At 63.3% G+C, this 229,461-nt stretch carries 193 protein-coding genes, 4 tRNA genes, 8 pseudogenes and 1 riboswitch (2 of these 206 running past the window's edge); of the genes and pseudogenes, 86 read left to right on the top strand and 119 right to left on the bottom strand.

What is annotated here, in order from left to right:
* From NXT3_RS03350 to NXT3_RS03275, 16 genes are all read right to left on the bottom strand, one after another.
* Positions 1–475: the 5' portion of a flagellin N-terminal helical domain-containing protein gene (locus tag NXT3_RS03350; protein ID WP_037423917.1), read on the bottom strand. Its footprint begins 446 nt before the window's first position; 475 of the gene's 921 nt are visible here — the first part of the coding sequence; the start codon lies at positions 473–475; its stop codon lies beyond the left edge, outside the window.
* A 248-nt stretch (positions 476–723) separates the two neighbouring features.
* Positions 724–1,632, bottom strand: coding sequence for a flagellin N-terminal helical domain-containing protein (locus NXT3_RS03345; protein ID WP_014761109.1), 909 nt, complete (start codon positions 1,630–1,632; stop codon positions 724–726).
* Between the two features lie 283 nt (positions 1,633–1,915).
* Positions 1,916–2,653, bottom strand: coding sequence for a flagellar type III secretion system pore protein FliP (gene fliP / locus NXT3_RS03340; protein ID WP_097527274.1), 738 nt, complete (start codon positions 2,651–2,653; stop codon positions 1,916–1,918).
* A gap of 7 nt (positions 2,654–2,660) precedes the next feature.
* Positions 2,661–3,152, bottom strand: coding sequence for a flagellar basal body-associated FliL family protein (locus tag NXT3_RS03335; RefSeq protein ID WP_037423911.1), 492 nt, complete (start codon positions 3,150–3,152; stop codon positions 2,661–2,663).
* A 35-nt stretch (positions 3,153–3,187) separates the two neighbouring features.
* A complete protein-coding gene (gene flgH, locus NXT3_RS03330) occupies positions 3,188–3,898 on the bottom strand; it encodes a flagellar basal body L-ring protein FlgH (protein WP_097527275.1) in 711 nt (236 codons plus the stop codon).
* Positions 3,895–4,434, bottom strand: coding sequence for a MotE family protein (locus tag NXT3_RS03325; RefSeq protein WP_037423907.1), 540 nt, complete (start codon positions 4,432–4,434; stop codon positions 3,895–3,897). Before NXT3_RS03325 ends, flgH begins: the two co-directional genes overlap by 4 nt.
* Positions 4,431–5,546: a flagellar basal body P-ring protein FlgI gene (locus tag NXT3_RS03320; protein WP_097527276.1), complete on the bottom strand. Its 1,116-nt coding sequence runs from the start codon at positions 5,544–5,546 to the stop codon at positions 4,431–4,433. The genes NXT3_RS03325 and NXT3_RS03320 overlap by 4 nt, the downstream gene beginning before the upstream one ends.
* Positions 5,543–6,052, bottom strand: a complete 510-nt coding sequence (gene flgA / locus NXT3_RS03315) for a flagellar basal body P-ring formation chaperone FlgA (protein WP_083854238.1) — start codon at positions 6,050–6,052, stop codon at positions 5,543–5,545. The genes NXT3_RS03320 and flgA overlap by 4 nt, the downstream gene beginning before the upstream one ends.
* Positions 6,053–6,069: 17 nt before the next feature.
* Entirely contained in the window at positions 6,070–6,858 is a 789-nt protein-coding gene (gene flgG / locus NXT3_RS03310; protein ID WP_014761102.1) for a flagellar basal-body rod protein FlgG, read from the bottom strand.
* Positions 6,859–6,869: 11 nt separating this feature from the next.
* A complete protein-coding gene (locus NXT3_RS03305) occupies positions 6,870–7,205 on the bottom strand; it encodes a flagellar hook-basal body complex protein FliE (protein WP_037423901.1) in 336 nt (111 codons plus the stop codon).
* A complete protein-coding gene (gene flgC, locus NXT3_RS03300) occupies positions 7,205–7,624 on the bottom strand; it encodes a flagellar basal body rod protein FlgC (protein WP_037423898.1) in 420 nt (139 codons plus the stop codon). The genes NXT3_RS03305 and flgC overlap by 1 nt, the downstream gene beginning before the upstream one ends.
* A gap of 5 nt (positions 7,625–7,629) precedes the next feature.
* Positions 7,630–8,010 carry a flagellar basal body rod protein FlgB gene (gene flgB / locus NXT3_RS03295; protein ID WP_037378607.1) on the bottom strand — a complete coding sequence of 127 codons (381 nt, stop codon included), beginning with the start codon at positions 8,008–8,010 and terminating at the stop codon, positions 7,630–7,632.
* 181 nt (positions 8,011–8,191) lie between these two features.
* Positions 8,192–8,743 carry a flagellar protein gene (locus tag NXT3_RS03290; protein ID WP_097527277.1) on the bottom strand — a complete coding sequence of 184 codons (552 nt, stop codon included), beginning with the start codon at positions 8,741–8,743 and terminating at the stop codon, positions 8,192–8,194.
* A 2-nt stretch (positions 8,744–8,745) separates the two neighbouring features.
* Positions 8,746–10,146, bottom strand: a complete 1,401-nt coding sequence (fliI, locus tag NXT3_RS03285) for a flagellar protein export ATPase FliI (protein ID WP_097527278.1) — start codon at positions 10,144–10,146, stop codon at positions 8,746–8,748.
* 71 nt (positions 10,147–10,217) lie between these two features.
* A complete protein-coding gene (gene flgF, locus NXT3_RS03280; RefSeq protein WP_037423892.1) occupies positions 10,218–10,943 on the bottom strand; it encodes a flagellar basal-body rod protein FlgF in 726 nt (241 codons plus the stop codon).
* A gap of 1 nt (position 10,944) precedes the next feature.
* Positions 10,945–11,724, bottom strand: a complete 780-nt coding sequence (locus NXT3_RS03275) for a DUF1217 domain-containing protein (protein WP_097527297.1) — start codon at positions 11,722–11,724, stop codon at positions 10,945–10,947.
* A 182-nt stretch (positions 11,725–11,906) separates the two neighbouring features.
* On the opposite strand from NXT3_RS03275, the gene motA reads away from it, so the two are divergent.
* From motA to NXT3_RS03245, 6 genes are all read left to right on the top strand, one after another.
* Complete coding sequence (gene motA, locus NXT3_RS03270) at positions 11,907–12,785, top strand: flagellar motor stator protein MotA (protein WP_037378598.1); 879 nt, start codon at positions 11,907–11,909, stop codon at positions 12,783–12,785.
* A 5-nt stretch (positions 12,786–12,790) separates the two neighbouring features.
* Positions 12,791–13,738 (top strand): FliM/FliN family flagellar motor switch protein, encoded by a 948-nt coding sequence (locus NXT3_RS03265; RefSeq protein ID WP_097527298.1) that lies wholly within the window; start codon positions 12,791–12,793, stop codon positions 13,736–13,738.
* Between the two features lie 54 nt (positions 13,739–13,792).
* Positions 13,793–14,365, top strand: a complete 573-nt coding sequence (fliN, locus tag NXT3_RS03260; protein WP_199773320.1) for a flagellar motor switch protein FliN — start codon at positions 13,793–13,795, stop codon at positions 14,363–14,365.
* Between the two features lie 27 nt (positions 14,366–14,392).
* Positions 14,393–15,424, top strand: a complete 1,032-nt coding sequence (gene fliG, locus NXT3_RS03255) for a flagellar motor switch protein FliG (RefSeq protein ID WP_097527280.1) — start codon at positions 14,393–14,395, stop codon at positions 15,422–15,424.
* 188 nt (positions 15,425–15,612) lie between these two features.
* The gene (gene flhB, locus NXT3_RS03250; RefSeq protein WP_037423880.1) at positions 15,613–16,695 is read left to right on the top strand and encodes a flagellar biosynthesis protein FlhB; all 1,083 of its coding nucleotides are present in this window, start codon (positions 15,613–15,615) and stop codon (positions 16,693–16,695) included.
* Positions 16,692–17,138, top strand: coding sequence for a BspJ family T4SS effector nucleomodulin (locus NXT3_RS03245; RefSeq protein ID WP_037423877.1), 447 nt, complete (start codon positions 16,692–16,694; stop codon positions 17,136–17,138). The genes flhB and NXT3_RS03245 overlap by 4 nt, the downstream gene beginning before the upstream one ends.
* A 197-nt stretch (positions 17,139–17,335) precedes the next feature.
* Here NXT3_RS03245 and visR read toward each other — a convergent pair whose 3' ends face one another.
* The 20 genes from visR to NXT3_RS03145 all read right to left on the bottom strand — a co-directional run bounded on the left by visR (position 17,336) and on the right by NXT3_RS03145 (position 38,027).
* Positions 17,336–18,076 (bottom strand): transcriptional regulator VisR, encoded by a 741-nt coding sequence (visR, locus tag NXT3_RS03240; RefSeq protein ID WP_037423875.1) that lies wholly within the window; start codon positions 18,074–18,076, stop codon positions 17,336–17,338.
* Positions 18,077–18,086: 10 nt separating this feature from the next.
* A complete protein-coding gene (gene visN / locus NXT3_RS03235; RefSeq protein ID WP_423827891.1) occupies positions 18,087–18,770 on the bottom strand; it encodes a transcriptional regulator VisN in 684 nt (227 codons plus the stop codon).
* 884 nt (positions 18,771–19,654) lie between these two features.
* A complete protein-coding gene (gene fliF / locus NXT3_RS03230) occupies positions 19,655–21,334 on the bottom strand; it encodes a flagellar basal-body MS-ring/collar protein FliF (protein WP_097540062.1) in 1,680 nt (559 codons plus the stop codon).
* A 203-nt stretch (positions 21,335–21,537) separates the two neighbouring features.
* Positions 21,538–21,930: a chemotaxis protein CheT gene (cheT, locus tag NXT3_RS03225; protein ID WP_037423870.1), complete on the bottom strand. Its 393-nt coding sequence runs from the start codon at positions 21,928–21,930 to the stop codon at positions 21,538–21,540.
* 61 nt (positions 21,931–21,991) lie between these two features.
* Positions 21,992–22,546 (bottom strand): chemoreceptor glutamine deamidase CheD, encoded by a 555-nt coding sequence (cheD, locus tag NXT3_RS03220; RefSeq protein ID WP_037423868.1) that lies wholly within the window; start codon positions 22,544–22,546, stop codon positions 21,992–21,994.
* Entirely contained in the window at positions 22,543–22,932 is a 390-nt protein-coding gene (locus NXT3_RS03215) for a response regulator (protein WP_012706841.1), read from the bottom strand. Before NXT3_RS03215 ends, cheD begins: the two co-directional genes overlap by 4 nt.
* The gene (cheB, locus tag NXT3_RS03210) at positions 22,932–23,984 is read right to left on the bottom strand and encodes a protein-glutamate O-methylesterase CheB (protein ID WP_037423866.1); all 1,053 of its coding nucleotides are present in this window, start codon (positions 23,982–23,984) and stop codon (positions 22,932–22,934) included. Before cheB ends, NXT3_RS03215 begins: the two co-directional genes overlap by 1 nt.
* Complete coding sequence (locus NXT3_RS03205; RefSeq protein ID WP_097527283.1) at positions 23,981–24,889, bottom strand: protein-glutamate O-methyltransferase; 909 nt, start codon at positions 24,887–24,889, stop codon at positions 23,981–23,983. The genes cheB and NXT3_RS03205 overlap by 4 nt, the downstream gene beginning before the upstream one ends.
* Positions 24,886–25,353 carry a chemotaxis protein CheW gene (locus tag NXT3_RS03200; protein ID WP_037423861.1) on the bottom strand — a complete coding sequence of 156 codons (468 nt, stop codon included), beginning with the start codon at positions 25,351–25,353 and terminating at the stop codon, positions 24,886–24,888. Before NXT3_RS03200 ends, NXT3_RS03205 begins: the two co-directional genes overlap by 4 nt.
* 4 nt (positions 25,354–25,357) lie before the next feature.
* Complete coding sequence (locus NXT3_RS03195) at positions 25,358–27,652, bottom strand: chemotaxis protein CheA (RefSeq protein WP_104838786.1); 2,295 nt, start codon at positions 27,650–27,652, stop codon at positions 25,358–25,360.
* Between the two features lie 19 nt (positions 27,653–27,671).
* Complete coding sequence (locus tag NXT3_RS03190) at positions 27,672–28,037, bottom strand: response regulator (RefSeq protein ID WP_012706836.1); 366 nt, start codon at positions 28,035–28,037, stop codon at positions 27,672–27,674.
* 3 nt (positions 28,038–28,040) lie between these two features.
* Complete coding sequence (locus NXT3_RS03185) at positions 28,041–28,334, bottom strand: STAS domain-containing protein (RefSeq protein ID WP_037423855.1); 294 nt, start codon at positions 28,332–28,334, stop codon at positions 28,041–28,043.
* 30 nt (positions 28,335–28,364) lie between these two features.
* The gene (locus NXT3_RS03180) at positions 28,365–29,972 is read right to left on the bottom strand and encodes a globin-coupled sensor protein (RefSeq protein ID WP_097527285.1); all 1,608 of its coding nucleotides are present in this window, start codon (positions 29,970–29,972) and stop codon (positions 28,365–28,367) included.
* 650 nt (positions 29,973–30,622) lie between these two features.
* Complete coding sequence (locus tag NXT3_RS03175) at positions 30,623–32,020, bottom strand: FGGY-family carbohydrate kinase (protein ID WP_097527286.1); 1,398 nt, start codon at positions 32,018–32,020, stop codon at positions 30,623–30,625.
* A 1-nt stretch (position 32,021) separates the two neighbouring features.
* Positions 32,022–32,336: an L-rhamnose mutarotase gene (gene rhaM / locus NXT3_RS03170; protein WP_037423845.1), complete on the bottom strand. Its 315-nt coding sequence runs from the start codon at positions 32,334–32,336 to the stop codon at positions 32,022–32,024.
* A 10-nt stretch (positions 32,337–32,346) separates the two neighbouring features.
* Entirely contained in the window at positions 32,347–33,351 is a 1,005-nt protein-coding gene (locus NXT3_RS03165) for an ABC transporter permease (protein WP_037423842.1), read from the bottom strand.
* A complete protein-coding gene (locus tag NXT3_RS03160) occupies positions 33,351–34,331 on the bottom strand; it encodes an ABC transporter permease (RefSeq protein WP_097527288.1) in 981 nt (326 codons plus the stop codon). Before NXT3_RS03160 ends, NXT3_RS03165 begins: the two co-directional genes overlap by 1 nt.
* Positions 34,328–35,839, bottom strand: a complete 1,512-nt coding sequence (locus NXT3_RS03155) for a sugar ABC transporter ATP-binding protein (protein WP_104838785.1) — start codon at positions 35,837–35,839, stop codon at positions 34,328–34,330. Before NXT3_RS03155 ends, NXT3_RS03160 begins: the two co-directional genes overlap by 4 nt.
* Before the next feature lie 261 nt (positions 35,840–36,100).
* A complete protein-coding gene (gene rhaS, locus NXT3_RS03150) occupies positions 36,101–37,090 on the bottom strand; it encodes a rhamnose ABC transporter substrate-binding protein (RefSeq protein WP_037423833.1) in 990 nt (329 codons plus the stop codon).
* Positions 37,091–37,214: 124 nt separating this feature from the next.
* The gene (locus NXT3_RS03145) at positions 37,215–38,027 is read right to left on the bottom strand and encodes a DeoR/GlpR family DNA-binding transcription regulator (protein ID WP_037378547.1); all 813 of its coding nucleotides are present in this window, start codon (positions 38,025–38,027) and stop codon (positions 37,215–37,217) included.
* Positions 38,028–38,226: 199 nt separating this feature from the next.
* Between NXT3_RS03145 and NXT3_RS03140 the strand changes: the two genes are divergently transcribed.
* The 6 genes from NXT3_RS03140 to NXT3_RS03110 all read left to right on the top strand — a co-directional run bounded on the left by NXT3_RS03140 (position 38,227) and on the right by NXT3_RS03110 (position 44,424).
* Positions 38,227–40,326: a bifunctional rhamnulose-1-phosphate aldolase/short-chain dehydrogenase gene (locus NXT3_RS03140; RefSeq protein ID WP_037423827.1), complete on the top strand. Its 2,100-nt coding sequence runs from the start codon at positions 38,227–38,229 to the stop codon at positions 40,324–40,326.
* Between the two features lie 13 nt (positions 40,327–40,339).
* Positions 40,340–41,632 (top strand): L-rhamnose catabolism isomerase, encoded by a 1,293-nt coding sequence (gene rhaI, locus NXT3_RS03135; protein WP_037423824.1) that lies wholly within the window; start codon positions 40,340–40,342, stop codon positions 41,630–41,632.
* Between the two features lie 152 nt (positions 41,633–41,784).
* Positions 41,785–42,039 (top strand): GlsB/YeaQ/YmgE family stress response membrane protein, encoded by a 255-nt coding sequence (locus tag NXT3_RS03130; protein WP_037423821.1) that lies wholly within the window; start codon positions 41,785–41,787, stop codon positions 42,037–42,039.
* Positions 42,040–42,204: 165 nt separating this feature from the next.
* Positions 42,205–42,393: a hypothetical protein gene (locus NXT3_RS03125; RefSeq protein ID WP_037423818.1), complete on the top strand. Its 189-nt coding sequence runs from the start codon at positions 42,205–42,207 to the stop codon at positions 42,391–42,393.
* 79 nt (positions 42,394–42,472) lie between these two features.
* Positions 42,473–42,934, top strand: a complete 462-nt coding sequence (locus NXT3_RS03120) for a YbaK/EbsC family protein (RefSeq protein WP_037424097.1) — start codon at positions 42,473–42,475, stop codon at positions 42,932–42,934.
* A 443-nt stretch (positions 42,935–43,377) separates the two neighbouring features.
* Entirely contained in the window at positions 43,378–44,424 is a 1,047-nt protein-coding gene (locus NXT3_RS03110) for a GlxA family transcriptional regulator (RefSeq protein ID WP_037423813.1), read from the top strand.
* Positions 44,425–44,434: 10 nt separating this feature from the next.
* On the opposite strand, the gene NXT3_RS03105 is transcribed toward NXT3_RS03110, so the two are convergent.
* The 4 genes from NXT3_RS03105 to NXT3_RS03090 all read right to left on the bottom strand — a co-directional run bounded on the left by NXT3_RS03105 (position 44,435) and on the right by NXT3_RS03090 (position 56,446).
* Positions 44,435–51,511 carry a hypothetical protein gene (locus tag NXT3_RS03105; protein ID WP_097527290.1) on the bottom strand — a complete coding sequence of 2,359 codons (7,077 nt, stop codon included), beginning with the start codon at positions 51,509–51,511 and terminating at the stop codon, positions 44,435–44,437.
* Positions 51,512–51,909: 398 nt separating this feature from the next.
* Positions 51,910–53,067, bottom strand: a complete 1,158-nt coding sequence (gene glf, locus NXT3_RS03100; protein ID WP_097527291.1) for a UDP-galactopyranose mutase — start codon at positions 53,065–53,067, stop codon at positions 51,910–51,912.
* Between the two features lie 40 nt (positions 53,068–53,107).
* Complete coding sequence (locus NXT3_RS03095) at positions 53,108–54,361, bottom strand: DUF6250 domain-containing protein (RefSeq protein ID WP_104838784.1); 1,254 nt, start codon at positions 54,359–54,361, stop codon at positions 53,108–53,110.
* Positions 54,362–54,391: 30 nt separating this feature from the next.
* Positions 54,392–56,446, bottom strand: a complete 2,055-nt coding sequence (locus tag NXT3_RS03090) for an O-linked N-acetylglucosamine transferase, SPINDLY family protein (protein ID WP_097527293.1) — start codon at positions 56,444–56,446, stop codon at positions 54,392–54,394.
* A gap of 715 nt (positions 56,447–57,161) precedes the next feature.
* On the opposite strand from NXT3_RS03090, the gene NXT3_RS03085 reads away from it, so the two are divergent.
* The gene (locus NXT3_RS03085; protein WP_104838783.1) at positions 57,162–62,225 is read left to right on the top strand and encodes a beta strand repeat-containing protein; all 5,064 of its coding nucleotides are present in this window, start codon (positions 57,162–57,164) and stop codon (positions 62,223–62,225) included.
* 172 nt (positions 62,226–62,397) lie between these two features.
* On the opposite strand, the gene NXT3_RS03080 is transcribed toward NXT3_RS03085, so the two are convergent.
* On the bottom strand, positions 62,398–62,883 hold the full coding sequence (locus NXT3_RS03080; protein ID WP_097527925.1) for a BA14K family protein: 486 nt from the start codon (positions 62,881–62,883) through the stop codon (positions 62,398–62,400).
* A gap of 417 nt (positions 62,884–63,300) precedes the next feature.
* Between NXT3_RS03080 and NXT3_RS03075 the strand changes: the two genes are divergently transcribed.
* Positions 63,301–63,747 (top strand): VOC family protein, encoded by a 447-nt coding sequence (locus NXT3_RS03075; protein ID WP_037424093.1) that lies wholly within the window; start codon positions 63,301–63,303, stop codon positions 63,745–63,747.
* A gap of 347 nt (positions 63,748–64,094) precedes the next feature.
* Positions 64,095–65,318, top strand: a complete 1,224-nt coding sequence (locus NXT3_RS03070) for a bifunctional alpha/beta hydrolase/OsmC family protein (RefSeq protein WP_097527926.1) — start codon at positions 64,095–64,097, stop codon at positions 65,316–65,318.
* A 190-nt stretch (positions 65,319–65,508) separates the two neighbouring features.
* Here the strand turns inward: NXT3_RS03070 and NXT3_RS03065 are convergent, their stop codons facing one another.
* The 3 genes from NXT3_RS03065 to NXT3_RS03055 all read right to left on the bottom strand — a co-directional run bounded on the left by NXT3_RS03065 (position 65,509) and on the right by NXT3_RS03055 (position 69,280).
* Positions 65,509–66,777: a carbohydrate ABC transporter permease gene (locus NXT3_RS03065; protein ID WP_234828079.1), complete on the bottom strand. Its 1,269-nt coding sequence runs from the start codon at positions 66,775–66,777 to the stop codon at positions 65,509–65,511.
* Positions 66,778–66,905: 128 nt separating this feature from the next.
* Complete coding sequence (locus NXT3_RS03060) at positions 66,906–67,994, bottom strand: carbohydrate ABC transporter permease (protein ID WP_104838782.1); 1,089 nt, start codon at positions 67,992–67,994, stop codon at positions 66,906–66,908.
* 62 nt (positions 67,995–68,056) lie between these two features.
* Positions 68,057–69,280, bottom strand: a complete 1,224-nt coding sequence (locus tag NXT3_RS03055) for an extracellular solute-binding protein (RefSeq protein ID WP_104838781.1) — start codon at positions 69,278–69,280, stop codon at positions 68,057–68,059.
* Between the two features lie 445 nt (positions 69,281–69,725).
* On the opposite strand from NXT3_RS03055, the gene NXT3_RS03050 reads away from it, so the two are divergent.
* From NXT3_RS03050 to NXT3_RS31560, 5 genes are all read left to right on the top strand, one after another.
* Positions 69,726–70,514 (top strand): TIGR02587 family membrane protein, encoded by a 789-nt coding sequence (locus NXT3_RS03050; RefSeq protein WP_423827993.1) that lies wholly within the window; start codon positions 69,726–69,728, stop codon positions 70,512–70,514.
* A complete protein-coding gene (locus tag NXT3_RS03045; RefSeq protein WP_037423785.1) occupies positions 70,511–70,957 on the top strand; it encodes a TIGR02588 family protein in 447 nt (148 codons plus the stop codon). Before NXT3_RS03050 ends, NXT3_RS03045 begins: the two co-directional genes overlap by 4 nt.
* A gap of 227 nt (positions 70,958–71,184) precedes the next feature.
* Positions 71,185–72,978, top strand: a complete 1,794-nt coding sequence (locus NXT3_RS03040; protein ID WP_104838780.1) for a cation:proton antiporter domain-containing protein — start codon at positions 71,185–71,187, stop codon at positions 72,976–72,978.
* Positions 72,979–73,047: 69 nt separating this feature from the next.
* Positions 73,048–73,761 carry a DUF6065 family protein gene (locus NXT3_RS03035; RefSeq protein ID WP_097527930.1) on the top strand — a complete coding sequence of 238 codons (714 nt, stop codon included), beginning with the start codon at positions 73,048–73,050 and terminating at the stop codon, positions 73,759–73,761.
* Positions 73,762–73,884: 123 nt separating this feature from the next.
* Positions 73,885–74,250 carry a hypothetical protein gene (locus NXT3_RS31560; RefSeq protein ID WP_158665312.1) on the top strand — a complete coding sequence of 122 codons (366 nt, stop codon included), beginning with the start codon at positions 73,885–73,887 and terminating at the stop codon, positions 74,248–74,250.
* Between the two features lie 35 nt (positions 74,251–74,285).
* Here the strand turns inward: NXT3_RS31560 and NXT3_RS03025 are convergent, their stop codons facing one another.
* Together NXT3_RS03025 and NXT3_RS03020 are read right to left on the bottom strand one after the other, a co-directional pair.
* Positions 74,286–75,077, bottom strand: coding sequence for an anti-sigma factor family protein (locus NXT3_RS03025; protein ID WP_104838778.1), 792 nt, complete (start codon positions 75,075–75,077; stop codon positions 74,286–74,288).
* Positions 75,074–75,616, bottom strand: coding sequence for an RNA polymerase sigma factor (locus NXT3_RS03020; RefSeq protein ID WP_037424086.1), 543 nt, complete (start codon positions 75,614–75,616; stop codon positions 75,074–75,076). Before NXT3_RS03020 ends, NXT3_RS03025 begins: the two co-directional genes overlap by 4 nt.
* Positions 75,617–75,751: 135 nt before the next feature.
* Here NXT3_RS03020 and NXT3_RS03015 point away from each other — a divergent pair, with 135 nt between their 5' ends.
* A complete protein-coding gene (locus NXT3_RS03015) occupies positions 75,752–77,134 on the top strand; it encodes a S8 family serine peptidase (RefSeq protein ID WP_104838777.1) in 1,383 nt (460 codons plus the stop codon).
* 797 nt (positions 77,135–77,931) lie between these two features.
* Complete coding sequence (locus tag NXT3_RS03005; RefSeq protein WP_037378482.1) at positions 77,932–78,141, top strand: cold-shock protein; 210 nt, start codon at positions 77,932–77,934, stop codon at positions 78,139–78,141.
* A 374-nt stretch (positions 78,142–78,515) separates the two neighbouring features.
* Here NXT3_RS03005 and NXT3_RS32260 read toward each other — a convergent pair whose 3' ends face one another.
* Positions 78,516–79,283: a DUF4334 domain-containing protein gene (locus NXT3_RS32260; protein ID WP_234828078.1), complete on the bottom strand. Its 768-nt coding sequence runs from the start codon at positions 79,281–79,283 to the stop codon at positions 78,516–78,518.
* A 228-nt stretch (positions 79,284–79,511) separates the two neighbouring features.
* On the opposite strand from NXT3_RS32260, the pseudogene NXT3_RS02990 reads away from it, so the two are divergent.
* Positions 79,512–79,998: pseudogene (locus tag NXT3_RS02990) on the top strand (GNAT family N-acetyltransferase).
* 296 nt (positions 79,999–80,294) lie between these two features.
* Here NXT3_RS02990 and NXT3_RS02985 read toward each other — a convergent pair.
* Positions 80,295–80,588 (bottom strand): annotated as a pseudogene (locus NXT3_RS02985) (acetyl-CoA C-acetyltransferase); the annotation flags it as partial.
* A gap of 193 nt (positions 80,589–80,781) precedes the next feature.
* Between NXT3_RS02985 and NXT3_RS33055 the strand changes: the two are divergent.
* Both NXT3_RS33055 and NXT3_RS02975 read left to right on the top strand, forming a co-directional pair.
* Positions 80,782–80,859 (top strand): annotated as a pseudogene (locus NXT3_RS33055) (mobile mystery protein A); the annotation flags it as partial.
* A 337-nt stretch (positions 80,860–81,196) separates the two neighbouring features.
* The gene (locus tag NXT3_RS02975) at positions 81,197–82,507 is read left to right on the top strand and encodes a PQQ-dependent sugar dehydrogenase (protein ID WP_104838776.1); all 1,311 of its coding nucleotides are present in this window, start codon (positions 81,197–81,199) and stop codon (positions 82,505–82,507) included.
* Positions 82,508–82,864: 357 nt separating this feature from the next.
* On the opposite strand, the gene NXT3_RS02970 is transcribed toward NXT3_RS02975, so the two are convergent.
* The 4 genes and pseudogenes from NXT3_RS02970 to NXT3_RS02955 all read right to left on the bottom strand — a co-directional run bounded on the left by NXT3_RS02970 (position 82,865) and on the right by NXT3_RS02955 (position 91,559).
* Positions 82,865–83,692 carry a carbohydrate ABC transporter permease gene (locus tag NXT3_RS02970; protein WP_104838775.1) on the bottom strand — a complete coding sequence of 276 codons (828 nt, stop codon included), beginning with the start codon at positions 83,690–83,692 and terminating at the stop codon, positions 82,865–82,867.
* Positions 83,689–84,582: pseudogene (locus NXT3_RS02965) on the bottom strand (carbohydrate ABC transporter permease). Before NXT3_RS02965 ends, NXT3_RS02970 begins: the two are co-directional and overlap by 4 nt.
* 33 nt (positions 84,583–84,615) lie before the next feature.
* Positions 84,616–85,845 carry an ABC transporter substrate-binding protein gene (locus NXT3_RS02960; protein ID WP_097527935.1) on the bottom strand — a complete coding sequence of 410 codons (1,230 nt, stop codon included), beginning with the start codon at positions 85,843–85,845 and terminating at the stop codon, positions 84,616–84,618.
* Between the two features lie 176 nt (positions 85,846–86,021).
* The gene (locus NXT3_RS02955) at positions 86,022–91,559 is read right to left on the bottom strand and encodes a trifunctional serine/threonine-protein kinase/ATP-binding protein/sensor histidine kinase (protein ID WP_104839923.1); all 5,538 of its coding nucleotides are present in this window, start codon (positions 91,557–91,559) and stop codon (positions 86,022–86,024) included.
* 465 nt (positions 91,560–92,024) lie between these two features.
* On the opposite strand from NXT3_RS02955, the gene NXT3_RS02950 reads away from it, so the two are divergent.
* The 14 genes and pseudogenes from NXT3_RS02950 to acpP all read left to right on the top strand — a co-directional run bounded on the left by NXT3_RS02950 (position 92,025) and on the right by acpP (position 104,364).
* The gene (locus tag NXT3_RS02950) at positions 92,025–92,498 is read left to right on the top strand and encodes a hypothetical protein (protein WP_234828076.1); all 474 of its coding nucleotides are present in this window, start codon (positions 92,025–92,027) and stop codon (positions 92,496–92,498) included.
* A 145-nt stretch (positions 92,499–92,643) separates the two neighbouring features.
* A pseudogene (locus NXT3_RS02945) lies at positions 92,644–92,862 on the top strand (ATP-binding protein); the annotation flags it as partial.
* A gap of 248 nt (positions 92,863–93,110) precedes the next feature.
* Complete coding sequence (locus tag NXT3_RS02940) at positions 93,111–94,490, top strand: enoyl ACP reductase FabMG family protein (protein ID WP_104838774.1); 1,380 nt, start codon at positions 93,111–93,113, stop codon at positions 94,488–94,490.
* A gap of 382 nt (positions 94,491–94,872) precedes the next feature.
* Positions 94,873–95,076, top strand: coding sequence for a cold-shock protein (locus tag NXT3_RS02935; protein WP_037423747.1), 204 nt, complete (start codon positions 94,873–94,875; stop codon positions 95,074–95,076).
* Between the two features lie 1,081 nt (positions 95,077–96,157).
* A complete protein-coding gene (locus tag NXT3_RS02930) occupies positions 96,158–96,577 on the top strand; it encodes a ribbon-helix-helix domain-containing protein (RefSeq protein WP_104838773.1) in 420 nt (139 codons plus the stop codon).
* Between the two features lie 30 nt (positions 96,578–96,607).
* Positions 96,608–97,867: an extracellular catalytic domain type 1 short-chain-length polyhydroxyalkanoate depolymerase gene (locus NXT3_RS02925; protein ID WP_104839922.1), complete on the top strand. Its 1,260-nt coding sequence runs from the start codon at positions 96,608–96,610 to the stop codon at positions 97,865–97,867.
* Between the two features lie 329 nt (positions 97,868–98,196).
* Positions 98,197–98,511 (top strand): PepSY domain-containing protein, encoded by a 315-nt coding sequence (locus NXT3_RS02920; RefSeq protein WP_104838772.1) that lies wholly within the window; start codon positions 98,197–98,199, stop codon positions 98,509–98,511.
* A 36-nt stretch (positions 98,512–98,547) separates the two neighbouring features.
* Positions 98,548–99,153, top strand: coding sequence for a general stress protein (locus NXT3_RS02915; protein WP_104838771.1), 606 nt, complete (start codon positions 98,548–98,550; stop codon positions 99,151–99,153).
* Between the two features lie 76 nt (positions 99,154–99,229).
* Complete coding sequence (locus tag NXT3_RS02910) at positions 99,230–100,021, top strand: alpha/beta hydrolase (RefSeq protein WP_104839921.1); 792 nt, start codon at positions 99,230–99,232, stop codon at positions 100,019–100,021.
* A 203-nt stretch (positions 100,022–100,224) separates the two neighbouring features.
* Complete coding sequence (locus NXT3_RS02905) at positions 100,225–101,214, top strand: AraC family transcriptional regulator (RefSeq protein WP_037425883.1); 990 nt, start codon at positions 100,225–100,227, stop codon at positions 101,212–101,214.
* Positions 101,215–101,273: 59 nt separating this feature from the next.
* Positions 101,274–102,482, top strand: a complete 1,209-nt coding sequence (locus NXT3_RS02900) for an MFS transporter (protein ID WP_104838770.1) — start codon at positions 101,274–101,276, stop codon at positions 102,480–102,482.
* Between the two features lie 551 nt (positions 102,483–103,033).
* Positions 103,034–103,339: a hypothetical protein gene (locus tag NXT3_RS02895; RefSeq protein WP_037425886.1), complete on the top strand. Its 306-nt coding sequence runs from the start codon at positions 103,034–103,036 to the stop codon at positions 103,337–103,339.
* 460 nt (positions 103,340–103,799) lie between these two features.
* Positions 103,800–103,985, top strand: coding sequence for a hypothetical protein (locus NXT3_RS02890; RefSeq protein ID WP_037425977.1), 186 nt, complete (start codon positions 103,800–103,802; stop codon positions 103,983–103,985).
* 124 nt (positions 103,986–104,109) lie between these two features.
* Complete coding sequence (gene acpP / locus NXT3_RS02885) at positions 104,110–104,364, top strand: acyl carrier protein (protein ID WP_097525645.1); 255 nt, start codon at positions 104,110–104,112, stop codon at positions 104,362–104,364.
* A gap of 276 nt (positions 104,365–104,640) precedes the next feature.
* Here acpP and NXT3_RS02880 read toward each other — a convergent pair.
* The 3 pseudogenes from NXT3_RS02880 to NXT3_RS32250 all read right to left on the bottom strand — a co-directional run.
* Positions 104,641–104,841 (bottom strand): annotated as a pseudogene (locus NXT3_RS02880) (hypothetical protein); the annotation flags it as partial.
* Positions 104,842–104,893: 52 nt separating this feature from the next.
* Positions 104,894–105,330, bottom strand: a pseudogene (locus NXT3_RS32255) (GcrA family cell cycle regulator).
* A pseudogene (locus NXT3_RS32250) lies at positions 105,327–105,561 on the bottom strand (hypothetical protein); the annotation flags it as partial. The pseudogenes NXT3_RS32250 and NXT3_RS32255, both read right to left, overlap by 4 nt.
* Before the next feature lie 197 nt (positions 105,562–105,758).
* Between NXT3_RS32250 and NXT3_RS02865 the strand changes: the two are divergent.
* Positions 105,759–106,040, top strand: coding sequence for a hypothetical protein (locus tag NXT3_RS02865; RefSeq protein ID WP_097537812.1), 282 nt, complete (start codon positions 105,759–105,761; stop codon positions 106,038–106,040).
* A 353-nt stretch (positions 106,041–106,393) separates the two neighbouring features.
* Here NXT3_RS02865 and NXT3_RS02860 read toward each other — a convergent pair.
* From NXT3_RS02860 to NXT3_RS02815, 10 genes are all read right to left on the bottom strand, one after another.
* A tRNA-Phe gene (locus NXT3_RS02860) sits at positions 106,394–106,469 on the bottom strand.
* Positions 106,470–106,676: 207 nt separating this feature from the next.
* Positions 106,677–106,889 (bottom strand): DNA gyrase inhibitor YacG, encoded by a 213-nt coding sequence (gene yacG / locus NXT3_RS02855; RefSeq protein WP_037425901.1) that lies wholly within the window; start codon positions 106,887–106,889, stop codon positions 106,677–106,679.
* Between the two features lie 6 nt (positions 106,890–106,895).
* Complete coding sequence (locus tag NXT3_RS02850; RefSeq protein WP_104838769.1) at positions 106,896–107,516, bottom strand: Maf-like protein; 621 nt, start codon at positions 107,514–107,516, stop codon at positions 106,896–106,898.
* A gap of 41 nt (positions 107,517–107,557) precedes the next feature.
* Positions 107,558–107,776: a translation initiation factor IF-1 gene (gene infA / locus NXT3_RS02845; protein ID WP_014327290.1), complete on the bottom strand. Its 219-nt coding sequence runs from the start codon at positions 107,774–107,776 to the stop codon at positions 107,558–107,560.
* Positions 107,777–107,954: 178 nt separating this feature from the next.
* A complete protein-coding gene (locus tag NXT3_RS02840; protein ID WP_199773319.1) occupies positions 107,955–108,416 on the bottom strand; it encodes an arsenate-mycothiol transferase ArsC in 462 nt (153 codons plus the stop codon).
* A gap of 11 nt (positions 108,417–108,427) precedes the next feature.
* The gene (locus NXT3_RS02835) at positions 108,428–108,904 is read right to left on the bottom strand and encodes a UPF0262 family protein (RefSeq protein ID WP_037378456.1); all 477 of its coding nucleotides are present in this window, start codon (positions 108,902–108,904) and stop codon (positions 108,428–108,430) included.
* Positions 108,901–110,205: a histidinol dehydrogenase gene (gene hisD / locus NXT3_RS02830; protein WP_104838768.1), complete on the bottom strand. Its 1,305-nt coding sequence runs from the start codon at positions 110,203–110,205 to the stop codon at positions 108,901–108,903. The genes NXT3_RS02835 and hisD overlap by 4 nt, the downstream gene beginning before the upstream one ends.
* Before the next feature lie 32 nt (positions 110,206–110,237).
* Positions 110,238–110,678, bottom strand: coding sequence for a DUF2948 family protein (locus NXT3_RS02825; protein WP_104838767.1), 441 nt, complete (start codon positions 110,676–110,678; stop codon positions 110,238–110,240).
* A 156-nt stretch (positions 110,679–110,834) separates the two neighbouring features.
* The gene (gene murA, locus NXT3_RS02820) at positions 110,835–112,127 is read right to left on the bottom strand and encodes a UDP-N-acetylglucosamine 1-carboxyvinyltransferase (RefSeq protein ID WP_104838766.1); all 1,293 of its coding nucleotides are present in this window, start codon (positions 112,125–112,127) and stop codon (positions 110,835–110,837) included.
* A gap of 159 nt (positions 112,128–112,286) precedes the next feature.
* Complete coding sequence (locus tag NXT3_RS02815; protein ID WP_104838765.1) at positions 112,287–112,505, bottom strand: hypothetical protein; 219 nt, start codon at positions 112,503–112,505, stop codon at positions 112,287–112,289.
* A 259-nt stretch (positions 112,506–112,764) separates the two neighbouring features.
* On the opposite strand from NXT3_RS02815, the gene NXT3_RS02810 reads away from it, so the two are divergent.
* Positions 112,765–112,839, top strand: a tRNA-Thr gene (locus tag NXT3_RS02810).
* Between the two features lie 599 nt (positions 112,840–113,438).
* Complete coding sequence (locus NXT3_RS32245; RefSeq protein ID WP_050988378.1) at positions 113,439–113,645, top strand: hypothetical protein; 207 nt, start codon at positions 113,439–113,441, stop codon at positions 113,643–113,645.
* A gap of 177 nt (positions 113,646–113,822) precedes the next feature.
* On the opposite strand, the gene NXT3_RS02800 is transcribed toward NXT3_RS32245, so the two are convergent.
* On the bottom strand, positions 113,823–116,087 hold the full coding sequence (locus tag NXT3_RS02800) for a PBP1A family penicillin-binding protein (RefSeq protein ID WP_097525636.1): 2,265 nt from the start codon (positions 116,085–116,087) through the stop codon (positions 113,823–113,825).
* Between the two features lie 244 nt (positions 116,088–116,331).
* Here NXT3_RS02800 and NXT3_RS02795 point away from each other — a divergent pair, with 244 nt between their 5' ends.
* Entirely contained in the window at positions 116,332–116,478 is a 147-nt protein-coding gene (locus tag NXT3_RS02795) for a hypothetical protein (protein WP_082912172.1), read from the top strand.
* Between the two features lie 388 nt (positions 116,479–116,866).
* On the opposite strand, the gene NXT3_RS02790 is transcribed toward NXT3_RS02795, so the two are convergent.
* The 4 genes from NXT3_RS02790 to NXT3_RS02775 all read right to left on the bottom strand — a co-directional run bounded on the left by NXT3_RS02790 (position 116,867) and on the right by NXT3_RS02775 (position 120,720).
* Positions 116,867–117,079, bottom strand: coding sequence for a hypothetical protein (locus NXT3_RS02790; RefSeq protein ID WP_037378445.1), 213 nt, complete (start codon positions 117,077–117,079; stop codon positions 116,867–116,869).
* 261 nt (positions 117,080–117,340) lie between these two features.
* Positions 117,341–118,645, bottom strand: a complete 1,305-nt coding sequence (pncB, locus tag NXT3_RS02785) for a nicotinate phosphoribosyltransferase (RefSeq protein WP_104838764.1) — start codon at positions 118,643–118,645, stop codon at positions 117,341–117,343.
* Positions 118,646–118,711: 66 nt separating this feature from the next.
* Positions 118,712–119,311, bottom strand: a complete 600-nt coding sequence (gene pncA / locus NXT3_RS02780) for a bifunctional nicotinamidase/pyrazinamidase (RefSeq protein WP_097525635.1) — start codon at positions 119,309–119,311, stop codon at positions 118,712–118,714.
* A gap of 221 nt (positions 119,312–119,532) precedes the next feature.
* Entirely contained in the window at positions 119,533–120,720 is a 1,188-nt protein-coding gene (locus NXT3_RS02775; RefSeq protein ID WP_104838763.1) for a polysaccharide biosynthesis/export family protein, read from the bottom strand.
* A 404-nt stretch (positions 120,721–121,124) separates the two neighbouring features.
* On the opposite strand from NXT3_RS02775, the gene NXT3_RS02770 reads away from it, so the two are divergent.
* The 5 genes from NXT3_RS02770 (at position 121,125) to NXT3_RS02750 (ending at position 133,911) form a co-directional block, all read left to right on the top strand.
* Positions 121,125–128,624 carry a type I polyketide synthase gene (locus NXT3_RS02770; protein WP_104838762.1) on the top strand — a complete coding sequence of 2,500 codons (7,500 nt, stop codon included), beginning with the start codon at positions 121,125–121,127 and terminating at the stop codon, positions 128,622–128,624.
* Complete coding sequence (locus tag NXT3_RS02765; protein WP_097525633.1) at positions 128,621–130,036, top strand: aminotransferase class I/II-fold pyridoxal phosphate-dependent enzyme; 1,416 nt, start codon at positions 128,621–128,623, stop codon at positions 130,034–130,036. The genes NXT3_RS02770 and NXT3_RS02765 overlap by 4 nt, the downstream gene beginning before the upstream one ends.
* Positions 130,037–130,079: 43 nt before the next feature.
* Positions 130,080–130,883 (top strand): SDR family oxidoreductase, encoded by an 804-nt coding sequence (locus NXT3_RS02760; RefSeq protein WP_097525632.1) that lies wholly within the window; start codon positions 130,080–130,082, stop codon positions 130,881–130,883.
* A gap of 99 nt (positions 130,884–130,982) precedes the next feature.
* Entirely contained in the window at positions 130,983–132,578 is a 1,596-nt protein-coding gene (locus NXT3_RS02755; RefSeq protein WP_104838761.1) for an LTA synthase family protein, read from the top strand.
* Position 132,579: 1 nt separating this feature from the next.
* On the top strand, positions 132,580–133,911 hold the full coding sequence (locus tag NXT3_RS02750; RefSeq protein WP_037425946.1) for a capsule polysaccharide biogenesis protein: 1,332 nt from the start codon (positions 132,580–132,582) through the stop codon (positions 133,909–133,911).
* On the opposite strand, the gene NXT3_RS02745 is transcribed toward NXT3_RS02750, so the two are convergent.
* The 7 genes from NXT3_RS02745 to NXT3_RS02710 all read right to left on the bottom strand — a co-directional run bounded on the left by NXT3_RS02745 (position 133,881) and on the right by NXT3_RS02710 (position 142,498).
* A complete protein-coding gene (locus NXT3_RS02745) occupies positions 133,881–134,891 on the bottom strand; it encodes a KpsF/GutQ family sugar-phosphate isomerase (protein ID WP_037425947.1) in 1,011 nt (336 codons plus the stop codon). The genes NXT3_RS02750 and NXT3_RS02745 overlap by 31 nt on opposite strands.
* A gap of 268 nt (positions 134,892–135,159) precedes the next feature.
* Positions 135,160–135,366, bottom strand: coding sequence for a hypothetical protein (locus NXT3_RS02740; RefSeq protein ID WP_037425948.1), 207 nt, complete (start codon positions 135,364–135,366; stop codon positions 135,160–135,162).
* Positions 135,367–135,867: 501 nt separating this feature from the next.
* Positions 135,868–138,402 (bottom strand): protein translocase subunit SecD, encoded by a 2,535-nt coding sequence (gene secD, locus NXT3_RS02730; RefSeq protein WP_097525630.1) that lies wholly within the window; start codon positions 138,400–138,402, stop codon positions 135,868–135,870.
* 98 nt (positions 138,403–138,500) lie between these two features.
* Positions 138,501–138,908 (bottom strand): hypothetical protein, encoded by a 408-nt coding sequence (locus tag NXT3_RS02725; protein WP_097525629.1) that lies wholly within the window; start codon positions 138,906–138,908, stop codon positions 138,501–138,503.
* Between the two features lie 156 nt (positions 138,909–139,064).
* Positions 139,065–140,678, bottom strand: coding sequence for a 5-guanidino-2-oxopentanoate decarboxylase (locus NXT3_RS02720; protein WP_097525628.1), 1,614 nt, complete (start codon positions 140,676–140,678; stop codon positions 139,065–139,067).
* Complete coding sequence (locus NXT3_RS02715) at positions 140,675–141,865, bottom strand: pyridoxal phosphate-dependent aminotransferase (RefSeq protein ID WP_097525627.1); 1,191 nt, start codon at positions 141,863–141,865, stop codon at positions 140,675–140,677. Before NXT3_RS02715 ends, NXT3_RS02720 begins: the two co-directional genes overlap by 4 nt.
* A gap of 18 nt (positions 141,866–141,883) precedes the next feature.
* Complete coding sequence (locus NXT3_RS02710; RefSeq protein ID WP_104839919.1) at positions 141,884–142,498, bottom strand: TetR family transcriptional regulator C-terminal domain-containing protein; 615 nt, start codon at positions 142,496–142,498, stop codon at positions 141,884–141,886.
* Between the two features lie 266 nt (positions 142,499–142,764).
* Here NXT3_RS02710 and NXT3_RS02705 point away from each other — a divergent pair, with 266 nt between their 5' ends.
* The 8 genes from NXT3_RS02705 (at position 142,765) to NXT3_RS02670 (ending at position 150,467) form a co-directional block, all read left to right on the top strand.
* Positions 142,765–143,538: an ABC transporter ATP-binding protein gene (locus NXT3_RS02705; protein ID WP_097525676.1), complete on the top strand. Its 774-nt coding sequence runs from the start codon at positions 142,765–142,767 to the stop codon at positions 143,536–143,538.
* 36 nt (positions 143,539–143,574) lie between these two features.
* On the top strand, positions 143,575–144,357 hold the full coding sequence (locus tag NXT3_RS02700) for a transporter substrate-binding domain-containing protein (RefSeq protein ID WP_037425959.1): 783 nt from the start codon (positions 143,575–143,577) through the stop codon (positions 144,355–144,357).
* Positions 144,358–144,418: 61 nt separating this feature from the next.
* The gene (locus tag NXT3_RS02695) at positions 144,419–145,144 is read left to right on the top strand and encodes an ABC transporter permease (protein ID WP_037425961.1); all 726 of its coding nucleotides are present in this window, start codon (positions 144,419–144,421) and stop codon (positions 145,142–145,144) included.
* Positions 145,141–145,965, top strand: coding sequence for an ABC transporter permease (locus tag NXT3_RS02690; RefSeq protein ID WP_037425963.1), 825 nt, complete (start codon positions 145,141–145,143; stop codon positions 145,963–145,965). The genes NXT3_RS02695 and NXT3_RS02690 overlap by 4 nt, the downstream gene beginning before the upstream one ends.
* A 1-nt stretch (position 145,966) precedes the next feature.
* Positions 145,967–147,136: a M20 aminoacylase family protein gene (locus NXT3_RS02685; protein WP_104838760.1), complete on the top strand. Its 1,170-nt coding sequence runs from the start codon at positions 145,967–145,969 to the stop codon at positions 147,134–147,136.
* 267 nt (positions 147,137–147,403) lie between these two features.
* On the top strand, positions 147,404–148,819 hold the full coding sequence (locus NXT3_RS02680; protein WP_097525622.1) for a cytochrome ubiquinol oxidase subunit I: 1,416 nt from the start codon (positions 147,404–147,406) through the stop codon (positions 148,817–148,819).
* Entirely contained in the window at positions 148,809–149,813 is a 1,005-nt protein-coding gene (gene cydB / locus NXT3_RS02675) for a cytochrome d ubiquinol oxidase subunit II (protein ID WP_037425988.1), read from the top strand. The genes NXT3_RS02680 and cydB overlap by 11 nt, the downstream gene beginning before the upstream one ends.
* Positions 149,814–150,161: 348 nt before the next feature.
* Entirely contained in the window at positions 150,162–150,467 is a 306-nt protein-coding gene (locus tag NXT3_RS02670) for a chorismate mutase family protein (protein ID WP_097537799.1), read from the top strand.
* 12 nt (positions 150,468–150,479) lie between these two features.
* On the opposite strand, the gene galE is transcribed toward NXT3_RS02670, so the two are convergent.
* The 3 genes from galE to mscL all read right to left on the bottom strand — a co-directional run bounded on the left by galE (position 150,480) and on the right by mscL (position 153,393).
* Positions 150,480–151,514, bottom strand: coding sequence for a UDP-glucose 4-epimerase GalE (galE, locus tag NXT3_RS02665; protein ID WP_104838759.1), 1,035 nt, complete (start codon positions 151,512–151,514; stop codon positions 150,480–150,482).
* Positions 151,515–151,691: 177 nt separating this feature from the next.
* The gene (locus NXT3_RS02660; protein WP_104838758.1) at positions 151,692–152,858 is read right to left on the bottom strand and encodes a pyridoxal phosphate-dependent aminotransferase; all 1,167 of its coding nucleotides are present in this window, start codon (positions 152,856–152,858) and stop codon (positions 151,692–151,694) included.
* A gap of 106 nt (positions 152,859–152,964) precedes the next feature.
* Positions 152,965–153,393 carry a large conductance mechanosensitive channel protein MscL gene (gene mscL / locus NXT3_RS02655; protein WP_037420397.1) on the bottom strand — a complete coding sequence of 143 codons (429 nt, stop codon included), beginning with the start codon at positions 153,391–153,393 and terminating at the stop codon, positions 152,965–152,967.
* A 235-nt stretch (positions 153,394–153,628) separates the two neighbouring features.
* Between mscL and NXT3_RS02650 the strand changes: the two genes are divergently transcribed.
* Positions 153,629–157,135, top strand: a complete 3,507-nt coding sequence (locus NXT3_RS02650) for a PAS domain-containing hybrid sensor histidine kinase/response regulator (RefSeq protein ID WP_037420400.1) — start codon at positions 153,629–153,631, stop codon at positions 157,133–157,135.
* Positions 157,136–157,344: 209 nt separating this feature from the next.
* Here the strand turns inward: NXT3_RS02650 and NXT3_RS02645 are convergent, their stop codons facing one another.
* Positions 157,345–157,992 carry a response regulator transcription factor gene (locus NXT3_RS02645; RefSeq protein ID WP_097525617.1) on the bottom strand — a complete coding sequence of 216 codons (648 nt, stop codon included), beginning with the start codon at positions 157,990–157,992 and terminating at the stop codon, positions 157,345–157,347.
* Between the two features lie 77 nt (positions 157,993–158,069).
* Positions 158,070–158,501, bottom strand: a complete 432-nt coding sequence (locus NXT3_RS02640) for a hypothetical protein (RefSeq protein WP_097537795.1) — start codon at positions 158,499–158,501, stop codon at positions 158,070–158,072.
* Between the two features lie 119 nt (positions 158,502–158,620).
* On the opposite strand from NXT3_RS02640, the gene NXT3_RS02635 reads away from it, so the two are divergent.
* Together NXT3_RS02635 and NXT3_RS02630 are read left to right on the top strand one after the other, a co-directional pair.
* Complete coding sequence (locus NXT3_RS02635) at positions 158,621–158,968, top strand: DUF952 domain-containing protein (protein ID WP_037420410.1); 348 nt, start codon at positions 158,621–158,623, stop codon at positions 158,966–158,968.
* Entirely contained in the window at positions 158,965–160,053 is a 1,089-nt protein-coding gene (locus NXT3_RS02630; RefSeq protein WP_104838757.1) for a quinone-dependent dihydroorotate dehydrogenase, read from the top strand. Before NXT3_RS02635 ends, NXT3_RS02630 begins: the two co-directional genes overlap by 4 nt.
* Here the strand turns inward: NXT3_RS02630 and NXT3_RS02625 are convergent.
* From NXT3_RS02625 to NXT3_RS02615, 3 genes are read right to left on the bottom strand one after another with little or no spacing between them, the layout of a single operon-like run.
* The gene (locus tag NXT3_RS02625) at positions 160,029–161,396 is read right to left on the bottom strand and encodes an MATE family efflux transporter (RefSeq protein WP_104838756.1); all 1,368 of its coding nucleotides are present in this window, start codon (positions 161,394–161,396) and stop codon (positions 160,029–160,031) included. The genes NXT3_RS02630 and NXT3_RS02625 overlap by 25 nt on opposite strands.
* 48 nt (positions 161,397–161,444) lie before the next feature.
* Entirely contained in the window at positions 161,445–161,948 is a 504-nt protein-coding gene (locus NXT3_RS02620; protein WP_097525612.1) for a CAP domain-containing protein, read from the bottom strand.
* 2 nt (positions 161,949–161,950) lie between these two features.
* The gene (locus tag NXT3_RS02615; protein WP_097525675.1) at positions 161,951–162,217 is read right to left on the bottom strand and encodes a DUF6460 domain-containing protein; all 267 of its coding nucleotides are present in this window, start codon (positions 162,215–162,217) and stop codon (positions 161,951–161,953) included.
* 145 nt (positions 162,218–162,362) lie between these two features.
* On the opposite strand from NXT3_RS02615, the gene NXT3_RS02610 reads away from it, so the two are divergent.
* The 4 genes from NXT3_RS02610 (at position 162,363) to pdeM (ending at position 167,625) form a co-directional block, all read left to right on the top strand.
* Complete coding sequence (locus tag NXT3_RS02610; RefSeq protein WP_104838755.1) at positions 162,363–163,301, top strand: class I SAM-dependent DNA methyltransferase; 939 nt, start codon at positions 162,363–162,365, stop codon at positions 163,299–163,301.
* A 104-nt stretch (positions 163,302–163,405) separates the two neighbouring features.
* Complete coding sequence (locus tag NXT3_RS02605; protein WP_097537793.1) at positions 163,406–164,041, top strand: YitT family protein; 636 nt, start codon at positions 163,406–163,408, stop codon at positions 164,039–164,041.
* 72 nt (positions 164,042–164,113) lie between these two features.
* Positions 164,114–166,669, top strand: coding sequence for a ligase-associated DNA damage response DEXH box helicase (locus NXT3_RS02600; RefSeq protein WP_104838754.1), 2,556 nt, complete (start codon positions 164,114–164,116; stop codon positions 166,667–166,669).
* A gap of 230 nt (positions 166,670–166,899) precedes the next feature.
* Positions 166,900–167,625, top strand: a complete 726-nt coding sequence (gene pdeM, locus NXT3_RS02595; RefSeq protein ID WP_199773340.1) for a ligase-associated DNA damage response endonuclease PdeM — start codon at positions 166,900–166,902, stop codon at positions 167,623–167,625.
* Between the two features lie 62 nt (positions 167,626–167,687).
* Here pdeM and NXT3_RS02590 read toward each other — a convergent pair whose 3' ends face one another.
* The 4 genes from NXT3_RS02590 to NXT3_RS02575 form a co-directional block, all read right to left on the bottom strand.
* Complete coding sequence (locus tag NXT3_RS02590; RefSeq protein WP_037378372.1) at positions 167,688–167,924, bottom strand: Lrp/AsnC ligand binding domain-containing protein; 237 nt, start codon at positions 167,922–167,924, stop codon at positions 167,688–167,690.
* Positions 167,925–168,177: 253 nt separating this feature from the next.
* Positions 168,178–168,981: a TIGR02186 family protein gene (locus NXT3_RS02585; RefSeq protein WP_037420441.1), complete on the bottom strand. Its 804-nt coding sequence runs from the start codon at positions 168,979–168,981 to the stop codon at positions 168,178–168,180.
* On the bottom strand, positions 168,981–169,907 hold the full coding sequence (locus tag NXT3_RS02580; RefSeq protein WP_037420514.1) for a sulfite exporter TauE/SafE family protein: 927 nt from the start codon (positions 169,905–169,907) through the stop codon (positions 168,981–168,983). Before NXT3_RS02580 ends, NXT3_RS02585 begins: the two co-directional genes overlap by 1 nt.
* Before the next feature lie 384 nt (positions 169,908–170,291).
* Positions 170,292–173,966 carry a peptidoglycan-binding protein gene (locus NXT3_RS02575; RefSeq protein WP_104839918.1) on the bottom strand — a complete coding sequence of 1,225 codons (3,675 nt, stop codon included), beginning with the start codon at positions 173,964–173,966 and terminating at the stop codon, positions 170,292–170,294.
* Positions 173,967–174,385: 419 nt separating this feature from the next.
* On the opposite strand from NXT3_RS02575, the gene NXT3_RS02570 reads away from it, so the two are divergent.
* The 5 genes from NXT3_RS02570 (at position 174,386) to NXT3_RS02550 (ending at position 181,021) form a co-directional block, all read left to right on the top strand.
* Positions 174,386–176,182: an acyl-CoA dehydrogenase C-terminal domain-containing protein gene (locus NXT3_RS02570; RefSeq protein ID WP_037420445.1), complete on the top strand. Its 1,797-nt coding sequence runs from the start codon at positions 174,386–174,388 to the stop codon at positions 176,180–176,182.
* 110 nt (positions 176,183–176,292) lie between these two features.
* Positions 176,293–177,501 carry an acetyl-CoA C-acetyltransferase gene (locus NXT3_RS02565; RefSeq protein ID WP_097525608.1) on the top strand — a complete coding sequence of 403 codons (1,209 nt, stop codon included), beginning with the start codon at positions 176,293–176,295 and terminating at the stop codon, positions 177,499–177,501.
* 20 nt (positions 177,502–177,521) lie between these two features.
* A complete protein-coding gene (locus NXT3_RS02560) occupies positions 177,522–179,735 on the top strand; it encodes an FAD-dependent oxidoreductase (RefSeq protein ID WP_104838752.1) in 2,214 nt (737 codons plus the stop codon).
* Between the two features lie 161 nt (positions 179,736–179,896).
* Positions 179,897–180,193 carry a DUF6958 family protein gene (locus tag NXT3_RS02555; protein ID WP_037420456.1) on the top strand — a complete coding sequence of 99 codons (297 nt, stop codon included), beginning with the start codon at positions 179,897–179,899 and terminating at the stop codon, positions 180,191–180,193.
* 246 nt (positions 180,194–180,439) lie between these two features.
* Positions 180,440–181,021, top strand: a complete 582-nt coding sequence (locus NXT3_RS02550; RefSeq protein WP_104838751.1) for a LysE family translocator — start codon at positions 180,440–180,442, stop codon at positions 181,019–181,021.
* Positions 181,022–181,033: 12 nt separating this feature from the next.
* Here the strand turns inward: NXT3_RS02550 and NXT3_RS02545 are convergent, their stop codons facing one another.
* On the bottom strand, positions 181,034–181,507 hold the full coding sequence (locus NXT3_RS02545; protein WP_104838750.1) for an SRPBCC family protein: 474 nt from the start codon (positions 181,505–181,507) through the stop codon (positions 181,034–181,036).
* Positions 181,508–181,664: 157 nt separating this feature from the next.
* Here NXT3_RS02545 and NXT3_RS02540 point away from each other — a divergent pair, with 157 nt between their 5' ends.
* The 5 genes from NXT3_RS02540 to NXT3_RS02520 all read left to right on the top strand — a co-directional run bounded on the left by NXT3_RS02540 (position 181,665) and on the right by NXT3_RS02520 (position 185,234).
* Positions 181,665–182,183: a winged helix-turn-helix transcriptional regulator gene (locus NXT3_RS02540; RefSeq protein ID WP_037420522.1), complete on the top strand. Its 519-nt coding sequence runs from the start codon at positions 181,665–181,667 to the stop codon at positions 182,181–182,183.
* Positions 182,184–182,345: 162 nt separating this feature from the next.
* Positions 182,346–182,999, top strand: coding sequence for a S24 family peptidase (locus NXT3_RS02535; RefSeq protein WP_037420464.1), 654 nt, complete (start codon positions 182,346–182,348; stop codon positions 182,997–182,999).
* Between the two features lie 12 nt (positions 183,000–183,011).
* Positions 183,012–183,875, top strand: coding sequence for a thermonuclease family protein (locus NXT3_RS02530; protein WP_037420467.1), 864 nt, complete (start codon positions 183,012–183,014; stop codon positions 183,873–183,875).
* Complete coding sequence (locus NXT3_RS02525; protein ID WP_037420470.1) at positions 183,876–184,286, top strand: tellurite resistance TerB family protein; 411 nt, start codon at positions 183,876–183,878, stop codon at positions 184,284–184,286. It begins immediately after the preceding gene.
* Positions 184,287–184,421: 135 nt separating this feature from the next.
* On the top strand, positions 184,422–185,234 hold the full coding sequence (locus NXT3_RS02520; protein ID WP_104838749.1) for a sterol desaturase family protein: 813 nt from the start codon (positions 184,422–184,424) through the stop codon (positions 185,232–185,234).
* Positions 185,235–185,283: 49 nt separating this feature from the next.
* On the opposite strand, the gene NXT3_RS02515 is transcribed toward NXT3_RS02520, so the two are convergent.
* The 3 genes from NXT3_RS02515 to NXT3_RS02505 all read right to left on the bottom strand — a co-directional run bounded on the left by NXT3_RS02515 (position 185,284) and on the right by NXT3_RS02505 (position 187,526).
* Positions 185,284–186,135 (bottom strand): transporter substrate-binding domain-containing protein, encoded by an 852-nt coding sequence (locus NXT3_RS02515; protein WP_097525603.1) that lies wholly within the window; start codon positions 186,133–186,135, stop codon positions 185,284–185,286.
* 124 nt (positions 186,136–186,259) lie between these two features.
* A tRNA-Gly gene (locus NXT3_RS02510) sits at positions 186,260–186,334 on the bottom strand.
* A gap of 94 nt (positions 186,335–186,428) precedes the next feature.
* Positions 186,429–187,526, bottom strand: a complete 1,098-nt coding sequence (locus tag NXT3_RS02505) for a 2'-deoxycytidine 5'-triphosphate deaminase (protein WP_037420476.1) — start codon at positions 187,524–187,526, stop codon at positions 186,429–186,431.
* A 75-nt stretch (positions 187,527–187,601) separates the two neighbouring features.
* A riboswitch (SAM riboswitch) is annotated at positions 187,602–187,680 on the top strand.
* Between the two features lie 42 nt (positions 187,681–187,722).
* Here NXT3_RS02505 and NXT3_RS02500 point away from each other — a divergent pair.
* A complete protein-coding gene (locus NXT3_RS02500) occupies positions 187,723–188,907 on the top strand; it encodes an O-succinylhomoserine sulfhydrylase (RefSeq protein WP_037420479.1) in 1,185 nt (394 codons plus the stop codon).
* A gap of 51 nt (positions 188,908–188,958) precedes the next feature.
* Here NXT3_RS02500 and NXT3_RS02495 read toward each other — a convergent pair whose 3' ends face one another.
* The gene (locus NXT3_RS02495) at positions 188,959–189,573 is read right to left on the bottom strand and encodes a CDP-alcohol phosphatidyltransferase family protein (RefSeq protein ID WP_037420482.1); all 615 of its coding nucleotides are present in this window, start codon (positions 189,571–189,573) and stop codon (positions 188,959–188,961) included.
* Positions 189,574–189,684: 111 nt separating this feature from the next.
* On the opposite strand from NXT3_RS02495, the gene apaG reads away from it, so the two are divergent.
* Entirely contained in the window at positions 189,685–190,077 is a 393-nt protein-coding gene (gene apaG / locus NXT3_RS02490) for a Co2+/Mg2+ efflux facilitator ApaG/CorD (RefSeq protein ID WP_012706741.1), read from the top strand.
* Positions 190,078–190,191: 114 nt separating this feature from the next.
* Here the strand turns inward: apaG and NXT3_RS02485 are convergent, their stop codons facing one another.
* From NXT3_RS02485 to NXT3_RS02475, 3 genes are all read right to left on the bottom strand, one after another.
* Entirely contained in the window at positions 190,192–191,187 is a 996-nt protein-coding gene (locus NXT3_RS02485; protein WP_037420485.1) for an Hsp33 family molecular chaperone, read from the bottom strand.
* Positions 191,188–191,591: 404 nt separating this feature from the next.
* Positions 191,592–192,509 carry an ornithine carbamoyltransferase gene (argF, locus tag NXT3_RS02480; RefSeq protein WP_104838748.1) on the bottom strand — a complete coding sequence of 306 codons (918 nt, stop codon included), beginning with the start codon at positions 192,507–192,509 and terminating at the stop codon, positions 191,592–191,594.
* A gap of 49 nt (positions 192,510–192,558) precedes the next feature.
* Positions 192,559–193,758 carry an aspartate aminotransferase family protein gene (locus NXT3_RS02475; protein WP_104839917.1) on the bottom strand — a complete coding sequence of 400 codons (1,200 nt, stop codon included), beginning with the start codon at positions 193,756–193,758 and terminating at the stop codon, positions 192,559–192,561.
* A gap of 414 nt (positions 193,759–194,172) precedes the next feature.
* Between NXT3_RS02475 and NXT3_RS02470 the strand changes: the two genes are divergently transcribed.
* Entirely contained in the window at positions 194,173–194,691 is a 519-nt protein-coding gene (locus NXT3_RS02470) for a GcrA family cell cycle regulator (RefSeq protein WP_037378329.1), read from the top strand.
* Positions 194,692–194,774: 83 nt separating this feature from the next.
* On the opposite strand, the gene phoB is transcribed toward NXT3_RS02470, so the two are convergent.
* The 7 genes from phoB to phoR form a co-directional block, all read right to left on the bottom strand.
* Positions 194,775–195,458, bottom strand: a complete 684-nt coding sequence (gene phoB, locus NXT3_RS02465; protein ID WP_037420492.1) for a phosphate regulon transcriptional regulator PhoB — start codon at positions 195,456–195,458, stop codon at positions 194,775–194,777.
* Between the two features lie 45 nt (positions 195,459–195,503).
* Positions 195,504–196,217 (bottom strand): phosphate signaling complex protein PhoU, encoded by a 714-nt coding sequence (gene phoU, locus NXT3_RS02460; RefSeq protein WP_037420495.1) that lies wholly within the window; start codon positions 196,215–196,217, stop codon positions 195,504–195,506.
* Between the two features lie 46 nt (positions 196,218–196,263).
* Positions 196,264–197,079, bottom strand: a complete 816-nt coding sequence (pstB, locus tag NXT3_RS02455; RefSeq protein ID WP_012706734.1) for a phosphate ABC transporter ATP-binding protein PstB — start codon at positions 197,077–197,079, stop codon at positions 196,264–196,266.
* A gap of 13 nt (positions 197,080–197,092) precedes the next feature.
* On the bottom strand, positions 197,093–198,415 hold the full coding sequence (gene pstA / locus NXT3_RS02450) for a phosphate ABC transporter permease PstA (RefSeq protein WP_037420500.1): 1,323 nt from the start codon (positions 198,413–198,415) through the stop codon (positions 197,093–197,095).
* Positions 198,412–199,896: a phosphate ABC transporter permease subunit PstC gene (gene pstC, locus NXT3_RS02445; RefSeq protein WP_104838747.1), complete on the bottom strand. Its 1,485-nt coding sequence runs from the start codon at positions 199,894–199,896 to the stop codon at positions 198,412–198,414. Before pstC ends, pstA begins: the two co-directional genes overlap by 4 nt.
* 86 nt (positions 199,897–199,982) lie before the next feature.
* A complete protein-coding gene (locus NXT3_RS02440) occupies positions 199,983–201,017 on the bottom strand; it encodes a substrate-binding domain-containing protein (RefSeq protein WP_104838746.1) in 1,035 nt (344 codons plus the stop codon).
* A gap of 191 nt (positions 201,018–201,208) precedes the next feature.
* Positions 201,209–202,471, bottom strand: a complete 1,263-nt coding sequence (gene phoR, locus NXT3_RS02435; protein WP_176536474.1) for a phosphate regulon sensor histidine kinase PhoR — start codon at positions 202,469–202,471, stop codon at positions 201,209–201,211.
* Positions 202,472–202,804: 333 nt separating this feature from the next.
* Between phoR and ppk2 the strand changes: the two genes are divergently transcribed.
* A complete protein-coding gene (gene ppk2 / locus NXT3_RS02430) occupies positions 202,805–203,707 on the top strand; it encodes a polyphosphate kinase 2 (RefSeq protein ID WP_104838745.1) in 903 nt (300 codons plus the stop codon).
* Between the two features lie 18 nt (positions 203,708–203,725).
* Here the strand turns inward: ppk2 and NXT3_RS02425 are convergent, their stop codons facing one another.
* Positions 203,726–204,880, bottom strand: a complete 1,155-nt coding sequence (locus NXT3_RS02425; protein ID WP_104838744.1) for a biotin transporter BioY — start codon at positions 204,878–204,880, stop codon at positions 203,726–203,728.
* 264 nt (positions 204,881–205,144) lie between these two features.
* Between NXT3_RS02425 and NXT3_RS02420 the strand changes: the two genes are divergently transcribed.
* Positions 205,145–206,155 carry an NAD(P)H-dependent flavin oxidoreductase gene (locus tag NXT3_RS02420; protein WP_104838743.1) on the top strand — a complete coding sequence of 337 codons (1,011 nt, stop codon included), beginning with the start codon at positions 205,145–205,147 and terminating at the stop codon, positions 206,153–206,155.
* Between the two features lie 76 nt (positions 206,156–206,231).
* Positions 206,232–206,307: transfer RNA gene (locus tag NXT3_RS02415), tRNA-Thr, on the top strand.
* A gap of 49 nt (positions 206,308–206,356) precedes the next feature.
* On the opposite strand, the gene NXT3_RS02410 is transcribed toward NXT3_RS02415, so the two are convergent.
* The 5 genes from NXT3_RS02410 to NXT3_RS02390 form a co-directional block, all read right to left on the bottom strand.
* Positions 206,357–207,298 (bottom strand): phosphatidate cytidylyltransferase, encoded by a 942-nt coding sequence (locus tag NXT3_RS02410; protein ID WP_037420552.1) that lies wholly within the window; start codon positions 207,296–207,298, stop codon positions 206,357–206,359.
* Positions 207,299–207,305: 7 nt separating this feature from the next.
* On the bottom strand, positions 207,306–207,917 hold the full coding sequence (locus NXT3_RS02405) for a lysophospholipid acyltransferase family protein (RefSeq protein WP_104838742.1): 612 nt from the start codon (positions 207,915–207,917) through the stop codon (positions 207,306–207,308).
* A complete protein-coding gene (locus NXT3_RS02400) occupies positions 207,914–208,579 on the bottom strand; it encodes a CDP-alcohol phosphatidyltransferase family protein (RefSeq protein WP_104838741.1) in 666 nt (221 codons plus the stop codon). Before NXT3_RS02400 ends, NXT3_RS02405 begins: the two co-directional genes overlap by 4 nt.
* 119 nt (positions 208,580–208,698) lie before the next feature.
* Positions 208,699–211,395, bottom strand: a complete 2,697-nt coding sequence (locus NXT3_RS02395) for a DUF4118 domain-containing protein (RefSeq protein ID WP_104838740.1) — start codon at positions 211,393–211,395, stop codon at positions 208,699–208,701.
* Between the two features lie 77 nt (positions 211,396–211,472).
* Positions 211,473–212,648 (bottom strand): AI-2E family transporter, encoded by a 1,176-nt coding sequence (locus tag NXT3_RS02390; protein ID WP_095677899.1) that lies wholly within the window; start codon positions 212,646–212,648, stop codon positions 211,473–211,475.
* A 390-nt stretch (positions 212,649–213,038) separates the two neighbouring features.
* Here NXT3_RS02390 and NXT3_RS02385 point away from each other — a divergent pair, with 390 nt between their 5' ends.
* Positions 213,039–214,739 carry a long-chain fatty acid--CoA ligase gene (locus NXT3_RS02385; RefSeq protein ID WP_104838739.1) on the top strand — a complete coding sequence of 567 codons (1,701 nt, stop codon included), beginning with the start codon at positions 213,039–213,041 and terminating at the stop codon, positions 214,737–214,739.
* A 234-nt stretch (positions 214,740–214,973) separates the two neighbouring features.
* Entirely contained in the window at positions 214,974–216,599 is a 1,626-nt protein-coding gene (pgi, locus tag NXT3_RS02375; RefSeq protein WP_104838738.1) for a glucose-6-phosphate isomerase, read from the top strand.
* Between the two features lie 54 nt (positions 216,600–216,653).
* On the opposite strand, the gene NXT3_RS02370 is transcribed toward pgi, so the two are convergent.
* The 7 genes from NXT3_RS02370 to NXT3_RS02340 all read right to left on the bottom strand — a co-directional run bounded on the left by NXT3_RS02370 (position 216,654) and on the right by NXT3_RS02340 (position 223,380).
* On the bottom strand, positions 216,654–217,580 hold the full coding sequence (locus NXT3_RS02370) for a carbohydrate kinase family protein (RefSeq protein WP_104838737.1): 927 nt from the start codon (positions 217,578–217,580) through the stop codon (positions 216,654–216,656).
* A gap of 42 nt (positions 217,581–217,622) precedes the next feature.
* Complete coding sequence (locus tag NXT3_RS02365) at positions 217,623–218,321, bottom strand: orotate phosphoribosyltransferase (RefSeq protein ID WP_104838736.1); 699 nt, start codon at positions 218,319–218,321, stop codon at positions 217,623–217,625.
* A 62-nt stretch (positions 218,322–218,383) separates the two neighbouring features.
* The gene (pyrC, locus tag NXT3_RS02360) at positions 218,384–219,421 is read right to left on the bottom strand and encodes a dihydroorotase (RefSeq protein WP_104838735.1); all 1,038 of its coding nucleotides are present in this window, start codon (positions 219,419–219,421) and stop codon (positions 218,384–218,386) included.
* Between the two features lie 145 nt (positions 219,422–219,566).
* A complete protein-coding gene (locus tag NXT3_RS02355) occupies positions 219,567–220,187 on the bottom strand; it encodes a nucleoside triphosphate hydrolase (RefSeq protein WP_097525584.1) in 621 nt (206 codons plus the stop codon).
* Positions 220,184–220,966: an ATP-binding cassette domain-containing protein gene (locus tag NXT3_RS02350; protein WP_037420579.1), complete on the bottom strand. Its 783-nt coding sequence runs from the start codon at positions 220,964–220,966 to the stop codon at positions 220,184–220,186. Before NXT3_RS02350 ends, NXT3_RS02355 begins: the two co-directional genes overlap by 4 nt.
* Positions 220,966–222,051 (bottom strand): ABC transporter permease, encoded by a 1,086-nt coding sequence (locus tag NXT3_RS02345; RefSeq protein ID WP_037420580.1) that lies wholly within the window; start codon positions 222,049–222,051, stop codon positions 220,966–220,968. Before NXT3_RS02345 ends, NXT3_RS02350 begins: the two co-directional genes overlap by 1 nt.
* Positions 222,052–222,354: 303 nt before the next feature.
* Positions 222,355–223,380, bottom strand: coding sequence for a sugar ABC transporter substrate-binding protein (locus NXT3_RS02340; RefSeq protein WP_037420581.1), 1,026 nt, complete (start codon positions 223,378–223,380; stop codon positions 222,355–222,357).
* A gap of 263 nt (positions 223,381–223,643) precedes the next feature.
* On the opposite strand from NXT3_RS02340, the gene NXT3_RS02335 reads away from it, so the two are divergent.
* Both NXT3_RS02335 and NXT3_RS02330 read left to right on the top strand, forming a co-directional pair.
* Positions 223,644–224,876: an ROK family transcriptional regulator gene (locus NXT3_RS02335; RefSeq protein WP_097525583.1), complete on the top strand. Its 1,233-nt coding sequence runs from the start codon at positions 223,644–223,646 to the stop codon at positions 224,874–224,876.
* A complete protein-coding gene (locus tag NXT3_RS02330; protein ID WP_037420585.1) occupies positions 224,877–225,308 on the top strand; it encodes an RbsD/FucU family protein in 432 nt (143 codons plus the stop codon).
* Between the two features lie 63 nt (positions 225,309–225,371).
* Here the strand turns inward: NXT3_RS02330 and NXT3_RS02325 are convergent, their stop codons facing one another.
* Positions 225,372–225,809 (bottom strand): DoxX family protein, encoded by a 438-nt coding sequence (locus tag NXT3_RS02325; RefSeq protein ID WP_097525670.1) that lies wholly within the window; start codon positions 225,807–225,809, stop codon positions 225,372–225,374.
* 220 nt (positions 225,810–226,029) lie between these two features.
* Between NXT3_RS02325 and NXT3_RS02320 the strand changes: the two genes are divergently transcribed.
* Together NXT3_RS02320 and NXT3_RS02315 are read left to right on the top strand one after the other, a co-directional pair.
* Complete coding sequence (locus NXT3_RS02320; RefSeq protein ID WP_037420586.1) at positions 226,030–226,734, top strand: Crp/Fnr family transcriptional regulator; 705 nt, start codon at positions 226,030–226,032, stop codon at positions 226,732–226,734.
* A gap of 3 nt (positions 226,735–226,737) precedes the next feature.
* Positions 226,738–228,603, top strand: a complete 1,866-nt coding sequence (locus tag NXT3_RS02315) for a CHASE2 domain-containing protein (RefSeq protein ID WP_097525582.1) — start codon at positions 226,738–226,740, stop codon at positions 228,601–228,603.
* 3 nt (positions 228,604–228,606) lie between these two features.
* Here NXT3_RS02315 and NXT3_RS02310 read toward each other — a convergent pair whose 3' ends face one another.
* Complete coding sequence (locus tag NXT3_RS02310; RefSeq protein ID WP_097525581.1) at positions 228,607–229,227, bottom strand: FecR domain-containing protein; 621 nt, start codon at positions 229,225–229,227, stop codon at positions 228,607–228,609.
* Between the two features lie 179 nt (positions 229,228–229,406).
* Here NXT3_RS02310 and NXT3_RS02305 point away from each other — a divergent pair, with 179 nt between their 5' ends.
* A protein-coding gene (locus NXT3_RS02305; protein ID WP_097537773.1) for an SEL1-like repeat protein crosses the window boundary here: on the top strand, positions 229,407–229,461 show its 5' portion. The gene runs 503 nt beyond the window's last position; the window shows 55 of its 558 coding nt (coding positions 1–55); it begins with the start codon at positions 229,407–229,409; its stop codon lies off the right edge, out of view.

The following is a 229,461-nucleotide window of genomic DNA, read 5'->3' as shown; positions in this document are numbered from 1 at the left end:
TGACGGAGACGGTGCTGTCGGAGGCACGGACGAAGCCGGACACGACGGTCACAGTGTTGCCGGCGACGCCGCCGATCCAGTTCTCACCGCTGAATGAAGCGGATTCGGCGATCGACAGCAGCTGTTCCTGAAGCTGATCGATCTCTTCCTGGACCTTGGCCTTGTCGACGCCTTCTTCAGTTGCGGTCACGACCTTGGCCTTGATTTCCTTCACGACTTCGATGGCGGATTCCATACCGGCATAGGCGGTGTCGACCTTGGCGGCGCCGAGGCCGAGGGCGTCCTGGACGGCGGAGAGCGCCATGTTGTCGGAGCGCATCGTGGTCGCGATCGACCAGTAGGCAGCGTTGTCCGAAGCCTCGCCGACGCGCAGGCCGGAAGAGACGCGGCCCTGGGTCGTTTCCATGTTGTTGCCGATGCTCCGCAGCGTTTCAAGTGCGGACATGGCTGCGATGTTGGTAAGAATGCTTGTCATTTCTGAGTGCCCCTTAGTGGCTGATTAAGAAGGGACATTCCGGAGTACGCCGGCAAGCGACGGTCAGCATCATGCCTGCTAACCAATTAATTTTGTTGGTTAACCCGCCGTTTCGATGGTGCTAGGAAACAGCAAGATGGTTAAGGAATGCTGAAGTGGAATAAAAAATACGAAAAAGCCGCGACCGGCTTCGGTCGCGGCTCTTTTCCAGCGTTGCGGCACGGTCAGCCCCCGTGCCGGTTCGCCGATTAGCGGAAGAGCGACAGGATGTTCTGCGAGTCGGAGTTGGCGATCGACAGGGCCTGGATCGCAAGCTGCTGCTGCGTCTGCAGGGCCTTCAGGCGGGTCGACTCCTCGTTCATGTCGGCGTCGACAAGGCGGCCGATACCGTTTTCGATCGAGTCGCTGAGTTCGGAAACGAAGTCAGCCTGCAGATCGATGCGGGTCGACATCGAACCGAGCGAAGAGGCAGCGCTGGTCATCGCGGTGAGCGCGTCTTCGACGTCGGAGAGCGCTTCTCCGAGCGCGGTCGCGTCCATTGCAGAGATATCGAGGCCGTAGACATTGTTGCCGTTGGTGCCGTCGGTGCCGAGGATGCCGGTCGCGGTGTCGAGACCACCGGCGCCATCGTCGGCGAAGAGGAGCGTACCGTCAGCCGCATCAGTAAGGGCATAGCTGGACGTCTTGATCGAGACGGTGCCGTCCGAAGCGCGGACAAAGCCGGTGACGACGGTCTTGGTCGCTGCCTCGCCGGCAATCCAGTTTTCGCCGTTGAACGAGGCCGATTCCGCAATGCTCAGGAGCTGGTCCTGAAGCTGGTCGATTTCTTCCTGGACCTTTGCGCCGTCGACACCTTCTTCCGTTGCGGCGACGATCTTCGCCTTGATTTCCTTGACGACATCGATGGCCGCTTCCATACCGGCGTAAGCGGTATCGACCTTGGCGGCGCCCATGCCGAGCGCGTCGGTGACCGACGAAAGAGCTGCGTTGTCAGAACGCATGGTGGTCGCGATCGACCAGTAAGCGGCGTTGTCAGAAGCAGAGCCGACGCGCATGCCCGTGGAAATGCGGTTCTGCGTGTCTTCCATGCTGGAAGAAATGGAACGCAGGGTCTGGAGAGCGGCGGTTGCCGAGCTGTTGGTGAGAATGCTTGCCATAATCGTTGTCCCTTTTACGAAATACTTTTGGGGGGACATACCGGGCTGAAGAGGTTACCGGTCACGACGATCCGGCATCATGCCACTCGGTTCCGCTCAGCTCGTGAAGGACACCAAACCCGTCGTGTGAGGACGAAATTCGCAGCCATTTCTTGCCAACACCTTAATCGGCGAGGCACCCCGAAGGCGACGCTAGAACGTAGTGAATCGCGCGTGAAATCCTATACTTAACGGACTGTTGCGGGGTCCCGGAAATGTCTTAACGAGGGACGCCGAGGCGGGCTCAGGTGAAGGAGCGCACCAGGCTGCCGACGAGCAGGTTCCAGCCGTCGATCAGCACGAAGAACAGGATCTTGAAGGGCAGCGAGATCGAGGTCGGCGGCAGCATCATCATGCCCATCGCCATGGTGATGGTGGAGACGATGAGATCGATGACCAGGAAAGGCAGCATGATCAGAAAGCCGATCTCGAAGCCGCGGCGGATCTCCGAGATCATGAAGGCTGGCACGACGGCGCGCAGATCCACCTTGTCGTCGACGACGACCGTCTGGCCCTTTTCTCGGGCGATGTCGATGAAGAGCTGCAGGTCCTTGTCGCGGGTGTTGGCGAGCATGAACTCGCGGAACGGTTCCGACACCCGCGTCAGCGCCTCGGTCTCGGAGATCTCGTTCTTCAGGAGCGGATCGATGCCGTCGCGCCAGGCGCGGTCGAAGGTCGGCGCCATGACGTAGAAGGTCATGAACAGCGCCAGCGACACCATGATCATGTTCGACGGCGTGGTCGCAAGCCCCATGCCGGAGCGCAGGATCGCAAAGGCGATGACGAAGCGTGGAAAGCTCGTCACCATGATCAGGATACCCGGTGCGACCGAAAGGACGGTCAGGAGCCCGAAGGTGCGGATGATCCAGGAGGCGACCGAACCGTCGACCGGCGTGTTCAGAATATCGGCGGGAAAGCTCTGGGCCCCGGCAATTCCCGACATCGCCATCATGGCGATTATAAAGGCAGTAGTCCGGAGCATCAGCGAATCATTGGATGACGAAGGTTCGGAACATCACATTGGTTACGCGCCCGTCGGAGCGCAGGTCAACCCGTTCCCGGATGTCATCCCGGAGATATTGAAAGCCGCGCGGCCCCTGAATTTGCTGCAGCGACAGGGTCTTCAGATAGGCCGCGATGTCCTGGTGGATTTCTTCGGCGAGCGCGACGTCGGGCGCGCCCTTGAACTGCAGCGCGACCTCGATGCGGACCCAGTTTTCGGCCGGGTAGGCAAGGTTGGTGGTGATCGGCTCGAGTTGGACGATGCCGTTGGCTTCGGTGGCGATCTTCGGAAGACCCTCCTCGCCGGTGGCGTGCTCAGGCAGTTCGGCGGCAGCCTCCGGCTTCTTCGCCGGTGGCGGGGCCAGAAGGGCGCCGACGAACCAGCCGCCGCCGCCGGCAACGAGCGTCAGCACGGCGATCGCGGCAATGGTCATGACCAGCGACGGGGATTTCGGTTCTTTAGTGTCGGTTTCTTCCATCGTGCCGCTCCGTTCCGGTACTGGATGTCACCCGATCAGATCGGCGAGACGAGATCCACGACCTGTTGGCCCCATGGCGGCTGCTGCACTTCCATCAGCCGGCCGCGGCCGCCATAGGAGATGCGGGCCTCGGCAATGCGGTCATAGGAGATGATATTGTCCGCATCGACATCCCGCGGCCGGACGATGCCGGCGACGTTGAGGATGCGCAATTCGTGGTTGACGCGCACTTCCTGCGAACCGCTGATCAGCAGGTTGCCGTTTTCAAGCACCCCGGTGACCACGGCCGCGACGAGCAGCCGGAGCTTTTCGGAGCGCTCGGTCTTGCCGTCCCCTTCGGTCTTGGTGTTCGATCCGTATTTGAGATTGCCGGACCATTCGAAGTCGCTGGTCTGCGATTCGCCAGCGGCGCCGAGATTGAAGCCGCTGGAATTGGTGCGGCTGCGGTCTGTCTCGTTGTTGAAGGACGCCCTGTCGTCGATCTGGATGTCGACGGTCAAAATATCGCCGACATTGATGGCGCGGGCGTCCTTGAAGAGAGCGGCCTGCTGGTCGTTCCACAGCGAATAGCCGGCGGTCATCTGATGCGGCTGCTTCGGATAACTGGCGAGCTGCGGCGTCTGGGTGTATTGCAGGCCGCTGCCGATCGGGCTCATCGACGGCGCCTGGCCGATCTCCTTGAACGCCTGATTCTGACATCCTGCAAGGAGGCTTGCGGCCAGAAGGGCCGTCAGTTGCAGTCTCATGATGGCTCCTTCGAGGTGTTCGGGTCGCTGGCGCTGGAAATGATGTTGGTGAGCACCGCGGCCTTTTCGTCGCTCATCTCGCTGAGGATCAGCGAGGACTGGCGCGCCGGCAGCTTCATGACGATCGCAGCGGCGATCTCTGGGCGCACCATCTCGAGCTTGCCGGCGGCCGCATCGGGCTTCATCGTCTTGTAGATATCGACGAGCCCGAGTTCCGCCTGCTTCAGAAAATCGTTGCGGCGTTTCAGCCAGTCCTCGTATTCGGCCCGGCGCTTTTCCAGCGCCGCGATGCGTTCGTCGACACTCGCCTGCAAGGTTTCAAGGTCCTTGCGCTGCAGCAGATAGCGCTGGTCCCGCGCCGCGTCGGCGATATTGGTGCAGAACTGCTGGATTTCGTTCGTTGCACCGTTTTCGACCGGCGGCGCGGTGACGTCCTGTGCGAAGGCGCCCGGCATTGTCAGCATCAGCGTAGCCGCGGCCGCGGCCACGAGCGTACGGCGAGATGTGCCGAGAAGATGGGAGAGAGTTCCGGTCATTGCAGCACAAGCTCCGCCTGTAGGGCTCCCGCCGTCTTTATGCTCTGCAGGATCGCGATGATTCCGTCCGGCTTGACGCCGATGCTGTTGAGGCCCGCGACGAGCAAGCGAAGGCTCGACCCGTTGAGGATCGCGACGGTGCCGCCGTCCGCCTGCGCCTCGATCGTGGTATTCGGCTCGACCGCCGTCTCGCCGCGCGAGAAGGGCGCCGGCTGCACCACCGTCGGCGTTTCGGTCACCTGCACCGTCAGCGTGCCGTAGCTGACCGCGACTTCGTTGACGCGTACATCCTGGCCGATGACGATCGTGCCGGTCCGTTCGTTGATGACGACGCGCGCGGGCACGTCCGTTTCGACGACGAGATTCTCGATATCGGCCATCAACCGGGCGAGATCGGCCATTTTCGGCTTCTGGACGAGGACTGACTGGGAATCCATGGCTTCGGCGATGCGGCCGCCGAACTGCGCGGCGGCAAACTTGTTGATCGCCGCTGCCATGCCGACGGCGGTGGAAAAGTCCGGGTTGCGCAATTGCAGCACCAGGTTGAAGCCGTCCTTGAATTTCGACGGCAGCTCGCGCTCGATGATCGCGCCGTTCGGAACGCGGCCGGCCGTGGTCACGCCCTGCGACAGAGCGGCCGCGTCGCCCTGGGCACTGAAGCCGGTGACCACGATCGAGCCCTGGGCCACCGCATAGATCTGTCCGTCGGCGCCGGAGAGCGACGTCATGACCAGCGTGCCGCCGCGCAGCGACGTCGCGTCGCCAAGCGAACCGACGGTGACGTCGACGCGGCTGCCGGGACTAGCGAAGGGCGGCAGCGTCGCGGTAACGAGGACCGCTGCGACGTTGCGCGTCCGAGACTCGCCGCCCTGGGTCGAGATGCCGAGATTTTGCAGCATGGCGCGGATCGACTGGTCGGTGAACGGCGAGGAGCGCAGGCTGTCGCCGGATCCCTGCAGCCCGACCACCAAGCCATAACCGATCAGCTGGTTGTCCCGACCGGCCTGCAGCGAGGCCACGTCCTTGATGCGCGACGCGGCATAGGCGGGCGTCAATGTCGCCGCGAACAGCAAGGACACGGTCAGCAACCACTTACAAATGCGCACCATCATTTCGCCACCACATGGATCGTGCCGTCGGCCATCACCGTCCCGGACACGATGACACCGCTATCGATGTTGCGCGCGCGGATCAGTTCGCCGATCGCTGCGTCTTCAAGCGGCGAGCCGGCGGCGGTGATCGTCAGCCCGCCCTTGTTGAAGATCAGCCGAACCGTCGAGCCGCGCTCGACCGCGTATCGGTCGCGTAGCGCCGAGGTGAGGATCACCCGTCCCGGCAGAAGCGTGCGCTTCGTCACCTTTCCCTCGACCTCTTCAAGCGACCCGACATAGCCGTCGGTGATATCCGGATTGGTCACGTCGACCACTTCCAGCATGCTCGCCTCGATGGTTTCGCCGGGATAGATGGTCTGCTTCGGGATGACGGCGGTCGGCTGCTGTGCGGCAGCGAGCCCCGGCGACAGCAGCGCGGCGGCGATCGCCGCAGATGCGAGCGATCGCATGAAGCGCGCTTTGCGGCTCTCGACTGCTACCCTTGCGGCGGATCGGCGAAACATCATGTTTGCCCCTTTTTCCGTTACCTGAGGTTCTTGCTCACCGTGGCGGCCATTTCGTCCGCGGCCTGGATGACCTTGGAGTTCATTTCGTAGGCGCGCTGGGCCGAGATCAGGTCGGTGATTTCCTTGACCGGATCGACGTTGGACGATTCCAGATAGCCCTGCTTGACCTGCGCGAAGCCGGGATCGGCCGGCGTGCCGACGATCGGCTCGCCGGATGCCGCGGTCTGCTTGAAGAGGTTTTCGCCCTGCGGCTCCAGTCCGGCTTCGTTGACGAAATTGGCGATCGTCAGCTGGCCGATTTCCTGGGTCTCGGTCGCGTCGCCAATTCTGACGAGGACCTGGCCGGACGCGGAAACGGTGATCTCGGTCGCGTCCTGCGGCACGGTGATACCGGGAACCACCGTATAGCCGTCGATGGTGACGAGTTGGCCGGTCGCGTTGGTGTTGAAGGCGCCCGAGCGGGTATAGACCGTTTCGCCGTTGGGCGTTTCGACCTGGAACCAGCCGCGGCCGACAAGCGCAAGGTCGAGGTCGTTGCTGGTGTTGACGAGGCTGCCCTGGACATGGAGGTTGCGGACGGCGGCCGTCTGCACGCCGAGGCCGACGATCGCGCCTTCCGGCACGATTGCTTGGTTCGAGCGGTTCGGCACGCCTTGGGCGCGCTCCGTCTGGTAGAGCAGGTCCGAAAATTCCGCGCGCGCCCGCTTATAACCGGTCGTGTTGATATTGGCGATGTTGTTGGCGATGACTTCGAGATTCAGCTGCTGGGCATTCATGCCCGTGGCGGCGATGGAAAGGGCCTTCATGTCACGTTCCTTCAGATCTGCATGCGGGCGATTTCGAGATAGGCGGTGACGACCTTGTCGCGGACGGCGATGGCGGTCTGCAGCGACTGTTCCGCACTCATCACCGCATCGACGACCTCACGCGTGTTCGCCTCGCCGCGGATCGCCTGAAGCGACGCTCCTTCGGCCGATTTCATCGAGCGGATGGCATCCGTGGTCATGGTGCCGAGGACTTCGGCGAAGCTCTGCGATTGCGGGGCGGAAGCTGCGGCGCCCGGCAGGGAAAGCGCGGTCGAGCCGGTCAGGCTGGTGCCCTCGGTCTCCTTCAGGTTCGAAAACGCGCCGACGGACTGAATTGCATCGATCATTATTGCGAAGCCCTCAACAGGTCGATTGTCTGGGAGATGAGATCGCGGGACTGCTTGATGGTCTGCAGGTTGGCCTCGTAGGCGCGATTGGCTTCGCGCATGTCCGCCATCTCGATCAGGACGTTGACATTCGGCATTTTCACCATGCCCTTCTCATCGGCCGCCGGATTGCCGGGATCGAACTCGATGCTGAAATCCGAATCGTCGGTGCCGAGGCGCTGGATCTCGACGAGCGACGCGCCGCTCGCCCGGTCGACTTCCGCCGCAAAGGAAATCGTCTTGCGGCGATAGGGATCGGCGCCGGGCACGTCGCCGGTGGAGCGGGCATTGGCGATGTTTTCGGAAACGACACGCAGGCGCGTCGATTCCGCCTGCAGGCCCGAAGCCGAAACCTTGAGTGCCGAGGTCAAAGGATCCATGGATGTTACTTCCGTACGGTCATGAGCATCATCCGGTGAAAGGATTTCACCAGCCCGGAATTGAGTTCGTAGTCGCGCTTGATTTCGCCCGTTTTCATCATTTCCTGCTCGATCGCGACGGTATTGCCGGACTGCTGCACGGCGACATCGTCGATCATGCTGACCTCGGTCACCTGCGCGGCATCGGGGCTCTCGGTGAAATGGGCGCGATGGGTCGCCGCCATCTGGATGCCGGTATTCTGGAGCACGGTTTCGAAAGGCTGGACGTCCTTGGCCTGGTAATGCGGCGTATTGGCATTGGCGATGTTGCCGGCAACGACATTCTGGCGGACCGTCAACCATTGGGCCTGGCGCGACGCGAGTTCGAAAAGTTGAATCGGATCCATCGAATACTCCTCATGAGATGAGGAGGACCCTAGGCGGGTAATCTTGCGTGGGACTTGTCGGGAACCTGGGACGAGGAACCAAATGCGACGAATTCACGGCGGGGCCTTTTTGGCGGCGAAGCGCTGTCTCGCCGAATTCTGCCGTATGCGGCAGCTCCGAGCCGAGGTGCAACGCAGCGCTCTACCTCGACTCGAAGACCTCGCCCTTGGAGGTGATCATCACCCAGCGGCCGTTCCGCTCTTCGAAGGTGGCAAGCCGGCTGTTGTCCGGCAGGACCGAACCGACCCGGACGATATACATGCCGGTGGCGTCCTCGATGAGCGCTCTTCCATTGGCGACGTGCATCAGCTTGAAGCCAGACGGCTCGGGAAAGGGCTGTTCCAGGCCGGCTTCCGGCTCATGTGCGGCCGCCGCCGGTTGATGCTCCAGCCCGGGTACAGTCGCCGTCGTCAGCCGGTCGATCGCCGCGGCGGTCTCCTTGTCCATGTCGGTCATCGCCAGCGGCGAAACCGATACAACGCCGCGGCCGGGGCGCTCCGGCAGATCCCGCGTCGTTCCCTGCCAGAGCGGCGGGATCGAGAACTGATCCTGGTGCAGGAAGGCGTACCAGGGGAAGAAGGTCGCAAAGGCGGCCATGGCCAACCCGATCGCGCCGAGAACCTTGTCGGTCAACGGCATCTTGGCGTCGCGCCGGCGCTGATGGACGATTTCGTCCGCTTCGTTGTCGGTCATTGCTATCCCTTCGCCCGGATGCCTGAGGCGGGCTGGCTGCCCATGGCGGCTGCCTTCAGCGCATTGGCAAGGTCGGTGAAGGCGTCGGCGGCGGACCGCTCGCCGGGCGTCTGCTTGAGGACGTCATAGATGACGGGAACCTGTTTGATCGCCATGTCGAGGTCGGGGTCGCCGCCGGCGCGGTAGCCGCCGATCAGGCGCAGGTCGCGGGTCTCCTCGAAGCGATGAATGAGGGACTTCAGCCGCGCGACGAGCTTTTCCTGATCCGGCGTCCAGGCTTTTCTTGCCAGGCGCGAGATCGAGGCCAGCGGATCGATCGGCGGATAGCGCCCTTCCTCGGCGAGGCTGCGGTCGAGGACGATGTGACCGTCGAGAATGCCGCGGGCCGAATCGGCAACCGGATCATTGTGATTGTCGCCGTCGACCAGGATCGAGATGATCGCGGTAATCGTGCCGGCGCCTTCTGCACCGGGGCCGGCACGCTCGAGCAGGCGCGGCAATTCGGTGAAGACCGAAGCCGGATAGCCGCGGGCGATCGGCGGCTCGCCGGCGGCCGTCGCCACCTCGCGGATCGCATGCGCGAAGCGCGTCACGCTGTCGACGATCAGGAGAACGTTGTCGCCCTTGTCGCGGTAGTGCTCGGCGATCGTCACCGCCGTCAGCGGCGCCATTTTCCTCAGCATCGGGCTCTCGTCGCTGGTGGCGACGACGGCAACCGACTTGGCGAGATTGTCGCCGAGCGTATCCTCGATGAATTCGCGCACTTCACGGCCGCGTTCGCCGACCAGCGCAATCACCACCTTGTCGAAGGCGTCGGCGCGCGCCAGCATCGAAAGCAGCGTCGACTTGCCGACGCCGGAGCCGGCGAAGATGCCGAGGCGCTGGCCGAGGCAGAGCGGCGAGAAGATGTCGACGGCGCGCACACCGGTCTTGAACCCCTGTTCGACCCGCCTGCGGGTCATCGACGGCGGCGCGGTATTGGAGATCGAACGGCGAATATCGCCCTGCATCAGCGGGCCCAGACAATCGATCGGCTCGGCCAGCGCATTGATCGTACGGCCGCACCAATTGTCGGTCGGCGCGATGCGGAAAGCGCCTTTGCGGATGACGGTATCGTGGATGCCGATCGGATCGCCGGGCTCGATCGGGCAGACGACGACCCGCTCCGGTTCGACGCGCACGACTTCGCCGAGATGGGTGCCGGTCGCGCTCTTATGCGCCACGAAATCCCCGAGCCGCACATGCCGGGAAAGACCGCTGACGGTATAATGCCCCGGCGAGATCGTCTGGACATGGCCGCCGGGAGCGATCGAAAAATCGGGCTTGGCATAGCGCTCGACGAGGCCGGCAAGCGCCGCCAACGAGGTCGAAGCCGGAATGATGTCAGAGCCTTGTCTTTCCATGCAGATTCCCGTTGCGATCGGCCCGGCCCGGCTGTCTCGCCGGGAGCCGCTTCACACTTTCCTTCGTTCGCCTAGCGCTCGCCGCCCAGCGTCTTGATCGCCTCTTCAAGCGACCCTTCGCTGTCGCGCATCAGGGCCGTGACATTGTCGAAGGCGCGGGTCACCATGATGAGCTGCGTCATTTCCTGGACGGCATTGACGTTCGATTCTTCGAGGAAGCCCTGCATCACGCCGACATCGAAGCGGTCGACGACGGGCTGCGCTTGAGCGGCCGGCATCACAGCGCTGTTGTCATAGCGGACGAAGCCGCTGGAGAAATCCGCCTCGTAGAGGCCAAGCAGCGCGACCTGGGCGCCGTTCTGGTGGATAGCCCCGTCGGCACCGACGGTGATCTCGCCCGCTCCGCCGTTCAATTGGATCGGCGCACCGCCCGCATCAAGCACCGGATATCCCTTGAGGGTCACCAGTTCGCCCGTTTCCGTCAGCGTGAAGCGGCCGTCGCGGGTCAGCGCCGGGCCGCCGGGCGTGTCGATGTTGAACCAGGCGTTCCCCTTTATGGCGAAGTCGAGCGCAGAACCGGTCCGCGCCAGGGCGCCGTTGCTGGTGCTCAGATATTCCTCGCCTTCGGACACGTAGGAAACGCGGGTCGGCTTCGTATCGCCGAGCACCTGGTCGAACTTCACTTCCGTGGAACGGAAGCCGACCGTGTTGGCATTTGCGATATTGTCTGCAAGCGTGTTCAAGCGCTTCTCAAGCGCCATCTGCGATGAAAGCGCCACATAGAGGCCGGTCTGCACGTCAGTGTCCCCCGAGTTTCAGATTGTTGATGGAGAGGAGCAGGTCGGGGGAAATTCCGTAGCCGCTCGAAGAACCGAAAACCGCAAGGGGATCGTAGCCGTCGGAAGAATTGCTGATCTCCCAAAGGGCGGTGAAGCGATCGATGAAGGCCGCGAGCTTCACCGGATCCTGGAAATCCTTGAGGTCGATTGCTTCCTCATAAGCTTCTGCCTGCCGATCGACGTCGGCCGCGGCAAATTCTTCGGGAAGCTGCAGCGCCGTCCGCACCACCTTTGCCAGCGCCTCGTCGGCAATGATCTCGTAACCGCTGGTGAGCAATGGCGCCGTGCGCTCGAAATAGAGCGCCAGCCTGACACCGGTATTCTCCTCGCCGGCATTCTGCTCCAGCGTCTGGCGCGTGTATTTGTCGACGACGCCCTTCTGCGCGCGTTCGAAGGAGGTGGCCGTCTCGCTATGCCGGGCGAAATTGAGCGATTCGACCAAGGCCTTGTAGCGACTGTCCGCCAGCTTGTTGGCAAAGGCGTCCTCGCTGTCGACACCCTCCGTCAGCACCTTGCGCATGAAGGCCTTGGCGTAGGCCATGTCCTCCAGCCCGTGCGCTTTCATCGCATAGTCATAGAGCCGGCTGTCGGCAAAGAACTCGTCGAGCGTTTTGATGCTGCCGATCCTGGAAAGGTAGTATTCCGTCTCGCGGGCCACCTGCGGCTCCTCGGAGACGCGCTCCAGCGAGCTCGTAAGGTCGGCGGTTATCAGCTTGTAGCTCGTATAGGTCGTGGTCACGATCGCTCGCCTGTCCGGAATGGGGGCCCGGCGCGATGGCCCGACCTTGCCGAATCCTGCCTCTATTGGCTTGCGCGAACCTGTTCGGCGCGGCGGTCGCGAGCGGGCCTCACGGCCAGCCTCACGCAAGGAAGAAATCCTATTCCGTCGTAGGTAAATCACGATCGCGACAGGTATCGACAATGAACATCATCATCGGGCTCCTTGTGACTTTCGGCTGTATCCTCGGCGGCTACCTCGCCATGGGCGGTCACCTGGAAGTCCTCAACCAGCCTTTCGAGCTGATGATCATCGGCGGGGCCGGCATCGGCGGCTTCATCATGGCCAACTCGATGAAGGTGGTGAAGGATACCGGCAAGGCGCTCGGCGAGGCGTTCAGGCACAAGGTGCCGAAGGAGCGCCACTACCTCGACACGCTCGGCGTGCTCTACAGCCTGATGCGCGACCTGAGAACCAAGTCGCGCAACGAGATCGAGGCCCACATCGACAACCCGGAGGAATCGCCGATCTTCCAATCCGCGCCGACCGTCCTGCAGAACAAGGAGCTGACGGCGTTCATCTGCGACTATGTGCGGCTCATCATCATCGGCAATGCCCGCTCGCACGAGATCGAGGCGCTGATGGACGAGGAGATCCATACGATCACTCATGACAAGATGAAGTGCTATCACGCCTTGACGAGCATGGGCGATGCGCTGCCGGCGATCGGCATCGTCGCGGCGGTTCTCGGGGTGATCAAGGCGATGGGCGCCATAAGCGAGGCACCGGAAGTGCTGGGCGCGAAGATCGCCGCCGCACTCGTCGGAACGCTGCTCGGCGTCTTCCTCTCTTACTCGATCGTCGGTCCGCTCGTCGCCAACATCAAGGCCGTGCGCGAAAAGCAGAACCGGCTCTACGTCATCGTCAAGCAGACATTGCTTGCCTACATGAATGGCTCCGTTCCCCAGGTCGCCCTCGAATATGGCCGCAAGACGATCTCCGCCTATGAGCGACCGTCGATCGATGCGGTCGAGCAGGAGATGATGAACCCGGGCGGCGGCGGCGAAAGCAAGGCGGCTTGAACATCATGAATCCGAGCACCGCATCGAACGTCTACGCTTTCGACAAGAGACTGCTGGCGCGCATGACCGGCGCGCTCGGCGACGACAAGACCATCGGCCGCATCGCTCTCGATCTCGGCCACGTCTTCAGCGACCGGCTTCCCGATTTGCTCAAGCAGGAGACGCGACACGACATTGCCATCGGCTATGCCGGCTTCAAGATGGGGCTCAGGAACGAACTCATCGCCGAACTCGGAGAAGCGGTTCTGCTCAGCGACGTTTCGCTGCGCAACTGGTGCGCCGATTTCCAGATCGGCTGCGACAGCCCGGTTCTCATCACTCTCGTCGAAGCCCTGCTCGGCGCCGAGCCCACCGACATCGAGGAGCCGCTGCCGCGGGCACTCTCAAAGATCGAGATCGACGTGGCGGTGCCGGTGTTCGAGGCCATCGCCGAGGTCGTACGCATGGCGGTCAATGCGCCGGGCGGCTTCGAGCCGGTGGTCGACCGGCCACATAACGGTGCCGAACGGCTGCCGCCCGACCCGGCCATCGAGGACGTCTACGCCGCCTCGATCGACATGACCTGCGGGCTGGGGCCGGTGCTTTCCACCTTTTCGGTGATCGTTCCGCAAAGCGTGCTGCTCAAGACCCAGATCGTCCCGTCCCGGAGCGCCGGACAAAACGACAGTATGAAGACGGATTGGAGCGAGCAGCTCGAGGAGCAGATTCGCCGCTCGGCCGTGACGCTCGAGGCGCGCATCCAACTGGAAAACCTGACGCTCGATACGATCAGCCGGCTGCAGCCCGGAGACGTGATCCCCTTCCATGACGGCCAGGACGTGCGGGTCGAGGTCAACGCCAACGGTCGCGATCTCTATGTCTGTGAGTTCGGCCGGTCGGGGGCGCGATACACGGTCCGCATCAAGGACACGCACGGGTCCGAAGAGGACATCCTTCGCCACATCATGAGTTAACCGGCCTCGCATCGCAGAATGCCTGAGGCAAGCTTCAACTGGAATGATCCGCACATGGTACGCAAGAAAGCAGCATCCATCGAAGAACAGGCCGCCTTTGCGGGAGACGCCGAGCTCGACCAGGCAATCGACGACCTGCGCGGCGTTCTCAAGCAGGACGGTGCGGCAACGGATTTCGGCGGCGATTTCGCTGCCGCCGAACCTTTTTGCCAGGCCGGGGATTTCGGCGGCGATCTCGGTGCCGGCGGCTTCGGCGGCGATTTCGCTGACACGTCCCTCGGCGGCGGTCTCGATATGGGTGCCGGTTTTGCCGGCAGCGATTTCGGCGGCGACGATTTCGGTGCTGCGTCAGGCGCTGCGCCGGGCAGCGGCATGGCGTCCAATATGGACCTGATCATGGACATTCCGATCGATGTCCAGATCGTCCTCGGCACCAGTCGAATGCAGGTCTCCGGCCTAATGGGCCTGACCGAGGGCGCAACGATCGCGCTCGACCGCAGGATCGGCGAGCCGGTCGAGATCATGGTCAACGGCCGGGTGATCGGCCGTGGCGAGATTACCGTACTCGAGGGCGACGTGACCCGGTTCGGCGTCAAGCTCATCGAGATAAAGGGCAGCAAGAAATAGCCCGATGATCGGGCGAGGGATGAATCCATGATGGATTTCGAAAGTTTCGAAGGGCAGGCACTGGCAACACCGCTCAGTCAGACGGAAAAGGCCGCCGCCGTGCTGCTCGCCATGGGGAAATCCGTGGCCGGTAAACTATTGAAATTCTTCACGCAGAGCGAATTGCAGGCAATCATCGCCGCGGCCCAGTCGCTGCGCGCCATCCCTCCCCACGAGCTCGAGGCGCTGGTCAACGAGTTCGAGGATCTGTTCACCGAAGGCGCCGGCCTGATGGACAACGCCAAGGCGATGGAGAGCATTCTCGAAGAGGGCCTGACGCCGGACGAGGTCGACGGCCTGCTGGGGCGGCGCGCCACCTTCCAGTCCTACGAGGCAAGCATCTGGGACCGGCTGCAGGAATGCGATCCGGTCGCCGTTGCCGACTCGCTCGCCAAGGAACATCCGCAGACGATCGCCTATGTGCTTTCGATGATGCCTTCTAGCTTCGGCGCCAAGGTGCTGCTGCAGCTGTCGGACAAACAGCGCCCGGACATTCTCAACCGCGCCGTCAACATGAAGAATGTCAGCCCGAAGGCTGCCTCCATCATCGAGACGCGCGTCATCGAGATGATCGACGCGATGGAGGCCGAGCGCAATTCGCCCGGCCCGGCGAAGATCGCCGAGGTGATGAACGAACTCGAGAAGAAGCAGGTGGACACGCTGCTCGCCTCGCTGGAAACGATCAACACCGATTCCGCCAAGAAAGTTCGGCCGAAGATCTTCCTGTTCGACGACATTCTCTACATGCCGCAGAGAAGCCGAGTGCAGCTCTTCAACGACGTCTCGACCGACATCATCACCATGGCGCTCAGGGGCTCGGCGCCGGAACTGCGCGAATCGGTCCTCGCATCCGTCGGCGCACGCCAGCGGCGCATGATCGAATCGGACCTTGCGGTCGGCGATGCCGGCATTAACCCGCGTGACATCGCCATCGCCCGGCGCTCGATCACCCAGGAAGCGATTCGGCTTGCAGCCAGCGGGCAGCTCGAGCTCAAGGAAAAGGAATCGGAAGCCGCCTGATCGCGGATTCTTCCCAGGCGGGTCTCACCCCTTCCACTTGTCTGATTTCTGTTGAGCCGGCCGCCTTCTTGGCTTTCGGCTCTTGCGCATGAGGCACGCGCGGTCCACGACAAGGGTTGTGGAGCACGTCGGCCTCGGCCGATTGAGGGTGGCCGCGGCTCCTGGCCAGGATGGGAACTTCCTGTTTCATGTCGGAAGATCAGGACAAGGACAGTAAAACGGAAGCGCCGTCGGAGAAAAAACTCTCCGATGCGGCCGAGAAGGGCAATATCCCCTTTTCCCGCGAAGTGACCGCCTTCGCCTCGACCCTCGCGGTCTACATCTTCATCGTCTTCTTTCTTTCCGATGGTGCGGCGAGCACGGCCGAGGCTCTCAAGGACATATTCGAGCAGCCGGAAGCCTGGCGGCTCGAAACGGCAACGGATGCCGTCGGATTGATCTCGCACGTCATCCTGAAGTCGGCGGGCCTGGTCATTCCGATCTTCCTGCTGCTCATCATCTTCGGCGTCGGCTCGTCGATCTTCCAGAACCTGCCCCGGCCGGTGCTCGACCGGATCATGCCCAACATGAACCGCGTGTCGCCGATCGCCGGCTTCAAGCGCATTTTCGGCGTTCCAGGGCTGGTGGAGTTCGCCAAGTCGCTGTTCAAGATCATCGTCGTGTCGCTCATCGTCGTCCTGGTGCTGTGGAACGACTATTTCGCCACGCTCGATCTGATGTTCTCGGATCCGGTGACGATCTTCGCCACCATGACCTCCGACCTGAAGCAGATCGTCACCGTCGTGCTGCTTGCCACCGCGGTGCTGGCGATTGTCGATCTCTTTTGGACCCGGCATCACTGGTACAGCGAGCTGAGGATGACGAAGCAGGAGGTGAAGGAGGAACTTAAGCAGTCGCAGGGCGATCCGATCGTCAAGTCGCGACTGCGGTCGATGCAGCGGGATCGTGCCCGCAAGCGCATGATCGGCTCCGTGCCGCGTGCCACGCTGGTGATCGCCAACCCGACCCACTATGCGGTCGCGCTGCGCTACGTGCGCGAAGAAAACGATGCGCCCGTCGTCGTCGCCATGGGGCAGGATCTTGTCGCCCTGAAGATCCGCGAGATCGCCGAGAAAAACGGCATTCCGGTCTTCGAGGATCCGCCGCTCGCACGCTCCATGTTTGCACAAGTCTCGGTAGATAGTGTCATTCCACCGGTGTTTTACAAGGCAGTCGCCGAACTCATTCACCGGGTTTACGCAGTTCAGCCGCAACAAAAACGGGTGACATGATCTTGAAGAAGTGCGAATTCTCCGAAAAACGCGAAAGACTAGTGGCAGAGGCGATTCGTCCGGTAGCGACAGAACTGCGCCTGATCGACGCTGCGGACTTCATCGCGCTCCTGCGGTTCGAGTCCTATGCGAGCCTCGCCGATCTCGTGGAATCGGCGGCGGAACTCTACTTCCTGCCGGGGACGGTGAATTTCGGCCTTGGCGGCAACTACAATCTCGACTGGAACAGCTGCCCCGAAATCATTTTGGACCTCGAGTTGAAGCCCCGCGGCGTGACGGTCTATGCGCGCCTCGTGCTTGCCGGCGAAGCGGCCGGCATCGAGATCAGCCACATCAATTTCCAGCATCCCTCGACCGATCCGGACGAGAATACCGCCTTCCTCGCCAGGAGCCTGGAAGAGGCGAAATTCGTCAAATCCTATCCTCTGCCGCTAGCGAGTTAGTCGGGCAGCCGTCTCCTCAGAATCGCCCCTCACGCTAGCCCCATCTCCCCGCAGGCGGGGAGAGGGGACGCGCCGGCATATTTGCTGCTGTTCCCGCAAGACCGGACGGCGCAGCGAGTCCCCCTTCGCCCCGCTTGCGGGGAGAAGGGGGCGGCAGGCCGGATGAGGGGGCAATTTACTGAAATGCCTCGCGAATTTTAGCTGATATAGCCGAGCCGTATGGCCTTGGCGATCGCCTGGATGCGATTGACCGAATCGAGCTTCGTCGTGGCGGCGCCGAGATAGGCGTTCACGGTGTGAACGGACAAGCCCATCTTCTCGGCGATTTCCTCGCTGATATAGCCGTCGCCGGCCATCTGTAGGCAAGCGATCTCGCGGTCGCTGAGGCTCTCGCCCTTGAACAGGCGTCGTTCGTCGGCCGCCAGCATGTCGGTCATCACCTGTGCGCAGCGGCCGTGCAAGTCGAGGATCTGTTCCGCCGGCGCGTCGATATAGCTGCCGGCGAAGACCACATAGCCGTTGCCCTGGGCGCCGAGCCGTATCGGGAAGGCGATGCCCGAATAGGAGAGCTGCCGCCCCTTCAGCCGCTGCGAGAAAAGCGCCGTGTCGGAAACGTCGGCTGCCTGATGCTCTCCCTGGCCGTCCCACAGCAGCGCCAGCGGCGATCGATCGAGGTGCTGGAGCAGTTCCTCGCCGTAGACCTTGAGAAGTTCATGCGCATTCGCTTCGGAAGCGGCACCCCAATTGTGCAGGACGCAGGTGAGCTTGCGCGTCGCCGGCATCCCTCTTCCATTGACGCGCAGGACGGCGAAATTCTTCGCATTGATCTGCCGCTGCATCGCCTGCAGCCGCGTGACCAGAGTCGCCGCACGTGCCGCGCGCGCGCTGCGGCCGAGCCGGGCATCGTCCGAGCGGTTCTCCGAATCCAGGTGCATCATCGTCGCGCTCCTATACCAGATTGTGCCGGACGGCGTGGGCGATGGCTTCCGACCTGGTGCGCGTCGCGGTCTTGCGCATGACGCTGGTGATGTAGTTGTTGATCGTGTTGCGGGAGATGCCGAGGATGACGGCGATCTCCTCGCTCGTCTTGCCTTCGGCAATCCAGTACAGGCATTCGAGCTCGCGCTCGGTCAGCTCGAAGTCCCGGTCCTGCCGTACTCCGCCATCGGCCTTGAAACTTGCGAGATAGCTTGCGAGCACGGCGATATCGCGCAGCCCTTCCTGGGAGAGGATGACGTCCTCGGGGAACAGCAGCATCAACGAGTAACGGGAGCGGCCGACATTGAACGAGACGGAGCAGTAGGAACGATTGACCCCGCGCGGCAGATCGATGTCGTCCGGCAGGACCTGGAAGCAGGGCTGCAGCGCCGCCAGGCATTTTTCCAACTCGGTCGTCCTGGCGTTTAGGCCGATGACGATGCCCGATAGACGCCGAACGACGTCGAAGGGCCAATCGGAACACAGGACGAAATCAAGTCCGCCGTCCTGCGACAGACCGTGGCGAGCGAGCAGGTAGTGGGTCGCTCCGACATATTCCGTCAGGATCGCCAGCCCGTTGGCGAGGCTGCTGCGCGCGGCAGCTTCCCCGAGCCTGCGGATCAATTGTTCACGCGATATGCCGCGACTGCTCATGCGCGGCGCGGCGGTCTGCAAAGACCAGGCCGCGCTAGTCTGTGTAATTTCCATGACTTTCAGCCCCCGTGCCGAATTCGACGCCCCTTGCGAGCTACGCCGACAGCCACCGGAGCCGGCATTCCCACACGCAAACCGGAACGCGAATCAATATCTAAACTGTACATCGCCGCCCCTAAAAAAACACTGTGATTGAGACACAACTTGCTTACGCACCCCTAAGTAGAGCAGCTAGTCACCTACCGGTTTACCTCTGGTGGAGAGCGCAGGCGCACCCACCGGATTGCTTTAGTATCCACTTGATTTTTATTGGTATCTCACGGAACGCCAGCACCCATCTCAGCTCTCTTGCCTAACGCCAGAGACACGCCAAAGAGGTGGATACGGTCACTTCCCAGTGGTTTGTGGCGCCTTCAACGCCTCACGCGCATCGAATATAGAGGAACGGACTTTACTTTCGAACAGCGGCTGTTGCTAAAATGCACCAAGTCCGAACCGCCAGAGATGGCCACAGCACCTGTATAGATTCAAAGAAGAACCAACCTCTATTTCAATTCTTGATAGTTATATCTGAGCTAAGCTGAGTCATGGGAAAACAAGCGGCAGTCTACAGGTACAGATAGAGGGGCGGTGTCGACCCGTCCGAATCTAATATGGTTAAAATTTTCTTTAAATTTTTCGATCCGCACCTCACCTAGACTCGCACCGCCGACACGCATTCTTGCGACAGGTTAGGCGCTCCAGCCGATGCCAGGGAATTGACTCGAACACTATTTCCGCCGCCTCGTCACATCGCGGCAATGCGACCCGACGTCACTCCTGCCTCAGGGAAACGCGAAATCCCGCCGGTACGGCGGGATTGTCCGCGGCCTCCTCGAAGGATTTTAGGCGGCGCGGTCGAGGGACCATTTGCGGAGGATTTTTGCGGCCCGCTCCTCGCTGATCTCCACCATGCGCGCGAGCCGGCGCTCCGGGCCCTCCTTGACGCGGCGATTGAAGCCGTTGCTGTCGTCGCCGAGATTGAGCAGGTCGTCCGTGCTGTCGAAGCCGAAGTCCGAACCGAAGCCCTCCATGAGGGCGCCGCTTGCGGCACCGGCGCCAGCCGGAGAGAAATCCGGCAATTCGAGACCGGCGCCCTCGCCTTCGAGCTGACCGGATTGACCGCCAAAGCCCATCTGGCGGGCGAGTGGCCGCATGCCCAGCCAGACGACCAGGAAGGCGACGACGATGAAGGCCAGCGAGTTGATGATGCCGCCGAGATTGCGCGTCAGCATTTCCATGACGCCCGGCCCGGCCACCGGTTGGTCGAGCAATTGCGTCTCGACAAAATCCATCGCGTTCAGCGTGACGACGTCTCCGCGGTTCGGATCGACACCGGCAGCGGACGCGACAATCTTCTGCATGTCCTGGAGATAGGCATCGATCTTCGCCTGATCGGCCCCCTCGCCGACCATCGCTGCCAGGCGGCCGCGGTTGACCACGACGGCGATCGACAGCCGCTCGATCGCATAGCTGTTTTTGACGGTCGCGATCGTCTTGCTGTTGATCTCGTAGTTGGTCTGCTCTTCCTTCTTCTCCGCCTCGTCGCTCGACTGCTGGCCGGCGCCGCCGCGCGGCGCCGCCTGGGGCACGTTCTGCTGGACGGTCGCGGCGTTGTCCGGCTGCTGCTGGCTGGATTTCTGCTCTTCCTTGATGACCCGCGTCGAGCGCTCGACCCGCGATTCGGGGTCGAACACGGTCTCCTGGATCTGCTGGGCATCGGTGTTGAGCGAAGCGGTGACGCTGGTGCGGAAATTGTCCATGCCAAGGAAGGGCGCAAGCGCGTTGTCGATCTTCTTCTCGAGATCGGACTGGACGTTCTGCACGACGCCGAGCGACTGGTTGAGGGCGCTGTTTGCCGGGTCGTCGCCCGAGGCAAGGAGCTGGCCGGTCGAATCGAGAATGGTGACGTCGTCGACATCGAGACCCGGGACGGACGAAGCGACAAGATGGCGGATCGACGAGGCGGCGCTCCGGCCGACGGTCGCACTCGCACGAATCATCACCGATGCGGTCGGCGTCTGCTCGGCCTTGCGGAAGCTGCCCCGCTCCGGCATGACGATATGGACGCGGGCCGCCGCGATGCCGGAAATCTGCTGGATGGTGCGGGCAATCTCGCCCTCCAATGCACGAACGCGGGTCACCTCCTGCATGAAGGAGGTGAGTCCGAGCGAGCCCACATTGTCGAAGAGTTCGTAGCCGGCATTGGCGCTGCTCGGCAGGCCGCGCTCGGCCAGAAGCAGCCGAGCCTTGCCGGTCATGCCGACCGGCACCTGAATGCTGCCGCCATCCGCGCCGACCTCGAAGTCGAGATTCGCCTCGGCAAGCGCAATGCTGATCTGGGTGACATCGCTGCGCTCGAGGCCGACATAGAGCGTTTCATAGGCTGGCTTGTTGACGTAGATCGCAGCGCCGAGGACGAAGCCGATCGCGACGATGCCGGCCACCGCGAGCGCGATTAGCTTGCTCTGCCCGAGATTGCTCAGGTTTTTCGTGAACGTCGAGAATTGATCGAACAGATTCATTCTGTTTCCGCACCCAGTATCGCATGGCACCCTTGCCGGCACTCGACGGCATCATGCGAGGATCAAACATTCTGGTAAGCAGGTATCGATATGCGCGAATCTACCAGCCCCGGAAGCGAAGCTAGGCGGCGAAACTTGCGCGAACTTGACGGAGCAGAAGGATGATGGTCGAGGGGCGACTCAGGCGCCCATATCATCTAACGTCAAAACGCCTCGAAATCGCCCGCGGCCTTGGTGAGCGGCTGCGAGTGGCCGTGGCGTAAAAGGCCGCTGCCGAGCGCCTTTTTCATGTCGGCTAGCTTGACCAGGTTGACGGCCGTCGAGATGTCCACGAGGCACGTGTCGGGAATCGATGCGGTGATCGTGTCGATGAATTCGGCGAGGCCCCGGGTCTTCTGGACCGCAAGGTCGATACCCTGAAGGACCATCATCCTGTCGGCCGGATCGGCCGCGGATCCATCGTGACCGCCTGCGAGCTGCGGCTCGATCCGCTCGATGAGATAGGCGACGTCGTGCAGTTCGGTGACGATGCGCATCAACACGTCCGGCAGCGATTCTTCCGCGTGAGGCATATAGCTCTGGTGGTCGGTGTGCATCGTTTTTCTCACGTTGAAGGAAATCTTGGCGTCCGAGCCGCCAGCTCGCCCGACGGCGCGATTAGAAGAACTCGATCGAGCTTTCCACCGGCTTCGGCGCAGGCGCGGGCCGCTGGTCCTGATGGATGGCGCGCTGGGCTTCGACACCGGTCAGCGCGTATTGGCGGGCACGACCGGTGACCGGCCAATATTCCAGCTTGCGGCCATGCTCTCCGCCGGTGCTCTCGCCGACGACGCGGATGCCCTCGTCGAGCAGGAACTGCCGTGCAAAGGCGGCGTTCTGCTCGCCGACATTCGAGAAGCGCGCAATCGTCCTGGCTCCGCCGAAGATCTTCGCCTCGAGCCGATCGCGGCGCGCGCCCTGTTTCAGGAGGCCGTTGATCAGCAATTCCATGAGATGCACGCCGTAGCGCGTCGCGTCACCGGCCGAGGCCGGCGACGTCGAAGAGCCGGGCAGCAGGAAATGGTTCATGCCGCCGACGCCCGCCACCGGGTCGCGCATGCAGGCGGCCACGCAGGAGCCGAGAATCGTCGAGAGAACGACATCCGGATCGTTGACGACCTTGAACTCGCCCTGAATGACATGCACACGCCTGCCGGCAGCTTCCAACATTATTTCAGTGCCCCGAAGACCGCCTCGATCGCTGCCTTCATCTTTTCGATGGTGAACGGCTTGGCGAGAACGTTGTTGGCGCCGAGCGCGGCGGCCTTCTGGACGAGCGCCCTGTCGCCCTGAGCGGTCAGGATGATGAAGGCCGCCTTCTTGGTGTTCGGGTTCGAGCGAACCGCCTGCAGCAAGCCGAGACCGTCCATCTTCGGCATGTTGAAGTCCGAGATGACCAGGTGGTGCGGGTTTTGCGCCATGATCTTCATGCCCTGCTCGCCGTCGCCGGCGGCAGTAATCTGCTTGAAGCCCAGTTGCTGCAGGGCGTCGCCCAGGAGCAGTCGGCTCGTGACCTGATCGTCGACGATCAGAACCTTAATCTTTTCGGCGATGGACATTATTCGCTTCCTTCCTTCCGGGCTGCTGCCGTCTTCAATATCTCCTCCCCGATCGATCCGAGGGGGAGCTGCGTTTCGACAGCGCCCAATTCGTAAGCCACTCTGGGCATTCCATAGACGACACAAGTCTTTTCGTTTTGTCCGAAGGTGCGCGCCCCAGCATGCCGCATCTTGAGGAGGCCGGCCGCGCCGTCGCGCCCCATGCCGGTCAGGATCACACCGATCGAATTGCGCCCCGCCAATTCGGCAACCGAATCGAACAGCACGTCGACCGACGGGCGATGCCCGTTGACGGGTTCCCGGTCAACCAGCCGGCAGCAGGGCGCGGAGGCATTGGCGACCTGAAGGTGCCGGTCGCCGCCGGGCGCCAGATAGACCTTGCCGACCTCGAGACGGGCGCCGTCGGTCGCCTCCTGGACGGTCGGCGCGCAGAGCCGGTTCAGCCGTTCGGAAAAGCTCTTGGTGAAGGTGTGCGGCATGTGCTGCGTGATCACCGTCGGCGGGCAATTTGCCGGGAACTTTTGCAGGACGGCAATCAGGGCCTCCACGCCGCCGGTCGAGGCGCCGATCGCGATGATCTTGCGGCCCGCCTTGTAGTCGGACGCGCTGCTTACGGCCGGCGTCGATGCTGCCCGGTTGCTGGTGATCATCGATTTGCGCTGCGAGCGCGCCGCCGCCTTGACCTTGTCGACCAGACCGCCGAACGGATTCGGATCGCCGGGATGCGGCTTGCCAACGCAATCAAAGGCGCCGATTTCGAGCGCGGCGATCGTCGCCTCGGCACCCTTGTGGGTCAGCGTCGAGACCATGATGACCGGCATGGGCCTCAGCCGCATGATCTTGTCGAGGAACTCGAGGCCGTTCATGTTCGGCATCTCGATGTCGAGGGTGACGACATCGGGATCCAGCTGCTTGATTGCCTGGCGAGCCTCGAGCGCGTCGGCCGCCTGACCGACGACCTTCACCTCCGGATCGGCATTGAGCACGGCCGAGATCAGCCCGCGCATGGTGGGCGAGTCATCGACGACGAGAACACGGGCGGGAGCGTTCATGCCCGACCTCCATGGAATTTGCCGGTGTGGCGATAGGTGGTGACGCCGATATTGTCGAAGATCGTCTTGGCATCCCCCGAGACGCGCTCCGAGTGACCGATATAGAGATGGCCGCCCGTGTCGAGCACGCCCGCAAATCGCGACCAGATCTTCATCTGCGTCGGCTCGTCGAAGTAGATCACCACGTTGCGGCAGAAGATCACGTCGAAGGGCCCCTTGAGCGGCCATTGCGCCATCAGATTGAGCTCGTTGAAGGTGATCAGCCGCTTGACGCGGTCATCGATCTGCCACTTGCCGCGGCCGTTGACCTCGACCTCCCTGAACCATTGCTTGCGCATGGCGGGGCTTACCGTTTCGAGCGCCGTCGCGTCATAGGCGCCGGCGCGGGCGAGCGCCAGGATCTTCGGATCGATGTCGGTCGCGAGGATTCGGAAGTCATATTCGGCGGCATTCGGCAGCAGCGACAGCACCGTCAGCGCGATCGAATAGGGCTCCTGGCCGTCCGAGCAGGCGGCCGACCAGATGCGGACCCGGCCGCCGTTCTTCGCCCGGGCGATGAGGCCCGGCAGCACGTCGGTCTTCAGATGCTCGAAATGATGGTTCTCGCGAAAGAAGCGGGTGAAGTTGGTGGTCAGATGCGAGAGCATGTCGCGGCGCGCCGCAGCACCGGCCGGCGAGGCGACGAGCTGGCAATAGTCGCGGAAGCCCTTGAGGCCTAGGTTGCGGATGTGTTTCGACAGCCGCGAATAGACCAGCGACGCCTTGGATTCGTTCAGGTAGATGCCGGCATCCGCATAGATCATCGCGGCAATTTCGCTGAGGTCGCGGCGGGTCAGCGGATATTCGCCGGCCGCAAGGCATTCGTCCGGCGACAGCTTCTGTTCGAAAGTGGCCTTGGCCCTCATGCCGCTTCCCTTTCTTCTTGCGGGCAGACCTGGTCGAGTTCGACCAGGCAGATCATCCGCCCCTCGATTGCCAGGACGCCACGCGCGAAGCTCCTTTCGAAGTCCGACGCGATATCCGGGGTCGGCTGGATGTCGCCATCCGAGACGGTCAGGATGTCGGAGACGGCATCGACCAGAAGCCCCACCACCTGGCTCTTCACCTGGGCGACGATGATCACATGACGGACCGTCGGCTCGGCCGGCTTCATGCCGAGGCGGGCGGAAAAGTCGATGATCGGCAGCACCGCGCCGCGCAGGTTGATGACGCCGAGCATGTAGCTCGGCGCGTGCGGCATCGCGGTCGCAGGCGTCCAGCCGCGAATTTCGCGGACCGACATTACGTTGACGCAGAATTCCTGGCCGCCGGCGCGGAAAGCGATCAGCTCCCGTCCGCTAGTCGTCAGATTTTTTGCGACATAGGTCATAGTATTATCCGGCTGCAGCAAGAGACATTTCAGGTTTCAGGGAGTGTCCGCGCGAGGCGGCGACGATCGCGTCGACATCGAGGATAAGCGCCACGCGCCCATCGCCGAGAATGGTGGCCGCCGCAATGCCCGGCACATGGGTGTAGTTCGCCTCGAGGCTCTTGATGACCACCTGCCGCTGGCCCTGGATCGCATCGACCATCAGGGCGCGCTGGCCGCCGCCTTCGGACTCGACGAGCAGCGCCACCCCTTCGACCGGATTGGCCTGGATAGCGCGGAAGTTCAGGATGCGTCCGACGTCGACCAGCGGGCAGAAGGAGTTGCGGATCGAGATCAGCCGCTGGGAGGCACCGAAGCTGTGGATCGCCGAGGCCTCCGGCTGAAGTGTTTCGACGATTGCCGTCAGCGGCACGACGAGCGTCTGGTTGGCGACCGTCACCACCATGCCGTCGAGGACGGCGAGCGTCAGCGGCAGGCTCATCGTGAAGACAGAACCCTGCCCCGGCTTCGACGAGATGTTGATGCGGCCGCCGAGTGCCTGGATCGACCGCTTGACGACATCCATGCCGACGCCGCGGCCGGAAATGTCGGAGATCTTGTCTGCGGTCGAAAAGCCCGCGTGGAAGATCAGGTTGTCGATTTCCTCGTCGGATAGATTGGCATCGGCGGCGATCAGGTCGTTGTCGATGGCCTTCTGCCGGACCTTCTCGCGGTTGATGCCGGCGCCGTCATCGGCAAGCTCGATAACGATGCGGCCGGACCGGTGCTTCGCCGTCAGCCGGACCGTGCCTTCCGGGTTCTTGCCGGCGGCGACACGCTTTTCCGGCGTTTCGAGACCGTGGTCGACCGCATTGCGGATCATGTGCGTCAGCGGCTCGGCCAGCTTGTCGATGACCGTCTTGTCGACCTCGGTGTTCTCGCCTTCGGTGACGAGACGTACCGACTTGCCGGTCATGTCGGCGATTTCGCGGACGATTCGCGACATGCGCTGGAACACCGGCTTTACCGGCTGCGCGCGGATCGCCATGACGCTGTCCTGGATCTCGCGGGTGAGCTGCTGCAGCTCCTCGAGCCCCATATTGATCGACGACGTACCGTTGGTGTCGTTCTCGATGACGCTCTGCGACAGCATCGCCTGGTTGATGACGAGCTCGCCGACCAGGTTGATCAGGCGGTCGACGCGGTCGAGATCGACGCGGATCGTCGGGGTGGCAGCCGACGCGGCCTGCTGTGCTGCCGCCTGTGCCGCGGAGACCGGCGTTGCGCTCTTCGCGCTTTCGGCCGAAGCGCGTGCGGTCTGGGCCATCTGCAGGACCTTGCTCGCGGTCGCCGCGGCAGACAGGGCCTCGTCGCGAGCCTCGCGCTGGGCAACGGCTTGCTCCTCGTCCTCGGAAGCCCCTGCCGTGGCCGGCGCCTCTTCATCGAGCAGCGACAGGTCGAACGGAACGGGCTGCATCGGCAATTCCTCGCCCGCATTGGCAGGGTCGCCGGCGAGCGTCACTTCGAGTTCGCAATCCCACTCGGCAAATTCGAAAACCGAACGGATCGCGTCTTCGCCCTTGTCGGTCTTCAGCGAGATCTTCCAGGCGAAATAGGCGGCCTCCGGATTCATGCTGCCGAGCGCCGGCAGTTCGTCCATGTCGCAAAGGATGCTCATCTCGCCGAGGCGCGAGAGATCGCGCAAAAGCAGCGTCGCGTCATTGCCCTTGGCATAGAGCTCGGACTTCGGCCTGAAGAGGATTTCGAAGGTCGAGGGCTCGACCGCCGGAGGCTCGTTCGCCTCGAACTCGTCGAAGGAGAAGGCGACGGGCTGGAAGCCTTCCTCGTTGACCACCGGAGCGGGTGCGGGCGCCGGGGCCGGTGCGGCAACAGGCGCCGGCTTTGCCACCGGCTCGGCAGCGGCCGCCTGCGGCAATTCACCATTGGCGAGCGCCTCGAGCTCCTTGATCAGCTGACGGCTGCGCGCCTCGTCGACGCTGCCGCCGTCCCGGGCGGCATTGGTGAGATCGGCAAGCACGTCCGCCGATTTCAGCATGACCTTCAGGACGTCCTGGTTGGGCTCAAGCCTGTTGGATCGAACGCAATCGAGCGTCGTCTCGAAGACGTGCGCAAACGAGACGAGGTCATCGAGACCGAACGCACCGGCGCCACCCTTGATTGAGTGGACAGCGCGGAAGACGGCGTTGACCGTCTCGGGATCGCGGTCGCCGTCATTGAGCTTCAGGAGACCCGACTCCAGTTCCGCGAGCTGCTCCTCGCATTCCTGGAAGAAGATCTCTTTGATTTCGTTCATATCCATTGGAGGCTACCCTCGGATCTCAGGCCGTTACGCGCTCGATGGCATCGATCAGCTTGGTCGGGTCGAACGGCTTGACAATCCAGCCGGTGGCGCCCGCCTGCCGCGCGCGGTTCTTCTTCTCGGCGTCGCTTTCGGTGGTGAGCACCAGGATGGGAACGGCACGGTAGCGGTCGTTCCTGCGCACGCCTTCGATGAAGCCGAAGCCGTCGAGGCGGGGCATGTTGATGTCCGTGACGATCACGTCGGGATTGGCCGTCTCCAGCACTTCGAGCCCTTCGACGCCATCTTCGGCCTGGATCGTTTCGAAGCCGGCATTGTTGAGGGTAACAAGAAGCATGTTCCGGATCGTCCGGGAGTCGTCCACAGTCAGAACTCTCTTCTTCATTTCTCAAATCTCCTTTGCCATCAGGGGCGCGATGTCCACGCCGATGAGCTGTGTCGTTTTAACGAAAGCGTCCGACACCTTAGCAAAGGTGAAGGACATCCGGTCTTCTTCCCAACTTCTGGCTCCGGCCATCAGCACCTGTGCGCAGAGCGTTCCGATCCGCTCGACGGCGGACGCGTCGATGACGACCGGAGCGCCCTTGAGCGATAGCAGCCTTTCATGCAGCGCGGTCGCCTCGTTCAGGTCCAGCACCGGAGCGAGCTTCAGCGATTTCTTTGCGGTATTCTTGCTGGCCATTCTGTCCCTCGACTGACCTGTTCCCTGACCTTAGCGCCGCCATCCGGCGACCTGGCGCCCCGAGGCGGCGTCATCGCTGAACGGCATCGCTCGTTCGTCCTCGTCGACTTGCGGCAAAAGCGCGGACGGCTGGACAAAGGTCGGAGCCCTTAATCCCGCCTGGCGCTCGAAACGGAAGCGGCGGATCGTCTTACCGAGCTCCACAATGGTGCCGTGGAGATCCTCGGTCGAAGCCGCCGCCTCACCAGCGACCGTCGCGCTTCGACCGATCGCCGTCGAAATACCGCCGATCTCGGTCGCCGCGGCGGCCAGATCGCTGACCTGCGCTTCCGCCTCGCGGGCGATGCCGGAGACGGCGGCATTGATCGAGATGACCTGTTCGACGATGCTGCTGATCGCATTCTGCGTCTGACCGACGATCTCGACGCCGGCTTCGACCTGCGTCTTCGTGCCGTTGACGAGCTGCTTGATCTCGCGCGCCGCCTCGCCGGAGCGTTGCGCCAGCGCCCGGACTTCCTGCGCGACGACCGCGAAGCCGCGGCCACTCTCGCCGGCGCGTGCCGCTTCGATGCCGGCATTGAGGGCGAGCAGATTCGTCTGGAAGGCAATCTCGTCGATCACGCCGATGATCTGGCCAATCTTCTCCGCGGACGCCTCGATATCCGCCATGGCGGAGATCGCCTGACCGGCAATCTCGCCGCTGCGCTCCGCAGCACGGCGCGTTTCGCTCGCCTTGGCCTCGGCCTCGCTGATCCTGAACGAGCCGGAGCGCATGCGTTCGGTCATCGCCCCAAGCGCTGCGACCTGGCCGGTCAGGGCCTCGGCCTCGCTGCCTGCGGTGCCGGAAAACGCGTTGGTGCGGCTGCGAAGGCTTTCCACCATCCCTTCGGCCGCCGCTGCACGCTTGTCTCCGGACTGCAGAGCCTGCTGGATCTGGTCCAAGGCGGCATTCAGCCCGGCGGCGATCGGCCGGTAGACATCAGGTGTCTCCGTCGGCAGCCGGGCGCCGAGGTCGCCGTCGGCGAGAGCCTGCAGGAAATCCGAAAACAGCGCCGCTACTTCGGACTCGTCGCCCTTGCGCTGCTCGGAAAGCTGGCGCTGATGCTGCTGGCGGAGCGCGTTGAAGCGCAGCGACACGGCGATCTCGCTATCGACGAAGGCAGCACGCACGAGAGCGGCGACGAGACGGCAAAGTTCGTTCCTGCGTGCCTTGCCGAAAGGAAGCTTGGGCCAGGCATCCTCGATTGCGCCGACGATGAGATGTTCCAGCACCACCGAATGGCTCGCGAGTTGCCAGCGCGGGTCGAGCCCCATGCGCGCTTCCGTGTCGGCGAGCACCTTGACGCGCTCGGCGTAGAGCCCGTCGAAACGGGCATCGGTCAGCACGTTCCAGTGGGAGGAGTGAAGATCGTGCAGTCGGTCGAGCTGGCGATCGTTGTCGAAATGGCGAGCGGCGTCCGGTTTGGTCTGCAACCGGTGAAAAAGGTCGCGCAGCGCAAGCTCGATGCGCGGCGACAGGGCCTGGCGACGGTCCCGCAGAAGCGCGCAGGCTCCCTCGTCGAGCCCGGCAAAGCGCAGGCGCTCGAGCAGACTGCCCGCCTGGCCCTTCCTTGCCTGATCTGACGCTTCCTGCTGCACGCTGTTCCCCGGCCTGATGCGTAGTCGAAACTTGCCTGAGGGAAGATGTGGCCCGTTGAGGGGCTATGGCCGGTCACGCCCAGTCGGTAAGATCGGCGCGCCTGAGCGTTCTCTATCGTCCATCCCGCAAGTAACGTCTGTGAGATTGCATACCGGACCGGAACCGGTACGGCGGTGCGGCATCATGCCTTGAGAGAAGCTGAGACTTCCTATTCCGACGTGTTGGACCATGTTTATGGTTAATTCCTTGCTTGAAGGTTAACGGTTTCCGGCCCGTAGTCGGAATCGCTAAAATGCAACCAACACGCTAATCGCCGCTGCTCCGCACTGTTTTACTGTGCTGGAGACAACAGGTTTTTAATCACAAGAGTTTAGAATTGCGGCTCTACTTGTCGTCCAGTATCGAAGCGAAGGTCAAATAGGCGCGAACCGCGCAAGCTGCACCGTCACAGGTACAGGCGACATCATGAAGATGCGTCCACGGGAATGAGCAATGATTGTTCTTGGAATTAGTGCCGCCACCATCGCAATCCTCGCAATGACCGCGATCTCGATCGTCATCAATCTCGAACATAGACGGGCGGCAAACCGCAACATTTTCTGACGCGCGGTCTTTCTACCAAGCCCAAGAATATCCGCCGGATTCTACTTCATCTATCGAGCGAAGATGCGCTTGCAGCCACATGCTCAGCGGTCAAGCGCTGCCATTTCCGTGCGTAACCGGCATAGCCTTCCGGAACCGCTTCCGAGAAGACTTCGGCACCCGTCCTGATCCGGGCGCCTGCGACGAGGCAGGCTGCACCAAGGCTCGTTCCGGTGCTGCTCAGGCTGTTGGCGAGCGCCGGCCGGCCGGTCGCAGCGGCCAGCATCCGCAGATAGGCGCCATTCGCGGCGAAAGGCCCTTCCACGACGATTTCTCCCCTGGCGCCGATGAGATCGAGGCAGGTCGCCGTCATCAGGGCGAGATGGAAGGAGACGGCGGCAAGTCGTTCGGGCGGGGCAAGGTCTGCCTCGTTCACCGTCCAACGCGGCCGTGCCGAGGGAAAAGGGCCGGAGCCGCCCAGAACCGACGGCAGCAGCATGTAGCCTCCCGCAAGCACGCGCGCTTCGGCTTCGGTCGAGGCCGGCGGCGGATTGTCGCCGACGAGCATCGAGAAGGCGCGGCCGCCCATGAAGCGGGCAGACGGCACCGGGTCGCCAAGCGCGTTGACATTGATCAGCGTGTCGCGGGTTTCATCGAGCTCCGCCTGCTCGCCGCCGATCGCCAGCATCACCACCCAGGTTCCGGTCGAGACGACGGAAAACGGTGCCCGGCGTGTCAAGAGGTGCGGCAGCAGCGAGGCGTTCGAATCGTGAATGCCGCAATAGACCGGCAAGCCGGATGGCAGCCCCGCGGCCGCGGCCAGAGGAGGCAGCAATCCGCCGATCACGTCGCCCGCCTTGCGCACAGGCGCGAACAGCCGCGCCCAACCCTGTGCCTCGACCAATGTCGAAAACGCCGCGGTTAGAGGGTTCCAGAGATCGGTATGACAGCCGAGCGAGGTCAGCTCGTTGGTGGCAACGCCAGTCAGGCGGTAGGACCAGTATTGCGCATAGGTGAGGATGGTCGCAACCTTGGCGAACTGCTCGGGAAACGCACGCTGCTGCCAGAAAAGCTGAGCACCGACATTGAGCCCCATCGGCAGGCGGGCCGACCCGGTTTCTGAAAAGGCTGGACGCGCCCGGCCATATTCCTCGGCGAGCGCGTCCGGGCCGGCAAATTCGTAGTCGAGGACCGGCAGGGCGAGTTCGCCCGCTTGATCCAGCAGGACCGCTGTCGCCCCATGTGTTGTGACTGAGATCGCATCCACCGGATGTACACGGTGCAGCTCTGCAAGGCCCCCAAGAATGAACCGCCAGAGATGCTCGACGTCGAAGTGGGGATAGAGCCCCGCCTCCACGACGATGTTGGGCGTCTTGCGGACGGCGATCTCCTCGAAGCGCGCGAGGTCGACCAACGCGACCTTGGCGTTGGTCTTGCCGATATCGATGACGGCGACGGTCTTCATGTCAGCTGAGATGGAAGACGGTCTTGAGCGGCACGGCGACCGGCTCGTTGTCGGCACGGGTTTCCATGATGTCGGCCATATGGGCCCACCATTTCTGCATCACCTGGTGCGACGGCAGATCGGCCATCTGGTGATTGTCCGTCCGCCAGAGAACGCCGAAGAGCAGGTTCGTCTCCTCGTCAAGATGGATCGAGTAGTCCGATATCCCGGCGTCTTTCAGCAGAGCCACCAGCTCGGGCCAGATCGCGTCGTGGCGCGCCTTGTATTCCTCGGCCATGCCTGGATTGAGCCGCATGCGGAACGCGTATTTTTCCATGGGAGAAACCTCAATGCGCGAGACGGCGGCGGGCGCGCCGCCACAGGATCGGCAGGGCGATCACCGAAATCAGCAGCAGGCCGATGAAGATCGACATGACGATGCCCGGTACGTTCAACAGGCCGAAACCGAAGGTGACCATGCCCATGATCAGCGCCGCCAGCACGACGCCGGGTATGGTTCCCGAGCCGCCGAGAATGTTGACGCCGCCGAGCACGACCATGGTGACGACCTCAAGCTCCCAGCCGAGCGCGATCGAGGGGCGCGTCGAGCCGAGGCGAGAGGTGAGGCAGACCGAGGCGAGGCCAGCCATCAGGCCTGTCAGCAGGAACAGCGTGAACTTCACCCGCGCCACCCGCACGCCGGAAAAGAGCGCCGCTGTCTGGTTGTTGCCGATGGCATAGACGGCGCGGCCGAAATTCGTCTTGTGGAGCAGCACGCCATAGGCGACGGCGAGCAGCACGAAGAGCGTGAACTCGAAGGAGAAGACCCACCAGACATAGCCCTGGCCGAACCAGGCGAAGCTTTCCGGATAGCCGGTGAAGGCCTGGTCGCCGAGAATGATGAAGGACAGGCCTCGAAACAGGCTCATCGTGCCGATCGTCACGACGATCGACGGCAGACCGAGGCCGGTGATCAGCAATCCGTTGATGGCGCCGCAGGCAAGCCCGACGGAAAGACCGATCGCGACAAGCGCCGGGGTATCGACGCCGAGTTGCACCGCATAGCCCATGGCCGTCGAGGCGAGCGCGATGATCGAGGCGACCGAGAGGTCGATCTCGCCCGAGATGATCACCAGCGCCATGGCAAAGGCGATCATCGCCTTTTCGGTAAAGTTGAAGGTGGCGTCGGAGAGATTCCACGGGTCCAAGAAATAGGGCGAGGCAAAGGAATTGCCGAGGAAGATGAGGGTAGCGACCACGATGAGCAGCGCCTCCCAGCTCTTCATCAGGCGGGCGCCGCCTGCCTCGAGGCGATCCGGGATATTGCGGGGAGAGAGTTGAGCGTCAGCCATCAGACCGCCTCCGCTTTCTTGAGAATGACCCGGCCCTTGCGCCGCTCGGCGCGGGCGTTGACGGCAACGGCAATGATGATGACCGTTCCGGAGATCGCCATCTGCGCGAAGGGCGAGATATTGATGACGGGAAGCGCGTTCTTGATGACGCCGAGGAAGAGCGACCCGAGCACGGCGCCGGCCACGGAGCCGATGCCGCCGGCGATCGAAATGCCACCGATGACGCAGGCCGCGATGATGTCGAGCTCGAAGCCGGCGGCGATGTCGACATAGGCGACCGCATAGCGCGACACCCAGAGATAGCCCGAAAGGCCGGCGAGCGCGCCCGACAGGCAATAAGCGAAGAAGCGGGTGCGGCCGACATCGATGCCCGTATAGACGGCGGCGTGCGGATTGCCGCCGACCGCATAGAAGGCCCGGCCGAGCGGCGTCCGGCTCATCACCAGGAACATGACCGCGATCATCAGCAGCGACAGCCAGGACAGTACAGGCACGCCGGCGAGATCGAGCCGCGGCAGCGCCTTGAAGGCGTCGCTCATCTCGTGGGCATTGATCCACTTGCCGTCGGTCAAGAGGAAGATCAGGCCGCGATAGATCGTCAGCGTTCCGAGCGTGACGACGATCGGCGGGATGTCGAGCTTCCAGACGAGCGTGCCATTGATCATGCCGAGCAGACCGCCGAGCGCCATGGCGGCAAGAATGATGAGCGGGATCGGCAGGCCGGGAAAGGCGGCGTTCAGCATGGCGGCAACCATGCCGCAAAGCGCCAGATTGGCCGCCATCGACAGATCGATGCATCGGGTGAGGATGACGGCCATCTGGCCGAGCGCCAGGATGATCAGGATCGACGTGTCGTTGTAGACCCGAGCGAGGTTGGAGGGTCCGACGAATGCCGGAAAGCGCAAGGCGATCAAGGCGAGCAGCACGGCAATCGCGCCGACGAGCAGGATCTCGCGGTTCTTGAGGAGCTTGGCGATCATCCGGCCCTCCCGTTGCGTTGCGCTTCAATGCCCGCTGCCGCGCGCACCAGCTTTTCGGCCGTCAGTTCGGAGCGTTCGAAGCGGCCGGCAAACCGGCCCTCGCGCATGACGATGACGCGATCGGACATGCCCATGATCTCGGGGATTTCCGAAGACACCATGATGACGCTCAAGCCTTGCGCCGCGAGCTCGCTCATGAAGGCGTGGACGGCGGCCTTCGAGCCGATGTCGATGCCCTTCGTCGGCTCGTCGAGAATGATGACCTTGGGCTTCGTCGCCAGCCACTTGGCGATCACCACCTTCTGCTGATTGCCGCCGGAGAGCGTGCCGACGTCCTGATCGAGCGAAGCGGCGCGGAGATCGAGGCGGGATGTATACTCGCGCGCCAGCGCGAACTCGTTGGCGAGCTTCAGGAAGCCCGAGCGCGAGGTGTGGGAAAGCGACGGCAGGGTTACGTTCTGGAAGATCGGCATGCCGATGATCGCGCCCTGGCGGCCGCGTTCCTCCGGCACATAGACGATGCCGGCGCGGATCGCCTCGGCCGGACTGCGGATGACCAGCACCTCGCCATTGAGCCTGACGGCACCCGCCGATGGCCGGGTGATGCCGATCAGCGACTGCATGAACTCCGAGCGGCCAGCGCCGACCAGGCCGTAGAAGCCGAGGATTTCGCCGCGCCGCAGCTCGAAATTGATGTCCTCGAATTCGGTCGGGTGGCGGTAGCCGGAGACGGTCAGCACCGGATCGCCGATCCTGACGTCCTTCTTGGGATAGACGGAATCGACCGCACGGCCGACCATCATGCGGACGAGATCGTCCTGGTGAACGTCGGCAATCAGCCCCTCGCCGACCATCGTGCCGTCGCGGAAGACCGTGTAGCGGTCGGCGATCCGGAAGATCTCGTCGAACTTGTGGCTGATGAAGAGGATCGCCTTGCCTTCGGCCTTGAGCCGCTCGATGAGCGCGTAGAGCTCATGGATTTCCTTGTGCGACAGCGCCGCCGTCGGCTCATCCATGATCACGACCTGCGCATCGACGGACAGCGCGCGGGCGATCGCCACAAGGTGCTTCTTGGCGATGCCGAGATCGCGCAGCCGGATCGTCGGATCGAAATCGGCGCCGGCCCTCTGCAGCAGGGCCTTGGCATCGGCATTGAGCTTCTGCCAGTCGATGAAGCCGAAGCGGTTGCGCGGGGCGTGGCCGAGGAAGATGTTTTCCGCAACGGAGAGCTCGTCGAAGAGAACCGTCTCCTGATGGATCGCCGTGACCCCGGCCCTGGCCGCGGCAAGGGCGGTGGGGAATGTGGTTTCCGTATCGGCGACCCGGATCACGCCGGCATCGGGTTGATAGATGCCGGTCAGGATCTTGACGAGCGTCGATTTGCCGGCGCCGTTCTCGCCGATCAGCGCCGTCACCGAACCCGGATAAAGCGCGAGGGAGACGTCGGAGAGCGCACGCACGCCCGGGAAGGACTTCGATATGCCCTCGAGCGTGATGGCGGGCTTCATCCGCGATGTGGTTGGTTCCTGCAACAAGAGAGAGTCCACCAAGTCAGTCGGCCAGCCCATCGGGGCGCCTTCGATTGTCAGTTGCCCCTCGCCCTGGCCCTCTCCCCGTTTTGACGGGGAGAGGGCCCCCTTCGCAGTGCGCGGTTTGCGCCGGCGTTGGTGAGGGTGAGGGCGAGACGCGGCCGCTTGGTCCCTCCTCCCCGACAAACGGGGAGAAGGTGGCCGGCAGGCCGGATGAGGGGCATATACCGGTCGCGCCGATCAGAAGATCTTCGCGAATTCCTCGACGTTCTTGGCATCATAGACGAACGGGTCGGCCATGGCGCCTTCATTGTTGTCGTCGAGCTTGACGGTACCCATGCGGCCCATCTTCAGTTCCGCGCCGGGCTTGGCTTCGGCCCCGCCGATGAGATCATAGGCGATCATCGTTGCCGAATAGCCGAGGTCGATCGGGTTCCAGATGGCGAAGGACTTCGAGGCGCCGGACTTGACGTGACCGGCCATTTCGGATGGCAATCCAAGACCCGTGACGTTGATCTGGCCGATCTTGCCCGCGTCGGTGACGGCCTGAGCGGCGGCGACGATGCCGACCGAGGTCGGCGCAATGATCGCCTTCAGGTTCGGATAGGACTGGATGAGGCCTTGCGTCTCGCGATAGGACTTGTCGGCTAGGTCGTCGCCATAGACGGTGGCCACGACATTGATGCCCTTGTAGTTGCCCTGGACCTTCTTCATCTCGGCAATCCAGGTGTTCTGGTTAGTGGCCGTTGCCGAAGCCGAGAGCACGGCGACGTCGCCGCCCTCCGGCAGGTTATCGGCGGCGAGCTTGATGATCATGTTGCCGATCAGCGGGCTCGACGACGGGTTGAGATGCATCAGCCGGCCTTCCTTGGCGACACCCGAATCCCAGGAAATGACCTTGATACCGCGGTCCATCGCCTTCTTGAGCGCCGGCACGAGCGCGTCGGTGTCATTGGCCGAAACCGCGATCGCATCGACCTTCTGGGCGATCAGCGAGTTGATCACCTCGATCTGCCCCTCGGCGGTCGTCGAGGTCGGACCGGTATAGATGATCTCGACGTCGCCGAGTTCCTTGGCCGCTTCCTGGGCGCCCTTGTTGGCGGCCTCGAAGAAGCCGATGCCGAGCGCCTTGACGACGAGGGCGATCTTCTTGTTCTCCGCATGGGCGGCGTTTGCCATGAGCGCCGCGGCGACGGCGGCCGTCACCATCAATGATTTCAGAACTTTCATCACTTTCTCCTCCCTTGGGCCTGCATCCGGACTGGATGCATCAATCCGACCCGACAACTTCATCTGGCGGTCTTGCTACCGGCTTGCCCGGTCAGGCCGCCTCCCTTTCCCCCTCACCACCCGCTCAGGCGGATGTCGAAGCAGTTTCCGCGTCGACCTTCGGCCTCGCATTGGCGATGACAAGGTTGACGCCAGCGCTTTCGAGCATCGAGGCATGCCTGTCCTCGATGCCCGAATCGGTGATCACAGTGGCGATGCGCTTGAGGCCGCAGAGAATGAGGCTCGAGCGCTTGTGAAATTTCGAGGAATCGGCGAGTACGACGAGCTCGTCGGCCTGGTCGATCAGCTTCTGCTCGGCCTGGATCAGCAGCGGGTCGGCCTCCATCAGGCCGAGCGGCCCGAGCCCCTGCGCCCCCATGAACATGCGGCGCGCATAGAAATTGCGCGTCACGTCGTTGTCGAAGGGGCTCAGGATGATGTTCTGCTCGCGGTAGATCGTGCCCCCGGAAAGCATCACCGTGTTTTTCGAGTGCTTGAGCAGGTGCTCAGCGATCGGGAACGAATTGGTAAAGACCTGCATCCGGCGGTTGGCGAGGAAATGCACCATCTGGAAGGTGGTCGTGCCGCCATTGATGATGATCGGCTCGCCGTCCTGGCAGAGCGCCACCGCTTCGCGGGCGATCGCCTGCTTCTCGCGCGCATGCAGGCCCTCGTTGACGCTAAAGGGCCGGCCTGCAAGGCCGACGAATTGCGGTGGGTTGATCGCCTCGGCGCCGCCGCGCACCCGGCGCAGCCGTTTCTGCACATGCAGCGCCGCCACATCGCGGCGGATCGTCGCCTCGGAGCTGCCAGTCAATTCGACGAGCTCGGGCACGGTGACGACCGGCTTTTCCTGCACTGCCGACAGGATGATCCTATGTCTTTCTTTCTCGTGCATGCGCTCCTCCGATGTTCTGCATGCTTCCATCAGTCCCGCGCATTGTCAATCAGTTTCAATCATCTTTTTTCATTGTGCGCTGCAGTATGAACGTTTTTGATCGTTTTTGATTGACATCTGCGCATCAAGCGTGTGATCTGATGCTATCGTATCGTCGCGGCCCGAGTGCCGGCGGCTAGCTTACCGGGAGGAATTCGAGATGCTCGACAAGCAACAGGGCGCACGCCTGGCCAATCTCTGGGACGACGCCAAGGCGGCGGCGATGAGCGAAGCGGAGCGGCTGCTCTACCGCTCCAATCTCCTCGGTTCCGACAAGCGTATTACCAATTACGGCGGCGGCAACACCTCCGCCAAGGTGATGGAAAAGGACCCGCTCACCGGCGAGACGGTGGAGGTCCTCTGGGTGAAGGGCTCGGGCGGCGACGTCGGCACGATCAAGATGGACGGCTTCGCCACCCTCTACATGGACAAGCTGCGGGCGCTGAAGGGCATCTATCGCGGCGTCGAATTCGAGGACGAGATGGTCGGCTACCTGCCGCATTGCACCTTCAACCTCAATCCGCGCGCCGCTTCGATCGACACGCCGCTGCACGCCTATGTGCCGAAGCCGCATGTCGACCATATGCATCCGGACGCGATCATCGCCATCGCCGCCTCCAAGAACAGCAAGGAACTGACCAGGAAGATCTTCGGCGACGAGATCGGCTGGCTGCCGTGGAAGCGGCCGGGCTACGAACTCGGCCTGTGGCTCGAGAAATTCTGCCTCGACAATCCGAAAGCCCGGGGCGTCGTGCTCGAAAGCCACGGCCTGTTCACCTGGGGCGACACCGCGAAGGAAGCCTACGAGACGACGATCGAGATCATCAACCGGGCGATCGCCTGGTTCGAGGCGGAAAACACCGCCCCCGCCTTCGGCGGAGAGGCGAGGCCGGCGCTCGGCGCTGCCGAGCGCGCGGCGATCGCCAAGAGGCTGATGCCAGTGATCCGCGGACTGATCAGCACCGAGGAGAAGAAGGTCGGCCATTTCGACGACAGCCAGTCGGTGCTCGACTTCGTGACCTCGACCGATCTGGAGCCGCTCGCCGCACTCGGCACGAGCTGCCCCGACCATTTCCTGCGCACCAAGATCCGGCCGCTGGTGGTCGACTTCGACCCGGCCCAGCCGGACGTCGAAAAGACGCTTGCCGGCCTTCCGGAGGCGATCGCCGCCTACCGTGCCGACTACGCCGCTTACTACGAGCGCTGCAAGCGCGCAGACAGCCCGGCGATGCGCGATCCGAATGCCGTCGTCTATCTGGTACGCGGGGTCGGCATGATCACCTTTGCCAAGGACAAGGCGACGGCGCGGATCTCCGGCGAATTCTATGTCAATGCAATCAACGTGATGCGTGGCGCCTCCGGCGTGTCGACCTATGTCGGCCTGCCCGAGCAGGAAGCCTTCGACATCGAATATTGGCTGCTCGAGGAAGCCAAGCTCCAACGCATGCCGAAGCCGAAGAGCCTCGCCGGGCGCGTCGCCCTCGTCACCGGCGGCGCCGGCGGCATTGGCAAGGCGACCGCCAACCGGCTGATGCAGGAAGGCGCCTGTGTCGTTCTCGCCGATATCGACGAGGCGGCGCTCGGGGCCGCCCAGAACGAGCTTGCGGCCCGCTACGGCAAGGATTTCGTCCGCTCCGTCGCCATGAACGTGACCAGCGAGGCCGCGGTCGAGGCCGGCTTCGGCGATGCGCTCCTTGCATTCGGCGGCCTCGACATCCTCGTTTCCAATGCCGGACTCGCTTCGTCGGCGGCGATCGAGGATACGACGCTCGCGCTCTGGAACAAGAACATCGACATTCTCGCGACCGGCTATTTCCTGGTGTCGCGCGAAGCCTTCCGCATCTTCCGCAGCCAGAAGGACGGCGGCAATATCGTGTTCGTCGCCTCGAAGAACGGCCTCGCAGCCTCGCCGGGCGCGTCGGCCTATTGCACGGCCAAGGCGGCCGAGATCCATCTTGCCCGCTGCCTGGCGCTGGAGGGCGCCTCGGCGCAGATCCGCGTCAACGTCGTCAACCCGGATGCGGTGCTGCGCGGTTCCAAGATCTGGACCGGCGAATGGAAGCAGCAGCGTGCGGCGGCCTACAAGATGGACGTGGACGATCTCGAGGCGCATTACCGCGAGCGGTCGATGCTGAAACTCAGCGTCTTCCCGGAAGACATTGCCGAGGCGATCTACTTCCTCGCCTCAGACATGTCGGCGAAATCGACCGGCAACATCGTCAATGTCGACGCGGGCAACGCCCAGTCCTTCACGCGCTGATCGGGAGCAAGCCATGACCAACATGATCAGCACGTCGGTGATCGAGGCCGAGAATGGCAAGCGGCAGGAAGCGCTCACGCGCGACTACGAAACCCTCGGCGAACGGCTTGCGCGGCGCGGCATCGACATCGACGCCATCAAGCGGAAGGTCGCCACCTACGGCGTCGCGGTGCCCTCCTGGGGTGTCGGCACCGGCGGCACGCGCTTTGCCCGCTTTCCCGGCCAGGGCGAGCCGCGCAACATCTTCGACAAGCTCGAGGACTGCGGCGTCATCCAGCAACTGACCCGGGCGACTCCGACCGTGTCCCTGCATATTCCGTGGGACAAGGTCGCCGACCTGGCGGCGCTGAAGGAAAAGGGAGCCTCCCTCGGCCTCGGCTTCGACGCGATGAACTCGAACACCTTCTCCGACGCCCCGGGCCAGGCGCATTCCTACAAATTCGGTTCGCTCACCCACACCGATGCCGCGACGCGCCGCCAGGCGGTCGAGCACAATCTCGAATGCATCGAGATCGGCCAGGCGCTCGGCTCGAAGGCGCTGACGGTCTGGATCGGCGACGGCTCCAACTTTCCCGGTCAGAGCAACTTCACCCGGGCCTTCGAGCGCTATCTCGACTCGATGAAGGTGATCTATGGGGCGCTTCCGGATGACTGGCGCGTCTTCACCGAGCACAAGATGTACGAGCCGGCCTTCTATTCGACGGTGGTGCAGGACTGGGGCACCAACTACATGATCGCCCAGGAACTCGGGCCCAAGGCGTTCTGCCTCGTCGATCTCGGCCATCACGCCCCGAACGTCAATATCGAGATGATCGTCGCCCGGCTGATCCAGTTCAAGAAGCTCGGCGGCTTCCATTTCAACGACTCGAAATATGGCGACGACGACCTCGACACCGGCTCGATCGATCCCTACCGGCTCTTCCTGGTGTTCAACGAATTGGTCGATGCCGAGACGCGCGCTGCGGAAGGTTTCAGTCCGGCGCATATGCTCGACCAAAGCCATAACGTGACCGATCCGATCGAGAGCCTGATGGTGAGTGCGACGGAAGTCGGCCGTGCCTATGCTCAGGCGCTCCTCGTCGACCGCCGGGCGCTCGACGGCTACCAGCAGGAGAACGACGCGCTGATGGCCTCGGAGACGCTGAAAGCTGCCTTCCGCACCGATGTCGAACCGATCCTGGCCGCGGCCCGCCTCGAAAATGGCGGTGCGATCGCGCCGGTCGCGACTTACCGGGCAAGCGGCTATCGGGCCCGGGTGGCGGCCGAACGGCCCGCTGTTGCCGGCGGTGGCGGCGGTATCGTCTGAATATCCGAGGTGCAGGCCACGGTTCGGCAAGGGTAGCCGGCCGCGGCCGGCATCCCTTTTGCTGAGAAAAATCATCCCCGATCGCAATCTCCCCTATCTGCCCGCAAGGGATGAGCTATGTTTCCTGCAGCTACAACCGAAAGGAAGCATTGATGGGCATTGAAAGCATTCTGGTATTTCTGATCGTCGGCGCCGTCGCCGGCTGGCTCGCTGGCCTGATCGTCAGCGGCTTCGGCTTCGGCCTGCTTGGCAACATCGTGATCGGCGTCATCGGCGCGCTGATTGCCGGCTATCTGTTTCCGGCCGTCGGCATTACGCTCGGCACGGGCATCCTCGCTGCAATCCTCCATTCGACCATCGGCGCGGTCATCCTGCTGGTGCTGATCCGGATCGTCAAACAGGCCTGAAATGGCGATTTCCGACGCGGGATTCACCTACCATCGGAACCGGTTTGAGGACAAAATCATTCAGCAATGACAAGTGCCACGGCGATCCTTGTCCGGCTGACGGGGCGCTGGAGCGATCCGCGTAAGAGCCGCGGATCGCCACTCGATGAAGCTGCGGAGGGAAAGATGACCGAGTTCTATGCGGAAAAGATCGAAACCGCGCTGCAATCCTACATGAGCGATCATCCCGCCGCCTTGACGCGCCAGGACGCGATCTCCACGATTCTCGAAAACTGGTTTGCAAGCCACGGCTACCTGCCGCCGCAACAGGAGGGTTTGCGTCCGGAAGAACTTGACGCGTCGAACGACGACTGAAACATTCCCCTTCCTCAGCAGACCGTCGGCCGCATTCGCCGCGGATATCCTTTTTTCAGATCGCAGCACCGGCCTTTCGATGACCCTGACCTCCGTCAAAGAGTTCTTTTCCGAGCACGCCCCCGACATCGACGTCATCGAGCTCCCGCAGAGCACCGCCACGGTGGCGCTTGCGGCCGAGGGGCACGGGGTCGAGCCGGCACAGATCGCCAAGACGCTGGCGCTTCGCGTCGGCGACGACGTGATCCTGATCGTCACCCGCGGCGACGCCCGTCTCGACAACAGGAAATACAAGGCCCGCTTCGGCACCAAGGCGCGCATGCTCGGCTTCGGCGAGGTCGAAGCCGAGACCGGCCATCCGGTCGGCGGCGTCTGCCCCTTCGGCCTTGTGAAGCCGCATACGGTCTATTGCGATGAATCCTTGAAGGCATTCGACGTCGTCGTGCCCGCTGCCGGCGCAATCAACGCGGCCGTCCACATCAGCCCGCAGCGCATGGCGGAGCTGACCGGCGCGGAATGGATCGACGTGTCGGAGACCTGACCTTCCGGCCGCGGCGACCGAGATGCGGCCAGCATGCGATCCTATAAAACGGCGATTAGGACCATGAGCGAGCCGAACGAAAGCGCGGCCATGAGGCTCAAAAGCACCTTCATCATGTGCATTGTCATCTGCGTTGACCCTTGCCCCGCTTCCAATGGGAATAAGCGAAGGCGCAACTTGACGGCCCGTCGCCGACAACCGGCGTGCCGATCCCTCCCATCGACATTAAGAATTTTCCGACAAGTTGGTTAATAAGTCATCCTGTCAATGCGGATTAGCCCCCTTGTTCCAGATGCGAAGGAAAGCATTTACCCGGACCGTTGCTTGCGGGATAATTGCCGAATAGAAGCGGATTCAAACTTTGAAGGCGCGTCCCGAGACGCGCCTGACGGTCGGGAGCCGGTGGGCATTCCCCGACCGGATCGGTACGGAACAGCGCGACGTTGCGAACGGCCCTCACGGAAACATCGGCAGCCGCCGGAAAGCCCCTCAAGGACAAGGGCGTGCTGCGTGTCGGATTCATTCTGGCGCGCAGCTTCACGCTTAGCGCCTTCTCGCTCTTCGTCGATGCGCTTCGCCTGGGAAGCGACGTGGAGGACAAGTCGGGGCGCGTCAACTGCGACTGGGAAGTGCTCGGCAGCACGAGGAACTTCGTCATGTCGAGTTGCGGCATCCAGGTGGCGCCGACCGCGCCACTGCGGCCGCCGACGGAGTTTAGCTATATCGCCGTCGTTGGCGGACGGCTCAACGTCGCCGAACCGCTGGACCGGGAAACGACCGACTATCTCCACCGCGCCGCGCGCGCCGGCGTGCCGATCATCGGCGTTTGTACGGGAAGCTTCGTTCTCGCCGAAGCCGGTGTGCTCGACGGCCATGCCGCCTGCGTGAGCTGGCTTCATCACAACGAATTCCGCGGCCGCTTCCCGGCGATCGAGGTCACCTCGAACCGGATCTTCGTCGAGGACGGCAATATCATCACCTGCGCCGGCGGCAGCAGCGTCGCCGATCTCGCGACCTACCTGATCAGGAAACATGTCGGCGAAGACGCCGAACGCAATGCGCTCGAAATCATGCAGATCACCCGTCGCCGCGAGGCGAGCGAAATGCAGCCGCGCAATCCGCTCGGCCCCGTTCCGGTGCAGGACAAGCGGATCAGCCTCGCGCTGATGGTCATGGAGCAGCATCTCGAAGATCTGATCGGCATCGACGACGTGGCCAATGTCCTCGGCATATCGCGCCGGCAGCTCGAGCGCCTGTTCCAGAACGAGCTCGGGGCGACGCCGATATCCGTCTATCTGAAGCTCCGCCTCGACGCGGCGATGCGCCTCGTCGCGTCCACCGACAAACCGCTGATCGAGATCGCGCTCGAAACCGGCTTCGAGAACGTCTCTCACTTCATTCGCAAGTTCCGCAAGGCCTTCTCGATCACGCCGGCGGCGGCACGCAAGCAACTCGCTGCCGCCCGCGGCGCGCCAGGCCGAAAAGGCTAAATGCTTTAATTTAGGTCGCGAGGTAGGCCGCAATCACTGCCGCTATCTGATCGGAGTTCAGGGCGTCCATCTGGGAGTCCACCAGGGCGTTCAGCTGGGTGCTTGACAGGTTCGAGATGTCGTCCGTGGACAGCCCCGCGACACCGGATGAACTGAACGAGGAGACATCTTCCGCCGAGAAAGTTGCCAGATCCTCGGTCTCCAATGCCGCGACCTGCGCCGAGGTCATCGCGCTGACCTGCAACGACGTCAAAGCCTCCGCCTGGTCGGTCTTCAAGGCGGCGACGACCCGCGTACTCAGCCCCGATATCGCGCTGGTGCTCAAGGCGGCTATATGATCAGTGGAGAAGAGAGCTATGTCTTCCGTGCCCAGGGCCGCCGCCTGTATGGCGTTGAGGGCGCCGATCTGCGCGGTGGACAAGGTGGCGATCTGGGCAGAGCTCAGCGCCGCCATCTGGTTGTAGCTCAGCGAGCCGACCTGGCTTGCTCTCAAGGCTGCGATCTCGTCCGTGGAGAGCGCTGCGACAAAACTCGTGGACAATCCCTTTATGGCCGCCGCGCTGATCGCCTGCAGCTCCTCGGTCGAGAAGGTTGCGAGGTCCTCGGTGGTGAGGCCCGCAAGCCCCTCCGCGCTCAAGGCGGCAATCTGATCCGTGGACAGCGCATCGATCTGCTCGGCGCTCATGGCTCCGATCTGGGCGCTGCTCAGGCCGGCGATGCTGGCGGTGCCCAGGGCGGCAATCTCGGCGGTGGAGAGGCCAGCGATGAATTCCGTGGGCAGTCCGCTGATGGCGGCCGAGCTGATCGCCGCGAGCTCGTCGGCGGAGAAGCCTTCCAGGTCACCCGTGCTCAGCCCCGACAGCGCATCCGAGCTCATGGCGGCGATCTGGACGGTGGTGAGTGCCTCGACCTGATCGTCGCTCAAGGCACTCACCTGATCACTGCCGAGGCCGGCAATACCCGCCGTGCTCAGCGCGGCAATCTGTGCGGTGGAGAGTACCGCGAGGTCGTCGGTGCTCAGTGCCGCCACCTGCTTGGAGCCGAGACCGCCGATCTGCGCCGTCGACAGTCCCGCGATCTGGTCGGTGCTCAGTGCATTGATCTGGGCGGTGGAAAGGCCGGATATGCCGGCCGAGCTCAGGGCCCCGATCTGATCGACCGAAAGCGCAGCGATCGTGTCGGTGGACAGCCCCAAGACGGCAGTAGAACTGATCGCCGCTATTTCCTCCGTCGAGAAGGTCTCCAGATCATCCGTGCCTAGGACGGCGATCTGTTTGGAACTCAGTGCGGCAATCTGGAGCGAGGTGAGAGCCTCGACCTGGTCGGTGTTCAAGGCGTTGATCTGGGCCGTGGAAAGGCCCGCGATGCCACCGGTGCCGAGCGCCGCGATCTGATCCTCCGAAAGCGCCGCGATCATGTCGGTGGACAGTCCCGCCACCGCACGCGAACTGATCGACGCGATATCGTCCGTCGAGAAGGTCTCCAGATCGTCCGTGCTCAGTGCGGCGATCTGCGTCGAACTCATCACCGCGACCTGGGCGGAGGTCATGGCCTCGAGCTGATCGGCATTCAGCACGTCGATATGGGCGGTGGAAAGGCCGGCAATTGCAGCTGTATCCAGGGCGGCAATCTGATCCGTGGAGAGAGTGGCAATGTCGTCCGTTCCCAGCACCGCCATCTGTTTGGAGCTGAGCGCGGCGATCTGGTCGGTCGAAAGCGCCTCGAGCTGGCTGGTGCTCAAAGCCTGGATCTGGGCCGTGGAAAGACCGGCGACGCCGGCTGCGCTCAAGGCGGCGATCTGGTCCGCCGAAAGCGCCGCCAGCGTGTCGGTGGACAGTCCCGCTACGGCGCTCGAACCGATCGCGCCGATATCCGCGCTCGAAAAATTCTCCAGATCGTCCGTGCTCAGCGCCGCAATCTGCGTCGAACTCATCACCGCGACTTGCGCGGTGGTCAGAGCCTCGAGCTGATCGGCGCTCAGTGCCTGGATGTGCGCCGTGGAAAGAGCCGCAACGCCGGCCGTGCTCAGCGCGGCAATCTGTTTCGTCGTAAGCGCCGCTATGTCGTCGGTGCCGAGCGCCGCCACCTGCTTGGAGCTGAGCGCCGCGATCTGGTCGGTCGACAGGGCCTCGAGCTGGTCGGCGCTCAGCGCACTGATCTGGGCGGTGGAAAGATCGGCAATTCCGGCCGCGCTCAGGGCGGCGATCTGGTCCGCCGAGAGCGCCGCGATCGTGGCCGTGGACAGCCCCGCGACGGCGTCCGAACTGATCGCCGCGATATCTGCGGTGGAGAAGTTCGCAAGGTCGTCGGTGCTCAAGGCGGCGATTTGCGTCGAACTCAGCGCCGCCACCTGGCTGGTGGTCAGGGCTTCGAGCTGTTCGGCGCTCAACGCATCGATCTGTGCGGTGGAAAGGGTCGCAATGCCGGCCGTGCCGAGCGCGGCAACCTGGTCCGCCGAAAGCGCCGCCAGGTCGTCGGTGCCGAGCACCGCAACCTGCTTGGAGGTAAGCGCCGCCACCTGTTCGGTCGAAAGCGCCGCGAGCTGTTCGGTGCTCAACACATTGAACTGGGCGGTGGTAAGACCGGCGACGCCGTCCGTGCTGAAGGCGGCGATCTGCTCCGCCGAAAGTGCCGCAATCGTATCGGTGGACAAGCCGGCTATGGCGCTCGAACTGAGCGCCGCAATTTCCGCGGTCGAAAAGCCCGCTATGTCCTCCGAACTCAAGGCGGCGATCTGCTTCGAGCCGAGAGCGGCGATCTGGGTCGCCGTCAGGGCATCGACCTGGCCCGAGCTCAAGATGGCGATGTCCGCGGTGCTGAGGCCGACAACACCGGCCGCGCTCAGGGCGGCGATCTGGTCGGCCGAGAGCGTCGCGACGTCGTCCGTGCTCAAGGCATCGACCTGCCTGGAGGTGAGCGCTCCGACCTGGGCCGTGGTCAGGGCGGCAAGCTGATCGGTGCTCAGGGCATCGACCTGCTTTGTGCTCAGCGCCGCAACGGCATCCGTACTCAAGGCGGCGATCTGATCGGTGGAGAAGGCAGCGATGACATCGGTCGACAGAGCGGAAATGAGATCGGCGCCAATCGCCGCGACGTCGTCGACGGAGAGTGCCTTGATGTCGTCTGCATCAAGGGCGGCGATTTGCTGGGACGTCAAGCCGCTGAGCTGCTCGGTCGACAGGGCGCCGATCTGGTCGGAACTCAGGACAGCCATCTGCTTGGTCGTCAGTCCCGCGACGGCAGCGGCGCTCAGGGCCGCGATCTGCTCGGTCGAGAGGGAAGCGATGGCAACCGTGGAAAGCCCCGCTATGGCGCTCGAGCCGATGGCCGCCATGTCCTTGGCCGAGAAGACCGCCACGTCCTCCGTGCCGAGGGCGGCAAGCTGCGTCGAGCTCAGGGCGCCAACCTGGGACGCGGTCAGCGCCTCCACCTGATCGGTGCTCAAGGCGGCGAGCTGCTTGGTGGTCAGTCCGGCAACGGCAGCGGTATTCAAGGCTTCGATCTGATCGGTCGAAAGCATCTGGATATCGCTGGTGCCCAAAGCGGTGACGTGCGCCGAACTCAAGGCGGCAATCTGCTTGGTGCTCAGGGCGGCGAGCTGATCGGTGCCGAGCGCGTAGACCTGTGCACTGCTCAGGCCGGCAATGCCAGCCGTGCTCAGAGCGGCGACCTGAGCGGTGGAAAGCGCCGCGACGGCGGTCGTGGAGAGGCTGGACACGGCATCGGAACTGATTGCCGCGATGTCCTTGGTCGAAAAGACCGCAATATCTTCCGCCGCCAGCACTTCGATCTGCGTCGCGCTCAAAGCGCCCACCTGTGTCGACGACAGGGCTTCCACTTGACCGGTGCTCAAGGCAATGAGCTGCTTTGTGGTCAGCCCGGTGATCGCCGCCGTGCTCAGGGCGGCGATCTGATCGGTCGAGAGAGCCGCAAGGTCGCTCGTGCCCAAGGCGGCGACCTGTGCCGAACCGAGCGCGGCGACCTGCTTGGTGCTCAAGGCGGCGAGCTGATCGGTGCTGAGCACGTTCAGCTGCGTGCCGCTGAGGCCGGCAATGCCGGCGGTGCTCAGCAGAGCGATCTCGTCGGTGGAAAGGGCGGCCACGACGGCCGTGGACAGTCCGGCCATCGCACTTGCGCTGATCGCCGCGATGTCCTTGGTCGAGAACACCGCTATGTCTTCCGTTCCGAGCGCCCCCAGCTGCGACGAGCTCAGCGCGCCGACCTGTGCCGCGGTCAGGGCTTCCATCTGGTCGGTGCTCAGGGCATCGATCTGCTTGGTGCTCAGCCCGGTGATCGCGGCCGTGCTCAACGCCGCGATCTGGTCGGTCGAGAACGTCGCAATATCGCTGGTGTCCAGCGCGGCGATTTGCGCCGAGCTCAGCGCGGCAACCTGCTTGGTGCTCAGCGCCACGATCTGGTCCGTCGAAAGGGCCTCGACCTGGTCGGTTGTCAGCTCGTTGATGCCGGCAGTGCTGAGCGCGGCGATCAGGTCTGAGGACAAGGCAGCGACGGTCTCCGTGCTCAGGGCGGCGACCTGCGTCGATTTCAGCGCCGCAACCTGTTTGGTACTCAAGGCAGCGACCTGGTCGGAGCTCAGCGTCGCCATCTGGTCCGTGCTCAAACCCGCAATCGCTGCCGTGCTCAGCGCGGCAATCTGCGTGGAGGACAGGGCGGCCACAACATCCCCCGACAGGCCGGATATGGCCTTGGAGCCGATCGAAGCGATATCGGCGGTCGAGAAGCTTGCGATATCCTCTGGCTCCAGGGCAGAGAGTTGGGTGGAGCTCAGAACGGCTACCTGTGTGGTGGAAAGGGCGGCGATCTGACCGCTGGAGAGGGCGTCGATCTGATCGGTGCTGAGGCGAGCGATCCCCTTCGTGCTCAGCGCCATGACCTGGTTCGTGGTGAGGGCTCCGATGAGATCTTCCGTCAGCCCCGCAACGGCGCTCGAGCTGATCGCGGCGATATCGGCGGTCGAGAATGCCCCTATGTCCTCCGCACTGAGGGCCGCGAGCTGGTCGGAGCCGAGGGCGGCAACCTGCGCAGAGGAGAGAGCCGCAACCTGATCTGAGGACAGGGCTTCTATCTGGCCGGCGGAAAGGCCGGCGACGGCTTTCGTGCCGAGCGCGGCAACCTGCATCGTGGTCAAAGCCGCGACATTGTCGGTGCTTAAGGCGGCAATCTGGGTCGAGCTCAAAGCTTTGAGCTGCGCGGTGGAAAAGGCCGCGGCCTGGTCGGTCGACAGGGCGGCGATCTGAGCGGTCGTCAGGCTGGCGACCGCAGTCGTGCTGAGCGCCGCTATCTGAGCGGTGGAAAGCGCTGCAATGGCGACCGCGCTGACGCCTGGCATGCCTTTGCTGGTGATCGCCGCGATTTCGGCGGTCGAGAACATGGCTATGCCGTCTTCCCCGAGTGCAGCAAGCTGCACCGAGCTCAGCGCTTTCACCTGGGATACGGAAAAAGCCTCCGCCTGCTCGGTCGACAGGGCGGCGATCTGAGCGCTCGTCAGGCTGGCGACCGTACTCGTGCTGAGCGCGGCGATCTGATCGGTGGAGAGGGACGCGATGACATCGGCGTCCAAACCTAAAATGGCTTTGTTGCTGATCGCCGCGATGTCGCCGGTCGAGAATGTGGCAACCCCCTCCGCGCCGAGCGCCGCAATCTGCTTGGCGTTCAGCGCCTTCACCTGCGTCACCGACAGCGCTTCGAGCTGGCCGGTCGTCAGGGCGGCGATCATATCGGTCGTCAGGCCCATGACGCCCTTGGTGCTGAGCGCCGCCACCTGGTCCGTCGACAGAGCCTCGAGGTTGTCCGTGCCGAGGGCGGCGACCTGCGCCGAACTCAATGTCCTCAGCTGTGCTGCCGAAAGCACCGCGAGCTGGTCGGAGGTCAAGGCGTCGCTCTGTGCGGTCGTCAGGCCCGAGATCGCACTCGTGCTCAGCGCCGCGACCTGAGCGGTCGAAAGGGCGGCGATCGCTTCCGTGCCCACGCCCTTGATGGCGAGGTTGGAGATCGCCGCGATTTCGGCAGTCGAGAATGTCGCGAAGCCGTCCGTGCCGAGCGCCGCAAGCTGTCTCGAATTGAGCGCCTTCACCTGCAGGGCGGACATCGCCTCGGCCTGGTCGGTCGACAGGGCGGCCACCTGCGCGGTCGTCAGGCTTGCGACCGCGGTCGCGTTCAAGGCGGCAACCTGGGCGGTGGAGAGCGCAGCAATGGCGTCCGTGGTCAGGCCCCATACGGCCTTGTTGATCGCCGCGATTTCGGCGGTCGAGAATGTCGCTATGGCGTCCGTCTCCAGCGATCCGAGCTGCGGGGCTGTCAGTGCCTTCACCTGTGAGACGGTCAGTGCCTCGACCTGGTCGGTCGATAGGACAGCGATCTGGCTAGTGGAAAGCCCCGAGATTGCCGAAGCGCTCAGCGCCGCGATCTGATCGGTGGAAAGCGCGGCAATATCGTCGGTGCCCAAAGCGTCGATCTGCGAAGCCTTCAGAGCCCCCACCTGGGCCGTGGTCAAGGCGGCGATCTGATCTGTGGAGAGGGCGGCGATCTGCGCGGTCGTCAGAGCGGCGACCGCACGCGTGCTCAAGGCGGCAATCTGATCGGTGGAAAGCGATGCGATGACGTCGGTCGGAAGGCCGGTTATGGCTTTGATACCGATGGCCGCCATGTCCGCGGTCGAGAAGGTCGCCAGATCTTCCTCGCTCAGAACCGAGAGCTGCAGCGCGCTCAGCGCTCCGACCTGGGTCGAGCTCAAGGCCTCCGCCTGCTCCGTCGACAGACCGTCGAGCTGCGTCGTGGTGAGGGCCGCAACCTGGCTCGTGCCGAAGCTTTCGATGTCGGATTGATCGAGAACAGCGAGTTGCTCGAGCGTCAAACCCACGATGGCGCTTGGAGAGATGGCGCTCAGCTGCCGGGAGCTGAGAACATCGACATCCTCCGTGTCCAGCGCCGCGATCTGCGCCGAAGACAGAGCGCTGATCTGCTTCGTCGTCAGCGAGGCCACATCCTCCGTCGTCCAGGCGGCGACGGCCGCCGTCGAATAGGATTTGATCAGGCTGGGGCTCAGGGACGAAACGATGGAGGTCATGCGTGAAAACCCTTGGGTTCTAAATAGTCTCTGTGTGCCGTCGACCGTCCCGAAAGAGCCGTCCTTGCCGCAGTCTGGCCTTGCAGCAACGGCCGGCATCGCCTCTCCGGCGACCATCGAGATCGGATCGTCAGGAGGCTCGACGGCGGTCCGCGCTGGCTGTGGGAGGGATACTGCCGGCTGCCGGCATGGGCGATCTCATGGCTGCAATTGGGATCAGGTTGCCCCGATCATAGTCAGCAACCTTGTGTCTGTCTGACCTGCAGCACGATCACGCCTTCGTTGCGCCGGAATGGATCGGGCGGCGACGCATGGACATCGTGAGATTCAGCCGTCTGCCGATCGGAGTGCCTGCAATCGCACTTTCGCCAGTACAACAATCGCCCCACCACCGCCGATCAGATCGGCGAATGCAGGAAGACCGGCATGGGCTGATTTTCCGCCTTGCGGGCAAGGTAGAGCCTCGCCGTATCGAGGGCCTCACGAATGGTCACGTCCATGTCGAGATAGCGATAGGTGCCGAGCCGACCGACAAAGGTGACCGCTGTTTCGCGGCTTGCACGCTCGACATATTGTGCCAGTTGTTCCTTGTCCCTGACGAGTCGGATTGGATAATAGGGGATGTCGTCAGGGCCGCATGCGCGGGAGAATTCGCGGTAGCAGACAGAGCCGCTATGCTCCTCCCAGGGCGAGAAATGCTTGTGCTCGGTGATCCGCGTATACGGAACGGAGACGTCGCCGTAGTTCATGACCGCGCAGCCCTGGAAATCGCCGTCATACTCGAAACGGTCGAAGTCGAGCGTTCGGTAGCCCAACGGGCCGAATTCGTGATCCAGATAGCCGTCGAGCGAGCCGGAGTAGAACACATGCGCAAAATCGTCTTTTTGCGCCCGGACAAACCGCGACTTCAGGATCACATTGATGTTGGGATGGTCGAGAATGCGGCCGACCATGTCCGTGTAGCCGTTCTCCGGCATGCCCTGATATTTGTGCGCGAAGTAGTTGTCGTCGTAATTGAAGCGCACCGGAAGGCGTTTCAGGATGGATGCCGGCAACTCGGTCGGCGAGCAGCCCCACTGCTTTTGCGTATACCCCTGGAAGAAGGCCTCGTAGAGGTCCTTGCCGACGAAGCGAAGCGCTTGCTCTTCAAAGGTTTTCGGGTCCTCGATCGAGGTGTCCGCCTGGGCTTCGATGAAGGCGCGGGCCTCGTCCGGCCTGAAGGTCTTGCCGAAGAACTGATTGATCGTGTGGAGATTAACCGGCAGCGAATAGACCTGGTCCCCCGAGGTCGTCTTCACGCGGTTCTTGTAAGGCATGAAGGTCTGGAAGCCGTTGACATAGTCCCACACCTCCCGGTCGTCGGTGTGGAAGATATGCGGACCGTAGACATGGATCATGACTCCGGTGTCTTCGTCGCGCTCCGTATGGCAGTTTCCGGCGATATGGTCGCGCGCATCGAAGATCTCGACTTGGTGGCCCGCCTCAGCCAGCTCCCGGCCGATGACCGCACCCGACAACCCCGCCCCAACGATGCCGATTGTTCCGCTTGCACGCATTCGAAGAGGCTCCAGTCCCGTATTGAATTAGTCGAAGGTGCTACGCGGCGAGCGCGCTGCGCATCAACTCGTCATAGGCATCGATCAGGCGGTCGAGCGCCAGGCCCTGCTCCTGGGGGCCGAAGCTCAAATGGCTGACGGTGAAATCCGAATAGATCGCCGTCGGCCGCTCGAGCAGCATCGGCAGGTCGACGGTGAGCGCGCGCTCGTCGTCTCCCTTCGGCAGGGCCATGTGCACGAGGTCCTTGCCTAGCCAGGCGATGAAGTTGATCGATTGGCGTTCGGTCCATTCGACTACCTTGCTGGGCAAAGGCAGGTGCTTGCTGTTGGTCTGCAGGAAATAGTCGTGCAGCTCGTTGGCCCGTTCGGCGCTCTGCCAGAGGCTTCCTCCGAACCCGCCCGGCGGCCGTTCGAAGTGGCCAACCCCTGCCGGAATGGAGCCCGCTACCTGCTGCCAGTGCGCGCAGACGCCGTTGTTCACCACATTGGCAGACACGACGACATATTTCGGATTCGTTCGCCGGAATTCGATGAAGTCGCTGAGCTTTGCGAGATCCATGTAGACGATGTCGTCATCGCATTTCAGGAATATCGAATCGGAAAAGGTCTTCAGCCGCTTGGCGTAGTAGTCATAGGCCTGCCAGTAGGGCATCTGCTCGTTCGGATTGCCGACGAAACGATGGATGCGTGAGCGGACGTTGCCGAGCTCCAGATCTGCGCCCCAGCCGCCTCTGACCAGTATGGACGCGCCGGCCGACAGATCGAGCTCGGTCCAGCGGCCGATCGCGACATTGTTGACATGGAGCGACGGAACGCCGTCCGCATCGACGTTGAGGACGATCTGGTTGGCGGTGCCTGGCGACAGGATGCCCGGCGTGGGCCTGCTCCACAACGCCGGTACATCGTTGCGGTCGAAACTCCTGAGCTGGCCCAGCGGCAGTTTCCGCAGGACCGAGTGCGAATTGCTCCAGCCGCCGACGACCAGTTCAAAATAGTCTTCGCCGCTGGCATTCGGAACGATGGCAATGTGAAGGTCGTTGGTGATCGTCGCGCGGAGGCGCAGCGGCTGGTTGAGCGCTACCGATCCGTTGGACTGGTAGGGGGCGGCGGAGCCCATGTAGCGGACGGGCCCGAATTCGCGCGTGACCCACTCATGATCCTGCTGCGAGCGGGTGAAATCCCAGACATGCCACTCGTCTATGATCCCGGCATCCAAAGCGGAATGGATGTACCGGGTGAGGATTTCCATCCTTTTCTGTCGGCCTGCGAATGTGACAAGTATAACCGGAGCCATATCATCCTCACTGTCTGGAATTGGTGCCGCTCAGCGCGCGCCGGCCGCCGACGCTGTCCACAGGCGGGAGTCGAACGGGATCGGCGCAAAGGCGTGCCACTCGGCCAGTTTCTCGACATAACGCTGCCGATAGGCGGCACTGTCGACGAACTCCACGTTCTCCTTCATGATCTCCGCTCCGACCTCGTAGTAGATGTCGAGATTGCCGAGATCGGGCACAGGCGTTTCGCCGCGCTCGCACTCGCCCTGCATCTGCCAGAACAGTTCCTCGAGGCGCCGGACCAGCGCCGGGATGTCGCGCAATACGCTGGCGTCGCGCCGGCTCTCCAGCGCCTGGCGGACCGTGGCGAGGCCCTGACGGTCCCGCGCAAAGGCGATCGCCTTCTGGACGAAGTCGTCGGGTCCGTCGCAGATGAGCTCCGGGACGCCGGCCGCGGCAACGATGCTCGAGCAGAACCGCGATGCGAAGCCGTTCCCGGGGAATGTCAGCACCGGCAATCCCATGGTCAGCGCGTCGCCCGCGGTGGAATGCGCCCCGTAGGGGAAGGTGTCGAGGAAGAGATCGGCCAATTCGATGCGGGCCAGATGCTTGGGATTGGGAGCCTTCGAAGCGAAGATCAGCCGCTCGGAGGACACGCCGCGCTGCTCGGCCGCTTGCTTGAGGCGCTGATCGACATCGTCGCCGCCACCGAGCAGCCAGAGGTAGCTGCCGGGGGTCGCGGCAAGGATCGCCATCCAGCGGTCGAAGCAGGCGGCGGTGATCTTCTGCATGCCGTTGAAGCAGGCGAAGATGAACGCATCCTCGGGCAGCCCCGCTTCCGCCCGGCTCGGCCGCGGCGCGATCTGCCGCTTGCGGTCGACGGGCTGGTTGCACGGGATCCTCAGCACCTTTTCCGAATAGTAGATCTCGTTTTCGGGCGGGATGATCTGCTCGTCGGCAATGACATATTGGTGGAAGGGGCTGCCCATGGTGCCTGGGTAACCGCAGAAGCTGACGATCACCGGGGCCGGCCGATACGCGAAGATCCTGGTGCGGGCATGCTTCGTGTAGCCGTTGACGTCGACGAGGATGTCGATTTCGTCGGCGACGATCTGCTTTGCAGCGTCGCTGTCGCTGACTGCGGAAATGTCGCGCCAGCAGTCGATGGCGTCCATCATCCGCGTCTGCGTTGCGTCGCCCGTCCGTGCTTCGCCGCAGTAATAGGCATAGATCTCGACGCTATCCTTGTCGTGCGTCTCGAAGACTTCGCTGAGCGCGAAGCCGACCGCGTGATCGCGCAGGTCCGAGGACACATAGCCGACGCGCAATGTCTGCCCGGTGCCGGATTTGTGCCGAGGCTGAGGCTTCGGGAAGCCGCTCAAATCGGGGCGGCCGACAAGCGACTTGCAGTAGCGATAGGCCTTGGCGAGCTGGAAGACCGGATCGTCGGCATAGCAGGCGAGGGTCAAGGGCGAGAGCGCATCGAGCAGTTGCCGATGCGAAACATGCTCCGAGGGCACCAATGTCGGCCATTTGCATTGGCGTTGCCGCAGCGAAGTCCAATGCTGACCGGCCTCCGTCTTGTCGGGTCTGAGCTCGATCGCCTTCAACAGGGTGTTTTCCGCCTCTTCCATGAGGCCGGCATTCTCGAGCACACGGCCCATATGCTGGAGAACCATCAGCCGATGCGCAGCGCGCTCGGGCGTGATCTCGGAGGTCGCCTCGGAATAGACCTGCCATTGTTGGATCGCCTGTCCCGTCAGGCCGGCATCCTCCAGCGCGCGGCCGAGATTGATGTGGCCCTGGCCGAAGCGCGGTTCGAGCTTCAGGCAAGCGCGCAACGCATGAATGGAGCCGGCGAGATCGCCCAGCTGCCTGAGCGTGACGGAGTAGTTGAAATAAACGAGGTGAAGCAGCGGATTGGTATCGTTGTAGGCGATCCAGGATTTATAGAGTTCGGCGGCCTGTGTTCTCTGCCCGGCGGCATTGAAGCTTTCTGCAAACTGAAACAATTCCGTGAGCGGGAGCCGCTGCTGCCGCGCCCTTTCCAGGAAGCCAGCAAGCGGCGAAGCAGGATCCGAGGCAAGATGAGTGTAGATGGTCATGGAAATCCCACTGACAGGCGAGTTGGCGGCCGACTCTGAGAACATCTGCGAATGCTGTTTTAGGCCATTAACCCGACTAGCTTGCCTTGGGCTTGCGCCTCCTTGCGACTCGCGGGGGCGGGTTTGCTCCAACATCTGCCCGGTTCCTCGGCTTGGCACGTGAGCGCCCACGACCGGATCGACCCTCCAGGTCATTTTAGGTTTCGCTGAATATTGCGAACGGCCGCTTCGCTGTGTAGCGTCGCTTGGGACGTGCGTCTGCACCCGAATCGTCGCGTCTGCAGCCGGGGGCGTTCGGTCGAGCGTTGCGATCTTTGTTTGACCTGGCCCGTTAACTAAAACTTTAACTTTCGTAGCTAGTCGTAGTAACCGAGTACCGCAGTCAGCAACCGCCGGATGAGGCTGCGGCGAAGATGACGAAACCGATCCCGCCAAGGGAAAAGTTTCATTCATTGGCGTAGGAAATAGGACGCGCTCGTCCTGTCTGCATGAAGCTTTCCGAACGCTAGGGCTCACGCGAGCCATGTCCCTCAACCCGATATTCGCCCATCAGGACGGTTCGACAGCCGAAGCTGGTCTTCGCGTCCGGGTGGACGGGCGTCGCATGTGGTCGCACGCATCACGCGCTTGGACCCTCAAGGGTTCCCAGCGCTTGTCGCACGGTCGGCGCCAACGGGTTAACTCCACAAGCGATTAACTTTGAAGGCTCGCGTCCATGACTTCCATCATCTCTTCTCTGAGCGTCACGCAGATCAAAAATCTCTCGACCTCCGCAGTTGCCTCGCTGACTACGGAAGACGTCGCGGCTATGACCACTGCTCAGGTCAAGGCGCTTTCCTCGACCCAGATTGCGGCGCTCGATACGGAAGATGTCGCGATCTTCTCCACCGCACAGCTGAGCGCCATTGCCGCAACCTCGGTCGCCGGCATCAGCCTCGACCAGCTGGCAGCCATCGATGCGGCGAAGATCGCAAGCCTGGCGACGTCGCAGGTGGCGGCGCTCAGCTCGGCACAGATCGGCGGCCTGACGTCCGACCAGGCCGAGGCGCTGACCACGTCGCAAGTGGCCGCGCTCACCTCGACGCAGATCGCGGCGCTGGCCTCGGAAGATATCACCACCTTCTCGACCGCCGAGGTCGCAGCGATTTCCGCCACCGCGCTGGCAGGTCTCTCCACCGACAATCTCGCGGCACTGTCGACCGACCAGGCCGCTGCCCTGAAGACCACCCAGGTTGCAGCGCTGAAGACCACGCAGATCGCCGCCCTCACGTCGGACCAGATCGGCGCGCTCAGCACTTCGCAGGTCGCCGTCCTGAGCTCGACACAGGTAAAGGCGCTCTCCACCGACAACATCGCCGCCCTGTCCACCGACCAGGTCGCAGCGCTCAACTCGAAGACCGTCGCGGCGCTGACTTCGGCACAGATCGAAGCGCTGACTTCCGATCAGGCCGAGGCACTGACCACGGCGCAGGTGGCGGCGCTCACCTCGACGCAGCTTGCGGCTTTCGCCTCCGAGGATATCGCCGGCTTCTCGACCGCCGATATTGCAGCGATCACGGTCACGGCGCTGGGCGGTCTTTCCACCGATAATGTCGCAGCTCTCTCCACCGATCAGGCCGCAGCGCTGAAGACCACCCAGGTCGCCGCGCTGAAGACCGCCCAGATCGCCGCCCTCACCTCCGATCAGGTCGTGGCGCTCACCTCGTCGCAGGTCGGCGTCCTGAGTTCGACGCAGATTTCTGCACTCTCCACCGACAATGTCGCAGCGCTCTCCACCGATCAGGTCGCAGCGCTCAACTCCAAGACCGTCGCAGCTCTGAGCTCGGCCCAGATCGGCGCGCTGACCTCCGATCAGGTCGACGCTCTGTCCGCCGTTCAGATTGCCGCCTTCGATTCGGCCGATATTGCCGCGCTGGCTTCCGAGGATATCGGAACTTTCTCGACCTCGGAGATTGCGGCAATCACCGCGACCGCCCTGTCGGGTCTCTCTACGGATAATGTCGCCGCTCTGTCCACCGATCAGACCGCAGCGCTGAAAACCAGCCAGCTCGCAGCACTGAAAACCACCCAGATCGCCGCCCTTACCTCCGACCAGGTCGTGGCGCTGACCTCGTCCCAGGTCGGAGCGCTGAGCTCCACACAGGTGGCGGCGCTCTCCACAGATAATGTTGCCGCACTCTCCACCGACCAGGTCGCAGCGCTCAACTCGAAGGCGGTCGCGGCTCTGACATCCGCACAGATCGGCGCGCTCACTTCCGACCAGGCCGAGGCTCTGACCACGGCCCAGGTGGCCGCGCTCACCTCGACGCAGATCGCGGCCTTCGCCTCGGAGGATATCGCCGCCTTCTCGACCGCCGACATTGCGGCGATCACCGTCACGGCGCTGGCAGGTCTTTCCACCGATAACGTCGCGGCACTCTCCACCGACCAGGCGGCTGCGCTGAAGACCACCCAGGTCGCGGCGCTGAAGTCGACGCAGATTGCCGCCCTCACCTCGGATCAGGTCGTGGCGCTCACCTCGTCGCAGGTCGGAGCCCTGACCTCGACGCAGGTCAAGGCGCTCTCCACCGACAATGTCGCCGCGCTCTCCACCGACCAGGTCGCCGCCTTGAACTCGAAGGCGGTCGCAGCGCTGAGCTCCACACAGGTAGAGGCCCTGACTTCCGACCAGGCCGAAGCTCTCACCACGGCTCAAGTGGCATCGCTCAGCTCGACCCAGATTGCGGCCTTCGCCTCGGAGGACATCGCCGGGTTCTCGACCGCCGACGTTGCGGCAATCTCGGTCACTGCCCTGACCGGTCTTTCCACCGACAATGTCGCGGCGCTCTCCACCGATCAGGCCGCAGCGCTGAAGACCACCCAGGTCGCGGCGCTGAAGACCGCCCAAATCGCCGCCCTGACTTCGGACCAGATCGTGGCCCTGAGTTCCTCCCAGGTCGCAGCGCTGACCTCGTCGCAGGTGTCCGCCATCAGCACCGAAAATATCGCGGCACTCTCCACCGATCAGGTGGCAGCGCTGAACTCGAAGACTGTCGCGGCCTTGAGCACGGCACAGATCGGCGCGCTCAGCTCCACTCAGGTGGAGGCGCTGACCTCGGTTCTTGTCGGCGCGCTCAGCTCGACACAACTTTCTGCGCTCGCTTCGGAAGATATCGCAGCCTTCTCGACCGCCGACATCGCGGCGATCTCGGTCGCAGCGCTCGCCGGCCTCTCCACCGACAATGTCGCGGCCCTGTCGACCGATCAGGCCGCAGCACTGAAGACCACCCAGGTCGCAGCGCTGAAGAGCACCCAGATCGCCGCCCTCACCTCGGGCCAGATCGCCGCCCTGAGCACCACTCAGATCGGTGCCCTGACCTCGACGCAGGCCTCCGCGATCACCACCGACAGCCTCTCGGCACTGACCACCGATCAGGTCGCGGCGCTCAACACCAAGACGCTGGCGTCGCTTTCGACGGTGCAGATCGATGCGATGAGCTCCGATCAGCTCGAAGCGCTGAACTCGGCGCAGGTCGCCGCCTTGACCATGGCCCAGCTTGGCGCCCTGGCCTCGGAAGATATCGCGACCTTCTCGACGGCAGACATTGCGGCCATCACCGTCGCCGCCCTTGCAGGCCTCTCGACCGACAATGTCGCGGCACTGTCCACCGACCAGGCCGCTGCGTTGAAGACCACCCAGATCGCGGCGCTGAAAACCGCCCAGATCGCGGCGCTCACCTCGGACCAGATCGTCGCGCTCACCACGTCCCAGGTCGGAGCCCTGAGCTCGACGCAGGTTTCGGTGCTCTCCACCGACAATGTCGCCGCGCTCTCCACCGATCAGGTCGCGGCGCTGAACTCGAAGACGGTCGCGGCGCTCACCTCGACCCAGATCGACGCCCTGAGCTCCGATCAGGCTGAGGCTCTGACGACGGCGCAGGTGGCCGCGCTCGGCTCGACGCAGCTCGCCGCCTTCGCTTCCGAAGATCTGGCGACCTTCTCCACCACCGATATCGCGGCAATCTCGGTCACCGCGCTGACGGGTCTTTCCACCGACAATCTCGCGGCCCTTTCGACCGATCAGGCTGCGGCACTGAAGACCGGCCAGGTCGCAGCGCTCTCGACCGCCCAGGTCGGCGCGCTTACCTCGGATCAGATCGTGGCGCTCACCTCGTCGCAGGTCGGAGCCCTGACCTCGACGCAGGTGAAGGCACTGACGACCGACAACATCGCCGCCCTCTCCACCGATCTGGTCGCAGCGCTCAACTCGAAGAGTGTCGCAGCGCTCACTTCGGCGCAGATCGAAGCACTGACCTCCGATCAGGCCGAGGCACTGACCACGGCGCAGGTGGCGGCGCTCACCTCGACGCAGCTTGCGGCTTTCGCCTCCGAGGATATCGCCGGCTTCTCGACCGCCGATATTGCAGCGATCACGGTCACGGCGCTGGGCGGTCTTTCCACCGATAATGTCGCAGCTCTCTCCACCGATCAGACCGCAGCACTGAAGACCACCCAGGTCGTGGCGCTGAAGACGGGCCAGATCGCCGCCCTGACATCGGACCAGGTCGTTGCCCTCACCTCGTCGCAGGTGGCAGCCCTGACCTCGACGCAGATTTCGGCGCTCTCCACCGACAATGTCGCCGCGCTCTCGACCGATCAGGTGGCAGCGTTGAACTCGAAGACGGTCGCAGCGCTGAGCTCGGCACAGATCGGCGCGCTGACGTCCGATCAGGCTGAAGCCTTGACCTCCGCCCAGATCGCGGCGCTCGACTCGGCCGACATTGCGGCTCTGGCTTCCGAGGACATCGCAACCTTCTCGACCGCCGAGATCGCTGCGATCACCGCGACTGCCCTCGCCGGATTGACGACCGACAATGTCGCGGCACTGTCGACGGACCAGGCGGCAGCGCTGAAGACCAGCCAGATCGCAGCGCTGAAGAGCGCCCAGATCGCCGCCCTCACCTCGGATCAGGTGGCTGCGCTCACCACGTCCCAGGTCGGCACCCTGAGCTCCACGCAGATTGCGGTGCTCTCCACCGACAACGTCGCGGCGCTCTCCACCGACCAGGTCGCGGCGCTGAACTCGAAGACGGTCGCCGCTCTGAGCTCCACCCAGATCGACGCCATGAGCTCCGCTCAGGCTGAGGCTCTGACGACGGCACAGGTGGCCGCGCTCGGCTCGGCGCAGCTTGCAGCCTTCGCATCGGAGGATCTCGGGACCTTCTCGACTGCCGACATCGCGGCAATCTCGGTGACTGCTCTGACGGGTCTTTCCACCGACAATCTGGCGGCCCTTTCGACCGACCAGGCTGCGGCGCTGAAGACCACCCAGGTCGCAGCACTGTCCACCGCGCAGATCGGGGCGCTCACCTCGGACCAGGTGGCAGCGCTCACCTCGGCCCAGATCGCGGCGCTCACCTCGACGCAGCTGACCGCGCTCTCGACGGATAACGTCGCGGCGCTCACCACCGACCAGGTCGCCGCCTTGAGCACGAAGGTCATCGGCGCTCTGAGCTCCGACCAGATCGACGCGATGAGCACCGATCAGGTCGAGGCGCTGACCTCGGCCCAGGTCGCAGCGCTGGACTCGGCCGATATCGCAGCACTCTCCACGGATGACCTCGCGACCTTCTCGACCGCCGACATCGCCGCGATCAGCACGAGCGCACTCGCCGGCCTGTCCAGCGACGATATCCTGAGCCTCTCCAGCGACCAGTTGCTGGCCGTCACCACGGCTCAGGTGGATGCACTGGACGACTCGCAGGTGGAAGCGATCATCGCGGCATACCAGGCCATCTAGTCCAAGCCTGATTTGATCGAGCTAACGGCCCCGCCTCACCCGATGCGGGGCCGTTGCAATTTGTCCGGAGCTGGAGTGGTGAACGCCAGGGGGCGCCGGATCTCGAAGGCGGTCATCGGCGGGGCCTGCCTCGGCTCACGTGCGTGGCATGAGGCTCCGTGGCGCCGTGTTATCAATAGTAAGGCGATACGCACGCCTGTCGCGGACCGTAATAGGGTTGGAACGTGTTGTCGTAAGCCCTGTAGGACCGATAACGCGCATAGCACCAGCGCGCATGCGCATTGCCGCCATAATAGGTCTGACGGTAATAACGCGGCGCGTAGTAGCGCGGCCGATAATAGGTCGGTCCGTAATAGCCCTGATCGTAATACTGATCGTAGTAGCCGGGCCCATAATACCTCGGCTGCGTCAACAGCCCGCCGATGAGCGCGCCGGCTGCGAGCCCTCCGAGCGCCCAGGCCCAGTCATCGCCACCACCACCGTTATGGTGATGCCCGTGGTACCCGCCCCGATAGCCACCGCGATAGCGCCTGTACTGGACCGGCTGCGCCTGCGCTGCCTCGACCTTCGCCGCGACAACGATTGGAAATGCCATGGCCGGCGGGACGCTTGTCAACGTCGTCGCGAGCGACAAGGCAACGATTGCTAGCCTCTTCATCGGCTGCGCCTTTCCATCTAAACCGCCGCATGTCGATTATAACGCGGAATGGAGATCGTCGCACTTTGTTTCCGGGAGACTGACGTCGCCGGCAGTCCACCGAATCGGTGTCCCGACGGTTCGGTCTAGGGAAAACGTAGCTCCCGGTTGACAGCCGAGCGGATTTACGTTGATATCAACGTTAGTGTGAGATCACCGGGCGGATCCGCCGCCACCACGGCTATGAACTCGCAGGTGCCGAAAGATGCCCGGGATTGCTCACTGCATGTCTCCTTAAATCAAACTCGGTTTAAGGACCCAGACATGCAGCAATTCAAGCGCTGCAGCGACCTTTGCGCGTCTGGTAAGTCGCGCGCCGCTGCAGGCCTGCCGTTTCCGTTCCAAATCCGAAATCACAACGACGAGAAGGACGCAATCATGAAGATCGTCACCAGCCTGAGTTTCCAAGGGCAATGCCGCGAGGCGTTCGAGTTCTACGCCAAGGTGCTCGGCGGCAAGATCACCGCCGCCCATTCCTACGGTGAAGCCCCACCGGACATGCCGATCAACGATCCCAAATACAAGGATTGGCTGATGCACTGCTGGCTGGAGGTCGGCGACCAGGCGCTGATGGGCGCCGACATGGACGTCGAATGGGCTCGGAACATCGACAAGCCCAAGAACGGCTTCGATGTCACTCTGCACACGCAGGACAAGGCCGAAGCCCAACGCTGGTTCGATCAGCTGTCCGAAGGGGGCAAGCCAGTCATGCCCTTTGGCGAGACCTTCTGGTCGCCCGGTTTCGGTTCCCTGATCGACAGGTTCGGCGTCCCGTGGATGATCAACGTCATTCCGTCGCCCGACTGGCGGCCGACGCAGGGCTGACTGCGATCCTACTGCGAGGACCTGAAAGCCAGGCTGGCCGGAAGCTGCTTCCGGCCCTTGAGCGCCGCGCTCGGTTACTGATCCATCTTGTGAACGACGAGCAGAAGCGCATAGCCGAGCAGATCAAAGGCGACGTCGGCGCGTCGACCCGACGCGTCGAAACTCTGGCGAAATGAACAGCTACTGCATGTCTCCTTAAGTCGACCTCGATTTAAGGACAAAGACATGCAGCAATTCAAAGTGCTGCAGCGACCTTTGCGCGTCTGATAAGACGCGCGGCGTTGTAGGTAGTCCGTCGTCGTTGCAGGTGTAGAATGCTCCTTTCCGCGGAGCCAAGGAGCGTTACCATGCCTTTCAACACGCAACGGCACCAATTTGCCGGCCATTCCGGGGCCACCCTGGCCGCCCGCCTCGATCTGCCCAACGGGCAATTGCGCGCTTACGCACTCTTTGCGCATTGCTTCACCTGTTCCAAGGATCTGGCGGCCGCGCGCCGCATTGCAGCGGAACTTGCGCGCGAAGGTATCGCTGTCCTGCGCTTCGATTTCACGGGCCTGGGATCGAGTGAAGGGGAATTCGCCTCGACGAATTTCTCCTCCAATGTCGCCGACCTGGTTTCGGCCGCCGACTATCTCCGTCAACACTACCAGGCACCTTCGTTGCTGATTGGCCACTCGCTCGGGGGTGCTGCGGTCCTGGCCGTTGCCAAGGAGATTCCCGAGGTGCGCGCCGTGGCGACAATCGGTGCACCGGCTGACGTGGGCCATGTGCTGAAGAACTTCGGAACGAGCCTCGAGGAGATCGAAAAGAGCGGTGCGGCCGAAGTCGATCTCGCGGGGCGTACATTTCTCGTTCGAAAGCAGTTTGTCGAAGATGCACGTGAGCAGCGTATCAAGGATGCTGTTGCAAGCCTGAAAAAACCGCTCCTCATCCTTCACGCTCCCCTCGACGAGACCGTCGGAATCGCGAACGCTACCGAAATCTTCCATGCGGCCAGACATCCGAAGAGCTTTGTATCGCTGGATAAGGCCGATCATCTGCTCACCGATCCGGAGGACGCAGCCTTCGTCGGCCGGATCATATCGGGATGGCTGAGCCGTTATCTCTCCGCCGACATGCCGCAAGGCGAGGGCACGATTGAACACGTCCGTGTGACGGAAACGGGCGAAGGCAAATTTCAAAACGCGGTTCAGGCCGGCGGCCATCGGCTCTTCGCCGATGAGCCCGAAAGAGTGGGCGGGCTCGATTCCGGGCCGTCACCCTATGACTTTCTGTCGATCGCACTTGGCGCCTGCACCTCGATGACATTGCGTCTCTATGCCGACCACAAGAAGCTGACCCTCGGGCGAATTGGCGTTGACGTCTCGCATGCCAAAATTCATGCGGAGGACTGCGAGGAGTGCACCGAGAAGGAAATCGGCGGCGGCAGGATCGATCAATTCGAGCGCGTCATTTCCATCGACGGCGGGATCTCCGAGGAGCTTCGCAGCAGGATCGAGGAAATTGCCGGCAAGTGCCCCGTCCATCGCACGCTCGAATCGATCGCCAAGATAAAAACCGTCGTGAAATGATAGGCGAGAGGTGGATTGCTTCAGTGCTGGAAGCCCGCTGAGAGTATGAGGCCTCGAGGTCACCAACAAAGGATAGCTTGGCAGTGCTAATGCATGTCGCCCAAAAGTGTGCAGCGGTTGTGGGATGACGACATGCACAAAAACAAAGACCTAAAGCGCGCCGCGTGAATGCGTTTGAACGCGGCGCGCTTTAGGCGGTGCCCCTGGTGAGCTCAGTCGAGACGATGTGCCGCTGGAAGAGGACGAAAAGGATAAGCACCGGCACGATCGAGATGAACGCGCCGGCCAGAACGAGTCCCCAATCGCCCTGCGCGCCCCCGTACGAGCGACGAAGGCTGAGAAGCCCGACCTGAACCGTCAGCGCTTCGGGCGGGCTGGTGATGAGGACGAGGGGCCAAAAGAAGTCGTTCCAGGCACCTTGGAAGGCGAGAATCGCGTTGACCAACAAAGCCGGCTTTGCGTTTGGCAGCACGATCTTCCAGAACACTTGAAAACGGCTGGCGCCGTCCACGATTGCCGCCTCCTCTATCTCTCTTGGGAACCCTTCAAAAAACTGCTTCATCAACAGGACATTGGCCGAGGCGACGAGAACGACGATCACGCTCCAGGGAGTGTTTAGAAGCGACAGGTCCCTGAAGATCAGATAATTCGAAACGAAAGTCACCTGCGCCGGAATCGTCATCGAGAAGAGCAATGCAGCGAAGATGAAACGGCTGCCCCTGAATTCGAGCCGCGCAAGTGCATAACCGCCAAGGCTGGCGACGACAAGCGTCAGGACCAGGCGTCCGGCGGCGATGGCGAAGCTATTGACCAGCCAGCTCCCGAACAGGCTTTTCCCGGTCTCCAGGTCAGCCGTCTCGTTTATCACCCGCCGGTAGTTGTTGAAGATCAGCCCGAGAACGCCTGGCGTGATGTTGTCCCAACTCAGGAGACGTCCGCGCCGCTCGGACCGCGATGGCGAAATCGGACTTTCGGCAAGCGTTTGAGAGGGCGGAGCGGTCAGATTGAGGGGCGTGCGTTCGATCCACGGCCGATCCTCGCGGTCGGTGCGGTAGGTGATCTCATAGACGAATGTCCGCGTCTGCCGCGCTTGCAATCCTCCCTCCTCATCACGAACCTGCATCATTGCCGAACTGGAATTTTTCAGCGCGATTGACGCGTAGTCCGCCGCGTAATGCCGCATGAGTGCAGCGGCGATGCCCGACCCCGGGCGGCGGCGCGGAATCTCGGCCTTCGGTTCGACGATCTTGGTCCCGGCGGGCGCTGCGTAAGTGACACTGAAGCCCACTTCGGCGCCGGGAGACAGTCCTCCCCACAAAGCGTCACCCGCACCCTCTTGCCCCAAACGGGCGGCGGCAATCCACGCGGCCGGATTCAGCTGATCGAAATAGACACGAAACGGTCTCTCCAGCGGGTCGGCCTTCAGGCTCGCCATGAACGCGAGAACAAATGTCCCCATCATTATCGTCGCGACGGCAAGAAGGGTCAGATACAACCAGGCGCTGAGCGCAAGCTGCCGCCGGCGAAGCGCCCCAGACGGCAGAGGGCGGCGTGAGGGCGGGGCATCCGAAGCAACTTTCCTCACCATCATTCGGCCCGTTCCTTCACGCCGACCGACTTTTGAACGTAGACGACTGCGATTGTCAGAATGCCGAGGACCAGCGCCGCCGCACTTGCCATGCCGATCCTCGAAGAGGCGCCCGCCGGAAACGCGTTCTCATAGACGTAATATGCAAGCGTCGCGCGACTTGCCAGCGGCGCCGCATCTCCCAGAACCGCGACCTGGTCAAACATCTGCAGGGTGCCGATGATGCCCATCGTGACGACGGCAAAGGTCACCGGCCTAAGCGCCGGCACGGTTATGTGGCGAAATCGCTGGAAGGCGTTGGCCCCGTCGATCTCGGCCGCGTCGTACAAGGCGTTCGGAATCGATTGTAGCCCCGCCAGAAACAACAGCATCAGCGTCGGGACCGTCGTAAAGACGTTCATCAACGCCACCGACCACAGCGTGACCGGCATGAAGAGGAAACGCTGCTGGGTATTCAGCCAGGAAATACGCAGATCGTTATCGAAGACAGGCAGCAATCCCGCGAGGGCACAGGCGACGACAAGTGCCAGCGCGCTCGCAGCGGCGACGAGCAGAAAGAAGGGGTCGAAAATCGAAACGCCTTCATAGCGGCGCCGCGCGTTGAGAACGAGCGCACCCTGCACCGCAGCGACGCCCACGAGGAACAGAAGGATATGCCGGAGATAGGCAAGCACGATGCTGACGATCGCGGTCATGAAGCCATCTCTTTGAAAGAGCCAAAGAAAGATAAGCGTCATGGCCGCACTGGACATGATGGATGGCAGGTAAAACACGGTCCTGACAGGTCCCCTCGCTCGGACGGCGTGGTTCACGAGAACTGCCAGAGCAAGCGCAAGCGCGGTCTGAACCGTTGTGACGATGAGCGAGAAGCCGATCGTGTTGCGCAGGGCGGTCAGGAAAAGCTCATCGGAGACAAGCGCAGTGTAATTGGACAGCCCGACGAAGCTCGGAGTCTTGAACAGGTCGAAATCGGTGAAGCTGTAATAGGCTGTCCGGACGATCGCGTAGACGAAGAACAGCGCCATCGAGACCATAAAGGGCAAGATGAAGAGCCAGCCGCTCCTCTCTTCCGACCTTGCTCGCGCCATGCATGCTCCTCCTGAGCGTGCCCTGCCGAACCAGCCGTCTCCTCTTTGCTCGAGAGCAACGCCTAATTCGCGAGCATCCGATCGAGGGCGCTTTGTGCCGATGCTAAGGCTGTGTCGGCGTCCGCCTCCCCGAGGATGACAGAATTGAGCGCCGCATTGATCGGCTGCATCCAACTCCCTCCGACCTTTCCAAAGAAATACGGCATGACGTGATCGTCCGACAGTCCTTCGAAAATCACTCGGCTTGTCATCTGTTCGGGCCGGTCCCCCCGCAGCCACGGGTTGTCAGCCAGGCCGGTCCGGCTCGGCAGGGCCAATCCTTGCTCCAGAACCCATTGCTGGGCCTCCTCTGAGGTCAGGAGCCCGGCCACCTTTATAGCAGCCTTGCTGACCTTGGAGGCCGCGTTGACGGTCCAACCGACGGTAAAGACGATATTGCCTCGTTTGCCGCTTTCGGGGTCCTTCGGCATTCGGACAGTCCCGAGGTTCATGTTCGGGGCACTGTCGCGCAGGGCGCTGATGATCCAGGCGCCCTCGATCGCTGTGGCAGCCCGCTCGGACGCCAGGCACCCGCCGGCCCAGCTTTGCCCCGCGTCGGCGGCCAGGACGGCAGCCCCGGACTTCACGAGGCCGGTGTAGAAATCGAAAGCCCGACGGAAGCGCTGATCGAGCATCGTTTTTCCCCAGCTGTCGAAGGGGGTCCAGCCTGTCGACAATGCAAAGGCGCCGAAACGGGCATATTCCGGAACGAGACAGAGGCCATCGACCTCCGGAAGAGCCTTGTGCACGGCGACCAGTTTCTCCTGCAGCGTCTTCCATGTATCGCCGTCGCTCGGATAAGCAACGCCGGCATCATCGAAGATGTCCTTGTTGAAATGGACCGCCAGCGTGTTGAAGTCCTTCGGGATCGCGTAAACCTTTCCTTCATATGTGAACGCCTCGACGAGATTGGCTGCGAAGCCGGATACGTCCTGCGTTACCGGCAAGGCCTGACCGGCGCTGAACACGGAGCGCGCCCAGAAAATGTCGACGTAGAAAAGGTCCGGAGCGGTACCCGCCGACAGGCCGTTGACAATGAACTGCGAAAACTCGCCATCCACGGGCTCGTATTTTACCGTGATGCCCTCTTTCGCGAGCTTTTCGGCAAGAACGTCGGTCAACAGGCCGTTGACGATGGCGACCTCGGACCCGCCCCAACCCGATATCCGGACGGTGTCGCTAGCGAACGCCGGCAAGCCAGCGAGCATGGTCGCTGCAGCGAGAGCTCCCGCAGGACAAGACAGCATATCGGTCCTCCCTCCAATCAGGTGCCAGCAGAGCATATCGGTGGTGAGCCGATCTCACCTCGAGGTTCTAATCCGGTCAGGAAGATGGCTTTTCGACGAGGGGCGAAGTTCCCGCCTCCTTCGGCATCTCAGAACGTCGCGCGAAAAGCGCAAACAACTGCCGCCCTGAAGAACGATTGGCTAAACGCCCCAGCATGCCGGTCTGTTCCGTCGACAAATCGGCAGTCGAACAACCCGATCGGCGAGTATGTCCCAGCTTCATGAACGAAGGGCCGAAGACACCAAGAGAATTCTGCAGTGTTCCGGAACAGGAATGCGCAGCAAGCATTGTTTTCCCACCGGCTTGCACGAGCCGATACGCGTGCAAAATCGGCCAACGTCGTGAAAGGGGAACGGATTGGCGGCAACTGAAGTCATCGTCGGCCCAACGCTGCGCGAGTTCTGGATTGGTCTCGGTCGCGCCTTCGCCGGAGCATTGATCTTCGCCGTACCGGTGCTGATGACGATGGAGGCCTGGGCTCTGGGTTTTCATCTTCACCCTTTGCGGCTTGCGCTATTGCTGGCGGTCACCGTCCCGATGCTGGTGCTGTTGCACAAATATGGAGGTTTTCGCGAGACGGTGATGCTTCGCGATCGTATAGCGGATGCATTGGTGGCGCTGCTGGTTGCTGCATTCGCGGCGACAGCGGTTCTTTTGATCTTCGGCATCGTGAACGCGGAAATGCCGCTCCGGGAGGTGGTCGGAAAGATTGCCGTTCAGGTTGTGCCCGGCAGCTTGGGTGCATCGCTAGCGCGGGCCCAGTTGGGTCCAAGTCCATTGGAGGACAACGAGATTCCGGAGCCCGGTTACGCCGGAGAACTGTTTCTGATGGTCGTCGGAGCACTGTTCCTGTCGGTGAACATCGCACCGACCGAAGAGGTCGTCCTGATTGCCTACAAGATGAATCCCTGGCAGGAGGTCGCGCTGGTCATCGGAACGCTCGGCCTCATGCACGCCTTCGTCTATGAGCTCGAATTCCGGGGCACGCACAATCCGGAACCGGGCGCCGGCTTCTTCAGCATCTTCTTCCGATATGCGATCGTCGGTTATGCGCTGGTGATGCTGGTCAACGCCTACATCCTATGGACTTTCGGCAGAACCGATGGGGCCGGGCTTTCGGAAACGCTGAGCGCGGTCGTGGTTCTTTCGTTTCCAGGCGCATTGGGGGCGGCGGTGGCGAGGCTCATCCTGTGACAAAAAACTCCACAAAAGGCGACAGGCAGCAGAAGGCGCAGCGCGACGACGAGACGATCACGCGAAAACCGGGAACTTCCACTATCGAGTGGATCGTGGCCGGAGTGAGTAGCTTGGCGTTGCTTGTGGTGCTCGCATATCTGGTCACGGAAGGCCTGAGCGAGCCCAAGGGGACGGCCCAGCTCGTCGTGCTGCCGGTCGAGGTCACGTCCGCGAATGGCAGTTACGTGGTCGAGTTCGCCGCCGAAAATCGTGCGGGAAGGTCCGTTGCTGCGGTTGAGATTCAAGGTGAGCTTCGCAAGGGCGACGAGGTCGTCGAGGAGAGCAGCGCCGTGCTCGACTATGTTCCACAGCAGTCCGAGCGGAAGGGTGCCGTGATCTTCCAACGTGATCCCAAGGCCTATGACCTGCGCCTTTTCGCCCGTGGATACACTGACCCTTAAGCGTCCTCCTCCACCTCACTGGCCCAACTAACCAGCCTTGCAACGGCTCGACGAAACCACCATGCAGAGTTTGTTCCTATTGCTGAAAACCAACGGCAGGCCAGTTTGCCACGAGCATGGTTACGGCGTTGGCATTCAGCATGGCTGCGGCGACACTATCCCCTGAAATGAGAGTACTATCCTTGCAAGGAGTAAGCGCGGCCTGGCGCGGAACTTAAGAGCTGTCGATGACGCCGGAAACTGAAAACTACAAGGAGCTTCTGCTGTTTCTAGCGACGGCCGGCGTCATCGTGCCTTTGTTCGGGCGGTTGAAGTTGAGCCCGGTCTTCGGATTTTTGGCCGCCGGCATCGTGCTTGGCCCTTTCGGTCTCGGAGCACTTGCCAGAGACGTACCGTGGCTCTCGGCAATATCCATAACGGAAGTCGGGCAGATCACCCATCTGGCCGAATTCGGTGTTGCGTTTCTTCTCTTCATGATCGCGCTCGAGCTGTCGTGGAACCGCTTGCTGCTGATGCGCAGGCTGGTCTTCTGGCTGGGGGGATTGCAGCTTTTCGCCACGACAGCGATCCTGGCAGGCGTTGCGGGCCTTCTGGGTCAAACGCCAGCTTCAGCGGTCGTGCTCGGCAGCGCGCTGGCGATGTCTTCGACAGCGATCATTCTGCCGTCGCTTGTCGAGCGCAAACTGCTGAACACCGCGGTTGGACGCGCCGGCTTCGCCGTGCTGCTCTTTCAGGACCTCGCCGTGGCGCCGCTCCTGTTCATGGTGATGATGCTGGGTGCACGCGGGGGAAGTGGGCTCGGCGCCGGCTTGCTGTACGCGCTGGCGCCTGCCGCACTGGCGCTGATCGCGATGGCCGGGCTGGGTCGTCTGGTTCTTCGCCCCCTGTTCAAGCTGGTTGCGGCGACAAAAAGCGGCGAACTGTTCGTCGCTGCATGCCTCCTGGTCGTGATCGGCTCCGGCCTTGTCACGGCGCTTAGCGGCCAGTCCATGGCCCTGGGCGCCTTCATCGCCGGGCTGCTGTTGGCCGAAACCGAGTATCGTCGGCAGATCGAGGTGACGATCCAGCCCTTCCAGGGGCTTCTGCTCGGCCTTTTCTTCGTCTCTGTCGGAGCCCGTCTCGACCTATCGGAAATCATTGCGAACCCGATCCCTACACTTGGTGTCGCGATCGGCTTCTTCGCCATCAAGGCGGCCATCCTGTTCCCGATCGCGCGCCTGATGGGCCTGTCAAACCGGGGCGCCGGCGAGTTGGCAATCATCCTTGGTCCCGGCGGCGAGTTCGCGCTGATCCTTATCGGTGCCGCCGTTGCCGGCAATGCCGTCCCTGCTGAAGCCAGCGCCACGGCAACGGTCGCGGCGATCTTGACGATGATAGCAATTCCGATGCTGATCCGCATCGTGGGCCGAGGTGCTGCCTATGCCAGGATGGATGAAGCTCAGTTCGCAGGGCTGACGCCACAACATGACGACGACCCCGAGCGCGTGATCGTCGTCGGTTACGGCCGCGTCGGGCAATTGGTCGCCGAGATGCTCTCACGGCATGAATTGAAATTCCTGGCGATCGATGCCGATCCCGTGCTGGTCGCCAGACAGCGAGCGCGCGGAGATACGATCTTTTATGGCGATGCCACCCGCATCGAGCTGCTTCGGCGTTGCGGAATTCAAAGCGCCCGCGCACTCGTCGTAACGATTGACGATCCCGACGCGGTCGAGTCGATCGTCCGTGCTGCGCGATCCGAACGGCCGGATCTGACCATTGTCGCCCGCGCGCGCGATGCGGTGCACGCGACGGAATTGTACGAGCTGAAAGTCACGGATGCCGTGCCGGAGAACATCGAGGCAAGCCTGCAGCTCTCGCAAGCCGTGCTCGTCGACATCGGCATTCCGATGGGCCTCGTGATTGCATCGATCCACGAGAAACGGGATGAATTTCGCAGGATGCTGCAGCCGATCGACGGCACCGGCAGGGAACGCCATGCCATTCGGGCCTCCGCGGTCGGAAAGTCGACTGATGCGTAGAATTTACCCGAGGGAATAGAAGTCGCGTCGCACCGTTTCTCCCGAGCCACTCGAACTGGAGAAATCGGAATGTTGAATATTTTGCAAAAGGAACCGCGGGTCATGCGCTTTCTCTGCCGGCCGGAAGACCAAGGCGTCATCGCGCCGCCTGTGCCGGCCAAGTCGGCCCTGCCGGATTGGTTCCGAAAGCTGCCGGCGATTGATAAAGACCACTTGTCGACCAACAACAATGGCCTAACCGCCAAGCGCTGCATGCCTTTTCTTGATGCGATGGCCGCCGGGTGGATTCTGCCGATCGCCGCCACCGTCAGGCTGGAGATCAAGGACGGCGGCCGCAGTGTCGAAGCAGGATGGGAGTTCGACCGCGTCATGGTCAGCAATCACGGGGCCCATCAGGTGGCGGGAAACCCACGTGAGCCCTCTCCCCCTTGCAAGTTTCACAACTACTGGTCAATACGAACGCCGCCTGGCTGGAGCTGCCTTTTCCTGCCGCCGCTCAACCGTCCGGGGCAGCCATTCGAATGCGTCGCGGGCATCGTCGACACCGATAGCTACGCCGCCAACATCCATTTCCCCTTCTTTGCCACGGCGCCGGACGGCCTCTATGTCATCGAGAAGGGAACGCCGCTCGTTCAGGTGATACCGTTTCGCCGAGTGGACGCAGCCGTGACGGCGGAAATTCGCGCCGAAACCCGACGGGAGGCCGTCGAGCGCGAGACGATCTATCGGAACACAATCGCCGGGCAGGGATGGTATCGAAAGGCGGCCCGCGCTGCTCGTTGAAGCGTTACACATAATGAGCGGGGCCGGCATCCATCCGGCCCCGCTTCCTTTGCCGTGCGTATTCAGCGCACCCGCCACAGCTTGCCGGGACGATAGTCCCGACCGGAGCTGTTCGAGCTCGAGTTGGACGAACTGTTCGAGGACGAGTTCGAGCTCGAGTTCGAGGAGCTGTTCGAAGAGGAGTTCGAGCTCGAATTCGACGAACTGTTCGAAGACGAGTTGGAACTGGAATTGCTCGATGAATTGGAACTCGAGTTGGATGAACTGTTGCCGGCAACGATGATCTCGCCGTCCGTGCGGCCGGTCGCGTGGCTGCTCTGCCTCTGCGGGTTCGCGCCATCAGGAAGGATCCGCGGCTGCTGGCTCGCCTCGGCGGCAGAGCCCACGAATGCCGCCAATCCGGCGGCGAGCGCGGTATTTGCCCAATTCTTGATCATGCCAATTACTCCTCATTTAGACCGGACCGGTTTCTTCGGTCCGGTGGAGTAACGGGCGATGCTTGCCTCTATTCCACGGCGCGATTTTTAGTTCGCTTCGCTTTTTTGACGGAGATCGCCAAGTACCTTGGCTTCTTCCGCTGCCTCGAGTGGCTGCCCGGCGCCAACCGCCGTCAGATAGGAGTCGAGGGTTTCGAGGGATGATGCCGGCGCATAGCCATCGCTGCCGCCTTGTGCGGCGACGGCGAAAGTCACGCGCCATTCGGTGCCGGCAAGACAGGCAACGGAAACCACCGTCGAGCGGTCGGCCGAATCCACTTCGAATTCGCGGCAGAGCGCCTGTGAATTGTCGCGGAATGTCGCAATGGCACGAAAGCGCTGGTCGGAACCGGGCAATTGCGTTTCGGCACCGGAGGCGACCGTTACGAGCGCCTCGTCGAGCGCCGGTTTGCTCAGGGCCGCGAGTGGCAGCACATTGGATGGCGCCGCTTCGCCACCGCGGCCCAGCCAATATCCACCGAACCCGGCGATGAGGGCCACAACAGAGGCGGCGATGGGTGCGGCCCAGCTGCTTATCGGCCGATCGTTTGCGGCCCGATGCGGGAAAGACAGCACCCTGGGGCCCGATGCATTCTGCGCCAAAGCCTTTTCCGCGACCATCCTCTCGACGGCGGACTTGAGTTCGGCCGGCAAGGGTTCTTCGAGTAGCGGTTTCATGGCGGTCTTCGCCGCCTGACGCGTTTCGATGAATAGGCCCACCCGCGCGACAAGTTCGTCGTCGGTTTCCATTGCCCGCTCGACCTCAGCGGAGGTCTCGGCATCAAGCTCGCCGTCGGCGAAGCGCATCAGTGTCTCATCGGAGAAATCCGTCCTGGTCATTCCTCTACGTCCTTCATCACGTGAGAACGGGCGCTCTTTGTCGTTATTCCCGCAGTCTCGGCGAGACTCTTGCGGGCCCTCGCCAGCCGGCTCATTACCGTTCCTATTGGGATGTCGAGGACACCGGCCGTCTCGCGATAGGAAAGCTCCTCGACGCAGACGAGGATGAGCACCTCCCGCTGCTCCTCCGGCAACTCTCCGATCGCTTCCGCCACGGTCTTGAGCGTCAGGCGCGCCTCGGCTTCGCCCTCCCCGGACGAGCCGGCAATGTCCTGGCGTTCGGAGATATCGTCCTGAATGCCCGCGGTTTTCTGCCTGCGCACCTGGTCGATCCACAAATTGCGGAGGATGCGAAACATCCATGCGTCGAAGCGTGTGCCCGGCTCGAAGCGGTCGGCGCTTGCCAGCGCCCGTTCACAAGCCGCCTGAACGAGGTCGTCGGCGACATCACGCGAGCGGCAGAGCGATACGGCGAAGCGGCGCAGATTGGGCAGAAACGCTATGAGGCGTTCACCGACATCCTTCACCGCAACGCTCATGACCCCGAAACTCCACAATTTGGACGAGAAATGGGAATAGATCGACGACTCAGCCGTTCCCATTCAATCTACAGGCACCCGCCCGTCTGTCCAAGAAATGCACTCTCGTGCTTCAAGCAAGATCGAGGTTCTGAGATGGCGACCCCGCTGAGAAACATTCTGGTCATGTCCCTTACGGCAATCGCCCTCGTCGCGGGCGACGCCATGGTTTCCGGCAGCGAAACGACGTTGGAAATCCTCGGAGCCAAAGCGGCCCTGGCCGACGATGACGATGACGACGATGAGGGAGGCAGCAGATCTGGGCGCTCCGGATCCTACCGGTCCGGTGCAGGGTGGAACGGCGGCAGGAGCCTGCTCCCGTTCCGCGGCCTCTTCCCGCGCCGACACATCGCCCGGCGCGCGCCTGCTCCCGCACCCGCCGTTCCGGCACGAGCACCGGATGAGATCGTCGGTTTCGGTTTCAGCGCGGCTCAACTCACGCAACTGGCCGAAGCGGGCTTCGAGGTCGTCGACCGCGGCACGGTGACGATGCTCGATAGCGAAATCGTCAAGTTTCGCATCCCCGCGAGGATGACCCTGGACGCTGCGAGAGCGCGGGCGCAGACCCTTGCGCCAGAGGCCAGCATCGACTTCAACCATTACTTCCGCCCGGAACGGGGCGCAGAGCATTGCGCGCGGGGGGACTGCCTGGCGCGCAGCGTCATCGGCTGGCCCTCGGCTTACGATCGACCGAGCGCTTGCAGCGGCACAGTTACGATCGGCCTCGTGGATACTGCCATCAACCCCGAGCACGACGCCTTCGAAGGAAGCGATATCGAAATCATCCGCCTTGCCGATGAAAGCTTGCCTCAGTCGGGGAAGCAGCACGGTACCGCGATCGCGGCTCTGCTCGTCGGGTCCACGACGAGCCGCACGCCCGGTCTCATTCCGGGCGGTGACCTGATCGCCGTGGATGCTTTTCACCGGGCCACGAGGCAAGACGACCGCTCCGGCGCGTTCGATCTGGTGCGTGCTCTCGACCTCCTTGCCGCGCGCGAAGTGCAGCTCATCAATCTCAGCCTCGCCGGGCCGCCCAATCGGCTGCTCGAACAGGTGGTGAAGAAGGCGGGCGAACGCGGCATCATCCTGGTGGCCGCGGCCGGCAATGGCGGCCCGAGAGCGGAGCCGGTTTACCCCGCCGCTTACGAAGAGGTCATCGCCGTGACAGCGACGGACAAGAGCAAGCGACCCTACAGGCGCGCCGGACGCGGCGACCACATCGACTTTGCTGCTCCCGGTGTGGCCGTCTGGACGGCGGCGTCGATCACCGGAGCTCGTCCGAAAACCGGCACCTCCTTCGCCGCACCGTTCGTCACCGCCGCGGTGGCGTTGATGAAGGCGTCGGAGCCGAAACTCGGCCCTGCGCTGATCCGCGAGAGGCTCGCCGGCAACGTCGAAGACCTCGGCGATCCGGGCAAGGATCCAGTCTTCGGCTGGGGCCTCCTGAACGCGCGGTCGCTCTGCGAAAAAGCTTCTTAGATCACTTGCTCGCTCTACAGCAGATTGCGCGACCGGGGACTACCATCAACCCTCCTCGGGTAGCGTGCGCTCTCGCCTCCATTAATATGACTTAATATAAACCCCTAATTTTTTATTGATATACACCTGTTATTGTGTAATCTCCTGTCTGCGAGGGCGGATATTTCGGGAATTTTTAGGAAAATTTACGAAGTATACTTTTTTGCGCAAGAATATTTTCTTGCCTCGCTAGTTAATACTGGATATTTTGAGTGCTTCAAATGAAAGGCCCTGCCCCGGGGCAGGGCCCTTCCCTGCTCAAGAGTGTAAATTCAATGAAGCCTTGCGACCGCAGACAGCTGGCCGGGCACTTCCGGTCACATTGAGAAGACCTGGAGCCGCGCCAGCGCGTGTTTGACCCCGTTGCCGCCGGAAACGGCGATAAATGAAAATGGAACGGGCTCGACATATTGGACCGGCCCAAGAGCTCATGGTTCCAGCCGTTCGGCCAAGCCTCCGCTCCCGAGCGTGGAACAAACCTTCTTGCTTGGACGTTTCCGTCAATCGAAGTACCCATCGTCAAGCGCGGTGAAATCGACCAGGTACTTCAGGAGACCGAGATGGATATCACGACGCTCTTAATCATCATCCTTGTTCTTATCCTATTGGGTGGCGGCTGGTACGGCCGGGGACGCTGGTACTAAGCAGTTGACGAGTGACACTACATCTTATGCCGTTGCGCTCGATCGCGACTTCATGAAAGATTAGCTTTCTCGGATCGCCTAGGGCAATCCTCTCTGACTTGAAAAGGACGCTACATGGCTTCTGGAACGGTAAAGTGGTTCAACAGCACCAAGGGCTTTGGCTTCATCCAGCCTGATGACGGCGGTCAGGATGTCTTCGTGCATATCTCGGCGGTAGAGCGTGCCGGCCTCTCCACTCTCAAAGACGGCCAAAAGGTAAGTTTCGAAATCACTCAGGACCGCAGGTCGGGCAAGAGTTCTGCGGACAACCTCCGCGCACTTTGATGTCGCCCGTCGTGATGACCTGGGCTTCAGCGTTCCCGACCTCACGAAGGAGAAGGCAATGAAAGATGTTGGCCGAAGTGATCCGTTCAAGCCGAGCAAGAAAGTCGCCTCGAACCACGCTGTCGATCAGGCAACTCTCGCCTGTCGGGCAATCATGGAACAGGAAGCGCTGGCGAGAGAGAAGAAAACGGCCCGACTGAGACAACTCAGGTTGGAGAGGGATGCAGCCGAGGCCGAGCTTGGCGAACGTCCTGCCGCAGCCGGGCGACCGCGCACGAAAAAGCCGTCCTCGAAAACGGATGCTCGGCGATAGGTGATTACTGCCGCGGGCAGCTATTCAGCTGGCAGTAATTCAAAGTGCTACCGTGACGCGTCTAATTGGATGCGTGGCGCTGTAAAGGCTCATCCACCCGCTCGAGTTCGAAGAAGTAGATCCGGTCGTCACCGCTGACCGTCATCGCCCCCATGATCCTTTGCTCATCGATCCGGCGAAAGTAGTCGACGATGGGCTGGTCGTCATAGATCATGGCGGCACTCACCACGCCGTATAACGGCATGGTCGTCAGCGAAGCCACAGGGCCCTTCGCCCGAAGTCCGCGCATGAGGCACGAAACAGGTGTCTCGCGGCGCCCGTGCTGCCGATGTTTTGGAAACGAAGCGCCAAGCGAACTGGTATTCTCGCCGGATCGATGGCGATGAGCCGCCGCCGTCCCATGCGAAACAACAGTGCATTCGCGCATATCCGGCCTGAAACGCTTACCGAACCATCCGAGGTTTTCCAGCACACCGTCGAGCGGATGCCAGTCGGAATGCCACGCCCCCTCCAGGTCGGAAATCTCTTCGAGAGCGCCGACGTGGTCGAAGTGTCCATGCGTCATCACAATTGCGGCCGGCCGTGATTTTGCACCGAAACGTTCCTCGGCGGCCCGGGTAATGAGGCCGGTCGTCCCCATCACTCCGGCGTCGATCAGAACCCACTTGCGGTCGCCGGCACCCGGGCTTCCGAAGAACACGACATTGACAATGCCAAGGCGCCGGTAAGCGACGTCGGAGCACAGCTGCAGAGTGCCGTCGTCATTTGCCGTGTTGCTCGGCGGGTTCTCGGCGCGACCATGTGGATCGAGCGGTACTTGCTGGGCCATTTCCATGCCTCCTTCCGCTGCACAGAGAGGTGTCGAACCATCGCCGATGGGATTGGTTCCGAAGGGTCGGGCGCTGGCCGCGTTTCGATCTCGGCAGCCGAGGAGCAACGCACTGTGGAGGGCCATTACGATCACTACCCGTTGAAGTACATCAGCCATGAAGTAAGCTGCAACTCAAAATTTTATCCGCGCTCGGCCCATTCCAGCAACCGAAGCTCACGAGGACGCATGCCCCAATCACAGTCGCAGCCGTACGCAATCTCGGACTTGGCGTGATCAGCCGGGCTTCTGCCCTACGATTGCAGATTGTATCCGGCGGGCTTGGTGGCAAGGCGCCGGCCATCCGCTCGAACATGTAGCCGACCACATGCAGGAACTGCTGAACGAAGGAGCACTGCCTTTCGGGCTTGTTGCCCACGAAGGGGCGACATATCTCGGATCGACCCTGATCATCTTCTGCGACCTGGAGGAGCGTCCGCAATACGCTCCATGGGTGGCGGCCGTATGGGTCGATGCCGACCACCGGCGTCGGGGTATTGGCAAGGCCCTTGTCCGCCGCGCAGCCGAAGCGACGTTCGACCTGGGCCATGATGTTGCCTATCTATGCGCCTTGCCGGAAAAGCGCTCATTCTATGAGGCATTCGGCTGGCGTCGCCTGGAAGAAGATGTCGGCCCGCATGGGCTCACCGTCCTCACCTTTTCGCGGGGCGTCTAGCTCGATCAAAGCCAGCTTTCGCTCCCGGCCCACAGGGGCCGCAGGCGGGGAACGTGACGGAAGCCGCGATTGAGTCTAAAGCGACCGTCGCGTCAAGCTTGATCTTATGGCTCGATTGGATGTCCGACGGCGGACATTGGCGAGAGTTGATAGGCGAGCCGCCGAAACGCTGCCGACGAACAAAGCGTCTGGCCCGTCGAACTGCAATGCCGATGATATGCTCGCTTGCGCAGCAGCGAGCAATGTGCATCGCTGCTCCGCTGTGCGCTCGCCTCTGTGGGAGCAACGCGGAACTGCTAAAGGCGCTCGACGCACATGGCGACGCCCATGCCGCCGCCGACGCGAGGCCCGGAAAACGCCCCGCCGCTTCATCACGAAGAGCAACGTGTTGAGGACGCGGGCGCCAGAAGCGCCGATCGGATGGCCGATCGCGATCGCGCCGCCATTGACGTTGACGATAGGGGATCCCAACCGAGGTCCTTGTTGACGGCGCAGGCCTGGGCGCGAACGCCTCCGTTCGCCTCCACCAGTTCCACGTCGTCGACCGCCCAGTCGGCCTTCTCCAGCGCGTTGCGGGATGCGGGGACGGGGCTGGGATGGCGATGAAGCCGCTGACCCGCCCACCATCGACATAGCCATTCGCGACGGCGCCTTGGACCAAGTCCTCCATCACTAGGCCGAGCCAGCCATCGCGGCTCTGATCGTCAGACGTTCGTCGTTGATGATGAGCGGGCTGTCGACGCGGACATGAGTTCGCGCCCGCCCTTCTCGAACTCCAACACCGCGCGCATCGGCGTTCGGCCGCACACCATCGAATGGATTGAGAAGTCAGAAGCGTCAGGGACGATCCAGCTCAACACGCATCTAGACTCCATTCCAACCGCATCGTTCTCACATCGGAGACTTCTATCCAGATCTCACCAGAACTCCCGAAAATCGGAGGACGAGCCTTCCGCCGGATCGAGAAAACATTCGGCGATGTTTGCCAAGAATCCCCCATGCATAGTGTCCAAGGTCGCGGCAGAAGTTTGGCGTTGCCCGCCAGAATTTTGCCGGTCATGTCGAACTCGATGATGGCTTGCAATTTATGCACTGGGTCGAGGCCGGCTTTTGCGTCAGTGGCCCACAAACAATGCGGTTTGAGGATACCAACCCGCAGGAGCTTCGGGTAGGTTGCGCATCAAGGTTAGGAGGGCACATGGGCCTGTCAGATATTCTCGGTCGATTGGTCGCACTGATCGGCGCTGTGGCCATCCTTTTGCGGCGCCAGGACGGCGATTCTCTGGAACCGGCCTATGGCAGCGCCCCGACAATCCCGAGAGCCAAGCCGCAGGGCATTCCGACCCTGAAGATGCCGACAGCCAAGGGATGGCCCGCGGAGCAAATGCCGACTGCGGCGGCCGGGCTCAACGTGAACGCATTCGCGGCCGGGCTCAAACATCCCCGTTGGATTTACGTGTTGCCGAATGGCGACGTACTGGTCGCTGAGGCACTGAGCGAGCCGGGGGGCATTAAATCCGCCTTCGACTACGCCATGTTCAGCACGATGAAGCGCGCCGCCGCAGTGGGCGCAAGTCCGAACCGCATCACGCTGTTGCGGGATGCGGATGGCGACGGCGTGGCCGAAATCCGCACCGAATTTCTCGACGGACTCAATCAGCCGTTCGGCATGGCGTTGCTGGGCGATACGTTGTATGTCGGCAACACAGACGGGGTGGTTGCGTTCCCGTATGAAACGGGCGACACACGTATCAGCGTGACAGGTCAAAAGGTTACGTCCTTCAAGGCCGGGGGGCATTGGACGCGAAGCCTGCTTGCGAGTCGCGATGGACGAAAGCTTTTCATCGGCGTCGGTTCGCTCAGCAACATTGGCGAGCGCGGTATGGCCGCAGAGGAAGGACGAGCCGCTATCCACGCGCTTGACCTCGAGAGTGGTGAGCACCGCATCTTTGCCTCCGGTCTGCGCAACCCGGTGGGCATGGCGTGGGAGCCTACGACAGGTGCACTGTGGACGGTGGTTAATGAGCGCGATGGCCTGGGCGACGAGACACCGCCAGACTATCTGACATCAGTGCGCGACGGCGGCTTCTATGGATGGCCCTATTGCTACTGGGGGCAGATCGTGGACGACCGGGTGCCGCAGGACCCAGCGGTGGTCGCAACCGCCATAACACCGGACTATGCCTTGGGCGGACACACTGCATCGCTCGGCCTTTGCTGGCTTCCCGCAGGCGCTCTGCCCGGCTTCCCGGACGGCATGGTCATCGGGCAGCATGGTTCCTGGAACCGCAGCACGTTGAGCGGCTACAAGGTTGTCTTCGTGCCGTTCGTGAATGGACGTCCAGCCGGGCCGCCGCGCGACATTCTGACCGGTTTCCTTTCGCCTGACGAGCGGTCGTCCTATGGGCGGCCGGTTGGAGTTACCATCGGCCCCGACGGCTTCTTGTTGGTGGCGGACGATGTCGGCGATGTGATCTGGCGCGTCACGGGCGAGGCGGAGCGCATGTGAAACGCGCATCGGTGCCGCGCTGCATGGGAATGCCCATGGCATCCGGATCACCGACGGCGGAGAGGCGTTTTCCCGTCACGTTTTTCGCTGGTTGGCCGATTTGGACACTTCTCGACTAACTCTAATCGACGTATGTCCGTGTCGCGGGCATAGGGCCGGAGACCTCCTTGAGGGGTTGAGCTCTGCGCTGGTGTGGCGCTTGGGAGGGTTAACTGGCAACCAGTTCTGCCCACGCATAGACGCAATCGCATCCTTGGGTTTGTGTTCAACACCCTACGCACCAGCGCCTATGTCGGTCCGGCTTGGATCTGCCGGAGTGCAAGTCAAGCTCGCCACGGTGGACTGAGGTGGGGTGGATCATTTCAGGGCTCCCGCGGTGAGGCCGGAGACGATGCCGCGCTGCAAGAGAACGGAGGCAGCGAGCATGGGAGTCACATAGATGGCCGCATAGGCCATAATGCTGTTCCATTCGTTGGTGTTCGGCCCCATGAAGCTATTGAGCCCGACGCTGGCCGGTTGCAGCTCAATTCTCTGGATCATCGACTTCGAATAGACGAACTCGCCGAAAGCCTGCATGAAGATCAGGATGGCGCCGACGAGGATGCCGTTGCGAGCGAGCGGCAGGACGATTCGAAAAAAGGCGCCGACGCGGGAACTGCCATCGACGAGGGCCGCTCCCTCCAACTCCTGCGGAACGCTCATGAATGTTGCGCGCACCAGCACTATGAAGAAGGGCATACTCTTGGCGACGATCGCGAGGATGACCGCCAGGCGTGGGTAGTCGAGCAGCCCAATCTGTGAAAAGCCAACAAAGATTGGTGTGATCATCAGTGATGACGGCAGGACCTGCAGCATGAGGATGAGGAAGAGCCCGACATCCACCCAGACATTGCGGTAGCGGGCCAGCACATAGGCGCAGCCGACACCGAGAACTGAGATGACGGCTACGGCACCGAAAGCAATGACCAGCGAGTTCCAGATGTAACGCCTCATGTTGCGGCTGTGCCAGACTTGGCCGTAGATCTGCCACTGTGGGTCGGTCGGCCAAAAATCCGGAGGGTTGGCAAACATAGCCGAGCCGGACTTTAGCGCCGTGATGTACATCAAGTAGAGCGGGAATAGATAGATGGCGGCGAGCACCAGCGCCACGGCCAGCATCAACTTTTCGCGGAAGGTATCGGTCACCCCCGCACCTCGTGACGTGTGGAGCGGACGTAGACGATTGAGGCGAACATCACGAAGACGATCATGATCACGGAGAGCGTCGCTCCCTTGGCGAAATCGTACTGTCGGAACGACAATTCCCAACCCAGTATTGCGTGACTTTGGACGAATTGTTCGGTCCACCGGAGGTGATCGCTGCGAAAAAATCGAACTGCTGCAGCGTGAAGATCAGGCCGAGCGCGATGACAGCGCCGATCGTCGTGCGCATCATCGGCAAGGTAATCGTCCAGAAGCGTTGCAGCGCGTTGGCTCCATCGAGCTCCGCCGCCTCATAGAGATCCTTCGGTATGCCCGAAAGCCCGACCGAAAGCAGGATCATGTTGAACGAGGTACCAAGCCAGATATTGGCGATAATCACCGCCCAGAGCGAACAGTGCGGATCGGAGCGCCAGAAGATATTGCCGTCGGTCACACCGATTTCCCTCAAGAAGAAGTTGAGGACTCCAAAATCGCTCGAGAGAATCCAGCTCCAGATCGCACCAACCACTAGGCCGGGCATCACCCAGGAGACGAGAAAGAGACCGCGAAGCCAGGACGCGCCCGGAAAATTCATCCAAAAGAAAAGTGCCAGCCCGAAGCCTATGACGAATTGGCCGGCAATCGAGGCGCTGACGAAGAGTGCCGTGTTAAGGAGAATTGGGCTGGTTTCCAGCTGCGCGAAGAGCTCCGTGTGAAGCCGACAAAGGGTCGTCCGAAGGTTCCAAGGCTGAACAGATCCACTGTTGGAAACTCATCAGAACGTTGTAGACGAGCGGTATGCCGGAAAGAGTGAGCAAGAAAGTGAGCGGCAGTGCAACGAGCGCAATGTCGAAGCCCTTACCATCGATGATGCTGGACAGGATTTTCTTCATGAGCGCCTCCACATCCGATAGGCACCCCTCCTTTCAGCCGAGCACGGCCTTTATCTTTTTGGCCGCTTGGTCGAGCGCTTCCCTGGAAGACATCTGTCCGGTTAGCGCCGCCTGGATCGCATCTTGGATTGCCTTGGAGATCTTCGGCCATTCAGGGTGCGGGCCCCGAGGCTTGGCGTACTTGAGCTGTTCGAGAAAAACCTTGAGCGCGGCATCCTTGCGCGGCTGGCCGGTCTCGCGAATTGCGATATCGGTGCGGGCCGGGAGCAGGCCGAAGTCTCTGAACATGCGGTCATCCTGGGAGATCAAATACTCAAGCACCCCGAAGGCCTCTTCAGGGTGCTTCGTGCTGGCGAAGATCGCCCAATTGAAGTCCCCCATGGAGGAGGAGCGTTCGGCACCGTCTTCCGGTACCGGCAGCAACGTCACGCCCCAATCGAACTTCGCTTCGGCAACCATTCGGTCGAGCTCCCAGGGACCGGAAATCGCCATGGCCGCGTTTCCGGAATTGAACGTCCCGGTCGAATCCCACTGGCTGCGCGTCAGCGTATCCGGAGAAGCAAGCCTCTCGTCGAGGATCGTTTTCCAGGTATCGAGCGCCCTGACCGCGCCATCGGTGTTGATGATTTCGTAACTGGCACCGGCCATCTGTGCCCACGGCAGGAATTGGAAGGTGCCCTCCTCGCTCGCCTTGGCCGAAAAAGTTATGCCGTACACGTTGGCTGCCAGGTCGGTCAGCTTTCGTGCCGCGTCCACCAATTCAGCCCAGGTTTGCGGCGGCTTGTCAGGATCAAGGCCCTTCGCCTTGAACATGTCCTTATTGTAATATAGCGCGATCGTGTTCGTCGCCTTTGGAACGCCGTAATGCCTGCCTTCCCACATCGTGGAGGCGAGCGGGCCTGGGAAGTAGTTTTCCGGCTTGATTACCGTCGATTTCGCGATCATGTCGGTCAGATCCAAAAAGGCGCCGCGCGACGCGAACAGGACATGTTCAGGATTATCGACCGCGATAATATCCGGAGCTTGGCCCGTGGCATAGGCGCGTAAGGCCTCGCTCACCAGATCGTCAAACGGGACCTCCCGGTACTCGATCTTGATGCCCGTATTAAGCTTGTTGTAGTCGGAGATTAGGTTCGACGCCGGCCGATCGTTATCGTGCGACCAGACGGAGATCGTCACGTCCTCGGCCTTGGCCGGAACATAGAAACACGAGACGGTAGCAAGCGCGAGAGCACCGAGCACGGCGACTTTGCGGATATCCATGGTCTCCTCCTCTTGGCTATCTTGATCCAGCCCCCTTTGGCCCCGATGACCGGGTCATGGAGGGGAATTCAACCCGGCCACGCCTCGGTCGTCTCGCGGTGGAGAGGGGCCGACGGCCTTCACTCTTTCGCAAGACTTGCACTGGCTGCGCGAGTTTCAGCCAGCCGTTCGTCCCATCAGTTTCCCAACACTGCCATTTGGTCGGTACGCTCTGCGCGAGCGGTGTCGTCCCGTTCGGGAGGCAGAGTGAACTGAAACACCGCCCCGCGAGGTTCATTCGCGGAGACCCACAGCCGGCCGCCGTGAGCCTCGACGATCGAACGGCAGATCGCCAGGCCCATGCCCATGCCGCTGGGTTTGGTTGTGTAGAAGGCCTCGAAGAGGCGGTCTATACTCTGCGGGTCCAGTCCCGGGCCCGAGTCCTGTACCCTGACATCCACGCCTCCTGAGGCCTCTGTCTCGGTGCTGATCAGCAACTCGCGCTCCCCCTCACTAATGCCGCTCATCGCCTCGATGGCGTTCATGATCAGATTGAGGATCACCTGTTGCAGCTGGACGCGATCTCCTTCCACGGACGGAAGGCTCGTCGCAAACTCGGTCTGCAGCGAGACGCCTTGCCGGAGCACTTCGCTGCGGGTCAAGGCAATCACGTGGCGAATGGCTTCATTGAGGTCGAACTGCTCCTTGCGAGGCGGTTCCTTTTTAACCAAACCCCGGATCCGGCCAATGACGTCGCCCGCTCGTTTGGCGTTATCGACGATCCGGTCGAGCGCCTCACGCACTTCCTCCAAATTTGGCGGATTGGTACCCAGCCAGCGCAAAGCCGCCTGGGCGTTGGTGACCGACGCTGCGATCGGCTGGTTGACTTCATGGGCGATGGAGGCTGTGAGCTGCCCCATGGTGGCGACCCGGTTTGCGTGGGACAGTTGCCCTTGTGCCTCTCGCAAGGCCCCCTCGCTTTCGCGTAACGCCTCTGCCGCCCACCGGCGCTCGGTCAAATCGAGGACAAAAGAGACACCTTCTTTCCTGCTGTCTTCGAACAGCGCACTGCCGACCAGCACGGGCAAACGGCTGCCATCTTTGCGAAAGTACTCCTTCTCGAACGGGTGAACTGCCCCGGTCGCCTTCAGCTCTTCAGCGGTCCGTGCGTCGCGGTCGCGCCATTCGCCCGGGGTCAGGTCCGTCAAGCATAGCTGACCAGAGGCAAGATCCTCTTGGTCGTATCCGACCATGCGGAGAAACGCATCGTTTGCCTCCAGAATGCGAGCTTCCATATCCCAGATGACGATCCCGATGATATTGGCCTTGACGAGGCGGCGGATCTTGGCTTCGCGTTCTGCGAGATCGCGGTACAACCGGGTATTCTGCAATGAGATCGCTGCCTGAGAGGCGAGCAGCTTAAGCACTGCGATTCGCGCTGGCGCGAAGACCCGAGGGGCGAGGTTATTCTCAAGATAAAGCACTCCGGTCAGCTCACCCTGATTAAGCAACGGCAGGCAGAGAATGGAACGAGCATGGTGCTGACAAATGTAGGGGTCGGCGGAAAATGGGTTTTGAGCTGTTGCGTCGCCAAGAACCACGCTCTCGTTTGTGCGCAAGACATAATGAAGGACCGATTCCGGCAGCATCATCGCGGTCACGAACTCGTCGCGCAGCTGTACCACGACCGTGTCGCCGCCGGTCGTGGCTTCCGCCGTGATCCGTGACTCACCGCCACGCGATACAATCAATAGGCCGCGCTCGGCCCCCGCCTGCTCAATGGCGGTGCGCAAGACCGTGTCCATCAGCTTTTCAACGACTATCTCGCCCGAGATGGCTTGCGACACTTTAATCACCGTGGCGAGGTCAAGTTGTTCGATCGGCACTCCGATCGTCCTCTTCGGCCCGGGTGCTGGCTCATCCTCTCGCAGGTAGGGATACAATGCATCGAGCTGCTGCACCTTGCCATCAGCTCCCCAACGCAGGTAGCAGTGCCGCGCGTTTCGCAGATGGGCATGGGTATTGGTTTCGAAGCCGCGCGCCGCGTAGAAGCGCGCTGCCAGTTCGGGGGCGAGCGCCTCATTGTGGATCAAGCCGTTGTCGCGGGCAGATCGGATGGCCTGCTCGTAGAGACGCTCAGCCTCGAGCCACTGCCCTTTGAGGCGGGCGATCTCCGCGCCGAGCAGCGCGGCGCGGCTCGCGAAATTGTCCGGGCAGTTCTCGGCCCACTCCTGGAGCCGGCGGTGGTGGGCTGCCAAGGCCTTGAGGTGGCGGGCTCGCTCCGCAGCGGGGGCCGCGTCGCAGAACGCGGCCCGTGCCAGCGCAGCGTAGAGATGGTATTCCGCCCGCTCGAAGATGGCTGGCGAGATCCAAAGAAGGCGTTCTGCTTTCGCCGCCGCCGCGACCGCTGCGGCGTGGTCGTGGGCGAAGACACGGGCCTGCAGCTTGCGGATCCAGTACAAGCAGGCTGCGATCGACAGGCGCGGATCCTCCTCCAGATGTTGTTCGAACCGGGTCTCATCGAACCCGGTATTGTTGAAGGAGCCGAAGATAGCGGTTTGGCCGCGGAGAGCCCGGACAAGCCCGACCTGCGCGGTGATGAGATCGACGACGAGACCGAACTTCGCTTGCCGCGCAAAGTCGAGCCCGGCTTCGGCCTCGCGCTGCACTTCGGCGAGCGGATTGCCGCTGGCGAGAAGTTGGGTGAGCACGTTGTTGCAGCTAAAGGCCGCGTAGGTCAGGTCACCGGCCTGGAGCGCCGTGTCGAAGGCGTGCCGTGCGATTGGACGGCCCCTTGGGAAGTGCCGCATCGGAGGCTTCGCAAGGTTCCCGAAGGCCAGGTAAACGCGGGCCTTGAGGCGGTCCGCGCCATTTTGCTCCACCATATCAAGCCCCAGCTCGCCTAAGCGGAACCCCGCCTTGTAGTCGCCGAAAAACAGTCCCAGTACGTTGCCCACCGCGGTGTAGGCGTAACACGAAGCGTCGCTGTTACCGTGCTCAAGGCTGAGATTTCCCATGCGGCCGATGACGAGGCACCGCAGGTTCTCGTCGGTGAACAAGGCCGGGGACACGAGCGAGGTAAGCACGTCCATTGTCGCGCACGCGACCGGATCGGTCATCCGGGGCAGGTCGAGCAGTGCGTCGATCGGACGGTCGCCGAGCTGCCGCCACATCCGCGCGTATTCCTGCCGGACGTCGTGCTTCGTCGGATGCGCCGACCAAGCGACGCCGACGCGGCGCAGGTAGTCGAGGCCGACAATGATGGCGCGGTCGCTTCGGCCGAGAGTCATGAAGAGGTCCACCCGCAGCCGGGTTACGGTGGCCAAGTCGGGCATGCTGACGGCGCGGCTTGCCAGTTCGGCGAGGCGCGCCTCCGCTTCCCCCAGCGCGCCGGTGAGGAACTCGCACTCGGCCATGTGCAGCTCCAGCGCGAAAGCGAGCTCGTACCGGCGCTCCCAGCAGTCCTCCGGCAATAGGGACCGGCCGGCAGTGAGATAGGTCAGCGCCGAAGCGTAGGCAGTCGAGGCTTTGGCGCGCCGGCCAGCGATCAAGTTCAGTTCGGCAACCCACTCCCGCTCCTCGCCCGAGGCGATCAGCGCGATGCCCCGGTTGAGTTGGCCGACGATGTCGAAGACACTCTCCTCGACCTCCTCCGGCGGCGTGTGCGCGACCAGCCGCTGGCCGATGGTGAGGTGTGCAGCGGCCCGCTCGCCTTCAGGGATAAGCGTATAAGCTGCCTCCTCGACGCGGTCGTGCAGGAAGTAATAGGCCCCATCCCTCCGGCATACCAACCCGGCTCGCTCCGCCTCCGATAGTGCTGCGTCCAGCGCAGCCTCGCTCTCCCGCTGGACCAGTTTGAGGGTGGCGATCTCGCCAACGTTGCCCAGACAGGCCAACTGCTGCAGGGCATCCTGGGTCGTTTCGGGGAGGCGGCGCAACTTGCTCAGCAAAAGGTCCACTACATTGTCTGTGTAACCCCTGGCGTGAATGCGCTCGAGATCCCAGGACCAGCATGCCTGTCCATGGTCGAAAGCGACTAGTCCTTCCTCGGCGAGTGCTGTGAGGAACTGGATGACAAAGAAGGGATTGCCGATGGTTTTTTCGAACACCAGCCGGGCCAGAGGCGCGGCACAGGCTGGCGCGCAGTGCAGCGCATCGGCAATGAGCCGGTCGAGATCCTCAAGCCGCAGCGGCGCCAGCACAATCTCCTGCGCCGGCACGCCCAAGCTGCGGATCGTCGCCAGCCGCCGCATCAGCGGGTGCGCTGGCGTGACCTCGTTGTCCCGGTAAGCGCCGATAAGCAGCAAGTGGCGCAGCTCCGGCTGGGTCACCAAGTGCTCAACCAGGTCGAGCGTCGCAGCATCAAGCCACTGCAGGTCATCGAGGAACAGCGCCAGCGGATGCTCCGGCTGCGCGAACACGCCGAGCAGGCGGCGGAACACCATCTGGAAGCGGCGCTGCGCGTCCTGCGGCGGCAGCTCCGGTAGCGGCGGCTGCGGGCCAGTGAGGAGTTCGAGCTCAGGGATGAGTGTCACCATGAGCTGGCCGTTTCGGCCAAGCGCCTCGCCAAAGGCTTCGCGCCAGGGCGCCAGCTCGGCCTCACTCTTGCCAAGCAGCGGGCGGATCAGCCCCTGCAAGGCCTGCGCCAAGCTGGCATATGGGATGTCGCGGTTGTATTGGTCGAACTTGCCCGAGGCGAACAGCCCGCGCGACGGCACTAGCACCTTCCGCAGCTCGCCGACGACGGTGGACTTGCCGATACCGGAGTAGCCGGACACCAGCACCAGCTCCGGGCCGCCACCCTGGACGATGCGGTCGAAGGCCGCGAGCAGGGCTTTGATTTCGCGCTCGCGTCCATACAGCTTCTCCGGGATCAGGAACCGGTCCGGCGTGTCGTCTTCGCCGAGCGGGAAGGCATCGATGCGGCCCAGAACCTCCCACGCAGTGAGGCAGCGCCGCAAGTCGCGGCCCAGACCGGCGGCAGTCTGGTAGCGCTGCTCGGCCGTCTTCGCGAGCAGCTTCATGATGATCGCTGAGATGACGCCGGGCACGCCCTTCAGTCGCTCTGTGGGTGGCAAAGGCTTCCTGGCGAGGTGGCAGTGCACCCACTCCATCGGATCGGCCGCCGCAAACGGCAGTACACCCGTGAGCATTTGGTAAAAGGTGATCCCGAGCGCGTAGAGATCGCTACGAGAGTCGACCGATTGGTTCATGCGGCCGGTCTGTTCCGGTGCCATGTAGGCGAGCGTCCCGGTGATGGTCTCGGGCGGGTCGGGTGTCTGCCGTTCGCAAGAGAGGCGCGAGGCAATGCCAAAGCCGATCAGCCGCACCTCTTCACTCCCGCCACTCACTAGAATGTTGGCCGGGTTGACGTCCTTGTGGACGAGACCGCGCTGGTGGACCTTGCATAGGGTCGAGGCGATGGCGATGGCGATTCGTAAGAAATCTCCGACCTTCATCGGGCCGTCGAGCAGCCGCGCGAGCGGCTCGCCGCCGGGATCCTCGAGGACCAGCATGGTCCGGCCGCCTTCGCGCACGAACTCCAGGGGCCGCACGGCCCATGTACCTTCCAGTTCTTCCTTCAGTTCATATTCGTGGGCGAGGCGATCGAGACTTGAGGGCGTCGGGTGCTCGCTGGCGGGAAATACGGTCAGCACAGCGTCCCACTGGCCGCCGGCACCCCGACGCCGTCCGCGGCACAGCACGCGTTCGCCATCCTCCCACAGGACCTTCAAGGTGCTCTCCATCAGCGCCGAACCGAGAGGATGGGTTCAACCGCCGGACTCGGTCGACACGTTGGCGTTTCCCGACAGACTGTCAGCAACTTTGGCGCACAAAATTCGTCCGCCAGGTGGCCAGAGCAAGTATAAGAAAGATCATTACCACACATGACGTGGCCTGACGATGTCTTCCTACGACATCTCCTTCCGTGCAAATTCCGAGGCAATCCGCCCCCTGATTCCGAAATCATTCGGGCCTCTCATTCCGAATAATAGTCGCCCCCTGATTCCGAGATGATGCGCTCCCAATTGGAGGGCTCTGAAGTGGGTCCCCTGCTGGTGTGAAGTTTCGTCCTTCGGCTGTCATGAGCGAAGGAACGGGATGCCAGCGGAGAGATTGGAGATGCGGCGTGTCCGCGAGACACTGAGATATCGCTTTAAGCAGGGGGCTTGGCCACATACGGGCGAGCGGCTGAGGCCATGCCTGTCGCTGAACAGGGCCTTGCGTTAAATCCCGACTACGCATTTCTTCACTTCGCACATGGAATGGCGGCCGTGCGGCTCAGGAACGCCGATACGACGATTCGAGCCGTTCTTAGTCCTCACGATCCGTCTATATTTTCGTTCAAGACACTGCTCGGTATTGGCTTGATGCTGAGAGGCGAGCCCGATGACCTCTCAACGGCCCGGGTGCATCTACGGGAAGGCGCGTCCTTCGAACGCACAACCTATTATCCATTCATCGGAGCAGCGTTGCTCGGCCTCAGGGCGGGCAATACCGATGAAGTGAGGATCTGGATCTCTGATCCTTTGAAGAAGTTTCCAAACCTGAATGCGGAATACGTCCGAGAGGCGGCCCACCCATTCTATGAAGGCAGTCCTTACTGCGACTACCTCGACAGGTTGATCGAGCAGGGGCTCCCCCCGGGAGAGAAGCGTCTGATCGAAGAATAATCGCGTCAGTTAGAAGACTCCTGTTCCCGGCTTCTATGCCGTGTTCAGGCAGAAATTCCACTTATAACCCCTGTCCAAGTTTCCCGATCCAGCTCTGGCCGTTGCGTCGACGGCATTGGAAGGCTGGCGGAAGCAAACACCTTCGCAGGCGCGCTCCATCCGCTACCAGCTCACCATCGCCAAGCTGCCGCTCGCCAAAGAGAACGATGACTTCGACTTCGACAGCGCGCCGGTCAACGAAGAGCTGATCCGCGAACTCGCCACCGGCAACTTCCTGGCCGAACAGCACAACATGGTCCTCGTCGGCGGCCCGGCAACGGGCAAGTCGCATGTGGCCATCGCCATCGCCCGCGCCCTCATCCGCACATTTCGGCTGTTCGATTGAGGCAGCTTTGCGCCGATAAGCGACTTCGCCAAGGACAGATCGCGCCACCAGCCCCGACATTTACCTTCTTTTTATAGTTCGAATGACGAGTAGTCCTTACTGGACTTCACGTTTTGAAATGAACGGTCACTTAAAATGACTTCCTATTACGGGTCAGCGCGGTCATGTAACTGTTGAAGCTCGTCTGAGCCATCGCTCGACGACCAACGGACCAAAGAGCTGACAGCATGGAAAACCCGATCGCCTTGAATGGCATTGCCGAAAACAGCGTCTTCCGTAAAGGTGATGTTTTCGTCCTCTTCGGCGAACTCTTCGGTCGCGGATACGCGACTGGCTTGGTCAACGAAGCTCGGCGGGCTGGAATGGAGATCGTAGGAATTACGGTTGGGCGGCGCGACGAGAACAACGCACTGCGGCCTCTAAACGCCGAGGAACTTTCTGCCGCCGAAGGCCGATTGGGCGGCAGGATTATCAACATACCTCTAATGGCTGGCTTCGATCTCGACGCTCCGGCAGGCGGCCCCACTCCGACGGATCTCCTCGCGACGATGACGCTGGAGAGCTGGCAGCATGACAGGCTCGACTGGGACTACATTGAGCTGTGTCAAGACATCGCCACCTCGCGGTTCACGAATTCGCTTTCACAGGTCATGGCCGTTCTCGATGGAATGATTGCCGACGGCCGCAATGTTTTTTTCGCCCATACAATGGCCGGAGGTATCCCGAAAGCGAAGGTATTCCTGGTCGTTGCCAATCGAATCTACAAGGGTGTTGGTCCCCGCCACATGTCATCGCAAGCCCTCCTCGACAGCGACATGGGCAAGCTCATCCTGCAGAATTTCGACGAAGTCTCCGCAATCACCTTTCGACATCTTATCGACTTCAGCACGGGGATCCGGGAGCGCGTAGAGGCATCGGGCGGTCAGGTCCGCTATACGGCCTACGGGTATCATGGAACGGCAATCCTGATAGACGGCAGCTACCGTTGGCAGACCTACACCAACTACACGCAAGGTTACGCCAAGATGCGGCTCGAATGCATCGCGGAGGATGCCTGGGCAGCGGGCGTCAAGGCAACCGTCTATAACTGTCCCGAAATACGGACCAATTCGTCAGACGTATTTACGGGTATCGAGCTTCCCCTGATACCGCTGCTGCTCGCCTTGAGGAAAGAGAACGGTGGCCAGTGGGCAGAGGACCAATGGCAGGCATGCCAGCAGCTTCTGGCAGACGGCTTCACGATGAAGGATGTTTTCCAGAAGATTACCGATATGCAGGCCAACGAGGTCATGCGTCCGTTTTACGACTTCTCGGCGTGGCCAATGGCGAACAGCCAAGCACAGTCCGATCTGACCATCGGCACGTCCAACGAGATCACACAGATGCATCGGGACAGCAAGGCGATGATCAGCGACCTCCTGAGTGCCCTCGTGGTGGAGGCGACGGGGCAGCTTATTTTTGGTGCATCTTCAGATCCCGCCGGTCCTGTCCGGTGGCTCAACCACGATATCGTGGCGCGCCGACTTAACGCTTCCCACCTGCAAAAGGAGTCTCCCGCGCCGGTAATCGCGCAAGGGGCGAAAGACTCGCACCTCGAGATGGCCTGAGGAGTCTTCGAGCGCATCAAAACAGACGAGTTTCAAGTGCTCGCCTTGAAGGGATCGAATCGACGGCGGCGGGAGACGGGGACTTCAACGACCGCAGGCGCCAGCGCGTTGATGCGGATGTTGTTGCAGAGAGCAAGGACGATCGCGATGGACGCCGGCGTTTGCGGCCGATTAGGCCGTTGGAAATGGGCATTCAAACGTTCGTATGCATGTAGCTAGTCTTCACCTTCGACCATTGTCACAAAGACTGGAGAGTCATTCGAGCAGCCAAGCCCAGGCTTCTGTCTGGTGCGCTATCACACGGAGGAAAGGTTGCATGCGAGCGCAGCGATGAATAAGCTTCGCCGGCAGCACGTAAGCCGCTTCGTTGACGAGGATAAAGATGGCGACTGGTACCGTTAAGTTTTTCAACCAGGACAAGGGTTTTGGCTTCATCACGCCCGACAATGGCGGGGCAGATGTATTCGTCCATGTGTCGGCGGTGCAGGGCTCCGGACCACTACGAGACGGAGAGAAGGTCAGCTACGAACTGGGCCAAGACCGTAAGACCGGGAAGTCGAAAGCCGAAAATGTCAGATCAGTTTGATCTGCAACTCTTCTCGCCCGAAGTAGACGATCAGCAACGTCGCCTGTTTCTGGCGGCGTCGGCGCTCTCGGCGCCAGGTGCAAGACGATCCAAAGGACGCTCGAAGACGAGCACGCAATCGATGACTTTCGACGACGACATCGTAGGGCTTCAAGGCGCGTCTGGCTCCTGAGAGCATAGGAATATAAAAACTGACGATATGCGTCGCGCCCACTTCCTCCCCGTACAGTCAGTTCGTATCGCGGCGTCCGACCGCTTCACGGTGGCGCTCCAGGGCGGCGGTCCAAACGTCCCTCGACATCAGCCTTCGGGAAGTTGGGCAAGCCCCGGCAGGAACTTGGAGAGTTCGTCGGACAACAGCTCCTGCCCGTCGCTCGTCATCGCGCCAGATACTCGCCACATATACCGCAGCCATGATCGTGCTGCCCCACGCTAGATTTAACCGCACCCTTCGACAGCAGAGGCACGCCTCGGCATCCGGCCGGGATGGTTTATCACGCTCGGGTGGAGGATCTCCATGTACGGGAATATCCCGCGCGACGAGGTTTAGCCGACCGGAAGAGGCGCGGTTCGGCCGCTCGCGCGCTTATGCAGGAATGGCCAGGGCATCGTCGAAAACCCCGCCCGACACCCCCCGTCCGAACAAAGCACAGGATGCTGTACCTCATCGCCGCCGCGTCAGCAGGGGGAGGCAAACGCCAGCGATGCCGTGATCCACAAGATCAGCAGAGGGTCAACTCTGATCATCGACGTACCTTCCATGACTGCGGCGTTCCGTGCGAACGAAACTCCAGAGCTGCCCGGATTCAGGGTGTGCTTTGGAGGCCCCGTGCACCACGCTTGATGGGACCTCCAGGCGGCGTGGATTGGCGATCGTAGTTTGCCGGGTTGTTCAGCCGGCGAGTTCATCTCAACGCGCGGCAAGTCGCTCGCAAGTGTCCTGGAGCGGCGAAGGCCGAATGGGAGCGTGAGGAGTCTTCGAGGCTGATCGACGTGCAATTACATCGCTAACAAAGACATGGCTCTTGCAACCCCTCAATGAAACATCCATATACCATCCAGGTGGATGGTGGAGGATTCCATGAAAGACAATGTACACAAGTTGCGCGACAAGGGCGGCGAATCGGAGAAGATCACCATCAATCTCGGTTACGTCGATCTCGGCCGCATCGACCTTCTCGTGCAGGAAGGATTCTATTCCAATCGCACCGACTTCATCCGAACAGCGATCCGCAACCAGCTCGCGGCCGAAGCCGAGGCGGTCAAGCAGTCGATCGTTCGGCACACGCTCGAGCTGGGGCTGCGCGACTACAGCAGAGCCGATCTGGAAGCGCTCAAGGCGGCCGGCGAAAGGCTTCACATCAAGGTCGTCGGACTTGCCCGCTTCGCACGCGACGTCACGCCGGAACTTGCTTTGGCAACAATTGAATCCATCACCGTGCTCGGCGCACTGCAGGCCAGCACCGAGCTCAAATCAGCGCTGGCCGATCGCATCCGATAGAGCAGCGGCGTGACCAACAAGGACACCTCGATGAATGAAGATTTTGCCACGGCCATGCTCCGTGCGGTACGGTCCACGCGCGCCCTGAAGCTCGCCGAGGCGACACGCGTGATCCAGAATGCGCTGGCCGGTCAATCGGCCTTAGATACTCGCGCCTCGACACCGGACATCACACCACCGCCGCCAAATCGGCGTTCCACCCCCTTTCCGATCGATCCGGATGCGGAGGTCATCGAGCCATCGGCAAAGCCTGCGGTGGAAGAGTCCGCCAAAAGCGCTGGCGATGGCACCGCGTCGCGAAGGTTGCGGAATTCCTTGGGAGAAACGGTACGGATATTGCGCGAGGGGCGGTTGGCGTCCGGCGTTTTCGGATCGCTACATGACGTGAGCCTGCCCGGACTGGCAAAACGGGGGCCTCCGGCAGTTGTGCCGGACGGGGCACAGTTCCTGGCGCGATCCTTCACCTGCCCCGCGGGCTCGCGAAGCTACAGGCTCTACATTCCCGCATCCGCATCCGATCGGCCGCGCGGCCTTGTCATCATGCTTCATGGCTGCAAACAGGATCCCGAAGACTTTGCTGCAGGAACCGGCATGAATGCAGTCGCCGAGACGCACGGCCTGATGGTCGCCTATCCCCGCCAAAGCGGGGCTGACAACGCATCGTTCTGCTGGAACTGGTTCCGGCCCGCCGACCAGATGCGCGACGAGGGCGAACCCTCGATCATTGCCGGCATCACCAAGGAGATCATGGCCGAATTCGGCCTCGATCGCAGCCGCATCTTCGTGGCAGGCCTTTCGGCAGGTGGAGCAATGGCGGCGGTTATGGGCGAGACCTATCCCGATCTCTATTCCGCCGCGGGGATCCATTCCGGCCTAACCTACGGGTCGGCCAACGACGTCGTCTCAGCTTTCTCCGCGATGCGCGGCAATGGCGGGCTTGCATCCCATCCGAAGCGGCTCGCCAATGGACACCGGCTCCGGACGATTGTCTTCCAAGGGAGTGCGGATCGGACCGTGCATCCCTCCAACGCCGATCGGATCGTCGCGGCAGCCACGCCAACAGGCTCCGGATGGGCCGTCCGGAAAGAATCCGGTCGATCCGCCGGCGGGCGGACCTATCAAAGAACCACTGTTGTGGATGCCGCGGGACGGCCGGCGGTCGAATATTGGCTGGTGGAGGGTGCCGGCCATGCCTGGTCCGGCGGCCATTCCGCTGGTTCGTATACGGACCCGCATGGTCCGGACGCCTCTTCCCAAATGGTGCGGTTCTTCCTCGATGGGCAGAAGTAAAGGCGTCGACGTCGCTACAGCCGCAGCACTTGGTCCCGGGCTACTCTCGTCAGCCATCAGCAATTCCCTCCTTAGTCACCGCGTTTTGTCTGCTGAGTGCACCATAGAGTCCACACAACCATCAGACTCCTGCTTTCGGACAGTTAATGTTGGGCCCGTGCCTACCCTCACGCTGACGATCGACGGCGCGTGAACGGCGCTCAACCCCACCTGAAAACCGCACCTGCTCACGGCCGTGCTCTGATTGTGAACGAGCAATCCGGAACCAATCTCCGGTCCACGAGTTCTTTGCGCGGGGATCAATTCAGGTCTTCGGAAGAGGTAAACACATGAAAAATCTGACTTTTGCTGCGGCAGCGCTGCTGAGCGCTGTGGCCACGGCAGCGTTTGCGCAAACGACTCCGTCTTCGGAGGGCAATACGCCGGCAATCGCGACTCCCGACACGCAGAACCCGGCGGCGCCGGTTGAAGGCGCCAACAGCTTTACCGAAGCTCAGGCGAAGGAGCGGATCGAACAAGCCGGGTACACCGGCGTCAATGGCTTGAAGCTCGACGATAAAGGTGTGTGGCAGGCAACTGCCATGAAGGACGGCAAATCAGTGGCCGTCGCCCTCGATTATCAGGGCAACGTCACAGCGCAGTAATCGCCCGAAACGTGCTTTACCAAAAGGAGAACGATAATGCGAACCGTAACAGGGCTATTTGACGACTACGAAGATGCCCGCGACGCCGTCAGCGACCTCGAAGCCGCCGGCGTGCCGTCAGATGATATCAGCATCGTTGCAAACAATGCTGATGACCGCTACTCGACCGAAGGCTCGGACGCAGCCGAAGGCGCGGGAACTGGTGCCGGCCTCGGCGCCGTAGGAGGCGGGGTGGTCGGTCTGCTTACGGGACTTGGCTTGATGGCCATTCCCGGCGTTGGCCCTGTCGTCGCGGCAGGATGGCTGGCGTCTACCGCGGCCGGGGCGGCAGCCGGGGCTGTTGCTGGAGGCGCCGCCGGAGGGTTGATCGGTGCATTGACGGATTCCGGCGTCGATGAGGAAGACGCCCATGTCTATGCCGAGGGCGTTCGCCGCGGCGGCACCTTGGTGACCGCAAGGGTCGATGACAGTCTTGCCCTGAAAGCAGAGGCCATCCTGCAGCAACGCAATCGCGTCGACCCTGCCGCCCGCAGGAGCATTTACGCGGGGGAAGGATGGACGCGGTTTGACGACAGTGCCGACCCGTATACTTTGGAGCAGGTTCGGCGCGAGCGCGAACGCTATCGCAGTATGATGCCGTAGGGCATCGGCCTCATCGCCCCTATCCGATTGGGGCGATGAGGCAGCGAGAGCAGCGGAGCCATCGGTGGACGTTGTCGTGAGCACCGCAAAACTGCTGTTGATGTTGTTGACTGTGGCGACTATCGCCTATGTGTCCCTCCTCGGCGTGACGTACATCTCCCAGAGAGCCCTCCTCTACCCCGGTGCGCGACAAGCGCCTGGGCACGCAAGCTGGGGCGAGACTGTCTATATTAGGACGCCCGACGGAGAGACGCTTTTCGGACTCTATAGCCGGGGCAAACCCCGCAAGCCGGCCGTGCTATTCTTTCTTGGCAACGCTGACCGGATCGACAACTATAGCTTTCTCGCCCAAGCGCTGGCCTCACGAGGCATCGGCCTGCTGGCAATTTCCTATCGCGGCTATCCCGGGTCGACCGGGACACCGAGCGAGGTAGGCCTACTCACCGACGGAGTTGCCGCATTCGACTGGCTTGCTGCAGGATCTGAAGGCCGGATCATTGTGCTCGGCCAGTCTCTGGGAAGCGGCGTCGCCATCGATACTGCGCGGCGCAGACCGGCTATCGCCGTCATTCTCGTTTCTGGCTACCTGTCGGTGCTATCGCTCGCTCAGACGATTTACCCCTACTTCCCGGTTGCACTCCTTATCAAGGATCCGTTCCGCTCCGACCTGAGAATAGCAGAGGTCAGGCAGCCGAAGCTGTTCATCCACGGTCGGCGTGACGCTGTCATTCCACTCTCTTCGGGCGAGGCGCTATATGAAATCGCACCCAAGCCCAAGCAAATGCTGATCTACGACGGTTTCGGTCACAATGATCTTTGGGACGCCCCCATGATCGACGACATTATCCGGTTCGTGGAGACGCTTTGACGACACTTAGCGTCAAGTAGGCGGCCGGACCTGGGTTGGCTACTCGACAACTCCGAACGGGTAATTCGGTTCGCTGAATACATGAAGCGTGCACGATCAAGAAGCCGCTGGGTGCATAGAGCGCGAAGCGGTCGCCACAATGCCGGTTGTAATTCAACCACGGCCACCTTGCATTGCGGACGGGCGGCATCTAAATTGGGCAAATGCTTGACCGTTCGTCGCAATCCCCTTCGCCGCCAAATATCCCGATGGATGCGCTAAGCGAAGTCCTACGAGACTTTCGCTTGAGTGGCGTCAACTATGGCCGTTGCGAGCTGCGACATCCATGGAGCATCGCCTTTCCGCAACAATCGTCGCTTCGTTTTCACTTCGTGAGCCAGGGGCCGTGCTGGATCCATACGGAAACGCATGGCTGGCAGGAGTTGCACGATGGTGATCTGGTGCTGCTGCCGCAAGGCATCGCCCACCGGCTGGCCAGCGCGCCCGGTGTCGTCGACGACTCGCTCAAGAGTTGCCAGGTGACCAAGGTGGGTAGCAACGTCTGCGAAGTGGTGCGGGAGGGAACGGGTGAGACCAGCACCCTTTTCTGCGGCTCCATGGCCTTGGGCGCCGGTGCGCTTAACCCCTTGATCGCTTTGATGCCGTCAATCATCAAGGGCTGCGACGTGGCCGGCAATGACCCTATTGTTAGTCCCCTGCTAGCGGCTATGACAGCAGAGGCCGCACAGCCACAGATGGGCAGCGCAACCGTTTTATCGCGTATGGCGGACCTGCTCGTCGCGCGGCTCATCCGCTGCTGGGTAAATTGCAGCGGAGCCTCAACCACCGGCTGGCTCGCCGCCATCCGCGACCCGCATATCGGTCGCGTACTGGCCGCCATCCACCGCGACCCCGGCCATAACTGGACCCTCGACAGCCTCGCCGGTGTGGCAGGTCAATCACGCTCGATCTTCGCCGAGCGCTTCAGCGCTATTTTAGGGGAAGGTGCGGCACGTTATCTCGCTCGTCTGCGAATGCAGCTCGCCCGCGAGTTATTGGGGCAAAGCGGCATGTCAGTTGCCGAGGTCGCAACCCGTTTAGGCTATGAATCCGAGGCATCCTTCGCTCGGGCGTTCAAGCGCATCACCAACGTCTCGCCGGGCGTTGTGCGCCGCAGCATATCCGGACGAACGGACATAGATTTCGGATTTTAAGGTACATATGATCCCGCCAGACTGGTCTAAGAAGATCTCCAACCCTCGGAGATGCTTCAATGACGGATACAACATCACAGTTTGACAGCGCGCTGATAGACATTGATGCCGCTGAGCCGGTCGCCTGGAGCGCGGCCACCTGGTTTGCGGTCCTTTCGATGGCGGCTACGAGCTTTGCCCTTGTGTCGGCCGAATTCCTGCCGGCAGGTCTGCTGACTCCAATGGCAAGCGATCTCGGCATTAGTGAGGGAACGGCAGGACAGGTCGTCACCGCCACCGCTTCCGTTGGCGCCGTGACGGCGTTGTTGAGCAATGTTCTCATCGGCAGATTAAACCGCAAGACGGTGCTGGTCGGTCTTAGTGCCTTGGCGATCGGCTCCAATATTCTTGCGGCGCTGGCGACCGATTTCTGGCTATTGCTGTTGGGCCGGGCCGGATTGGGCATCGCGCTTAGCGGTTTCTGGGCGCTTTCAGTTGCCGTCGTGGCGAGGCTGGTCGGCACCAATGCGACGGGTCGGGGCATGGCGGTCGTCACCCTCGGCGTCTCGCTCGCCACCATTGCTGCGCCCTCGATGGGCGCGTTGATCAGCGACTGGCTGGGCTGGCGCAGCGCCATGGCCATGACAGCGGGGCTTGCCGCATTTGCCCTGCTGTTGCAGGTTCTTAGCCTGCCGACGCTGCCTGCGAGCACAAGCAACAGCGTTGCCGATGTCTTGCGGCTGACACGGCGGCGTGGTGTTCAACTGGGAATGCTTGCTATCCTTTTACTGATGACGGGGCATTTTGCCGGCTCCGTCTATGTGCGGCCCTTCCTCGAACAGGTGACGCTCCTTGAAACCTGGCCGATTGCCCTCGCGCTGCTCGGGTTTGGCATTGCCTCAGTGATCGGCAATATTGCCGGTGGCCGAATGGCTGACGCTGATCTCCGCACTGCCCTCATGGTCACCGCGGCGTTAATGGCGTTTGCCACCCTCGCTTTGGTGCTTTGGGGCGCGCATATCGTCGTCGCCTTCGGCTTCGCTACGCTTTGGGGCTTCGCTTTCGGCATGGCGCCGGTGGTGCTGCCTACCAATCTGTCCCGCGGGGCACCCGACGCGCTTGAAGCAGTGGGCAGTCTGATGGTCGTCTCTTTCCAGGTCGCCATCAGTATCGGCGCGGTGTTCGGCGGCTACGTCGTGGACAACTATGGCGCTACTGGGCCCCTAACCCTTACCGCCGCCCTTGCCGCATCGACCGTTGCACTGGCGCTGCTGCAGCCCCGCGGTTAATATTGCTCTCGCGGCGTAACCTGGCGCCTTGGCCTTGAGATGCCTGGATGCGGCAAAAGCTCGGCGCATCTGCAAGGTGTTCCGAAATCGTACCGAGCGCGTGGGCGGTTCCTCGATCCCAGCTTGACTCGGAGTGTCACAGTTGAGGGTTGGACTTGAGCCAATTCTCGTCTGCAGCGCGCCCAAACGTCGCCATGCGATAGCGACGCGACCCAGATAATGCTCCCGCATTCTGACCAACCGCCTTGAGAGGATTAACCGCCGACCCGCCCATGAACAGCCCGCCTGAAGACGGCCGTCGCTGACGATGGGTTGTGCAAAGTTTGCGTTGACCGTTTCCGATGGGGAGGCGACACTTTCAACCTGCAACAAGGCAGGGAAATGATGGCCGAGCCATACAGCTCGCGCCACATGGCAAGCGCGCCGACTACGGCAGTCGGATCCTCGTTACGGTCCCATCGCCTGCGCTCCTGTCATCGTGATCTCTTGCGTTTGCCAGCGGCTTGGGCGAACCTCTGATTCCCCATTTCGTGAACTGGCATGCGAAACCGATGAGCAGCAAAATTTCTGAGACTTTGACCGGCATGTACTTCACGGTCGACGCTCCCGATGGGAGTTACTCCACCGGTCAAGTGATCCGTCTCGCTGCCGAAGGACTCTATTTCGTTCGGTTCGACGGGAACGAGGTGACGTTACCCCTGGAGCTCGTGACCGTTGGCGAGATGCTGGATACTACCGAAGAAGAGTACAAGCTCTGGCGGTTCTTCGACACGATCGAGGAACGAGACACTTGGATTGAATGGCTGGACGCGCCGTCAAAGCCGCGGGTCATCTCGCTTGTGAAGCCGACCAATTAAGCAAGACGAAGATCATCAGCAACCAATCGTAGGTCATCTGCGGACCACCTGATCGAGCCGATAGCCCTTGGCTGCCCATTCGTTCAGCACCGAGGCTGGCGAGCTACCGGGCTGCTCTACGCCGACATGAAGGTGGAACTTACCTCGACCAGGCGCCGTTTATTGCGATCTCCTGTTGGTCCTTGGGTTTAGGACCTTCGTCACCACCGAGTATGATGAGGGAGACGGCGAGATAGGCGAGTTGCATAAAAGATGGCCTCTGAATTGGATTTGGACAGCGACCGTCTTATGAAGCTGGCCTAGCCAAAACAAGATCAAAGCACCACGATCCTTCGCCATCGCGCTTGACGAGCACGACCCAATCATACGTCGAAAGCGTTCAGTTTATTGACGAGATAGGGTTCATTAGTTGCCCCTGCTATACTTCGACGGAAGCTTTACGCTCGAAGAGGACAAACTCATGTGGCTCAAATTGCACGACAACAATGGACCTATCTTCATCAACATGGACAATGTCACGCACTTCCAGCGGGTAGAAGGACAGCGGCGAACCACCCTTACCTTCGTCGCCAACAGCGGGACCTGCGTGACGCACCAGGTTCAAGAGTCACCCGACGAGATCATGGAAATGCTGTGGGAAGAGTGACACAGGCCCCGCTCTTCACGGCAGGGAGGGAGTCCGATGAGTTGGTAGAAACGCGAAGAAGGCCTAGACGATGGAAATTTCAGGATTACCTTCGCGTGACGCCTCACACCAAGAGAGGACACCGATGGGAAACTCCAGAGCCGAAGTTGCTGGCCGCGTAAGGGAAATCATCATCGAGCAATTGGGCGTAGATGCTGCCCTCGCTGTGGATGATGCGTCCATCGTCGAGGACCTCGGCGCTGACTCTCTCGAACTCGCTCAGATCGTGATGATGATCGAGGACGAGTTTGATGTCGAAATACCAGAAGAAGCGGCTGACGCCATTACAACGGTTGGAACTGCAATCGACTTCGTTGTAGCGTCGACTGCTAAGAGCTAGCGCGCGAAACGCCGGGGCTTATCTCCTAGACACAAAAAAGGCCGGGGCGAAACCGCACCGACCTTCCTCATCACCGCTTACCAAACCAGTGCCAGTACATCCGTGGTCAAAAGTCGAAAGCGATGCGGCAACTGCGAGCGGCGAGTCATTTCAGCGCTCATAGCAATGCCGATGCACGGGTGTATAGGTGCCGATTGTGTTCAAAACAAGTTCCGGAGACCGCGACCTGAATTTTGGGCGCTCTCCTACCGCCTTTCTCGGCGGTCCGGCCAATAAGCGCTTCTGGATGATCTTGTTCGTCCGATGGTGCTTAAGCTCGGCGTGGAAAGACGGCATGAAGATGTCGACGCCATCCTTGCGGCAGTTCCGCTCGATGATCGACTCCATGCGCCGGCTTTCCGGCAGGCGGCCGTCCGCTGCGGCCATCCGCTGATGACATGGTGCAACCCTGATCGCATACCAACGTGATCTCTTCATGCTTGTCCCTCGTTCGTCAGTGTTGACGCTGCGCAACAATTCGCCAGCATGATCACCTCTGCTTCTTGGTGCGGTAGGTAGATAAGGATCTGGATTGATGTTGTTGGCAGTATTTCCCGGCAGTCTTGGCCGCGCAGAAAAGGTAGGGCCCGCCGTTGTTGAGGGGCCACTTGCATTCGCCGGGAAGCAAATCCACTAGATGCTTGGCATATGGCAAACGCTTCGCATCGTAATTGGAGACCGGGATTGGCTCTGCCTCGTGCGGCGTGTACAGCTTACGCGTTTCAACCTTCCTTGGAGGGCATGCGGCCTTTTCGGGCCTCGTACTCCTAGATCGTTGTTTCTCCGGGAAAAACGCGCGATTTCGAAATGCGATCCAATCACGTTTCGGCTGACACCGAAGCGATTTGCGATCTGCGAGGCGGAAAGATCATCCCTCCAAAGTTTCGAGGCGGCCTCGATGTCGACGGGGCGGTGCTGGATAGTCATGCCGCTTGCTCCTCTTGCGTGGGCTCTGCAGAATCGACCTTTGCCCGCATCTTGCGGCGTAGGACAGCTGCTCAGCGCTGACTTCTTTTGCGTCGGGAAGTGCCAGCATCCGCGCGAGCTCGTCGGCGGCTCCGGTGAGATTGTCGTTTCCTGGACCTTCAGACGCGTGTGCATGGCGCTCCGGTTGACGCGGACTGCGATCGGGGACCAAAACTCGTCGATGGCCCACAGGAGGAGGGACTTCCTCAATTTGTGTGGTTCACTCGCCGTAGACACGATGCCGCTATGAGCGGGCATGCAAACCAAAACGAAATGGTCGCCCAGCGCAGGGGCTGGGTGTCGCGCTCACAGATGATGATGGTTGGGTTGTTTCCGCTGCCGGACCGGCCTGCGGCATTTGCCCTGCGGACGGCGGACCCGAAATCGGCATGGCTAAGGATCCGATGCTGATCGGCCTGATCGCCAAAGCGCATCTCTATCTCGAAGCGCTGACCGATGGCTCGGGCGCAGCCCACACCGAAGTGGCCAAGCGACTGGGCGTCCATGGTCCCGACATCAGCCGCGTCTTGCCGATGGCCTTCCTCTCGCCCCGGATCACCGAAGCAATCCTGACGGGCCAGCAGGCCGCCGATCTCACCATCGCCAAGCTCACCCGCATTCTGGGCATGCCGATGAGCTGGCAGGAGCAGCATGCCTTGTTAAGCGCCTGACGATCACATCGCAGCATCACCAGCGGAACATCGCGGCTCGCCTCCGGCGTCGGAAGCGGGCCGCAGGCTTTTGCATCGTCTCGCCTTCACGGTCCGCCAGGTCGCCAGCCAAGACGGCTGAAGGAACGCCGCGGACCGGACAAGGGAAACAGTCGCAAGAAAAATGGCAGCCAAAATTAGAAATTATTTTGGCGGGCGGGAATGGCCTTCTGAGACCGGGCGGCCAAAAGCAGAGAATGAGACGCGAAAGCCAGAGAAAATGCCCGTTCACTCGACGAAAATATCGGCTATCTCGCGGAAATGTCGCGACAATTCTGAGATGGGATAGACTGTGCTTTTTGGGGAGGACTGAATGGTGCCCGGAGGCGGATTCGAACCACCGACACGCGGATTTTCAATCCGCTGCTCTACCAACTGAGCTATCCGGGCATCCTGCCTTCGGCAGCGGCTTTCGCTTTCGAAACCGTCGGGGCGCTTGGTTCGCCCCGGAAGCGAGCGGGGTTATAGCATCTTGTTCGGCGGTGTCCAGCACCAAATGACTCTTTTTCGAAGGAAATCCCCGGGGCGTGGAAAAGCCGTGAAAAGCGAAGGGATTCAGCAGGATCGGAGCAGGCTTCGGCGCCTTGCGCCGCGCTGTCAGCGATCCTCGTCGTCGTCGGCCTTCGACTCGTCGTCGGCGACAGGGATGGCGTAGGAGCCGGAAAGCCAGCGGTTGAGGTCCACGTTGCGGCAGCGCTCAGAGCAGAAGGGATAGTGCTCGCGCACCGACGGGCGGCCGCATTCCGGGCAGGGCCGAGTCGGGCGCAGGGGTTCGACATTCGAACTCTTCTTCTTGCCTTCGCCGCTCACCTGTCTTCAGCCTTCCAGCCAGCGACCGTGGACGTCGTACCCCTCGCCGATGAGGAGACTGACGGTCTCGTAGAGCGGCAAGCCTACCACATTGGTGTAGGAGCCGACGAGCTTGACGACGAAACTTCCGGCGATGCCCTGGATGCCGTAGCCGCCGGCCTTGCCGCGCCATTGGCCGGAGGCGAGATAGGTCTCGATGTCAAGGCCCGAAAGGCGCTTGAAGCGCACCTTGGTGTCGACGACCTTCTGGCGGAGCGTCCGATCCGGCGTAACGAGGCAGATGCCGGTATAGACACGATGGCTGCGGCCGGAAAGAAGGTGCAGCGCACTCGACGCTTCACTGACGAGCTCCGGCTTCGGCAGGATGCGGCGGCCGACGCAGACGACCGTGTCGGCCGCGAGAATGTAGCTCCCGTCCCAGCCCGGCTCTCCCTTGATCGCCGCCAGCGCCGCCTTCGCCTTCTCGGCGGAAAGCCGGCGGGCGAGCGAGCGGGGGTGCTCGGCGCGCTTGGGCGTCTCGTCGAGGTCCATCGGCAGCAGGCGCGCCGGCTCGATGCCGGCCTGCGCCAAGAGTTCGACGCGACGCGGCGATCCGGAGGCCAATATCAGCTTTTGGGTGACTGTCATGGAAACGAGCCGCGAATCCCGGAGGTTACCGCCGCTAACGCTTACTTGAAGCGGTAGGTGATGCGGCCCTTGGTCAGGTCGTAGGGGGTCATCTCGACCAGCACCTTGTCGCCGGCGAGAACGCGGATGCGATTCTTGCGCATGCGGCCGGCCGTGTGGGCGATGATCTCATGGTCGTTCTCAAGCTTCACGCGGAAGGTCGCGTTGGGAAGCAATTCGGTGACCACGCCCGGAAATTCGAGGACTTCTTCTTTCGCCATAAAGGATGATGCTTTCTCATGTTCAAGAGCGGATGCGCCACGCATCCTTGAAAAATTTGCCGGAAACTACACAATCGCCATGGATTTGTGAACCCGCCTTGATGCCCGTTTTTTCCTGAATTCTACCCTGCGCTGCCGCTGTCGCCTTCATTCACGCAAAAGCGAAGGACGCCGGCCTTCAGCCGACCTTCTCGCGGCCGGCGAGCCGGCTGGCGATGAGGCCGGCGAGGTGGTCCCTGACGGCGCGATAGGCGCCGACGATCTGGTCGCGGGTGCCGGTCGCCACCGTCGGATCCGGCGTCGGCCAATAGACGACGTCGATGGCCATGGAGCGGGTCAGCTCCAGCGCCTTGTGGTGCGCCTCCGGCGCCAGCGTCACGATCACGTCGAAGTAGTCGTCTTCGAGCTCTTCGAGCGTGCGCGGCTGATGGCGGCCGATCGAGAGGCCGATCTCGTCGAGAACGACATCGACGAAGGGGTCTCGCTCGCCCTGCCGCACGCCGGCCGAAGCCACATAGGTTCCCTTCGGCAAAGCGGCTTTGGCGAGCGCCTCGGCGATCGGCGAGCGGATCGCGTTCATGCCGCACATGAACAGTATCGAGCGGGGCATCTTCGATCCTGGCTCGGCGATGCCGCTCATCTCCGCCTCCGTCAGCCGCGCCAATAGAGCACGCAGACCAGGGTGAAAAGGCGCCGCGCCGTGTCGAAATCCAGCCTGATCTTGCCGGAAAGCCGATCCATCAGCGTCTGCGAGCCCTCGTTGTGGATGCCGCGGCGGCCCATGTCGATCGCCTCGATCTGGCTCGGCGTCGCGGTGCGGATCGCCTCGTAATAGCTTTCGCAGATCAGGAAATAGTCCTTCACGATGCGGCGAAAGGGGGTGAGCGACAGAATATGGGTGGCAACCGCATCGCCGCCGTCGGTCGAGATAGCAAAGACGAGCTTCGAGTCGACCAGCGACAGATTGAGCCGATAGGGACCGCCCGGGTGACCGACGGGCTCGAACAGGTTCTCTTCCAGGAGATCGAAGATCGCAACCGCGCGCTCGTGCTCGACGTCCGGCGTCGAGCGGCCGATCGTCTCGTCCAGCACGACATCGCAGAGGCGCAGGTTGCGGTCGGCCCTCATCCGGCGTCCTCAAGATTGAAGCGGATGGCAACCGAGCGGGCATGGGCCTCCAGCCCTTCCGATTTGGCGAGCGCGATCGCCGCCGGGCCGAGAATGCGCAGCTGCTCGGGCCCGAGCCTGAGGATCGAGGTCCGCTTCATATAATCGAGCACGCCGAGACCGGAGGAGAAGCGCGCCGAGCGCGCCGTCGGCAGCACGTGGTTGGAGCCGCCGACATAGTCGCCGATTACCTCCGGCGTGTGCCGGCCGATGAAAATGGCGCCGGCATTGCGGATCTTCGGCACCATCGAGTCCGGATCTGCCAGGGCCAGCTCGAGATGCTCGGCGGCGATCCGGTTGGCGAGCGGCACCGCCGTGTCGAGGTCCGGCACCAGGATCACGGCACCGAAATCGCGCCAGCTCGCCGCCGCCGTCTCGGCGCGCGGCAGCGTCTTCAGCTGCCGTTCGACTGCCTGTTCGACCGCCGCGCCGAAGGCGGCGTCATCGGTAATCAGGATCGCCTGGGCGCCGGCATCGTGCTCGGCCTGGGCCAGCAGATCGGCGGCGATCCAATCCGGATCGTTGTCGCCATCGGCGATCACCAGCACCTCGGAGGGGCCGGCGATCATGTCGATGCCGACCGTGCCGAAGACCTGCCGCTTGGCGGCCGCCACATAGGCATTGCCGGGTCCCATGATCTTCGCCACCGGCGCGATCGTCTCAGTGCCGTAGGCGAGCGCGGCAATCGCCTGGGCGCCGCCGATCCGATAGATCTCTTCGACGCCGGCAAGCCTTGCCGCCGCCAGCACGGCGGGGTTGATCGCACCGCCCCTTGTCGGCACGACCATGACGATGCGCGGCACGCCGGCGACCTTGGCCGGCAGCGCGTTCATCAGCACCGAGCTCGGATAGCTGGCGGTGCCGCCCGGAACGTAAAGCCCGACCGCGTCGATCGCCGTCCAGCGCGACCCGAGGCCGACGCCCATCGCATCTTCGTAGAGATCGTCCTTCGGCAGCTGCCGGCGGTGATGCGCCTCGACGCGGGTCGCCGCGACCTTGAGCGCGCCGAGCACCTCCGGCGCGACCGCGTCGATTGCCGCATCGATCTCGGCCGGGCTGACCGCCATCGGGGTGGCGCCGAAATCCACGCGATCGAAGCGGGCGGAATAGTCGGCGAGCGCGGCGTCGCCGCGGGCCCGCACGTCGTCGATGATGGCGCGCACGGTGGCGTTGACGTCCTCGGAGACCTCCCGCTTGGTTGTCAGGAAGGCGGCGAAGTCACGTTCGAAGCCGCTGTCGAGAAAGTTCAACCAGATTGCCAATGCGATGATCCTCTTGGTGGTGCGGCCTCTGCTCAGTTGCCTTCGGGATGGCGCGGCCTGAACGCGGTTTCCCACGCCCCGCCGGTATCGGCAAGCTGCGCCTCGATGCATTCCACATCGAGCGCGATCGAGGCATCGCCGGCAAGCACGATCTCGACCGTGCCCTCGGGGCCCTCCCCCTTGACCAGGAAGCGCAGCGCCAGCAGATCGAGCACCGCTTCCATGTCCATCCGGTCGAAGCCGAGCGAGCGCACGGCGGTGACACACTTGAACAGCAGCAGGGCGCGGCGCCGCTCGAAGCTCTTGCGCTTGCCTTCCGCCTTCTCCCAGACGAAGCGGTTGATGACGAGGGAAAACTGACGACGGCGCGGATCATAATGAATGCCGGCCACCTTGAAGACTGCGTCCTGCACATGAGCGGAAACGACCCCCAGGTCTTCCTCGTCGAGTGCCAGCAGCTTCAAAGCATCCATGCGATCCATCCCGTCCCATTCATGGCCCCACATATAAGCAGGTGGTCGCAAAGGACATAAGACGTCGCGTCCGAAACCGCAACGGTTTCAGGCGCGGGATTTTTGTGCATGTCGTGATCCCAAAACCGGTACACTTTTGGGCGACATGCATCCGGGTCAATCGCTGACGCGTTCCACATGGGCGCCGCAGCGCGTCAGCTTCTCTTCCAGCCGCTCGAAGCCGCGGTCGAGGTGGTAGACGCGCGAGACCATCGTCTCGCCCTCGGCGGCAAGCCCGGCGATAACCAGCGACACGGAGGCGCGCAGGTCGGTCGCCATTACCGGGGCGCCCTTCAGGCGGCTGACGCCCTCTATTTTCGCCGTCTGGCCGGACAGCGAGATCTTCGCGCCGAGCCGCGCCAGTTCCTGCACATGCATGAAGCGGTTCTCGAAGATCGTCTCGGTGATATGGGAAACGCCGCTCGACTTGGTCATCAGGCCCATGAACTGGGCCTGCAGGTCGGTCGGGAAGCCCGGGAAGGGATCGGTGACGATATCGACCGGCCGGATGCCGGCGCCGTTGCGCACGACGCGGATGCCGCTGTTCGTCTCGCTGATCTCGGCGCCGGTGCGGCGGATCGCCTCGAGCGCGGTCTCGAGCAGGCTCGAATCCGTGTCCTCGAGGATCACGTCGCCGCCGGTCATCGCCACGGCCATGGCATAGGTGCCCGTCTCGATCCGGTCGGGCAGCACCCGGTGGCGGGCGCCCGACAGCGAGCGCACGCCTTCAATGGTGATCGTGCCGGTGCCGGCACCGGTGATCTTCGCGCCCATGGCGTTCAGGCACTTGGCAAGATCGGCGACCTCGGGCTCGCGCGCCGCATTGCCGATCACCGTTGTGCCGTTGGCAAGCGTCGCCGCCATCATCAGCACATGGGTGGCGCCGACGGAGACCTTCGGAAACACATAGCGCCCGCCGGTAAGCCCGCCTTCCGGCGCCGTGGCGTCGATATAGCCACCGTCGATCTCGATATTGGCGCCGAGCGCCGCCAGGCCCTCGATGAAGAGATCGACCGGCCGGGTGCCGATGGCGCAGCCGCCCGGCAGCGAGACGCGCGCCTTGCCTTCGCGGGCAAGCAGCGGCCCGATCACCCAGAAGCTCGCCCGCATTTTCGAGACGAGCTCGTAGGGGGCTGTGGTCGAGACGATGTTGCGGCTGGTGAAATGGATGGTGCGGGCGTAGCTCTCGCCCTGGCGCTCGCGGCGGCCGTTGACGGAGATGTCGGCGCCGTGATTGCCGAGGATGCGGATCAGCTGCTCGACATCGGCGAGATGCGGCACGTTTTCGAGCGTCAGCGTATCGTCGGTCAGGAGCGATGCGATCATCAGCGGCAAAGCGGCGTTTTTGGCGCCGGAAATGGGGATGACCCCGTGGAGTTGATTTCCGCCTACGATCCTGATGCGATCCATGAGACCTCTCGCACGGGCGCCGCCCGCTTTCTCGAAATTCCGGTGTTGCTGAAGGGCGTCTCTTAGTGGAGATGCCGCGAAATTAGAAGTGCCTTGAAATGCGTCTCGACAAGAAAGGGACGAAGCCGCCGGGTGCGCGGCCTTCATCCTCCGCCGCTACTATTCGTCCGATTCGTCCGATTTTGCGGCAAGCAGCCCGGATGTCTCGTCGGCGTCGCCGGCCCGGCGGGCCCGCGCCTGCTGCTTGCGGCGCTGGAGATTGTCGCGCAGCGTCTTCGCCAGCCGCTGCCGCCTCGCCTCGGCTTCGTTCACGCCCTTCTCAACACCGCTTCGCGGCCCCGGCGCGCGCTCCTTGTCGTCGTCGTTCTGCATGATCATGGATTAGCGCAAAAGCGGGCGCCCCGGAAGCAGCAAGAGGATTTCGGACCGAGAGAAATGCGAAAAAACAAAGGCGAATTTTCAGCCACGATCTAGCCCAACCTATTGAAACCAGCGGCATTTGCGATCCGATACCGGACCTGCCGCATGCCGGCATGTCCCAACCCGACCAAAAACTTCGAAATGCGGCTTGCGCTCTCCCGCAAGCTATGGCAATAGGCCCCTCGCTTGCTGCGGCGTACTCGAAACGCCGCCGGATGCTGCTATAGCTCAGGGGTAGAGCACTCCCTTGGTAAGGGAGAGGCCGAGAGTTCAAATCTCTCTAGCAGCACCAGTTTTCTCAATAAAATCATCGTATTTGCAGAGCGGCACGGCTCCCGGGTTGGGGCCAGGATGAGCGGAGCGATTCCGGGTAACGTATTGTCGCGCAAAAGGTTCCCGCCGGATCCCTCAGTAATTCGCATGTGCCAGGACGCACATCGAGCAGCCCGCAAGATGTACTTTCCGCCGCCGATTTGGGAGATTTTCTCAAGGCCAAACGGGGGAGCAAAATGCGCAGTTACCACGTCGGAGAATAATCCCCCTCCGGTGTGCGCCACGCGGGACCCAGAGCATCGCCGTATACCCTCCGGCAGGTCTGGGACTCGGGTTAGCTCCGCGCCTCTGGGCCCCGTCCCGTGTGAGTGCCGCTTTGCCCGCCCGGCCTTATTAGCTTTGACTGCGTTCAATAGGTCGCCTGTTGCCTCGGCGACTTGTGCCCGCGCGCACGGGACTTTAGGACCTTAGTCTTAGGAGACCGCGACAAAGGTCTTAGCTCAATTTTTCCAACGGCTTAGCGGCATATTCTACCCCTTTGAAGGGGCCTGTAATCCTTGACTGTAACGTGTGCTGTGAGAACCTTTAGTCTGTGAGGTTGTAGTAGTAGGGGCAGTCATGGCGACAATGGTTCACACCGAAAACGTGGATAGGCGGACGTTCGATGACGACGACGTGGAGTTGGCGCTCGTCCTCGCCTGCGAATTGCTTGAGATGACGCGAGAATCGATAATCCGACTCATCATTCGCGAGTGGCTACACGGATACGGCTTTCTGCCAATCCAGGAATTGGACGAGGGAAGCGAGACAGAGCGTAGCGCATGATCGCGCGTCGCTTAGCGAAGTGTCGTGACACCTTCTCAACACGGAAGACTGCACTAAGCTTCACTGCCTCACCCCACCTGGACACGATCAGTCTTCTGAGCTTTGGACTTGGGCGCACAGAAGAAGCTCGACCGACCGAAGACACTTCAGGCACGGCACTGCGCCGCCCTTCGATCTCTACTTCTCGCAAAGCCTCCGCGGTCCGTAATACGGCTGGAACGTGCAATCATCCGGTCGGAACGACCGATACGCCCTGGCACAGGCGCGGAAGTTGCAAGCTGGCGCCGAGCCCGCCACTTGTGCACCCGGCTCCTGCGGAGTGCCCTCGGCCAGTGCCGCGGTCATGAAGTTTTTCCAGATCCGCGCCGGCAGCTTGCCGCCGGTCACGTCCTTCATCGGCGTTTCGTCGTCGTTGCCGACCCAGACGCCGACGATCAGTGGTTCGGTGAAGCCGACGAACCAGGCGTCGCGGTGGTTCTGGCTGGTGCCGGTCTTGCCTGCGGCGAGCATGCCGATATCGGCCTCGCGGCCGGTGCCGCGCTCGACGACGAGCCGCAAGAGCGAAACGAGATCCGATCGGTACTGGCTGATATCGGTGGTGGCCTCCCTGGAAGGGCCGACGCGGAAGGCCTGCGGCTGGCCCTCGGCATGGAGCGACTCGATGCCCCAGGGCTCGATCGGCGCCCGGCCGGCCCTGACGGAAGCATAGGCGCCGGTGAGGTCGAGCAGGTTCACCTCCGAGGAACCAAGCGCGAGGCTCGGCGTGTCGGCAAGCTTGGCGTCGATGCCGAGTTCCCGGGCAGAGGCGATGACCTCGTCGATGCCGACCTCCATGGCGAGCGCCACGGTCGCCGCGTTCAGCGACCGCGCAAAGGCCTCGGCAATGCTGACGACGCCGCTATAGCCGCCGCCGAAATTCTCCGGCGACCAGCCGTTGATTTCGATCGGCGCATCCTCGACCGGGTCGAACGGCGTCAGCCCACGCTTCAGGGCGGCGTAGTAGACGAACAGCTTGAAGGCCGAGCCGGGCTGGCGCATCGCCGAAAAGGCGCGGTTGAAGGTGCTCTTGGTATAGTCGCGGCCGCCGACCATGGCGACGACGGCGCCCTCCGGCGTCATCGCCACCAGGGCGGCCTGCGAGACGCCCGCCTTGGTCCCCTCGCGTTTCAGCGCGTCAGCGACGACCTTTTCGGCGATCGCCTGAAGCCGCGGCACCATGGTGGTCCTGACCTTGATCGTGCCGCGATAGGGGCCGGCGAGCTCGCGGGCGTCCTGCATGATCCAGTCGGCAAACCAGCTTCCCGAGCGGACCGCCGGGCTGGTCGGCTGCAGCTTGCCGAAGTCGGCGCGGGCGACCTTCGCCTCATCCTGAGTGATCCGGTTGCCCTTGACCATCGCATCGAGGACCAGTTCCGCCTGCTGGCGGGCGCCCTCCGGATTGGTGAGCGGATTGAGCTGCGAGGGGGCGCGGATGATCGCCGCCAGCATCGCCGACTCGCCGATCGAAAGCGCCGAGACCTCCTTGTCGAAATAGATGCGCGCCGCCGCCGGCACGCCGGTGGCGCCGGCACCGAGATAGATATTGTTCAGATAGCGGGTGAGGATCTCGTCCTTGCCGAGCTTGCGCTCCAGCCAGAAGGCGATCACCGCCTCCTGGATCTTCCGCTTCCAGGTGCGGTCGCGCTCGAGATAGAGGATCTTGATCAGCTGCTGCGTGATGGTGCTGCCGCCCTGCACGACCTCGCCGGCGCCGAGATTGGTGTAGAGCGCCCGGGCGATGCCCCTCAGATCAATGCCGGAATGCTCATAGAAGCGTCGGTCCTCCCTGGCAAGCACCGCCTCGATCAGGTGCGGCGGAAAATCCGCGCGCGCCGCGTAGGATCCCTGGAACGGCCCCTGGCTCACCAGAGGCTTGCCGTCGGCGGTTTCCAGCACGACGACCGGCTTCAGCGAGCCCTCGGCGATTTCGTTCCAGGGGACATCGCGGAGCGCCCAGGCGAAGACGACGGCCAGCAGCACGAACGACGTTACGGCCGCCGCCGCTGCGCTCCGCAGCAGGATAGCGCGACGGCCGGCCGGACGCTTCGGTAAGGCCGGGCGGTCTTCGGTTGCCGCGCCGCGCCGCGCCTTCAGCCATTGGCCGGCTGATCTGCCCGCCGAACCGGCGGCTTCGGCCTTGCTGCTCGAGCTCCGCCGCAGCCGCTCTAGGGCGTCGCGCGCGGCAGCGCCGGATTTCTCACCGGCCCGACGGGCCGCAACCGGCACTTCCTCCCCAAGCGCCCGGCCAAGTCTCATCAGCGCACGGCCGAGCCCGGCGAATGCTCTCCTGGTTTTTGCAAATGCGTCGCCATCCGCGCGGCCCGGGTGATCTCGGCTCGGCACGGCTTCTTCCGGCCCCTGGTCCTCCGGGCCAATCTTCGACGCGGCATCGCTTTGCGCCATCCGTGCTCTCGATCGATCTATCACCCATGCGCAGAACGCATCGGCCGGCGAGTGGTTGCCAGAAACATGTCCAAAACATGGTGGCGCCGCATGATTGTTGCAGACCGCCCGCCAACCCCGTGAAGACATCGTTAACCATATCCACCGTTACTCGGGGAACAGCCGGGTCGCCGCCACAGGAATATCTCCATTTCACGCTTTGACAGCCGCAGCGGCAATTCACGCCTTCCTGGAGGACATGGGGATGATCAAATCGGGGCTCGGCGCCACCATCGCCGTTCTCGTCGTGTCGATCGTAGTATCCGGCATTCTCCATGTCGCGCTAACGCAGCACAGGATACAGGCGAACGCCGCCATCTCCGGCGAAATCACCTCGTCGATCCCGCGGTGACGGTCGCAGTGCGCGACAGCAACCTGCTGCGCTTCTTCGATTGTGGTACCGCCGTGCCCCACCTTCGACCCTCATTCCTGTGCTTGTCACAGGAATCCAGCCAGCCAAGTCCTTGGCTGAAAGACTCTTGCGCGCCGCCGACGCAGCGCTGCTGGATCCCTGTGACAAGCACAGGGATGAGGGCGGAAAAGCCGCCACCACCGTCCCAATTGCCGAGAGTCGCGTACTGTGACGTCTAAAGGATACACGGCACTGTAGGCGACGCGATGCTTCGACCCGCGCGCTTCGCTGACCGGTCTCTGAAGGCACACGCCCGCCTCCGTCCACAGCGGCGGCCCGTCGAACGGGACCAGCCGCACGGAACGCTGGATGATGCTGTCGCTGGGTCTTAGAAGGCGCGCTGGCGCGGCTCCGGGCGGAAATCTCCGAGTTGCGCAAGCAGCTCGTCGCAGGAGCACTTCCTCCTGTCCATCAAGTCGAGGATGCGGCGGGCGGCTCTGTTGGCCTCTGCTCCATCCTTGCCGACATTGTGCAGGGCGCACCAAACATCGAGTGCTCCGCGCATGACGTCGACGTCATCAGGCGAATAGGCTTGACGCACGAACCCCTCCCAAGGTGTACCTCAATGGGCGCATCATGGGGTATTCTGGGGGAAATACAAGAAAATAGTGAGGGACCCCAATAAGTCATATAATTGCGACATCGCGGCGCCGCTTTTTGATCGCCGCGGGTGCTAACCTCAGCTTGCCGTCCGCCGATAACGGAAGCTTAAGATTTCAACCATTAGTATGATGCCGCGATGGTGGACAATCGCACTCCTTCTTGAAACCGGCTCAGCCGGTTTCTTTTTTAGGATCATTGCTCACACCCGGACGCTCTGTTCGACGAAATCCTCCGTTCCGAAGAACTTCAGATAGCGCTGCACCTCGGCCGGGTCGCCGGTCGCCTTGCGCGGATTGTCCGACAGCTTGACGGCCGGACGGCCGTTGGCTTCGCTGACCTTGCAGACGATCGAAATCGGGTTGAGGCCGCTGATCTCGGTCGGCGCGCAGCCGGCGAAATCATTGGTCAGGTTGGTCCCCCAGCCGAAGCTCATACGCACGCGCCCCTCGAAATGGCGGTAGGTCTTGATGATCGTGTCGACGTCGAGCCCGTCGGAAAAGATCAACAGCTTGTCCTGCGGATCCCGGCCCATTTTCTTCCACCAGGCGACGATCTTCTCGCCGCCCTCGATCGGCGGGGCGCTGTCGGGCCGAAAGCCGGTCCAGTCCGCCACCCAGTCGGGCGCGTTGCGCAAGAAGGCGGCGGTTCCGAAGGCATCCGGCAGAACGATCAGCAGATTGCCGCCATAGAGCTGGTTCCAGTCCTGCAGCACCCTGTAGGGGGCGGCGGCGAGCTCCCGGTCGTTGCGGGCAAGGGCTGCGGCCACCATCGGCAGTTCGTGGGCGTTGGTGCCGAGCGCCTCGAGATCGTTATCCATGGCGAGAAGCACGTTGCTCGAGCCGGAGAAAGAGGCGCCGATGCCTTCCTTCAGCGCCTCCACGCACCAGCGCTGCCACAGGAAGCTGTGCCGGCGGCGGGTGCCGAAGTCGGAAATCCGCAGGTTCGGATAGTGCCGCAGTTGCTCGACCTTCGACCACATCTTGGCCTTGGCGCGCGCATAGAGCACGTCGAGCGTGAAGGGACCGAGGCCCTTCATCGCGGCGCGCGAGCGCAGTTCGTTGATGATCGCCAGCGCCGGGATCTCCCACATGGTGGTCTCGACCCAGCGGCCGCGGAAGGTCAGCTCGAACTGGCCGTCGCGGCGCGACAGCTCGTATTCGGGCAAGCGGAACTTCGCGAGCCAGGAGAGGAATTCCGGCGAGAAGATCTGCTTGCGGCCGTAGAATGTGTTACCGGCTAGCCATATCATCTCCTTCTTGGTGAAGCGCAGGGTGCGGGCATGATCGAGCTGGTCGCGCAGTTCCTGTTCGTCAATTTCCTCGGCAAGCCGCACGGTTTTTGTGCGGTTGATCAGCGAGAAGGTCGCGTCGACATCCGGATAGAGCTGCCAGATCATCTGCAGCATCAGGAGCTTGTAGAAGTCCGTGTCCAACAGGCTGCGGATGATCGGGTCGAGCTTCCAGGTGTGGTTATAGACCCGCCGCGCGATATCGGTCTTTGGCATCTGAGACTTCGCTCCTTCTGGATCGCCATGGGACCGCGGCGATCGATTGATCCTGCGCCGGCGCGGCTAGATCAGTTCAACGCCCGCGTCGCGCATGCGCCCGGTCATCGCGGCCAGCGATCCGTTCAGATCGATGCCGCGACAGGCACCGAGCACGACGGAGGTCGAAAAACCCTGGGCAACCGCATCGAGCGCCGAATAGGCGACGCAGAAATCCGTTGCCAGACCGCAGAGCGACAGTTTGGAGATGCCGCGCTCGCGCAGGTAGCCGGCAAGCCCCGTCGGGGTCCGATGATCGTTCTCGAAGAAGGCGGAATAGCTGTCGATGCCCGTGCGGAAGCCCTTGCGCACCACCAGTTCCGCCGGCGTCCATCGCAGGCCGGGATGAAAATCGGCTCCCGGACTTCCCTGGACGCAGTGATCCGGCCAGAGCGTCTGTTCGCCATAGGGCATCGTCACCGTCTGGAAAGGCGCCTTGCCGGGATAGCTCGAAGCGAAGCTCGAATGCCCGGCCGGGTGCCAGTCCTGCGTCAGGATGACGTGCGGCGCGGCTTCGATCAGGCGGTTGACGATCGGCACGATGTCATCGCCGCCCGCCACGGCAAGCGCGCCCCCGGGGCAGAAGTCGTTCTGCATGTCGATGACGATCAGGGCGTCTTCAGCCATGGGCCACTCCTCGCGATCGCCGACCGGCAGAGCCGGCAAATCGATTTAATCCTGCAAGATCAATCACAGAACGCGCGAGGCGGCAAGCATGTTCGCCGGCCGCTGCCGCTTCGGCACGAACTCATGCAAGCCGATCAAGGCAATCGATCCAAGGATGTTGCTGGCGGTGCCGCTTCGGTCGCGGGGAGCGTGGCGCGCAGGGGACTGCCCCCGCGCGGCCATCAATTGTTGAGATCGTTGATGTTGTCAGCCACGTTGACGCCGGAATTCGCAATGCCGATCGGCCGCGCGATGAACTCCATGAACTTCGTGATGTCGACCGACGGATGGCGCGAGGCGTAGATGACATCGCGGTTCTTGATCGGGAAGGTCTGTCCGACGATCAGGCTGTCCGGGTTCGTCATGTTGAAGCGGTAGACGATCGGATAGCGGCCGACCCTGTCGGGCTGCATGCCCTTGCTCAGCATGGTGTTGAAGCGCTCCCGGCCGAGCAAACTCATGACGATGTCCGGCTCCTCGTAGCGGAAGACGAAATAGCCCTTTGCATCGATGGTCCGATCCGACCCGCCGCCGGCGAGCGCCACCGCTTCCAGCAGGTTCAGGTCGTTGGCGCCGAACTCGACCCGCTGGTTGGCGCGCACCTGGCCGAGGACCGTGAAGGTGCGCGGGTCGCGGGTGACGAAGATCTGATCGCCCGGTTTCACATGGATGTTTTCCGACGGGCTCTCGATGATCGACTTCAAGAGAACCGTTCCGGTCTTCTTGCCGCGCACCAGCGTCACATAGGTCTCGTAGGGCTGCGCCGAGGGACCGCCGGCCTTGGCGATCACCTCGTTAATGGTTTCGCTGACAAGATTGAGCGGCACCACCGAGGGGCGGCCGACGGCGCCCGAGACGGTGACGATGCGCGACGCGGTCGACGTCGAGGTGACGATGACGTCCGGCTCGACGGCCTTTTGCTTCAAGGCGTCGAGGATCGCCTGGCGCGCCTGTTCCAGCGTCAGGCCGGCGAAGGGAACGGAGCCGACGTAGGGGATCGCCGCCTTGCCGTCCGGCTGGACGACGAGATCAATGCTCGTCTGTTTCGATTCCGTTGTGGAAAACAGCCCGTCGCTGCCCGCCTCGAAAATCGTGACTTTCAGCTGGTCGCCGACGCCGATCACCACCTGGCCGACGCCACCGCCGATGCCGAAGCGGCGGCTCAGCGTCGTCGCCACATATTCGGAAACGAGCCGCGCGGACTGGCCATCGATATCAATGATGTCGAAAACGGTGGCGTTCTTCCTGCCGATCTGCGATCCCGACTGGCCGGCTTCTGCGACGATATCGCTGGTCAGCGGCCCCTCGCCCGGTACAGCCTGACATCCCGCAAGCGCGGTACAAAGCAGAAGGGCAGTCACTCGTTTCACTACGATACTCCGTATTCGGCACAGCGATGATTCCGTTCAAAAATCTGCACCGCATTCTTCCCGGCAGGAATCCGCCGGTCCCTGAAAAGCACAATCGCCGTTCCACAACAAGTCACCCGCCGTGAAGCGGGCCAAAATATTCGGCACTGCGCCTTTCCGGCCATACCGCCCTCGAAAACGGTTACGAGCTGTCGCCGTAATTGTGTTGGACGGGGATTGCAGGCCGTTTATCTAGTCCTTTGGGGTTGAAAGCTAGGCCCTATCAGTTAAAAGCTCCCTAATGCAGCAGGGGGTACAAAAAAGGGGAAAAGCGCCCAGCAAAAGTATCGCCGGTTGCAATTTTCGTTTGACGTTGCGATTGACTGGATCAATTTAACGGCAGTTCTCAGAGCGTTCGATCATACATGACTGTTGAAATCATAGGGCGTGCCTGCCTGGCACCTGGAGCGCAATCGCCGCAGGCGCTCTTCAAAATTCTCCGTCAAGGCATGTGCACCGTCTCCAGCGTGCCGGGCGACCGCTGGGACTTGGCGCGCTTCTGGCACCCGGTCATGGGAATGCAGGGCAAGACCTATTCCTTTGCCGCCGGCGTTCTCGACACGATCTACGATTTCGACCCGGCCGTGTTCGGCATGTCGCAGCGCGAGGCCATGTATATGGACCCGCAGCAGCGGGTGCTGCTGCAACTCGCCTGGCGCGCGCTGGAGGACGCGAATATCTCGGTCGCGTCGCTCAACGGCGAGAATGTCGGCGTGTATATCGGCGCATCGAGCCTCGATCATGCCAACCTGACGGTCGAGGACCCGGCGGCCGCCGGCCCCTATTTCATGACCGGCAACACGCTGTCGATCGTCTCCAACCGCATCTCGCATGTCTTCGGGCTGAGCGGCCCGAGCATGACGGTCGATACCGCCTGTTCCTCCTCGCTCGTCGCGCTCGACCAGGCGATGCGGGCGCTCAATGCCGGCGAGATCGACACGGCGATCGTCGGCGGGGTCAATATTCTCGCTCATCCGCTTCCCTTCGTCGGCTTCGCCCAGGCGCGCATGCTGTCGCCGGAGGGCCTCTGCCGCGCCTATGACAATGACGGCGCCGGCTATGTCCGCGCCGAGGGCGGCGTCGTCTTCGTGCTGCGGCGCTCCGACCGCGCTCGCCGCGAAAGAGACAGGAGCTATGCGAGGATTGTCGCCTCCGGCGTCAACTCGGCCGGCCGCACCAACGGCATCTCGCTGCCTTCGCGCGAGGCGCAGGCCAATCTGCTGAAGAGCATCTACGACGGCAACGGCATCGACGCCAACCAGGTGGCCTTCGTCGAAGGCCACGGCACCGGCACCAAGGTCGGCGATCCGGCCGAAGTGTGGTCCATCGGCACCGTCATCGGCGCCAAGCGCCGCGCGCCGGTGCCGATCGGCTCCATCAAGTCGAATATCGGCCACACCGAGCCCGCCTCCGGCCTGTTCGGCATGCTGAAGGCGGTGCTGGCGCTCGAGCACAACTACCTTCCGGCATCGCTGCATTTCGACACGCCGAACGAACATATCGATTTCGAGGGCCTCAACGTCCGCGTGACGGCCAATCCGATCGAGCTTCTGAAGAGCAAGCGCACCCGGCTCGCCGGCATCAACTCCTTCGGCTTCGGCGGCGCCAATGCGCATGTCGTCATCAGCGATCCGGATCCGGTCCCGCAGGAAAGGACGCAGGCGGCATCGGCGGGCCACGTGTTCCTTGCCAGCGCCCACACGCAAACGAGCCTCGAGAACCTGCTCAAGGACTACAAGGCGGCCTTGGCGGGCGCTTCCAAGGACGAGACCCGCGCCATCATCGCCGCCTCGGGTGCGAACCGCACCCATATGCGCCACCGTTTTGCGGCGCGCAGCGACCACCCCGAGGATATCGTCCGGGCGATCGCCAGCCAGCTGGAAAATCCCGGTTCCGATATCGGCGAAATCGGCGAGGCGCCGGTCAAGGATGCCAAGGTCGCCTTCGTCTTCTCCGGCAACGGCTCGCAATGGGCCGGCATGGGCGTCGACGCCTTCCGCGAAAACCTGCATTTCCGCCAGTCCTTCACCTCGGTCAGCGCGCTCTTCAAGTTCCACTCGGAAATCGATCTCAAGGACCTTTTGACCGATCCGGAGCTCGACAAGAAGCTCGCCGACACCAAGGTCGCCCAGCCGCTGCTGTTTGCGATCCAGGCTGCGCTTTCCGACTCGCTCGTGGCGATGGGTGTCAAGCCGGCCGCGGTGTTCGGCCACTCGGTCGGCGAGATTGCCGCAGCCTATGCGGCAGGCGCCCTGTCGCTGGTCGATGCCGTATCGATCGTCGCCAAGCGCTCGCTGCATCAGGACCTGCTGGCGGGCCAGGGCACGATGGCGGCCGTGATGCTCGGCGAAGAGGCGGCCAGCGCCTTTGCTGAGGCGCGCGGCCTCAGCGAAGTCTGCGTCGCAGCCGTCAACGCGCATAATTCGGTGACGATTTCCGGGCCGGCGCAGGAGGTCAGTGCCTTCCGCGACGCCGCCCGCAAGGCGAAGATCCCGGTTCAGATCCTCGACATCAACTACCCGTTCCACCATCCGATCATCGACCAGGCGAAAGAGGCGTTCCTCGCCGATATCCCCGATATCGCCCCGCGCCGGACGGAACTGACCTATCTGTCGACGGTCACAGGCAGCGCGCTCGACGGTACCGAGCTCGATCCGGACTATTGGTGGAAGAATGTCCGCGAGCCGGTGCGTTTCCACGCGGCCACCGATGCGGCGCTCGCGCTCGGCTGCCGGCTGTTCATCGAAATTTCCCCGCGGCCAATCCTCGCCTCCTACGTCAAGGAGACGATCAAGCAGGCGGCGGTTCCGGCAACTGTCGTGCCGACCTTGCTTCGCGATGCCGGCGAGAGGGGTCAGGACCCGATCTCCGCGTCGATGGCGCGGGCGGTCGCCCATGGTGCGGCGGTCGACGGCTTGCGCGTCTATGGCAAGCGCGACGCCTTCATCGAGCTGCCGAGCCTGCCCTTCGAACCGGTCGAACTGCGCCCGCAGGCGACCACCGACGCGACCGACCTTTTCGGTCGCTCCGGCAAGCCCTACCGCCTGACCGGCTGGCGCGGCGACCCCAATAGCGGCAGCTGGAAAAACCATATCGACGGCCATCTTTTCCCGGATCTCGCCGAACATGTCGTCGACGGCAAGGCGATCCTGCCGGGCAGCGGTTTCATCGAGGTGGCGGTCTCCGCCGCGCAGCAATATTACGGCAGCGACGAGGTCGAGATCACCAATCTCGAGATCGTCCGGCCGCTCGAGCTCAGCGACAGCCGGATGATGGAACTCTCGACCATCCTGTCGCCGGAAACCGGCGACATCGAGATCCGGTCGCGCGAGCGCCTGTCGGAGGACGACTGGACGGTGCATGCGGTGGCTAGAAGCCGCAAGCCGATATCCGTTGCCAACGGAACGCGGCCCTCCTTCTCCGGTCTCGCCAAGACCGGCACCGTCACTCCGGAAAAGGCCTATGACACGGCCAGGCACTTCGGGCTCGACTACGGTCCACGCTTCCAATTGCTCGCCAAGGCGATCGCGTATGGGGACCGGCTGGTCGATGTCGAGCTGAAGGCTCCGGCCGGGCCGGGGCACCCCCTCGTCACCTACGCGCTCAATCCGATCTCCGTCGACGCGACCTTCCACGGGCTGGTCGCGCTCTTCGACCGCTTCACCGGCGACAAGGGCGGCGCGCCCTATATCCCGGTCCGTTTCGGTTCGGTGCGCGTCGTCAATGCAGGCACGCCGATTGCGCGCGCGACGATCGAGATCGACCGTGTCAGCGCCAATTCGATCAAGGCCCGATTCCACTTCTTCGACGCAAGCGGCAAAGCGATCGCGCATTTCGACGATTGTCGTTTCCGCCGCACCTATCTGCGCAAGCACAAGACGCTCGACGGCCTGTCCTTCCACTACGAGACGGTTCTGTCCAATGTGATCGTGCCGGGCACGACACTTAAAGGCGCGGTGCCCGCGAAGCTGACGGAATCGGTCGCCGAAAGCGGCGTCGACAACGCGACGCTGCTCTTCAACGCGGCGATCTATCGCGCCTGTCATGAAATCGCGCTCAAGCTGGCGCGTGGCAAAGGCGCGGTCCAGGTCGCCGGCCTGCCGGGCGACTTCGCCTTCCAGTGCTTCCTGTCGAACTGCCTCTACGCGCTCGAGGATGCCGGGCTCTGCGAACATCAGGACGACAGCTGGAAAATCGCGCCGGAGTTCACGCTGCCGTCCGTCGAGGAGATCCTCGGCGAACTCTATGGCGAGCGTCCCGACCGCGCCGTCGAAGCGGTGCTGGTCAACAACGCCTATGCGGAAGCGCTGAGCCGCCTCGACCTGTTGCTGGCCAGAGCGGCGGGGAGCGAAACGGCGGCCTTCAACGCCGGCTTCATCAGCGAGGCGACGCTCGATCATCAGGCCGTTCACTCGGTGGCAAGCCGTTCGCGCATGGATCAGGTCCTCGGCATGGTCGAGCGCGCCCTCGCCGCACAGGTTGGCGGCGCGCGCCTGCGGATCGTCGAGTTCGGCAGCGTCTCCGCCGGCTTCACGCGGCGCTTGGCCGATCTGGCGGCACGGCATGGAACGACCCTGTCGGTCCTCGAGCCGCGGGACAATGCGCAACGCAATCTCGAGATCGCTTTCGAGGAAGACGCGCATGTGCGCATTCTGAAGAAGAGCGAATTCGCCGGGATCGGACCCTTCGATCTCGCCGTCAGCGCTTCGGACAACCTTTATCGATTGATCGAAGAGGAAGCCGATGTCCGCACCGCGCTTCGTTCGATGCTGCGGGAAAGCGGCGCGCTGGTTGCCGCCGTCAGTGCTCCGTCGATCTTCGGCGATTTTGCGCTCGGCCTCTCCGACGGCTGGTTCGAACGCAGCCAGACGGCGGAGTTCCCGATCGGCAGGCTCGCCGCGGTATCGCATTGGCAGAAATGTCTGGCCGATCTCGAACTTGACGATGTCAGCGTCGGCGATCGCGAATGCCCGCACGGCAATATAATCCTGATCGAGGCGCGCTGCACCGCGACAGCGAGGCCGATGGCAAGGGAGTCTGGCGTTGGTCCCTATCTGCTGATCGAAAAAGACGCACCGCGCGGCTCCGGTCCTGCCGAGGCCATTCCGGTCGTCGTGTCGGGCGACATGGCTGCCGACGTCGTCGTGCTCGGGGCAGCGCTCGACAGGCTCGGCGAAAAGCCGGTCCGCGCGGTTTTCGTCTCTGCAACGGCAGATCCCGCCGGCGACGCCGACTCCGACTTGCTGCAGACGCAGGTGCTGGCGCTTAGCGCCTTTGCCGAAGCGCTGAAGCAGCGCCTCGCGAACGTGGAGCCGACCGGCGCCGGGCGTCCCCGCCTCGTGCTGGTGGCGCCGGGCGGCGCTCCGGTGGCTCAGACGGCAAGCTCGGGCGTCAATTCGGGACTGTGGACATTCGTCCGCGTGCTGCAGAACGAGTATGAGTTCCTCGACGTTCACGCGCTCGACCTCTCCGAACATTCCGGAGTAACCCGCGAGGAGTTGCTTGCCTCGGCGCTGCCGCTGCTCACCATTGAAGGCTCCAACCGCGAATGGCTGCTCGATCGGGCAGCGGGACTGATTTCGGAAATCCGGGCCGTCGCCGGTCCGGCAGTCAAGACCGAAGGCAAGACCAGCGCTTTCCCGGCTGCGACCATTCGCCAGCGCGTCAGCTCCCAGGTCAGCAGCATCGCCTGGGAAGAAACCGACGTGCCTAGGGCCGGACCGGGTGAGATCGTCGTCTCCGTCGCCGCCACGGGGCTTAACTTCCGCGACGTCATGTGGGCCATGGGCCTGCTGCCGGAAGAGGCGCTCGAAGACGGCTTTGCCGGCGCGACGATCGGCATGGAACTTTCCGGCCATGTGCTCGAAGTGGGCGAGGGCGTCGACGATCTCGCCGTCGGCGATGCGGTGATGGCGATCGCCTCAGCCGCCTTCTCGACGCATGCCGTTGTCTCTCGGGCGGGCGTCGCCAAGCTGCCGCAGACGATCAGCCCGGTGGCCGCCGCCACCCTGCCGGTTGCCTTCCTCACCGCCTATTATGCGATGGTCGAGCTCGGCCGGATTCGGGCGGGCGAGACGATCCTCATTCACGGCGCTGCCGGCGGGGTCGGTCTTGCCGCACTCCAGGTTGCCAAGCTGAAGGGCGCCACGGTCATCGCAACAGCCGGAACCCGCGAGAAGCGGCGGTTCCTGACGATGCTGGGGGCCGACCACGTCTTCGATTCCCGGACGCTCGGCTTCGTCAATGACGTTCGCGCCGTGACCGGCGGCGAAGGGGTGGACCTTGTCCTCAACTCGCTCTTCGCCGAGGCGATGGAGCAGAGTCTCGCCCTCGTCAAACCGTTCGGGCGGTTCTTGGAACTCGGCAAGCGCGACTATTACGCGGACAGCAAGATCGGTCTCAGGCCGTTCCGCCGCAATGTCAGCTATTTCGGCATCGACGCCGACCAGCTCCTCGTCAACCAGCCGGAGCTGACCAAGCGCATCTTCATGGAGATCGGTTCGCTGTTCGACGAGGGCCGGCTGACGCCGCTTCCCTATCGCGCCTTCGATTTCGACGAGATCGGCAATGCCTTCCGGCTAATGCAGAACGCCGGCCATATCGGCAAGATCGTCGTACTGCCGCCGGTCGCCGGCAAGCACGAGATCGCCGCCAAGCCGCGTCGCGGCATGAAGGTCGATCCTGACGGCATGCATCTGGTCGTCGGCGGCATCGGCGGCTTCGGCCTTGTCGCCGCCAATTGGCTTGTCGAGAAGGGCGCCCGCCACATCGCCCTCTGTTCACGCCGCGGCCAGCCGGATGCCGCCACGAGCGCGATGGTCGACCGCTGGAAAAAGGCCGGCGTGACGGCATCGCTCCACGCCTGCGACGTAACCGACGCCGCTGCCGTCGAAGCGCTCCTCGCGAACCTTCGGGCGCAGGCGCCGCTGCGCTCGATCGTGCACGCGGCAATGGTGCTCGACGATGCGTTGATCAGCAATCTCAACCGCGAGCGAAACCGACCGGTCATCGAGGTGAAGGCGAAGGGCGCGGCGATGCTCGACCGCCTGACGCGGAAGGATCGGCTCGACAACTTCATCCTGTTCTCCTCCGCGACCACCCTCGTCGGCAATCCGGGCCAGGCGAACTACGTCGCGGCCAACGGCTATCTCGAGGGCCTCGCCCGCGCACGGCGCGCCGAGGGGCTGGCCGGCCTGGCCGTCGGCTTCGGCGCCATCGCCGACGCGGGTTACCTGACGCAGAACGCCGACGTGAACGACCTTCTTTCCAAGCGCATCGGCAAGACGGCGCTCAAGGCGCAGATGGCACTCGACATGGTCGAAAGCCATATCGCCGCCGATCCGGGCAGCGTCGATGCCGCCGTGGTGATGATCTCCGAGATCGACTGGGCGGCGGCACGCAACTTGCCGGTTGCCAAGAACGCCCTCTTCGAGGTGATCCTGCGCAGCGCCGACCAGCACGCCTCCGGCACCGAGGGTACTAAGATGGACCTGGTGGCGATGATCGAGGGCAAGTCGCCGCAGGAGGCCGAGGATATCCTGTTCGATCTGGTGGCCGGCGAGATCGCCGCCATTCTCCGTGTCGCCAAGGATACGGTGACGCGCGGCAAGATCCTGAAGGAAATCGGTCTCGACAGCCTGATGGCGGTCGAGCTCGGCATCAGCTTCCAGCAGAATACCGGCTTCGACATGCCGCTCAGCGGCGTTGCCGACAACACGACCGTCGGCGACGTGGCCCGCAAGCTGTATGAAAAGGTCAGCAAGCGCGATCAGAGCGGCGATGCAGAACCGGCCGACGACAAGCTCGTCACCGAACTGACGCAACGCCATATCGGAGCAGTCAAGGAAAAAGCACTGAGCCAATGAGCAAGGACGGAAACGGCCAGACCTTCTCCAAAATGAACAGCAGCCTGAAGGAGAACCTGCTGGACAGGATGAGGAACACTCATCAATCCTCCGAGCGCAACCGCATGGCGCGCTCGGAGCGGGAGTTGCCGCCTGCCCCGCGCCGCCACCAGGCGCGCTTCGAAGACCTGCCGGAATTTAAGCAGGTGCAGGCGCAGAAGTTCGCGAGCGAGCAGCTCGGCATCGGCAATCCGTTCTATCGGGCGCACCAGACGGCCGCCGGCGCGACGACCGTGATCGACGGCCGCAAGCTCATCAACTTCGCGTCCTACGATTATCTCGGGCTCAACAAACACGCCCACGTGCTCGACAAGGCGCGCGAGACGATCGAAACCTTTGGAATTTCGGCGTCGGCGAGCAGGCTCGTGGCAGGTGAACGACCGGTGCATGTCGAGCTTGAGGAGCGGATCGCGCGCTTCTACGGCGTCGAGGCGGCCGTCTGTTTTGTCAGCGGCTATCTCACCAATGTGGCTGCCATAGGCTGTCTGCTGGGGCCGCAGGACCTCGTCATCCATGACGAATTCATCCATAACAGCGCTCTTGCCGGCATTAAGCTTTCAGGCGCCGCGCGCCGCCTGTTCAAGCACAATGATACGGCCGACCTCGAACATGTGCTGCGCACCGTTTCCGGCGACTATCGCCATGTCATGGTGATCGTCGAAGGCATCTATTCGATGGACGGCGATGTCGCCAACTTGCCTGCACTTCTGAAGCTCAAGGCGGAATTCGGCTTCTGGCTGATGGTGGATGAGGCCCACTCGCTTGGCGTCCTGGGTCGGCGGGGCAAGGGTCTCGCCGAACATTTCGGAGTCGATCCGCACGAGGTCGACATTTGGATGGGAACCCTGTCGAAGACCACGTCGAGCTGCGGCGGCTATATCGCCGGCAGCGCGGCACTGGCGGCCGTCCTCAAGGCGTCGGCCGGCGGGTTCGTCTACAGCGTCGGCCTGGCGCCCGTTCTCGGCGCATCGGCCGTGGCGAGCCTCGATGTGCTCGAAGGGGAGCCGGAGCGTACCGCAGCACTGAGGCGCAACGGCGCCCTGTTCCTGAAACTCGCCAAGGAGGCCGGTCTCGATACGGGCTTGAGCGGCGGTTACTCGGTCGTGCCGGTGATCGTCGGCGATTCGCTCAGGGCGGTACAGCTCTCGAACGATCTGCTCGCCGCCGGCGTCAACGTGCTGCCGATCATCCATCCCGCCGTTCCGGAGGGCATGGCGCGGCTGCGCTTCTTCATCACCAGCGAGCATTCGGAGGAGCAGATCCGCCGCACTGTAGCGCTGACGGCCGAGCGGCTGAACGATCTCATCCAACGGAATTTCGGCCTCGGCGGGGTCGATATCGATCAGATGCTGAAGGCGCTCTCGGCGCGCTAGACATCGTGGCCGCGTCGAGCCGCGGCGCCAGGCAGGTTGCTGCATGACCCATGTGATCATAACCGGCGGCTCCAGCGGAATCGGCCTGGCACTCGCGGCGCTTTATGCGAGCCGCGGCGCGCGGCTGTCGCTCATTGCGCGCTCGCGCAATCTCCTGGAGCTCGCGGCTGAGAAGCTCGTTGCCAAGCATGGCGCTAAGGCCGCCGACATTCACATCGAAACCGCCGATGTCGCGAACGAGGCCGAAATCGACTCGGCGATCGGCCGCTGCGTCGAGGCGCTGGGCCCCTGCGACATTCTCGTGACCTCCGCAGGCATTGTCGAACCGGCGCCGTTTCTGGAAGCGTCGAGCGAGGCCTTCCGCCGCCAGATGGACACGAATTTTTCCGGCACCGTCAACGCGGTACGCGCCGTCTATCCGGACATGGCGCAGCGGGGCAGCGGTCACATCGTGATGATTTCCTCGGGTTCCGGACTTATCGGCATCTACGGCTACACAGCCTATTGCGCGTCGAAATTCGCGCTGCGCGGTTTTGCCGAGGCGTTGCGCAGCGAAGCGCGCTGCCATGGCGTCGACATATCGGTGGGCTTTCCGCCAGATACGGAAACGCCGCAGTTCGAGCGGGAAATCGCGGAGCGCCCGCCGGAGGCAAGCGTGGTGATGGGTGTCGTCCGCCCCTGGAGCGCCGAGGCCGTTGCCAGGAAGATCGCCGACGGCGTCGAAAAAAGACGGTTCGAGATCTATTTCGGCCTCCCGCTTTTCCTCCTCGGGCGCTTCGGCCCCGCCGTTCGGCCGCTGATCAACTGGTGGTTCGACCGGGCGATCGCGCGCTGCCGTGGACGGTGACCGTGGAGATCTCTGCCGCGCTTGTGCCTGCAGTGGTTAGCATTTAAGTGTCGGGCGGAGACCTGCTGGCGAGGTGCGGAAAGGCTCGAAGGTAACGGATTGGCGCTACTTCCCTTTGAATTGCACGACTATCCCGCAGCGTTGACGCTCGGCTGTTACCTGCTGTCCTGCGGGGTGATCTTCTTCACCGACCGCTTCGCCTTGCCCGCACGCGAGCGTCGGAAGAACGCCTCTCCGCATGGCCGCAACCAGGATATCATCGATGCGCTGGCCAGACTGCCAGTGATCGCGCTCGTCTTTGCCGGCTTCTTCGCGATCTCCTGGAGGCCGCTCTACGCGGCTGCCGGCGTAATGAGCTTCTTCATCATCTTCACCGGCATCTCCCGGGCGAAGTTCAAGTTCATCCGCGAGCCGCTGGTCTTCTCCGACATCGCGCTCGTCGCCGACGTGTTCAAATACAAGAGCATTTTCTATGCGACCTCGCTGAACATCCTGTTCTGGATCGTCGCCTTCCTCTACGTGTTCGGCGTCTCGGGTCTCTATATGTATCTCGAGCCGAGCATCCTGCCGGCGCGCGACAAGCTGTTCTGGGTCCTAGTGCTGATCGCGGTCGCCGCCGGGCCCTGGCTTCTGCTGTTCTACGGCCCGGTCAACCGTCCGACGGCCGCTCTCGTGCAGCGGCTGGTGGGCAAGAAGGTCAACGTCAAGATGAGCACGGTGCGCTTCGGCACCTTCGGCTCGGTGGTCTTCCATTTCATCGTCTGGCTTGGGGTCAAGCGCGAGAAGATCGTCGCAGAACTTTCCGAACGCCTTCGCGCCGCCGTCCATGAACTGATCGGCCATGAAGAGGCGCCGCTGATCGTCGTCTGGCAATCGGAATCCTTCATCGACATGCGGCATTTCGGCGTCGATACGATCAAGCTGCCGGCGATCGACAGGCTGCGCCAGCAGGCGGTGCAGTGGGGGCGGTTGAGCAATGTTTTCGAGGGTGGCTACACGCTGCGCACCGAATTCGCGGTGTTGAGCGGCCTCGTGCCGGACGATATCCATGTCGATGCGAGCTATCCCTATCTTCGCGCCGCCCATTATGCGGACGTCGTCTGGCCGGGAAAGCTAAAGCGCGCCGGCTGGCGCACGCATTTCATCCATCCCTATGACCGGACCTTCTTCCTGCGCCACAAGGCGATGCCGGTGCTTGGCTTCGACACGCTGACCATGCTCGACGCCTTCGATCATGATGCCGCGCAAGACGGACTGTATGTTTCCGATGCCGCCCTGACGGCGAGAGTTCTGGAGGAGACGCGGAAGCTCGCCGACGACGAAAGCGGGCTCTTCTTCGTTGCCTCAATGGCCAATCACGGGCCCTGGGAACCCGGCCGCGTCGGAACGCTTACGAACCCGGTCGACATCTACCTGGCGATCCTGGAGCAGTCGGATGCTGCGCTGAGGAAGCTCGTCGACGGTCTCGACAGGCTGGACCGCCCGGTATGGCTCGTCTTCTACGGCGATCACGCCCCGCTTCTTAAGTCCTTCGCCGATCCCTTTCCCGACCCGCGCACGGACTATTTCATCGTGCCGCTTGCCAAGGCGCGTCCGGCAAATCACCGGCCCAAAGCGCCGCAGGACGAGGACCCGTGGAACCTTCTGCGTGCCCTGCTCAAGCACGCCAATCTGCACAGGGACGCGCTGCAATAGCATGACGGCAGGCACCACGATCCAGCAGCAGCCACGGCGGACATTCCTGTTCCTGCAGGGCCCGTCTTCGCCGATCTTCGCCAAGATCGCGACGCGGCTCGAGGCTTTCGGCCATACATGCCTGCGCATCAATCTCAATGCGGGCGACCAGATCTTCTGGCGGCGGGGCGGCGCGCACAACTATCGCGGCTCGCTCGCCGATTGGGGCGCCTATGTGGAATCATTCCTCCGTCGCCAATCCGTCAGCGATCTCGTCCTTCTCGGCGAGGAGCGTCCCTACCATAGAATCGCAATCGCTGCCGCGCGCCATGTTGGGATCGAAGTCTTCGTCGTCGAGATGGGCTATCTCAGGCCCGACTGGCTGACGCTCGAGCGAAGCGGCATGTCGTCCAATTCGCATTTCCCCGTCGATCCGGAACAGATCGTGCAAGCGGCGGCTGGGTTGCCGGAGCCGGACTGGCGGCGGCGGCACACGCAGACCTTCCTGGCCGAAGCGGCCTATGACCTCCTCTACAATCTACCGAATGTCTTCTTCTGGTTTCTTTTTCCGGGTTATCGCCGGCACGCGATCTTTCATCCGCTGGCGGAATACGCCGGCTGGGTAAGACGCCTGGCTGCAAGCAAGCGCCACCAGCAAGCCGCAGACGGGCTGGTCGCCTCGCTCACATCTGCATGCGCGCCTTATTTCGTCTACCCGCTGCAACTCGAGACCGATTTCCAATTGCGGGCGCACTCTCCCTTCAACAGCCAGAAAGAAGCGATTGCCGATATTTTAGCCTCCTTCGCACGCCATGCGCCCGCGACCAACAAGCTCGCCGTCAAGGTGCACCCGCTCGACAACAGCCTTATCCCCTGGCGCCGGATCATTGCCCATCAAGCGGCGGCCCTCGGGGTGGCCGAGCGCGTCATCTATCTCGACGGCGGAAATCTGGATCTGCTGGCGGAAAAGAGCGCCGGCATGGTGACGGTCAACTCGACCGCCGGGCTGCACGCCTTGAAGCAGGGAAAGCCGGTGAAAGTCCTGGGCAGGGCCGTGTTCGACATCGCGGGTTTGACGGACCAGCAGACGCTCGATTCGTTCTGGACAGCACCGCGGCCGCCCGATTCGGAGCTGAGCACGGCAATGTTCCGGCTGATGGCGGCCTCGATCCAGGTTCGCGGCAACTTCTACTCCGACGCCGGGACTGATGCCGGCGCCAAGGCCATCGCCGAGCGGCTGCACCGCAACACCGTCAACCAACCCGGCGCCTTCGTCGATCCGCCGCCCCGGCAAAGACCGGAAAAGAGGGCAGCCGCCTCAGATCAGGCGACGCCGGCGCGCAACAGGTCGTGAATATGCAGGATGCCTTCGGGCATCCCCGCCTCGTCGACGAGGAACAGCACCGTCACCTTGTGCTCCTGCATGAATTCCATGGCGGCGCTCGCCAGCAGGTCTGCCTGGACCACCTTCGGATGATGCGACATGACGTCTTCGACCGGCTGGCCGAGCAGGTCGCCGGCCATGTGCCGGCGCAGGTCGCCGTCGGTGATGACGCCAACGAGCACACCTGCTCCGTCGACGATGCCGACGACGCCGAAGCCTTTCGCCGACATTTCGATGACCGCCTCGCTCATCGGCCGGCCGATGGCAAGCAGCGGCATCTGGTCGGCTTGATGCGCAAGCTCGTGCACGAGCCGCAGCTGGGCGCCGAGCTTGCCGCCTGGATGGAAAGTCTTGAAGTCCTCGGCGGAAAAGCCGCGCCGCTCCAGGAGCGCAATCGCCAGCGCATCGCCGACGGCGAGCTGCAGCATGGCCGAGGTCGTCGGTGCCAACCCGTGCGGGCAGGCTTCCGGCACTCTTGGAAGCACCAGGGCAATCTCGGAATTGCGCGCCAGGATGCTGTCGCGGTTCGACGAGATCGACACGATCGGCACCTTGAAGCGCTTGGCATAGGTGAGCATGTTGGCGAGTTCCGCCGTCTCGCCCGACCAGGAGAGCAGGATCAGCACGTCATCGGAGGTGACCATGCCGAGATCGCCGTGGCTTGCCTCGGTCGGGTGGACGAAATAGGCGGAGGTGCCGGTCGAGGCCAAGGTGGCGGCGATCTTTCGGCCGATATGGCCGCTCTTGCCGACGCCGGAAACGACGACGCGGCCATGCCCGTCACCAATCAACTCGACGGCACTGACGAGGCTTTGCGCAAAGTTTGCGTCCGCCGCCAGGTGCTCGGCGAGCGCCTTGATGCCGTTCGTCGCCGTCGTCAGCGTCCGGCCGATCGAGTCCAGAATGGCACTAGGGGAATGCCCCTCGGCCTTCACATTTCGCAAGCCCATAATCAAATCCGGTCCAGAAACGACATAACGGCGAGTTCGCCTCTCGCGCCCTCGCTCGGAATATAGAGCCAGATAAGCCCTTTCCTTCCGCAAACCAAGCCTCACTCCGCCGTCTATTGCCCAAACCGGCCACTTTTCGCAGCGCTCACCTCGGCGGACAGGATTTTCCACAGGCGCGTCCGGCGGCAGGAAACGCGCTTTGGCGTGCCCGCCCGTAATAGACTGCTTACGCTCCGCCTTGGATCATGGCTTGCGCAGCGGCGCAGAATCACGCCGCCGCGCCGATCTCCGGTTTGGGCGCAGTCCGGCCGGCCAGCAGGTGCCCTATGGCCGCACGCGCTTCGTCGGCAGAGCCGAAGCGCTTCGCGTCGAGATCCCAGACATGATACTTGACCGCCAGGAACTTGAACCGGTCCTGATCCGGGACCACGACACCAACGGCTTCTCCGCCATATTCGATAACTTGCTTGTTCATGCGAATAACGCTCCTCCACGCAGCGGGCGCGGATATTTTCAATTCTCGGCAATAGGTGAATTCGGCAGGTTCGACAGGTCACATTCGGCAAAGCGTGCGAATGAGACCTTTCACTGTTGCACGACAAAGGGAACGAGAGCCGCAGAAGGCGGCGGTCGAGACGATTCTGGACATGTCACTCTCCTTTGGCTAGGCGCGGCACAGAGCGCCGCGGCGTTTCATGAACAATGTGAGGCGGACTCCTTCCGCGTCACGGTCTGCAAACTAGAATAATCTACCAATTTGGTCAACTACAAAAGCGATATGGCGAAAAATAATTTTCCCCATTCGCTTCCGCCTGCCCCGTAGACAATCCCGTTGCTCCCCTGCAGGAGCGCTTCCTATCTAGGTAGCGCCGAGTCGGCCTGCAAGTGACGATTCGGATAAAGACAGCACTTTCGGACGAAAAAGGGGCAGCCCCTCGAGGCTGCCCCTGACTTGTAGGCGACAGGCGCGGCGGCGTCAGGCCGCCGGCGCGCCGGGCTGCTGCGCGCCGGAACGGCTCGCCTCGCGATCCTTCCACCAACGGCTGAGGAACAGCAGGATCGGTCCGCCGATATAGATCGACGAGGTCGTCGCGACGATGACGCCGAAGATCATCGGCCAAGCGAAGCTGCGCACCGCCTCACCGCCCCAGATCGCCATCGGCACCAGCGAAAGTGCCGTCGCCATCGAGGTGAAGATGCATCGTGCGATCACCTGGTTGATGCTCATGTCGATGAGATCGGAGAACGGCATCGACTTGTACTTGCGCAGGTTCTCGCGCATGCGGTCGTAGACCACGACCTTGTCGTTCACCGAGTAGCCGATCATCGTCAGCAGGGCGGCGATCGCCGTCAGGTTGAAGTCGATCCCCATCAGCGCGAAGAAGCCGACGGTCTTGGTGATATCGAGCAGCAACACGGCGATCGCGCCGACGGCGAAGTGCCATTCGAAGCGGAACCAGATGTAGAGCAGAATCGCCACCATGGCGAGGCCGACGGCGAGAAAGCCCGAACGCGCCAGCTCGCCGCTGACCGTCGGACCGACAACCTCGGTCCGCTCCATCGTCGAGTCCGGGATCGCTTTGGTTACCGCATCCTTGATCTTGCTCAAGGCTGCGGTCTGCTCCTGTTCGCCACCGGGCTGACGCTGGACACGGATGAGCACCGACTGGCCGCCGCCGAAGTCCTGCAGCGCCACCTCGCCGAGATTAAGCTCTTCGAGGCTGTGCCGCAGCGTCGGCAGGTCGATCTTGTCCTTCGACACCGCCTCGACCTGGATGCCGCCGATGAAGTCGATGCCGTAGTTGAGGCCCGGCGTGAAGAACAGGATGACCGAGCTGATCGACAGGAAGGCCGAGAAACCGATCGCCTGGTAGCGACGCTTCATGAACGAGAAGGTCGGCAGATGCGGCACGCGTCCGAAGAGCGACGGGATCTCCAGCTTCTTCATCTTGCGGCGCACGACGACCTCACGCATTAGCAGGCGCACGACGGTAACCGAGGTGAACATCGAGATGATGATGCCGAGCATCATGGTGACCGCGAAGCCGCGGACCGGACCGCTGCCGAGCCAGAACAGGAGCACCGTGCCGGCAAGCGTGGTGACGTTGGAGTCGAGGATCGTCGCATAGGCCTTGTTGAAGCCGACGTCGAGTGCCTTCATCGCACCGGCGCCCGCTTCCGTCTCTTCTCGGATACGGGCGTTGATGAGGATGTTGGCGTCGACGGCCATGCCGATGCCGAGAATGATACCGGCGATGCCGGGGAGCGTCAGCGTCGAGCCGATCAGCCCGAGAACGCCGATCGTCAGGATGGTGTGGAGCACCAGGCCGACATTGGCGATCATGCCCCAGGCGCCGTAAAGGACGATCATCAGCGTCACGACGAGACCAAAACCGGCAAGGCCCGTATAGAGGCCCATGCGGATCGAATCGCTGCCGAGGTTCGGCCCGACCGAACGCTCCTCGATTATGGTGAGCGGCGCCGGCAGGGCACCGGAGCGCAGCAGCGCCGAGAGGACCGTTGCCTCCTCCACCGTGAAGTTGCCGCTGATCTGGCCGCGGCCGCCGAGGATCGGCTCGTTGATGACCGGCGCCGTCAAGACCTTGCCGTCGAGGACGATGGCAAAGGGACGGCCGACATTTTCGCGCGTGATGTCGGCGAACTGGCGGGCGCCGAGCGAGTCGAAGGCGAAATCCACGACCGGCTGGTTGGTGCGCTGGTCGAAGCCGACCTTCGCATCTTCGAGGCGTTCGCCGGAAATGGCGATACGGCTTTCGACCGGATATTTGTTGCCGTCGTCGGCGCCCGGCAGGATATCGACGCCGCGCGGAGCCGGCTGCGTGATGTCGACCGTCTGGTCGAGCATGTGGAAGCTCATCTGCGCGGTCGAGCCGAGCAGTTCGCGCAGCCGAGTCGGATCCTGGAGGCCCGGCAGCTGCACGAGAATGCGGTTCGAGCCGATGCGCTGGATCAGCGGCTCGGCGACGCCGACCTGGTCGACGCGGTTGCGGATGATTTCAAGGCTCTGCTCGACCGCTTTGGTCATACGGTCGGCAAGGCCTGCTTCGGTCATGGCGAGCGTGATCCCGTCGCCATTCGTCGTCACGTTGAGCTCGGCAGCGGAGCCACCGAAGCCAACGGTGCCGACGGGTGCGGCGAGTTCCTGCAGCTTCGGCAGCACCTTTTCGCGGTCAGCCGGATCCGCGACGTTCACCGTCACACTGTTGCCGCTGATGCGCGCCGAAGAGGCGGAGACGCGCTCGCCGCGCAAAACGCGGCGGGTGTCGTCGAGAAGCGAGTTGAGGCGCGCCTTCTGCAGCCCCGCCCCGTCGACCTCGAGCACGAGGTGCGAACCACCCCGAAGGTCGAGGCCGAGGGTGACCGGCTTGAAGGGAAGCACGGAAGCGAATTGCTCCCGCATGGCCGGCGTCAGAACGCTCGGCACCGCCGCGAGGCATCCGAAGATAATGATCGCGACATAGGCGAGAACCGCCCATCTGGATGTACGCATGTGGAAATTCCAAAAACGCCCGGACGCGCCCTGCGGCACTCATCGGGCTGGGTTTCATCGAGCCGGAGTGGACCTCCGCCGAATTCTCAATCGCAATTCTAGGCCGAGGGCGGTCCGCGGATGCGCTCGCTCTCATGCCAGGCGCCAGGCGCCCCTTCCTTGCGCGGGAAAACGAGGAGCCGAATGTCTTCATAGATCGGCAGGATCGCCGCTTCGGCCGCAAGGACCGCGGCCGGATCGCCCCCGAGCGCTAGCTTGCCGTCGGACCGCTCGCCGACGATGCGCAATTCCGGCAAGGCGACGGCGCGGGAGACCTGGCGGGCGGCGGGGCGATCGGGCGATCCGCTGTCTGGCGCGGACACGCTGCCGCTCTGCGCGCCCAGACGACCGGAAACGCCCTGCCCGACGGCGATGACCTGCATGGCAAAGGAAGCGCAGAACAGCCACAGCACGGCAAGAAGCCGGCCGGCCTGCATGTTTCTGCTGCCACCACCCAAGCGGTCCATCGAGGACGCGATCCCTTTCTCTCGGCACCTTGGCGCCCGCGAGATAAATTCAGCCCGATCCCACAAAGCTAGTCGAAGAACATGGCCGGATTCGAGCAGGCGCCCTTAACACCATCCCGTGCCGCAAAAGTCAAATCTGCGCTCGCCTGACACCGGTCAGCCGCCAGCGCCGGCGGTTTTCTCCTGATGGATCTCTATCAGCGACGGACCCGGCCGCGAAGCGGCCTCCGCCAGCGCGCGCGGCAAGTGCTGGATATCCGTCAGCCGCTCGGCCGGGACGCCATAGGCCTTGGCGGTCAGCAGGAAATCCGGCGCCGACGGCTTCACGCCTTGTGGGGTGACTCCGGCCTCGACCATGTGGGACTCGATCTCCCGATAGCCGTCATTGTTCCAGACAAGGAAGATCACTCTCGCTCCGGCATCGGCCGCCGAGCCGATCTCGGCCAAGGAGAACTGGAAGCCTCCATCGCCGACAAGGCAGACGACCGGCTTCGCGCGGTCGGCAACCGCCGCGCCGATTGCCGCCGGCGGGGCATAGCCGAGCGAGCCATAGCCGGTCGCCGAATTGAACCAGGCGCGCTGCCGCGGCGCGTCGCAATAGAGGTTGCCGGCATAGACTGCTTGGGTCGAATCGCCGACGATCGTGCCGTCCGGAAGGGCCTTGTAGATCAGCTCGATGATACCGACCTCGGCCCGCATCTTCGGCGTCAGTTCTTTCAGGGCCGCCTTGCGCGCCGCATCGGCCCGCGACGCGCCATCCCTGGCGGCGGTGTGGCCGGGTAGAAAGCCCAGAATACCCGCCGTTGCCGCCCTTGCGCCGGAAAGGATCGACAGCGCCGCCTGCGGCCCCCGCGCCAGCTGCGCGGCGTCGATATCGGTGCGGATCAGGTTCTGAAGCGCCGGAAAGCCGCCATCCGCATAGAGGTCGTAGTCGGTCTGGCCCATTTCGGTGCCGAGCGCCAGCACGAGGTCGGCTTCGCGCAGCAAGGCGCGCACGGACTTGAGGCTCGGGCTTGCCGGCACGCGCAGCGGATGACCGGCCAGCATGCCGCGGGCGTTCACAGTCGTGACCACCGGCGCGCCGATCTGCTCGGCAAGCGCACGCACTTCCGCCTCCGCCGTCAGTGCGCCGCCGCCGCAGAGGATGACGGGGCGCGCGGCTTCGGCACAGAGGATCGCCGCCCTCTGCAGGGTTTCGCTGTCGGAGCGCGGGCGGGTCGCCGCCGCCGGCTTTGTCTCCCGGCTTTCGATCCGCTCGGCCATCACATCGGTCGGGATCTCGATATGCACCGGCCCGGGTCGGCCGGAAAGCAGCACCGCAAAGGCACGGTCGACGACAAGCGGCAGGTCGGCCGGATTGATGAGCGTGTGCGAATAGAGCGCCAGGGTCTTCATCATGCCTTGCTGGTCCGGCAATTCGTGCAGCAGGCCGCGGCCATGCCCCAGCGAGTCGCGCCGGTTGACGCCGGAAATGACGAGCATCGGGATCGAATCCTGCCGCGCCTGCGCCATCGCCGTGATCGTGTTGGTAAGCCCCGGCCCGGTGATGACCAGCGCCACGCCCGGCTTGCCGCTGACGCGTGCATAGCCGTCGGCCATGAAGCCGGCACCCTGCTCGTGGCGCGGCGTCACATGGCGGATCTTCGACGCCGAAAGGCCGCGATAGAGTTCGACCGTGTGAACGCCGGGAATGCCGAACACGACCTCGACGCCATTCGCCTCGAGCAGATCGACGAGCACCTCGCCGACGGTTTTCATTTCGGCACTCATGCGCGGCGCTCCCTTCGATCCGTGCAGCGTTCGGCAAGAGCGGCGATGCGCCGGCACGCCTCGTCGAGCCCCGCATCCGGTACGGTCAGGCTCACCCGGACGAAATCCTGCGCCTGCTCACCGAAGGAGGAGCCCGGCATCACTGCCACGCTTTCCTCCTCGAGCAGCGCCCAGGCGAAGGCTTCGCCCGAGAGACCCGTTCCGGCGACGTCGATCAGCGCGAACATTCCGGCCTCCGGCGGCAGAACCGAGACGCCCGGCGTCCGGGCGAGAGCCAGCGCTATCCGGCCGGCGCGCCGCCTGTAAGCCTCGCGCATCTGGCGCGCCGTGTCGATCTCGTGGGTCAACGCATAGGCGGTCATGTCGGCAATGAAGGGCTGCTGGCCGAAAAGCATCGTTTCCGAAACCGGCAGCAGGCGTTCCGTGAATTCCCCCGGCCCGACGGCCCAGCCGCTGCGGAAGCCGGGAGCGGCATGCGACTTCGAAATGGACGAGACGACCACGGTGCGGTCGGCCAGATCCGGATTGTCGAAGGGCGATGCGAAGACGGCATCGAAAACCAGTTCCTCATAGACCTCGTCGCAGACGATCCAGAGATCGTGGCGGCGCGCCACCTCGCCGATCACTGCGATTTCCGCTTCGGTCAGAACGGCACCGGTCGGGTTGTGCGGCGTGTTCAGAAGCAGGACGCGGCAGTCGGGCGTGACGGCCCGTTCCAGATCTTCCGCCCGCATGTGAAAGCCGTGTTCCGGTTTCAGCGGCACCAGGACCGGATGAGCGCCGGTCGCGCGGATGACGCCTTCGTAGGTGGCGTAGAGCGGATCGCCGACGAGCACGCCGTCGCCGGCTTCGGCCAAGCCCAGCATGACGGCGAAAAGCGCCGTCTGCGTGCCGGGAAAACAGAGAATGTTCACCGCCGTCACATCGGCACGGCGGCGACGGTATTTTTCTGCAAGCGCGGCGACGATGGCGGGCTCGCCGCGGCCGTTCGAATAGCGGTAGCGCCCGGCATTCATGGCGCGCTGGCACTCGTCGAGCAGGGCACGGTCGGGCGGCAGGTCGGGCTCGCCAATGGTGAGCTCGATGAGATCAGCGCCGCTCGCCTTCAGCTGCCGCGCCCGGATGTGCAGCGACCATTTGCCGGAGCCAAGATCCGCCAGGCGCGAGGTGATCGACGCGTAACGCATGGTGATTTCTCCCGTCTGTTATTGTTCTACCGGCAGGCCGAGCAGCGCCTCGACCGAGGCCATGGCGATGCCGACCAGCTCGCCGTCGCGGAAAAGATCACCGGCAAGACAGCCTTCCACCCACAGCCCGTCGACGAGGCCGTTGACCGCAATCGCGTAGCGGCGGCATTCCTCCGGGCCCGCCGGCCTGCCTTTCGCCGCGAGGAAATCGCTCAACAGAGCCTGGAGCGCGTTGCGAAAGGCGAGATAGCCCTCGCGATGGATTTCGGCGAGCACCGGATCAACGCGCACCTGGCTGATGAAGGCGGCCCAGAGCGAGACGCTGCGGCTGTCGGCGACCGGTTCGGTGAGGTTGATGGCAATGAAGTCCTTGAGCCGCGTCGTCGGGTCGCCCTCGACATTTTTCGCCTTTTCGGTGAGCGAGGCAATGACGGCGCGATAGGCCTCCGCCACCATCTGATCCTTCGAGTCGAAGTAATGGCGGACGAGACCTGCGGTCACGCCGGCGCGGACCGCGATCTGCCGGACCGTCGCGCCCTCGAGCCCGAATTCCGCTATGCAGTCGAGCGTCGCCTCGATCAGTTCCTGGCGGCGCTCGCCTTCCGGAGCGCGGTGAAAGCTGCGGCGGCTCATGGCCGCTCCCATCCGCTCTGCCCGATCGTCGGTGTCTGCCAGACGGTTAGGCTCATTGCGCGGCTCCTGCGGGGGTGTCGTTCTTAGATGAGGCGCCAAAAATTCAGCGGCGACGTTATTATACACTTGAATAATAGCGGCACAAGTGCAACGATGCCTCTCATGAAACAGCGTGACAAGCCCAAGATGCTGCACGAAAAGTCGACCAGGGGAACTGTTTTCATGCCTTCACGAGAAGCTCTGCGATGGACCGGAGACGTCTGTCGATGACGGATGCGGCCCAGGCAATCGAGGTCACCGACCTCCACAAGCGTTTCGGGCCATTGGAAGTGCTGAAGGGTGTGTCGCTCGACGCCCGGCAAGGCGACGTGATCGCCATTATCGGCGGCAGCGGCTCCGGGAAATCAACCTTTCTGCGCTGCATCAATATGCTGGAATTGCCCTCGGCCGGACGGGTCTCCGTCCATGGCGAAGAAATCCGCCTGAAACCGGACGGCAAAGGCGGATTGGTTCCCGCCGACCGCAAGCAGGTGCAGCGCATCCGCACCCAGCTCGGCATGGTCTTCCAGAGCTTCAATCTCTGGCAGCACATGACGATCCTCGAAAACGTCATCGAAGCTCCGGTCCACGTGCTCGGCAAATCCAAAGCCGAGGCAGTGGAGACGGCGGAGAGGTTGCTCAACCGCGTCGGACTATACGAGAAGCGCGACGCCTACCCGGCCTTTCTCTCCGGCGGCCAGCAGCAGCGCGCCGCGATCGCCCGCGCCTTGGCGATCCAGCCGCTGGTCATGCTGTTCGACGAACCGACTTCGGCGCTCGACCCGGAGCTCGTCGGCGAAGTCCTCTCCGTGATCGGCGATCTTGCGCGCGAGAAGCGGACGATGATCCTCGTCACACACGAGATGAAGTTCGCCCGCGACGTCGCCAACCATATCGTCTTCCTGCACAACGGCATCATCGAGGAACAGGGGCCGCCCGAGGCGATCTTCGGCGCGCCGAAATCCGAAAGGCTGAAGAAGTTCATCAGTTCGATTCATTGAATTCAGCAATGCTCAACAACCAAAAAAGGGAACAGCATGAAGAAGACATTGAAGCTCCTGGCGGTCGCCGCCGCCCTGTCGATCGCCGGCGCCGTTGCCGCTTCGGCCGAACAGGTCAAGGTCGGCATTGCAGCCGAACCCTACCCGCCCTTCACCTCGCCGGACGCGAACGGCAACTGGGAAGGCTGGGAGATCGAGTTCATGAAGGCGATGTGCGCCGAGGCGAAGCTTGATTGCGTGATCACCCCCGTCGCCTGGGACGGCATCATCCCGGCGCTGACGTCGAAGAAGATCGACCTGATCGTCGGGTCGATGTCGATCACCGCGGAACGCCTGAAAACGATCGACTTCTCCGACAAATACTACAACACGCCGACAGGCATCATCGGCGCCAAGGGCGAGGACTTCAAGCCGACGCCGGAAGGGCTCGCCGGCAAGACGCTCGGCGTGCAGGTGGCGACGGTGCACCAGGCTTATGCGACCAAGCATTTTGCCCCGGCCGGCGTGGAGGTCAAGGAGTACCAGACGCAGGACGAGGCCAACCAGGACCTCGCCGCCGGGCGCCTCGATGCGGTGCAGGCCGATGCGATCGCTCTCGACGCCTTCCTGAAGAGCGATCAGGGCAAGGAATGCTGCGATTACAAGGGCGAAGTCGCCCAGGACATCGACGTGCTCGGACCGGGCGTCGGCGTCGGGCTGCGCAAGGGCGAGACCGAACTCAAGGACAAGATCAACGCGGCGATCAAGGCGATCCGGGCCAACGGCACGTACGACGCCTTCTCGAAGAAGTATTTCGACTTCGACATCTACGGCGGCTAGGCCGTAGCCGGCCGGCAGCTTCAGCGCTGCCGGCCCTTGATCTTCGAGGAGCTGGGTGGCGATGGCCGCGGAACCCTTCATCAACTGGAGCCTGCTGGCGCTCGCGGCGCCCGGCTGGGGCGGCGTTCTGCTGCAGGGCTTCCTGCATTCGATCGAGATCGCCGTCGGCGGCTATGCGCTCGGCCTGCTGCTCGGCGTCGGCGGCGCCTTCGGCAAGCTCTATGGCGGGCCGGTGCTGCGCGACCTGCTCGAGTGCTATACGACCATCGTGCGGGCGGTGCCCGAGCTCGTCCTCATCCTGCTTCTCTACTATGCCGGCACCGACCTCCTGAACCAGGTCCTCGGCGCCATGGGAATCGGCACCGTCGATATCAGCGGCTTGGCAGCCGGCATCTTCGTCATCGGCGTCGTCCAGGGCGCCTATTCGACAGAGGTGCTGCGCGGCGCTATCAAGGCGGTGCCCGCCGGGCAGATCGAGGCGGCGCGCGCCTACGGCATGTCGCCGATGAAGGTTCTCAGGCGCATTACGCTCCCCGCGATGCTGCCCTATGCCATACCCGGCCTTGCCAATCTCTGGCTGATCGCCACCAAGGACACGGCGCTGCTTGCCGTCGTCGGCTTCAGCGAACTGACACTTGTCACCCGCCAGGCGGCCGGCACGACCAAGGCCTATTTCCTGTTCTTCTGCGCCGCCGGCGCGCTCTATCTCGCCCTGACGCTTATCTCCAATCTTTTCATCGGCATCATCGAGCGCCATGCCCGGCGCGGCTTCGCGGAGCAGCGATGACCGACGAAACCACCCACGCGCTCGCGCTCGCCCCCGAGGATCTTCCCAAGCCGGAGAACTTTCTCAAACCGCATCGCATCGTCCTGATGCTCCTCTTCGCCGGCCTCGTCGTCGCAGTCGCCGTCTTCATGCGTTGGGATTGGCTGCCGCGCTACTTGCCAAGACTCGGCTCCGGCATCCTCGTCAGCCTGGTCATGCTGTTCAGCACCGCACTCCTCGGCTTCCTGCTCGCCGTTCCCCTCGGCCTCGTCCAGGTGACGGGCCCCTGGTTCCTCAAGGCCCCCGCCCGCCTGTTCTGTACCGTCATTCGCGGAACGCCGCTGCTCTTGCAGCTCTGGCTGCTCTACTACGGCCTCGGCTCTCTCTTTCCGCAGTTCCCGGCGATCCGTCATTCCTTCCTCTGGCCCTATTTGCGCGAGGCATGGCCGTATGGGGTGGCGGCGCTCACGCTTTCCTTCGCGGCTTACGAGGGCGAAGTGATGCGCGGCGCCTTTGCCGGCGTGCCGCGCGGAGAATTGGAGGCGGCTCGCGCCTACGGCATGGGACGCTGGACGAAGTTCCGGCGCATCTGGCTTCCGCGGGCCGTCCACCGGGCGCTGCCGACGCTCAACGGCGAGACCGTGCTGCAACTCAAATCGACGCCGCTCGTCGCCACCATCACCGTGGTCGACGTCTATGCGGTGATCTCCAAGGTGCGGCAGGAAACCTATCTCACCTACGAGCCGCTGCTCCTGCTGGCGCTCATCTACATGTGTCTGACCGGCATTCTGGTCGTCGCCTTCCGCTATTTCGAAAACCGCATTCCCACCCGTGGTGCCTGAGATGAAAATTGCCGCTGCGATCAGCAATGCCTTGCCGGAACTCGTCACCATTCGCCGCGATCTGCACGCCCATCCGGAACTCGGGCTGGAAGAACGCCGCACGTCGGCCTTCATCGCCGGCCATCTCGAAGCGCTCGGCTACGAGGTGGCGACGGGACTGGCGAAAACCGGCGTCGTCGGCACGCTCAGGAATGGCAGCGGCCCCCGTTCGATCGGCATCCGCGCCGATATCGACGCCTTGCCGATCCATGAGGAAACCGGCCTCGACTATGCCAGCAAGACGCCGGGACTGATGCATGCCTGCGGCCACGACGGCCACACGGCGATGCTGCTCGGCGCCGCCCGGGCGCTTGCCGAACGAAAAAATTTCAACGGCACCGTCCACCTCATCTTCCAGCCGGCCGAAGAGAATTTCGGCGGTGCGAAGATCATGATCGACGAGGGTCTGTTCGAGAAGTTCCCATGCGACGCCGTTTTCGCGCTTCACAACGCGCCGAATCTCCCCTTCGGGCAGTTTGCATTGCGCGAGGGTCCGATCGGGGCCGCCGTCGACGAGGCACGCATCACCGTTCACGGCCGCGGCGGTCATGGTGCCGAACCGCAGGAGACGGCCGACCCGATCGTCTGCGGCGCCAGCATCGTCATGGCTCTGCAGACCATCGTGTCGCGCAACATCCATCCGATGGACCCGACCGTCGTCACCGTCGGCGCCTTCCACGCGGGTTCGGCGAGCAACATCATTCCGGAACGGGCGGAGATCGTCGTCGGCATCCGCTCCTTCGATCCATCCGTTCGCGACGAACTGGAGCGCCGAATCCGGATGATCGCCGAAGCACAGGCGGCAAGCTTCGGCATGCGAGCGACCGTCGACTACCAGCGAAGCTACGATGCGACGATCAACCACAAGGCGGAGACGGATTTCGTCCGCGACCTCGCGATCCGCTTCGCCGGGGCAGACAAGGTCTTCGATCTCGCCCGCCCCTATATGGGCAGCGAGGACTTCGCCTATATGCTCAAGGAGAGGCCGGGGACCTATTTCTTCCTCGGGTCTCGGATGACCGGCGAGGAAAAGTCGCTCCACCACCCGGGCTACAATTTCAACGACGACCTGCTGCCGATCGGCGCGGCCTTCTGGACAGAGCTCGCCGAGGCCTATCTGGCGCGACCGTAGTCCTCCAGCGCATGTCGCCCAAAAGTGTGCATGGGGTTTTGGAACAACGACATGCACGAAAAAGATGGTCCAAAATGCCACAGGCGAAACATTGCCGCAGTGTGACAACGTGGCGGGCTGCCCGTTATTGACCTTTGGCAATTCTGCATCAAATTCAATCACACGATGAAGTCGAGCCGCCGCTCGATGAGCGAATGAATGATCGTGCGGGATGCAAGGGCTCCTGCGCCTCCGCCCTCACCGCCCGGGCTGAAAGGATCGCGCCCCGTGTTTGAAGCCTTCGATGCGACAGTGCTTGCGCGCATTCAGTTCGCCTTCACGGTCTCGTTTCACATCATCTTTCCCGCCTTTTCCATAGGACTCGCGAGCTATCTCGCGGTTCTCGAGGCGCTGTGGCTTTGGAAGAAGGACGAGGTCTATCTCGAGCTCTTCAACTTCTGGAAGACGATTTTCGCCGTCGCCTTCGGCATGGGCGTCGTCTCGGGCATCGTCATGTCCTATCAGTTCGGCACCAACTGGAGCGTGTTCTCGGACAAGGCGGGCCCGATCATCGGACCGCTGATGGGGTACGAGGTCCTGACGGCCTTCTTCCTCGAGGCAGGCTTCCTGGGCATCATGCTGTTCGGCCTCAACCGGGTCGGTCCGAGACTGCATTTTTTCGCAACCGCCATGGTCGCGCTCGGCACGCTGATCTCGGCCACCTGGATCTTGTCCGCGAACTCCTGGATGCAGACCCCGGCGGGCTTTGCAATGAACGAAGCCGGACAATTCATTCCGGTCGACTGGTGGGCAATCATCTTCAATCCGTCCTTCCCCTACCGGCTCGTGCATATGGTGCTCGCCGCCTATCTGACGACGGCGTTCGTCGTCGGCGCCTGCGGCGCTTGGCATCTGTTGCGCCACACTGCGCCTCGGCGTGCCCGGACGATGTTCTCGATGGCGATGTGGATGGCAGCGATCGTCGCGCCTATCCAGATTCTCGCCGGCGACCTGCACGGCCTCAATACGCTCGAGCATCAGCCGGCCAAGATCATGGCGATGGAGGGTCACTATCACAGCCATCCCGACGGTGCCCCGCTGGTGCTCTTCGGCATCCCCAATTCAGCGGAGAAGCGCATCGACTACGCAATCGAAGTGCCAAGACTCGGGAGCCTCATTCTGAAGCACGATCTCGATGCACCGCTCGCCGGCCTCGACTCGATTCCCGAAGAACTCCACCCTCCCGTCGGCATCGTCTTCTGGTCGTTCCGCGTGATGGTCGGCATGGGCCTGGCCATGCTCGGGATCGGCCTCTGGTCGCTCTGGTGTCGGTACCGTGGCACACTCGCCACCGATGCCTGGCTGCACCGCATGGCGGTGGCAATGGGTCCGGCGGGGTTTGTCGCGGTGCTTGCCGGCTGGATCACTTCCGAGGTCGGGCGGCAGCCCTATACTGTCTATGGCCACCTGCTGACGGCCAATTCTGTGTCACCGATCGAGGCTCCGGCCGTCGGCGCGTCGCTCGTCGCCTTCATCATCGTCTACTTCCTCGTCTTCGGCGCCGGCACCTTCTACATCCTGCGGCTGATGGCGCGCCTGCCGCGCGATACCATGCCGGAACTCGACGAGGGGCCGCTGCGCACGGCCGGCGTCACCCCTGGCCCGGCAGCGGCGAGACCCAATGGAGGCCCGCATGGCCATTGACCTGCCGTTCATCTGGGCCGCGCTTATCGCCTTCGCGGTGCTCGCCTATGTGGTGCTCGACGGCTTCGATCTCGGCGTCGGCATTCTCTTTCCGTTCTTCCCGGAGAAGCACGATCGCGACGTAATGATGAATTCCGTGGCACCGGTGTGGGACGGTAACGAGACATGGCTCGTGCTCGGCGGGGGCGGCCTGATGGCCGTCTTCCCGCTCGCCTATGCCACGGTCATGCCAGCGCTTTATGCGCCGATCATCGGCATGCTTCTCGGCCTCATCTTCCGCGGCGTCGCCTTCGAATATCGCTGGCGCACGCGACGCGGCGAGTTTTTGTGGAACTGGGCCTTTGCCGGCGGCTCGACGCTCGCAGCCTTTTCCCAGGGGCTGGCGCTCGGCGCGCTCATCCAGGGGATTCCGGTCGAAGACCGGGCCTATGCCGGCGGTTGGTGGGACTGGCTGACGCCGTTCTCGATCGTCACCGGCGCGGCGATCGTCATCGGCTACGCGCTGCTCGGCGCGACCTGGCTGATCATGAAGACGCGCGGCGATCTCGCCGAGCGTGCTCGCGCCATCGCGCTGAAATGCGCCTTCGCCACCGTGGCGGCCATGGGCATCGTCAGCCTCTGGACGCCATTTCTCGAGCCGGTCTATCTGCAGCGCTGGTTCGGCTGGCCGACGGCGATCTTCAGTGTCATCGTGCCGCTGCTCGTTCTCGGCTGCCTTTACCTGCTGCTCAAGGGCATCCAGCAGCGCCACGACCGCCAGCCCTTCATCGCCGCCCTCGGCCTCTTCCTGCTCGGCTATATCGGCATCGGCATCAGCTTCTATCCCTATATGGTGCCGCCGTCGCTCACCATCTGGGACGCCGCCGCGCCGAACGACAGCCTCGCTTTCCTGCTCGTCGGCGCGCTCGTGCTGGTGCCGATCATTCTTGCCTATACCGCCTATGCCTACTGGGTGTTCCGCGGCAAGGTCGATCCGGAAGAGGGCTATCACTGATGGGCGCGCTCGGCCGCCGGCTCCTCTGGTTCGTCTGGCTCTGGTTCGCCGGCGTCGCGGCGGTGAGCGTAGTCGGGCTCGCGATTAAGCTCGCGCTCGGCAGCTAATTAGGGAAAGCCCCGCTCAAGCTTGCGGACCTACCGTCTTCCTACACATCGGCAGGCAATCGCCGACGGAGACAGGACCGCACCCTACTCCCCAGCGATCGCCTGCCGAGGTGACCAAGCAGCGGGCTAGGCAACTCGCCACGGGCGCTGCGGCGGTTTTTCCCCTTCTCAGCCGGCGTCCGCTTTGCTAGCAGTTCGGCGCGATGGAACGGGGCGCGATCCGCCCCGGCAGGAGCCGGACATGCCAAAGACCCCCGCAGAATGCACGACGATGGCGGATGTGCGCGCTCAGATCGATCGGCTCGACCGCGCGTTGATGGCGCTCTTTGCCGAACGCTGGGGCTATATCGACCGGGCTGCCGAGATCAAGCGCCCGCTGTATCTCAAGGCAGACATTCCGGCGCGCGTCGCAGAGGTCCGGGAGAATGCCCGCAGGCACGCGATCGAATTCGGGCTCGACCCGGACTTCTATGAGCGCTTGTGGACACAGCTCATCGACCATGCGATCGCGCATGAGCGCAAGCTCCTCGGCGAAGACGAGGAGTAAGGCTCCGGCCCTTCAGCCGTTGGCGACAAGGCGTCCGTCGTCGCCGCGACCATCGTCGAAACTGTTCTTGCGACTGAGATAGCCTTCCCAATCGAAGGCACTCTGAACGATATGTTCGAGGCTCGCATGGGTCGGCACCCAATCGAGCTTCAATCGCGCGACGGTCGGATCGGCGACGACCTGGGCCGCGTCGCCCGGGCGACGCCGCCCGTAATCGATGCGGAAGTCGCGGCCGGAAACCTGCCGCACCGTGTCGAGGACCTGCAGCACGGAAAAGCCTTCGCCATAGCCGCAATTGCTGACCAGCGGACCGCCCCCACCGCTTAGATATTCAAGCGCTTTCCGATGGGCGGCAACCAGGTCGCTGACATGGATGTAATCGCGAATGCCGGTGCCGTCCGCCGTCGGATAGTCGGTGCCGAAAACATCGACCTTGCGGCGCCTGCCGAGCGCGGCTTCGCAGGCGACCTTGATGAGATGCGTGGCGCCGAAGGTCGACTGCCCCGCACGCCCCAGCGGATCGGCGCCGGCCACATTGAAATAGCGAAGCGCCACGTAACTGAAATCATGCGCCGCCGCCGCGTCCTCGAGCATGATTTCCGACATCAGCTTGGAACGGCCATAGGGGCTTTCCGGACGCAGGGCCGCCGTTTCCTTGACCGGATCCGGCGTCTCCTGGGTGCCGTAGACGGCAGCCGTCGATGAGAAGACGAAGCGGCGCACGCCGGCCTCTATCGTCGCGGCAATCAGGGTGCGCGTTTTCGCCGTGTTGTTCTCGTAATAGGCGAGCGGTTTGGCAACCGATTCCGGTACAACGGCCGAGCCGGCAAAATGGACGACCGCGTCGATCTCGTTCTCGGCGAAGAGCCGCGCCAGCGCCGCCCGGTCGCCCACGTCACCGAAATAGAAGCGCGCCTCCGGCGCCACCGCCCAGCGGAAGCCGGTCGTCAGGCTGTCGAGCACGACGACGGTCTCTCCCGCGTCGAGCAGCGACCAAACCATATGGCTGCCGATATAGCCCGCTCCGCCTGTCACCAATATGGCCATGGCTGCCTTCCACCCCCGATTGAACCCGGGAACAGGAAAGACGGGCGATGCTTACGGAATTGGTAAATCGCGGCGCCGGCGCCGCTCTTCACCGGCTATTCCTGCGGCGGTGGTTAAGCACCCGCCACGGCAATCATTCGGATTTTATCGATCGGCCCGCAACGGACGAATCTTGGATCAGCGGTCGAGGATATAGGTGCGCAGACGGTCCGCGGCCTCTGCGATCTGGGCCGGGTCACGCAGGAAGCAGGCGCGCATGAACAGCGACCCGCCCTCGCTGAAAGCCGTTCCCGGAGCCAGTCCGACCCCGGTCTTGTCGACGATGTCGATCGCCGCCCGGCGCGAATCCGTGACGCCGTCGATCTTCAGGAAGGCGTAAAGCGCCCCGTCGGGCTTCAGGGTCTCGACGCGATTGGTGGCAATCAGCGTGTCGCAGAGCAGGTCGCGATTGCGTCGGGCCTTGGTGACGTTGTCGTCGACGAAAGCGTCGCCTTCGTCCAGGGCGACGACGGCGCCGCGCTGCATGAATTGTGCGACCCCGGAGGTCGAATACTGGATCAGGTTCTCAAGCACTTGGCCCATGGCCGGCGGCGCCACGATCCAGCCGACGCGCCAGCCAGTCATCGCCCAGTTCTTGGAGAAGGAGTTGACGAAGAGGATGCGGTCGTCGTCCTCCATGATGTCGAGGAAGGACGGCGCGCGTCGGCCGAGATAGTAGTAGAGCGCGTAGATCTCATCGGCGATGATCCAGATGCCATGCCTGCGCGCCAGCGCCAAGATGGCCTTGAGATCGTCGGGCGACGCCGTCCATCCGGTCGGATTGGACGGCGTGTTGATGAACAGCGCCCGCGTCTTATCGCCGATCGCCGCCGCAAGGCGGTCGAGGTCGAGCTGCCATTTGCCGTTCTCGAAGCGCAGCGGCACCGAGACCGGCCGGACGCCGGAGAGGTACGCGGCGGCGGCGAAATTCGGCCAGGCCGGGGTCAGGAGAACCATCTCGTCGCCGGGCGAAGCGATTGCCTCGATCGCAAGCTTGATCGCCTGCATGCCGGATCCGGTGACGTAGAAATTCTCCGGCGCGAGCGTCTTTTGGAAGCGGCGCTGATAATAGCGCACCAACGCCTCGCGCAGCGGCGGGATGCCGCGCTGCCACGTATAGAAGGTCTGGCCGGCCACCAGCGCGTCGGCCGCTGCCCGGCTGATGAAGTCCGGCGTCGGAAGATCGCCCTCACCGACCCAGAGCGGGATCAGGCCATCGCGACCACGGGCATAGTTCACCACTTCGACGATGCCGCTTTCGGGCGCCGCAAGAGCGCGGGGACTAAGGCTGGTCATGGTCGTCATCAGCGGCGGCCTCCTGAATTGCCCGCCGCTTCTAGACGTTTTCGCACCCGTGATCACACGATTTTCTCTGACGAACTTATCGATTTCTGTGATGATTTCGCTGCCGTCAGGCCCGCTGCTTCAAGATATCCCGTATTTCCGACAGCAGCCGCACATCCTCAGGCGGCGGCGCGGCCGGCTCCGGTGCCTTCTCTCGTTCCACCGAGGCGCGGATGCGGTTCACCCCTTTGACCAGCAGGAAGATGATCCAGGCAAGGATCAGGAAGTTGATGAACACCGTGATGAAGCTGCCATAAGCAAAGACCGCGCCCTGCTGGCGGGCTGCGGCCAGCGTCGGGGCGGTGACATTGGCGGAAAGCGGCAGAAAATAATTCGAAAAATCGAAACCGCCGCCGGTAATCGCGCCGACCACCGGCATGACGAGATCGTCGACGACCGAGGTGACGATCTTGGTGAAGGCAGCGCCGATGATCACGCCGACCGCCAGGTCCATCACATTGCCGCGGGCGATAAACTCTTTGAATTCGTTCAGCATGCGTCTCTCCGTAATATCCCCGTCCTTGAACGCTCGGCCGCGCCTGTCCCGCGCGGCTACCGCTGGAGGAAACTAGACCAAAGCTCGGAGCGATGGAACCGCCGTTCGCGATCAAGGCGGGCAGCGGCCCGTGGCGCGCGACGGCTGCCCCGTCGCGTCTTGGACTTAAGACGCATAAAGCAGCCAATTCTCAATGGGATGGACTTGCCCTATGCTGCCCGTCGAGGAGTGAGGCATGCTTTCGGGTTCGGTCATTTTCGCCTCGGCCTTCGCCTATCTGCTACTGCTCTTCGCGGTCGCAAGCTACGGCGACCGGCGGGCCAGCAGAAGCAGGATTGCCAGCAAGGGCAGGCCGCTGGTCTATGCGCTGAGCCTGGCGATCTACTGCACCTCCTGGACCTATTTCGGCGGCGTCGGGCTCGCCGCCGAGCATGGGCTCGAGTTCACCGGCATCTATATCGGGCCGATCCTGATGTTCACGCTCGGCATGCCGCTGATCCGCAGGATCGTGCGGCTCGCCAAGACCGAGAAACTGACCTCGGTCGCCGATTTCGTAGCGGCGCGCTACGGCAAGAACCCGGCGGTGGCGGCGATCGTCGCACTGATCTCGCTGGTCGGCGCCATTCCCTATATTGCCCTTCAGCTCAAGGCGGTCTCGAGCTCGGTCGCCGCGATGATCGACACCAGCGACTACGGCATCGGCGCGGGCGAAAATTTCATCGACCTGCCGCTGCTCGTCACCCTCTTCCTCGCCTGCTTCGCGATCGTCTTCGGCACCCGCCACACGGATGCCACCGAGCATCAGGACGGGCTGATCCTGGCGATCGCGATGGAATCGGTCGTCAAGCTCGTCGCCATGCTGACGGCAGGCTTCTACATCGTCTTCGTCCTGTTCGACGGGCCGGCGAATCTGTTGGAGGCGGCCCGACAAAGTCCCGCCGTCCTTTCCGCCCTCGAATACCAGACGCCCGCCGCCCGCTGGATCCTGCTGATCGTGCTCTCCGCCTTCGGCATCATCATGCTGCCGCGGCAGTTCCACGTCACCGTCGTCGAAAACCGCACCGAGAACGAGCTGCGTACCGCGGGGGTGCTGTTTCCGCTCTATCTGATCGCCATCAACCTCTTCGTCCTGCCGATCGCCATTGCCGGCATCCTGACCTTCTCCGGCTCCGGCGACGCCGACCTCTATCTCTTGGCCCTGCCGCTCGCCAGCGACGTGCCGTTGATCACGCTCCTCACCTTCATCGGCGGCTTTTCCGCCGCCACGGCCATGGTCATCGTCGCCTCGGTGGCACTGTCGATCATGATCTCCAACGACATCGTCATGCCGGTCTTCCTGCGCCAGAGGCTCGGCACCCGCGGCACCCTGCAGGAGAGCGTGGCCGGGACGCTGCTCAACATCCGCCGCACCGCGATCTTTGTCGTGCTGCTGCTCGGCTACGGCTACTATCGCTCGGCAGACATGAGCTCCGGCCTCGCCTCGCTGGGGCTGCTCTCCTTCGCCGCCATCTCGCAGATGGCGCCGGCGCTCATCGGCGGCCTCGTCTGGCGGCAGGCAAACGCCCGCGGCGCGATTGCCGGAATGGTCAGCGGCTTCCTCGTCTGGGCCTATGTGCTGTTTCTGCCGAGCCTCGGCGGGCCCGACAATTCTCACGTGGCCTCGACGATCCTGAGCTTCCTCCTACCGTTTACGGATGTTTTTTCGGGGCCGCAGTCCGACCCGCTCGTCAATGCGTCGGCCCTCAGCATGCTAGTCAACGTCAGCGCCTATGTGCTCGGCTCGCTGACCCGGGCGCCGAAGCCGCTCGAGCGCTTCCAGGCCGGCGTCTTCATCACCCGCCGATCGCGCACGGAACGGGCCTTCCGCGGCCGCAAGACGAAGGTGACGGTACGCGACCTAAAGACTACGATCGCCCGCTACATGGGCGAGGAGCGCATGCAGCGCTCGTTCCACACTTATGAGCAGCAATCCGGCCGCTGGCTCGACGAAAACGCCTCCGCCGACATGGCCCTCGTCCATTTTTCCGAGCAATTGCTTGGCAGCGCCATCGGCTCCTCCTCGGCCCGGCTGGTGTTTTCGCTGGTGCTGCAGCGAATGGACGACACCTCTTCGGACACCGCTTGGCTGCTCGACCAGGCGAGCGAGGCGCTGCAGCATAACCAGGACATGCTGCAGACGGCGCTCTCGCAGATGGACCAGGGCATCGCCGTCTTCGACAATGCCAGCAACCTGATCATCTGGAACCGCCGTTTCCGGGAACTGCTCGATCTGCCCGAGGCGGCCGGCCAGGTCGGCTTCCCGCTTGCCGACATCGTGGCGATCCTGGCGCGCCGCGGCGACATCCGCAAAGACTATGAGAAGACGCTGGTCGCCAATTTCCTGACGCTCGACAAGCCGTTCCTGCTGGAACTCGGCAACGGCGCCCGTATCGTCGAGGTGCGGACCAACGCCATGCCCGACAAGGGCATCGTCACCACCTATACCGACATCACCCCGCGGGTCGCCGCCGACATGGCGCTGAAGCAGGCGAACGAAACGCTGGAACTGCGCGTCGCCGAGCGGACGAGCGAGTTGACGCGGGTCAACAAAGAACTTGGCGAGGCGCGCGCCGCCGCCGAAGACGCCAATATCGGCAAGACCCGCTTCTTCGCGGCCGCCGGCCACGACATCCTGCAGCCCCTGAACGCGGCGCGCCTCTACTCCTCATCGCTCGTCGAGCGGCTCGGAGATTCCGACAACAGGGCGCTGGTCCAGAACATCGACTCCTCGCTCGAATCGGTGGAGGCGATACTCGGTGCCGTGCTCGATATCTCGCGGCTCGACACCGGCGCCATGAAGCCGCGGCTACAGGCCGTGCCGCTCGATGATCTCTTACGGCGGATCGAGACGGATTTCGCGCCGATGGCGCGGGCGAAGGACATAGAGTTCACGGTCATGCCAACCTCGCTTGTCGTGCGCAGCGACCCGAACCTCTTGAGACGCGTCGTCCAAAATCTCGTTTCCAATGCGATCAAATACACGCTTGAGGGCAAGGTTCTCGTCGGCGTGCGCCGGCATAGGCAGACGGCGACGATCGAAGTGCTCGATTCCGGCATCGGCATTCCGGCGTCAAAGTTCCGCACCGTGTTCAAGGAATTCGCGCGCCTCGACGAAGGGGCGCGCACCGCCGCCGGGCTTGGCCTCGGACTTTCGATCGTCGACCGCATCTCGCGTGTGCTGAACCATCCGGTCAGCCTGCAGTCGGAGCCGGGAAAGGGCACCGGTTTCAAGGTTGCCGTGCCGCTCGATACCAGCGCCGCCGAACGGACAAGGCCGCAGCCGGTCGCCGCGCCGAAGTCGAGCGACGCGCTGAGCGGGCTGACTGTAGTCTGCATCGACAATGAACCGAAGATCCTCGAGGGCATGGCGCTGCTGCTGGGCGGCTGGGGCTGCACCGTCACGACGGCGGAATCGGTCGCCGCCTGCGACAAGATCGGCCCCGAACACCTGCCGCTGCGGCCCGATGCGATCGTCGCCGACTACCACCTCGGGGACGGCACCGGCATCGACGCGATCGCCTCCATCCGGGCGCGCTGGAGAGAGAGCATTCCGGCGCTGATGGTAACCGCCGACCGCACCCCGGAGGTCCGCGGTGCCGCCGAGCGCGACGGCGTCTCTCTACAACACAAGCCGGTGCGCCCGGCCGCCTTGCGCGCCTGGCTGACGCAGCTTGCCGCAGCGGCACGGGCGGCGGCGGAATAGCAATCGTTTCACTTGGTTACAATTCTTGCCCCTCATCCGCCTGCCGGCACCTTCTCCCCGTACGCGGGGCGAAGGGACGCGCGGCTCGCTCCCGGTTCCCCGAATCCGCCGGCGAAAGAAGCGAGACGTGGCGGCATGCCCCTTCTCCCCGCCTGCGGGGAGAAGGTCGCTGCAGCGGGACGAGGGGCCAAACGCCGCAAGCGGGATCGCTAAGCCGCCGCGACGCTGCCGAGCTTGGAAAGCTGAATCACCGCTTGGGTGCGGCTGTCGACATTGAGCTTCAGCAGGATCGCCGAGACATGCGCCTTGATGGTCGCCTCGGAGACGCCGAGCTCGTAGGCGATCTGTTTGTTGAGCAGGCCCTCGGCGAGCATGGACAGGACACGCGATTGCTGCGGCGTCAAGGTCTGCAGGCGATGCAGGAGGTCGGCCATCTCCGGCTCGTATTCCTGGTTCCGGTCGTAGCCGACCGGGACGAAGATTTCGCCGGCCATGACCTTGCCGATTCCGTCGCGGATCTCCTCGATCCCGGCGGATTTCGAGAGGAAGCCCGCCGCGCCGAGATCGATGGCGCGGTGAATGGTCGCCGGATCGTCATGGGCCGAGACGATCATCACCGGCAGGCTCGGGAATTCGGCGCGTAGCGCAATCAGGCCGGACAGGCCGCTGACGCCCGGCATGGTGAGATCCAGAAGCATCAGGTCGGCATCGGGATTGTCCGCCGCAGCCTTGCGGGCAGCGGCGAAATCACCGGCCTCGACGACGGCGGGCGCGCCGGCCATGCCGCTCAGCGCCTGGCGCATCGCGCCGCGGAACAGCGGATGGTCGTCAGCAATGATGATGGTCATGTCGGGCATGATGACGCTCCCTCCCAAGAGCCCCGGAACCGATCGGCTTCGTCCTCCGCGTGCCACTCGGTGCTTGTTCACGACGTTCAGGTCTTGTCGGGGACCGATCCACCTTCGCCTGCGGGATCGCGACCCTCGAGTTCCTTCACGATATCCATGAACTTGCGCATCATTCTTTCCATGATGCTCATGGTCCGGTCAATCTCTTCGTCGGTCGGAAGATCGGGTTTCGCGGCTGCCGCCCCACTCTGCACGGCCTTTTCCAAGGCTTCGATCCGTTTCGTCAGAAGGTCGAGTTCCCGCTCGAAGGCGGCACGCTCGTCGGCGGCCATGCGGCAGACGAGCTCACCGTTCTTTTCCTGGCAGAGCGTGACCTCGCCGGTCTCCGTGTCGAGCCGGGCGAATCCCGTCTCAGATTTCTGCATGCTGTAGCGCCCCGGCGTGGGTGCCTGCGCTGCGGCCGGAAGGGCGCACCCAAGCCCCAGGCCGAAGACGAGCACCGCGATTACCTTCCTCATGACATCCTCTCCCTTGGAGACTGACGGAAATCCGCGTTCGATCAGGTGAACCGCGGTGGACACGCGCCGTTATTTGCGGCAAGGCCATGGCTCGGAATCATGACGACGGGCGGACAAAGATGAACGCTACCATATACAAGATCGTTCCGGCGCTTCTATGGCAGGAAGCCAGGCGGGCCGGACAATTCGCGGGCGCGCCCGTCGATCTCGCCGACGGCTTCATTCACTTCTCGACGGGCGAGCAGGTCGCCGAGACTGCGGCACGGCATTTCGAGGGCCAGACGGACCTTCTCATCGTCGCCGTCGACGCAGAAGCGCTCGGCGACAAGCTCGTCTACGAGCCGTCGCGCGGTGGCGCGCTGTTTCCGCATCTCTATGCGGCGCTGAGGCTCGACGCCGTGCTGTGGGAAAAACCGCTGCCGCTCGGCGCCGACGGCACGCATATTTTCCCCGAGCTTGCGCCATGACCGGTGCTCTCGAACGCCTGGCCCGCCGCGGCCTGTTCCTCCTAGATCCCGAAACCGCCCACGGGCTCTCGATCAAGGCGCTGAAGAGCGGCGTCGTGCCGGGCTGTGCCGCGCCCGCCGATGCCAGGCTCGAGCAGACCATTGCTGGCCTCGTCTTTCCGAATCCGGTCGGTATGGCCGCCGGCTACGACAAGAATGCCGAGGTGCCGGAGGCGCTGTTGAGGCTCGGCTTCGGCTTCACCGAGATCGGCACGGTGACGCCGCGGCCGCAGCAGGGCAATGATAAGCCGCGGATTTTCCGGCTCGTCGAGGACGAGGCGGTGATCAACCGGCTCGGCTTCAACAATGACGGGCACGGTGCGGCGCTGGCGCGCCTCCAGGGCTGCTCGCGCCAGGCGCTGATCGGCGTCAATATCGGCGCCAACAAGGACAGCGCCGACCGGATCGCCGACTATGTCGCCGGCATCCGCACCTTCCACGCCGTCGCCCGCTATTTCACCGCCAACATCTCCTCGCCGAACACGCCCGGCCTGCGCGACCTGCAGGCGCGCGAAAGCCTGGCGGCGCTGCTTTCGGCCGTGCTCGCCGCCCGCGACGACGAGGCCGCGAAGAGCGGACGACGCGTTCCGGTGTTCCTGAAGATCGCCCCTGATCTGACCGAAGAGGGCATGGACGACATCGCGGCGGAGATGCTGGCGCACGATCTCGACGGTTTGATCGTCTCCAACACAACGCTGTCGCGCGAAGGTCTCAGGGACCAGCGGCAGGCCAAGGAGGCTGGCGGCCTTTCCGGCAAGCCGCTCTTCGAGAAGTCGACGGCGGTGCTCGCCCGCATGCGCAAGCGCGTCGGGCCGAACCTGCCGATCATCGGCGTCGGCGGCGTCAGTTCGGCGGAGACGGCGGCGGAAAAGATCCGCGCCGGCGCAGACCTGGTACAGCTCTATTCCTGCATGGTCTATGAGGGGCCGTCGCTTCCCGGCCGGATCGTCCGCGGCCTCTCGGCGCTCTGCGATCGGGAGAAGCTTGCCTCGATCCGCGAGATCCGTGACAGCCGTCTCGACTACTGGGCCGGGCGGAACGTCTGAGCGGCCCGCCGTGGCAGCAGCATCACCAGGAACAGGCCGCGCAGCAGCAGGAACAGGTTGAGCCCCGCCCACAGGCCGTGATTGCCGAAGACCGGCACGAGAACGGCGAGCGCCGCCCCATAGACGAGGAAGGCGGCCAGCATCATGTTGCGCATGTCGCGCGACCAGGTGGCGCCGATGAAGACGCCGTCCATCAGGAAGGCCATGGCGCCGGTGAGCGCCGTTATAGCCGCCCAGGGCATATATTCATAGGCGAGCGCGCGCACATCCGGCGCCGTCGTCAAAAGATCGACGAGAATGTTGCCGAAGGCGAGGAACAACACCGTCGTCATCAAGGCGAGGCCCAGCGACCAAAACGCTGTCATTCTGAGCGCTCGATCGAAAGCCGGGCGGTAGGCGGCGCCGATCGAGCGGCCAGTCAGCTGCTCGGCCGCATTGGCGAGGCCGTCGAGATAATAGCCGGCGACCAGGAAAATGGTCATCAGCACCGCATTGGCCGCGAGCGTCACCGGGCCGAGGGACGTGCCGATCCGGGTCATCAGCGTGAAGGCGGCGAGCAGCACGAAGGAACGGATCATGATGTCGCGATTGAGACCGAACAGCGCCTTGAGCCGGTCGCCGGCAAAGATCGTCGCCCAGGCCGGCGCGTCCCTCTTGTCAAAACGGCCGTAGACGATCGCAAAGCCCGCAAGCGCGCCGATCAGTTCGCCCGCGACAGTCCCGATCGCAACCCCTGACACGCCCCAGCCGAGGACCAGTCCCAGCAAAATCGACAGCACGATATTGGTGCCGTTGATGATGGTCTGCAGCAAGAGGCCGATCGAGCCGTCGCCGCGACCAAGGACGAATCCGAGGATGGCGTAATTGGCAAGCGCCGCCGGACCGGAAAGAATCCGATAGAGAAAATAGGTGCTTGTCACCGCCGCCACTTCCGGGCCGGGCGCCATCAGCCACAGACCAAGTGCGAGCAGCAGCGGCGACAACAGGACGATGGCGATGCCGCAGAAGAGCGCGATCACCAGCGAGCGCCAGAACACCGCCTGCTGTTCGCGCCGGTCGCCACGGCCATAGGCCTGCGCTACGAGGCCGGTGGTCGAGGCGCGCAGGAAATTGAAGGTGGTGAAGATCAGATCGAACAGGACGGCGCCGACCGCGAGGCCGGCGAGCATCTCGGCCCGGCCGAGCCTGCCGACGACGCCGGTGTCGACGAGGCCGAGGAGCGGCGTCGTCAGGAAGCCGAGCGTCATCGGCAGGGCGATCGAGAAAATCAGCCGGTTGGTGACGTCGAACGGACCCGCTTCGCGGGCAAGCCTTTCACGCTCGAGGCTTTCCATGGCAGACATCGTCGCTACCCCGCGGCCGTCTCCGCAAGGCGATCTTGGGGAATCAACTCAGCCGGACAGCACCATGGCCCAATAGGGTCGGTTTCCGGAAGCGCTATTTTGCGCCACCGCCACGCCCAAGCCGCGATAGCTGCCGAGCATATTTTGAAGGTGCTTCGGCGAATTGAACCAGGCTTCATAGGCGCGCTCGGCGTTGTCCTGGCCCATGGCGATGTTCTCGGCGGCCGGAAGAGTGACGCCATCGCCCTTCATCCGATCGGCAAAATCGTCGCGCCAGCCGATATTGTGCTTCATCTTGCCGGCGCGTGCCATGCGGGCGGCCTGGTGCATGGCGGCGACGGATGCGGCGGGATCGCGCGCGAGCGTCGTCAGCCCCCTGCCCTTGCGTAGCGAATTGACATAGCCGAGCGTCGCCTCGGTCTGGTCGCTGCCGGTGCCGTCGTCGGGCGTAAGGAGGCCGGAGGCCGAGCATCCGGCGAGGAGCCCAAGCGACATCACGGCACCGGCACGCAGAATGAGCCGCCTGCGCGGAAGAAAGAACTGGTCCTGCATGCTTAGCGCCGATAGCTGAAGAGACGGAGGATGATGAAGGCAGGAATGACCACGGCCGCGCCGAGCAGCAGGTAGTCGCCGACGCGCCCCAGCGCCGCGAAGCCGGTGCGCCAGAGGTCGACGACGAAGTCGCGGATACCATCGAGAAGGTCCATCGGGCGCCAGTCGAAAACGGTCATGACGAAGCCGACGAGGATCGACACGACGACGAGCTTGACCAGCACGCGCAGCGGTGAATCACCGAGAAATCTGTTTACGCCGTCCGACATCAGCGAAAAATTCTCCTGTTTCCATCCCACATAAGCCGCTCGGTCCGGCCTCGCAAGCCGCGCGAGTCGGGGGCCCTCAGATTCCGCTTGTGTTTTGCCGCGTCCGGCGCCAGAAGCGTCCGTCGCAAACAAACCCGTCACCCTCATGGCCGCAAACCAGCTTTCCTCCGGCGATCTGATCACCGATCGTCGCGCCGACTATGCGAAGATGCTCGCCGAAAGCGGCGACCACCAGGGCGCGGCCGAGCTTATGGCCCAGGCGCTGGAACTGGTGCCGAACTGGGCGGCCGGTTGGTTCCGGCTGGCGGACTATGAGGAGAAATCGGGCCGAAAAGAGGCGGCGGTCGCGGCCTTGCGCAACGCGCTTCGCCTCAACCCGGAGGACATTTTCGGCGCCAGCCTGAAACTGGCCCTGCTCGGTGCGGCCGATACGCCGGAGCAACCGCCGAGCACCTATGTGGAGCGGCTCTTCGACGACTATGCCGAGCGGTTCGATCAGGCGCTGGTCGAGAAACTCGGCTACAGCGTTCCGGAAAAGCTCGCGGCGCTGATCGAGCGTGCGATCGGCGGGCAAAAATTTCGTCATGTCACCGATCTCGGCTGCGGCACGGGGCTCTTCGGTGAGCGCATCCGCAGCCGCACCGCCTTTCTCGAAGGCTTCGATCTCTCGGCCAACATGCTGGCCAAGGCGGAAGGCAAGGCGCTCTACGACTGGCTGGGCCAGGCGGACCTGTCGCTGCAGCCGGACAGTTGCGGCCTCTTCGGCGAACTGGCGGAACGGCGCGCGGATCTCGTCAGCGCCGCCGACGTGCTGATGTATCTCGGCAATCTCGAAAGCGCCTTCGCCATCGCGGAGCGGCTTCTGAAGCCGGACGGGCTGTTTGCTTTCTCCGTCGAGGACGCGGCAGACGAGCGCGACTTCCTGCTCCGGCCATCGCTGCGCTACGCGCACTCGGAAGCCTATGTCGCTTCGCTCTGTGCCGACTTTCGGCTCGAGATGATTGCCGTCGAACGGAGGGTCATTCGCATGGATGCCGGCCTGCCGATTGCCGGCATCCTGTTTCTCGCCCGCAAGCCTGCATGAACCGCAACGCTGACCTGCGAAAATAGGTCAGCAATGCTTACATATTTTTCTTGATTATTCCTGTGCGCCGCAGCAAATGGTGGAGCTCTTCGCGGGAGTTCACCATGGCACAGATGAGCAGCGTTTTCGGTCTCTGGAACACCAGCCCCACCAGGCACACGCCGGTCGAGGATGTGCAGGGCGTCTTTTCCGGCAGCCTCGTCGCCGCCCTCGGCCTCTATTTCCTGGCGAGTGCCGGACTGCTGACCGGAAGCACCGCCGGTGTCGCCTTCCTGCTGCACTATGCGACCGGCGTGAATTTCGGCCTCGCCTTCTTCCTGCTCAACCTGCCGTTCTTCTACCTGTCGCTCAAGCGGCTCGGTGCTGCCTTCTCCATCAAGACCTTCATCGCCATCGGGCTCACCTCGATCCTGGCCGACGTACAGTCGCGGCTTTTCGAGATCGGTCAGATCCATCCCGGCTGGGCGGCGCTTCTCGGCGGGCTGCTGCTCGGCTACGGTGTCCTGGCGCTCTATCGCCACCGCGCCAGCCTCGGCGGCGTCGGCATCCTCGGCGTCTATCTGCAGGAGCGCTTCGGCATCCGCGCCGGCCTCGTGCAGCTGTCGATCGACATGGGGGTGCTGGCTGTTGCCTTCGCGGTCACGACGCCCTGGGTCGTTCTGTGGTCGGTGCTCGGCGCGGTCGTCCTCAACCTCTTCGTGGCAATCAACCACCGCGCCGATCGATATATCGCACTTTGAAGCTTGGTTGGCCTCCAGCAATCGCGGGCATGAAGAGGTACAGGCTTCTCTTTTGCCGCGTTTGATCTACCTTTGTTCCCCGTGAACAGGATCGATCCCCCATTGCCGGAAAGCAACGCCGTGACGTTGCCCGCGCCTTTTCTGCGTTGGTTCGCCGAAAAGGGCTGGCGGCCGCGCGCCCATCAACTCGAATTGCTGTCGCGCGCCGAAGCGGGGGAAAGCACGCTGCTGATCGCGCCGACCGGTGCGGGCAAGACGCTTGCCGGCTTCCTGCCGTCGCTCGTCGATCTCACGCGGCGCGGCAAAGTACCGCCCGGCTCTGCTTTCGTCGGTATCCACACGCTCTATATCTCGCCGCTTAAGGCGCTCGCCGTCGATATCGAGCGCAATCTGATGAAGCCGGTCAACGAGATGGGCCTGCCGGTCAGGATCGAGAACCGCACCGGCGACACGCCGCAGGGCAAGAGGCAGCGCCAGAAGCTCAACCCACCCGACCTGTTGCTGACGACGCCGGAGCAGCTTGCCCTGCTGATCGCCGACGGCGAGGCTGAGCGCTTCTTCAAAAACCTGCGCTATGTGGTGCTCGACGAGCTGCATTCGCTCGTCACCTCGAAGCGCGGCCATCTGCTTGCCCTTGGCCTCGCACGGCTGCGCCGCTTGGCGCCCGGCTTGCAGACGATCGGCCTTTCGGCGACGGTCGCCGAACCGATGGAACTGCAGCGCTGGCTTGTCGGCCAACCTCCCGGCGAGCAAAGCCATGCCGGGTTGATCACCGTATCCGGCGGTGCAAAACCTGAAATCTCCATCCTGCGCGGCGACAACCACGTGCCCTGGGCGGGGCACTCGGCCCGCTATGCGATCCCGGACGTCTATGCCGCGATCAAACAGCACGGCACGACGCTGCTCTTCGTCAATACGCGCAGTCAGGCGGAGATGCTTTTCCAGGAGCTCTGGACGATCAACGACGACAACCTGCCGATCGCACTCCATCACGGCTCGCTCGACGTCGCCCAGCGCCGCAAGGTGGAAGCCGCGATGGCGGAGAACCGGCTGCGCGCCGTCGTCGCCACTTCGACGCTCGATCTCGGCATCGACTGGGGCGACGTCGACCTGGTCGTCCATGTGGGCGCGCCAAAGGGGGCGAGCCGGCTGGCGCAGCGGATCGGCCGCGCCAACCACCGCATGGACGAGCCGAGCCGGGCGATCCTCGTGCCGGCCAACCGCTTCGAGGTGATGGAATGCCAGGCCGCCCTCGATGCCAATTATATCGGCGCCCAGGATACGCCGCCGGTCGGCAGGGGCGCGCTCGACGTGCTGGCGCAGCACGTGCTCGGCATGGCCTGCGCCAGACCCTTCGACGCGGTCGAGCTTCATGACGAGATCACCACCGCGGCCCCCTATGCCGATCTTCCCTGGGAAACCTTTGAGCGGGTCGTCGACCTCGTTGCCACCGGCGGCTATGCGCTTCGCACCTATGAGCGCTACGCCCGCATCCGCAAGACCAAGGAAGGGCGGTGGCGGATCTCCAACCCTATGGTCGCGCAGCAATACCGGCTGAATGTCGGCACGATCGTCGAATCGCCGATGCTGAACGTGCGCATGGTGAAACGGAATGCACGCGGCTCGCTCGGCCGCGGCGGCATGCCGCTCGGCAAGGTGGAGGAATATTTCCTCGAAATGCTGTCGCCCGGCGACACGTTCCTCTTCTCCGGCAAGGTGCTGCGCTTCGAAGGTATCCGCGAGAACGAGTGCCTCGTTTCGCAGGCCTTTTCCTTCGACCCGAAGGTGCCGAGCTATGCCGGCGGCAAGTTCCCGCTCTCCACCTATCTCGCAGCCCAGGTGAGAAAGATGCTCGCCGACCCGGCGCGGCGCGCCACGCTGCCGGACCAGGTGCGCGACTGGCTGGCGCTGCAGGGCGACATTTCGATGCTGCCCGGCGAGGACGAGTTGCTGATCGAGACCTTCCCGCGCGGCAGCCGCCACTACATGGTCACTTACGCCTTCGAGGGGCGGCTCGCCCACCAGACCCTCGGCATGTTGCTCACCCGCCGCCTCGACCGAGCCGGCCTGAAGCCGCTCGGTTTCGTCGCCACCGACTATTCGCTGGCCGTATGGGCGCTCGACGATCTAGGCGCGGCGTTCCAGACGCGGGGGCCATCGCTCGCCGAGCTCTTCGACGAGGACATGCTCGGCGACGATCTGGAGGCCTGGCTGAACGAATCCTTCCTGTTGAAGCGCACCTTCCGCACCTGCGCGGTGATTGCCGGACTGATCGACCAGCGCCATCCGGGAAAGGAGAAGACCGGCCGGCAGGTCACCGTTTCGGCCGACCTCATTTACGACGTATTGCGGATGCACGAGCCCGATCACATCCTGCTCGAAGCGACCCGCAACGACGCGGCGGCCGGACTTTTGGACATTGGCCGCCTCGGCTCTATGCTCAAGCGAATCAAGGGACACATCACCCACCGCCAACTCGACCGCATCTCGCCGCTCGCCGTGCCGGTCATGCTGGAAATCGGCCGGGAATCGGTTCACGGAGAAGCGCAGGATTTCCTGCTCACGGAAGCGGCGGCCGATGAGTTGATCAACGAGGCAATGGGGATCGGGCACGGTGCAGGCGAATAGGAAAGCGGTATGAGAGAGACTCGCCGGCTAATTCGGAGTGGAGACCCCTCCCCAACCCCTCCCCACAAGAGGGAGGGGCTTCGCTGCGGCCCCGATTTGCCCCTTCCGACGGTTCTACAGGCGCTTGGAGCAAAGACGACGCGCGGAGGGCGCGGCAACCTAGCCCCTCCCCCTTGGGGGGAGGGGTTGGGGAGGGGTCTCGTCCTACATCCGAGAACGGCGGCGTGACGATGCATCGGCTTCTTCACGCGACCTCGGCTCCGGCAACGGGCGCCTTTTTCCACGCCCGCGCGACCATTAGCGGCGTCGCCGGCATCTGCGATCCGCTCGGCGGCCTCTTTCTGCCCGACAGCCGGACATTGGTCGTCTCCGACCTCCACCTCGAAAAAGGCTCCGCCTTCGCCAGGCGGGGGATGATGCTGCCGCCTTACGACACGCTCGCGACGCTGCGCATCCTCGAGGCCGTCATTCTTCGCCATGATCCCTCAACGGTGATCAGCCTCGGCGACAACTTCCACGACCGGCGCGGATCGGCGGCAATGCCGGACAGCTTCCGCCAGATGATCGCCGCGATGGCCCGCGGCCGCCACTGGATCTGGATCAACGGCAATCACGATCCGGACGGCACCTCGGGACTGCCCGGCGCCTCGATGGACGAGCTGCGCCACGCCGGCCTCGTCTTTCGCCACGAACCGTCGATGGTGGACGGCGTCGGTGAGATCGCCGGCCATCTGCACCCCTCGGCAACCGTCAAGCGCCGGGAGCGTTCCATCCGGCGCGCCTGCTTTGCGACGGATGGCAGACGGCTGCTGATGCCCGCCTTCGGCGTCACCACCGGCGGGCTCGATCTCCGGCACCGGGCGATGAGCGGCCTGTTCGAGCGCGAGCGGCTTGTCGCCCACATGCTCGGCCGCGACCGGATCTATTCGGTGCGCTTTGCCAACCTCTTGGGGTAGAGCGGGATCGAGGAAAAGTGTGCGCGGTTTTCCCCCCGCATCCCGCTCGCTATTGGAATCGATCAGAAGGCGTTAAAGGTGAGCGTCGTCAGCGAACGGGAAATACCCGGAACGCTGGCGATATTGTCATTGATGAACTTGCCGATGTCCTGGCCTTCCGCGACATAGATCTTCAAGAGCAGGTCGTAATCGCCGCTCGTCGAATACATCTCCGAGACGATTTCCTTGCGGTAGATCTCATCGGCAACCTCGTAGGTCCGGCCGGGAGCGCATTGCAGTTGCACGAAAATCGGTTTCATGGGCTTCCTCTGCTTCCGGGAGTTGGCTCCCGACCATTCTACAGTGCCGCGCGTCTTATCAGACGCGCAAAGTCGCTGTAGCACTTTGAATTGCTGCATGTCTTTGTCCTTAATCGAGGTGGATTTAAGGACACATGCAGTAGCCGCCGCCGGCGCAAGGACCGGAGGGGCATGCTGATCTTCAGCCTCTCTTAAACCGCCACGGTACAAAAGTGAACGTGCCCGCGAAGCTATCGCCCGGCTTAGTTCTGCATCAATCCTTGCGGAAGAGCAGGCTCGCGCCCCATCCGGTGATCACCGCCAGCGTCACGGCAAGAAGGCCGTAGACGAGCGGCTGCTCGTGCGCTGCGCGGGTAATCGCCTGTTCGAGGCCGGTTTTCACCACCCTCAGCGGCAAGGCCTTGGCGGCGACGAAGAGGCCCTCGCGGAAGAGATAGGCGCGCACCACATGGACGCCGTTCGGAACGTTCGCCGGCAGGCGGACGGAAGCCTTGAAAAGGCTCGAGCTGATGAATTGCACGCCGCCCGGATCGCGCTGGTAGACGCCGCTTTCTTCGCGGATGCGGCGGAAGGCGTTGCGGAACTCGCCGAGGCTGCTGCCGTCGCCGATGAAGCCGAGCGGCACCAGCCGCATATGATCGACGCCGATGCCCATATTGGCGATGTCGCGCGGCGGCGCGATCGTCTCGATATCGCGCGTGCTCGACAGCGAATAGGCTTCCGGGACGAGCTCGAAGGTCATCGACTGGGTGTTGACCCAGATGCCGAAGACGCGCTCCTTCTTGCGCACCGTCGCATTGTCCTTCGGCCCCTCGAGGACGACGATGATGTTGTACTTGCCCTGGGCGAGAAGGTTCGCGTCGAAGCCGTCAATGGCGCCGAAGATCGTCAGGTCGGCACCGCGGAAATCGGAGGTGATGGAGATCTCGTCCGTCGAGATGCCGATCTCGAGCTTCTCGGGGAAGTCGCCGACCTCGCGCTCCAGAGACTGTGCCGATGCCGGCCAGGCGGCCGAAAGAGCGAGAACAAGCAGAACGAGACGGGCGAGCGAGCGCATCAGAAGCCGAACCCCGCTGAAACGACCGAGTAGATGTCCTTCGGCGGAATGATGAGCTCGATCGACAGGCGGATGCCGACGGCAAGCACGAGCAGCGCCAGCAGCGCCCGCAATTGTTCGCCGCGCAGCCGCTGGCCGACGCGCACGCCGTACTGGGCGCCGATGACGCCGGCAATCATCAGCACGAAGGCGAGCACGATATCGACCGTATAGTTGGTCGAGGCCTGGACGATGACCGTGTAGGCGGAGACGAAGACGATCTGGAACAGCGAGGTCCCGACGACGACGCTGGTCGGAATGCGCAGGAGATAGATCATCGCCGGCACCATGATGAAGCCGCCGCCGACGCCCATGACCGAGGTCAGGATGCCGATGCAGAAGCCGAGCGTGGCGACCGGGATGACGCTCAGATAGATCTTCGATTTCTTGAAGCGCATCTTCAACGGCAGCCCGTGGATCCAGTTGTGCTGGCCGGGCCGGCGCAATTGCGTGGGCTGGTTCTTGGCGGCCTTGCGCATGGCGATGATGCTCTCCCAGAGCATCAGCCCGCCGACCGAACCGAGCAAGACGACGTAGAGCAGCGAAATGACGAGATCGAGCTGACCAATGCTGCGCAGCAGGGAAAACAGCCAGACACCCACCGTCGCACCCACGAGGCCGCCGCAGAGCAGCACCGTTCCGAGCTTGATGTCGATCGTGCCGCGCCGGAAATGGGTGATCGCCCCGGAGATCGACGAGGCGACCACCTGGTTCGCGCCAGTCGCCACCGCCACCACCGGCGGAATGTTGTAGAAGATCAGGAGCGGCGTGATCAGGAAACCGCCGCCGACGCCGAACATGCCCGACAGGAAACCGACGGCCGCGCCCATGCCGAGAATGATGAGAATGTTCACCGACAATTCTGCAATGGGCAGATAGACCGTCACGGCCAAACCTCGATGTAACAACGGACCCGCAGGGCGGGTGAAAAATTGCAACTGCACAATTCCTAACCCGGAAACGCTTTAGGAATCGTGCAACGCTGGAGCATTCGCACGCCCGCTCGGAGCAAGGCACGGCGACGTGCTTCGAAGTGGCAAGAATTTCACCACGGGGACATTTGGCCGACCGCCTGCGTCCTCGACGGGACGCCGGACGGCACCCCGCTCATGCGCCCTCAGGCGGGAGCTGTCAACCTTTTCAGGGACATGGAGCCGCAGTTTGCACCCGCCGCCGATCACAAGCGATAGACGGCTTGTCCGGCGACGGGTGAGCGCGGCGAGCATGGCGCGGGCCACAGGAGAAACGTCGAGCAGACGGGCCTCCGGCTCTCACGAATTGCGCTTCAACAATTCCCTTACCAATTCATCGGTGATTTCACCGGTCGGCTCGTGACCGATCGACTTCTGGAATGCCTTGATCGCGGCAATCGTCTTCTTGCCGATCTGCCCGTCGGGGGCGCCGGCTTCGAAGCCGTTGTTGTTGAGAATGGCCTGGATGTTGCGAACCGCCTTCGTCATGTCGACGGAGGCCGTCTTCGTCGGGGGACCCACCCAGGCGTCCGGCACATCCACCGAATTCGCTTCGGCGTCGACCGGCTGCACCTTCCAGGCGTCGACTTTCGCCTTGGCGTTCGCAAGCTCCCCGGGCTTCATCGCCTTGGCGATCTCGTCGCGTTTTTCGCCGGCGTCCTTGTCGCCGTCGCGCGCGGCGATCGCGAACCACTTGTAGGATTCCTCGAGGCTCTGAGCGACGCCGTTGCCGCGGGCATAGAGCACGGCGAGGTTGAACTGGCTGTCGCGGACCCCGAGATTGGCCGCCTTCTCGAACCATTTCACGGCTGCGGCGAGATCGGGCGCACCATCGCGGCCGCTGGCAAGCATGACCGCAAGATTGTGGCTCGCACTGGCATTCCCCGCCTCGGCAGCCCTCTGGTAGAGCGCCTTGGCCTTGGCCGCGTCGCGGGTTACCCCTGCCCCCTTTTCGTAGAGATTGGCGAGCCGGTAGGCCGCCGGAACGACGCCGGCATCGGCGGCGCGATGATACCACTTTGCGGCTTCGGCAAGATCTTCCTTCGCGCCGCGTCCTTCGGTGAAGCGGGTGCCGATCTCGTAATAGGCGAGGGGATCGCCGCCCTTTGCCGCAGTCACCAGAGCCGGCGGGCCGAAGCCTTCGGGCAGAATGATTTCGTTCGCCTTCAGCGGCGCAAAAGTCGCTGCCGCGGGCGTGCCTGCGGTCGCCGGCTGGAATGTCGAGACCGGACTCGCCTGCGCCGGCATGACTGCCGCCTGCAGCATCGGTGCCCCGCCGGCCTCCGTTGCCGGAGCGGTCGCGGCAGGTTTCTCGGGCGCCGCGCCGGGAGCCTTCGCCGCAAGCGGCGGCGTGTCCGTCTTGCCGACCGGAGCCACAGCCACTGCCGGTTCGGCAGGCTTTGCCGCCGCGACGGCGGGAAGCGGCTTTGCAGCGCCCTCGTCGGCGGCCTTCGGCGCGGTTTCGGCTTCCGCCTTGCGCTCGAGCGCTGCGGCGGGCCGGATGTTTTCCACGTCCCGGCCCTTCAGCATCGTGCTGACCAGCGGATAGGACATGATCGCCAGCAGAACGGCGCCGACCGCCATCAGGATCGGACGGCGATGACGGGCAAGGGCGCCACCCATGGCAGACGGTCCCTTATTGTCCTTGGCGCTCTTCAGCGAATCGGCTTCCTCGACGGCCATCTGCGCCGCACGGCGTGCGGCAGCGATGAAGTCCGCCTTTTCGACGCCGGCAGCCGACTGGCCGCCGCGGGCCATTTGCCCGGCCCGCACCCGCTCGAGTATCTTTTTGACGTCCGGCACGCCCGAGCCCGGCTCGAGCAGCTGGTTGGCGTCCTCGGGCGCGAGCATTTCCGACGGATCGATCGAGGGGGCGGGCTCGACCATCTGGCGCGCCGGCGCGAGTGCCGTCTCGCTGCGCTTGGGGGAAAAGCGACGGGTCAGGCCGGCGAGCAGGCCAGCCTTTGCCGCGGGCGGCTCGACTCGAGTTTCGTCCCGCGCGACAGTCGCAACCTCAACGGAGGAAGACAGGTCGGCTGCGACTGCGACGACGGCTTCGCCTTCGGCCGCTGTTTCAACCGGCTGATATTCCTGCCGCTGACCGGCATCGCCGAAGGCGCCGCCGAATTCCGGCTGCACCGCCTTGGGCATCGGCGCGGCGCGCGCCGCGGCAGCAATTCCGGCATTCGGCTCCCGCTCTTCGAGCCGTTCCAATTTCTCGGCGATGTGGACGAGCGTGTCATGCAGGGCCTCGAAAGTGCGCGCCGTGCGTTCTTCGCTCGACCGGCTGAGCTCCTCCAGCGCCTTGAGGTCGTCGGCAAGCGCCGAGATTGCCGCCATGTCGGTGCCGGCCGGGGCCTGCGGCGTGCCGTTTCTGGCATAGGCCTCCATCACCGCCTCGGCGGCCTGCCGGGCGGCCTCGATGATATATTCGTCGCTGGTGGCGAGATAGTCTTCGAGCGCCGTCATGCGGCTTTCGAACTCGACCGGCGCTGCGCCTGCCGGCTCCTGATGCGACTGGCTGACGAGCGCCGAAAGATTGCCGATCTGCGCTTCGAGATTGCGCAGCGCCTCGCGATCGTCGAAGGGCGCCGCTTGCGTCTCCTCGAGGCGCTGCGCGATGTCGGCAAGCCGGTCTTCGAGCCGCTCGAAGCGCATGTCGGGCGCCGTCGCGCCGGCATGGCCGTCGAGATCATCGATACGGCGGGCGAGATAATCGAGCCGCTCGGCCAGGGCGTCGTTGACGCTGCCCTGGTCCAGGGCTTCGATCCTGCGCGAAATATCGGCGAGATAGTCCGTCAGTTCCGGCACCGTGTTGCGCTGGCCGTGCTCGAGCAACGCGGAAAGCTGGTCGAGGCGTTCCTCCAGCCGGGCCGCAGCCCTCTCCCCCGCGAGATCCTCGACCCGCGCCGTGAGCGCCTCAATCCTAGCGCCGAGGCCGGCGTCCGGGCGGGCAATGTTGTCGATCTGCCGCGAGAGGTCGCCGAGGCGGCTTTCCAGCCGGTTGACGAAGGCACTGTCGAGATTCGTGGCCGTGCGGCCGGCGGCGACCGCACGGCTGATCTCATCGAGCCGCTGATCGAGCTCGGCGAACTGCGGGACGAAGCGTCTATCGTCCGGCTCCATCTGGCGCCCGAGCATCTCGATCGCCCGGGCGACCGCGACCAGCTTGTCCTCCAGCACATCGACGGCCGAGGCCGGGTTCAGCGTGCCGATCTGCGACTTGATCTCGTCGAGACGATAGGCGAGCGCCACAAGCTCGTCGTCCCGGTTTTGGTCGAAGGCGTTCAGCCGATCCTCGACGCCGCTCCAGCGGCTTTCCATGCGGCGCATGCTGTCTTCGCGGGCCAGGCCGTCGATCATCGCCCGGAGATCGTCGAATTCGACCCGCAGCGCGTCGACCTGCGCCGAGGGTGCCTGGCGTCCGAGCTGATTGATGCTGTCGGCAAGCCGCTGCAGATCGATCCTGATATCGGCGGCGTAGCTGCGATCCTCGGAGGCTTCCGCCTTGATGCCGCGGATTTCGGAACGAAGGGCGTGCATTTCCCGGGCAAGCCCATCGCTGATGTCGCGCTTCAGATCCTGCCTCAGCCCGACGAGAGCCTCGGCAATATCGGCTGCCGCGGTGGGCCGCGACGGCTGCGCCGGCGCCGGCTGGGGGGACTGGTATCGCGGCTCTTCCGCAAGGCGCTGCGGCGCAGGGCGATCGGAGGCGCGCGCCGCAAGGCGCTCGCGCAACGGCGATCGCTCGCGCCCGGCGCTGAGCGCCCGCTGGCGTTCGAGGATTTCCGAGACGGCGTTGCTCGCCGGGGCTGCCGGACGCTCCGGCTGGCGCTGCTCACGGCTGACGCTGCTCATCAGGCCCTCGATGCGGGCCTCGAGACCCTCGATGGTACGGTTGAGGGCATCGAGCGACGGCCTGTCGCCATAGGACGGGTTGCCTGCGCGCTGAGGATTGGATCGCGATCCGTTCATTGTCTCTTCGCCCCTGTCGTCGACTATCATGGAAGCCGCGGAAGGGCGTTTAAGTCCGTTCCTCTTCAGCGGCCCAGCCGAAGCGGGCAAAGCCACAACGATGCGAGCCTTCCGGTTGCAGCTTTGACCATCTCACAGCCCACAATTCATTAAACGTGGTAAACAAGCGGTTAATCGTCGGGATCTTTTAACGATTTATCCATCTGCGCCCGTCCTAATCTTCCTCGTCAGGTCTCTTCCGGGCCGACAACCGCCTCTTTCCAGATTTTTGCCACGCGCCAGATTTTGACGTTTACGCAAACGTCAAAATTTTGTAGCATCCTGCCAATCGTGCGAGGCCGAGAATTTCGGCTCGCGCACAAACAGCTCGAATCGGGCAAGCCGCGGCCAGCCCGAGAGGATATCAAGGCGAGGAAAGAATGCCCATTTACAAGGCTCCGGTCGACGACACCCTGTTCATCCTCAACGACGTGCTCTGCCTCGAGCGCTACCACAACCTGCCGGGCTTTGCCGATGCGACGCCGGACATGGTGGCGGCAATCCTCGGCGAGGCCGCCAGGCTCGCCGAGGAGGAGCTGTTCCCAATCAACCTTTCCGGCGACCAGGAAGGCTGCACGCGTCACGAAGACGGCACGGTCACCACGCCGGCCGGCTTCAAGAAAGCCTTCGATCTCTATCGCGAGGGCGGCTGGCTGGGCCTCGCGGCGCCGGAGGAATTCGGAGGACAGGGCCTGCCCTATGCGCTTCATACCGCGGTCGGCGAATTCCTGTCCGCCGCGAACATGTCGCTGATGATGTATCCCGGCCTGACCCAGGGAGCGATCGCTGCCATCCTCGTGCATGGCTCCGAGGAGCAGAAGCGCACCTATCTGCCGAAAATGGTCGACGGCACCTGGACCGGCACCATGAACCTGACCGAGCCGCATTGCGGCACCGATCTCGGCCTGCTTCGCACCAAGGCCGTGCCGAACGGCGACGGATCCTACCGGATCTCCGGGCAGAAGATCTTCATCTCCGCCGGCGAGCACGACATGGCCGAGAACATCATCCACCTGGTGCTCGCCCGCATCGAGGGCGCGCCGGAAGGCGTCAAGGGCATCTCGCTCTTCATCGTGCCGAAGTTCAAGCTCAACGACGACGGCCAGCCCGGCGAGCGCAACGGCGTTTCCTGCGGCGCGATCGAAGAGAAGATGGGCATTCACGGCAACTCCACCTGCGTCATGAACTATGACGAGGCGACGGGCTATCTGATCGGCGCGGAGAACAGGGGTCTGAGCGCCATGTTCGTGATGATGAACGAGGCCCGCCTTGCCGTCGGCATGCAGGGACTGGCGATCGCCGAAATCGCCTATCAGAACGCCGCGAATTATGCCCGCGACCGCCTCCAGGGCCGCTCGCTTTCCGGCGTTAAGGCGCCCGACCAAAAGGCGGACCCGATCATCGTCCACCCGGACGTGCGCCGCACGCTGATGACGATCAGGGCCTTCAACGAGGCCGGCCGCGCCTTCACCCTCTGGACGGCGCTGAAGTCCGACATCGCCCACCGCTCCGACAACGAACAGGAGCGGCAGGCGGCCGACGACATTCTCGGCCTGATGACGCCGATCCTCAAGGGCGTGCTGACCGACAAGGGCTTCGACCACACGGTGATGGCGCAGCAGGTGTTCGGTGGCCATGGCTATATCGAAGAGCACGGCATGAGCCAGTATGTGCGCGACGCCCGCATCGCGATGATTTACGAAGGGGCGAACGGCATCCAGGCGCTCGATCTCGTCGGCCGCAAGCTGGCGATGAATGGCGGCCGCGCCGTCATGGCGCTGTTCAAGGAAATCGGCGATTTTTGCGAGGAGAACCGCGGCGACGATAGGCTCTCCGGTTACACCAAGGCCCTGAAGAAGGGCCTCAACGACCTGCAGGCGGCGACCATGTGGTTCATGCAGAACGCCATGGCGAAGCCCGACAATGCCGGTGCCGGTTCGACCGACTACATGCATCTCTGCGGCCTCGTCGTGCTCGGCTACATGTGGGCGAAGATCGCCAAGACGGCGGAGGATAAGCTTGCCGCCGGGGAAAGCGCGCAGGCGGACTATCTCAAGAACAAGCTGATCACGGCCAAGTTCTTCATGGAGCGCATCCTGCCGGAAACGGCACTGCGCAAGGTGCGCATTGAAACCGGCGCCGATACGCTGATGGCGCTGGACGCCGCCGCTTTCTGATTTCAGAGTGGAACTGGACGAGGAACGGCCTGCGGGGCGGCTTCCGCCCGCACTCCGTTCCAATTGATGATGCGCGGCCCGACGAGGCGCCGGCGAAAGGGAGATGAGACATGACGAAAGTCTTCGTTTACGACCACGTGCGCACGCCGCGCGGCCGTGGCAAGAAGGACGGATCGCTGCACGAAGTGCCGTCCGTCCGGCTCGCCGCCAAGGTGCTCGAGGCGGTCCGCGACCGCAACGGGCTCGACACGTCGACAGTCGACGACATCGTCATGGGCTGCGTCGATCCGGTGATGGATGCAGGCTCGGTGATCCCGAAGGCGGCCGCCTTCGAGGCCGGCTACTCGACGCGAGCGCCCGGCATGCAGATCTCTCGCTTCTGCGCCTCCGGCCTCGATGCCGTTAATTTCGGCGCCGCCAAGATCGCCCAAGGGGCGGATGACATCGTCATCGCCGGCGGCGTCGAATCCATGTCGCGCGTCGGTCTCGGCATGTCCGGCGGCTCATGGTTCATGGATCCCTCCGTCAACCTGCCGGCCTATTTCATGCCGCAGGGCGTCTCCGCCGATTTGATCGCCACCAAATACGGTTTCTCGCGCGATGACGTCGACGCCTATGCGGTGGAGAGCCAGAAACGCGCCGCGCATGCCTGGGAAAAGGGCTATTTCGCGAACTCGGTCGTGCCGGTCAAGGATCAGAACGGCCTGACGATCCTCGACCGCGACGAGCATATGCGTCCCGGCACCGACATGCAGGCGCTCGCCTCGCTCAACCCCTCCTTCCAGATGCCCGGCGAGATGGGCGGCTTCGAGGCCGTCGCCATACAGGCGCATCCGGAAATCGAGCGGATCAACTATGTCCATCATGCCGGCAATTCCTCCGGCATTGTCGACGGCGCCGCGGCGGTGCTGCTCGGCTCGAAGGCCGGCGGCGAATCCATGGGGCTGAAGCCGCGCGCCCGCATCCGCGCCTTCGCCAATATCGGCTCCGATCCGGCGCTGATGCTGACCGGCCCGGTCGACGTCACCGAAAAGCTGCTGAAACGCGCCGACATGAGGCTATCCGACATCGATCTCTTCGAGCTCAACGAGGCCTTTGCCGCCGTCGTGCTTCGCTTCTGCCAAGCCTTCGACATTCCGCCCGATCGCATCAACGTCAATGGCGGCGCGATCGCGATGGGCCATCCGCTCGGCGCGACCGGCGCCATGATCCTCGGCACCGTGCTTGACGAGCTCGAGCGCCGCGACCTCAACACGGCGCTGGTGACGCTCTGCATCGGCGCCGGCATGGGCACCGCCACGATCATCGAACGCGTCTGATCCGTCCCGGGAGAGAGAATATGTCTTACACGAACTTCAAGATCGAAACCGACGCAGACGGCATCGTACTCGTCACCTGGGACATGCCGGAGAAGTCGATGAACGTCTTCACCCAGGAGGTGATGGAGGAGCTCGACGCGATCGTCGACCAGACGACCGCCGACACCGCCGTCAAGGGTGTGGTCATTACCTCCGGGAAATTGTCCTTCTCCGGCGGCGCCGACCTCTCGATGATCAAGTCGATGTTCACGCTGCAGGCCGAGGAGAAGAAGAACGATCCGGCCAATGCCGCGCAGAAGCTCTTCAATCTCGTCGGCCGCATGACCCGGCTCTTCCGCAAGCTCGAAACCTCGGGCAAGCCTTGGGTCTCGGCGATCAACGGCACCTGCATGGGCGGCGCCTTCGAGCTGTCGCTCGCCTGCCACGGCCGCGTCGCTTCCAATTCGAAATCCGTGAAGATCGCCCTCCCCGAGGTCAAGGTCGGCATTTTTCCGGGCGCCGGCGGCACGCAGCGCGTGCCGCGGCTTACCAACACGCAGGACGCGCTGCAGATGATGACCACCGGTTCGTCGCTGACCGCTGCACGCGCCAAGGCCATGGGTCTCGTGCACGAGGTGGTCGAGCCGGAGAAGCTGATCGAGGCCGCCAAGGCGATGATCAAGAACGGTTTGAAGGCCGTGCAGCCCTGGGACGAGAAAGGCTTCAAGCTTCCGGGCGGCGGCGTCTGGACGCCCGCCTCGGCCCAACTCTGGCCGGCGGCTTCCGCCATTCTTCGTCGCGAGACCTACGGCAACTATCCGGGCGCGATCGCCATCTTGAAATGCGTCTACGAAGGGCTGCAAGTGCCGTTCGATACCGGCCTCAAGATCGAGCAGCGCTATTTCACCGAAATCCTGCAGACCACCGAGGCCTTCTCGATGATCCGCTCGCTGTTCGTTTCGATGCAGGAACTCGGCAAGGGCGCGCGTCGCCCGGCCGGCGTGCCGAAGTCCGAATTCAAGAAGGTCGGCGTCGTCGGGGCCGGCTTCATGGGTGCCTCGATCGCCTATGTGACGGCTGCCGCCGGCATTCCGGTCACCCTCATCGACCGCGACATGGAAGCGGCCGAGAAGGGCAAGGCGCATTCGGAAGGCCTGGCTAGGGATTCCGTCGGCAAGGGCCGGCTGACGAAGGAAGAGGGCGAAGCACTGCTCGCCCGGATCACGCCGTCTGCCGATTATGGCGACCTCAAGGATGCCGGTCTCGTCGTCGAGGCGGTGTTCGAGGACCGGCAGGTCAAGAAGGACGTGATCGAAAAGGTCGAGGCCGTCATCGCACCCGACGCGATCTTCGCCTCGAACACCTCGACGCTGCCAATCACCGGGCTTGCCAAGAACTCGAAGCGGCCGGAGCAGTTCATCGGCGTCCATTTCTTCTCGCCGGTCGAGAAGATGATGCTGACCGAAGTGATCCTCGGCAAGGAGACCGGCGACCGTGCGCTTGCCACGGCACTCGACTATGTCGCGGCGATCAAGAAGACGCCGATCGTCGTCAACGACACCCGCGGCTTCTACGTCAACCGCTGCGTCTTCCGCTATATCCACGAAGCCTATGATATGCTGATCGATGGCGTGCCCCCGGCGATGATCGAGAACGCCGCCAAGATGGCCGGCATGCCGGTCGGGCCGTTGTCGCTCAACGACGAGGTGGCAATCGATCTCAGCCAGAAGATCCTCAAGGCCACCGTCGCCGATCTCGGCGAAAAGGCTGTCGACCCGAGGCACATGGCGCTGGTGAACAAGCTGGTCGACGAACTCGACCGGCGCGGCCGCAAGAACTGCAAGGGCTTCTACGAGTATCCGGCAAAGCCGGCCAAGAAGTATCTCTGGCCGGGCCTCAAGGACCTCTACCCACAAAAGGCGGCCGACAAGGTCGATGTCGAGGTGTTGAAGCAGCGCTTCCTGGCAACGATCGCACTGGAAGCGGCCCGGACGATGGAGGAAGGCATCGTCACCGATCCGCGCGAGGCGGATGTCGGCTCGATCCTCGGCTTCGGCTTCGCACCCTATACCGGCGGCACGCTCTCCTATATCGACGGCATGGGCGCCAAGGCCTTTGTCGCGCTCTGCGATAAACTTGCCAAGGAGTATGACGAGCACTTCAAGCCGACGCCGCTCTTGAAGGAAATGGCCGAAAAGGGCGAGACCTTCTACGGACGGTTCGACCCCTACGGTGCGGCGCAGAGGGCGGCTTAAGCCGCTCGTTCTGGCATATGAAAATCCAAGGGCCGGCCCACTGGGCGCGGCCCTTTTTTGTTGTGCTGGTTCGTGAAGCGGCACGCGCGTCAGCCCGACTAGTTCGCCTTGTCGGCCGCCACCTCGCTCGATCGTCCTTCGGAGGAACTGGAGGAACCGCCATGTCGAAGGACAACAAGATCATCATCGAGAACGTCATCCGCCCCGGCAAGACCAACGCGGTCGACATCGATGTGTATGCCGCTATGAAGACGGCATTGCTCACAGTCATCCCCTCCGAAGCGCCCGGCCTGACGCTGGCTGAAATCCGCGCGCGGATCTTCGCCCATCTGCCGGAGGAGAAATTCCCCGGAGGCAGGGGCGTCTCCTGGTGGTCGAAGACCGTGCAACTCGACCTCGAGGCAAAGGGAGCGATCGTGCGGGAGAAGACGCGACCGATCCGGCTGCACAGGGGCTGACGCCGCGTTTCGTTTCGCCCCGTCCGCAATGTCGTTTTGCGCGGGCCCCCCGCGGCCTGCAGAGCGACGCTCACGTGGGCTCGCTCGTGCCAACACCCTCCGTCATCCTCGGGCTTGACCGGGTCAAGCCCCGGATGACGGAGCAAGGGGGACGCCGCGCCTATAAGCGCAATTGACCGGAAACAAGTCGCCAAGCTAGCGGCTGGGCTAAGTGCATCTGCAGTTATCGAAATCGAAGAACCAACCATGCCGCCGCTCTCCTTCGCACTCGCCATCCTGCTTCTGCTCGCAACGCCAGGGCCGACGAACACGCTGTTGTGGCTTTCCGGCGCGGCGGTCGGCATGCGCCGGTCCCTGCCCCTGCTTCTCGGCGAACTCGGCGGCTATCTGACGGTGATCGCCCCCGTGGCGGTGCTGGCGGCCCCGCTGCTTTCCGCCCATCCCGAGATCGGCCTTTTGCTGAAGCTTGCCGCCGCCTGCTGGATCCTCTTCATGGCGCATGCGCTCTGGACGATGAAGGCGCACAGCGCGAGTGAACGGCCGATCGCCTCCGGCCAGGTCCTCGCCACCACGCTCCTCAATCCGAAGGCGCTGGTCATTGCGCTCGTCATCATGCCGCAGCACGGGCTCTTGGCGATGCTGCCATGGTTTCTCGGCCTTGCGGCACTGACGCTGAGCGCCGGCGCGCTGTGGATCGCCGCCGGCAGCATACTCGCGCGCCTGCCGAGGCGGCCGGTCGGCCCACGTCTCCCGCGCCGCATCGCCGCTGCCTGCCTTGTCGCCTTCTCCTTCGGCATCGCCGGGAGCGCGCTCGCATCGATGCTATAGGCGATCCGCACGTCAGGCGGCTTCGGCCTTCTCGCCAAGCTCGGCCGCCAGGAAACCGATCAGCTGCTCCCAGCCGCTGCGGCGATACTCGACCTGGTCTAGGCCATCGAGAAAAGCCGCCTGCTCGGTGAATATGACGCGCGTGCCGCTTCCTTCCGGCACCAGCTCGACCGTGGCGATGGATGCGGAAATCGGCCGTTCGTCCTTCGCCATCGTATAGGCCGAAATGATCCGCCGGTTCTCGACGATGTCGAGATAGACGGTCTCGTTGAAGTAGAAGGTCTTGCCGTCCTGGCTGAAGCGGCCGCTTTCCCGGCCACCGACGCGGAAATCGTGGCGGTATTCCGCCACCGGCCAGTTGTCGGCCTTGACGAACCAGCGGTCGTGCGCAGCAGGGTGGGCAAAGGCATGAAACACCCGCTCGGGGGACGCTTTGAAGGCGCGCTCGATTGTGAAGCTTGCATGTTCGACGGAAGTCTGGGTCATCGCTTTCTCTCCTCCTCGGCGGCTTTGTGCCGGTGCGCCGCAAAGCTGATTGTATTATGAAAGCAGTTGCACTGTAGTGTCACTGCTGCAATAATGCAAGCGGTTTTGCAGGATGGGAATCGCCTATCCGCATCCGCCCTCCGGTAAAGAGACCAGAATGACTGACGACCACCGCTCGGCCTGCCCGATCAACCTTTCGCTCGAAGTCTTCGGCGACAAATGGAGCCTCCTGATCATCCGCGACATGATCTTCGGCGGCAAACGCCATTTCCGCGAGCTTCTGCGGTCGCAAGAGGGCATCTCCTCCAATATTCTAGCCGACCGGCTGAAAACTCTGCTTGAGATCGGCATGCTGACGAAGAGAGACGATCCGAGCCATAAGCAGAAGGCGATCTACAGCCTGACGGAGATGGCGATCGCCCTGGTACCGATCATGGCGCATCTCGGCGCCTGGGGTCGGCGCTACCTGCCGGTCAGCGAAGAACTGAGTATCCGCGCCCAACTCATGGAGGAAGGCGGCCCGGTCCTATGGGAGCGTTTCATGGACGAGCTGAGGGTCGAACATCTTGGCGCGCCCGGCGAGACGGAAGGTCCTACGGTGCGCCAGACGCTGCAGGCGGCCTATGAGAACGTCATGGCTCGCAAGGCCAAGGAACTCGTCAGGGCCGGCAAATAAGCCGTCCCCGGCCGCGCCCCTGCAGGCACAGGACTATTTTCCTGCTCTTCTTTACGGCCGATCCCGGCTTCGGTAAGGTACAATCAGGCTGAAGCGGAAGCGAAACAGTGTGCGGTTTTCAACCGTTGCGCCGCGTTTGCTGCACCGGCGGGGTGGATCGACATGCTTTCACATGACAGCATCTGGCGGGCGATCGATGCGCTGGCGGAGCACCATCAGCTCTCGCCGTCCGGTCTGGCACGCCGCGCGGGACTCGACCCGACCTCCTTCAACAAATCGAAGCGTCAGTCGCCCGACGGTCGCGATCGCTGGCCGTCGACGGAATCGATTGCGAAGGTCCTCGAGGCGACCGGCGCGACGATCGATCAGTTCATGGCACTCCTGCAATCCGGCAACGCTAGGCCGCCGCACTCCGGCCAGCCGGCCTCCGGCATTCCGCTGATCGGCTTCGCGCAGGCCGGCGCAGGCGGCTTCTTCGACGACGGCGGCTTCCCCGTCGGGCAGGGTTGGGACGAGGTCGAATTTCCGGTCGCGCCGCAGAGCAAATCCAGCGTCTACGCCTTGGAGGTCCAAGGCGACAGCATGCTGCCGCTCTATCGCGACGGCGACGTCCTGATCGTCGATCCGGGAGCGCAGGTGCGCCGCGGCGACCGCGTCGTCCTCAAAAGCCGCGAGGGAGAGGTGATGGCGAAGATCCTGGCGCGTCAGACGTCGCGCGGCGTCGAGCTTCTGTCGCTCAATCCCGACCACCCGAACCGCAGTTTCGAGATGAAAGACGTGGAATGGATCGCTCGGATCATCTGGGCCAGCCAATAGGAAAGCGTCGAGATGCGGCCGCAATTCATCTCCATCGCCGGCGGGCTCGCCGCCCTCGCCCTCTATACCGCAATCCTGCTCGGCGGGGCCGCCTCGATCCGCGGTCGTGAAAGCGCCGCCGCGCCCGATCTCGTGCTCGAGACGCCGGACGCCGCCATGATCGAGGAGCCGGCCGCGGAGCCGGTTCCGGCGGAGCAACCGCCAGCCGCGGCGGCGTCGCCGACCGCCGAACAGGAGGCGGCCGCCAAGACCTCCAGGACGCCGGTGCGACCCGTCGACCCAAATCTCTTTGCCATGCCGGAAGAGGGGCTTGCTAAACCGCTCGAGCGGATTGCGCCGCGGCCGCCTCTTTCGGCGCCGCCCGAAAAGAAGGCAACGCCGCTTGTCCTGCAGCGGCCCGTCGCCCTTGCCGCCGGTCTCGTCCAGACCGGCGACACGACACTGCAAATCAGCGACATCGAGCCGGAAAAAGCCGATCGGATCTGCGAGGGGGGCGGCAAGACATGGCCCTGCGGCATGGTCGCCCGAACGGCGTTCCGCAATTTCTTGAGGGGACGGGCGCTCGTCTGCTCTGAGATCGACGAGGAGCGCGAAGGCTCCGCCACCGCAAACTGCAGGGTCGGCAACATGAGCGTCGCCGAGTGGCTGGTCACGAACGGCTGGGCGATACCGATCCCGGGCACCGCCCTCGAAGCAAAGGCGGAGGCCGCCCGCAAAGCCAAGCGCGGCTTCTACGGCGGCGACCCGCGTGATCTGAGCCGGAGGCGGCTGGTGATCGACGAGCCCGCGGGCGCCGCGGACCTCGGCGAGACCGCGCGGGACTTGCAAGCCCCTGCGGGAACTCCTAACTGGGCTCCATCAATTTCAGGAGAATAGATGTCCGCGAGCCTCAGTCAGCACGAAGCCCTTGTCTATGTCATGGTCATGATGTCTGCCGTCGACAGGAGCATGAGCGACGACGAATTCGCACGGATTGGCGGGCTGGTGCGTTTCCTGCCGGCCTTCGACGGTTTCGAGGAAGACCGCCTGATCCATATCGGCCGCGAGTGCGCGGCCCAGCTCGCCGCGCCTGAAGGCCTCGACGTGACGCTCGAAATGGTTCGCGAATCGCTGCCGCAGCGCCACTACGAAACCGCCTACGCTCTTGCCGTCGAGATCGCCGCCGCTGATCAACGCATCCGCACCGAGGAAATCCGGCTGTTGCAGCTGTTGCGCGACCGTCTCGCCCTCGACAAGCTCACCTGCGCGGCGATCGAGCGCGGCGCGCTTGCCCGCTTTCGCAAGTAACGGCAACGTGTCTTTGCCCTTTCTCGGCAATGGTCATACCGTCGTCCTGTCGCCTCTTTCCTTAAAAGCCGCCTCTAGGAAGGAAGCGGCGATTCAAAGTGAACAAGCGGCCATAGGATCGGCGTGAAGAGTGAAATGCTTTTCCTTGGAATTGCTGAGCCGGTCTGGCGGCTCGGTGCCTTTGCGGTAATCTTCGCCGCGCTAGCAGCACTCGAACTGCTGCATCCGCGGCTCGAAAGGCCGGAACTGCTGCGGGCACTCAAGGCGCGTCGCTGGGCCACCAACCTGTCGATTCTTCTGCTCTCCTCCCTGCTAATGCGCATCGTCTTTCCGGCCGCCGCGACAGGCGTCGCGATCTGGGCCGGCTTGCGCGGCTATGGCCTCCTCCCAGCACTCGGCGTGACGGCGCCGCTTGCCGGTCTCCTGGCCTTCGTCGCACTTGATTTTGCCGTCTGGCTGGAGCACGTGGTGTTTCACAAACTGCCCATCTTATGGCTGATCCACCGGGTGCATCACGCCGACCCCGGGGTGGACGTCACGACGGCGCTGCGCTTCCACCCGCTGGAGATCCTGCTTTCGATGGCTTGGAAAAGCGCGGTCATCATCGCTCTCGGGGCGCCGGCACTCTCGGTGCTGGTCTTTGAAATCGTCCTCAATGCCGCCGCGATGTTCAACCACGCCAACCTGCGACTGCCGCCAAAATTTGACGGGGTCTTGCGGCTGCTGATTGTCACACCCGACATGCACCGCATCCATCACTCCGTGGAAAAGCGGGAAACGGATTCGAACTACGGCTTCAATCTCTCTCTTTGGGATCGACTGTTTTCGACCTATGTGGCACAGCCGGCAAGCGGCGACGACGGGATCGAGACCGGCTTAAGGGCCTTTGGACGCAGCGAGCCGACAAAGCTCGTCTGGTCGCTGATGCTGCCGTTCCGGCGCGGGTAAACGAGACGGGAGCAGGCCCTGCTTGCCAGCCGAGCCCGGCCGCTTGGCGTCAGTAGATGCCGTTCGGAAAATAGCGCAGGTAAATCTCTTCGAGCCTGCCGCTGCGCGAAAGCGCCAAGAGCGCATGGTCGATCGCCTGCGTCAAAGCGGGCTCGGTCGTGCGGTTCATGATCGTCAGCCCTTCGCCCAGAAAGCGCTCGGAAAAATAGGCGCCGTCCATCAGGGCGCAGCATCCCGCGGCGACGCTGCCGGAGACCCAGAAGGAGAGCTGCATGGCATCGGAGAAGGCGGCCGTCACGGCGCCCTCCCGCAGGGCGTTCAGTAGGGCCTGTCGGTCGGGGTAGGCTTTGGCCTCGAGCTTCGGGAAGAAGGCCTTCAGCATCGCTTCATGCGTCGTTCCGGCCACGGCCCCGACCGGCTTGCCGACGAGGTCGTCCGGTCTCTGAACCCCCTCGGCAGCCTTCCTGTTGAGGGCGAAACGGGCCGGCAGTTGCAAGAAGGCCCTGGAGAAGGCGAAACGCCGCCTTAGTTCCGGCGTCACGGCGATGCCGGCGACGATCGCCTCGCCCTGGCCCTGTTCGAGCGCCGGCATCAGTTCGGGATAGGTCACCGCCTGGATCTGGCATTTCGGTTCGATCTCCAGCTCGCGGCAGATTTCCCGGGCGAGATCGACGTGGAATCCCGAAAGCTTGCCCGACTGATCGATAAAATTGAAAGGCGGGAAATCGACCGTGGTGAGGAAGCGCAGCCGAGCCAGGCCGGTCAGATCGGGCTTGGCGATGCGCTCGCGGGCATCGAACAGCAGCGGCAGGTCCTTCGGCGCGCCGCCCGCCGCGGATGCGACGAGCACCGCCGCGACCGCCAGCAGCCCGATAGTTTTGTGAAAGGAAGCGCGCGTCATTACCATCCGATTCGCAAGCATTGAGCGGAACTTAGCGGGATGCTGCAGCGCTGACCATAGGCCGGCCCTCGGCAGGGCCGCGCATTCTTAAAGCCGGTCGGGCGAATACGGAAGGAAGGGAAAATGGAGCGGGTGATCGGGATCGAACCGACGACATCAAGCTTGGGAAGCTGGCGTTCTACCACTGAACTACACCCGCGTCTGAAGCGGAAATTTCCCCAATGGTCGCGATCTGTCAAGCGTCTAGATGATTCACTGCTCTATTGGAGCAGTGAATCATCCAGCTATTGGGCTCACTCGGCGCGAAAATGCTTGGAAAGCTTCAGGCCCTGCGCCTGGTAGTTCGAGCCGAGATCGATGCCGTAAAGACCTTCCGGACGCTCCAGCATGTGCTCGTAGATCAGCCGGCCGACGATCTGCCCGTGTTCGAGGATGAAGGGCACTTCGTGGCTGCGGACCTCGAGTACTGCGCGGCTGCCGCTGCCGCCGGCTGAGGCGTGGCCGAACCCCGGATCGAAGAAGCCGGCATAATGGACGCGGAACTCGCCGACCAGCGGATCGAAGGGCGTCATTTCGGCGGCGTAGAGCGGCGGCACATGAACTGCCTCGCGCGACACGAGGATGTAAAACTCGTCCGGATCGAGGATCAGGTCGTCGCGGCCGCGGCTATAGAGCGGCTCCCAGAAATCAAAAACGGCGTGCTCCGCCTTCTTGTCGACGTCGACCACCGACGTGTGATGCTTGCCGCGATAGCCGATCAGGCCGTCCGGGCCGGTGCCCTTGAGGTCGATCGACAGCGCAATGCCGCCGCCGGTGATGTTGGGCCGCTCGCTGGCGACGAGCACGTCGCTTTCGTGCAAGCCCAGCAGTTCTTGCTCGGAAAGAACGGAGTGGCCGACGCGGAAACGGATCTGCGAGAGACGCGAGCCGCGGCGAACGACGATCGGAAAGGTCCGCGGACTGATCTCGAGATAAAGCGGCCCGCTGTAGCCGGCGGGGATCTTGTCGAACTCCTGCGCCCTATCGGTGATGACGCGCGTGAAGATGTCAAGGCGACCGGTCGAACTCTTCGGATTGGCCGACGCCGACATGGTCTCCGGCAGCGTCAGGCTCTCCATCAGCGGCACGATATAGACGCAGCCGGTTTCCAGCACCGCGCCCTCGCGAAGATCGATGACGTGCAGCTTCAGGCGGTCGAGCTTGTCGGCGACGAGATGCGCCGGTCCCGGCATGAAGCTCGCCCGGACGCGAAACGCCTTGGATCCGAGCCGAAGATCGAGGCTCGCCGGCTGGATCTGGTCATCATCCAGCGGCTTCTCGCTCTTCAGACGTCCCGTGGCAAACAGCGCGGCAATTGCGCGGTCGGCCAAAATCCCTGTGTCGCGGCCCATTCCGATCCTCATTCTCAGTTGCCAGACAAAACCAAACTCCGGGAATTGACGCAAGCGCGGCCAGGCAGTATTGGAGCTTTATCCCGTGGTGATTTGGCCGGTCGGCTTGCAGCCACGTTAAACAAGTAGCTAAAAAGGCCGGGTGTCAAACCGGTCGTTTCGCGGCCGGTTTTTTTGTTCTGAAGGTGATCGTCGCATGAGCAAGACCTGGCGCCCGGCAACCCAACTCGTCCACGGCGGGACCACCCGCTCGCAGCACGGCGAGACCTCGGAAGCGATCTTCCTGACACAGGGCTTCGTCTACGAAAGCTCGGAAGCGGCGGAAGCCCGCTTCAAGGGCGAGACCGACGGCTTCATCTATGCCCGCTACGGAAGCCCGACCAACGACATGTTTGAGAAGCGCATGTGCATGCTCGAAGGCGCCGAGGATGCGCGCGCCACGGCCTCCGGTATGGCGGCGGTTTCGGCGGCGATCCTCTGCCAGGTCAAGGCGGGAGACCACATCGTCGCCGCCCGCGCCCTCTTCGGCTCCTGCCGCTGGGTGGTCGAAACGCTCGCTCCGAAATACGGCGTCGAATGCACGCTGGTCGACGGCCGCGAGCTTGCCAACTGGGAAAAGGCGGTGCGGCCGAACACCAAGGTCTTCTTCCTCGAGAGCCCGACCAACCCGACGCTGGAGGTGATCGACATCGCCGGCGTCGCCAGGCTCGCCGACCAGGTGGGCGCCAAGCTCGTGGTCGACAATGTCTTCGCGACGCCGCTCTTCCAGAAGCCGCTGGAGCTGGGCGCCCATGTCGTCGTCTATTCCGCCACCAAGCATATCGATGGCCAGGGCCGCTGCCTCGGCGGCGTCGTGCTTGCCGACAAGGAATGGATCGACGAGAACCTGCACGACTATTTCCGCCACACCGGCCCTGCCATGTCGCCCTTCAACGCCTGGACGTTGCTCAAGGGCATCGAAACGCTGCCGCTGCGCGTCAGGCAGCAGACGGAAAACGCCCGCCGCATCGCCGACTTCCTCGCTGAGCAGCCCCAGGTGGCGCGCGTCATCTATCCGGGCCGCAAGGACCATCCGCAGGCCGACATCATCGCCAAGCAGATGACCGGCGGCTCGACGCTGGTCGCCTTCGAGCTGAAGGGCGGCAAGGATGCGGCCTTCGCGCTGCAGAACGCCCTTGAGATCGTGCGGATTTCCAACAATCTCGGCGATTCCAAGAGCCTGATTACACATCCGGCGACGACGACGCACAAGAACCTCACCGACGAGGCCCGTACCGAACTCGGCATCTCGGCCGGAACCGTACGGTTCTCGGCCGGGATCGAAGACAGCGACGACCTTGTCGAGGATTTCGCCAAGGGACTGAAGTCGATCCGCGCCTGAACCGTCCAATTTCAGGTGACCTCAGCCGCCCGGCCCCGCCGGGCGGCTTTTTCATGACCCGTCACGAAAGGTGAGACGCGCGAGAACGATGCGCGACAGGGCAGTGTAGAGGCATAGGACGGCGAATATCGCCGCCAGCACAGGGAACCGGTGCGGAAACAGGCAGACGGCCACGAAGAAGACGATCGTCTCGGTCGCCTCCGCAAGCCCGGTGGTGAAGTAGATCGACTTCGCACCACGGATCTCGGTCGACAGTGCGCGCTTCTCGGCGATCGCGGCGAAGGCGAGGAAGCTCGAGCCGTTGACATAGAAAGCGAAGAGCAAGAGCCCCCCGGCAAACCCGTTGGCCGCCGGATCGGCGGCGATGAAGGCCAGCGGGATCGCGCCATAGAAGGCGAAGTCGAGAACGATGTCGAGAAAACCGCCGAAATCGGTCTTGCGGCTCGCGCGCGCCACTGCCCCGTCGAGGCCGTCGCAAAGCCGGCTCAGGAGAATGAGAGCCGCACCCGCCACGTAGTAATGCAAGGCAATCAGGACGGCCGCGGCAAGTCCAAGACAAAGGCCGGCGACCGTGACCGCATCGGCGCCCAAGCCCCGCTTGGCGAGGGCGGCGCCGAGCCGGTTCAGGATAGGATCGAGATGCCTGCGCGCCGCGCCGTCGAGCATATTCCCCTGCCTTGCGTGAAAATCGTAAGGACCCGTATAATCCTGCCGTTATTCTTCACGAAACCTTATCGCTGTATGATACTCGAGCAGTTTTGAAACAGGATGTCGAACATGTACCGTGCGCTGACACGCGACATAGAGGTCACGGTGGAGCCGTACTATCTCGAAGAACAATCGGATCCGGATGATAGCCGCTATGTCTGGGGCTACCGCATCGTCATCTCGAACCATTCCGAAATCGCGGTTCGGCTGATGACCCGCTACTGGCACATCACCGACGAGAACGGCCAGGTGGACGAGGTCAGCGGTCCAGGCGTCATCGGCGAGCAGCCGCTGCTCAATCCCGGCGACACCTACGAATATTCCTCCGGCTGCCCGCTCGACACCCCCTCCGGCGTCATGTTCGGCCACTACAGCATGGAGGCCGAAGACGGAGAGACCTTCAATGTCGCCATCCCCGCCTTCTCGCTCGATTCTCCCGGACTGGTGCGGACGCTGAACTAAAGCCCGTCGCGTTCAAACGTATTCACGCGGCGCGCCTTAGGTCTTTGTTTTTGTGCATGTCGTTATCCCAAAACCGCTGCACACTTTTGGGCGACATGCATTAGCCGCCCGCCTTTATTGAGATCGCACCTCGCTCGCCTCGAAGCGATAGTCGGTGGAGCAGAACTCGCAGGTGACCTTGATCTCGCCGTCCTCGATGCTGTGCTCGATATCCTCCTCGCTCAGTCCCTCCAGGACCTCGCGTATCTTGTCACGCGAGCAGCTGCAGCGATCGTAGACGGCCTGCGGCTGGTAGACGCGCACGCCCCGTTCGTGGAACAGACGATATAGCAGACGCTCGGTGCCGACGGTAGGATCGGTCAGCTCGTCGGAATCGATCGTATCCACCATCACCTTGGCTTCCGCCCAGAGATCGTCTTCCTCGAAGAGCAGGCTGGCGTCGCCGTCATCGCCATCGCCGCCAGGCAGATCCGGCTGGCGCATGCGCTCGGACGCCTCGGGCAGGAACTGCGCCACCATGCCGCCGGCGCGCCAGCGATGCCGCGGCTTGCCGTTTTCGTCCCGGTCGAGCAGTTCGGCGACGGCGAGGCGAACCTTGGTCGGTATCTGTTCCGATTGGCGGAAATAGACCGCAGCGATCTCTTCGAGCGTCGCGCCGTCAAGCGCGACAATGCCCTGGTAGCGCTGGGTATGGGCGCCCTGGTCGATGGTGAAGGCAAGGATGCCGTTGCCGAGCAGTTCGTGCGGCTGCGAGCGGCCGCCCTTCTCGGCGGCGGCAAGCGCTTCCTCGTCGTAGCGCGCATAGGCGCGGACCCGATCCGGGGTGGAGAAATCGGCAACGACGAGATCGACCGGCCCATCGCCCTGGGTCTGGACGATCAGCTTGCCGTCGAACTTGAGCGAGGTACCGAGCAGGACCGTCAGCACGACGGTTTCGGCAACCAGCCGCGCCACCGGCAGCGGGTAGCTGTGCCGCTCGAGGATAGCGTCGAGCATCGGGCCGAGCTGCACGGCTCGGCCACGCACGTCGAGGCCCTCGACCTGGAAGGGAACGACGTGGTCGTCACCGGCAAAATCGAACTCGCCAAGTCCCGGTGCTGTCTCTGTCATCGTTTGCTCCTTGCATGGATCACAGCGGCCAAGCAACCCGCCGTCGCCGTGATCGAACTTCCATCCTGCGGATGCAAGAGCAGCCGCGCACACCCTGCCGTTCGTTGCACCGCTGCGTCTCGATCGAGAGGCGCAACGTTCGCATGACACCGTGCATTGCTCGTGACATCGAGAGCGCCGATCGACGCACTCCGTCTCTAACTGCCGCTTATCCTATTTGATCCCGGCATGGACCGATTTGTCCAGCAGGCAAGCGCGGCTCCGGAAGCGCCCCGTATGCGGCGGATCCGCTGAAACGCGCTGTGGCGAGAAACGGCGCAGCGGCCGAACTCTCCCGCACATCGCCTAGATCGTGTCACCGCTCTCCGATTTCAATAGCCCGGCCTGGCCCTCGAACGGTCCCGTCAGACGGCACCCAGGCACCAGGCGAGGATCGACTTCTGCGCGTGCAGCCGGTTCTCGGCCTCGTCGAAGACGACCGACTGCGGGCCGTCGATGACCTCGTCGGTGACTTCCTCGCCGCGATGCGCCGGCAGGCAATGCATGAACAAGGCCTCCGGGGCCGCGTGCTTCATCAGCGCCGCGTTCACCTGATAGGGCTGGAAGACGTTGTGCCCGCGGGCGCGATGCTCCTGGTTCATCGACACCCAGGTGTCGGTGACAACGCAGTGCGCGCCGGCAACCGCCTGCTCCGCCTCATGGCAGAGCAGGATTTCGCCGCCATTGTTACGCGCCCAGTTCAGGAACTTGTCCTGCGGCTCGGAGCCGAGCGGCACGGCCATGTTCATCCGGTAGCCGAAGCGCGCCGAGCCTTCGATCAACGAGTGAAGCACGTTGTTGCCGTCACCCGCCCAGGCGATCGTCTTTCCCTTGACCGGCCCGCGATGCTCCTCGAAGGTCATGATGTCCGCCATGATCTGGCAGGGATGCGTGTCGTCGGTCAGCCCGTTGATGACCGGAACGGTGGCGTGCTCGGCCAATTCCAGAAGCCGGCGATGATCGGTCGTGCGGATCATGATGGCGTCGACATAGCGCGACAGCACCTTGGCCGTGTCGCCGATCGCCTCGGCGCGGCCGAGCTGCATTTCGGTCCCCGACAGGAACAGCGTCTCGCCGCCGAGCTGCCGCATGCCGACATCGAAGGAAACGCGGGTGCGGGTCGACGGCTTTTCGAAGATCATCGCCAGCATCTTGCCGGCAAGCGGTTTCTCGGCGGTTCCGGCCTTGGTCGCCGTCTTTCGTGCGCGGGCATCGTCGATGATCGTGCGCAGGTCGGTCGCGGTCATTGCCGAGAGATCGAGAAAATGTCTGGTGGCAGTCATAATGCTGTAGTTCCTGTCATAAACCGGTAATCGACCGTCCGTCGCGACCTCAGGCCGCGGCCGTTCCGCTCTTGGCGCGCACCGCCTCGGCGGCACGCTCGAGTCGTGCCAGCCCCTCGCGCGCTTCGGCGGGCGTGGTGATCAACGGCGGCAACAGCCGCAGCACGTTCTCACCGGCCGGCACGGCAAGCAGCTTCTCGGCGCGGATCGCCTTCAGGAAGTCGGCGGAAGGCACCTTTGCCTTGATGCCGAGCATCAGGCCGTCGCCGCGGATCTCCTCGATCACGTCGGGGAAGCGATCCTTGAGCGAGGCAAGCCCCTGGCGGAACACCAATCCCACGTCGCTGACATTCTCCAGGAAACCATCGGCCAGGACGACATCGAGCACCGCATTGCCGACCGCCATCGCCAGCGGATTGCCGCCGTAGGTGGAGCCGTGGGTGCCGGCCACCATGCCGGCCGCCGCCGCTTCCGTTGCCAGGCAGGCGCCGAGAGGGAAGCCGCCGCCGATGCCCTTGGCGACGGCCATGATGTCCGGCTTGATGCCCGACCATTCATGCGCGAAGAGCTTGCCTGTGCGGCCGACGCCGCACTGGACCTCGTCGAGGATCAACAGCAGCCCGAACTCGTCGCAGAGCGCGCGCAGTTCCTGCATGAATTCTTTCGAAGCGAGGCGAATGCCGCCCTCGCCCTGGATCGGCTCGACCAGGATTGCAGCGGTCTCGTCGTTGATCGCGGTCTTGACGGCGGCGATGTCGCCGAACGGCACCTGATAGAAGCCCGGAGCCTTCGGCCCGAACCCTTCGATGTATTTCTGCTGGCCGCCGGCGGCAATCGTCGCGATGGTGCGGCCGTGGAAGGCGCCTTCGAAGGTGATGATGTGGAACCGCTCCGGATGGCCCTTGGCGAAATGGTAGCGGCGCGCCGTCTTGATCGCACATTCGAGCGCTTCCGCACCGGAATTGGTGAAGAACACTCGATCGGCGAAGGTGACCGCCGTCAGCCGCTGCGCCAGGCTCTCCTGGCCGGGAACATCGTAGAGATTGGACACATGCCAGAGCTTCTCCGCCTGCGCTTTCAGCGCTTCGACGAGATGAGGATGGGCATGGCCGAGCGAATTAACCGCGACGCCGGCTGCAAAGTCGAGATAGCGGGTGCCGTCTTCGGCAATCAGCCAGACGCCCTCGCCTCGCTCGAAACGCAACGGCGCACGCAGATAGGTGTCGTAGAGCGGCGGTGTTGCGGCCATGATCAGCATCTCCTTCGTCATCGGCATCGCTGTCGGACGTATCGGCCCGACAAAAATCAAAAATGCCGCCTTTCGGCGGCGCAGGCACTATTCCCATATCGCGGCGCAATGTCAACAAAACCAAGGCTTGCAACAGTCGCGCCGGCCCGGATTCCGCACCGCGAAAAAATCCCGATGCGGGGCTTGCAAAAATGCAACTATCCGACAGCAAGTTGGGGAAAACTGCGAAATCGATTCGGCGCGATTCCGGCGACTCTTGCCACGGAGTCACCCGGCCGGTAGGTTAATATTCAATTACTAGACGCATGCGGCGGACCTAGTCACCAAAATAGTTATCGCGTTGTAACTCCGGGGCTTTTCCGGAGAACGGTGATGGATTCTGCCATCCCAACGCCGAGAACGGGGAGTGCAGACATGAACTGGACGGACGAGCGGGTTGAGAAGCTGAAGAAGCTATGGTCCGAGGGCCTAAGCGCGAGCCAGATCGCGGCGCAGCTGGGAGGCGTCAGCCGTAACGCGGTGATCGGCAAGGTTCATCGGTTGAGCCTGCCAGGCCGCGCCAAGGCCGGCGGAGCGACAGCGGCGGCTCGTCCCAAGCGGACGACCTCGGCGCCCCGCGCCCCGAACTACGCGGCACGCGCCGTGACCCGGACGGTTACCCGCGCTGCCGGCACGGCCGTGCTCAAGGAAGAGGTCGCCGTCGATCTGGTGGCGGAGCAGGATCTCGCACTCGACACCAACATTGTCGTGCCGATGTCGCGCCGGCTGGAACTCACCCAGCTGACCGAGCGGACCTGCAAATGGCCGATCGGCGACCCGCTCAAGGAAGAATTCCACTTCTGCGGCAACGACTCGCCGGAATCCTCCCCCTATTGCAGCTACCACGCTCGCCTCGCCTACCAGCCCTCGGCCGAGCGGCGCCGCGCGCGCTGATCGGTCGGAGCAATAACAAGGACGCATGAAGGGGCCCGTCGGGCCCCTTATCACTTTGGAACGCCGGAAAAGCAGCGCAAGCGTCAGCTTTCCAACGAATAGCCGGCGCCGCGCACCGTCCTGATCACATCGGGCATATTGGAGAAATTCAGAGCCTTGCGCAGCCGGCCGACATGGACGTCGACCGTTCGCTCGTCGACATAGATGTCGTGCCCCCAGACGCCGTCGAGCAGCTGCGAGCGGGAGAAGACGCGGCCTGGCGAGGCCATCAGGAACTCCAGGAGCCGGAACTCCGTCGGGCCGAGCCTCACTTCGCGGGTGCGACGATGCACGCGATGGGTTTCGCGGTCGAGCTCTATGTCGCCGCAGCGAAGCACCGTCGACAGCACTTCAGGCTTCGCCCGCCGGAGCATCGCCTTGACCCGCGCCATCAGCTCCGGCGTCGAGAACGGCTTGACGACGTAGTCGTCGGCACCGGTCGCAAGGCCTCGCACCCGCTCGCTTTCCTCGCCGCGCGCCGTCAGCATGATGATCGGCAGCCGCTCGGTCTCCGGGCGCTGTCGGAGACGGCGGCAAAGCTCGATGCCGGAGACGCCGGGCAGCATCCAGTCGAGGATGAGAAGGTCGGGCAAGCGCTCCTGCAGGCGGATCTCCGCTTCGTCGCCGCGAAAGATCGTATCGACCTCGAAGCCCTCAGCCTCGAGATTGTAGCGCAGCAGCACGCTGAGCGCTTCCTCGTCCTCGACAACGGCTATCTTCGGCAACATTCAGTTACGACTCCTTGCCTAGATTCATGATTGGCGGGTGTCCCCTCAGTCGGTGACGGATCCGAGCGTTGACGTCATGTCGTCCTTCGGCCGCTCGCCCTGCGGCTGGGCGCCCGTCGCCATGTAGTAGATGGTTTCGGCGATATTGGTGGCGTGGTCGCCGATACGCTCGATGTTCTTGGCGCAGAAAAGGAGATGCGTGCAGGGGGTGATGTTGCGCGGATCCTCCATCATGTAGGTCAACAGCTCGCGGAACAACGAGGTGTAAATCGCGTCGATCTCCTCGTCGCGTTCGCGGATGCTGTTTGCCTTCTCCGGCGAACGCGAGGCGTAAACGTCGAGGACCTCCTTGAGCTGGATCAGGGCGAGTTCGGCGAGGTGCTCGAGACCGCGCGCCAGCTTGCGCGGAATGCCGGAGCCGGCAACCGCGATGACGCGCTTGGCAGTGTTCTTGCCGAGGTCGCCGACGCGCTCGAGATCGGCGGCGATCCGGATCGACCCCATGATCTCGCGGAGATCCGCGGCCATCGGCTGTCGCTTGGCGATGGTGACGATCGCCTTTTCGCCGATCTGGCGCTCGGCGTCGTCCAAGATTGCATCGTCGGAAATGACCTTCTGGGCGAGCGCCAGATCGGAATTCACCAGAGCCCGGACTGAATCCGCCACCATCTGCTCGGCCTGGCCGCCCATCTCCGAGATCCGGCGCGTCAGATATTTAAGCTCTTCGTCGAAGGCTGTCGTTATGTGGGGGTGAGACATCTACGGTTCCTCGAGGGCGCACTCTTCGCGGTGGGTTTTCGGGCGATCAGCCGAAGCGGCCCATGATGTAATCCTGGGTGCGCTGGTCGTCCGGATTGGTGAACATCTTGTCGGTGTCGTTCTCCTCGACAAGATTGCCGAGGTGGAACATGGCGGTGCGCTGCGAGACGCGGGCCGCCTGCTGCATCGAGTGGGTCACGATGACGATGGTGAAATTGGCGCGCAGCTCGTGAATGAGCTCTTCGACCTTGGCCGTGGCGATCGGGTCGAGGGCCGAGCAGGGCTCGTCCATGAGAATCACTTCCGGGCTGACGGCAACGGCGCGGGCGATGCAGAGGCGCTGTTGCTGGCCGCCGGAAAGACCCGTCCCCGGCTCCTGCAGGCGGTCCTTCACCTCATTCCACAGGCCCGCCTTCTGCAGGCTCGTTTCGACGATCTCATCGAAATCGGCCTTCGTGCGGGCCAGGCCGTGGATGCGCGGCCCGTAGGAAACATTCTCATAGATCGACTTTGGGAACGGATTGGGCTTCTGGAAGACCATGCCGACGCGGGCGCGCAGTTCCACCACGTCGATCGACGGATCGTAGATGTCGTCCTCGTCGAGGGTAATCCGGCCGGTGACCCGGCAATTCTCGATCGTGTCGTTCATGCGGTTGAGCGTCCGCAGGAAGGTCGACTTGCCGCATCCGGAAGGGCCGATGAGCGCCGTCACGGTATTCTCGCGGATATTCAGGTTGACGTCGAAGAGCGCGCGCTTCTCGCCGTAATAGACCGACACATCCTTGCCGATCATCTTCAAGGGCACCGTGTTCATTTTCTGGTCCAGAGCCTTTTCGACTGCAGCTTCCGACATGATGTTCATAGTCCTTACCCCACTACCAGCGACGCTCAAAGCGACGCCGCAACAGAATTGCGCCGAGGTTCATGATGACGAGGAAGATCAGCAGGATGATGATCGCCCCCGAGGTACGCTCGACGAAGGCGCGCTCAGCCTCGTTCGCCCACATGTAGATCTGCACGGGGAGCGCCGTGGACGGTTCGAGCGGCGAGCCCGGATAGTCGACGACGAAGGCGACCATGCCGATCAGGAGCAGCGGCGCCGTCTCGCCGAGGGCGTGCGCCAGGCCGATGATCGTGCCGGTCAGGATGCCGGGCATGGCAAGCGGCAGCACATGGTGGAAGATCGTCTGCATCTTCGAGGCGCCGAGGCCGAGCGCGGCGGAGCGGATCGACGGCGGCACGGCCTTCAGCGCGGCGCGCGTCGCGATGATGATCGTCGGTAGCGTCATCAGGGTCAGCACGAATCCACCGACGAGGGCCGCCGAGCGCGGCATGCCGGCGAAATTCACGAAGACGGCGAGACCGAGAAGGCCGTAGACGATCGACGGCACGGCGGCGAGATTGTTGATGTTGACCTCGATCAGGTCGGTCAGCCGGTTCTTCGGCGCGAATTCCTCGAGATAGATCGAGGCGGCGACGCCGATCGGCAGCGACAGGACGAGGACGATCAGCATCATATAGGCAGACCCGACCAGCGCCACGCCGACGCCGGCCGCTTCCGGGCGGCTCGATGCGCCGAACGTGAAGATGCCGGTGTTGAAGCTCTTCTTCAGCACGCCGGCCTCGGCCAGCTGGTTCATCCAGGCGACCTGCTGGTCCTTGACCTTGCGCTTCGATTCGTCGACCGTGAGGTCGATCTGGCCCTTGAAGGCCGAATCGATGTTCGCGTCGGCGAGCAGCGTCACCGGGATCGTCTTGCCGATCACCGAAGGGTCGGCAACGACAATGTCACGCAGCTGCGTGCGGACGCTGTCGGAGACCATGTCGTTCGCCTGTTTCACAAGCGGCCGCTTCTTCGGGTCGATGCCGAGCTGCTTGACCAGGGCGTCGCGGACGAGCACCGGATAATTGGCGGTCATCAGTTGCTTCGGATCGGTCGCGCGCTCGTTCTTCGGGTCGATCACCTTTTCGGAAAACTCGATCGGCAGCGTGATCGTCGTCTGCTGGAAGGCCGTGTAGCCTTTCGAGACAACACTCCAGACAAGGACCGCCAGGAAGAACAGGCCGATAACGATGGCGCTGATGCCATAGGCACGAAACCGGCGCTCCGCGGCGTAGCGGCGCTTTATGCCGATGTCGCGGCGGCTTTCGGCGGGACGGGTCGAGACCCTTACCGTGGGAGAAGCAACGTCGGTCATTCGTACTGTTCCCGATATTTGCGCACGATGTAGAGCGCATAGATGTTGAGGCAGAGCGTGATGACGAAGAGTGTGATGCCGAGCGCGAAGGCGACCAGAGTCTGCGGCGAAGTGAACTCCAGGTCGCCGGTCAGCTGGTGGACGATCTTGACCGTCACTGTCGTCATCGGTTCGAACGGGTCGAGCTGCATGCGCGCGGCGACGCCGGCAGCAAGCACGACGATCATCGTCTCACCGACCGCGCGCGAGGCGGTCAGCAGCAGCGCTCCGACGATGCCGGGCAGTGCGGCGGGAAGAATGACCTTCTTCACCGTCTCCGAGCGCGTCGCGCCGAGCCCGAGCGAGCCGTCGCGCAGCGCCCGCGGCACCTGCGTGATGATGTCGTCCGACAGCGACGAGACGAACGGAATGAGCATGATGCCCATGACGATGCCAGCGGTCAGCACGCTCTGCGCCTGAATGAAATTCTGGTAGTTGCCGGTGATGAGGCCGTTCAGCTGCGTCGAGATGTCGCGCAGGAACGGGCCGACTGTGACGAGCGCGAAGAAGCCGTAGACGATCGTCGGGATGCCCGCCAGCACCTCCAGCAGCGGCTTCGCAATAGACCGCAGCCGCGGACTGGCATACTCGGCCATGTAGATGGCGGCGAACAGGCCGATCGGTACAGCAAACAGCATGGCGACAAAAGCGATATAGAGCGTACCGCCGAGAAGCGGCAGCAGGCCGAACTGGCCGGAGGCGCCCTCGCTGCCTGCCGCGGCGAAGCGCGGATCCCAGACCGTGCCGAAGAAGAACTCCATCGGCGAAACCATGCTGAAGAAGCGACCGGCTTCCGACAACATCGAGCCAATGATGCCGATCGTCGTCAGGATCGCGATCGACGAAGCGACGACGAGCGAGCCGAGCATGACGCGCTCGACCTGATTGCGGGCGCGAAAGCGGGTGGTAACGTTGCGGATTGCATAGAGGCCGCCGGCGATGGCGACGAGCAGCACGAAGGCGCTCATCAGCCAGCGGCTGTAACCGCGCATCGTATTGAACTGCTCAGCCGCCTCGACCATGTACGGCTCGCCTTCACCGGCAAGCGCCACGCCCTTGGCGGCGAGCGTCTCGCGCAGATTGGCCGAACCGGTCTTGATTGCCTCGATTTCCGCGGTGTCGAGGCGTTTAAGCCCCGTGGCGACCGCCTTCACCTGGCCGAGCGCGAGATGCACTGCCGCGTCGCCCTGACTTTGGACCGTATCAGGGAGCGCCGAGCGAACGGCGGAATCGACATAAAGCGGCGAGGCGATCAGCCATGCGGCAAGCACCAAGACCGCGGGCAGCACTGCCCAGATGGCGACATAGCTGCCATGGTAGCCCGGCAGCGAATGCAAGGTGGCAAGCTTGTTGCCGGACTCGGCAAGCGAACGGGCGCGGCCGGCAAAATAGGCAACAAATCCAACTAAAGCGATGATCAGGAGAAGAAGCGAGGTGCTCATCGGCACGTCTCCACGGCAGGGCCGCCAAAAAATCCAACTATGCAAGGTCCCGGCGCAGCGGAAAGCTGCACCGGGACCGGTCTTGATCAGAGCAGATTGCCAGCTTCGAAGGTCTTGCGGATTTCTTCGCGCTCGGCATCCGGAGCAGCAACCAGGCCGTATTCGGCAAGCGGGCTGTCGGGGCCGATCATCTGGTCGTCGACGAAGAACTCGACATATTCCTTGAGACCCGGAATGACGCCAAGATGCGCCTTCTTGACGTAGAAGAACAGCGGACGGGAAACCGGGTACTCGCCGGATGCGATCGTTTCGGTCGACGGTACGATGCCGTTGACGGTCGCGACTTTCAGCTTGTCGGCGTTGTTTTCGTAGAACGACAGGCCGAAGACGCCGATGCCGCTCTTGTTGGAAGCGATCCGGGCGAGCGTCTCGGTGTAGTCGCCGTCGATGTCGACGGCGAGGCCGTCCTTGCGCACGGCAACGCACTTGCTGTGCTGCTGCTTTTCATCGCTGAAGGCAGCCTTGATGACGTCCTGAGCGCCGGAGGCCTTGCAGCCCGCAGCGAGGATCTTCTCTTCGAAGACTTCGCGCGTACCATGCTTCTGACCCGGGATGTAGGCGGCGATTTCGGCATCCGGCAGCGAAGCGTCGACTTCCGACCACTTCTTGTAGGGGTTGGCAGCGAGCTTGCCGTCGACGACGACTTCAGCGGCGAGCGCCTTGTAGAGGTGCTCCGGCTTCAGTGCGATATCGGCATTGCCGGCGTCCGTCGCGAAGACGATGCCGTCGTAACCGATCTTGACTTCCTGGATCTCGGTCACGCCGGCTGCCTTGCAGGCCTCGATCTCGCTGTCCTTGATCTTGCGCGAGGAATTGGCGATGTCGATCGTGTCTTCGCCGACGCCCTTGCAGAATTCCTTCAGGCCGGCGGAAGAGCCGCCGGATTCGACGACCGGGGTCTTGAAGTCCGGGAATGCCTCGCCGAAGCTTTCGGCGACGATCTTTGCGTAGGGAAGAACGGTCGAGGAGCCCGCGACCTGGATCTGGTCGCGAGCGACAGCAGCGCCCGCGAATGCGGCGGATGCAACCAGCGCCGCTACACTGAGTTTAAGGATGTTCATTGATGTTCTCCCGGAATGGGCTCGTGTTGGTGCGCTAGCGATCAGCGCTCTCTCGCCGTTTAATCGGCTGCCCTAGTTAGCCGCCGATGGCTACAGGTTTTATGTCAATTGGGTGAAACATTTATGACAGGCTAAGTCATTGAAGATACTTCGGTATCCATGCTCGTCGCAGCCGACGCACGCTTTTTGTGTCAGAAGCGCACCGTGAAGATCGTGCGCTTGCCGACCTCCGAATGGATGAGCAGGCGCGCCCGGTGGCGGGTCAGGATGTGCTTGACGATCGCGAGGCCAAGGCCAGTCCCTTTCTTGGACCGGCTCGCCTCCACGTTAACCCGATAAAAACGTTCGGTAATTCGCGGCACATGCTCGGCCGGAATCCCCGGCCCATGGTCGGTGACCGAGACCTCTGCCTGACAACCCTCGCCGCCGGTCAGGCGCACCTCGACCTTCTTGCCTTCCTGGCCGTATTTGCAGGCGTTTTCGACGAGATTCTCGAAGACCTCGATCAATTCGTCGCGATCGCCCCGGACGACGACCGGGCCCTCGGGCACCTCGAGCGAGATCGTCACGTCGAGATCGCTTGCCAGCGGCTGAAGGCTGTCGCGCACATGTCCGAGCAGCGGCACCAGATCGACCGGGTCTTCGGGAGCGATGTGCGATTTCAACTCAAGCCGCGACAAAGACAAGAGATCGTCGACGAGGCGGCTCATGCGGGTCACCTGCTCATGCATGATGCCGAAGAATTTCTCCTGCGCCTTCGTGTCGTTCTTTGCCGGCCCCGACAGCGTCTCGATGAAGCCCCGGAGGGAAGCGAGTGGGGTACGCAGCTCGTGGCTGGCATTGGCCACGAAGTCGGATCGCATCCGGTCGATGCGGCGGGTCTGGGAAATATCGCGATAGGTCAGCAGGAAGATCCGCCCGCCGGAAAGCTCGCCGCCGATATCCGCCGGGGCGACGCGGACGACATAGACTGCATCCGAAGGCAGGCGTTCCGCATGTTCGATCTGATTAACCTTTCCCGTGGCGATGGTCTCGCGCACCATGTCGAGTATTCCGGGGGAACGCACCCGCGCCGAAAGATAGCTTTCCGGGGGAATCGCGCCGAAAGCCTTCTCGGCGGCTGCATTCTGGAAAAGGACGGTCTCGTCCGTGGCGATAACGAGAACGGGCATATCGAGCGCATTCAGCACGGGGATCAGCGCGTCGGTGCGCGTGTCGACCACCCTCGGGGCCGCCTCCGGCACCGGCTCTGACGAAGGGACACTTCGTTTGAGGAGCGCCGCTACGAGAACGAGCCAGAAGGCAAGCACCGCCAGCACATGGATACCGGCGAGGGCCGCAAGAATGGCAAGCAGGATCGAGAGGCCAAGAATCCAGCGCTCTGCCTTCAGCTTCGGCTTGAGGCCCTGCCAGAACACCTTCGCGCCATCCAAGACGATACCCTCGCTGTCCAATTGCCGCCTCCCGACCCATGAGGAATTGCAGCCACGTGTTAAAAACGTGGTGGTGACCCGCCAAGGTGGCGCGGCCCTGGCTGGAAATCGACGCAAGCGTTCCAGCCGCCCGCTTCGCCACAAGCTCAGAGATAGCGGCGCTTCATGACATGATTTTCACGACATGCTTGAATCTGCAATGCAATTGTGGCCTCCTCCATTGCATGCCTTCTCAAATCTCAGTCAATTTGAGGATAAAGGGCAGGCAGCGAGCAAAGTGCCTGCAGCGACGCCTGCGCGACTGAACAGATGCACGGCGCGGTAGTGGATTTCACATCAGCGGGAGGAAATCACATGGCTCTCGAACAGATCCCGAATGCGGGGGCACCCGGAAGCCGGGCGGTCGAGCTCGAGATCGGCGGCAAGACACGGGTCTTCGACATCGACAATCCGGAATTGCCGAAATGGATCGACGACGAAGCCTTTTCCTCCGACGACTATCCTTACGAGAAGAAGCTCGACGAGGAGGAATACGAAGAAACGCTGACCAGGCTGCAGATCGAGCTCGTCAAGGTGCAGTTCTGGATGCAGGCGACCGGCAAGCGCGTCATGGCCGTTTTCGAGGGGCGCGATGCGGCCGGCAAGGGCGGCGCCATCCATGCGACCATGGCCTACATGAACCCTCGTTCCGCACGCGTCGTGGCGCTCACCAAGCCCACCGAAACGGAACGGGGTCAATGGTATTTCCAGCGCTACGTCTCGACCTTCCCGACGATCGGCGAGTTCGTTCTCTTCGACCGGTCCTGGTACAACCGGGCCGGCGTGGAGCCGGTTATGGGCTTCTGCACGCCCGAGCAGTACGAGCATTTCCTCAAGGAGGCACCACGTTTCGAGAAGATGATCGTCAACGAGGGCATCCAGCTCTTCAAGTTCTGGCTCAATATCGGCCGCGAGATGCAGCTGAAGCGGTTCCACGACAGGCGGCACGACCCGCTGAAGGTCTGGAAGCTGTCGCCGATGGACATAGCCGCGCTGCCGAAATGGGACGACTACACCAGGAAGCGCGACCGGATGCTGAAGGAAACGCATACGGACCATGCGCCCTGGACCGTCATCCGCGGCAATGACAAGCGCCGCGCCAGGATCAACTTGGTCCGCCATATGCTGACGAAGCTCGACTATGACGGCAAGGACAAGGCTGCGATCGGCAAGGTGGACGAGAAGATCGTCGGCGCCGGCCCGGGCTTCCTCAGGTGAGCCGGCCGCAAGGCCCGATCATTGCCCCGGCAGCACACGGATCGCATAGAGATCCAGACTGTTGCCGTCGCCGCTGACATCGCTGTTGATCAGCAGCTTTCCGGAACTGCCCGGCGCGCGATCTTCGAAGCTGATCTTGAACAGCATGTCGACGCGCTCGTCATGGGCGGTGAAGCGGTGACGGCCGCAGGCGCCGAGTGCCCCGAAATCACATTCGACGGAGAACTCCGTCGTCTTGCCCGGCAGCGCCCGGACGCTCAGGGCAAGCGTCGAGGACTTGCCCGAGAGCTGGGCCAGCACATCGGCGGGAATGTCGATTGCCACCTCGCCCTCCTTCGACCCTGCCGCCGACGCCAGCCGGATGCGCTCTCCGCCGTCGTCGTCGAAAGGCTCGGCCGTGGCGCGAGTGCCAGGCCTGACGGCCGCCGCGTTCGCCGGCGTGAAGATCTCGATCCAGTCGTCGGAAAACCCCTCCTGCGCGCCGAGGGTCGGCAAGCCGGCCGCGCCGGGGAAGTCCTCGCTCTCCACCACGGCCGGAGGATTGGCGACATTGGTGTCGCGCTCGGCGGGCGACTTCAACAGGTCGTTGGTCTGAACCCACCACACGCCCGCGCCGACGGCGGCGGCCAGCGTCGCGACAACCATGACGAAGGAGAGAAGCCGGCCGCGCCTGCGCTTGCGGGGACGCTTGTCGGTGACGCCGAGATCGGGGGCGGCCGTACCGGACCTCGCCGCCTCCGCAGATTTTCCGCCACCGTTGACCGGCGGCGTGGGGCCGTCGCGCTCCGGGCGGAGCGCGCCGAGCGCACCGAGGCCGCCGTCGCCCGCCGGACGCGCCTCCGGCTGGAGGCTCGGCTCCTGCCGCACCGTGGCCGCTGGCCCGGCTGCGACCTGCGCCGCCGCATCAGCTTTGCTTTTCACCTCTGCTAGGCTCACCACCGGTGTGGCGGCACGCGCCTTCAGGGCCGCGCGCTCCTCCGTCTCGATCGCGTGGATGACCGCCTCCAGCCGATGGCGCTGCCTGGCGATGACTTCCGGGTCCTCGATTTCCTGCTTCTTCAGGCCGTTTTCCAGTGCCTGGCGGGCCGACTGATAGATCCGCGCGCGGATCTCCGCATTGCTCCGCTCCGAGCGTTCCAGTGCATTCCTGATCGCCGTCTCGAGTCCGCTCACATCAAATCCTTCTGCACACCAGGCTTACGGGGCGAGTATCGGAAGGCCCTGCCTCTTCCCGCGGCACGCCGTTGGTTTTATTAACGATTGGGTAACCGCTGCTTTCGGAATCTGCAAGTCCGGCGGCGCTGCGGCCGGGTCTTGCACGGGGAAAAGGGCCCCGTCAAAATGCGGGGCGGAAAACCTCTCTTTGCAAGCACGGCCTTTGCTGCTATCTACATTGACGTTTACGCAAACGTCAAAAAAATGGGATGAGAGAGACCGATGCCGTTGCCGCCCATTCTTTCCAGAACGACGAGACTGCCGGTTGTCGGCGCGCCGCTATTCATCGTCTCGCATCCCAAGCTGACGATCGCGCAATGCAAGGTCGGTGTCATCGGTGCCTTCCCGGCGCTCAACGCCCGTCCGCAGGCACAACTCGACGAGTGGCTCGCCGAGATCACGGAAACGCTCGCCGAGCACGACCGCCAGCATCCCGACCGGCCGGCCGCGCCCTTTGCCGTCAACCAAATCGTGCACAAGTCGAATACCCGGCTCGAGCAGGACCTGATGCTTTGCGTCAAATACAAGGTACCGATCGTCATTTCCTCCCTCGGGGCCGTACCGGAGGTCAACGCTGCAATCCACTCCTATGGCGGCATCGTGCTGCACGACGTCATCAACAACCGCCACGCCAACTCGGCGATCCGCAAGGGGGCCGACGGGCTGATCGCGGTCGCCGCCGGCGCCGGCGGCCATGCCGGAACGCTGTCGCCCTTCGCCCTGATCCAGGAAATCCGCGCCTGGTTCGACGGGCCGCTGCTTCTCTCGGGCGCGATCGCCACCGGCGACGCCATCCTCGCGGCAGAGGCGATGGGCGCCGATATGGCCTATATCGGCTCGCCCTTCATCGCCACCGAGGAAGCCCGCGCCAGCGATGCCTATAAGCAGGCGATCGTCGACGGCAACGCCGCCGATATCGTCTACTCCAATTATTTCACCGGCATTCACGGCAACTATCTGAAGGCCTCGATCCGCGCCGCCGGCATGGATCCGGACAGCCTGCCGGAGGCCGACCCGTCGAAGATGGACTTCGGCAAGGCAACGGACGGCGCCAAGGCCTGGAAGGACATCTGGGGCTGCGGCCAAGGCATCGGCGCCATCCACGGGATCAGCCGGGTCGCGGAACTGGTCGACCGGCTGGAACGCGAATACGCCGCCGCCCGCGCCCGCCTCGGCCTGGCATCCTTGGCGGGCCTCGACGCGTCGAAGGAATTTTCAAGTTCTCGAAACTGATGACTTGAATTCCCGGCGCTTTGCGTTTATCAGCGCCTCACATTCGTTCCGCGGTCACGCTGCGGGGCGCTTTAATGCCGCTTTAGCTCAGTCGGTAGAGCACATCATTCGTAATGATGGGGTCACGTGTTCGAGTCACGTAAGCGGCACCATTTCTTCCCTGCATTTTTACTTGAAGTCGCCGCTGCGGCGCTCAGCCGCTCACGTATAAAAATACCGCGTCAGATGAAAAAACACCGGTGCGGCAAAGCTCAGCGAGTCCATGCGGTCGAGCACGCCGCCGTGGCCGGAGATCATCGTGCCCCAATCCTTGACCCCCATCGAACGCTTGACGGCCGAGAGCGACAGGCCGCCCAAAAAGCCCATGGCGACGATGGCGAGCGCCATGGCGGCAGCTTGAAGCGGCGTGAACGGGGTGATCCACCAGAGACCGGCGCCGGCGGCGACGGCGGAGAGGCCGCCGCCGACGAGGCCCTCTACGGTCTTTGAGGGGCTGACGACGGGGGCCACCTTCGTCCGGCCGAAGAGCTTGCCGAAGACGTATTGCATCACGTCGCTGAACTGCGCGACGGTGATCAGGAAGAAGAGCAGCAGGAAACCCTCGTTGGGACGGCCGGGGATGTCGAGCGTCAGCAGGGCCGGTGCGTGGCTGATGCAGTAGACGGTCAGCATCAGGCCCCACTGGATGCGCGAGACACGCAGCAGGAACTCACCGGCATCGCCCTTCAGCGCCGCAAGGCTCGGCAGGAGAAGGAAGCCGTAGACCGGGACGAGGATCGCGAAGAGCGCGTACCAGTCGGTCCAGATCAGCCAGTATTGAAGCGGCAGCAGCACATAGAAGGCGGCGACCAGCGGCAGGTGATCGGCGCCGCGCGTCGGCGTCAGCGATATGAACTCGCGCAGCGTGTAGAACGAGGTGAGCGCGAAGAGCACCACGGTCACGCCGCGGCCGAGACCGAAGCTCACCGCGAAGATCGCCACCATCACCCACCAGGCCTTGATGCGGGCGTTGAGATTGGCGACCGTCGCCCGGCCGTTTTCGGAGGTCACCTTGCACGACAGCACGAAGCCGATCACCGAGGCGATGCCGAGCAGCGCTGAGATGCCGCCGAAGAGGATGGAAAGCTTGTCGATCAAAGACATGGCGGCCTCATGGAACCGGGTCGGAGGCGAGCGCGCCGACGGCGGCGCGGGCGCGTTCGAGAAACGCGTCCTTCTCCTCCCCCGCCCGCCGCATGAGGGGCGCGCCGAAGCGAACGGTGCAGCTGATCGGAACGGGCAGGAAGGTTCCCTTCGGGAAGGCGCGCGAGGGATTGTCGAGATAGGTGGGGATCAGCTCGACCTCCGGGAATTCCTGCGACAGCCAGTAGAGGCCGCTCTTGAACGGCCCCGGGAGACGCTCGCTGCCGCGCGTTCCCTCTGGAAAGAGAACGAGCGACTCGCCGTCGGCGAGCACACCGCGCAAGGGGGCGAGCGCCGATCCGGGCGGGCCTTGCGTGGCGCGCTCGACGAGCACCGCATTCAACACCTTCAGCGCAATGTGGCGGCGGAGCTTGCCCCTGCCCCAATAGTCTGCGGCCGCGATCGGATGAGTGATCCCGCGCAGGGGTCGCGGTAGGGCCGACCAGATCAGCAGCGTGTCGAGATGGCTGGCGTGGTTGGCGAAATAGATGCGCTGGCGCGTGTCCGGCACGGCACCGATCCATTGCGCCTGGCCGCCGACGAGAAACCGGGTGAGGCCGATCAGCAACAGGTCGATCACGGCTTTGCGGCTCCCGGGATGCGCGAGACGATCGCCCTGGTGCGGGTCCAGCAGGTGAGAAGCGCTCCGACGAGGATGATCCATGCCGTGGCGTAGAGAACGAAACGCCCCGTTGTCAGCCAGGCTTCGCCGAGCGCCAGGAGGGAGGCGAGGCTCATGAGTGCCATGCGGTGCTGCTTGGCCATCGGTCCGCGAAAGTCCTGGACCTGGCCGAGCGAGCCGCCGAAGACGCGCACATAGGCCGTCAGGGCGGCCGCAAGCGCGCCGGCCCAGCCGAGCCAGCCGGCGCCGGCGGCGTAGCCAAGCGCCACGATCAGCAGCGTGTCGGCAATGCGATCGGGAAATTCGTTGTAGAGCGCGCCGACCGGCGAGCCGCGGCCGCCCTCGACCGCCACCATGCCGTCAAGCAGATTGCACAGAAGCCGCAACTGGATGCCGGCGACGGCGACGAGATAAAGCAACGGCCAGCGCGGCGCGGAGACGAGCGCTGCCGCGCCGACAGCGGCGAAGCCGATGCTCAGCAGCGAGATCCCGTTCGGCGTGATCGGCGTCTTGAGGAGCAGCGCCGTCAGGCGGCGCGCCAAGCCGCTGTCGCGCGCCGCAATGGGACGCCGATCCGCGCCCGGCCTCTCGGGCTCTGCGCCATCCGGAGCGACACTCATCTTTGTGGAATTCAGCCCCTACAAAATTTATGATTGCAACCTGTCATAAAACAACTTCGCGCCAAAGGCCATATGGCCGCCTCGCGACTGCGGACGGGGCAACGGCGGCCATGCCGGAGTCACCCGCGTTCCTTCTCCTGGGCCTCCGTTCCGGCCACCGGGAAGCGCATGGAGATCCGCGTTCCGCGGCGCCTGAGGGCCGGGCTCTCGGCCTTGATCCGCCCGCCCATCGCCTCCACGAATCCCTTGCTGATCGACAGGCCGAGCCCGGTGCCGAGCGAGCGTCCGTCCGGCTTTCCCTTGCGGAAGAACTTGTCGAAGACCTGATCGATATCGGCGGCGGCAATGCCCTTGCCGAGATCCGTCACCGACAGAACGACCTCGTCGCCCTCCCGCCGGGCATAGATGCTGACGGGTTCGTCACCGCCGAAGCGGTCGGCATTGTCGAGCAGATTGAAGAGGGTCTGCCCGAGCAGGACGCTGTCGCCGCGCATCAGGGGCAGCTCCGGGGCGATGCTGGTCTCGAAAACTCGGCCCGGAAAATATTTCCGCGCCCGTTCCACCGTGTCGTGGACCACTTCCGCCACATCGACCCGATCGCGCCTGGCATTGATCGTTCCGGCCTCGAGCCGGATCATGTCGAGCAGGTTGGCAACGAAGTGCTTCAGCCTGCCGCTCTCCTCATCGATCGAGTTCAGCAGATCCTCCCGATCCGCCTGCGGCATTCCTTCGCCGAGCTTGCGGAGGTTCGCGACCGCGCCGCCGATCGCCGCCAAGGGGGTCGTGAGATCGTGGGACAGCGACGAGAGAAGCGCAGCACGGAACTTCTCGCCCTCAAGCTGGGCGGCCTGATCGAGGCTTTCACGCGACAGCCTCGCGCGATCGACGGCGATGGCGGTCTGGTCGAGGATCGCGGCAAGGGCTCGTTCCGCGTTGATGTCAGGAGGGTTGCCCTCCTGCAGAAAGCCGCAAACACCAACGACACCATGCGGGCTCATCAGCGGCCTGAACTGAAACGGGCTGTTCGGCAGCGTACCGGTCTCATTGCCTGCCGGCTCCTTCTTTTCGAACGCCCAGCGCGCCGCCATCATGTCGCTGACACTGAGTTCGGTGTCCGGAGGCCAAGCCACCCTCACGGCGATGTCAACGTCTTCCGGCAGCAACAGCACGGCATTGCGCTTCAATGTCGCGTGAATCTGGTTGGCCGCCGCCCACAACACGTCTTCGGCATTGGCAGTGCCGGAAAGCTTGCGGGAAAAATCGTAAAGCGCCTGCGTCGCCGTCGCCCGGCCTTTGGCGGTCTTTGCCTGCTCGCGGATGCGCGAGGCAAGCCCGCCGGCGAGCGCCGCTGCGGCCAGGAAAACGAAGAGCGCGAAAACCTCGTGCGGCTCGGCCACCGTGAAGGTGCCGACCGGCTCGATGAAGAAGAAATTGTATGCGACGACGGAAAACAGTGCGGCTGCCAGGGCCGCGAAGTAGCCGGCATAAACCGCCGAGGCGAGCACCGCGAGGAGATAGAGGAGCGAAATATTCTGCAGGATGATGACCTGCTCGATCAGCACGCCGAGCGCGGTCGCCAGCCCGACGGTGCCGGAGGCTATGCCGAAGGCCCGCCCCAATCCTTCCGGCAGCAATTGCCCGCTTCTCCGCCGCCGCTTTGCGGCGGGCTCGATCTTGCCCGTGACGAGGTGAATGCCGACACCCGCGACGCGCTTGGCCAGTGCATCGGGCAGGGAGGCACGGAAAAGGCTAAGAGGGAACCAGTGGCGGCGCGCGCCGATGACGATCTGCGTGGCATTCTCGCGCCTTGCAAGCTTCAGGATCTCCTCGACGAAATCGCTGCCGACGATGCGGCGCGTCTCCGCGCCCAATTGCTCGGCAAGGCGGAAGATCTCGTCGAGCTGCCGCATCGCCTCGCCGTCGCCCGCTTCGCGATCCGCCCGTTCAATGGAAACGACGATCCAATCGGCATTGAGGCCGGAGGCGAGCCGGCTCGCCGTCCTCACCACCTTTTCCGATAGCGGATCCGGGCCGATGCAGACGAGGAGCCTTTCGCCGGCCGGCCAGGGACCCTCGATGGCGTTCTGCTTGAGGTAATCGACCATCTGGTCGTCGACCCGGTCGGCGGTCCGCCGCAGCGCAAGCTCGCGCAGCGCCGTCAGATTGCCGAGCCGGAAGAAATTGTCCGCGGCACGCCGGGCATTGTCGGGCAGATAGACCTTGCCCTCCTTCAGCCGCTCGATCAGTTCCGCCGGGGGCAGGTCGACCAGCAGGACTTCGTCGGCCCGATTCAGGACCGTGTCGGGAATCCGTTCGCGCACCGGCACGCCGGCGATCTGGGCGACGATGTCCGACAGGCTTTCGAGGTGTTGGATGTTGAGCGCCGTCCACACATCGATGCCGGCATCGACGAGTTCCTCGATGTCCTGGTAACGCTTCGGATGGCGACCGTCGCCGAGATTGGTATGGGCGAGCTCATCGACGACGATGATCGTCGGGCGGCGCGCCAAAGCGGCGTCGAGATCGAATTCGCTCAGCGTGCGGCCGCTATGCACGACTTCCCGGCGCGGCAGGACCTCCAGCCCTTCGAGCAGCGCCGCGGTTTCGCTGCGCCCATGAGTTTCGACGAGCCCGATGACGATGTCGGCGCCCTGTTGCTTGAGGCGTTGCGCCCGCATCAGCATGGCGAAGGTCTTGCCGACGCCCGGCGCGGCGCCGAGGAACACCGTCAGCTTCCCTCTTCCGCCCTGTTCGGCCAGAGCCAGCAGGGCATCGGGATCGGGGCGGTTTGCCAGATCGCGATCAATCTCGGACATGCAATCTCTCGAACTCGGTCGTTGGAGAAGGTTCGCTCCCAGAGACCATCCGTGACCGGACCCTCAACGTGCGGATCCTATTTCGCGGCGATGTCGACGCGGGAGATCGGCTTTGCCGCCGGCTCCGGCTGGTTCGCCACCTCGTGCATCCATTCCCGCCAGATCGCGACGAGCAGTGCCATCAGTACCGGGCCGACGAAAAGGCCGAGGAAGCCCATCGTCTTGACGCCGCCGACGAGGCCGAAGAAAGTCGGCAGGAAGGGCAGCTTGATCGGGCCGCCGACGAGCCTCGGGCGAAGCGTCTTGTCGACGATGAAGAGCTCCGTCGTACCCCAGGCGAAGAGCGCCACGCCGTGGAACGGCGAACCGCTCGCCACCAGATAGATGGACACCAGGGTGAAGCAGAGAGGCGCGCCGCCCGGAATGAGCGCCATGAGGCCGGTGATGATGCCGAGCGTCACCGGCGACGGCACGCCCGCCATCCAATAGGCGACACCGAGCACGATGCCTTCGCCGATCGCGATGATGCCCATGCCGGTTACCGTCGAGCTGATGGTCAGCGGCACGACGCGCGACAGGCGCTCCCAGCGCATCGGGAAAATCTGCTCGCCGAGACGATCGAGCTGCTTAGAAAACGACTGGCCGTCACGATAGACGAAGAACAGCGTGATCAACATGAAGAGCAGCGTCAGGAAGGACTGGAAGGCGGAGGCTCCGATCACCAGGACGCCGCGGTAGATGTTGCCGATATTGGAGCCGCTGACGAGTTGGACCAGTTCGCCAAGCGCGCCGGGATGGCCCACATATTTCACCCATTGCTGACCAAGCCAGGCGCCCGCCACGGGGATGGTCGTCAGCCAGGCCGGCACCGGCGCTCCGTTGACGTTGGTCTCCACCGCCCAGACGAGCCAGTCGCGCACCTCGTCCACTGCATAGGCCGCGGCGATCGAGATCGGCACGACGATGAAGGCGACGACGGAGGTGATGGCAATGGTCGCCGCAAGCGTCCGATTGCCGTTCAGTGCCTGAAGCAGCCGACGATAGATGGGCCAGCTGGCAAAGCCGATGACGACGGCGGCAAGCACCGGCACGACGAAGCCGTGAAAGAAATAGACGCCGGCGATCAGTACCAGGACGAGCAGCCAGCGGGCTGCCGAGATCGGCAGGACGAGGGCCGAGCGTGCATGGGCAGGCTGCCCGAAGAGCCGCGGCTCCACCGGGGGATTTTCTCGCTCACGATTGCCCAATTGCACCTGTAGTCCTCCGTCTTTCAAGAACCTTACAACAATCCCGCAGGCTTGCCAGCCCGTCTGCTGCGTCTATCCGCGCTTTCGGCTTGAAGGAGCCGGCGTCTCCAAATCATCGCGACGATTAAGGATCAATTCACAATTGCCGTGATCGCCTTCACCGTCTAGCGGACGGACATGACAGGCAGATTTAGCCGTGACCGAGGAACGCTCGCGGCAAAATTCGCCATGCGCAGTCACGTCCGGATTGTTGACGTTTACGTCAAAGTTATATAATTCCGATTAGTGCTTGAAGAGACGCTGGAAAAGCAGCATCTTCGATCGGGAGGGAAGATCGGGAGGGATTTTTCTTCGCCGTGAGCAAGGCCGTTCGTTGCCACCAGAGGGAGAGAGATCATGGCGGAAGCAAGCTTGCAGCAGGCGGGGTCCGGCGCGGGCAAGAACTGGGTCAAGTCCTATCCGCCGGGCGTGCCCGCCGACATCGGACCGCTCCCCTACCGATCGCTCGGCGAGTTTTTCGACCATGCGGTGGCGCAGCATTCCTGGCGCCCCGCCTTCACCTCAATGGGCAAGTCGCTGAGCTTCGCCGATCTCAACGTCCATTCGGGCCGGATCGGTGCCTGGCTGCAGTCGCTCGGCTTGGCGAAAGGCGATCGCGTCGCCGTCATGATGCCGAACATCCTGCAGAACCCGGTGATCGTCTACGGCATTCTCCGGGCCGGCTATACGGTCGTCAACGTCAACCCGCTCTACACGCCGCGCGAGCTCGAGCACCAGCTGGTCGATGCCGGCGCCAAGGCGATCTTCGTGCTGGAAAACTTCGCCCACACGGTCGAGCAGGTCGTCGCCCGCACCAAAGTCAAGCATGTGGTGGTCGCGACCATGGGCGACATGCTCGGGGTGAAGGGCCTCGTCGTCAATCTCGTCGTACGCCGCGTGAAGAAGCTCGTTCCGGCCTGGTCGCTGCCCGGCCACCTCTCGTTCAAAACGGTTCTAGCCAGGGGCGAGAAGCTTCAGCTTGCGAAACCCAATATCGGGCCGAGCGACGTCGCCTTCCTGCAATATACCGGCGGCACCACGGGCGTTTCGAAGGGCGCCACCCTCACCCATGCCAATCTTCTCGCCAACATGGCGCAGATGGAACTCTGGCTGAACACGGCCTTCCTGCGCAAGCCGCGCCCGGAAAACCTCACCTTCATGTGCGCCCTGCCGCTCTACCACATCTTCGCACTTACGGTGAATTCGCTAATGGGGCTTGCGACCGGCGGCAACAACATCCTGATCCCCAATCCGCGCGATATTCCCGCCTTCGTGAAGGAACTGGGCAAGTACAAGACCAACATCTTCCCCGGCCTCAACACGCTGTTCAACGCCCTGATGAACAATCCGGACTTCCAGAAGCTCGACTTCTCCTCGCTGATTCTCACATTCGGCGGCGGCATGGCGGTGCAGCGACCGGTCGCCGAGCGCTGGCTCGCGATGACGCACTGCCCGATCCATGAAGGCTACGGGCTCTCGGAAACCTCGCCGGTCGCTACCGCCAACCGGCTCGACACGGACGAGTTCACCGGCACGATCGGCATGCCGCTGCCTTCGACCGAGGTCGAAATCCGCGACGAGAACGGCAACGCGCTGCCGGCCGGCGAAATCGGCGAGATCTGCATCCGCGGCCCGCAGGTCATGGCCGGCTATTGGCAACGCCCGGACGAGACGGCGAAGGCGATTTCGCCGGACGGCTTCTTCCGCACCGGCGACATCGGCTTCATGAATGCGGCAGGGCTGACGAAGATCGTCGACCGCAAGAAGGACATGATCCTCGTTTCCGGCTTCAACGTCTTCCCGAACGAGATCGAAGAGGTCGTGGCGACCCATCCCGGCATTCTGGAATGCGCTGCGGTCGGTGTTGCCGACCCGCATTCCGGCGAGGCGGTCAAGCTCTTCATCGTGCGCAAGGATCCGAACCTCACGGAAGCGGACGTCAAGCGCCACTGCGCCGAAAACCTCACCAACTACAAGCGGCCGCGGCACGTCGAATTCCGTGACGAACTGCCGAAGTCCAATGTCGGCAAGATCCTGCGCAAGGACCTGCGCGACTAGCATTGGGAGTGCCCCTCATCCGCCTGCCGCCACCTTCTCGCCGCAGGCGGGGAGAAGGGGCTCGCGGCATCGCCCACTACGAGAGTCCCCTCGCCCCACGTGCGGGGTTAGGGTGAGGGGCGCTTACAAGGGCTCGCCACTCGCTTTTTTCGCTGCAGTGCACACCTGCCCTTGATTTGCCATGTCTAAACCGACTAGCTATCGCAGCCGATTTCCGATGCAAGGAGCCCTGCGATGAAAGCGCTTGTCGAAAACCTCAAAGCCACTGCACGCGAGACCAATGCAGCCGACATCCGGGCCGCATTCGCGGCCGATCCGAAGCGCTTTTCGCGCTTCAGCACGAGGCTCGGCGATCTCCTCCTCGACTATTCGAAATGCGCCGTCAACGATCGGATTCTCGACGGTCTCGAGGCGCTGGCGAAGGCCGCAAGGGTCGAGGAAAAGCGCGACGCCATGTTCCGCGGCGACATCATCAACATCACCGAGGAACGCGCCGTCCTGCACACGGCGCTCAGGAACCGCTCGAACCGGCCGGTCCTCGTCGCCGGCAAAAACGTCATGCCCGACGTCAACGCCGTTCTGGACGCAATGGGCGCCTTCGCCGGCGACGTCCGCTCCGGCGCCTTGAAGGGCGCCACCGGCAAGAAGATCACCGACGTCGTCAATATCGGCATCGGCGGCTCCGACCTCGGCCCGGTCATGGCGACGCTGGCGCTCGCCCCCTTCCATGACGGGCCGCGGCTGCACTTCGTTTCCAATGTCGACGGCGCCCACATCGCCGATACGCTGAAGCTGCTCGACCCGGAGACCTCGCTCTTCATCGTCGCCTCGAAGACCTTCACGACGATCGAGACGATGACCAATGCGGCCACAGCGCGTGCCTTCATCGCCGGCAAGCTCGGCGAAGCGGCGGTCGGTCACCATTTCGCGGCGGTCTCCACCGCCCTCGACAAGGTCGCCGCATTCGGCATCGTCGCCGCCCGCGTCTTCGGTTTCTGGGATTGGGTCGGCGGCCGCTATTCGATCTGGTCGGCGATCGGCCTGCCGCTGATGATCGCCGTCGGAAGTGAGAATTTCGGCCGCTTCCTCGATGGCGGCCATGCGATCGACGAACACTTCCGCTCCGCACCGCCGCGCGAAAACATCCCGATGCTGCTCGGCCTGATCGGCTTCTATCACCGAAATGTGCTCGGCTATCCGTCGCGGGCGATCCTGCCCTACGACCAGCGCCTCTCCCGCTTCCCGGCCTATCTGCAGCAGCTCGATATGGAATCGAACGGCAAGGCCGTGACGCTCGACAGCACCCCCGTCGAATTCGCGACCGGGCCGGTCGTCTGGGGCGAACCCGGCACCAACGGCCAGCATGCCTTCTACCAGCTCATCCACCAGGGCACCGACATCATCCCGGCCGAGTTCATGATCGCCGCCAACGGCCACGAGAAGGATCTGCGCCACCAGCACCAGCTGCTGATCGCCAACTGCCTGGCGCAATCGGAAGCGCTGATGAAGGGCCGCACGCTTGCGGAGGCCAAGGCGCAGCTCACCTCGAAAGGCATGGACGAGGCAAAGGCGGACAGGATCGCGCCGCACCGCGTCTTCACCGGCAACCGGCCGTCGCTCACCTTCGTCTACGACCAGCTCGATCCCTTCGCACTCGGCCGGCTGATCGCGCTTTACGAGCACCGCGTCTTCGTCGAGGGCGCGCTCTTCAACATCAATTCCTTCGACCAGTGGGGCGTCGAGCTCGGCAAGGAGCTGGCGACCGGGCTGCTGCCGGTCGTCGAGGGCAAGGAGAGCGCCGAGGGGCACGATTCGTCGACCGCCGGCCTCGTTGCGGCACTGCTGCAGGCGGCACGCTGACGGACAGGAAAAAGGGCGCCAACCGGCGCCCTCTTTCACGCGGATTTGCTGGCGTCAGAGCCCGATTTCATATTTCCACGGCGGGTTGGCGCCGGCGCGCGACACGGTGACGGCGGCTGCCTTGGCGCCGAGAGCGAGTGCCTGCCGGACCGCCTCGTCGCTCAAGTCTGCGACCTGTTCCTTGGTCAGCAGATTGTTGAGCTTCAGCGAGGCGAGCACTCCGGCATCGAAGGTGTCGCCGGCGCCGACCGTATCGACCACCGCGACCCGCTCGCTCGCCACTTCGACCTTGTGGTTCTTGGTATAGCCGACGGCACCGTCCGCGCCCCTGGTGATCACCACCAGCTTGGGCCCGCGCTGCAGCCATTCCGCCGAGAGCGTGTCATGGCTCCCCTCCATGCCGAACCAGGCGAGGTCCTCGTCGGAGAACTTGACGATGTCCGACATTGCCGCCATGCGGTTCATGCGGGCGAAATGGGCGTCGCGGTCCTTGATGAAGCCGGGCCGGATATTGGGATCGAAGGAGATCACCCGCTTTTCGTGTTCGCGCGTCATCAACGCTTCGTAGGTCGAGCCGCAGGGTTCGGGGATCAGGCTGATCGCACCGAAATGCAACGCCTCGCAGAAATCTCCGAAGGCCGGCAGGTGATCGGTGGTGATCATCCGCCCGGCGGTGTTCTCGTCGAAGAAGGCGTAGCTTGCGTGGCCGTTGACGAGTTTCACGAAGGCAAGCGTCGTGTGCAGCGGCAGGGTCGCGCATGGGCCGAAATCGACATTCGCCGCTTTCAGGGTCTCCCGCAGGATGTCGCCGAACATGTCGTCGGAGAGCCCGGTGAAAAAGCCGGTCGGAATGCCGAGTCTGCCAAGCGCGATCGCCGTATTGAAGATGGCGCCCCCGGCATAGGGGGCAAAGGCGCTTTCACCGGCCGGCGTCTCGCGCGGCAGCATGTCGATCAGGGCCTCTCCGCAGCAAACGATCATCAACGTCCTCCCTTGAAAACTATTCCATAGACCAGCGTCGAATCACTGGGCAGCGAGTTCGCCGACACCGCCGTTGCGGGCCGACCAGGCGAGCGGCGCATTGAGGAAAGATTCCACCTCGTTCAGCGTCTTCTCGTCGAACAGCGCCTGCTCTCGGGCAACGGCGAGCACATTGCGCCAGGTGGCTATGTAGTGCAGGTCGACCCCCTTCGACTTCATGTTGGCCCGGGCTTCCGGGAAAATGTCGTAGTAGAAGAGCGCGATGCCGTGCGCGACGATGCCGCCAGCGGCGCGGATCGCGTCGATGAACTTGAACATGGAGCCGCCGGCGGTGGTCAGATCCTCGATCACCAGCACGCGCGCGCCTTCCGGCATGTGGCCCTCGATCTGGGCATTGCGGCCGTGTCCTTTCGGCGCTTTGCGCACGTAGATCATCGGCAGGCCGAGGCGCTCGGCGAGCATGGCGGCAAAGGGGATGCCGGCCGTCTCGCCGCCGGCGACCACATCGAACTGCTCGAAGCCGGCCTCGCCGAGGATCGTCGCTGCAGCGAAATCCATGACCGCCGAGCGGATGCGCGGATAGGAAATCAGCTTGCGGCAGTCGATATAGACCGGGCTCGCCATTCCGGAGGAGAGCTTGTAGGGCTCGTCGGCCCGGAAATGCACCGCCTTGATTTCCCAAAGCATCTTGGCGACCAGCTCGGCCATCACCGTCTTGTCGGTGAACGCATTCGAAAACATGACCTCTCCTTCAGAAGCGTGACCCGAAGCGGCTTCCAGTCACGCGGCAAAACATTTCTCGATCAGACGACCGCCCAGTGGAGCGGGAACATCGGGTCGAAAACCGTGATCGGCCCGGCTTCGGTCTCGACCTTGGCGGGATAGCGGACCGCCTCTTCTGCCTTGCGCAGCGTGATCGTTTCCTCGTTCACTGGCAGGCCATACCAGGCGGGGCCGTTCAGCGAAGTGAAGGCCTCGAGCCGGTCAAGCGCCCCCTCCTCCTCGAAGACATGGGCAAGGCAGCTCAGCGTATTGACCGACGTGTAGATGCCGGCGCAGCCGCAGGCGCATTCCTTGAGGGGATCGACATGTGGGGCGGAGTCGGTGCCGAGGAAGAAGCGCACATCCCCCGACACGGCAGCGGCGCGCAAGGCCAGGCGGTGCGTCTCCCGCTTGGCGACCGGCAGGCAGTAATAATGCGGCTTGATGCCGCCGACGAGGATGGCGTTGCGGTTGATGATCAGGTGATGCGTGGTGATCGAGCCGGCAAGGTTGGCCGCATGCTCCTTGATGTAATCGATGCCGTCCTTCGTCGTCACATGCTCCATGGTGATGCGGAGATCCGGCAGCCGCCGGCGAAGCGGGTCGAGGACCGTTTCGATGAAGACGGCCTCGCGGTCGAAGATGTCGACCTCCGGTGTCGTCACCTCGCCGTGGACGCAGAGCGGCATGCCGATCTCGGCCATGCGCTCGAGAACAGGCATCGCCTTGGTGATGTCGCGGACGCCGCTGTGCGAATTGGTGGTCGCGCCGGCCGGATAGAGCTTCACTGCCTTGACCAGACCGCTCCTGAATCCGGCCTCGACGTCGGCGGGGTCGGTTCCTTCGGTGAGATAGAGAGTCATCAACGGTTCGAACCGGTCACCGGCCGGAATGGCGGCGAGGATGCGTTCGCGATAGGCCGCGGCGTCGGCAGAGGTCACCACCGGCGGCACCAGATTGGGCATGATGACGGCGCGGGCGAAATGCCGGCTCGTGTCGCCGATGACACCGCGCAGCACGCCGCCATCGCGCAGGTGGAGATGCCAGTCGTCCGGGCGGCGGATAACGAGCTCTTGCATTTCAGCTTTCTCCCGATGCTCGCGCCCGATCGGCGCGGGCGGCGTCAAAGCCGGCCAGTGCGCTTGAAGGCGTGGTAACTCATGTGGTGAAACCGCGCCTCGATACCATCATTGCGCCGCCGAAGACAATGGCTCGAAGTATATTTCAGAAATCCCCGATCACCACATCGCTGGCGCGGCGGCTGCCGACGACGCGGCGAGCGTTCGGGATATCGTTGCCGAACGCCTTTGTCCGGGCGGTCTCCTCATCGTAGCCGTGATCGTGCCAACGTTGCAGCAATCGCTGTTCGAGTACGTCGATCCCCGGATCGATGAAGATCGAGTAGTCGAAGGCCCCGTCGAGCCTGCTCCACGGCAGTTCGTCGAGCAGCAGGTAGTTGCCCTCGACCAGCACGATCCGCGTCTCCGGGGCAATTGCCCGGGCCGAGGCAACCGCCAGTTCCCGGGTGCGGTCGAACACCGGAACGAGCACCTCGCCGTCATTGTCGCGCACCGCGGCGAGCGTCGAAAGGAAGGCCCGCACGTCGAAGGTTTCGGGCGCGCCCTTGCGCGCCAGCAGGCCCTTGTCGGCGAGGACCGCATTGTCCATGTGGAAGCCGTCCATCGGCAGCACCGCCACGCGCTCCCCCGCTTCGGCGATGGCCTCGGCGAGACCGTCGGCAAGCGTCGACTTACCGGCCCCCGGCGGGCCGGCGATGGCGACGATGAAACGGCCGGCGCCCGCCGCCCGTTTCAGGATTTCGTCCGTCAAGGACTGCACATTCATGCGGCGACTGCCTCGCCGGGCGGCGCCTTGGCGCCGGTCATGAAGGCGACCGCGTCGGACATGGTGTATTCCTTCGGATTGATCACACAGAGCCGGCGGCCGAGGCGGTGGATATGGATCCGGTCCGCAACCTCGAAGACGTGCGGCATGTTGTGCGAGATCAGCACGATCGGCAGGCCGCGGCGGCGAACGTCGAGGATCAGTTCCAGGACGCGCCGGCTCTCCTTGACGCCGAGCGCCGCGGTCGGCTCGTCCATGATGACGACCTTGGAGCCGAAGGCGGCGGCGCGCGCCACCGCCACGCCCTGGCGCTGGCCGCCGGACAGCGTTTCCACCGCCTGGTTGATGTTCTGGATCGTCATCAGGCCCAATTCGGAGAGCTTGGCCCTTGCCATCTTTTCCATGGCCGAGCGGTCGAGAGTGCGAAACAGCTTGCCGAACAGGCCCTGCTTCCGGATCTCCCGGCCGAGGAACATGTTATCGGCGATCGACAAGGCGGGCGAAAGAGCGAGGTTCTGGTAGACCGTCTCGATGCCGGCGGCGCGGGCGTCCATGGGCGAGCGGAAGTGCACCGGCTGGCCCTCGAGGCGGATCTCGCCCTCGTCGGGGGTGACGGCACCGGAGATCGCCTTGATCATCGAAGACTTGCCGGCGCCGTTGTCACCGATCACTGCGAGGATTTCGCCGGGATAGAGGTCGAAATCGGCGTGGTCGAGGGCGGTGACGCGGCCATAGCGCTTGACGAGACCGCGGGCGGTGAGAATGGGTTCCTGTGCCATTACGCTGCTACCTTTCTGATCCACTGGTCGATCGCGACGGCGGAGATGATCAGGACGCCGGTCAGGAAGACCTTCCACTGGGGGTCGGCCCCAAGCATGTTGAGGCCCATCGACACGACGCCGACGATCATCGCGCCGATCAGCGTACCTAGGATCGAGCCACGGCCGCCGAAGAGCGAAATGCCGCCGATCACGGCCGCGGTAATGGCCTGCAGGTTGTAGTCGGTCACCGCCGCCGACGGGGAGATCGAACCGTTGCGGCCGATCGAGACCCAGGCGGCGAGAGCGGCGATCAGGCCGGCGATCGTGTAAGCGCTCAGAAGCACCTTGCCGACACGGATACCGGAGAGCTTGGCGGCCTCAGGATCGTCGCCGACCGCATAGAGATGGCGTCCCCAGGCGGTGTGGTTCAGCGCGTACCAGAGACCGAAGACCAGAAGCACCATGCTGATCACGCCAAGGGTCAGGACGGCAGTGCCTATCTTGAAGCTTACACCGAAGACATGCAGCCACTGCGTCACCGCCGTCACGTCCGCCTCGCGGATCGTGGCGTTCTCAGAATAGATGAAGTTCGTCGACATGATCACGTACCACGTGCCGAGCGTGACGATGAAGGGAGGCAGCTTCAGCCGGGAAACCAGAAGGCCGTTCAGAAAGCCGCAGGCGCCGCCCACCAGGAAGCCGGCCGCCACGGCAAGCGGCGCCGGCAGGCCGTAGGTCACGGCGCAATTGCCCATGACGACGGCCGAGATGACCATGACGACGCCGATCGAAAGATCGATGCCGGCCGTCAGGATCACCAGCGTCTGCGCCGCGCCCAACATGCCGACGATGGCAATCTGCTGGAGGATCAGCGTCAGCGTGTAGGACGAGAAGAACCTGCCGCCGATCGCCAGCCCGAAAACGAGGATCGATGCGACAAGCACGACGAACGGCACCGCGGCCGGCGTCGAATGCAGGAAATGCTGGATTCTTTGGAGCGGCGTCTTGTCGTGCGTGTCGAAGGACGCCACATCCGTCGAACTGTTGACCAGGACCTTTTCGAATTCCTGGGATGGCTGTGCGGCTGTGTTTGGCTCGGCCATGGAGACTCCTCCCATAACCCCCACTCTCAAGGGGGCGCATTATTGCCGGATGCGCGGCCCGCCGGTCGTCGCGGCAGGGTTCAGAACCTTTTTCGGTCACGGCAGGTCCGGGCTATCCATCCAGATCAACCGTGGCGGTTCCGAGAAGCCAGAGCGGTACGCGCGCGAAAGCGCCTCGCGACTTTCGTCTATCCCGCTCTCAAATTTGCGCAGGTTTTGCGCCTTGTCAAAGAGATCGGCGCTTAAGCGAAGGGCGGCCGGGGCCGCCCTTCCCTGTCGGTTGCTTCTGGACCAAGCGGGCGATCAGCCCCAGCACTTCTCCGTGCCGACCTTGGTGTCGATCGATTCGACGCCGGCGGCCGGCTTGTCGGTGACGAGCGCTACGCCCGTATCGAAGAAGTCCTTGCCTTCGGTCGGCTTCGGCTTCTCGCCGGTCTCGGCGAATTTCTTGATCGCCTCGATGCCGAGCGCCGCCATCATCAGCGGATATTGCTGCGAGGTGGCGCCGATGACGCCTTCGGCAACAGACTTGACGCCCGGGCAACCGCCGTCGACCGATACGATCAGCACGTCCTTCTCCTTGCCGACGGCCTTCAGCGCCTGGTAGGCGCCGACAGCGGCCGGCTCGTTGATGGTGTGGATGACGTTGATGTCCGGATCCTTCTGCAGAAGGTTTTCCATCGCCGTGCGGCCACCTTCCTCGTTGCCGTTCGTCACGTCATGGCCGACGATACGCGGATCGTCCTCGTCTCCGATCTTGTTCGGATCCTTGGGATCGATGCCGAAGCCGATCATGAAGCCCTGGTCGCGCAAGACGTCGACCGTCGGCTGCGACGGGGTGAGGTCGAGAAAGCCGATTTTTGCGGTCTTCGCGCCCTCGCCCATGGTTGCGGCCGCCCACTGGCCGATCAGCTTGCCCGCCAGCAGGTTGTCGGTGGCGAATGTCGCGTCTGCGGCCGTCGCCGGATCGAGAGGCGTGTCGAGCGCGATCACCAGAACGCCTGCGTCCTGCGCCTTCTTGACCTGGTCGACGATTGCCTTGGTGTCGGAGGCGGCGATGAGAATGCCCTTCGCGCCATCGGCGATGCAGGATTCGATAGCGGCAACCTGGCTGTCGTGATCACCGTCGACCTTGCCGGCATAGGACTTCAGCGTGACGCCGAGTTCCTGGGCCTTGGCGGTCGCACCTTCCTTCATCTTCACGAAAAAGGGGTTGGTATCGGTCTTGGTGATGAGGCAGGCAGAGACGTCCGCCGCCTGCGACGGCGACGCGAAGGCAACGCCGAGAGCGAGCGCGCCGAGTGCGGTGGAAAGAACAGTTTTCTTCATCAAACCCTCCCAAGGTTCAAATAGTGCCGGTACCGGCCTTCAGGCTTCGCCGCCGCAGCATTCTCCTCCTGCGGGCGGCGCTTCCGAGCGTCAATCAAACACCAATTTCTCGGAGTGTCAATAAATAAATCAAATTGAATTATTATCTGGATGTGGCATTCTCCGTGCAGCAGGCGGTCCTGTGGGGCGGGGCGGCGGCCAGGTGAGCGTACGGAATGACGAGACATTCTGCGCGAAAAGTGCCAACGGGAGGAGACGGTGGCATGTCATTGATAGGGGACCCCCACCGGGGATCCGGACAGCCGGATGTGATCGACCCGAGCGGCGGGGCGAACCAGACGCGCGTGCGCGCCTATAACGAGCGGCTGGTGATGTCGCTGGTGCGTCGCCACGGCAGCCTGTCCAAGGCGGAGATCGCTCGCCGGTCCGGACTTTCCGCCCAAACCGTTTCCGTCATCATGCGGTCGCTCGAAGCCGACGGGATGCTCATCCGCGGCGAACCCGTGCGTGGCCGCGTCGGTCAGCCCTCGATCCCGATGCGCCTCAACCCGGATGCGGTCTATTCCTTCGGGGTCAAGATCGGCCGCCGCAGCGCCGACCTGGTGCTGATGGATTTTCTCGGCACCATCCGCCTGCATCTACACCAAATCCACACTTATCCGCTGCCCGACGACCTCGTCACCTTCATCGTCGAGGGCATCGAGAAGCTCGAAAGGCAGCTCAGCCCCGCAGATCGCAAGCGCATCGCCGGCGTCGGCATTGCGACGCCGTTCGAACTGTGGAACTGGGCCGAGGAAGTGGGCGCGCCCCACCACGAGATGGACCGGTGGCGCAATTTCGACCTGCAGGCTGCGGTCGCCGCGCGCACGCCGCACCCCGTCTTCCTCCAGAACGACGGCACCAGCGCCTGCGGGGCGGAACTCGCCTTCGGCGTCGGCGCCAACTATCCGGACTTCGTCTATTTTTACATCGGCTCGTTCATCGGCGGCGGCGTCGTCATCAATTCCGCGCTGTTCTCAGGCCGCACCGGCACGGCCGGCGCCGTCGGTCCGCTGCCTGTCTCGGCCAAGGACGGCAAGACGACGCAATTGCTGAAGATCGCCTCGGTCTTCGTACTGGAAAAACTGTTGCGCGAGCGCGGCATGGATCCGAAGCCGCTCTGGTATTCGGCCGACGACTGGATCGATTTCGGCGAGCCGCTCGAAATCTGGATCCAAGATTCGGCGGCAGCCCTTGCCCAGGCCATAGTCTCGGCCGTTTCCATAGTCGATTTTTCCGCCGCAGTGATCGACGGCGGCTTCCCGCCCTGGGTGCGGGCGCGCCTGCTGGCCGCGACCCGCAAGGCGCTGCAGGCGCTCGACCTTCAGGGCGTCACGGTTCCGGACCTCGTCGAGGGTGCGGTCGGGAGCCACGCCCGGGCGATCGGCGGTGCGAGCCTGCCGCTCTTCTCCCGCTATCTGCTCGACACCAATGTCCTCTTCAAGGAGCTTACCTAGATGCTAAAGGGAATCGACCCCATCCTGAGCCCGGAACTGCTTGCCGCGCTCAGGGCGATGGGGCATGGCGACGAGATCGCGCTCGTCGACGGGAACTATCCGGGCCAGGAGCATGCCCGCCGGCTGGTGCGGCTCGACGGCCATCATCTGATCCCGATCCTCGATGCCATCCTCAGCGTGCTGCCGATCGACGACTTCGTGCCGGAGGCGATCTTTCGCGCGACGGTCAAGCAGGACAGGGATGCGCTCGATCCGGTGCACCGGGACATCATCGAATGCTGCCGCAGGCACGAGCCGTCGCAGCCAGTCGTTCCGCTTCTCGGCCCGGAATTCTATCCGCGAGTCAAAGCCGCCCACACGGTCGTGCAGACCAGCGAACCGCGCCTCTACGGCAATGTCATTCTGCGCAAGGGCGTGATCTATCCCGCGTGATAATGCAAAGAACCCGCCGACGCAGCCGGCGGGTTCTTCTTTTCCAGGCGAGGAACCGGAGGCCTAAGCGGCGACCACCTTGCCGACGCGGGCGTCAACGGAGAGCGCTCCAGGGCCGAAGCCGGCAAGCACCAGGAAGGCGCCGGCAATGGTGATGTTCTTCATCATCATGATCTGGTTGAACATGGAGAGAAGCCCGTTTGCCGCTTCCGGGAAATCCGGAACGTTGATCGGGCCGCTGTGGAAGACGAAGGCCGTCACGAGGCAGAAGGCGGCGAGCAGATAGGAAGCGATGCGCGTCTGGAAGCCAACCAGAACGGCAAGACCCGCGACCAGTTCGAAAAGACCGGCGAGATAGGCAAGCACCGTTGCCGCCGGCCATCCGGCATTGGTGATCATGCCGGCGGTGCCTGCCGGATCGGCGAGCTTGCCGAAGCCGGAGACGAGGAAGATGATCGAGAGAAGAACGCGCCCGACGAGGACGATGACATTCTGAGGCATGCGCAAAGGCTCCTGTTCAAAACTGATTTGCAGCAGGAATATCAGCATTTTGCGAATCGACCAGCCGCCATGGCAGAAACACATCGTTCACAATTTCGAGACGATCGCGTGATTTCGTCAACATTTCTCCCGATGCACTGTCCCCCCAATGCTTTTTATGTTGCAACGGCCGCGACTGTGTGAAGAATCTCCGGCGCGTAGGGCACGCAGGGGAAGTCTCATGACCGAAATTAACCGGAGTCCCGCCTTCTGGCGGTCCTTTCCGATTTTCGAAGAGTTCGACAAGGAAACGCTCTGCGAACTCGCCGACATCGCCAGTTACCGCAGGTGGCCCGCGGGCACGGTCATCTTCCAGCGCGGCGACGAAGGCAACTACATGATTGTCGTGGTTTCCGGGCGCATCAAGCTTTCGCTGTTCACCCCGCAAGGCCGCGAGCTGATGCTGCGCCAGCACGAGGCGGGAGCGCTGTTCGGCGAAATGGCGGTGCTCGACGATCAGCCGCGCTCGGCCGATGCGACCGCGGTCACCGCCGCCGAAGGCTATGTGATCGGCAAGAAGGCCTTTCTCGATCTGATCACCCAGAAGCCGAGGATCGCCGAGGCGGTCATCCGCTTCCTTTGCGCGCAGCTGCGCGACACGACCGACCGGCTGGAGACGATCGCGCTCTACGATCTCCACGCCCGGGTCGCGCGCTTCTTCCTGGCGACGCTTCGGCAGATCCACGGCAACGAACTGCCGGAAAGTGCAAATCTGCGCCTGACGCTGAGCCAGACCGACATCGCCGCCATTCTCGGTGCGAGCCGGCCGAAGGTGAACCGTGCCATTCTCTCGCTCGAGGAAAACGGCGCTCTCAAGCGGACGGACGGCATCGTCTCGTGTAATGTGGGGCGCCTGCTGATGATAGCAGATCCACCGGAGGACTAGGCACTGACGCCATGGCCGCATCGCCGCTTCAGCCCGTTTGCCGGCGGGGTCGTTGCGAGTCTGGTCGCGGCGCTTGTTCTCTACCTCCATGCCGAGGCGGCGTTCCGCACGCCGCGTGAACTCTTCTTCGACAATCTCACCCAGTGGGTCCCCTCGCCGCGCTCGGCAGATATCACCGTGGTCGACATCGATCAGACGACCTTCGAGGCGCGGTCGGAAAGCTGGGACAGAGGTGCGACCGCCGAACTGATATCGCGCCTGGCAGCCGCCGGCGCCAAGGCGATCGCCGTCGACTTCGTCTTCAGTTCCGACTGCGATCCGGCCTCGCCGGCCAACGTCGCGCTCGCCTCGGCGATCGGCGAAGCGCCGGTCGTCCTTGGTTTTCTCGCAGCCGACCGCACCCTTGAGCACCCCCGGCCCGTTCCACCGCTCGCCTTGCGGCGCCAGCTCGCGGTCCCCGATGCGTGGTTCATACCGGGCGCAGAGACCGCCTGCGCGATGTTCATGGACCGGTCGAAGGGGGCGACGGCGGCCTTCCTGGTGGGAGACAAGGATGCCCGGGTCCGGCGCGCGCAGGCCTACGCCATTCTCGACAACCAAGCCTTTCCGGCGCTCGGCATCGAAGCGGGCCGGCTCGGCGCGGCAAGCAGCACGCCGGTGCTCGGCGGAGAACCCGCCTGGCTGAGACTCGACCATGCCATCATTCCCCTCGATGCGGACGGCAACCTTCGTTTTGTGGCGAGTTCGCAGGCGGAGATCGCTGCCCGGACGGTCTCGGCCGCCGACATCATCGCAGGCAGGTTCGACACGGGCCGTATCGCCGGCAAGCTCGTCTTTCTCGGCAGCAGCATGCCGAGCCTCGGCGGACTGAGGCCGACCGCCTCGACGCCGCTTGAGCCCTCCGTGCAGATCCATGCCGACATCGCCAATGCGGTGGTGACGGGCTTCGTGCCCTACCGCGGTGGCGACCTGCCGCTGATCGAAGCGCTGTTCGGTCTCGCCGCCGGTGTCGTTGCCGCCTATGGCGCAACGAAGCTCCGTCCTTTGACGACCATGACACTCGGCGCCGCGGCCGTGCTTTCCGTCAGTGCCTTTGCCGGCGCGATCTATGGCACGACCGGCTGGCTCTTCGACGCCGTCGGCATCTCGATCGCGCTGGTGGCAATCCTCATCGTGACGAGCGCGCTGCAGCTCGCCCGGGTGCGCCGAGCCGAAGCGATCGCCCGGCAGAAATTCTCGCAATATCTGCCGCAGTCGGTGGTGGCGCGCTACATAGACGATCCGGACCGCAGCGGTGCGACGGGCGAAGAGCGACCGGTGACCGCTCTCTTCACCGATATCGAAGGCTTCTCGACGCTGTCCCAAAAGCTAGGGCCACGCGAGCTGGTGGCCTTGCTCGACGTCTATTTCGCGGAGGTGAACGCGCTCGTTGCCCGCCATGGCGGCATGGTCGACAAGGTGGTCGGCGATGCGGTCCATTCGCTTTTCAACGCGCCGGAGGATCTCGCCGACCATGTCGACAAGGCCATCCAATGCGCCATCGCCGTTCACGCCTTGACGGAAGAAATGCGGCAGCGACCGCAATTTGCCAAGCATGGTTTCGGCAGGACCCGGATCGGCATCGAGACCGGACCGGCGGTGCTTGGAGAGGTCGGTGCCGGCGGCAAGCTCGATTATACCGCCCACGGCGACGCGGTGAGCCTCGCGGCGCGTCTCCAGGAGGCGAACAAGTTCCTCGGGACGGCGATCTGCATCGGCCCGGCAGCCGCCGCCGAGTGCAACGTTGCGCTTCGGCCGCTCGGCAGGCACGAAATCCGCAGTTTCGGATCGATGGAATTGTTCACCGTCGTGGACGCCGAATGGCAGTAGCCGCTACCTTAAACCCACGCTCGCATAGGCCTCGCGGATGCGCGCCTGCCCCCATCGCGTCACCGCACCTGGCGCTGCGCCCGGCCGGTCGAAATCCACGCCCTCGCCGGCAGTCAGCGTCCGCGCGACGCCGGCGCCTTCGACGCTGACGGCACCGTGCTCGACAAAAACAGCGAAGGCAGCCGCCCGGCTGGGCCCGCAGAAGAACTTCGTGCCGCGAACGCCGATCATTCCGAAGGCGGTGCGGACCGCGACGTCGGCCTTCGGCAGCCCTTGTGGCCGGTCAAAAACCATGCGGCCGACGCCGAGCTCGAGCGTGCCACCTTCGCCGGCAATGAAGCTGTCGATCAGCAGCTCCGTTTGGGGTCCCAGTAAGATTCGGGTCTCGCTCAGCGCGAGATCGGCAAAGCTGTTGGTGCTGGTCGTGACATAGTCACGGTCGAGAACGGCGCCGCCTGCGGCAAGCCGCTCATCCGCCTCACCCTGCCGGCGGCGAACATTGCCGCGGATTTTCTGCGCCTTGCCAACGACTGCACCGTTCGCCGCCGCAGCCCTGCGGCCGCCGATAACCGCCGCGAGCAAGCCGCCAAGCACCGCCCTTCTTCTTATCCGTGGCTCAGGCATCGGCTTCTCCCGCTGCGTTTGCAGCCCTCCCTGTTCGAGCCTTCGTTCGAGGATAGACCGAGGCATGGAGGATGCAAGACGTCTCGCTTCGAAGGCGTGCCAAGACCCTGGCTGTTTCGCTCGGAACAGGCACCGGCTCACAACCGTTCTACGATTATGGCCGGAGAACGGAGAGTATCATGAAGACCCGGATCAAACCGACCATTCGCATCGCGAGCGGCCCGCTCATTGCAA

This window comes from Sinorhizobium fredii, assembly GCF_002944405.1.
Lineage (GTDB): Bacteria > Pseudomonadota > Alphaproteobacteria > Rhizobiales > Rhizobiaceae > Sinorhizobium > Sinorhizobium fredii_C.
This window is presented reverse-complemented; position numbering and strand designations above follow the sequence as displayed.

Excerpts from the sequence above, each read along its gene's own strand:
- NXT3_RS02565 (WP_097525608.1), top strand. The coding sequence starts at position 176,293 with ATGACGAAAGTCTTCGTTTACGACCACGTGCGCACGCCGCGCGGCCGT.
- NXT3_RS02585 (WP_037420441.1), bottom strand. The coding sequence starts at position 168,981 with ATGCGCTCGCTCGCCCGTCTCGTTCTGCTTGTTCTCGCTCTTTCGGCC.
- NXT3_RS02385 (WP_104838739.1), top strand. The coding sequence starts at position 213,039 with ATGGCGGAAGCAAGCTTGCAGCAGGCGGGGTCCGGCGCGGGCAAGAAC.
- NXT3_RS02545 (WP_104838750.1), bottom strand. The coding sequence starts at position 181,507 with ATGACCCAGACTTCCGTCGAACATGCAAGCTTCACAATCGAGCGCGCC.
- NXT3_RS03080 (WP_097527925.1), bottom strand. The coding sequence starts at position 62,883 with ATGAAGAGGCTAGCAATCGTTGCCTTGTCGCTCGCGACGACGTTGACA.
- pyrC (WP_104838735.1), bottom strand. The coding sequence starts at position 219,421 with ATGCAAGAGCTCGTTATCCGCCGCCCGGACGACTGGCATCTCCACCTG.
- pstC (WP_104838747.1), bottom strand. The coding sequence starts at position 199,896 with ATGAGCACCTCGCTTCTTCTCCTGATCATCGCTTTAGTTGGATTTGTT.
- NXT3_RS02330 (WP_037420585.1), top strand. The coding sequence starts at position 224,877 with ATGCTAAAGGGAATCGACCCCATCCTGAGCCCGGAACTGCTTGCCGCG.
- NXT3_RS02930 (WP_104838773.1), top strand. The coding sequence starts at position 96,158 with ATGAAAGACAATGTACACAAGTTGCGCGACAAGGGCGGCGAATCGGAG.
- NXT3_RS03085 (WP_104838783.1), top strand. The coding sequence starts at position 57,162 with ATGACTTCCATCATCTCTTCTCTGAGCGTCACGCAGATCAAAAATCTC.
- NXT3_RS02825 (WP_104838767.1), bottom strand. The coding sequence starts at position 110,678 with ATGGATGCTTTGAAGCTGCTGGCACTCGACGAGGAAGACCTGGGGGTC.
- flgA (WP_083854238.1), bottom strand. The coding sequence starts at position 6,052 with ATGATGTTTCGCCGATCCGCCGCAAGGGTAGCAGTCGAGAGCCGCAAA.
- NXT3_RS03325 (WP_037423907.1), bottom strand. The coding sequence starts at position 4,434 with ATGACCGGAACTCTCTCCCATCTTCTCGGCACATCTCGCCGTACGCTC.
- glf (WP_097527291.1), bottom strand. The coding sequence starts at position 53,067 with ATGCGTGCAAGCGGAACAATCGGCATCGTTGGGGCGGGGTTGTCGGGT.
- NXT3_RS02615 (WP_097525675.1), bottom strand. The coding sequence starts at position 162,217 with ATGTCGGACGGCGTAAACAGATTTCTCGGTGATTCACCGCTGCGCGTG.
- NXT3_RS03190 (WP_012706836.1), bottom strand. The coding sequence starts at position 28,037 with ATGAAGAAGAGAGTTCTGACTGTGGACGACTCCCGGACGATCCGGAAC.
- NXT3_RS02325 (WP_097525670.1), bottom strand. The coding sequence starts at position 225,809 with ATGCCTCAGAATGTCATCGTCCTCGTCGGGCGCGTTCTTCTCTCGATC.
- NXT3_RS02960 (WP_097527935.1), bottom strand. The coding sequence starts at position 85,845 with ATGGATATCCGCAAAGTCGCCGTGCTCGGTGCTCTCGCGCTTGCTACC.
- NXT3_RS03020 (WP_037424086.1), bottom strand. The coding sequence starts at position 75,616 with ATGAGCGTTGCGGTGAAGGATGTCGGTGAACGCCTCATAGCGTTTCTG.
- secD (WP_097525630.1), bottom strand. The coding sequence starts at position 138,402 with ATGCGTACATCCAGATGGGCGGTTCTCGCCTATGTCGCGATCATTATC.
- NXT3_RS02670 (WP_097537799.1), top strand. The coding sequence starts at position 150,162 with ATGCCAAAGACCCCCGCAGAATGCACGACGATGGCGGATGTGCGCGCT.
- rhaS (WP_037423833.1), bottom strand. The coding sequence starts at position 37,090 with ATGAAAGTTCTGAAATCATTGATGGTGACGGCCGCCGTCGCCGCGGCG.
- NXT3_RS02310 (WP_097525581.1), bottom strand. The coding sequence starts at position 229,227 with ATGCCTGAGCCACGGATAAGAAGAAGGGCGGTGCTTGGCGGCTTGCTC.
- pncB (WP_104838764.1), bottom strand. The coding sequence starts at position 118,645 with ATGCCAAAGACCGATATCGCGCGGCGGGTCTATAACCACACCTGGAAG.
- NXT3_RS03160 (WP_097527288.1), bottom strand. The coding sequence starts at position 34,331 with ATGATCGCCAAGCTCCTCAAGAACCGCGAGATCCTGCTCGTCGGCGCG.
- NXT3_RS02765 (WP_097525633.1), top strand. The coding sequence starts at position 128,621 with ATGAGCAAGGACGGAAACGGCCAGACCTTCTCCAAAATGAACAGCAGC.
- NXT3_RS02840 (WP_199773319.1), bottom strand. The coding sequence starts at position 108,416 with ATGAGCGGCATCGCCGAGCCAGGATCGAAGATGCCCCGCTCGATACTG.
- NXT3_RS02520 (WP_104838749.1), top strand. The coding sequence starts at position 184,422 with ATGCTTTTCCTTGGAATTGCTGAGCCGGTCTGGCGGCTCGGTGCCTTT.
- NXT3_RS32245 (WP_050988378.1), top strand. The coding sequence starts at position 113,439 with ATGGCGACAATGGTTCACACCGAAAACGTGGATAGGCGGACGTTCGAT.
- NXT3_RS02695 (WP_037425961.1), top strand. The coding sequence starts at position 144,419 with ATGGCCGCGGAACCCTTCATCAACTGGAGCCTGCTGGCGCTCGCGGCG.
- NXT3_RS02395 (WP_104838740.1), bottom strand. The coding sequence starts at position 211,395 with ATGTCCGAGATTGATCGCGATCTGGCAAACCGCCCCGATCCCGATGCC.
- NXT3_RS03130 (WP_037423821.1), top strand. The coding sequence starts at position 41,785 with ATGGGCATTGAAAGCATTCTGGTATTTCTGATCGTCGGCGCCGTCGCC.
- NXT3_RS03040 (WP_104838780.1), top strand. The coding sequence starts at position 71,185 with ATGACGCCGGAAACTGAAAACTACAAGGAGCTTCTGCTGTTTCTAGCG.
- murA (WP_104838766.1), bottom strand. The coding sequence starts at position 112,127 with ATGGATCGCATCAGGATCGTAGGCGGAAATCAACTCCACGGGGTCATC.
- NXT3_RS02640 (WP_097537795.1), bottom strand. The coding sequence starts at position 158,501 with ATGAGGAAGGTAATCGCGGTGCTCGTCTTCGGCCTGGGGCTTGGGTGC.
- NXT3_RS03125 (WP_037423818.1), top strand. The coding sequence starts at position 42,205 with ATGACCGAGTTCTATGCGGAAAAGATCGAAACCGCGCTGCAATCCTAC.
- pstA (WP_037420500.1), bottom strand. The coding sequence starts at position 198,415 with ATGACCGACGTTGCTTCTCCCACGGTAAGGGTCTCGACCCGTCCCGCC.
- NXT3_RS02475 (WP_104839917.1), bottom strand. The coding sequence starts at position 193,758 with ATGGCCGCAACACCGCCGCTCTACGACACCTATCTGCGTGCGCCGTTG.
- NXT3_RS02815 (WP_104838765.1), bottom strand. The coding sequence starts at position 112,505 with ATGATCATGCAGAACGACGACGACAAGGAGCGCGCGCCGGGGCCGCGA.
- NXT3_RS02605 (WP_097537793.1), top strand. The coding sequence starts at position 163,406 with ATGGCACAGATGAGCAGCGTTTTCGGTCTCTGGAACACCAGCCCCACC.
- visN (WP_423827891.1), bottom strand. The coding sequence starts at position 18,770 with ATGAGCAGTCGCGGCATATCGCGTGAACAATTGATCCGCAGGCTCGGG.
- NXT3_RS02850 (WP_104838769.1), bottom strand. The coding sequence starts at position 107,516 with ATGACAGTCACCCAAAAGCTGATATTGGCCTCCGGATCGCCGCGTCGC.
- NXT3_RS02645 (WP_097525617.1), bottom strand. The coding sequence starts at position 157,992 with ATGCCCGACATGACCATCATCATTGCTGACGACCATCCGCTGTTCCGC.
- NXT3_RS02895 (WP_037425886.1), top strand. The coding sequence starts at position 103,034 with ATGAGCAGCAAAATTTCTGAGACTTTGACCGGCATGTACTTCACGGTC.
- NXT3_RS02835 (WP_037378456.1), bottom strand. The coding sequence starts at position 108,904 with ATGAGGGCCGACCGCAACCTGCGCCTCTGCGATGTCGTGCTGGACGAG.
- fliI (WP_097527278.1), bottom strand. The coding sequence starts at position 10,146 with ATGGAAAGACAAGGCTCTGACATCATTCCGGCTTCGACCTCGTTGGCG.
- NXT3_RS03145 (WP_037378547.1), bottom strand. The coding sequence starts at position 38,027 with ATGCACGAGAAAGAAAGACATAGGATCATCCTGTCGGCAGTGCAGGAA.
- NXT3_RS02400 (WP_104838741.1), bottom strand. The coding sequence starts at position 208,579 with ATGAGTGTCGCTCCGGATGGCGCAGAGCCCGAGAGGCCGGGCGCGGAT.
- NXT3_RS02530 (WP_037420467.1), top strand. The coding sequence starts at position 183,012 with ATGCGGCCGCAATTCATCTCCATCGCCGGCGGGCTCGCCGCCCTCGCC.
- argF (WP_104838748.1), bottom strand. The coding sequence starts at position 192,509 with ATGACTGCCACCAGACATTTTCTCGATCTCTCGGCAATGACCGCGACC.
- NXT3_RS02920 (WP_104838772.1), top strand. The coding sequence starts at position 98,197 with ATGAAAAATCTGACTTTTGCTGCGGCAGCGCTGCTGAGCGCTGTGGCC.
- NXT3_RS02625 (WP_104838756.1), bottom strand. The coding sequence starts at position 161,396 with ATGTCTGCCATGGAAAGCCTCGAGCGTGAAAGGCTTGCCCGCGAAGCG.
- NXT3_RS03065 (WP_234828079.1), bottom strand. The coding sequence starts at position 66,777 with ATGGGGACATTTGTTCTCGCGTTCATGGCGAGCCTGAAGGCCGACCCG.
- flgG (WP_014761102.1), bottom strand. The coding sequence starts at position 6,858 with ATGAAGGCCCTTTCCATCGCCGCCACGGGCATGAATGCCCAGCAGCTG.
- NXT3_RS02525 (WP_037420470.1), top strand. The coding sequence starts at position 183,876 with ATGTCCGCGAGCCTCAGTCAGCACGAAGCCCTTGTCTATGTCATGGTC.
- pstB (WP_012706734.1), bottom strand. The coding sequence starts at position 197,079 with ATGAACATCATGTCGGAAGCTGCAGTCGAAAAGGCTCTGGACCAGAAA.
- flgC (WP_037423898.1), bottom strand. The coding sequence starts at position 7,624 with ATGGATCCTTTGACCTCGGCACTCAAGGTTTCGGCTTCGGGCCTGCAG.
- NXT3_RS02940 (WP_104838774.1), top strand. The coding sequence starts at position 93,111 with ATGGAAAACCCGATCGCCTTGAATGGCATTGCCGAAAACAGCGTCTTC.
- NXT3_RS02715 (WP_097525627.1), bottom strand. The coding sequence starts at position 141,865 with ATGCGTTACGCGTCGATCACCTCGCGCCTGGCGGATCTTGGCTCCGGC.
- NXT3_RS02660 (WP_104838758.1), bottom strand. The coding sequence starts at position 152,858 with ATGACGACCATGACCAGCCTTAGTCCCCGCGCTCTTGCGGCGCCCGAA.
- infA (WP_014327290.1), bottom strand. The coding sequence starts at position 107,776 with ATGGCGAAAGAAGAAGTCCTCGAATTTCCGGGCGTGGTCACCGAATTG.
- fliP (WP_097527274.1), bottom strand. The coding sequence starts at position 2,653 with ATGCTCCGGACTACTGCCTTTATAATCGCCATGATGGCGATGTCGGGA.
- NXT3_RS02975 (WP_104838776.1), top strand. The coding sequence starts at position 81,197 with ATGGGCCTGTCAGATATTCTCGGTCGATTGGTCGCACTGATCGGCGCT.
- NXT3_RS02555 (WP_037420456.1), top strand. The coding sequence starts at position 179,897 with ATGTCGAAGGACAACAAGATCATCATCGAGAACGTCATCCGCCCCGGC.
- NXT3_RS02710 (WP_104839919.1), bottom strand. The coding sequence starts at position 142,498 with ATGAGCCGCCGCAGCTTTCACCGCGCTCCGGAAGGCGAGCGCCGCCAG.
- NXT3_RS02915 (WP_104838771.1), top strand. The coding sequence starts at position 98,548 with ATGCGAACCGTAACAGGGCTATTTGACGACTACGAAGATGCCCGCGAC.
- NXT3_RS02685 (WP_104838760.1), top strand. The coding sequence starts at position 145,967 with ATGAAAATTGCCGCTGCGATCAGCAATGCCTTGCCGGAACTCGTCACC.
- NXT3_RS02720 (WP_097525628.1), bottom strand. The coding sequence starts at position 140,678 with ATGAGTGCCGAAATGAAAACCGTCGGCGAGGTGCTCGTCGATCTGCTC.
- flgH (WP_097527275.1), bottom strand. The coding sequence starts at position 3,898 with ATGAGACTGCAACTGACGGCCCTTCTGGCCGCAAGCCTCCTTGCAGGA.
- pgi (WP_104838738.1), top strand. The coding sequence starts at position 214,974 with ATGAAAGCGCTTGTCGAAAACCTCAAAGCCACTGCACGCGAGACCAAT.
- NXT3_RS02925 (WP_104839922.1), top strand. The coding sequence starts at position 96,608 with ATGAATGAAGATTTTGCCACGGCCATGCTCCGTGCGGTACGGTCCACG.
- NXT3_RS02610 (WP_104838755.1), top strand. The coding sequence starts at position 162,363 with ATGGCCGCAAACCAGCTTTCCTCCGGCGATCTGATCACCGATCGTCGC.
- phoB (WP_037420492.1), bottom strand. The coding sequence starts at position 195,458 with ATGTTGCCGAAGATAGCCGTTGTCGAGGACGAGGAAGCGCTCAGCGTG.
- motA (WP_037378598.1), top strand. The coding sequence starts at position 11,907 with ATGAACATCATCATCGGGCTCCTTGTGACTTTCGGCTGTATCCTCGGC.
- NXT3_RS03205 (WP_097527283.1), bottom strand. The coding sequence starts at position 24,889 with ATGAGGGCCAAGGCCACTTTCGAACAGAAGCTGTCGCCGGACGAATGC.
- NXT3_RS02485 (WP_037420485.1), bottom strand. The coding sequence starts at position 191,187 with ATGACAGAGACAGCACCGGGACTTGGCGAGTTCGATTTTGCCGGTGAC.
- NXT3_RS02420 (WP_104838743.1), top strand. The coding sequence starts at position 205,145 with ATGCCGTTGCCGCCCATTCTTTCCAGAACGACGAGACTGCCGGTTGTC.
- NXT3_RS02410 (WP_037420552.1), bottom strand. The coding sequence starts at position 207,298 with ATGTCTTTGATCGACAAGCTTTCCATCCTCTTCGGCGGCATCTCAGCG.
- flhB (WP_037423880.1), top strand. The coding sequence starts at position 15,613 with ATGTCGGAAGATCAGGACAAGGACAGTAAAACGGAAGCGCCGTCGGAG.
- pdeM (WP_199773340.1), top strand. The coding sequence starts at position 166,900 with ATGCATCGGCTTCTTCACGCGACCTCGGCTCCGGCAACGGGCGCCTTT.
- NXT3_RS32260 (WP_234828078.1), bottom strand. The coding sequence starts at position 79,283 with ATGGCCCAGCAAGTACCGCTCGATCCACATGGTCGCGCCGAGAACCCG.
- NXT3_RS02340 (WP_037420581.1), bottom strand. The coding sequence starts at position 223,380 with ATGAAGAAAACTGTTCTTTCCACCGCACTCGGCGCGCTCGCTCTCGGC.
- NXT3_RS03185 (WP_037423855.1), bottom strand. The coding sequence starts at position 28,334 with ATGGCCAGCAAGAATACCGCAAAGAAATCGCTGAAGCTCGCTCCGGTG.
- NXT3_RS02570 (WP_037420445.1), top strand. The coding sequence starts at position 174,386 with ATGCCCATTTACAAGGCTCCGGTCGACGACACCCTGTTCATCCTCAAC.
- pncA (WP_097525635.1), bottom strand. The coding sequence starts at position 119,311 with ATGGCTGAAGACGCCCTGATCGTCATCGACATGCAGAACGACTTCTGC.
- NXT3_RS03195 (WP_104838786.1), bottom strand. The coding sequence starts at position 27,652 with ATGGATATGAACGAAATCAAAGAGATCTTCTTCCAGGAATGCGAGGAG.
- NXT3_RS02750 (WP_037425946.1), top strand. The coding sequence starts at position 132,580 with ATGACGGCAGGCACCACGATCCAGCAGCAGCCACGGCGGACATTCCTG.
- NXT3_RS02890 (WP_037425977.1), top strand. The coding sequence starts at position 103,800 with ATGTGGCTCAAATTGCACGACAACAATGGACCTATCTTCATCAACATG.
- NXT3_RS03200 (WP_037423861.1), bottom strand. The coding sequence starts at position 25,353 with ATGACCTATGTCGCAAAAAATCTGACGACTAGCGGACGGGAGCTGATC.
- cydB (WP_037425988.1), top strand. The coding sequence starts at position 148,809 with ATGGCCATTGACCTGCCGTTCATCTGGGCCGCGCTTATCGCCTTCGCG.
- visR (WP_037423875.1), bottom strand. The coding sequence starts at position 18,076 with ATGATGCACCTGGATTCGGAGAACCGCTCGGACGATGCCCGGCTCGGC.
- NXT3_RS02800 (WP_097525636.1), bottom strand. The coding sequence starts at position 116,087 with ATGGCGCAAAGCGATGCCGCGTCGAAGATTGGCCCGGAGGACCAGGGG.
- NXT3_RS03035 (WP_097527930.1), top strand. The coding sequence starts at position 73,048 with ATGTTGAATATTTTGCAAAAGGAACCGCGGGTCATGCGCTTTCTCTGC.
- NXT3_RS02770 (WP_104838762.1), top strand. The coding sequence starts at position 121,125 with ATGACTGTTGAAATCATAGGGCGTGCCTGCCTGGCACCTGGAGCGCAA.
- NXT3_RS02620 (WP_097525612.1), bottom strand. The coding sequence starts at position 161,948 with ATGCAGGACCAGTTCTTTCTTCCGCGCAGGCGGCTCATTCTGCGTGCC.
- NXT3_RS02350 (WP_037420579.1), bottom strand. The coding sequence starts at position 220,966 with ATGGCACAGGAACCCATTCTCACCGCCCGCGGTCTCGTCAAGCGCTAT.
- NXT3_RS02470 (WP_037378329.1), top strand. The coding sequence starts at position 194,173 with ATGAACTGGACGGACGAGCGGGTTGAGAAGCTGAAGAAGCTATGGTCC.
- NXT3_RS03070 (WP_097527926.1), top strand. The coding sequence starts at position 64,095 with ATGCCTTTCAACACGCAACGGCACCAATTTGCCGGCCATTCCGGGGCC.
- NXT3_RS03175 (WP_097527286.1), bottom strand. The coding sequence starts at position 32,020 with ATGAAGACCGTCGCCGTCATCGATATCGGCAAGACCAACGCCAAGGTC.
- NXT3_RS03095 (WP_104838784.1), bottom strand. The coding sequence starts at position 54,361 with ATGGCTCCGGTTATACTTGTCACATTCGCAGGCCGACAGAAAAGGATG.
- NXT3_RS02745 (WP_037425947.1), bottom strand. The coding sequence starts at position 134,891 with ATGGGCTTGCGAAATGTGAAGGCCGAGGGGCATTCCCCTAGTGCCATT.
- flgB (WP_037378607.1), bottom strand. The coding sequence starts at position 8,010 with ATGGATCCGATTCAACTTTTCGAACTCGCGTCGCGCCAGGCCCAATGG.
- NXT3_RS02865 (WP_097537812.1), top strand. The coding sequence starts at position 105,759 with ATGGCTAAGGATCCGATGCTGATCGGCCTGATCGCCAAAGCGCATCTC.
- fliF (WP_097540062.1), bottom strand. The coding sequence starts at position 21,334 with ATGAATCTGTTCGATCAATTCTCGACGTTCACGAAAAACCTGAGCAAT.
- NXT3_RS03265 (WP_097527298.1), top strand. The coding sequence starts at position 12,791 with ATGAATCCGAGCACCGCATCGAACGTCTACGCTTTCGACAAGAGACTG.
- acpP (WP_097525645.1), top strand. The coding sequence starts at position 104,110 with ATGGGAAACTCCAGAGCCGAAGTTGCTGGCCGCGTAAGGGAAATCATC.
- NXT3_RS02950 (WP_234828076.1), top strand. The coding sequence starts at position 92,025 with ATGCCTGTCGCTGAACAGGGCCTTGCGTTAAATCCCGACTACGCATTT.
- NXT3_RS02690 (WP_037425963.1), top strand. The coding sequence starts at position 145,141 with ATGACCGACGAAACCACCCACGCGCTCGCGCTCGCCCCCGAGGATCTT.
- NXT3_RS03025 (WP_104838778.1), bottom strand. The coding sequence starts at position 75,077 with ATGACCAGGACGGATTTCTCCGATGAGACACTGATGCGCTTCGCCGAC.
- NXT3_RS03015 (WP_104838777.1), top strand. The coding sequence starts at position 75,752 with ATGGCGACCCCGCTGAGAAACATTCTGGTCATGTCCCTTACGGCAATC.
- fliN (WP_199773320.1), top strand. The coding sequence starts at position 13,793 with ATGGTACGCAAGAAAGCAGCATCCATCGAAGAACAGGCCGCCTTTGCG.
- NXT3_RS03320 (WP_097527276.1), bottom strand. The coding sequence starts at position 5,546 with ATGATGGTGCGCATTTGTAAGTGGTTGCTGACCGTGTCCTTGCTGTTC.
- NXT3_RS02575 (WP_104839918.1), bottom strand. The coding sequence starts at position 173,966 with ATGAACGGATCGCGATCCAATCCTCAGCGCGCAGGCAACCCGTCCTAT.
- NXT3_RS02705 (WP_097525676.1), top strand. The coding sequence starts at position 142,765 with ATGACGGATGCGGCCCAGGCAATCGAGGTCACCGACCTCCACAAGCGT.
- NXT3_RS03155 (WP_104838785.1), bottom strand. The coding sequence starts at position 35,839 with ATGAAGCCCGCCATCACGCTCGAGGGCATATCGAAGTCCTTCCCGGGC.
- NXT3_RS02700 (WP_037425959.1), top strand. The coding sequence starts at position 143,575 with ATGAAGAAGACATTGAAGCTCCTGGCGGTCGCCGCCGCCCTGTCGATC.
- NXT3_RS02495 (WP_037420482.1), bottom strand. The coding sequence starts at position 189,573 with ATGCTCGACGGCGCGGCGCGCAGGCATCTCGATCCTATCCTGAACCGG.
- cheT (WP_037423870.1), bottom strand. The coding sequence starts at position 21,930 with ATGCACACCGACCACCAGAGCTATATGCCTCACGCGGAAGAATCGCTG.
- NXT3_RS02355 (WP_097525584.1), bottom strand. The coding sequence starts at position 220,187 with ATGAATGTGCAGTCCTTGACGGACGAAATCCTGAAACGGGCGGCGGGC.
- mscL (WP_037420397.1), bottom strand. The coding sequence starts at position 153,393 with ATGCTGAACGAATTCAAAGAGTTTATCGCCCGCGGCAATGTGATGGAC.
- NXT3_RS03005 (WP_037378482.1), top strand. The coding sequence starts at position 77,932 with ATGGCTTCTGGAACGGTAAAGTGGTTCAACAGCACCAAGGGCTTTGGC.
- NXT3_RS02550 (WP_104838751.1), top strand. The coding sequence starts at position 180,440 with ATGCCGCCGCTCTCCTTCGCACTCGCCATCCTGCTTCTGCTCGCAACG.
- fliG (WP_097527280.1), top strand. The coding sequence starts at position 14,393 with ATGATGGATTTCGAAAGTTTCGAAGGGCAGGCACTGGCAACACCGCTC.
- NXT3_RS02590 (WP_037378372.1), bottom strand. The coding sequence starts at position 167,924 with ATGAAACCGATTTTCGTGCAACTGCAATGCGCTCCCGGCCGGACCTAC.
- NXT3_RS03090 (WP_097527293.1), bottom strand. The coding sequence starts at position 56,446 with ATGACCATCTACACTCATCTTGCCTCGGATCCTGCTTCGCCGCTTGCT.
- NXT3_RS03215 (WP_012706841.1), bottom strand. The coding sequence starts at position 22,932 with ATGTCCATCGCCGAAAAGATTAAGGTTCTGATCGTCGACGATCAGGTC.
- phoU (WP_037420495.1), bottom strand. The coding sequence starts at position 196,217 with ATGTCTCACCCCCACATAACGACAGCCTTCGACGAAGAGCTTAAATAT.
- NXT3_RS03245 (WP_037423877.1), top strand. The coding sequence starts at position 16,692 with ATGATCTTGAAGAAGTGCGAATTCTCCGAAAAACGCGAAAGACTAGTG.
- apaG (WP_012706741.1), top strand. The coding sequence starts at position 189,685 with ATGTACCGTGCGCTGACACGCGACATAGAGGTCACGGTGGAGCCGTAC.
- rhaM (WP_037423845.1), bottom strand. The coding sequence starts at position 32,336 with ATGGAAAAATACGCGTTCCGCATGCGGCTCAATCCAGGCATGGCCGAG.
- NXT3_RS02335 (WP_097525583.1), top strand. The coding sequence starts at position 223,644 with ATGTCATTGATAGGGGACCCCCACCGGGGATCCGGACAGCCGGATGTG.
- NXT3_RS03335 (WP_037423911.1), bottom strand. The coding sequence starts at position 3,152 with ATGGAAGAAACCGACACTAAAGAACCGAAATCCCCGTCGCTGGTCATG.
- NXT3_RS02740 (WP_037425948.1), bottom strand. The coding sequence starts at position 135,366 with ATGAACAAGCAAGTTATCGAATATGGCGGAGAAGCCGTTGGTGTCGTG.
- NXT3_RS03120 (WP_037424097.1), top strand. The coding sequence starts at position 42,473 with ATGACCCTGACCTCCGTCAAAGAGTTCTTTTCCGAGCACGCCCCCGAC.
- NXT3_RS02795 (WP_082912172.1), top strand. The coding sequence starts at position 116,332 with ATGATCAAATCGGGGCTCGGCGCCACCATCGCCGTTCTCGTCGTGTCG.
- cheB (WP_037423866.1), bottom strand. The coding sequence starts at position 23,984 with ATGAACGCTCCCGCCCGTGTTCTCGTCGTCGATGACTCGCCCACCATG.
- NXT3_RS02505 (WP_037420476.1), bottom strand. The coding sequence starts at position 187,526 with ATGGGCCGCGACACAGGGATTTTGGCCGACCGCGCAATTGCCGCGCTG.
- NXT3_RS02900 (WP_104838770.1), top strand. The coding sequence starts at position 101,274 with ATGACGGATACAACATCACAGTTTGACAGCGCGCTGATAGACATTGAT.
- NXT3_RS03075 (WP_037424093.1), top strand. The coding sequence starts at position 63,301 with ATGAAGATCGTCACCAGCCTGAGTTTCCAAGGGCAATGCCGCGAGGCG.
- NXT3_RS03060 (WP_104838782.1), bottom strand. The coding sequence starts at position 67,994 with ATGGCGCGAGCAAGGTCGGAAGAGAGGAGCGGCTGGCTCTTCATCTTG.
- NXT3_RS02560 (WP_104838752.1), top strand. The coding sequence starts at position 177,522 with ATGTCTTACACGAACTTCAAGATCGAAACCGACGCAGACGGCATCGTA.
- NXT3_RS02365 (WP_104838736.1), bottom strand. The coding sequence starts at position 218,321 with ATGTTTTCGAATGCGTTCACCGACAAGACGGTGATGGCCGAGCTGGTC.
- NXT3_RS02345 (WP_037420580.1), bottom strand. The coding sequence starts at position 222,051 with ATGGCCGAGCCAAACACAGCCGCACAGCCATCCCAGGAATTCGAAAAG.
- NXT3_RS02635 (WP_037420410.1), top strand. The coding sequence starts at position 158,621 with ATGAACGCTACCATATACAAGATCGTTCCGGCGCTTCTATGGCAGGAA.
- NXT3_RS02540 (WP_037420522.1), top strand. The coding sequence starts at position 181,665 with ATGACTGACGACCACCGCTCGGCCTGCCCGATCAACCTTTCGCTCGAA.
- NXT3_RS02370 (WP_104838737.1), bottom strand. The coding sequence starts at position 217,580 with ATGATCGTTTGCTGCGGAGAGGCCCTGATCGACATGCTGCCGCGCGAG.
- NXT3_RS02515 (WP_097525603.1), bottom strand. The coding sequence starts at position 186,135 with ATGACGCGCGCTTCCTTTCACAAAACTATCGGGCTGCTGGCGGTCGCG.
- NXT3_RS02320 (WP_037420586.1), top strand. The coding sequence starts at position 226,030 with ATGACCGAAATTAACCGGAGTCCCGCCTTCTGGCGGTCCTTTCCGATT.
- NXT3_RS03165 (WP_037423842.1), bottom strand. The coding sequence starts at position 33,351 with ATGGCTGACGCTCAACTCTCTCCCCGCAATATCCCGGATCGCCTCGAG.
- NXT3_RS03105 (WP_097527290.1), bottom strand. The coding sequence starts at position 51,511 with ATGACCTCCATCGTTTCGTCCCTGAGCCCCAGCCTGATCAAATCCTAT.
- ppk2 (WP_104838745.1), top strand. The coding sequence starts at position 202,805 with ATGGCTCTCGAACAGATCCCGAATGCGGGGGCACCCGGAAGCCGGGCG.
- rhaI (WP_037423824.1), top strand. The coding sequence starts at position 40,340 with ATGACCAACATGATCAGCACGTCGGTGATCGAGGCCGAGAATGGCAAG.
- NXT3_RS02650 (WP_037420400.1), top strand. The coding sequence starts at position 153,629 with ATGCTTTCGGGTTCGGTCATTTTCGCCTCGGCCTTCGCCTATCTGCTA.
- NXT3_RS03305 (WP_037423901.1), bottom strand. The coding sequence starts at position 7,205 with ATGATCGATGCAATTCAGTCCGTCGGCGCGTTTTCGAACCTGAAGGAG.
- NXT3_RS02440 (WP_104838746.1), bottom strand. The coding sequence starts at position 201,017 with ATGAACATCCTTAAACTCAGTGTAGCGGCGCTGGTTGCATCCGCCGCA.
- NXT3_RS02760 (WP_097525632.1), top strand. The coding sequence starts at position 130,080 with ATGACCCATGTGATCATAACCGGCGGCTCCAGCGGAATCGGCCTGGCA.
- NXT3_RS03290 (WP_097527277.1), bottom strand. The coding sequence starts at position 8,743 with ATGACCGACAACGAAGCGGACGAAATCGTCCATCAGCGCCGGCGCGAC.
- NXT3_RS03140 (WP_037423827.1), top strand. The coding sequence starts at position 38,227 with ATGCTCGACAAGCAACAGGGCGCACGCCTGGCCAATCTCTGGGACGAC.
- NXT3_RS02905 (WP_037425883.1), top strand. The coding sequence starts at position 100,225 with ATGCTTGACCGTTCGTCGCAATCCCCTTCGCCGCCAAATATCCCGATG.
- NXT3_RS02725 (WP_097525629.1), bottom strand. The coding sequence starts at position 138,908 with ATGGACCGCTTGGGTGGTGGCAGCAGAAACATGCAGGCCGGCCGGCTT.
- NXT3_RS02500 (WP_037420479.1), top strand. The coding sequence starts at position 187,723 with ATGAGCAAGACCTGGCGCCCGGCAACCCAACTCGTCCACGGCGGGACC.
- NXT3_RS03345 (WP_014761109.1), bottom strand. The coding sequence starts at position 1,632 with ATGGCAAGCATTCTCACCAACAGCTCGGCAACCGCCGCTCTCCAGACC.
- NXT3_RS02535 (WP_037420464.1), top strand. The coding sequence starts at position 182,346 with ATGCTTTCACATGACAGCATCTGGCGGGCGATCGATGCGCTGGCGGAG.
- NXT3_RS02630 (WP_104838757.1), top strand. The coding sequence starts at position 158,965 with ATGACCGGTGCTCTCGAACGCCTGGCCCGCCGCGGCCTGTTCCTCCTA.
- NXT3_RS02935 (WP_037423747.1), top strand. The coding sequence starts at position 94,873 with ATGGCGACTGGTACCGTTAAGTTTTTCAACCAGGACAAGGGTTTTGGC.
- NXT3_RS03055 (WP_104838781.1), bottom strand. The coding sequence starts at position 69,280 with ATGCTGTCTTGTCCTGCGGGAGCTCTCGCTGCAGCGACCATGCTCGCT.
- galE (WP_104838759.1), bottom strand. The coding sequence starts at position 151,514 with ATGGCCATATTGGTGACAGGCGGAGCGGGCTATATCGGCAGCCATATG.